This is a genomic window from Candidatus Krumholzibacteriota bacterium (assembly GCA_016931295.1).
Taxonomy (GTDB): Bacteria; Krumholzibacteriota; Krumholzibacteriia; order Krumholzibacteriales; family Krumholzibacteriaceae; genus JAFGEZ01.
Genome location: JAFGEZ010000001.1, coordinates 1 through 230,686 on the forward strand (window position 1 = coordinate 1; position 230,686 = coordinate 230,686).

Genomic DNA, 230,686 nt, shown 5'->3' on the forward strand with positions numbered 1-230,686 from the left:
CGGCCGGCTGGCTCCGCCTCCTCGGCCGCAAGGCGCTCGTCTACTGGTCCGGCGAGGAGATCCCCGACATCCTCGATGTGCGCATCTACCGGCGGCACTGTTCCGTCCTCGGGGCGGCCGCCGTCACCTTCACCGTCATCTCCCCCTTCTGCCTTTTCGGGCTCTGGGTGGTGCGCCGGCGGCGTGGGCGGTGGATCGCGTGGCTCTTCACCGTGGCGGCCCTCGGCTCGATCCTTCCCTTCTTCGTCAACACGCGCTATCGCCTTCCCGCCGTGCCGGTCTTCATCGCGATCGCCGCGGCGGCCGTCGTGTGGTTCGCCAAACAGATCGCCGCACGCGACCCGCGGCGCCTCGCGGTTGGTGCGGCGGCGCTGGCGGCCCTTTTCCTCCTCGTCTCCACGCGGGACAACGTGCGCGTCGATCCGAGCGCCTCGTACACCTTCCTCGGCAATCACCACATGCAGCGGGGCGAGACGGCCGAGGCGGAGGAGGCCTTCCGGACGGCCTTCGAGCTGAACCCCGGCGTGATGACGCGGATCAACTACGCGCGCGTCCTCTCGCGCGCCGGGCAAAAGAAGGAAGCTGCGCTCCTCTACGCGGCGGCCTTCGCCGAGCGCCCCGATTTCCCCAACCTCGCCCTCGAGTACGGCAACCTGCTCGAGGAGGCGGGGCGGGCCGCCGACGCGCGGGCGCTCTATCTCCACGCGTGGGAGAGCCCGCGGACGCGCGAGCGCGTCGTCGCCTGCAAGCTCCTCTCCCGGCTCGCCTGGTCGGAGGGGGACGTCGACGGGGCGATCGCCTGGCTCAAGGCCGGACTCGAGATCGCGCCCGGCGACGAGAGCCTCGCCGAGACCCTCCAGCGGATCGAGCGGCGGTAGGGGATCGGGCCGCGCCGCCCAAAAGGGCCTTGCCCGCGCCGCGCGGCGGTGCTACAGTCCCGCTTGCGAGAGAATTACAGCCACGACAAGGGGATAGAAGGACATGCCCTCGCTGATCATGATCATCCTCGGCCGGAAGCGGCTGCTCATCGCCGTCGCCGCCGGCGCCTTCGTGCTCTCGGCGGCCGTCTCGCTCGTCATCCCGTCGCGCTACGTGGCCACCGTCTCCTTCGTGCCCGCCGGCGTCGAGCGCGATCTCGCCGGCACGGCGGATTTCTTCACGAAGTTCGGCTCCTTCGGCGACGCCTACCGCTCGATCGTGCGCGTGCGGCGCAACTCGGTCGTCGACGTCGTCATGCGGAGCCGTCCGGTCGCGGCCCTCATGGACGCGCGCTTCGGCCTCGCCGGGCGGTACCGCGCCGACGGCGTCGAGGAGGTGCGGCGCGGTCTCCGCGAGCGCACCTCGGTGACGGTGACCGACGAGGGGGTCATCGTCGTCGGCGTGGAGGACCGCGAGGCGGCCGTCGCGGCCTCGATGGCCGGCGCCTACGTGGAACTGGTCGATTCCTTCCTCGTCGAGATGGCCGTCGGCGGCGCGGCGGGCGAGCGGCGGTTTCTCGAGGAGGAGATCGCGCGGCGCGAGCGGCGGATCGCCCGGGCAGACTCGGCGATCGGCAGTTTCATGGCGGAGAACCGCATCTGGGGTCTCGAGGCGCAGGCGCGGGCGATGGTCGAGGCGGGGGCGCTTCTCACCGCGCGGCTCGACGCCCTCGAGGTGGAGAGACGTTTCCTCGAGACGACGCTGCGCGGCGACAACCCGCAGTTGTCCCGCATCGGGATGCAGATCGACGCCCTCCGCGGGGAGATCGACGCGATGAAGCGGGGGGGGAGGGAGGACGCGCTCTTCCCGCCGCTCGCCGAGATGCCGGCGCTCGGGGCCCGCTACCTGCACATGATCGCCGGGCGGCGCGTCGAGGAGTTCGCCATGGCCTACCTGCAGCTCCGGCTCGCCGAGACGCGATACAACGAGCACAACCGCGGGAGCGTATTGCGGATGATCGATCCGCCGATGGTTCCCGAGAAGCGCGTCTGGCCGCGGCGCAAGCAGATCGTTCTCGTCTCCACCGCCGCCGCGCTCTTCTGGGCGTGTTTCTTCCTCCTCGCGGCCGAGCGGCGACGCGCGGGGGCGGCGTCGTGAACGCGCCGGCACCTGACGGCCCGGTGCGCAGGGGGCGCCTCCTCCTGTGGGCGGCGGCGGCCCTCGCCGTGGCCGTCGCCGCGTGGCTCCTCCTCCCCGCCGGGCTCGTCCGGCTCGCCGTGCTCGCCGCGCTCGCCTTTCCCGCGGCGGCCGCCCTCGTCGACCGCCCGCGGTGGATCTTCGCGATCCTCGTCGTCATCCTCTTTTCCAACATCGACATCTTCTTCTCGATCCGCGTCTTCCGTCTCGTCCTGGCCTTCCTGCTCGCCGCCTTCGTCCTCTCGATGGTTCGCGGCCGCAGGATCGTCGTGCACGACGCGCTTTTCACGGCCCTCGCCGCGGCCTTTCTCGTCACCGTCTTCCAGTCGCTCGCCGTCGCGCGCGAGATCGCACCGGCGCTCGACCGCTTCGGGCGGTTCGCCAAGGTCCTCCTCAACGTCGCCATCGTCGCCCAGTTCACCAGGACGCGAGAGGAGTTTCTCGACTTCCTGCTCGTCCTCGTCGCGGGGGTCGCGATCAACAATTTCCTGCCCCTGGTCGTCGCACCGCCCACCGAGTACCAGACCACGTCGCTCCTCTGGACCGAGGGGGTCTTCCGGTACGAGGGCTTCGCGCTCGAGCCGAACGAGTTCGCCATGCTGCAGATCTTCACGATCCCGCTCCTGATCTTCCTCGCGGTGCGGTACCGGCGGCCGTGGTTCGCGCGGCCCCTCTTCGTCCTGCTCGTCGCGGGAAGCGTCCTGGCGATCGCCCTGTCCTTCTCGCGCGGCGGCTTCGTCTCGCTCGTCTTCCTCGCGTTCTGCCTGGTCGTCGTCGAGCGGCGCAACCGGTGGGTCGCCGCGGCCGGCGTGACGCTCGTCGCCGCGGCGGCGATCCTCGCCCCGGCCGTCTACTGGAGCCGGATCACGTCACTCGTCGAGGCCTTCACGCATCTCGACGAGGATTTCGCCGTGGCGAGCCGGATCATGACGATGAAGACGGCGATCGCCCTCGGCCTGCGGAATCCCCTCTTCGGCGTGGGGATCGACAACTTCATCCTCCACGCCTCCCGCTACGTCCCCTTCGGGCTCGTCGTGCACAACGCGCCCCTCCAGGTCTTCGCCGAGTGCGGCCTCCCCGCCCTCGGGCTGCTCGTCGCCATCGTCGTCTGCAACCTGCGCGCCGCGCGGCGCCTCGCGCGCGAGGCCGACGCCGACGGCAGGCTCCTCGGGCGGATGCTCCTCGTGCAGCAGCTTGCCGTCCTCTTCAACGCGATGTTTTTGCCGGTGGCCTTCGAGATCACCTTTTGGATCGCCCTCGCCCTGCCAACGATCGCGCTCGCCGCGTGGCGGCGACCCGCGTCCGCTGCCCCGGACCCGGCCGGCGCCTGATCAGCGGGCGTCTTCCCGCAGACGATAGAAGGAGAGGAAGAAGCCGCCGCCGACCGGCATCTCGTCGTAGACGTAGAGACGGGCGAAGTCCGGCTGTTCGGCGATGTCACGCTCCTGGATTTTCAGGGGGAGATCGCGTTCCGGCCGGTGTCCCCTGTGGATCCAGACGTTGCCGAGGAGGAGCAGGTCGGGGCGGCGGCCGATCACGTAACGGCCGTTCGCCTTCATGTGCCCCGGCTGCGTCGACACGATGCGTCCCTCGCGGGCGATCGCCGGCTCGGTGAGGCCGAGGAGGTCGACGATCGGCAGGCGGCTAAACCAGCCGATCGCCCCGGTCGAGCCGCAGGCGATCCGGGCGGTCGGGGGGAGGGCCTCGGCGAGGCGGACGCCGACGTGGCCGAAGTTCGTCACGACGAGCCGCTCGGTCCGGAACCGCTCCCAGGTGGCCCCGGCGTAAACCATGAGGAGCGAGGCGGCGAGGGCGAGGAGGATCGGCGCGGGGTCGGGGGCGCGCCGGCGCTCGCCGACGACCGGCGGCGCCTCGCCGTTCCGCGGGGCAGCCGCGGCGCTCCGCCAGGGGGCCGTCCGCAGGAAGAGCCCCTCGGCGAAGAGGATCGCCGCGAGGGGCACGGTGGCGTAGAGGAGGCGGAAGTGGGGCATCCAGTCGCCGCCGAGCGCGGCCACCGCTCCCCAGTGCGCGAAGACGAGAAGGAGAAGGCCCCGCGACTCGCGGACCAGTCGCTCGCCGCCGAGAAGGAGGCCGGCGGGGAGAAGCCAGCCGTACGCGAAGAGGAAGCCGCGGAGGTAGCGCGCGCCGTTGGCGAGCAGCAGGCCGGGCGGCCCCGTCTTGGCGTACCAGGTGTTGGGGAGGAGCTCGCCGAAGTAGCGTTGTTTCCAGAGAAGATAGGGCGCGAAGACAACGAGCAGAACGACGAGCCCGGCGAGAACGACCTCGCCCCGGGCGACCGGCCCGGCGCAGGCCCGCTCGTCCGGCCGGCCGTTGCCCCGGACGAGGAGGAGCAGCCCGGCCGCGGCGAAGAAGAGGAGGCCGTCGGGGCGAACGAGACCGAGGACGCCGAGGGGGAGCATGACGCGCCAGGCCTGCGCCCCGCGTTCGATCTGGAGGACGCCGGCCATCAGGAGGAGCGTGAAGAGGGGGATCTCCGTTCCCGAGAGGGCCCAGACGGCCGTCGTCGGCGCGGCGGCGAGGAGGAGGACCGGCGCGGCGGCGGCCGGCCACGCGCCGTTCCCTGCGGGGCCGCCGCCCGCCCCGGCCGCCCGCCGCACCGCGCGCGCCGCGGCGATTTTCGCGGTCAGGGCGAGCGTGCCGACGGCGCAGAGGAGCGAGAGGGCGCGGGCCGCGCCCACGAGCGGCAGGCCGAGACGGCCGGCCGCGGCGAGCAGGAGGAGCCAGAGGAAATTGGTGTAGCCCTCGACGCGCTCGCCCTCGTTGAAGACGAACCCCGCGCCGCTCGCCACGTTGCGCGCGTAGCGCAGGGTGATGAAGGCGTCGTCGGGGATGTACCGGTAGAGGAGCAGTCCCGCGACGAGCAGGACGGCCGCCGAGACGAGGAGGATGACGCCGCTTCGCCGGGACACCGTCGCCGCTCCGTCCGCTAGTTCTCGAGGAAGATCACGTTGCAGGTGATCGTGTCGATGATGCCGGGGATCGCCTGGATCTCCTCCAGGACGAACCGGCCGATGTCGTTGAAGGTGGGGCCGTCGACGATCGCGATCATGTCGTAGGGACCGGAGACGGCATCGACCTTCTGGACGGGGTCCATCTTCGTCAGGGTGCCGTAGACGGCGCGTGCCGCGCCGGCCGCGATGCTGATCAGGACGTATGCCGTGGCGCGCATGGAGACCTCCCCTGCTTGCGGATCGCCGTCGAGACGGCAACTGTCTTGAGCCCGATGGCGCGAGTATGGCAGAATGGGGCGACCGCGGCAATACGATTCGGGGAGCGGCCGGCCCCGCGGCGCCGGCCCGGGACGGGTTGCCCGTCGCGTCGCCGCCCCGCCCCGCGCCGGCCCGTACCAGGGGAGCGATCGGTGAACCGGAGAACATACATCCTCGTCCTCGTCGCCCTGTTCCTTCTCGCCAACGTTTCGCGGGGGATCTTCCGCGGGCACATCGCCGCGCCGCGCTACGTCGCCGAGGGCGCCTCGCACTTCCGCTACACCGGGATGGTGGCGGCGGGCGAGCGGATCCCCTCCCTCGATCGCGACGCCCAGTGGCCCGAGGGGCTGCGCCCCTACGAGGAGACGGCGGTGGGGATGGAGTACCTCTACGGCCTCGCCTACCGGTTCCTGCCCGGCGACAAGGTCGATCTCCACGCCTTCACGGCCTTCTTCACGGCCTTCCTCTTCTCGCTGGCCGTCTTTCCCGTGGCGCTGCTCGCCGGCGTTCTCTGGGGGAGCCGGTGGGCGGGAGTCGTCGCGGGGCTGATTTTCGTCGTCTCGCCGGCCCTCGTGGGCCGGTCGAGCGGCTTCGAGCTGATCCGCGAGAACGTCGCCTTCCCGCTCCTCGCCCTCCACACGTGGCTCTTCCTCCTCGCCTCGGCGGGCGCGGGAACGATCGCCGCGGTTCTCGGCGCGCTCGCCCTCGCGCTGGCACTCGCCTCGTGGCAGGGCACGCAGTTCTTCCTGCTCCCGCTCCTCGCCTGGCTGCTGTTCCGGCGGGTCGTCTTCGACGTCGGTCCGGCGGAGCGCCGCGCCGTCCGGTGGGCGCTCGGCGCCATCTTCCTCGCCGGCCTCCTCGTGCCCTTCCTCCGCGCGGGGCGGTTCCTTCTCTCGCCGGGCGCCGCCCTCGGCGCCGCGTGGCTCGCCGCCGACGCCGCCGTGCGGCTCTCCGGTCGCGGCGGGCGCGGGCGGCGGATCGCGTCGTGCGCCGCCGGCGGGGCGATCGGCGCGGCGGCCGTCCTCGTGCCGGCCGCCTTCGCCGCGGGGCACTTCACCGCCTACGCTCATTTCTTCCATCTCGTCCTCTACAAGCTGCGCTACCTGCGCAAGCCGGTCGACCCGCGGCTTTTGCCCTTCGACGCGCGCGCCTTCTGGACGGGGCCTTTCAACTCGCCCGATCCGCGCCACCTCTTCGTCTTCGTCTTGCCCCTCGCCTTCCTGCTGCCGGGGCCCCTCTCGCGCCTCTGGCGCCGGGCGAGGACGGGCGAGCCCGCGGCCGGCACGGTCCTCTTCCTCGTTGCCGTCTCCTTCGCCCTCTTCCTCCTGATGATGCGGCTGTTACCGCTCTGGGGGCTCTTCGCCGCGGTCGCGGCGGGGGGGATCGTCTACGATGTCCGCCCGCGCCCGCGCACCGTCGCCGTCATCCCCGGCGTTACGGCCCTCCTGCTCGTCGGCGTGATGTGTCTCCAGGCGGTCGCGTGGGAGACGCCGGCCGATCTCTGGCGCAGCTTCGCCGACGCCATCCGGGTGCCGTCGAGGCGCTCCTTCGTCATCTTCCCGTCGGGGGGCGATCCCGAGGAGGGGCTCGTCTCGTGGATCAGGGCGAACACGCCAACCGACGCCGTCGTGATGAGCCTCCACTACCACGCCCCGCAGGTGCTCGCCTACGCGGGGCGGCGGACGAACCTCAACGACTTCTTCGAATCGCCGCGGCTCCGCCGCAAGGCCGAGGCGCTCCTTTCGGCGCTCTACGGCGGCGAGGAGGGATTGTGGGAGCTCTGCCGGCGCGAGGAGAGCGACTACCTGCTCGTCTCCGCGGCGCTCGGCTGCGATCCGACGCGCGACTCGCCCCTCTACCAGGCGGGATTCATCGACATGCCGCCTGGCTGCGCAAGCTATCTCCTGATGTTCGAGCCCGAGCGGCTGAAGCATTTCGACCTCGTCTACGAGAACGAGCGCTACCGGCTCTTCCTCGCGGGACGGCCCTGGTCGAAACGGCGCTGGCCGCGCTCGCCGCTCTTCTACGAGAAGGATCTGCTCTGGGGGTCCGACGGCGACATCGAGGCGTTCTACGACTCGGCGATGCACGTCTACGCGCTCACCGCGAGGGGATCGTCGCTGATCCGCCTCGGACGCGTCCGCGAGGCGGAGGAGCGCCTCACGCGCGCCCTGCGCGTCTTCTACTTCTATCCGGCCTGGCGGAATCTCGTCGAGCTCTACACCCGGCAGGGGCGTTTCGACGAGCGCCTGCGCCTCGCCCGTTTCGCCGACAACTTCGACCGCGACCGCTGCGCGGTCTGCATCGAGCTGGCCCGCAGCCGCCTGGAGACGGGTGACGAGGAGGGGCTTCGCGACGAGATCAAGCGCTGCCGCACGCTCTACCCGACGGTCGTCGAGCGGCAGCGGATCGCCGAACTCCTCATGCGTCTCGGGGAAGAGGAATAGCCCCCGCCGCCGCGCGCTCGCCGGGGGGGCGCCGCCGCGGTGCCGGTCGCCGCCGCCCGGCCGGCGCCGTCCTACCTGAGGCACCCCTTGATCGCGCCCCACGACGCCGCTTCCGCTCCCGTCGTTCCGCAGACCGGGTCGTGTGGCGAGCGGTTGAGGAAGAGGATGGTGACCGGGTCGAGACCATGGCGCGGGTACCCCTCCTCGCAGGAGACGTACTCGCGCTCCCACTCGACCGGGGGGCCGGGGTAGAGCCAGAAGATCGGGCCGGTCATGGTCACCTCGGTCGGATCGCCGTCCAGCACGATGAGCGTTCCCCGCAAGAGCCACGCCCAGCCGTAGAGGCACTCGGCGAGCTGCAGGGCGTAGTCGGGGCCGCCTATCGTCCACACGAGGATCGGGTCGTTGCGCTGGAGGTCGGTGAGCGCGGCGTTGCCGGGGATGCCGAAGTTGAAGGAGGCGGCGATCATGCCCTCGGGGCCGCCGAAGGCACACGCCCACAACGTGACCGTGTACGGGGGAGAGCCCTCCGTGCACCAGTGCTGGTGCGTGTCGTCGACGTAGAAGCCGACGTAGGAGGCGGCGCCGCCGGCAGCCGGCAGCGCGAACGCGAGAGCGAGCGCGAGGACGAGCACGCGACGGGTCATCGTCATCCCTCCATGTCAAACGTGTCCGGTGGGTACCTGTAATATAGCACGAATCGGCGCGGACTGCACGGGCAGCCAGGGAAGGCGGGCGTCCGGGGATGGAGCGGGGAATCCTGGGCCGGCGAGGCTAGAACGCGAACCCGGCCGAGACGCGCGTGCGGCGGCCGAATGCATCCTCGGGGTCGAAGCTGAACGCGAGTGCCACCTCGGCCCCCATCCAGCGGGAGCCGGCGCCGAGCGTGGGGATCGTGCGCTCCCCGTCGGTCAGGCGGACGTCTGCGCCGCCGGAGACGAAGAGGAGGCCGCCGGCGATCTCGGCCGTCGCCCCGAAGAGGACGCGGTGCATCTCCCCGTCGCGGAGGACGAGGTCGCAGCCGGCCGAGACGAGGCCGGCGATCCGCTCGTACGAGCCGGCGAAAACGATGTCGGGCTCGATCTCGTCGGTGCGGTCCGACCAGGAGACGCTCGAGGCGAGGTTCCGTCCGACGACGGCGAGGAAGACCTGCCCGGTGAGCCGCATCGTGAATCCCGCGTCCACGGCGATCCCCGAGGCGTCGGCGTCGTCGAGATCGCTCCACGCGCCGAGGCCGCGGAGGGTGAGGCCGAGCGCCGTGTTCGTTCCCGTGCTGTAGGCCGCCGAGAAACCGATCGAACCCTCGTTCCAGCCCGAGCCGCCGGCCAGCTCGAGGCCGAGGTGCGAGACGGAGAGGGCGACGGCGAGCCGCCGCATCGAGGGGCCGGTCGAGTCGGGGGCCTCGCGCGTGTCGAGGAGCCCCGTGCCGACGGAGAGGATGCTGTACCAGGCGTTCATGCCCGGCACGGGCTTCGTCGAGCCGAAGGTGGCGCGGGCGCCCTCGAGGAAGACGAGGTTGGCGGGGTTCCAGTGGGCGGCGCGGTCGTCGCGGACGAGGATCGATGCGGCGCCGCCGAGCCCCTCGCCGAAGGCGTCCCAGCCCATCGGCACGAAGGAGCCGCCCTGCGACGCCTCGCCGGCCGTCGCCGGCGCGGCGTGGCCGAAACAGAGAAGCAGGCAGAAGAACAGGCAGGCGGCCGCGCGCGGGCAGGCGACGAGGCCGCGGCCGGCGCCCGTCCGGGGCGTTCCGGGGATAATCCATCTGCCGTTCCCGCGCGTCATTCGCCTCTCACCACCGCGATGAAGTGCTTCTCGCTCCGTCCGTCCACCGTGACAACGAGGAGGAAGGGGCCGTTGTTGACCTCCTCGCCGTCGTCGTTGAGAAGATCCCACTCGATCGAGAACGCGGTCGAGGGGCCGAAGGCCCGCAGCGAACGCACGGCGCCGCCGGCGAGATCGAAGATGTCGATCTCGACGAGGCGCGCCGGGTCGGGCGTTCGCACGGAGAAGACGTCCGGTCCGCGGAAGGCCTCGGGGAAGGAGACGCCGAGGGAGGTGTCGAGGACGACCTCGACGGCGTTCGACGGGCCGCTCACGTTCCCCGCCTCGTCCTGCGCGTAGGCGCGGAGCGTGTTCGTCCCCTCGAGGAGCGTGACGTCGATCGTGAAGCTCGACAAGGCCACCCGTTTCGCGAAGACGTCGGTCGACGATCCGGCCGTGCGGTAGACGAAGAGGCTGTCCGTCTCGTTCGCGTTCAGCTCGACCCCGAGGGCGAGGCCGGGGTCGCGCACCGGGGAGAGGGGCTCGACGAGGACGGGAGCCGCCGGGCTCGTTCGGTCGATCCTGAACGTGAAGGAGGCCTCGGACTCGTTGCCGAGACGATCGGCGCAGCGGGCCTTGAACACGTATGTGCCGTCGATGAACTGGCCCCCGACGGCGACGAGATCGAAAACGTCGATCCGCCAGCAGAGGGTATCGCCCGCCGTCCACGTGCTGTCGGCCGACTGGCCGGGGGAGACGTTGCCGCTCGTCGTGACGGTGAAAACCGGCGCGGCGACGCCGCGGCCGTCGTGGCAGCAACCCGTGACGACGGTCGAGGGCTCGCGCGATGAGGGCGGGATCGAGTCGACGAAGGCGATCGACGGGCCCGAGGCGTCGATGTCGACGTGCCCCTCGTCCCGGCCGGTGTTCCCCGCCTCGTCGGTGGCCGCGAAGGCGAGCGTCCACACGCCGTCGGCCGGAGCGGCGCCGGGATACCAGGCGAAGCGGTGCTGGCCGTCGCCGGCGACGCGCGCGGGGACGGCGATCGGGGCGGCCTCGCCGCCGGGGGGCGTCGCCGTCGCGGCGAGCGTCGTCGCCTCGCTCCACTCGCCGAGCGTGAGGTAGACGGCGATCGATTCGGGGGCGCCTGGCGCGCCGGGTGCGAGCAGGCCGGGCTCGAGCCGGTCGATCCGGACGATCGGGGCCACGCGGTCGACGACGAGCTCCCGGACGATCGTCTCGGTCTCTGTTCCGCTGCGCGCGAACACAGCCAGCTCCCAGACGCCGTCGGGCACCGGCGAGCCGAAGTCGTCGAGGCCCGACCAGGAGGCCGCGTGCTCGCCGGCCGGCGCGGGGGCCGCCTCGAGGAGGAGGGCCACCGGCACCGAGGAGGACGGGTCGCGGACGACGGCGCGCAGGGAATCGAGATCCGCATCGAGGAGGAGGCGCACGCCGGTCGAGTCGGCGATCCCGTCGCCGTTCGGCGAGATCGACGGCCGGTCGACGATGACGTCGACAAGCGTTCCCCCCGGGGCCGCGAACGCCGCGACCGAGGCGAGAAGCAGGGCGATGATGGCGATCCGATGCGTCTTCATGCGCGTCTCCGGTCTCGGGGATACCGGGACATGATAGGGAGAGGCGCCCCGCCAGTCAACCGTTTTCGCCGGGCGAACGGGCCGCGCGGCGCGTTCCGCGCCGGTCGACGCCGTCGCCGCCCGGCAGGTCCCGGCTCCCCCGTTTCTTTTGCTTGCGACCCCCGGATCGATTGCGTATAGTGAACGTCCCTTGCACGACCACCGTCCCCGGATGCTCGAGAGGGATCGCCGATGCATTACGATATCTACTTCCAGCTCCTCGGTGGGCTGGGCTTTTTCCTCTTCGGCATCAAGTTCATGTCCGAGGCCCTGCGGAAGGTCTCGAGCGAGCGGCTCAAGAACATCCTCGCGCATCTCACCAAACGCCGGGTCGTCGCCCTCCTCGTGGGCGCGGGGCTCACCGCACTGATCCAGAGCTCGAGCGCGATGACCGTCATGGTCGTCGGATTCGTCAATGCCTCGCTCCTCACCCTTCGCCAGGCGATCCCCGTCATCCTCGGCGCCAACATCGGCACCACCTTCACCGCCTGGATCGTCTCCTTCTTCGCGATCTTCAAGATCACCACCTACGCCCTCCCCGCCGTCGGCATCGGCTTCATCCTGATGACCGTCTCGAAGAACACGCGGTCGCGCCAGTGGGGCGAGGTCCTCTTCGGCTTCGGGGTCCTCTTCGTCGGGATCGGGTTCATGAAGGACGCCTTCATGCCCCTCGAGAGCAGCGAGAAGATCCTCAAGGTCATGGTGACCTTCAGCCGCTACCCGATCCTCGGCGTGCTCGTCGGCACGATCATCACGATGGTCCTGCAGAGCAGCTCGGCAACGATCGCCCTCGTCCAGCTCCTCGCGTTCCGCGGCCTGATCGACTTCCCCTCGGCGATCCCCCTGATCCTCGGCGACAACATCGGCACGACGATCACCGCCCAGATCGCCCGGATCGGCGGCACCACCGGGGCCAAGCGCGTGGCCTGGGCGCACACGCTCTTCAACGTGATCGGCGTGGCGTACATGCTCGTCTTCGTCCAGCTCGGACTCTATCACCGGGCGATCGAGGCGATCGTCCCCGGCCTGGTGACCAGCAACAACATCATGCTGCACATCGCCCTCTCGCACTCGATCTTCAACTGCTTCAACGCAGCCCTCTTCCTGCCGCTCAGCGGATGGCTCCAGCGCCTCGTCGAGCGGGTCGTGAAGCGGAAGGGGGACGAGCTCCTCTCCGCAGAGCCGCGCTACCTCGAGCCGCGGCTCCTCGAGACGCCCCCGCTGGCCCTCGAGCAGAGCAAGAAGGAGATCCTCCGCATGCTCCACATCGCCGACTCCGCGCTCGGCGACGCGATGAAGCTCTTCTTCGACGGCGCGATCGAGCTCGAGCGCAAGGTCCACCGCAAGGAGGACGCCGTCGACAACCTCCAGGCAGAGATCACGCGCTACCTGATCAACATCTCGATGGAGGGGCTCGAGCGCGAAGAGGCCGAGATGATCCCCGTCTTCATCCACACGGTCAACGACATCGAGCGGATCAGCGACCAGTCGGAGAACATCGTCGAGCTCGGTTTGCGCCTCCACGGCCAGAAGCTGCCGCTCACCGCGAGCGCCGTCGCCGAGATGAAGCGGATGGCCGACGTGGCCCACGACATGCTCAACGACGTCGCCCTCGGCCTCCAGCGGAACGACGCCGACCTCGCCTCCCACGCCCTCGAACACGAGGACCGGCTCAACCGCATGCAGATCACCCTCCGCCAGAACCACGTCGACCGGCTGGGCGACGGCACGTGCAACATGCTCTCGGGCCTCGTCTTCCTCGATTTCGTGGATTGTGTCGAGAAGATCGGCGATCACCTGGCCAACGTCGCGCAGAGCCTCATCAGCGGTCTCCGGTGGGAAGCGCCGGAGCACGAGGAGCCCGACGTCGAGTCGATCCTCGAGGCGGAATGATCCCCGCTATCGTCGTTCCTTTTCCAGTCGCTTCTCGATCCGGGCGATGACCTCGTCGTACCCCGGCGTCATCGGGGAGAGCTGGCGCGCGCGGTAGACGTGCTCGAGGGCCTCCTCGAGCAGGCCCGCCTCCTCGAGGGCGAGGCCGAGGTTGAGGTGGATGTCGGGCGAGTGCGGGCTCATCCCGGCGCCCCGCCGGAGGGTGGCGAGGGCCCCCTCGCGGTCGCCGGACTCGGCCTCGAGGACGGCGAGGTTGTTGTAGGCCTGCCAGACGCGGGGGTTCATGTCGATCGCCCGCTCGTAGTACATCCGCGCCGTCTTGACATCGCCCTCCTGCTGCCGCCGCGTCCCCTCGTTGACCCAGGCCGACACGACGCCGTCCCTGCCCGCCTCGTCGGCGGGATCGATCTGCATCGCCCGTTCGTAGGCGATCGCCGCCGCCTCGTACTCGCCCGCGCGGTTGCGCGCGTAGCCGAGCCGGAGCCAGAGCCCGGCGTCGAGGGGGCGCTCGGCGACGAGCCGCTCGAACTCGCGCACCGCCTCCTCGTACCAGCGCTGCGATACGTAGGCCTCGGCGAGGCGCCGCCGCACCTCGAAATTGTCCGGCACGATCCGGAGGGCCCGGTCGAGTTGGCCGATCGCCTCGACGAAGTCCTCGTTCGCGATCGCCGCGTCGGCGTAGCCCCAGCGCGCGATGACGTTGAGGCTGTCCGCCTCGACGGCGACGGCGAAGCGTTCGGAGGCCTCCTTCCAGCGGTGCCGCTCGAGCGAGCGGTAGCCGAGGATCGTCTCGGCGCGGCCCGCCTCGAGGGGAAGCGAGCGGAGCCGGGCGGTGGCGACCGGCTCGGAGACCCCCGCGGCGAGGATCGGCACGAGGTGGAAGAGGCCGAGCGCCCCGACGACGAGGCAGGCGGCGCGCATGGCGCGCCGGCCGGGGAGCCGCTCGCCGAGGAGAACGAGCGCGGCGACGGCGAAGACGGGGGCCGTGGCCGCGGCGATCTCCCACCGCAAACCCGCCTGGACGCGCGATCCGGCGAGCAGGACGGCGGCCGTCGCCGGCACGACGAGCCAGAATGCGAAGGCGCCGAGACCCGAGTCGCGTCTCCGCCCGCCCGCGACGAGCAGGAGGAGGGCGAGCGCCGTCACGGGCCCGCCGGCGAGGAGCGCGTTCGCCCCGTCGCGGAGGATCTCGCCGGCCGAGGCGCGGGAGAGGGAGCCGACCGTCGAGACGAGGGCGCCGACCGGTCCCGTGCTCCCCGTTGCGAGGACGAGGGAGACGAGCAGGACGGCGAGGAACACGGTCGCGGCCGCCCCGGCCACGTTCGCCTCCTCGCGCCTGCCCTCGCGCGTCGCGCGGGCGAGGAGCCAGAGGTAGGCCGGGACGAGGCAGGCGAGGGAGGTGTGCACGCCGATCGCAATGACGAGCGCGAGGCCCGCCCACACGGGGTGCCGTCCCCGGAAGGCGGCGAGCGCGGCGACGAGGAAGAGGAGCGCGGCCGTCATCGCGAGGGCGCCCGAGCCGGGGACGCCGAAGAAGAACGCGACCCAGCCGCTCGCGAAGAAAACGGCCTTTCCCGCGAGATCGCGCCGTGCGAAGGCCGCCGCCCTGAACGCGAGGACCGTGTAGAGGAGCCCGGCCGCGATCGAGAGCACCGTCCCCGTTCCGGCGGCGGTGCGGAGGAAGACCTCGTTCATGAACCGGTAGACGGCCGCGTAGACGAGCGTGGCGAGGGGCGCCGCCTTCGTGAAGAGCGCGCCGCCCGCGATCGCGCGGGAGACGGCCCCGGATTCGCCGACGAGGTCGTGCCGCGCATGCAGGAGCCAGGCGATGAGAAGGAATGCCGCGGGCGCGAGCCACGGCACGGCCCGCTCGAGGCGCGAGGGCGCCTCCGGCACGTCGGTTCCACCGGCCGCGCGGCGCCGGACGAGCGCGTAGACGAAGACGACGATGGCGAGGATCGTCCCCCAGGTGAACGAGACCGTGCCCCAGCCGGCCAGTCCCCAGAGGGAGCCGGTCCAGAAAACGGAGGCGGCGAGCGAGAGGGCGAGCCATGCGGCCGTGAACAGAACGATCAAGGTCATGTCGTCTCCCTGCGAGGAACCTGTCGGTCGAGGCCGGCGGCGCGGAGCGCGCGGCGGCCGGCTCAGCGGTCGGCGGCGGGAACCGCCAGCTCCCCCTCGGTGGCCGCGACGACGACCGAGGCGGAGATGTCACCGGTAATATTCACGACGGTGCGGCACATGTCCAGTATGCGGTCCACGCCGAGGATGAGGGCGATCCCCTCGAGGGGCACCCCGATCGTCTGGAGGACCATCGTGAGGGTGATGATCCCGATCCCCGGCACGCCGGCGGCCCCGATCGAGGCGAGGGTGGCCATGAGAACGATCGTCAGGAGGTCGCCGATCCCGAGGGAGAGGCCGTAGACCTGGGCGATGAAGACCGCCGCCACCCCCTGGTAGAGGGCGGTGCCGTCCATGTTGATCGTCGCGCCGAGGGGCAGGACGAAGCTTGCGACCTCCTCGGAGACGCCGAGGTTCTCCTCGGCGCACTCCATCGAGACGGGGAGCGTGGCGTTGCTCGAGGAGGTGGAGAAGGCGATGAGCTGCGCCGGGCGGATCGACCGGAAAAAGACGGCGGGCGAGATGCGTCCGAAAACGCGCACCGCCGTCGAGTAGACGAAAACGACGTGCAGGAAGAGCCCCGCGACGACGACGAGCGAGTACTTGAGGAGCGAGACGAGCACGGCCGAGCCGAACTGCCCGACGACCACCGCGATGAGGGCGAAGACGCCGAGGGGAGCGAGCTTCATCACGAGGTGGACCATCTGGATCATCGCCTCGCTCAGCGCGTCGAAGAAGCCCACGAGCGGCTGCCCGCGCCTGTCCGGCACGAGCGTGACGGCCACGCCGAGCAGGAGCGCGAAGAAGATGATCTGGAGCATGTTCGCCTCGGCGAGGCTCTCGACGGGGTTGCCGGGGACGATCCCCACGAGGGTCTCGGTGATCGAGGGTTTCTCGCGGGCGATCTCTATCTTCGCCGCCGCCTCGGTGCCGTATGAGGAGATGAGGGAGTCGCGCGTCTCCGACCCGAGCCCCGAGCCGGGCGTAAAGATCGAGCCGAGCGCGAGGCCGATCGTGATGGCGATCGCCGTCGTGCAGAGGTAGTAGCCGATCGTCTTCACGCCGATCCGCCCGAGCTTGCGGATGTCCCCGAGGCTCGCCGTCCCCACGAAGAGCGACGAGAAGACGAGGGGCACGACGATCATCCGGATGAGGCGGATGAAGATGTCGCCGACGGGGCGGAGGAGCTCGGCGCGGGGGCCGAGCAGGAGCCCCGCCGGCACGCCGAGGACGAGCCCGACGAGGATCTTCGTGTGGAGCCTCGTCTGCATGAAGCTGCGGACCGGGTTCATCGGGCTCCTTTCGCCGCGGAGCGGGTGCGGGGGCGCCCCGAGCCCGTTCCGGCACGGCGCGGCGGGGGCCGCCCCCCGAAATCCCTTGCAGCGGTGGGATTGTAGCCATAGAATCGATTGTACCGCAACCGGTTTTCACGGCTCGGCCGGCTTGCGGGCACGTCCCATGCGCACAGCACACGCCATATGCGGCCTCGCCGTCTTCCTCGCCGCTGCCCTCCCCGCCGGGGGGTGCGCGGGCGGCGAGACGGACTACGCCTCGCTCCGCCGGCGGATGGTCGAGACGCAGATCGCCCGGCGCGGCGTGACCGACTCCGCGACGGTGCGGGCGATGCTCGCCGTGCCGCGCCACCGGTTCGTGCCGGCGGACGTCCGCGGCATGTCCTACGAGGACCACCCGCTCCCGATCGGCAGCGGCCAGACGATCTCCCAGCCCTACATCGTCGCCCTCATGACCGCCTCGCTCGCTCTCACGGACACGTCGCGCGTCCTGGAGGTGGGGACGGGCTCGGGCTACCAGGCCGCCGTCCTCGCCGAGATCGCCCGCGAGGTCTACTCGATCGAGATCGTCACCGCGCTCGCCGAGCGGGCGGGGCGACTCCTGGCCGAACTCGGCTACGACAACGTCCACGTGCGCGCGGGGGACGGCTACGCCGGCTGGCCCGAAGCGGCCCCCTTCGACGGCGTGATCGTCACGGCCGCCGCGCCTCGCGTGCCCGAGCCCCTCGTAAAGCAATTGCGCGCCGGCGGGCGGCTCGTCATCCCCGTCGGCGAGGGCTGGCAGGAGCTGTGCGTCTACGAGAAGGAGGCTGGCGGCCAGCTCCGGCTCCTCTCGACCCTCCCCGTGCGGTTCGTCCCGATGACGGGGAAGGTGCGGAAATGAGCCGTTTCAACGGCGCGGCGGTCCTTCCCCGCCTCCGCTGGAAACCGCCCGGCGAGTATGGTATTCTCGTTTCCCGATGACGAACATCGACTTTTTGACCGGAGGAGAATGACAATGACACGGAGACTCTCAGCGGTATCGCAGGCGGCGCTCACGCTCACGATCGCCGCCGTGCTCGTCGTCGCCGGCTGCGCGACGACGGGGATCAACAAGGGGCAGGTCAACCTCATCTCGAGCGCCGAAGAGGTGCAGATGGGCGACAGCTTCTCCGTCGAGGTGGAGAAGCAGTACACGATGCTCGACGATCCCGCGGTGGTCGCCTACGTCGACCGGGTGGGGCAGCGGATCGTCAAGGTCAACGACCGCCAGGACATCACGTTCCATTTCAACGTGATCGTCGAGGACCAGATGAACGCCTTCGCCGTGCCGGGAGGCTACATCTACGTCTACACGGGGCTCCTGAAGGCGATGGACGACGAATCGCAACTCGCCGGCGTCATCGCCCACGAGATCGGCCACGTCGCCGCCCGCCACTCAACCGAGCGCCTCACGGCGATGTACGGGGTGCAGATCCTCGCCCAGCTCCTCCTCGGCAACAACCCGAACGCCTACGCGAACCTCGTCGCCAACATCTTTTCGACGACGGGTTTTCTTGCCTACAGCCGCTCGAACGAGTTCGAGGCCGACGAACTGGGGCTCCGCTACGCGAACGCCGCCGGCTACGATCCCGACGGGTACATGGAGCTCCTCGGGAAGTTCCAGACCGCCGAGACCCGCGAGCCCTCGAAGCTCGAGAGCTGGCTCTCCACCCATCCCCCCACGAGCGACCGCATCGCCAGGGTGAAGGGGCAGGCCGCGGGGTTCACGCGGCGCGGGCAGCTGCGGAACAGGGACGTGTTTCTGTCGATCAAGAGCAAGTTGAAATAATTCGAGTTTTGTTGCCAACGTTTTTGCCCAAGCTGAGACGATAGACGATTTACAAATAGTGATTTCCTTGTCGCCTCACGAACGGCATTTCTGCATCCTCTTGACAGCACTGCATCAATAGGCAACACTAGACAACTGTACTGAAAATTCGATTCGAACAACGTGGGGCAATCCAGATGGATAACCTCATGACATTGTCCGAGGTGGTCGCGTCTCTACGTCCGAGCAAGGACATGGTCTGCCGGCTGGCGAGTGGGGGGAGGTTTCCGGCCTCGAAGGTCGGGAGCCAGTGGCGCTTACGAAGATACAATGTTGATCAATGTCTCGAGACGCATATGAATATCCGGGGGAACGATACTCGAGATGGATAACAACTCTTTTTCTGATACTAATACGGGCCCGATCACCAAACTCGAAAACCTCCAGCCCAACGCCTCGGTCCGTGGCATTCTGCCCGACTGTCTGGTGACGGTGGTCGGAGTTCAGTGGTTTGGCACGGATGCCTTGGAGCTCACATACAAGGACCCCTCGGGCAAGGTTGCCAATCAGCTACTATACCGTCACGATGAACCGCGACTCGATATTGTCAAGGCCGGTCGACCTTGGAGTTTTGACGGTGACGGTGCGCTTTTTCGCCTCGTCTCCGAGGCCCATCGCATTCGGTTGGCGCATCTCTTTGACCCCGTTTTGGCGGTCCACACGTCGCTCGTCGATCCACTACCGCACCAGATCACCGCGGTCTACGAGGCAATGCTTCCCCGGCAACCCTTGCGTTTCCTTCTGGCGGACGACCCGGGCGCGGGCAAGACCATCATGGCCGGGCTTCTGATCAAGGAGTTGATCGCCAGAGGTGATCTTAGGCGCTGCCTCATCGTGTGCCCTGGTAGTCTGGCCGAGCAGTGGCAAGACGAGATGCATCGTCGGTTCCATCTGCCATTCGAAATCCTTACCAATGACAAGTTCGAAACCGCACGTACCGGCAACTGGTTTCTTGAGAACGATTTGACGATCGCACGACTCGACAAGCTTTCCCGCAACGAGGATGTGCAGGAGAAACTCGGTGCCCAGGACTGCCGCTACGACCTCATAGTTTGTGACGAGGCACACAAGATGTCAGCCACGTTCTTCGGCGGCGAGGTGAAGTACACCAAGCGCTACAGACTTGGCAGGCTTCTATCGAGGCTGACGCGGCATTTCCTGCTGATGACCGCCACGCCGCACAACGGCAAGGAGGAGGATTTCCAGCTCTTCCTGGCGCTGCTCGATGGCGACCGTTTCGAAGGCAGATTCCGGGACGGCGTGCATCAGGTCGAAGTCTCGGATCTGATGCGCCGTATGGTGAAGGAGAACCTCCTCAAGTTCGACGGCCGTCCCCTCTTCCCGGAAAGGATTGCGTACACGGTTCCCTACAAGCTGTCAGACGCTGAGGCGAGGCTCTACAGGGACGTCACCGAGTACGTGCGGGAGGAGTTCAACCGCGCCGAGGCGCTCCAGAACGACAAGCGTGCCGGCACCGTCGGCTTCGCGTTGACCATCCTGCAGCGCCGTCTCGCGTCGTCGCCGGAGGCCATCTACCAGTCGCTGCGCCGGCGGCGCGAGCGTCTGGAAAAGCGACTCCGGGAACTGAAACTCCTTCAACGCGGGGAAGCCGTCGCAGCTCCGACGATGACCGGGCCTACGTTTGATCTGGAGGACCTTGAGGACCTCGACGAGGCCCCGGAAACCGAGGTGGAGGCCGCCGAGGAGGCCGTCCTCGATCAGGCCACGGCTGCGGCAACCGTGACAGAACTGAAGATCGAAATCGGGACCCTGAATCGGCTGGAAGCGTTGGCGGCAGCGGTCCGTCGCAGCGGCGAAGACACCAAGTGGCGGGAGTTGTCCCACCTTCTGGGCGAGATCTTCACGCCCTCCGGGCAAGCGGAGCGCATTGGCCAACCCAGTGCTCACTACGGTGCGGGGCCGATTCCCAGGCCCGTTCCCTCTCCACGCCAGAAGCTCGTAATCTTCACCGAGCACCGCGACACACTCAGCTACCTTGAGCGCCAGATCAGTTCGCTGCTGGGCCGCCCCCAGTCACTGGTCCTGATCCACGGCGGTATGGGCCGCGAGGAGCGGCGCAAAGCGCAGGAAAGCTACCTCCACGATCCCGAGGTCCAGGTGCTGCTGGCCACCGATGCGGCGGGGGAAGGGATCAACCTGCAACGAGCGCATCTGATGGTGAACTATGATCTACCCTGGAACCCGAATCGCCTTGAGCAGCGCTTCGGCCGCATCCACCGCATCGGCCAGACCGAAGTTTGTCACTTGTGGAACCTGGTGGCCGAGGAGACTCGCGAGGGCGACGTCTACCGCAGGCTGCTCGAGAAGCTGGAAGAAGCGCGACAGGCGCTCGGTGGCCAGGTCTTCGACGTTCTCGGCAAACTCCAGTTTGACGGACGGCCGCTGCGCGACTTGTTGATCGAGGCGATTCGGTACGGCGATCAGCCGGAGGTCCGGGCGCGATTGACTAAGGCCGTCGAACATGGCGTGGACCGCCCGTACCTGCAGGGCCTGATCGAGGATCGGGCTTTGGCCCACGACGCCATGGATTCGAGCCGTGTTGCTGACATCCGCGAGGAGATGGAACGCGCCGAGGCTCGTCGCCTGCAGCCCCATTACATCGAATCGTTCTTCCTGGAGGCGTTCAAACGGCTGGGCGGGACGATCCGCCAGCGCGAGCCGCGCCGTTACGAGGTCACCCATGTGCCGGCCCCCGTGCGCAACCGAGACCGCCAGATCGGCACCGGCGACACGGTTCTGCCCCGTTACGAGCGCATCGCCTTCGAGAAAGACCTGATTGCACCGCAGGGCCAACCGCTGGCGGCGTTCGTTTGTCCTGGGCATCCGCTGCTCGATGCAGCCCTGGACCTTATCCTCGAACGCCATCGGGACCTGATGAAACGAGGCACTGTCCTGGTCGACGAGCGGGATTTTGGCACATGTCCCAAGGTCCTGTTCACGCTCGAGCACGCCATCCAGGACGCGAGCGTCCTGCCGTCTGGTGAGCGCCGCACGATCTCGCGGCGAATGCTCTACGTCGAGATGGACGCCGAGGAACAGACTCGTCACCTTCAGTATGCACCCTATCTGGATTATAGGCCTCTGACCGAAGATGAACCCTCGGTGGCCGACCTGTTGGCCCGACCCGAGTGCGCCTGGATCTCGAAGAACCTCGAGCAGAAGGCTCAGGGTCATGCCATCGCCCACGTGGTGCCGGGACACATCGCTGAGGTGCGAGACCGCCGCCTCGCCTGGATCGACAAGACCCGGGCGGCCGTGAAGGATCGGTTGACCAAGGAGATCACTTACTGGGACCACCGTGCCGAGCAGCTCAAGCTCCAGGAACAGGCGGGCAAAGCGGGCGCACGGCTTAACTCGCAGGAAGCCCGCCGACGTGCGGATGAACTCCAGACTCGGCTTCAAAAGCGCCTGGCCGAGCTGGACCGCGAGGCGCAGATCTCGGTCTTGCCGCCGGTCGTCCTGGGTGGCCTGGTGGTTGTCCCCTTAGGGCTCATCGCCGCGATGACCGGGCGTCCTGTTCCTTCGTATATGCATCCAGTGGATACGCAGGTCTCGGCGGCCCGGGCCCGGGCCATCGTCATGGAAATCGAGCGGTCCCTCGGGTTCGAGCCGACGGATCGGGAGTTCGAGAAGCTCGGCTACGACATCGAGAGCCGCATTTCTGGCACGGGCCGGTTGCGATTCATCGAGGTCAAGGGGCGCGTGACTGGCGCGGACACGATCACGGTGACCAAGAACGAGATCCTCACCAGCTTGAACAAACCGGATGACTTCATTCTGGCCATGGTCGAGTTCCTGGATGGGGACACGCACAGGGTCCACTACCTGCGGCGGCCGTTCGAGCGGAGCGGTGTGACCACGGACTTCAATGGTGCGAGCGTGAATTTCCCGTTCGCGGAGCTGCTGGCCCGGGCCGAGGCACCACGATGATCACGTCGGCGGAATTCGAAGCTATTCTTGCCAGCCCGGAAGGGCGGAATGTTGAATTCAAGGAAGCCAAAAGCGGTTACAACTTCGGAAAACTTGTGGATTACTGCGTCGCGCTGGCGAACGCGGGTGGGGGCACCTTCGTATTAGGGGTTTCCGACAAGCGCCCCCGGCAGGTCGTCGGCACGAAGGCATTCAGCGAGCCCGGCCGGACCGAGGCTGGTCTTTTTGAAAAACTGAATCACCGGGTTCCGGTGGAAGAACTCCAATACGAAGGCAAGCGCATCCTACTGGTCCGCGTGCCGTCGCGGCTGCCTGGTACGGCGTGGCAGCACAAGGGCGCGTATCTGATGCGCGCGGGCGATGCACTGGTTCCCATGTCGGACGATCAGCTTCGCCGAATTCACATGGAGACCGGCCCGGATTTCTCGGCGGAGATCTGTGAAGAGGCGACTCTCAAGGACCTGGATCCGGACGCGATCGACCAGCTACAGCAACTCTGGCAGCGGAAATCGCCCGACCAAGACGTTCGGACGCGACTCGTAGAATGTCTGCTGGCTGACGCTGAACTTCTCGTGGGGGGCGAACTCACCTACGCCGCCCTCATCCTGCTGGGTACCCGGCGGGCCCTGGGCCGATTCCTGGGCCAGGCGGAAGTAATCTTCGAGTACCGGCCGAGCGAAGTCCCTGGTCCCGCGGCGGAGCGGCGGGAGTTCCGCGCGGGCTTCCTGCCCTTCCTCGACCAGATCTGGCAGGCGATCAACCTCCGCAACGACCTGCAGCACTTCCAGCAGGGGCTGTTTGTCTGGGACGTGCCGACGTTCAACGAACGCGCCGTCCGCGAAGCGGTCCTCAACGCGGTCAGCCATCGCGATTATCGCCTAGGCGGTTCGGTCTTCGTGCGGCAGTACCCGCGCCGGATCGAGATAGTCAGTCCGGGTGGACTTCCGGCTGGAATCAACCAGGAGAACATCCTGTGGGAACAGAACCCGCGGAACCGGCGCATCGCCGAAGTGCTGGCGAGGTGCGGTCTGGTCGAGCGGGCCGGCCAGGGTTTCGACCTGATCTATCGCGAGTGCATCCGGCAGAGCAAACCGCTGCCCGATTTCTCGCGGACGAGCGAGCACTCGGTGTGGATCACGCTGCACGGCGAGATCCAGGATCCCGAGTTCTTGCGCTTCCTGGAGGAGGTCGGTGGAGAGCGCCAGGCGACGTTCACCACGGAGGATTACCTGGTCATCGATCTGGTCCACCGGGAGCAGGCTGTGCCTGAGCATCTGGCGCCGCGACTTCGGATTCTGCGGGCCGAGGGGATTATCGAGCGGGTTGGGCGCGGGCGGGGAGTGCGACACCTTCTGTCGAAGAGGTTCTACCGCTTCCTGGGCAAGGGAGGGACCTACACCCGGCGCAAGGGGCTGGATCGTGAGACGAACAAGGCGCTCTTGAGAAAGCATATCGAAAATTCTACGGCCGGTGCTGCTCTGGCTGAATTGCAGCAGGTCCTGCCACACCTAAATCGGAGTCAGATTCAGGGGCTCTTACGTGAACTGAAAGCCGAGGGCCAAATCAGGGTTGAAGGCGAGCGCCGCTGGGCTCGCTGGTTCGTTGGATCCCGTGCTGGAAATATCGCAAACAAAAGCAAAGAGGATTCAAAGCAAGAATGAAAGCCTTTTATTTTCTATCAGTTCTATGCTTGGGCTTTGCTCCAATTGTGCTATTGGTAGGTAAAGTGGAATGAATCAGGCCGAAAATGCCGCTGGAGACCTTGCGTGATGGAAAAGAAGAAACTCATCGAAGTCGCCCTGCCCCTGGACGCCATCAACAAGGCCTCGGCGCGGGAGAAGTCCATCCGCCACGGCCACCCTTCGACACTGCACCTGTGGTGGGCCCGTCGCCCCTTGGCCACTGCTCGCGCTGTGATTTTCGCCCAGATGGTGGACGATCCTTCGGCGCACCCGGACCTGTTCCCCACCGAGAAGAAACAGGAGAAGGAGCGGCAGCGGCTCTTCAGGATCATCGAGGACCTGGTACTGTGGGAGAACACCACCAACGAGAAGGTGTTGCAGGCCGCCCGCGACGAGATCCGGCAGAGCTGGCGCTACACCTGCGCCGAGAACGCCGACCATCCCCGGGCCGCCGAGCTGTTCGACCGCAACACGATGCCCGCCTTCCACGATCCCTTTGCCGGAGGCGGGGCGCTCCCTCTGGAAGCGCAGCGGCTTGGGCTGGAGAGCTACGCCAGTGACCTGAACCCGGTGGCGGTGCTGATCAACAAAGCGATGATCGAGATCCCGCCGCGCTTCGCGGGCCGGCCGCCGGTGAATCCCGAGTCGCGCAAGTCCGAGAACTCGATGGGCAAGGAATGGTCCGGAGCCCAGGGCCTGGCGGAGGACGTGCGTTACTATGGCCGCTGGATGCGCGACGAAGCCGAGAAGCGCATCGGCCACCTTTACCCGAAAGTAGAGGTCACCGCCGAGATGGCGAAGGCACGGCCGGACCTGAAGCCGTACGTCGGTCGCAAGCTGAAGGTGATTGCCTGGTTATGGGCGCGCACTGTAAAGAGCCCCAATCCGGCATTTGCACAAGTGCACGTGCCGCTCATATCGACGTTCATGTTGTCGACGAAGGCGGGCAAGGAGGCGTACGTCGAGCCGGTGATCGAGAACGGTGGCTACCGATTCACCGTGAAGGTGGGGAAGCCGAAGGATGTGGCGGCGGCGAAGAGCGGTACCTCGGCGGGCAAGCGAGCGGCCTTCAAGTGTGTGATGTCTGGGACCCCACTTCCATACGATTACATTCGCGACCAAGGCCAAGCGGGGCGCATGGGAACGCGGCTGATGGCTATCGTTGCCGAAGGGGATCGCGGGCGGGTTTATGTCACACCGACACCCGAGCATGAAGCAGTGATACTTGAGGTGAAGCCAGAGTGGAGTCCTGATGTCACGCTGCCTGTCAATCCGAGGGATTTCAAGACACCAAACTACGGCTTGATGACGTTTGCAGACCTCTTCACCCCCCGCCAGCTCGTGGCGCTGACGACCTTCTCGGATTTGGTGCAGGAAGCGCGCGAACGCATCCAGGCCGACGCCGCGCTGGCTGGCCTTCTCGCCGACGCCAAGCCCCTCCGCGACGGTGGCACGGGGGCGACGGCGTATTCGGAGGCTGTGGGCGTGTATTTGGGGCTGGGAATCAGTCGGCTTTCCGACGCACAAAATTCCCTCTGCCAATGGGGGCCGGGCGCGAATCAGACACAGCACCTCTTCCGGCGACAAGCGGTACCAATGGTCTGGGATTACGCCGAATCGAGCATTTTCTCCGGAGCTGCGGGTGACTTGGTGACCAGTGTCGGGAGCTTGTGTCGCGTGCTTGATCAGCTTGGGGCCAGGGGAAACGGCTTTTCATCGCAAGGGGACGCGCAGAACCAGACGATTTCGTCTGCTAGAGTCGTATCAACCGATCCGCCCTACTACGACAACATCGGCTACGCCGACCTTTCGGACTTCTTCTACGTCTGGCTGCGCCGCTCACTGCGGCCCACATTTCCCGGCCTTTTCACTACACTCGCCGTGCCCAAAGCTGAAGAGTTGGTCGCCACGCCCTACCGCCACGGTAGCAGGGATAAAGCGGAAACGTTTTTCCTGGATGGCATGACTCAGGCGATGCACCGGCTTGCCGAGCAGACACACCCAGTATTTCCGGTCACCATCTACTACGCCTTCAAGCAGTCGGAAAGCGATGACGAGGAGGGTACATCCAGCACAGGCTGGGACACGTTCCTAGCTGCGGTCATCGAAGCTGGCTTTGCAATCAGCGGCACCTGGCCAATGCGAACGGAACGCGGCTCACGCTCGGTCGGCATCGGCACCAACGCCCTCGCCTCCAGCATCATCCTCGTCTGCCGTCCGCGCGCCGCCTCCGCCCCCACCACCACGCGCCGCGAGTTCGTTAGGGAGCTTAAGGCTGAGTTGCCAGGGGCCCTCGCCCATCTCCAGCGCGGCAACATCGCACCGGTGGATCTGGCGCAGGCGTCCATTGGCCCGGGTATGGCGGTCTTCACGCGATTCTCCGAGGTCCTAGACGCCGAGGGTAAACGGCTCAGCGTGCGCGAAGCCCTGGCCCTCATCAATCAGGTCCTCGACGAGACTCTGGCCGAGCAGGAGGGTGACTTCGACGCGGACACCCGGTGGGCGCTGACCTGGTTCGAGCAGCAGGGCTTTTCGGAGGGTGAATACGGCGTGGCCGAGCAACTCTCCAAGTCCAAGAACACCAGCGTCGCCGGCATGGTCGAGGCCGGCATCCTCGAATCGAAGCGCGGCAAAGTGCGGCTGCTCAAGCCCGAAGAATTGCCCGCCGACTGGGATCCTGCCACCGACACTCGTCTGACGACCTGGGAAATGGTGCACCACCTGATCCGCGTGCTTGCAAGCAATGGAGAAGACGAGGCCGCTGCACTCGTGGCCAAGCTCGGTGCCAGGGCTGATACAGCCCGGGATTTAGCCTATCGGCTCTACGCTCTCTCTGAACGGAAAAAACGGGCAAACGATGCTCTCGCCTACAACGGCCTTGTCCAGAGTTGGCCCGAGATCAATCGTCTCTCGCGTGCTATGATCGAGCCGAAAACGGAACAAGACGGCCTATTCGGGAAACCGGAGGAATAGACGATGCAGATCGAGTCGTTGGAGATCAGGAACTACCGGTTGTTCAGGGATGCCAAGCTCACCGAGCTGCCTCGTATGGCCGTCGTGGTGGGGGCGAACGGGTCGGGCAAGAGCACGCTGTTCGACGTGTTCAGCTTCCTCAAGGAATCACTGACGGAAAACGTGGCCCAGGCCGTCGCGCGACGGGGCGGATTCAGGGAACTGGTCAGCCGGGGTGAAACGGGGCCGATCGGAATCACTGTCAAGTTCCGCGAGAGCGGTGGCCGGCTAGCGACTTATCAGCTGGACGTGGCCAGCGATGAAGGTTGTCCGGTCGTCGAACGCGAGATCCTGAAGTTCCGACGTGGTCAGACCGGAAGGCCATGGCACTTCGTGGATTTCTCACGCGGCCACGGTACGGCGATCACGAACGAGGCGGCCTACGGACAGGAAGGAGTCACTGAAGAACGGAAAGAACATCAGCTCGACGACCCATCCGTTCTGGCTATCAAGGGGCTCGGTCAGTTCAAGGAATTCCGGGTTGTGGCCGAATTCCGCAGCCTGATCGAGAATTGGCACATCTCAGACTTCCACATCAGCGACGCGCGCCCCAGCGCCGAGGCCGGCTACGCAGAGCATTTGTCCATGCGCGGGGACAACGTGGCACAGGTGGCGCAGTTCCTGTACGAACGCCATCCCGACCGTTTCCAACGAGTGCTCGAAGTGATGAAGCAACGCGTCCCGGGAGTCAGCAATGTCGAGGCGAGGCCGACCGAGGACGGCCGGCTTGTCCTGCGCTTCCAGGACGGTAGCTTCAAGGATCCCTTCATCGCGCGGTATGTCTCCGACGGCACCATCAAGATGTTCGCTTACCTCGTTCTGCTTTACGATCCGCGCCCGCACCCGCTGCTTGCCGTCGAGGAGCCGGAAAACCAGCTTTACCCTGAATTGCTCCACGAACTCGTCGAGGAATTCCGCGACTATGCGCGACGCGGGGGACAGGTGTTCGTGTCAACCCACTCGCCGGATTTCCTCAACGGCGCGGAACTCGAGGAGATCTACTGGCTGGTCAAGGACCAGGGCTTCACGACGATCCGGCGTGCCCGGGATCAGGAGTTGCTGCGCAACCTTGTGCAAGAAGGTGACCTGCCCGGGGCTCTATGGAAGCAGGGCCTGTTCGAAGGGGCGGGACCGCAATGAGTAGAGTTGTTTTCCTGCTCGAGGAGCAGTCGATGAAGGTCCTGCTGGATGGGCTTCTTCCTCGGTTGTTTCCCGACCTGCAATTTCTCTGTGTTCCGCACGAGGGCAAGCAGGACTTGGAACGCAGCATTCCCCGCAAGCTCCGCGCCTGGCGTGAGCCCGGCGCCCGGTTCTGTGTCGTGAGGGACAATGACGGGGCTGATTGCCGACGAGTGAAGGATGCAATAGTAGCGTTGTGTCATGAGGGGAGACGCGATGACTGTCTAGTCCGCATCGCCTGCCAGGAACTGGAAGCGTGGTATTTCGGAGCCCCGGACGCGATTGCGGATGCCTTCGATCGCGACAACATCCGCGGGATCGGCAGAAGGGCCCGCTATCGCGATCCGGATGCGATCGCTCAGCCTTCACGGGCGTTGGCGAAACTCGTACGGGAGTTCCAGAAGGTGTCAGGTGCCCGGCGGATGGCGCAGCATCTAGGACGAGAGAATTCATCACACAGCTATACGACATTTATCGCCGGTATCAATCGGTTGGCCGACGAGATTTTGGGGCTGGAGGGGGAAGTCTAATGGCCATCAGTAACCAAGACCGCATCGGAAAGGCCATGGAGTTGCTTCGATCTGGCTTGGCTCCATTCGTTGAACGGGAGTTCAAGAACCAGCACAAGGGCAAGGCGGAAGCTGCGGCCCGTGAGTATTTCCACGACGAACGCGCAATCGGGGACAAGCCAATCGCCGAGTGGGATGCTGCGGCCCTACTCCAGTTGATGTGGGAGTCCTGGAACGTCGTATTCAACAAGACCCTGGGCCGCGCTGAACGCTCGCTGGTGCAGGAGCTTCGCGATTGCCGCAACAAATGGGCTCACCAGGAGCCGTTCTCCAGCGACGACACCGACCGTGCCCTCGACTCCATGACTCGTCTGTTGACGGCGGTCTCTGCCCCGCAGGCGGACGCCGTCAACAAAATGAAGATGGAGCTGCGCCGCCTAACCTTCGACGAACAGGTGCGCAGCGAGAAGCGCAAGGCCGGCGGCTCGCTCATCGAAGCGGCCGCGACAGGCACGCTCAAGCCCTGGCGAGAGATCGTCACCCCTCATCCCGATGTGGCGAGCGGCCACTATCAGCAGGCTGAATTCGCCGCCGACCTCTGGCAGGTGCACCTGGGCGAGGGGTCAGACGAGTACAAGAAGCCGCAGGAGTTTTTCCGGCGCACATATCTGACGGAGAGCCTGAAGAATCTGCTGGTCGGCGGGGTCCAGCGCCTTTCGGGTAAGGGTGGAGATCCGGTTGTTCAGCTTCAGACCAACTTCGGCGGCGGCAAGACCCACTCGATGCTCGCCCTGTATCACCTGTTCTCCGGCATGAACCCGAGCGAGCTAGCAGGCGTGGATGCCGTACTGGCCGAGGCGGGCGTGAAATCCCTCCCAACGGCCAAACGCGTGGTGCTGGTGGGGAACAAGATTTCTCCGGGGAATCCGGTTACGAAGCCGGACGGTACTGTCGTGCGGACCCTGTGGGGTGAGCTGGCGTGGCAGCTCGGCGGCAAGAAGGCCTTTGTGCGCGTCCAGGCCGACGACGAGAAGGCGACTAACCCTGGCGATGTCCTGCGGGAGCTGTTCAAGGAATATGGTCCCTGCCTGATCCTAATTGACGAGTGGGTTGCGTACGCCCGTCAGCTGCACGAACAGAGCGATCTGCCGGCTGGTGGTTTCGAGACCCAGTTCACGTTTGCCCAGGCGTTGACCGAATCGGCCAAGCTCGCCGGCAACTGCTTGCTCGTGATCTCATTGCCTGCTTCGGACACAACAGGGTCTCCTCACATGCAGGCTGATGACGTGGAAGTTGGTGGTGTACGCGGGCGAGAGGCGCTGGAACGACTGCGTAACGTAGTCGGTCGCGTGGAGTCGTCTTGGCGGCCTGCAACGGCCGAAGAGGGTTTCGAGATTGTCCGCCGTCGCCTCTTCGAGCCGATTCCGGGGGAGCAGTACAAGCAGCGTGACGTGACGGCGCGCGCCTTTGCCGACCTGTATCGAGCTCAAAGCGCGGAATTTCCTCCGGAGTGCCGGACTGGCGAATACGAGAAGCGTATCCAGGCCGCGTTCCCGATCCACCCGGAGATCTTCGACCGCCTCTACGCTGACTGGTCCACCCTCGTGAAGTTCCAGCGCACGCGCGGCGTACTGCGCCTGATGGCCGCGGTGATCCACAGCTTGTGGGAGAAGGGGGACCGCAACCCGCTGATCCTGCCCTCGACGGTGCCGATCGACGATGCGCGGGTGCAATCTGAACTGACGCGCTATCTCTCCGACAACTGGGCGCCGATCATCGAGAAAGACGTGGACGGTTCAAGTTCGCTGCCGCTGAAGATCGACGCCGAACAACCCAACTTGGGCAAGCTGCACGCCACAAGGCGGGTTGCTCGTACGATCTATCTCGGTTCAGCGCCGACTGCCGCTGCGGCGCACCGTGGAATCGAGGACCGTCATGTGAAGCTCGGTTGCGTCATGCCCGGCGAATCGCCCGCGGTGTTCGGAGATGCGCTCAGGCGACTGGCCGCCTCGGCGACCTACCTCTACCAGGACGGGCCACGGTTCTGGTACGCCACCCAGCCGACGGTGACCAAGCTGGCCGAGGATCGTACCGAACAGTTTAAGCGCGACCTGGACAAGATCGCCCAGGAACTCGACGAGCGACTCCGAGCCGATCTGTGCAAATCCGGAGACTTCTCCCGCATTCATCCATTGCCGCGGACGGGTGCGGACGTGCCGGACGATCTGGACGCCCGCCTGGTCGTGCTGCCTGCGGACTTCCCCTACACCAAAGAACCGGGTAACTCGGCCGAGACAGCGGCCAAGGCGATTCTCGAGTCGCGCGGCAAAACCCTGCGTTTGTACCGAAACACATTGGTTTTCCTGGCGGCCGACAAGGTCCGCCTGCAGGACCTGGACGAGGCCGTGCGCCGGTACCTGGCTTGGAAATCCATTGTCGCGGAAACAGACACGTTGAACCTCGACCCACACCAGGTACGGCAAGCCGAAACCCAGAAACAGGCGGCCGACAGCGTGGTGACGGCTCGGCTCCCCGAGACCTACCAGTGGGTCCTGGTTCCGGAGCAAGCCAATCCGCAAGCCCCGATCACTTGGGAAGCGATTCGATTGTCGGGCGGCGACGCGTTGGCGGCGCGGGCCAGCAAGCGCCTCCGAAGAGACGAATTGCTCGTCGCTTCGCTCGGCTCGACGATTCTGCGCAAGCACCTCGACGACGTCCCTCTGTGGCGTGGAGACCATGTCGAAGTGAAGCAGCTGGTGGACGATTTCGCTCGCTACCTTTACCTGCCGCGCCTGGCAGGTCCCGAAGTTCTTGTGCAGGCAATTCGGGACGGCATCGCTCTGTTGACCTGGCAATCGGATACATTTGCATACGCACAAGGCCATGACGAGTCCTCAGCCAGGTATCCAGGGCTGCAGGGCGGACAAGTCGTCAACCTGTCGATCGACAGCGGAGGCATGTTGGTCAAGCCGAACGTTGCAAAGAAGCAGTTGGACGCTGAAGTGCCCTCGTCGAATCCTGGCGCAACGGAGGGGATGCCGACTGGAGGCTCCACCGGTAATGGGAGCCCTGGCGGGTCGGTGGACGGAGGCAATGGCGGCAATGCTGTTCCGGCTGAACCCCAGCTTCCTCGTAGATTCCACGGCACGATCCAACTCGACTCTACTCGCGTCGGTCTCGACGCGAGCCGCATTGCCGACGAGGTGATTTCTCACCTGGCCGGCCAAGTGGGGGCTGAGGTCACGGTAACGCTGGAGATTGAGGCCACACTCACCAGCGGTGCATCGGATCAGATTGTCCGAACGGTTACTGAGAATAGTCGGACGTTGAAGTTCACCTCCCAGGGATTCGAGAAGGAATGAGTCTGCTGGGCGCTCTCAATGCTTATCGCGAGCCTCTTGAGAGTGCCTAGACAACCCAGACTCTAAGATTGTGATAATTGACTATCCCACAATTGTTTATTCCCCCATTGGCCGCTGTACTTACCGTCAGGCCGGAACCAGATTTCTGTAAGATTTCGATGTAGATTACGTCTGGCGAGGCAGTTTTCTAATACTACTGCGATTGAGTCGATTGCTTTTTCCATGTCACCCTTGACTTTTCCCCCTTTCTGCCCGACTCTGTCCCTGTAAACATATCGAACCGAGGGGATGCATCGTATCCGGGAGGAGTGCCCGCATGGCCGTGGAGGCTGACATGAACGAACCGTCTATCGCCGTCTTCATCGATTTCGAGAACCTCGCCATCGGCGTCCAGAGCCTGAAGGGGGCGAACACGTTCAAGATCGATCTCGTCCTGAAGCGCCTCCTCGGCAAGGGACGGGTCGTCTACAAGCGGGCCTACAGCGACTGGATGAAGTACCGCGGCGAGATGAAGGAGTTCCACGCCGAGGGGGTCGAGCTGATCGACATCCCCCAGAGCAAGATGAGCGGCAAGAACTCCGCCGACATCCGGATGGTCGTCGACGCCATCGACCTCTGCCACATCAAGGGCAACATCGACATCTTCGCCCTCGTCTCGGGGGACAGCGATTTCTCGCCGCTCGTCGCCAAGCTCAAGGAGAACAACAAGCGGGTGATCGGCTGCGGGATCCGCTCCTCCACCTCGCAGCTCCTCGTCAACAACTGCGACGAGTTCATCTACTACGACGACCTCGTCCGCGAGCTGCGCGCGCAGCCGCGCTCGGCCGCGCAGGGCAAGCCCGCCGACAGGGCCGCGAAGCCCCGGGCCACCCGCCAGCGCAAGACCAAGGCCAAGACGAAATCCGCCCCCGCCTCCGACGCGGCCCCCCCGGCGGATGCCGCCGGCGCACCGGCCGAGGCCATTGCCCCGGAGAACGGCGAGCACGCCGACGTCTTCAACAAGATCCTCGAGGTCATCCGTTCCCTGCAGGACGACTACGATCCCCTCTGGGGCTCGCTCGTCAAGCAGACCGTCCGGCGCGTCCATCCCGGTTTCCGGGAGAAGCACTACGGGTTCAGCGGGTTCAACGAGATGCTCGAGGAGATGCAGGAGCGCGGCTACCTCGAACTCGAGTACGACCAGAGCCGGGGCAACTTCAAGGTGGTGCTCGTCGGGCACTGACGAGCGTCCGCGCTCCTGGGGCGAGCCGGCCGACCGCGCCGATATTCCCGAAGATCAGAAGGACGGGTACGCGATCCCGAACCGCCGCCGGTAGTACACCCGCGTGAGCCACACGACGATCGCGAGCGCCGGGAGGAAGAGGGGGAAGGCCACGCAGGCGGCCAGGGCGAAGAGGGCCGTCGCTCCCTTGGCCGGCAGGAGGACGCGGGCCGCGTCGTCGCCGCTGCCGTGGCGCGAGGCGTTGACGAAGACGAGGAGCGAGAAGAGGGCCGCTCCCATCGCGAAATTGTTGCCCACGAGGTAGGCGACGACGGCCGAGGCCGTCATGAGGGCGGTCGAGAGGCCGAGCCCGAACCCCACCCCCAGCTCCATCCCGCTCGTGTTGAAGCCGCAGGCGCGGTCCCCCTCGATGTCGGCGAGGGTCGTCGCGAGGTGCACGGCGGCCACGGCCAGCGGGTAGGGAAGGAGGAGCGGCCAGCGTTCGAGCGAGCCCCCCGCGGCGATCCACCCGGCCAGCGTGTTCATCAGCCCGTTCCAGAGGGCGTTCGCCGCCACGTCCCAGAAGGCCCGGCGCTTGAGACGCACGGGCTCGAGCGAGTAGGCCGCGCCGAGGGCCATCCCCCCGATCATGAGCGCGGTGAACCCCCACGGCAGGAAGACGGCGCCGAGGGCGATCGACAGGGCCGCGAGCACGGCCGTCTCGATCCACGCGGCGCGCATCGGAACGATCCCGCGCGGGATGAGGAAGAGCTTGTCGTTCCGGAGGTCCGATTCCCGGTCGGCGATCTGGTTGACGACGTAGACCGCGCCGATCGCGGCGGTGATCGAGACGAGCCCGGCGAGGAGGCGCAGGATCGGGGCGGTTGCCCACGCGCCGGCACCGCCGTGCTTCGCGCCGAGCAGGAAGAAGGTCCAGACGGGGATCAAGATCATCGGGCGCAGGAGGAAGAGGAAATCAGCCGGGCGCGCGGGAGGCCGGCCGAGGCCGTCGCCCGCGAGCGAGCCGCCCGGCTCGCATGTCGATCGTGACGCTCCCCCGCCGCCGGGGGAGACGCTTATGCTTCCTCGACCCATTTGACCAGGTGGCGCTTGATCTTGCGCGTGGTCGTCCGCGGCAGCTCGTGGTCGCGGATCTGGAACTCGAGAACCCGCTTGTAGTCGGGAAGCCCCTCGCAGAGACGCTTGATCTCGGCGGCGATCGTCTGGCGGATCGTGTCCTCGGTGAGGTCGTCGCCGAACTCGTCGTCGTTGGAGAGCGCGTCGTAGTCGGGGACGACGACGGCGCCGAGGCGGACGTTGCCCTTGCGGTCGTCGATCCCCATGACGAGCGACTCGATCACGTAGGGGCTCTCCTCGATGAGGGCCTCGATCTCGGCGGGGTGGATGTTCTTCCCGCCGGCCGAGACGATCACCGATTTCTTGCGGCCGGCGATCGTGATGTAGCCGGCCTCGTCGATCCGCCCGAGGTCGCCCGTGCGGAGCCAGCCGCCCGAGAGCACCTCGGCCGTCGCCTGCGGGTTGTTGTAGTAGCCCTGCATCACGTTGTCGCCGCGGATGCAGAGCTCGCCGACACCCTCGTCGTCGGGAGAGACGATCTTCGCCTCGATGCCGGGAAGGGGCGGGCCCACCGTGCCGCTCCTGGCCTTGCCGGGGAGGTTCACCGAGATGACCGGCGAGGCCTCGGTGAGGCCGTAGCCCTGCAGCATCGGGATGTCGAGGGCGAGGAAGGCGTCCTCGATGTCGGGGCGAAGCGCCGCCGCGCCGCTCACCATGTACTTGAGGCGGCCGAAGGGCCCCGCCGCGACGACCTGCCTGGCCGCGCGCGAGGGTCCGCCGCCGATGCCGAAGAGCCGCCTGATCCCGCTGGCGATCCCGCCGAAGAAGCGCGAGACGGGGTTGCCGCCCTCCTTCTTCTGCTTCACGGGACGCGGGGCGGCCTTGGGGAGCGCCTTCGCCATGTGCTGGAAGAGCAGGGGCACGCCGATCAGGATCGTCACGCCCTCGCGCTCGATGTCCTCGCGGATGTCGCGCTGCTTGATCGACCGTCCGAAGACGATCGTGCATCCCGCGGCCACGGGCGCGAGGAAGTTGCACGTGGTGGCGAAGGTGTGGTGGAGCGGCAGAAGCGAGAGGAAGACGTCGGTCTCGGCGAAATCGAGCCGCGCGAGGATCTGCCGGACGTTCGCCGTGATGTTGCGGTGGAGGAGCATTGCCCCCTTCGGGGTGCCCGTCGTGCCCGATGTGTAGCAGATGGCCGCGATGTCCTCCGGCGAGACGGCGTCCTTGCGGCGGACGAAGGAGCCGTCACCGCCGTTCACCTTCTCCTTGCCCTCGGCCATGACCTGGCCGAGCGTCGGCACGCCGAGCTCGCTCTCGCCCTCGGCGATCACGACGACCGTGACGCCGCCGAGATGGAGGTCGGCGATCCGCTCGTTGTAGATCTTCTCGGTCGTCACGAGGAACCGCGCCCCCGAGTGCATCAGGAGATGGCGCACCTCGTTCTCGCGGAGCTGGTAGTCGAGGGGCACGATCGTCGCGCGGCAGGAGGCGACCGCGGCGTAGACGATCGTCCACTCGGGGCTGTTCTCCGCGAGGAGCGCCACGCGGTCGCGCTCGCCGAGGCCGTGGGCGATGAGGCCGGTGCCGAGATAGGAGACGAGCTTGCCGAGCTCGGGGAAGGTGATGTTCTGGTACCCCCACGGGTAGCGGCATTTCATCGCGACGCGGGCGCCGTGCGCGCGGATCGCCTCGTCGAACAAGGCGGGAAGTGTCGTCGCGCCGCTCGCGTTTTTCGTCGTCTCGGCCGGCTGGTCTGCCATCGGATCGGTCCTCCTGAAACAACCGTGGCTTCGGGGCTGACGGAACGAGTGTCAATCTATCACGCGGATTCGGGGCGGGCAACCGAAAAAGGGGCCGGATCGGCGGGGCGAGGGCCGCGCCGGGGCGAGCGGCCGGCGCCGCGGCCGGTCGCGCTGGGCGCGCCGATCAGGCGAGAGCGGCGGCGAGGCCGTCCAGCTCCACGGCGCCGGCGCGGAAACGCCAGGTGACGATCCGCACCCCCGCGTCGCGGATCGCCGCGAAGAGCGGCTCGCGCGGCGGGGCGGGCAAAACGAGGACGAGGCGCGCCTGGCGGCCGCCGGCGTCGAGCACGAGGCGCCCGACGGCGGCCTGGAGGTCGCGCTCGGCGAGGGATCGCTCGACGGCGAAAAGCACGGAGATGCGGCCCCGCGGCGTGCGGACGTAGAGATCGCGGCGGCGGTCGCGGTCGACGTCCAGCCCCCGCCCGCCGAGCGTGTTGGCCAGCGTGTTGACCACGTAGCCGTCGTCGATCGCCGCGGTGAAGTCGTTCTGCTCGCGCTTGACGCGCAGCCCCCTGAGCGGCGGGACGACGTACGAGCGGAGCTGCGGGAGCTCGCGGTCGAGGCCGCCCCCGACCGCCTCGTCCTTGTAGCGGGCCACCTCCCACACGAAGAAGCCGAGGTCGGCCGGGAGGCGCTTCGAGCGGAGGTCGCAGACGGGGAAGACGAACGAGCGCTTGCCGCCGTCATCCACCTCGACGGTGCGTCCGGTGAACGAGTCGGCGAGGCCGGTCTTGCCGATGTTCCGGCGGCCCCCGCCGATCGTGCCGCGGTGGACGACGTAGAGGCCGCCTCGCCCGTCCTCGGCGAAGGCGCCGCCGAGATGGCGGTTGATCCCCTTCGCGGGGAAGTTGATCTCGCAGGTGATCGCGTTGGAGAGGCGCGGGTCGGGCCGGATCACGCCGAAGGCGTTCCAGCCGGGCTCGCCGAGGGCGTACCAGAAGCGGTAGCGGTCGATCCAGGTGACGGATATCTCGCGGCCGCCCCCCTGGTGGCCGACCGGGATGAGGTGCCGGCGGCCGCGGAGCGTGGCGAGCCGGCCGCGAAGCAGCGCGTGGCCCTCGGCGATCCGTTTTTCGCTGTCGACGATCCTCAGCATCGGTCCTCCCGTGTGCGGGGGACGGGCCGGCCGGCCGCGCTACCAGCGCTCGCGGTGGTCGCGCCCGGCGTCGTACTGCGTGCGCGGCTCCTTCGACTCGGACGGGTGCCCGACGGCGACGAGGGCGAGCGTCTTCTTGTCCGCCGGCACGCCGAGGAGTTCGCCGATCTTCTTCACGCGGTCCTCGCGCGGGTGGACGCCGAGCCAGCAGGTGCCGAGCCCGAGCCCGGCGGCCGCGACGAGGAGGTTCTCCGTGGCGGCCGCGCAGTCCTGCTCCCAGTAGCCTTCCGAGATCCCCGGGTCGCCGATGACGGCGACGGCGGCCGTGGCCTCGCGGAGCATCGCCGCGTAGGGGTGGGCCTCGGAGAGCGCGTCGAGCATCCGGCGTTCGGTCACGACGACGAAGTGCCACGGCTTGAGGTTGTTGGCCGACGGCGCGGCCATCGCCGCATCGAGGAGCGCGCGGATCCGCTCCTCGGCGACCGGCTCGCTCGTGTAGCGGCGGATGCTGCGCCGGGCGAAGATGTTGTCGTTGTTCATGGCGTTCTCCCTTGGCGAGAGGAAAGACGAGTATACCGGAAACGGGTGGAGCGGGACAAGGGAGAAGGAGGTGGAGCGGGCTCCGGCGATCCGACGGATCGACGGCGGCCGGTCACGGTTCGCCGCCCCCGGTCCTATGTATCGGCGTGGACATTGCTATGGAAAACATTATGGACATTATTGATGCCACGAATTGAGTGTTGACAGGCGCAAAAGAGATGAATATTCTATTAAATGTATGATATATTGATTGATAGCAAATAGAGAGGATGGACAATAATGCGGACATACAAACGGACACATCCTTGGATAGATTTCACGTACGATACGAGGAAGGCTTCGTATGTCCACTGGCTCCTCCTCGGTGAAGCCCAGTCCAAGTGCAATCATTTCGTTCGGGTGCCGATGCTTCCCGAGGTCGCGAAGCATTTCTACGGAATATATCTCGCCAAGGGCGTGATCGCGACGACGGCGATCGAGGGAAACACCCTCACCGAGGAGGATGCGCTCAGGCATCTCGAAGGTACGCTGGAGCTGCCCCCCTCGAAGGAATATCTCCGGCAGGAGATAGACAACATCATCGAGGCGTGCAAAATGACCGGGCAGCGTATTCTGGAGGCGACCTCTATCGGGTTGAGTGTTGATGACATCAAGCAGTACAACAGGCTCGTGCTCCGGAAGCTTCCACTCGGTGAAGGCATCGTCCCGGGCGAGATCCGGACGCGCAGCGTCGTCGTCGGCGGATACCGCGGAGCGCCCGCCGAGGATTGCGAGTACCTGCTGTCGCGGCTCTGCGACTGGATCAACGGGGAACTGGAGGCGCCGCCCGCATACAGGATGGCCTTCGGCATCCTCAAGGCCATCCTGGCGCATCTCTACATCGCCTGGATCCATCCGTTCGGCGACGGCAACGGCCGTACCGCGCGACTCGTCGAGTTCCACCTGCTCCTGTCGGTCGGGGTGCCGGCAACGGCGGCCCACCTCCTGAGCAACCACTACAACCAGACGAGATCGGAGTACTACCGCCGGCTCGACCTGGCCCACAAGGCCGGCGAGAACGTCTTCTCGTTCGTCGAATACGCCCTGAACGGATTCGTCGACGGCCTGAAGGAACAGATCGAGATCATCAAGAATCAGCAGATCGCCGTTCACTGGAAGAATTACGTTCGTGACCGATTCCAGGACAAGACCGGCAAGCCCGACTTGCGGCGAAAATGGCTGGTGCTCGATCTGTCCGGCGAACGGGAACCGGTCCCGGTCGCGAAGATCCGATACGTCACTCCACGGATCGCCGAGGCGTATGCCGGGAAGACCGACAAGACGGTGCAGCGGGATATCACTGCACTGATCGACATGGGACTGGTCGTGAAGAGCGATCGGGGCGTGCGGGCCAGGATGGAGATCATGTCCGCCTTCATCGCGCCGTTCAGAACATAGCCGGGCGAGGTTCAATCGGCGCGCTGCCCCCGCTGCCTGCGGGCCTCGAAGAGGAGGACCGCGGCGGAGATCGAGACGTTGAGCGAGTCGGCCGCGCCGCGCATCGGGATGCGGACGATCTCGTCGGCCGCGTGGAGCCAGTCCGGCCCGACCCCCGTCTCCTCGCTTCCCACCACGATCGCCGTCGGTCCCGTGTAGTCGACCGCCGAGTACGGCACGGCGCCTCCCGCGAGGGCGGCCACGACGATCCGCGCGCCGCGCGAGCGCAGCCAGCCGATCGCATCGGTCGCCGTGCAGGCGGCCGCCGGCACGGTGAAGACGGTGCCGATGCTCGCCCGGACGACGTTGGGGTTGAAGAGGTCGGTGGCGCCGTCGGAGACGACGAGCCCGGTGATGCCGGCCCCGTCGGCCGAGCGCAGGATCGCGCCGACGTTCCCCGGCTTCTCGACGCGGTCGGCGACGAGGTAGAGGGGCGTTTCGCCCGGCCCGGCCGCGTCCGACAGGGTGCCGAGCCCCCGCTCGGGGACGCGGGCCACGACGACGATCGGCACGGTCCCCTCGCGCACGGCGAGCTTGTCCCAGGCGCGTGAGGCGACGGCGCAGGTCGGCGCCCCCGCCGCGGCGAGGCGCGAGGCGAGCGAGGCGACCGCCGCATCCTCGTCGGCGCCGGGGCCGAGGAAGATCTCCACGATCCCCACGCCCGCGCGGACGGCGCGCTCGATCTCGCGGTACCCCTCGACGAGGGTCAGGCCGGTGCGGTCGCGCTCGCGGCGCTTGCGCAGCGCGGCCGCGGCCTTGAGGCGCTCGTTCTGCGCGGAGGTGATCCGGAGGGTGTCGCCAGTGTCCATCTGCTCGATGTGCGGTCTACCGGCCGGTGCCGAAGAAGACCGACACGCGGTGGAAGTTGCCGAGATCCCCGTAGGGCGTGTACGCGTAATCGATCGCGAGCCGCTCCATGACGCGCAGCCCGCCCCCCGCCGTGAAGCCGTCGTCGGCGCGGAAGTCGTCGTTCACGTAGCCGGCGCGGAGGAAGAGGATTCCCTGGAAGGCCGCCTCGGCGCCGAAGGCGGCGAAGGCGTCCTCGCGCCGCGGCTTGACCATCTCGACGGCGAGCCGCAGCGTGGCGAGGCGGAAGAAGACGGGCGTGCGCCACGAGGCGCCGATCCGCGCCGTCGTGGGCAGCTCCTCCTCGCGCTCGATGAAGGTGACGGCGGGGCCGATGTCGGTCACCGTCGCGCCGACGGCGATGTCGGGGAAGGGCAGTTGGAAGACGGCCCCCATGTCGAGGCCGACGCCCCGCGCGGTCCACTCGTCGATCCGCTCCTGGAAGTACTTCACGTTGAGGCCGATGCCGAGTCCCTCGATCGGCGCCCAGCCGACGCCGACGATCCCGGAGACGTTGCCGTTGTCGATATCGCCGGTCGGGAGCCCCGAGGCGTCGTAGCCCTTCACGTCGGCGCTCGTCATCACGGTGGCGCCGGCGGCGAGGGCCATCCCGCGCGGGAGCGGGTGGCGGTAGAACGCGTTGTCGTAGTAGGTGTCGAGGGCGTAGGAGGAATGGAAGACGCCGATGCCGGCCGCCTGCCCGAGCGCGATCATCCCGGGGTTCCGCAGCCAGCCGAACGGGTCGTTCAGGGGCACCGCGCCCGCTTCGCCCATGGCGATCGACGCCGCTCCGACGGGCAGCACGAGGTAGCTCGCGCCGGTCGTGCCGGGGCCGTCGGCGGCGGCCGACGAAGCCGGAGACAGAACGCCTGTGGATATGACTATCGCGAGTGCTGCGAGCCAGCGTCGCGGAAAAAACATCATCGACTGTACCTCAACCCTGTCCAGTTGGAGGAATGATGGAGTTTTTCGATGCATCGCGCAACCTGTTTTTCGGCGGGCCCGGTACCGCATGATTCCCAATCGTTTCCGGCGGTTCCCTGTCGTCCGGGGCACCGCTCGCACACGGATGAAACGCAACGAATGTGCCAGCGGGCGTCCCGGCCACGCCGGGGCCGTTTTTCTCCTTGATTCACCGGGCCGCACAAATCTACTATCGAGCAAAAGTTACGCGCGCACGGGCCGGTCCGTACCGGCGGCGCGTTCGATCTCACGAGAGGCGTCGGCCCGGCGATGTACGAACGGCTCTACAGGGACGTCATCTTCCCCTTCTACGACACGGTCGTCCGGCGCCGCCGGACGTGGCCGACCTACCGCCGCCTCGCCGCGAACGCCCGGATGGACCCCGCGGAGCTCGACCGGTTACGCCGCCGCAAGCTCGCCGAGACGGTCCGCTACGCGGCCGCCCATTCCCCCTTCCATCGCGACCTGCTCGCCGCGCGCGGCGTCGACCCCGCGGACGTGCGGGACGTGGCCGTTCTGCGCGAGGCGGGATTCATGACGGACAAGGACAGCGTCCGCCGGGCCGGCGACGCAATCCTCTCCACCGCGTACGCCGGGCGGCGCACCTTCCGCAAGCACACGAGCGGGACGACGGGCGTGCCCCTGGCGATCCATATCTCGCCCGGACAGGAGGCGATCCGCGCGGCGACGAAGCTCCGCAGCGAGGACTGGATCGGCAAGCCGATCGGCACCCCGACAACGATCGTCTGGAGCCACCGCCTCGACCGCTCGCCCCTGGCCGCCCTCAAGGAAAACCTCTGGTGGCGGTTCCAGAACTACCGTTTCCTCTCGGCCTTCCGGGTGGACGAGGAGAGCCTCGCCGGCTACGTGGCGCGGATCCGCCGGAACCGCACGCGGTTCCTCGAGACCTTCGTCAACGTCGTCTACCTCATGGGCAAGGCGATCCTCGCCCGCGGCCTCGAGCCGCCCCGCCTCGACGGGATCGTGATCGGGGCCGAGCGGCTCATGGACCACCAGCGGGAGCTCGTCGAGGAGGCTTTCCGCTGCCCCGTCTACAACCGGTACGGGAGCAGCGAGTTCTCGAACATCGCCTGCGAGTGCACGCGCCGCGAGGGGCTGCACATCAACGCCGACAACCTCTGGGTGGAGGTGGTGAACGAGGCGGGCGAGCCGGTCGCCGGCGAGGAGGGCGAGCTCGTCATCACCGATCTCAACAACCGGCTCATGCCCTTCATCCGCTACCGGATCGGCGACCGCGGCGTGATGGGCGAGCGCCCCTGCTCGTGCGGGCGCGTCTTCCCCGTGCTCGACGCCGTCACGGGGCGCACCTTCGAGATCCTGCGCACCCCGGCCGGGCGCGAGTTCCACGGGATGTATTTCCACTGGCGGTTGAAATACGTGACCGGGCTCTTCCGCTTCCAGGTGATCCAGCGCGCGCTGGACCGCATCGACGTCAAGGCGATCGGTGACGGCACCGTGCCCGAGGAGATCGTGGGGCAGGGGATCGAGGCGGCCCTCGCCGAGCTGTCCGAGGAGGGAGTGGCCGTCGCCGTCTCCTTCGTCGACGACATCCCGCTCACGCCGGCGGGGAAGATGGCCTTCTTCATCTCGGAGATCGACGGCGGCGCGGGCGGCGGCGCATCCGGCGGCGATCCGCGCGGCGGCGACAACCCGGGCGCCGGCGCGGGCAACGAAAGGACAACGAAATGACCGGCGGAGACCGGCCGATACGGGTCGCGCACGTCATCCGCTCGCTCGAGTTCGGCGGGGCGGAGAAGATGGCGCTCGCCCTCGCGGCCGCGCAGCGGGCGGGCGGCCTGGTCGAGCCCTCGATCTACTGCATGGCGGGGGGCGGCCCCCTCGAGGAGGAGGCGGCCGCGCGCGAGCTCGACTGGCAGGAGATCGGGCTCGGCGGCGTGCGCTGGCTCACGCCGATGATCAGGCTCCGGCAGGCGCTCGCCGCCGCCGGCCCCGCGATCGTCCACACGCACAATTTCCTCTCGCATCTCCACGCCGCCCCGGCGGCCGGCATGCTCGGGATACCGGTCGTCCACACGAAGCACGGCCGCGCGGTCAGCCCCGGGCGTCTCGGCGCCACGCTCCGCCGCCGTCTCTACGAGCTCTCCGCGCGCATCGTCGCCGTCTCCGGCGAGACGGCCGACGAGCTCGCCGCGCAGAGCGGGATCGACCGCGGCCGGATCGCCGTCGTCTACAACGGGATCGACACGGCCGCCCTCGACCCGGGGTCGGACCCCGCCTCGGCCGCGGCGGCGAAGTCGGCGGCGCGCCGCGAGCTCGGCCTTCCCGGCGACGCGGTCATCGTCGGCGCCGTCTCGCGGCTCGACCCGGTGAAGGACCACGCGACGATGCTCCGCGCCTTCGCCGCGGCCGCGGCCGGGCGCCCTGGCGCGCGCCTCTGTTTCGTCGGCGACGGGCCCGAGCGCGCGGCGATCGAGACGCTCGCCGCCGGACTGGCGCTCGGCGACCGCCTCGTGATGCCGGGGTTCAGCGAAAAGGTGCGCTCGTGGCTGCGCGCGATGGACCTCTTCCTGCAGCCCTCGATCCGCGAGGGGCTGTCGCTGACGATCCTCGAGGCGATGGCGGCCGGCGTGCCGATCGTCGCCACGCCGGTCGGGGGCACGCCCGAGGCGATCGCCGGCGGCGAGACGGGCACCTTCGTGCCGGTCGGCGACGCCGACGCGCTGGCCGGGGCGATCGGGCGCTTTCTCGACGACCCCGCCCCCTTCCGCCTGATGGCGGCGGCGGCCCGAGAGCGCGCGCGGCGCCTCTTCTCGCTCGAGGGGATGACGGCCGCCTACGAAACGATGTACCGGGAGATCCTCGCGGCGGGCCGCTGAGATGCCGCCCCCGGCGGCGGCCGGCCGCCGGAGACGCGGGGAGGGATGGTCGAAGCCGGCGCCGGGCCGGACGGAGGGAGACGACGACATGAACAGGATCGCCGCGTGTATCTGCCGGGACGGCCGCACCGAGCCGCGCGCCCTCGTCGACGCGATGATGAACGACTGCGATCCCGCCGTCGGCGCCGCTGCGGTTCCCGCCGCCGCCGGCCCCGGAGCCGGGGCGCCGGTCTTCGCCGCGGGCCCCGCGGCTGCCTGCCTCCAAAGCGGCCCGTACGAGGGAGGAGGGGGCGCCCTTCCCGACGGCTCCTTCGCCCTCTGGACCGGCTTCCTGCCCGATCTCGACGGGCGGCTGGCCGCGCTCGGCCGGCCCGCCGGCGAGTCGACGGCCGCCTCGCTCGTCGCCCTCCTGCGCGAGCGGGGGAGAACGTTTCCCGGCGAGCTTCCCGGGATGTCCTCGATCGTCGTCTGGGATGCCCCGGGCGGCCGACTCTACGCGGCCACCGATCGCAGCGGCTGCTTTCCCCTCTACTTCGTGGCGGGGGACCGCTGGGTGGCGATCTGCTCCTCGCTGCCGCCGCTCAGGGAGCTGCTCGACACGCTGACGATCGACTTCGCCACGATGACCGATTACCTCTTCTTCGACGCCGTCTACGGCAACGGCACCTTCTACGAGGAGATCCGCCTGCTCCGCTACGGCACGTGGCTCCAGACGGACGCCGAATCGGGGGAGATCGACACGGGCCGCTGGTTCGACTACGAGTCGCTCTTCGACCTCTCCGCCTACGAGCTGAGCCGCGGGATCGACGCGCCGGGCGAACTCACCGGCCTCCTCTCGGCCGCGTCGCGCCGGGTGCTCGGCGCCGGCGGCGCCGGGGAGACGGGAATCCTCTGCGGGGGCGGCATCGACTGCTCCTATCTCGCCGGCGTGATGAAGGAGACGGGGCTCTCCGCGCCGCTCTTCTGCGCCGACCTCGATGCGGGGCGCTACGCCGAGGGCGGGCCCGCCGGCGAGACGGCGCGCCGCCTCGGGCTCGACCTGCACCTCGCGCCCCTCTCGCGCGAGGACTACTACCCGCTGCTCATGCGCTCGTACGAACAGCTCGGCCGCCCGCTCGCCCACCCGAACACGCCGCGCCTCGCCGCCGCCGCCGCGGTCGCCGCGCGCCTCGGCCGTCCGCACCTCGTGATCGGGGCGGGGAGCGATCTCCTCTTCGGGGGCTTTTCCAACGTCCTGCCGCTCGCCCGCTACCTCAAGCTCGCCCGATGGATGCGTCCGCTCGGCAAGCGCCTGCGCCGCGTCCTCGGCGCCGCCGGCCGCGACCGGTTCGCGCTCGAGATCGAGCTGCGCACGCGCAACGCCCCGGCGGCCCTCGCCGCGCTCGGCATGGGGAATTTCGAGCGGGCCGCCGCCTCGGCCCGGATCGAGCGGGCCGTCGCCGACATCGCCTCGGGCGACGAGCGGGCCCTCAAGGCGCTCATGCTCAAGAACCTCTGCGACTACCAGCAGCACCTGCTCAACCGCCGCCACGAGTTCGCCTCGGCGGCGGAGGTCGCTCTCTACTATCCCTTCCTCGATCTCGACGTCGTCCGCTTCGCCGCGAGCCTCGCCGTGCCCCACTGCGTCTCCGGGGGGTTCTCGAAGCGCGTGGTCCGCGAGGCGGCCGTTCCCTTCCTCGGCGACCTGGCGAAGCGCGGGAAGTGGGGGGGCGCCGTTCCCTACGAGTGGGTCAGGCCGCTCGAGCGCTTCCTCTCGGGGGGCTTTCTCGAGGAGGCCGTCGGCTACGACCACGAGCTCGTCGGCACGGCCCCGGGGATCGACGCGAAGGCGAGATGGAACCTCGTCGACATCGAGCTCTGGGGACGGATCTGCCTGCTCGACGAGGATCCGGATGAAATGCTGAGTATAATAGGAAGTATTCAATGAGAAACGCACAGCGTTATCTCACTCATCCCTGATCTGCCGGCCGAGTTCGTAAATTTCCACAAATTTTCATAATAATTTACCGCTGGGTAATTGCAGCTGTCGATGCGTGTTGCGAGTTATGTAAATATATTCTCGCGCATGCAAACTTGCTATTCGTTGCAACCTATATCGGGCGTAACGCATCTTCAATCTGTATCAGTCAAAGATTGTTGTTATATGGGGATTCGAGTTACAATGCGTACAATCTACAAGGCATCGGGAGGCTCCCATTCGTCAGGTTCAACGTCTCGTTCTCCTGCTGACTGAGAGCGGTGCACCGCACAGCGAGATGGTGTGTCTCAGCGTGCGGCACATTGTGGAGCAGGCGCTCGAAGCTGCCGTCCACACCATCCACTGCCCGTGGTGGTGCTGCCCGCGGGGAAAGATCCCCCCGCGTCTCGTGGCTGAACAACATTTTCTAGTTCGAGCCAACTGATGCCGCCAACGCTCATTGCGCCATATTTGTAAATATAATATGACATATGTAAATACATTCATCATTGACATGAATACACAGGTACACTCATTCTTATGAGGGTATTGGGTATCAATGCCTAGCTACAACACATTCATAACACAGAGCATCGGGAGGGTCCCATGCGTCAGGTTCAACAGCTCGCTCTTCTGCTGATTGTATTCTCGTGTGCCGCGACGAGCATTCTCGCCGGCGACATCCCCGACTGGGTACCGCCCGACGCGGTGGATGCGGCGAACACATTCTGGCGACGAACGGCCACTTCCGTCTTGATGACTTCCGATTACGGTTTCCGCTCGAATGAAGAAGCATTGAACTGCACGCTCGGTAATCCAGTTCAAATGGCGATTAGTCATTATGCTGAATATGATCCTTCTCAGTCGCTGGAAACATTCTACAGGCCCAGAGATGCATATCTTTTCGCTGTAAATTCGGATTCGTGCCTCATGGCAACAATCGAAGTTATAAAATTAGATGGTGAATGGCGTGAAGGTACCACATCGTTTATGTGTCGCAGGTTGTGCAATGATTATTTCGGTCAAGTTCACGATCGCTACACCGGCGAGAAAGAAATACGCATACTCGGTGGTCCTTTAGAAGGAAATTACGAGTTCTACATACTCAGAAACGGGATGCCTGAGACTGTGCTGACATGGATTCCGCAGGAGGAACGGTTCGAAGAATCAACCCCTCGCGAGTGGTTGGCAAAGAAACGAGCACAGTTCGATATGCGCATGAAGCATCCATACTACCGGAAACATTACGAGCGTGTTAAAGAAATTCGGAAACAGCAAGAAATGCAGGAGGAATAACGGTTCATCGCGGGAAGAAGGTAACATGACAAGAACATTGAAAGTTCTCGGGTTTCTGATTTTTGCTCATACGTTGCCGACAGCATGCCCGGCGGAGATTGTTGCCAAGATCGCAGATATAACCCCACACAAACAAGTCGACACGTGCCCTACGGATGCGATCGCGTCAAATCTATGCTGGGCCGCATGCATTCAGAGTCTTATCGAGCTCGATGCTTGCATTGAATCGCAGTGTTGCGTGATGGTTTATAGCAATCAGCTGGAGGGGTATGTCGTTACTGTGAATGAAGGGGAAGATGACGAATACCAAACTGATTATGACTGTTGTAACAACAATCCCGACAATGATGATCATTGTTGGCAAGGGGGGCCGGATGGAGACCCATGGTGCAATCGAACAAACGGATTAGTCGGTGATGAAGGCTCTGTAGACATGATTCTGTCAACATATTGGTCTCTTGGAAGCGTATGCACCGGTTCGCTCGATACCGACTCGATAATGGATTACGGCGTTTGTGGAAGACCGTATATGATACTCACAGAATTGAACGAGGAATTTGAACTATATCCCCATATTATGCTCACATATGGCTGGCAAGCTGAGGATGACGGTTCGAATTTCAAGTACCACGTCATGGATCCACGGTACACTCAACTTCAAACTATTCCTGAATTCACAATGACGTGTCGACTGTGGACTGAATCGCTCGTTGTCAACAATACATACGAAATTACAGGTAAAAACATTCCCCTCGCCCTCGCCAAATCATTCTCCGCGATAGAAATGGACCTCGGCATCATGTTGACGCTGGAAACCGAATCAGAGTCCAACAGCGATATGTTTAGATTCGATCGCCGCAGTCCCGGCTCCGATCGATTCAGACCCGTCACCGTACTTCATTCGAAAGGAAAAACCACCGGCGCGAGGTATCGGTGGCTGGACAGGAAGGGCAACGTCGGCGACATCTACCGGATCATCGAGATCGAGGAGGACGGTCGTCGGGGCGTTCTGGCCGTCACTGAAGCGTTGACGCCCGAGCAGCACGAGCGATCCCTCGAGACGCCCATCATCCCCGTCGCTCCTGCCCCCGCCGGTTCATACGCCGCAGGGCAGCCGCATTCCGATGCGCCGAGCCGCGAATCGCTGTCGATTGTCCCGGTGTTCCACGACTGGATCGCGATCTATCCGGATTCCTTTTCCGCCGCCATCGCACCTCTTGTCTCCTGGAGGGAATCGAACGGGATGGACGCGGAGGGATTCACGACGGAGTTCATCGTCGGCACGTACGGCATGTCCGTCGACGATTTCATCGAAGCCGCCTGGTCATCGCCGGGACATTGCCTGCAGTACGTCACGATCGTCGGCGACGGCGAGACCGTGATCCCGATCGACGGGTACGACGACGGCCCGACGACCGACAACGACTGGCACCTGTACGAATCCGATGTCGGTCTGGGAGATGTGGACGACGACGGGTTGTGCGACCTGGCGATCGGCCGCATTCCCGCCAGATCCGTCTCCGACGTTGTGAACTACGTTTCGAAGGTGATCGAGTACGAATCGAATCCGGCGGGAGCGTGGGCCGATACGGTTTCCTGCTTCGTCTGGGCGGTTGACGACAATCATTGCTCGGGCGCGCTGGCCGACAGCCTTGCGACGGAAGTGTGCAGCAGCATCCCGCCGTCGCTGAGTACGCATTACTACAGCGCGACCGACAGCAACCTCGCGACATATGACTATGACACGCGAATGGTGATCTCATCGAGGGAGATAGGCGCCGGCAAGTCTCTCGTGTTCGGTTATGGCACTGATTCGAACAATGTTCATTTCGTGAACTGGAATTACAGGAACAATCTGGACGATTTCGACGATCACCACCCGTATCCGTTCATGGTGACTGCCTGCTGCGAAGCCGCAAATATCTTCTCCCAATATCCTGCGAGCAAATATATACCGAATTTCCTCTTCCACCCGACCCGTGGCGTGATCGGCGTCTTCGCCCCGACCGGCGCCACGCACCAGGTGGGCAACTACCACCTCTCGACCCGTCTCATGGATTACCTGTACAACCGTGGCGCCCCGTCGACGGGGTATGCCTGCATGCACGCGCAGCGTCAGGTGATGGAGCAGTATCCGCCCCTCGTGTCGACGGCGCGGTCGTACATCTTCATCGGCGATCCCGCCCTGCGGATCGCCGGGAGCGTGGTGTGCGACAACGATTACTCCGTCGATGTCGTCCTCGATGCGAACAGCGACATATACGAGATCGGTGATGCGGTCACGATCAACTGGACATGCAGCGGGTGCCCGTGGAAAGTCACGGTCAAGCTGTCCGAGCACGATTCGGAGACGCAGACGCTGGCGACATTCGACCAGTACGAGACGCCGGACCTGAAGACCGGATCGATGCAATGGACGGCCGAGGGAATCAACGCTCCCTACGAGGATCATACCTACAGCATTCACGTCGAGGTCCAGGATCTCGCTCACAACCTGGTCACCGGCTATTCGCGCACGTTCGAGATCGTGGAGGAGATACCCGCCGGGAAACCCGACCCCCGTCCGGTTATTTCCCTCTCCGGAGACGATGGCACCGACAAAAGGATTCCGCTCCCCGGCATCGAGATCCAGGGAGACGAATCGTCGTTCGATTCCTATTGCCTCCTCCCGGACGGCATCAGCATTGATGAATCGAGATTCGAGATCGGGATCGAGGCGCCCGCGCAGCTGGACTGCACATTCGACGCCATCGAGCTCATCGTCGCCGACGTCGCCGCAGATCAGGATTCCGGCGCCGAGAACGGTGCTTCGCCGGATATCCTCGCCCGGTACGCCGGGAGAGCGAACGAGGGTGAGGAGAGCACGGCGAGATTCTCATTCGCCGCGCCGCTCTTTCATCGGAAGAGCATGAACATCCGTGCCTCCGGGACCGTGTCACTGGCGTTTTCGATCGACGGCCCGAACGAGGGAAATGAACGGCGCTATATCCTGCACTGCACGGGGATGCTGAAGACGCCCGATTCCGGGACCAATCCGATACCCACGACATTGGCGCTCGGCAGGCCATACCCCAATCCGTTCAATCCGTCGACGGTCATCGAATACGAACTGCCGAAGGCAGCCCCGGTGAATATCAGCATCTACGACACCCAGGGTCGGCTGATAAAAACGCTGGTCAATGAGCACGTTTCTCCCGGATCGTATTCCGTGACTTGGAACGGGAAGAATGCGAGCAACAACTTCGTCACGAGCGGCGTCTACTATTGCAGGATAACGGTCGACGGTCGAGAAACAATCACCAGGAAACTCGTGCTCCTGAGATAACAGAGTACAGGAGGACATTTTCGGTCGCATATGAAAACGCCCGCGGGGCCGCATGGCCCCGCGGGCGTCACAATATGCGTTTTGTCGCGCCCGCTACTGGTCGATCGTCTTCTTCTCGGGGGTCGCCGGGGGCGCCGGCGCCTCGCCGAGCGGGATCTGCGCGAAGAGGATCCCGTCCTCGTTCGTCGTCATCCGCTGCGCCGACGCCGAGAAGCTCCGCGAGAAGCCGACCGTCGCCGTCGTCTCCGTCGTGGAAAGGGAGACGTAGTAGGTGGCGTTCGGCGCGAGGTTCATCGCGTAGAGGCGCAGCGTCGACCACGGGCGGGCGAAGGTGAAGTCTACGGCATCGCCCGGCGTCGCCCCGTCGATCGCGTTGCTGAAGGCGACGAGGTAGCCGAGCTGCGGGATGTCGCTCCCGAATGCGGCGCCGACCATCAGGTCGGGACGGCCGGGGGTCACCGCGACCGAGGTGAACGGGCCGCCCGCCGCGGCCGTCTTCATCACGTGCAGGAAGGTCTCCGTGCGGTCGGGGCTGGGATCGTAGGCGCGGAAGCGCGGCATCCCGTACGTGTCGATCCCGCGGGTCACCTCGCTCCCCTGCGGCCAGGCGGTGTGGATCACCATGTCGGCCGAGCCGTTCGTCATCCGGTAGTCGGGCCCGTCGGGGACGGCGGTGGTGTGCGTGTAGACCTGGAAGTACTTCTGCCGCCCCTCGTCGTACGAGCGGCCGCGGTCCATGACGACGACCGATCCCTCCCCGGTGAGCAAAAAGAACTCGCGCTCCTTGTGCTCGACGACGTTGTCGCGGTAGTCGGGCTGCGCGAGGTAGGGGCCCGAGAGGTCGGCGGCGAAGTAGTAGTAGCTGCCCGTCTCCCTGCGGTGCTTTATCGTCGATGCGCCCCAGAAGAGCTTGCGGTCGCTCTCGAGGGGGATGTAGAGGCAGTTGTGGTGGACGTCGCTCTCGAGGAAGCGGTCGTCCAGCTCCGGGGCCTTGTCGGTGGCGAGGTAGCCGCCACGGTACAGGATGAAGTTGCCGAAGCCGTTCAGCCCGTGGTCGGTGTTGTTGACACCGGCGCGGAAGGAGGCCCAGGTGTCGTTCGGTCCCCACCCGCTCCGGTAGAGCAGGATCTGCGTGCCCTCGAGGTAGTAGAAGTTGCTGTCGGCGAGTGCCGAGCGGTAGTCGACCTGGCCGAGTCGGTCGTCGTACCAGATGAACTCGTTGTAGAGCTTGTAGTCGTAGTAGTCCTGCGACGCGTTGTTGTTGAGCCAGTACTGCCCGTAGTTCTTCCACTGGCTGTCGCTCAGGTGGACCATGAAGAGGAGCGGGACCCGCACCTTGGGGTTCAGCGGCACCTGGCCGGTGTCGTCCCCCTCGGCGATCAGGTGGTCGCCGGTGGGGTAGGTGGCGTGCAGGTAGAAGCGGATCACCTCGTCGGGCCAGACGAACTCCTCGTACTCGTTCCCCGCGATCCCCTCGGCCGACTGCACGGCGAGGATCGTCGAAGAGATCAGCTCGTTGTCGACGTTGCCGTAGGCCGTGCCCTCGTTCCACATCCCGCCCTTGGCGCGGCCGGTGCGGTTGTCCCACGTGTACCACGGGATCTGCTCGCCGCGCGTGTAGTGGATCGCCTCGGGGAGCATCACGTCGCGGGCGCGGGCGAGCCAGAGTTCGGCGTCGGGGTTGTCGCCGTAAAGCGCGTAGCCCGAGGTGAGGAGCGCCCACATGTGGCCGTAGTAGAAGTTGTTCGAGGGGTCGTTCCACGCGAATCCGGCGCCGGTCATGATCGTCGTGGCCCACGCGTCGAGCTGGTTCGAGAAGCGCGCGAGCGCGTCCGGGCGGTTGGCCGCGAGCCAGTCGTAGCACCAGTCCACCGTGATCGCCACCGACGACATCAGGTAGCGCGAGAGGTAGTAGTTGTCGTAGGCGAGCCACGTGTTGAGCGTGTAGCTCGAGTACGGGTTGTCGAAGGCGTACTCGATGATCTGGACGGCGCGCTGCGCGTAGCGGCCGTTCGACGCCGGGTCGAGCTGGTACATCAGGGCGTAGTTGACCGCCTTGAGCATCCCGATCGCGCGGGAGTCGATGTAGCCGGAGAGGGCGTCGCCCATGTGGCTGTCGCACCAGCTCTCGAGGCGGTGCGCGTTCGTCGTGTTCCGGTTCATCCGGTCGTTGAGGGCGGCGATCCGCTCGTCGGTGAGCCAGATGCGCGGATGGTCCTGCCTGACGGCCCCCAGCGCGGGCGCCAGTGAGGCGCCTGCGAGCGAGACGAGGAGGACGAGCGTCGTGCAGAATGACAACCGTTTCATCGTATCTCTACCTCTCGATGCGCGACGGGGAATCCTCGGAAACGATCCGCCCCGCGGCGTGGCCCGGTGTGGTCTTTCCCGTCTGTTCGCTGCAAGTTTCATGCTCATCAGGGGAATGTCGCGGGCGTTCGCTGGGCCCGCGCGTCTCTATCCACGTTATATGATACACCCGGCGCCCGCAATGATTCTTTGATCGCGAACGGTAAAACGGGTAGAATGCCCCAAACCGTTCGCCGGCGGGGCGGCAACGCCGCCGGCGCGGCACGGATTCTGCAGCGGGCGAGGGGGGGCGCCGGGGCGGCGCCCGGGAGGCAGCCGACAGGTTATGTGGTTCAATTCGTTCGATTTCGCCGTCTTCTTCGTCGTCGTCCTCGCCCTGTACTACCTGTTGCCCTTCCGCTGGCAGAACCGGATGCTCCTCGTCGCCTCCTACGTCTTCTACGGCTGGTGGGACTGGCGCTTCCTCTCGTTGATACTGATCTCGACGATCGTCGACTTCGTGGCGGGGATCCGCATCCACGGGGCGGGGGATGCGGCCGACCCGGCCACGGCCCGGCGCCGGCGGGGCTGGCTCGTGGCGAGCGTCTGCACGAACCTCGGCATCCTCGGCTTCTTCAAGTACTTCGATTTCTTCGCGGGCTCACTCGCCGGCGCGCTGGGCGCGCTGGGGATCGAGTCGTCCGTCCTGCGGCTCGATCTCGTGCTGCCGGTGGGCATCTCCTTCTACACCTTCCAGACGATGAGCTACACGATCGACATCTACCGGGGCAAGATGGAGCCGACCCGGCACTTCCCCGATTTCGCGCTCTTCGTCGCCTTCTTCCCGCAGCTCGTCGCCGGCCCGATCGAACGGGCGCGCGTGCTCGTGCCGCAGATCCTCCGGCCCCGTACCTTCAGCGCGCACCGCTTCGCCGACGGCGCGCATCTCATCTTCTGGGGGCTCTTCAAGAAGGTCTTCGTCGCCGACAACCTCGCACGCACGGCCGACGCCGTCTTCGCCGATCCGAACGCCTCGTGGTGGTCGATCGTCGTGGGCGTCTACGCCTTCGCCTTCCAGATCTACTGCGACTTCTCCGGCTACTCCGACATCGCCCGGGGGTGCGCGAAGTGCCTCGGCTTCGAGCTGATGCTGAACTTCGACTTCCCCTACATCGCGGTGAGCCCGAGCGATTTCTGGCGCCGCTGGCACATCAGCCTCTCCTCGTGGCTGCGCGACTACCTCTACATCCCGCTCGGCGGGAACCGCGGCGGGCGGGCGAAGACCTACCGCAACCTCTCGCTCACGATGCTCCTCGGCGGGCTCTGGCACGGCGCGGCGTGGAACTTCGTCGCCTGGGGGGCCTACCACGGCCTGCTCCTCGTCGGCCAGCGCCTGCTCGGCGGGCTCGCGCGGATCGTTTCGGGCCGCGCGGCGCGGGGGCGCGCGGAACCCGGCGCGGCCGGCGCCGGCGCTGCGGGGAACGTTGCAGTCGCGACCGGCGCGGCGACGGAGGCGCGGTCGATCGACGCGCGGCCCGCGCATCGCTGGGGTGTCGCCGCGGGCGGCCGTTTCGCCGCGCGCGCCCTGCGCGTGGCCCTCTTCTTCCAGCTGACCTGCCTCGGCTGGCTCTTCTTCCGCGTGCGCTCGCTCGGCCAGGCGGGATCGATGCTGCGGCGCCTCGTCACCCTCGAGGGGACGGCCCGCTGGGGGGAGATGCTCGTCGTCGTGGAGTACGCCCTGCCGCTTCTCGCCGTCGAGACGGTCATGGTGCTCGCCCGCCGCGACGACGTCTTCCGGCTCGCCGCGCCGCTCCCGGTGAAGGCGGCCGTCTACGGCGTCCTCTTCTACCTCTTCGCCTTCCTCGGCGCGCAGGCGCAGAGCTTCATCTACTTCCAGTTCTAGGAGAAACCGGCATGGCGACGACGCGGGACATGCGAACGATCGGGGAGGAGGAGCGATGAACGCCGCTTCGCTCATCCGCTGCCTCGGGCGCTGGCTCGTCGCCGCGGCCGTCTTCGGCCTCGTCCTCGAGCTCTCGGCCCGGGTGGACGACCGGGTGCGCTGGAACGCGCCGCTCCTCCAGGCGAACTACACGCACGCGATGCTCCAGGTCTCCGATTCCCTCGGACGGCGCAACCGCCCCGGCGCCCGCTTCGAAAAGTGGGAGATCGACCGGAACGGTTTCCGCGGCCCCGGCGCGGCCGTCGAGAAGCCGGCGGGGGTCGTTCGCGTCGTCGTCGCCGGGGCGTCGGAGACCTTCGGTCTCTACGAGAGCCCGGGGATGGAGTACGCAGCGCAGCTCGACTCGGTTCTCGAGCGCGCAGAGCCGGGACGCTTCGAGGTGATCAACGCGGCGAGCGCGGGGATGACCCCGCCGCGGATCCGTTTCCTCTGGGGGGCGCACCTGCGGCGATTCGATCCCGACGTGCTCGTCTTCTACCCCTCGCCTGCCTTCTACCTCGACGCGCGCGTCCCCCGCGACACGGTGCGCGTGCGCACGGGCCCCGTGCCGGCGCCGCCGCCCCGCCCGCGGCTTCTCCGCAAGATCTCGATCGTGGCGAAGCGCGTCGTCCCCGGTGCGCTGCAGGCGTGGGTCAACGAGCTGCTCGCCCGCCGCGAGGCGGGCGGGGAAGAGGCAGAGCCGTGGGAGGCGCCGCCCCCCGATCGCGTCGCCGCGTTCGAGCGGCAGGTGACCGAGCTCGTCGACGCCGTCCGGCGGGATTCCGTCCGGGTCGTCCTCGCCACGCACGCCGTGCGGTTCGGCGGTTCGATGGACGCGGCCGACCGCCGCCACATGGCCGGCTGGCGCAAGTTCTACCCGCTCGCCTCGGCCGACTGCCTGCTCGAAATGGATGAGGCGGCGAACGAGGCGATCCGCCGGATCGGCCGCGAGCGCGGCATCCCCGTCGTCGACATCGCCCGCCTGGTGCCCGCCGGCGACCGGTACTTCGCCGACTTCGCGCACTTCACCGACGCCGGCGCGCGACTCGTCGCCGAGGCCCTCGCCCCGGAAGTGCGCGCGGCGGCCACGGGCGATCGCCCGCCGCCGCCGGGGAACGCCTCTCAGTAGTCGATGATGTCGGGGAAGAGGAGCTTGGCGCGGAAGACGGCGCCGCTGTCGTAGCGCTCGATCCCCACGCGCCGGAGCCCGAGCGGATCGAAACCCTTCTCCGTGTTCAGTCCCCAGTTGTACATCGTGCTGAAACGGTAGCCGCTCTCGGCGACGATCCGGCGGAGCGTCTCCTTGGCCGAACGCTTCTTCTTCGGCCCGATGCGTCCGCGGCCCGGCGAGCCGAAGCTCGTGACCGCACGGCCCAGCTCGGCCTCGATCATCGCCTTCGCGCCGGCCACCTCCTCGCGGAGGCGCGTCTCGGGAATGTTGGAGAAGATCGGGTGGTTCACCGAGTGGGCGCCGATCTCGATCCCCGCCGCGTCCAGCTCGCGGAGCTCGTTCCACGTCATCGTCTCGCGCTCGGCCGGCGGCCCGTCCGCGACGCCGCAGCGTTCGGCGAGAAAGGCGATCAGCTCCTCCTTCTCGTCGTCGGGGAGCCCCTTCACCGCCCGGATCAGCTTCCGCGCCGCCTGCTGGCGGTTGCCGGAGCCGAGGCGCAGGACGGCGTTCAGGGGCTCGCCGAGGGGTACCTCGCCCGCGGGCGCCGTCTTGACGATCCGCGCGAGGCGGTCCCACCAGAACAGGCGCCGCTCGCCGATGAACCCCGCGGCCACGAACATCACCGCCGTCGCGTTCGCCCGGCGCAGGAGCGGGAAGGCCACCTCGTAGTTGTCGCGGTAGCCGTCGTCGAAGGTGATGACGAGCCCGCGGGCGGGCAAACGCCCGTCCCGGTCGAGGGACTCGCCCACCTCGCGCAGGGTCATGACGTCGTACTCGCGCGTGACGAAGGCGAGCTGCCGCTCGAACGCGCGCGGCCCTGCGCTCACGAGGTCGTCGTCGAGGGGGAACCCGGCCGGGATCTCCATCACCCGGTGGTAGGTGAGCACGGTGAGGCATCGCCCGAGGCGCCGCTCGCGGCGGGCCACGACGAGCCGGCGGGGCAGGAAGGACAGGGCGCGGGCGGCGAGATCGCGTTTCGACACGGCAATCCTCCTACCAGCAGATCCCCTCGTACCGGGCCGGCGTCTCGGGACGGTCGGCGATGCGGACGAGGTCGATCACGGTCTGGTCTTCGCGCAGGTGCGGCAACTCGTGGATGAACTCGGTCGAGCGGTTCCCGATGACGATCGTCTCGGCGAACTCGACGACCTGTTCGATATGGGGCGTCATCAGGTCGGAGATGTGTTTGATGCGCGTCTCGATGTACTCCTTGTTGGCGCCGAAGAGCTTGGCGAGGTTGACGTTTCGGTCGTAGATCCGGATGTCGTAGCCCTTGCCGATCAGGGTCTCGATCACCGTGACGATCGGGCTCTCCCGCAGGTCGTCGGTGCCCGCCTTGAAGCTCATCCCGAGAAAGCCGATCCGCCTCGCGCCGGTCGCGATGATCATCTCGATGCCGCGCTTCACCTGCAGCTCGTTCGCCGGCATGATCGCGTCGAGCACGGGGACCTTCACGTCGAGCCGGCTCGCCTGGTGGGTGAGCGCGCGGACGTCCTTCGGGAGGCAGGAGCCGCCGAAGGCGAAACCCGGCTTGAAGTAGTAGGGGGAGATGTTGAGCTTGCGGTCGGCGCAGAAGATCTCCATCACGTCGTGCCCGTCGATCCCGACCGCCTTGCAGACGTTGCCGATCTCGTTGGCGAAGCAGACCTTCAGCGCGTGGAAGCAGTTGTCGGCGAACTTCACCATCTCGGCCGCCTCGAGGCCGGCGACGAAGACGGGGGCGTCGATCCCCCTGTAGATCTCGCAGACCCTGCGCGCGTCGGCCTCGTTCTCGCTCCCCACGACGATCTTCGGCGGATCGTAGTAGTCGGCCACCGAGGAGCCCTCGCGGAGGAACTCGGGGTTGAAGCAGAGACCGAAGTCCTCGAAGGCCCGCTTGCCGCTGTGCTCCTCGAGGATCGGCCGGCAGACGTTGCGCGTGGTGCCGGGGAAGCTCGTCGAGCGGATGACGACGATGTGGCGCTTGTCTTTCGCGGCGATGAGCTGGCCGATCTCGGCGCAGACGGCGCGGAGAAACTCGAGGTTCGCGTCGCCGTTCGGCAAACTCGGCGTGCCCACGCAGACGAGCGACATCTCCGTCTCGCGGATCGCCGCGGCGGCGTCGGCCGTCGCCCGCAGGCGCCCCTTCGCCACGTTCTCCTCGATGATGCGGCCGATGTCCTTCTCGATGACCGGCGTCTTGCCGTCGTTGATGAGGTCGACCTTGACCTCGGCCACGTCCACGCCGACGACGGTGTTGCCCCCGTCGGCGAGACAGGCGGCCGAGACCACGCCGACGTACCCGAGACCGAACACGCTTATCTTCATCGATCGTCCCCTTCCGTTGTCCTCGGCAGCGCCTCGACGAAGCGTCGGGCGACCGATTCCCATGCGCAGTGCTCCGCGACGAAGGCGCGGGCGGCCGCGCCGAGCGAACGGCGGCGTCCGCCGTCGGTGAGAACGCCGGCGACCGCCGCGGCGAAGGCGGCGGGCTCGTCGGCGATCAGTATGTTCTCGCCGTCGCGGTACTCGAGGCCCTCGGCCCCGATCGTCGTCGAGACGACGGCCGCGCCGGCCGACATCAGCTCGTAGATCTTGATCCGCGTTCCCCCGCCCACCCGGATCGGTACGACGGCGCAGGCGGCCCGCGCCACGTGCGGCCGCGTGTCGGGAACGGTGCCCGTCACCTCCACGCCGGGGCCGGCGAGGGCCCGGACGGCCGGCGCCGGGTCGCGCCCGACGATCGAGAAAACAACCCCCGGGACCGCCTCGCGGACGCGGGGGAGGATCTCGGCGGCGAACCAGCGGACGGCGTCGACGTTGGGCATCCAGTCCATCGAGCCGAGGAAGACGATCCGTCCCGCCTCGGGCTCGACGCCCGCCGGGGAGAAGTAGCCCGTGTCGACGCCGGTCGGGATCGCCGCCGCGCGCCGCGCGCCGTAGACCTCGGCGAAAAAGGCGGCGTCGCGCGCCGAGACGGCGATCACCGCGTCGAAGGATTGCGCCACGAGGCGTTCGAAGCGCCGGGTGCGCGCGCATTCGCGCCGGAAGACGAGCCGTTTGACGGGATTGCCCTCGTTCGCCGCCGACCGCTCCCAGATCATCGCCTCGATGTTATGCGAGAAGTGTGCCCGCGGCACGCCGGGGCACTCGGGGATGTTGGGGATCATCGTCAGGAAATCGGCGACGACGACGTCGTAGCGCCCGGCGGCGAGGCGTTCGGCGAGAAGCCGACGCATCGCCGTGCTCCGGTAGGAGGCGACGGTCCAGGGGAGGGGCGAGAGCAGCCCCGCCGCGACGCGCAGGAACCAGGCGGGCGATTTCTTCGCCGGTCCCGCCGGCGGCGGCGCGGTGAAGAGCCGCCGGCAGTACTCGGCGCTCTTTTCGACAGCTTCGGACTCGCCGGGGCGGGCGAAGGCGGCGAAGTGGACCTCGTGATCTCGTGCGATCTCGCGCAGCATGTTGAATGTGCGGAGCTTGCCGCCCGAGTCGAGGGGATGGAGGAGGTTGTTCTTCACCCAGAGGATCTTCACGGCCTGCGGTCCTCCTCGAGGGCGGCGAGGATCTCCTCGAGGCCGCGGTCGGCCTCCTCCTCGTACCACCGCACGGCCTCCCCGAGCTCCCCGCGCGTGCGCGATCCGTCGAAGATCATGTTGTTGCAGATGATCCCGTGCACCGTGATCCCGCCGGCCCGCTTGAAGGTGCTGTTGATGAGGCTGTCCTCGATCATGCAGTCGAAGCGCATGTGGAGCCGCGGCGGGTCGGGGGCGCGCCAGCCGTGCTCGCCGAGGAGCCGCTGCATCATGTCGGTGTCCCACGGGAGGTAGCGGGAGATCTTCACCTGGCGGATCGGCGGGGCCGCCGGCACGCTCCGCATGAGGTTGCGGGCGGGGGGGAGACGGAACTCGAGCTTGAGTTGCAGGAGGCAGTACCGCGCGGCGGCGAGGTGGTACAGCATCGAGGGGATGAGGTGCGGCCGGCGCAGCGCGCCGGCGAGCATCTTCTTCATCTTGAAGGCGCGCGGCATGTGGAGGTTGCCCTCGTAGCGGTTCGAGGAGGTGAGTATCGCCGGCACCCCCTCGCGCACCGCCTCGCGGAAGGTGACGGCGGGGAGGATCCAGTGGCAGAACGAGCAGACGCCCCAGAAGAGCCCCGTCGCGCGGAAGGCGCGCACCATGTGGCGCACGTACCGGCGGTCCCAGCCGGCCCGGCTCCCGATGATGCGGTAGTCGACGCCGAGGGATTCGCAGAGGGCGATGAGGTTCTCGTCGGCGATCGGGTAGTTGAAGCCGTGGTCGTACTTGACGACGATCGGCTCGAGGCCGAGCACCTCCTTCGCCACGTAGACGACGTAGGAGGAGTCGAGCCCGCCGGAGGCGCCGATGAGGCAGTCGTATTTCCCCGTGCGGGCCGCTTTCAGCTCCGCGGCGATCCCGCGGAGCTCGTCGATGTTTGAGGTGACGTCGTCGACCTTCCGGATGATCGAGTCGCTGCGGCGGCAGTAGTTGCAGACGCCGTCCTCCCCGATCTCGACGCCGGGGAAGGCCGAGGTGAAGAAGCAGGTCGTGCAGGCGCGCGCGTTCTCGCTCATCGTGAAACCCCCTGTGCCGCCTCCGCGGCGCGGACGCCGCGCCGCCGGGTGTCATGGTATCGCACGGCGGCGCGGGAGCGAAACAGAATTATGCCGGCGCGGCCCGCCGCGGCCGCATTGTCGCTTGGCTTCCCGGGATCGCCGCGCTACACTCCCGCCTGAATGCGCCGGGGCGGCGGACGCACGGTCCTGCCCGCGGCGGGCAAAATCCGACCGGTGGGAGGAGCATGGGAGCGCGGACGTTCCTGGACAGGTGGATCGGCGAGACGCTGCGCCGCAAGGCGGTGCGGCAGCTCGGCCTCATCTATTCGAGCCGCATGGTGACGGCCGTCCTGCGTTTTCTGGCGGGAGTCGTCGTCATGCGCACGCTCGGTCCGGGTCCCTTCGGGCAGCTCACGCTCGCCGCCGTCATGATGGCGATCTACGGCCGCCTCCTCGAGCTCGGCCTCACCACCACGATGGTCCGCAAGCTCTCCTACCACCTCTCCGGCGGCGAGGAGGAGCGGGCCTTCGCCCTCTTCCGGCGGGTCTACGTCCTGCGCTTCGTCTTCTCGGGCGGCTTCATCGCCGTCGGCTGGTTCATCTCGCCCTTCATCGCCGAACATTTCTTCCACGACGCGGTGCTCGTCCTGCCGCTCCGGCTGGCCGCCTTCGGCGGGTTCGTCTACAACGTGTGGGTGCACGCCGAGGGGGCGCTCCGGGCGATCGAGCGCTTCAAGGCGCTCGCGATCAGCAACGCCGTCACCCATGTCGTCCGGACGGGCGCGATCCTGCTTCTCGCCCGCGCGGCCGTCCTCGGCGTCGAGAACGTCCTCCTCATCAACATCCTGCAGATCTTCCTCGGCTTCGTCATCGCCGCGCTCATCCTGCCGCGGCGGTTCTACACGGCCCCCGCCGGGGAGAGGTACCCGCTGGGGGAGATCTTCTCCTACAGCCGCTGGCTCTTCCTCTTCTCCGTCCTCTTCATGCTCTTCGACCGCCTCGACGTGCTGATGCTCGGCTTCTTCCGCCAGGCGGCCGAGGTGGGGATCTACTCGGTGGCCTTCCGGCTGATCATGCCCCTCGAGCTTTTGCCGGAGACCTTCAACACCGTCTTCCTGCCGAAGGTCTCGCGTTTCCGCCGCCGCGAGGAGATCTCGCGCTACTTCCGCGACACGCTGAAGGTGACCGGGCTCGTCGCCGCCGTCTGCGTCCTGCTCATCCTCTTCGCGAAACCGCTGATCCTCCTCGTGCTCGGCGAACGGTTCCTCCCCTCGGTGAAGCTCTTCCAGATCCTCGTCGGGGCCTTCATCCTCCTGACGATGATCAACCCGATCAACCTCGTCGGCCACTCGCTGAACCGGCCGCAGCTCTTCGCGATCATGGCGGGGATCAACCTTTTGCTCAACTTCGTGGGGAACATCCTCTTCATCCCCCGTTACGGGGCGCTCGGGGCGGCGGTCGTCACCCTCTTCTCGCGCGTGCTCGGCGGGCTGATCGGGCTCGTCATCCTCAAGCACTATCTCGACCGGTGGGAGGGCGCGTTGCCGAACGACGCGCCGCCCGCCGCCGGCGAGCCGCCCCTCGGCGGCGACGGGTCTCCGCCGCCGGCCGGCGAGGACGACGGACCGGGGGAGGGCGGCAGATGAAGGTCCTCTGCGTGACCAATCTCTTTCCCGACGCCTCCCGTCCCGGACTCGCCCCCTTCAACCGCCAGCAGTTCCTTCATCTCGCCGCATCGCACGAGCTCGCCGTCGTCTCGCCCGTGCCCTGGCCCCACCGCCTGCGTTTCGCCCTCGCCGGGCGGGCGCCCCGGCCGACCGCGGAGACGGCGGCCTCGATGAGCGTCGTCTATCCCACGTACTGGTACGCGCCGAAGGCGATGCGGCGCTTCTACGGCCGCTGGTACGAGCGGGCGATCGCCGGGCCCTTCCGGCAAATCGCCGCCTCGCTCCGCCCCGACATCGTCTACGCGACCTGGGCCTACCCGGACTGCTGGGCGGCCGCGCGACTCGCCGCCGGGGCGGGCCTGCCGCTCGTCTCGCGGCTGCACGGCACCGACGTCAACCAGGGGCTCGAGAGCCGGGCGCGCCGCCCGTTCGTCCTCGAGGCGATGCGCGCCTCGAGCCGCATCGTCGCGGTGAGCGCGGCCCTCCGGCAAACCCTCGTCGAGGCGGGGATCGACGGGTCCAGGATCGCCGTCGTCATGAACGGGATCGACACGGCGCTCTTCCGGCCCCGCGACCGGAGCGGCGAGCGGCGCCGGCTCGGGCTCCGGTTCGACGCGCGGATCGTCCTCTACGCGGGCAACTTCAAGGCGATCAAGGGAGTGCCCGTCCTCGTCGAGGCCTTCGCCCGCGCGGCGGTGCCCGGGGCCGAGCTGCACCTCGTCGGCGACGGCCCGCAGGAGAGACTCCTGCGCGGTCTCGCGCGGCGGGCGGGGATCGCCGGAAGCGTCTTCTTCCACGGGCGGGCGCCGCACGAGCGCGTGGCGTCGTTCATGGGCGCCGCCGACCTCTTCTGCCTGCCGAGCCTCGCCGAGGGCACGCCGAACGTCGTCCTCGAGGCCCTCGCCTGCGGCCTGCCCGTCGTCGCCACCGACACGGGGGGAACCCCGGAGATTCTCGCCCCCGAAAACGGTATTCTCGTTCCCCCGGGAGCGGCCGAGGCGCTCGCCGGCGCGATCGTCGACGGCCTCGGGCGCGGGTGGGACCGCGCGCGGATCGTGTCGCCGGCCGGTTCCTGGGAAGAGAACGCCCGGCGGATCTCGGTTCTCTTCGCCGAGGCGGCCGCCGGGGAAGGGCGGGTGGAATGACGATTGCACACCACCATGACGGCAACGAGGCCCCGGGCGCAGCACGGAACGCGCACCGCCGGAATACGAGACCCGGGGACACGCATCGAGGATCGATCGGACATCACCGGAAACGACCGGCCGCGGCGGGCGCGAGGGTGCCGAAGCAAAATGGGTGTATCGCCCTCTGGACTTTGCCCGCCGAACGTTGCAATTTGGTAGGGACCGGGCGGCACCTCGCAAACGTTGACTTCCCTCCGCGATGACGATACATTGCATCCGGGGGTGACAGGGGAGAGAGATGAAACGGCTCCACACCGCATTGCTCGTCATCGGTCTGCTCGTATCCGGAAGCGCTCTCGCCGGCGCGCAGGAGCCGCTCCACTACGACGTCAGCTGGTATCCCGTCTCCGATCCGAACGTGGCTGAGGTGCTCGTCTACCGTTCCCTCACCGGGACGGCGGGCGACTGGAACGAGATCGCGGCGGTCTCGCCGGCGGATTCCGTCTACACCGACGCCGTCGGCCTCGACTACGGCACGATCTACTACTACAGCTTCCGCACACGCGACGCCATCGGGACGATGAGCGGATTCTCCGGCATCCTCACCGGGCTCTCCCTCGACGAGGACTCGCCGGCCGGCGTGGCGGACTACTGCGTCGTCGACTCCGTCTCGATCGTCGACGCCACGACGGCCGTCGTCCACTGGTCGACCGCCTGGCCGACGACGGGACGGGTCAAGTACTGGGCGATGGGCTCGAGCGCCGTGTCGGAGAGCGACCGCGACGAAACCCTCGCCACGACCCATGCGACCACGCTCGCCGGACTCGAGGCGAACCGGGTCTACTTCGTCAAGGCCCTCTCGCACGACGCCGCGGCGGGCGGCCTCGTCGTTTCCGTCGCTGCCACCTTCACGAGCAACGATCTTCCCGGCCAGGTCCATTTCCTCGCGAGCGGCACCGGCGTGACCGTGCCCGAGGGGGGCACGGCCTCCTTCGGCCTCTCCCTGAGCGCGCCGCCCCCGGGACCGGTGACCGTCGGGATCGCCCGCGTCGCGGGCGACGCGGACATCGACGTCGAGACGGCCAGCCGGACGGTGACCTTCGACGGCGCCGACTGGGCCGTGGAGAAGCCGATCGTCCTCACGGCCGACGGGGACGTCGACGCCGAGGACGGCGTCGCATGGATCGTCGTCTCCTGCATCGCGGGTGCCTCGATCCCCGATCTCGTCGTCGAGGCCGTCGAGAACGACCAGGGGACGGGCGGCAACCCGAACGGCGATCTCGCCGCGGGGCATATCGCGATCTACCCGATCCCCTTCCAGCCCGCCGCCGGGTTGCTGAACGTGGCGAACCTCCCCGATGCGGGCATCCTCGAGATCTACGACCTCGCCGGGCGCATGGTCTGGGACGCCGCCTGGAGCGGAAACACTTTCCTCGAGTGGGACGGCCGCAACAACAGCGCGGTGGACGTCGCGAGCGGCCGCTACTTCGTGCTGGTCAAGGAGGACTCGGGTCTCGTCGTCGACAAGCGCGTGATCCTCGTCGTCCGCTGACCGGTCTCGCAGGGCTCCGCCGGATGTTCCCTCACCCGCAGCCGGCGATCGCCGGGGGCCTGAGCAGGTAGTCGAACAGTTCCTCGACGGGCTCGTCGCGGCCGTCGTTGAATGCGTAGACGACGTTCGCCATCTCGCGCGCCGTCACGTAGTGGAGATCGATCCCCCGCGCGGCGCATTCCTCCTCGACGGCCTGGAACCCGGCGGCGAGTTCGCCGGTCACCGCCGCGAAGTCCCGCGGCTTCACCCCGTGCGTGTGGATCTTGACGAAGACGGTCTCCTCGCGGCCGCGCACCGAGACGCCCGCGTCGATCCAGAGCCGGACGCGGTCGCGCCTGATCGGGTTGCGCCCGTTGACGTCGCCGTTCTCGAGCCGGGGCAGGATGCCGCGCCGCCGCCGCCAGTTGAGCGCGAGCGGTCCCTGGACGAGGAGGAGGTCGCCCGCGCCGCGGTTGCCGAAGACCACCTCGCGGCCGCGGTCGTGCGACTTGGGGCGCGCCGGATCGTCGTCGGCGAAGTAGATCGCGTTGACGGTCCTGGTCTGGCAGTCGGCCGGCGCGCTGGGCATCGTGAAATCGGCGTAGCACCCCGTCTCGCGCAGCAGCGTGATCTCGTCGTTTAGGCCGCACCAGCGGCCATCGCGGCGCGAGTTGTCGAGCGCCCAGTTGCCGTGGACGAAGCCATACCGCAGTGTGCCGTCCAGGTCGCGGCAGAGGAGGCCGTGATCCTCGAGACGCCGCGTGAAGCGCCCGATCTTCCCGACGAACGCCGGGCCCGTGTCGCGGTCGTGGTGGATGTGCACCTCGACCTCGCCGAAGCCGCGCCCGCAGTGGGCGGCGAGGAGCTCGATCGTGCCGGCGAGGTACTGCTCCTCGGGAAAGAAGTAGGTGTGGCGCGGCGGGCGTCCGCCGGCGTCCCGCCGGCCGCGGCACGCCTCCTCGTAGGCCCCGATCCACGCGCGAACGCGGTCGAACTGGAGGCTCGCCGGGTCGTCCGGGCGCTGTGCCGGCTCGAAGTGGTCGGCGAAGGCGAAAAGCAGGCGGCGCGGCGGGGTCCGCCGCCGCAGGAACCGCCGGCCGAGGAGCCCCGGCAGCCAGATGTGCGCATCCCTGAGCATCGCTCCTCCTAGAGCATCACGAGCACCTTGACCAGGCCGACGAGCCCCACCGTCAAGGCCGATACCGCGATCGCCGTCCGGCGGTCGAGAAAGGCGATGGTGAAACCATGCTCCTCGCTCGCGAAGCGCGAGAGGAGCGCGGAGACGGCGATGACGACGTAGAGGACGCTGTTGTAGGTCCGCGAGAGGAAGAACGCCGCCGCGAAGAAGCCGGCGATCGACAGGAGCATCGCCTCGGCGTAGACGCCGTACCGCGTGCCGGGGGCCCGACGGAGCAGCGAGCGCATCTCGTCGAAGGAGGTGAAGATCATCAGCAGCCACACGAAGAGGCCGGCGAGGCCCAGCTCGGCCATGCAGAGGACCACCGAGTTGTGCGCGGTGAGGTGGTGGTACTCGGTGAAGCTGTTGTAGCCGATCCCGAGGATCGGCCGCCAGAAGAAGAGGTTGAGCCCCGTGGCCCACGCGTCGATCCGTCCGCTCGCCGAGGCCTCCTCGGGCGAGACGTCGGCGAGACGGCTCGGACCGGCGGCGAACATCGCCGCGGCGACGAGGAGGCCGATGAGGAGTCCCTTCCACGCGCCGAGCCGCCGCACGAGAAAGACGACGAAGACGACAATCAGCCCGAGGGCCGTGCCGCGGGAGTTGGTGAGATAGAGGGCGTAGACGAGCACGACGAACGCCGGCGCCCACGCGAGCCGCCAGACGGCGGAGATCGCCGGCCGCGTCATCTTGACGAGGGCGAACGGCGTGAAGGTGAGCAGGGCGAGGCCGAGGTCGTTCGGGTCGGCGAAGATGCCGATCCAGCGGATCCTGTTGCCCTCGATCGGCGTCTGCCCGGCGATGTCCGTGCCGTTGTAGTACTGGAAGATCCCGTTGACCGCCAGCATGAGCGTCATGACGAAGAGCATCGTGAAGACCGTCCGCAACTGGTCGAAGGAGCCGACGAGGGCGATGATCATGAAGAAGAGGATGAAGACGGGCAGAAAGCTCGAGAAGGCCTCCTTCGCGCCGAAGAGGTAGAAGCGCTGGAGCTGCGAGAGCGGGATGATGATGAAGAAGACGAGCATGAAGACGCTCTGGCGGAGCCGGAATCCCGTGAAGGGCCGTCGCTGGATGATCGTGTGGAGGATGAAGACGCCGAGGACGAGCAGCGAGATCGCCAGCATGATCGGCATCCCCTGCAGGGCGGGCACGAACTCCTGCGGCCGCAGGTAGACCATCGCGAGGTAGGCGAGCAGTCCCCAGAAGGGCTTGAAGAAGACGAGAACGGCGACGAGCATCGCGCCGAAGGCCGCGAGCGCGACCTTGACGGAGGCCAGGAGCATCAGTATAGTCGCCAGCGCGAGGATGGCGGCGAGCGCGGGAATGATGACGCGGTTACTCATCGAGTGCGGATTGTAGAAGATTCACCGGCGGACAACAACGTCTTTTCCCAGTGGGCGGCGGGCGGCGCGGCCGCGGGAACGGCGCGGTGCGCGGGCGGTCGCCGGGCGGCATTCTTCTTGCAGCGTTCCCGGTCGGACCGGCGAGCCGCCGGCCGCGGGAAGGGCGGGAAACGATGACGCAGGAACGGCATTTCTTTTTCAGGACGGACGGCACGCCGCTGTTCGCCACGCTGCACCTCCCTGCGGGCGGCGCGGCCGGACGCACCGCGCTCGTCGTGTGCGATTCCCTTTTCGAGGAGAAGTACTGGTGCGAGCGGGTCTTCGCCAACCTCGGCCGCGCGGCCGCGGCGGCGGGGGCGGCGACGCTCCTCTTCGATTACGCCGGCTACGGGAACAGCGCCGGGGAGCCGATCGACGTGGATCCCGCGAGCCTCGTGCGCGACGCGGCGGACGCCTGCCGGTTCGCGCGCGACCTGGGCGCCTCCCGGATCGTTTTCCTCGGCATCCGCTGGGGGGCCGCCGTGGCCTCGGCCGCGGCCGGCGTCGCCGGCGCCGACGCGCTCGTTCTCGTCCAGCCGATCCGCGACTGGTCGCCGGAGCTGATGAAGGCGCTCCGCGCCAACGTCGCCGGCCAGTACGCCATCTTCCGGAAGACGGTGATGACGCGCGAGCAGATCATCGGGGAACTGGCCGCCGGCGGCGCCTGCGAGCACGGCGGCTACCACATGAACAACGTCGAGGGCTATCTCTTCTCTCACCGGTTCGTCGAGGGGGCGCGCGAAATGACGCTGCCCGCGACCACCGGCACGGACATTCCCGTCACGATCGTCCGCATCCCCGAGAAGGCCGGCGCCCCCGTCCGCGACGACGGCCTCGCCGACGCGATCCGCGCGGGGGGCGCGACCTGCGAGGAGATCGTCATCCCCGACGACAACGCCTTCTGGATAAACAACCGCATCTTCACCTCCCGGGCGCCGGGTTTCGTCGAGGCGATCGTCTCGCGGCTCGCCGGCGGCGGACGCGGGGAAGCGGGCGCGCCGGCGACCGGCGACGCACGCCCGGCCGGCGGCGGTCCGAAGGAGCAAGAGCGGGCGGACGCGCCCGCGGTCGTCGCCATGGCGGGCGACGATCTTCCCGGCGCAGCCGATGCGGTCACGATCGGCGGCGTCCGCGAGGAGGCCGTCGTTCTGGACGGCGGCGAAACGGGGCCGGTGGCGGGCGTCATGTACCGCCCCGACGGGGCTGCGCGGGAGACGGGCGTCGTCTTCACGCACGGCGGGCTGATCGGGATGAACGGCGCGTTCCGCTTCAACACGCGCGCGGCCCGGCGCCTCGCCGCGGCGGGATTCCCCTGCCTCTGCGCCGACACGCACGGCGTGGGCCGCTCGGGCTCGCGGCTCGGGAACGTCGAGCAGCGCGTCCTCTTCCGGTGGATCTGCAACGGCCTCTTCGCCGACGACGTCGTCGCCGCGGCGCGCCTCCTGCGCGAGCGTTCCGGCGCAAGGCGGATCGCCGCGGTCGGCGTCTGCGGCGGCGCGATCACCAACCTCATCGCGCAGAGCCGGTCGGCGGAGATCGACGACTCGGTGCTCCTCTCGATCCCCGTGATGCTGCCGAGCCTGCGCTACGGCGAGGTGCGGATGAGCGAGGGGTACGCGCGCTTCTATCTCGGGCTCTACCTCCGGAAGATCTTCAACCTCCGCGCGTGGTGGCGGTTCCTGACCTTCCGGAGCGAGTACGACAAGATCTTCGCCGCGCTCGGCGGCTTCCTCGCCGGTCTCAGCCGGCGCATCGGCGGATCGGCCAACCGGCGGCCGGCGCCCCCCCCCGCGAAGCCGGCCGCGAAAAGCGGCCTCAGCGTCACCGTGCCCGGCGCCGGGGAGGACATGTCCTTCAACGACGACTTCCTCCGCGCCTACCGGGCGATCGTCGGCCGGGGCGGGCAAATCGACTTCGTCTTCGGCGAGCACGACAACTTCCGGTGGGAGTTCGAGAGCGAGTTCCTCGCGCGGATGCCGGGGGAGATCGAGCGCGGGCGCGGGCTCGTCACGATCGAGTCGATCGAGCACGCGAACCACATGTACACGCTGCGCGAGTGGCAGGACGAGATCGTCAGGCGCTGCGCGGCGCGCTTCTCCGGCGGCGACTGAGCCGCCGCGTCACCGCATCGTCACCGCCACGCCACCGTTCCGTCACCCCGTCATTCCATTCCCTTCGCGCCCCTCTCGAGACGCGCGCGCACTCCCTCCACGACCGCCGGATCGGAGCGCTCCTCGAGGCGTTCGATCGCCTCGTCGCGGTCGAGGTAGCCGGCGCGCACGAGCCCGGCCAGCTCGAAGGCGTAGGGGTGGTAGGAGAATCGCTCGCGGTGCCGCTCGATGCCGAGCGCGTTGAGCAGGCAGTTCGTGGAGTTGGGATCGGTGTCGTCCGGCTTCCGCCAGCCGAGCCGCCGGATCTCCTCGAGGATCCCCGCCTCGTCGTACTCGAGGAAGGCGAGCGGGCTCACGTTGTGCGGGAAGCGCTCGGGGCGGGCGAAGTGCTCCTCGGTGAGGAAGTAGTTCTCGATCCCCGAGCCGACGATGGCCGACATCGGTCCGACGAACTGCTCCTGCATCCCCCGGATCATCGACGGGTTGTTCAGGAAGATCGAGGCCTCGACCGGCGCCTGTCCCGGCGACCAGCCGTACACGATGAAGGGGATGTCCCCCTCGATCGCGCGCCGGAGGGCGATGAACTTGACGAGCCCCATGCAGGAGGTGCAGATCGTGCTCGCCCGCTCGAGCCCCTTGCGCGAGTAGATGTCCTCGTCGGCGCAGTGCAGGAAGAGCTTCGAGAGGAGGTCGAACCGTGGCTTGTGGATGACGAGGTCGACGCCGAGCCCCTCGACGACCGCCCGGATGTTCTCCAGCGATCGCGGGGAGATGAAGCCGTTGTCCATCGTCAAGGCCAGGATCGAGAGCCCGTAGCGCTCGCGCAGGACCGCCATCGTGTAGGTGGAGTCCTTGCCGCCGCTGTAGGCCATGATCGCGTCGTACCCGCCGGTCCGCCTGCGCTCCTCGAGGAGCTTCTCGAACTTGCCGCGGTACTTCGTCATCGATTTCCCGAGCCGCTCCGCTCCCTTGAAGAGGTGGCAGAAGTTGCAGACGCCCTCCTCGTCGAAACGGATGCCGGGATAGGTCTCGGGGAGCACGCACCTCGTGCAGCGTTTCATCGGTTTCGTCCCTTTCCGCCTCCGTCAGATCCCCAGGTCGGGGACCGGCGGGAGGCTGCGCAGATGCTTCGTGGCTTCGCGCTTGCGTTCGAGATCCTTCCAGGCGCGCGCCGCCTGCCCGGCCTCGAGGCCGAGGGCGGCCGCCGCCTCCTCCACCGTGTGGCCGTGCTCCATCGCGTAGAGGAGCAGGTCCACCTGGTCGTAGGAGAGGCAGAAGTAGAAGTCCTTGTCGCTCACCGGGAGGCTGTAGGTGTCGGGGCTCGGCGTGCGGGCGAGGACGTCGGCGGGAACGCCGAGATGGCGGCCGATCTCGAAGACCTGGCTCTTGTAGAGGTCGGTGAGCGGCTCGATGTCGACGCCGCCGTCGCCGAACTTGACGAAGAATCCCTGCGCCGTCTCGGCGCGGTTGGTCGTGCCGCAGACGATGAAGTAGCGCCGCTCCGCCTCGTAGTAGAGCTGCGTCATCCGGAGCCGCTGCTTGATGTCGTTCGCGGCCATCATCTCGAGGTAGTCGTCGCGCGAGAGCCGCGCAGAGCGGATCCCGCCGTCGCCGCCGTCCACCTCGAGCCGGTAGGCGCTGATGCGGTCGCGCTCGAGCAGGTCCTGCGGCAAAACGAGACGGAAGCGGTAGCCGTCGGCGACGTCGGGGAAGTAGCGCCGCACGACGGCGTCGCGTTTCTCGTAGACGCCGAAGGTCTCGAGGGCGGCGGTGATCTCGAACTCGCTGTGTTCGATGCCGAGGCTCTCGATCACCTGGAGGGCGAAGCGCCGGCTGTCGGGGCTCGAGTCGCGTTCGGGCAGGATCACGCCGTGGACGCGCTCCGCGCCGAGGGCGCGCACGGAGAGGGCCGCGGCGACGGCGGAGTCGATGCCCCCGCTCACCCCGATGACGATCCCCTTGCGGCGGAAGGTGTTCTTGACCGCGTCCCTGATGAATGCCTCGATCTTCCCGGCCGTCGCGGCCGCGTCGATCCGGAGTACGCCGGCGTCGATCGCCATGATTTGTTCCTTTCCCGCCCGGCCGCGGCCGGGCGCCCTTACGCGAGTCCCTTCGTCGTGATCTTGCCCGTCGTCGTCTTCGGGAGCGCGTCCCTGAATTCGACGATCGACGGGATCATGAAATCCTCGAGGTGCGCCTTGCAGTGGGCGAGCACGTCCTTCTCGCCGATCGCCGAGCCCTCGCGGCGGACGACGAAGAGCTTGATCGCCTCGCCGAGGATCTCGTCGGGCACGCCGACGACGGCCGCCTCGACGACTCCCTCCATCGCGTAGACGACCCCCTCGATCTCCTTCGGGCTCACCTTCTCGCCACGGCTCTTGATGATGTCGTCGCGGCGCGAGACGAAGTAGAGGAACCCCTCCTCGTCCATCCGGAAGAGGTCGCCCGTGTAGAGCACCTTCTCCCACGGCCATTTCCCCGGGCGGAGCCGCGCCGCGGTCTCCTCGGGGAGCTCCCAGTAGCCCTGCATCACGTTGGCGCCGCGGACGACGAGCTCGCCGATCCTGTCCGGCTCCTCGATTTTCTCGCCCGCCTCGTCGACGAGCCACACCTGCTCGTTCGGCATCCCGCGGCCCACCGATTCCGGGCGGCGGTCGAGCTCCGCCGGCGGGAGAAAGGAGACGCGCTTGCACTCGGTGAGGCCGTACATCGAGTAGATGTCCGCGCCGGGAAAGAGTCCGCGCAGGCCGGTGATGTGGCTGACCGGCAGGGCGGCCGCCGTGTTGGTGATGTAGCGCAGGTCGGGGAACGCCTCGTTGCGGATCTCCTCCATCTGGAGGAGGATCGCCGAGATCGTCGGGACGATCGGGAAGCCGGTCGCGCGCTCCTCGCGGAGCAGGTTGACGACGGCCCACGGGTAGAGGAATGACCGCTCGAGTATCAGCGCGCCGCCGAACCGGGCCGCCATGATCGCCTGGTAGAGGCCGTAGTCGAAGGAGAGGGGCAGCACGGAGAGGATGCGGTCCTCCGGCGTGTTCTCGAGGTAGGTGGTGATCGATGTCGCGGCGGAGACCATGTTGCGGTGGGTCAGCATGACCCCCTTCGGGTTCCCCGTCGTGCCCGATGTGTAGATGAGTGCCGCCAAGTCGATGTCGATCGTGTTCAGGGGCGGCTGCGCGCCGGGTTGCCCGGCGAGGGTCTCCTCCCACGGCAGGGGCGCGGGCGCGTCGGCCGGCGGCGGCGGCAGGGCGGGGCCCGCCGCGAGAATCGCCTTCAGCGAACAAACGCCCTCGACGGCCCGGCCGACGGTCCGCCATTTCCCCGAATGGGTGATGAGGGCCGCGGCCCTACAGTTGTCGAGGATGTAGCGGATCTTCTCCCGCTTCGTCGTGGGGTTGATCACGAGGAAGACGGCGCCGGCCTTGAGGATCCCCCAGATCGAGACGACCGCCTCGGGGGAGTTGTCCATCAAAACGGCCACGCGGTCGCCCTCGGCGACGCCGCACGCGAGAAGGGCGTTCGCGAGCCGGTTCGCCGCGACGTCGATCTCCCGGTAGGAGAGGCGGCGCTGGCCCGCGACAAGGGCCTCCTTCCCGGGGTGCCGCGCGGCGCTCTCTTCCAGAAATTCCTGCAGAAGCATGGTCAGTCCGTACCCGTCCGTGGCCGTGGACGCCGCGTCATCGTTTGCGCTCGATGTATGCGGCGATCCGTTCGATCGAATCGAAATTCTCCGGGACGAGTTCCTCGTCCTTCACGTCGAAGCCGAATTCGTCCTCGACGAATCCGACGACCTCGAGGATGCCGGTCGAGTCGATGATCCCCGACTCCAGGAAGGAATCGCCGTCCTTCAACGACCCGTCGTCCGTGCCGAAGAGGAAGTTGTCGACGATGAATCCCCGAATCTGTGTCTTCGTATCCAACGGATCCTCCCGTGTTCTGTGCGGTGTGAGTGGACGAGTCATTGTGCCCCGCGCCGCGGCGGGATGTCAATTCTCAATGAGGCGAGGAAATGCAAGAACGGTACCAGAAAACGCAATGCCGCGAGGGGTCAGCGCTTCCAGCGCGCATCGGCGCGGCCCGCGGCCCACCGGAACAGCCCGGCGACGGCGGCGGCGTTGAGGGAGACGAAGACGGAGAGGAAGGAAAAAAGCCGGTTGCGGCGGAGGGCCGGCATGAAACTGGCGGCGGCGCCGGCAACCCAGCAGGCCGCCTGCGCCCAGAAGAAGGCGCGGAAGAGCGGTCTCGGCATGAGGGCCGACGAGAAGAGCAGCAACAAGAGCGCCCACGGGACGAGGAGCCGGAAGAGCTTGTGCGAGACGGCCTGCGGGAAGATCCGGTCGCGACGCGGATCGAGGAGCCACAGGTTCCGCGCGAAGGTCTGGTAGTTGCCGGCGAGGGTCCGCGTCTTGCGGCGGAACTCGTGTGCGATCGCGTCGGCGGGGTCGTCCCACGCGACGGCCGCCGGCTCGAAGACGACACGGTAGCCGCGGCGGAAGCCCTGGAGGGGGATCTCGACGTCGTCGAGGATCGTGTCGTCGGGGATGGGGAGGATGAGCTCGCGGCGCGCCGCGTAGATCGCCCCGGTGACGCCGAGGGTGGAGTCGACGTCGCTCTCGGCCCGCCGCAGCAGCTTCTCGTAGCGCCAGTAGAGGCCGATGCTCTCGCCCGTCTCCTCGCCGGCCCGCCGGAAGACGAGCTCTCCGCTCACCGCGCCCACGGCGGGATCGGCGAAATTCCTGACGAGCGCGCGCACCGCGCCGGGCTCCCACATCTGGCGGACGTCGGAGAAGACAACGATCCCCTCTTCGATCGAGGCGAGCGCGCGGTTCAGTTGCGCTGGCTTGCCCCGGTTCGTGTCGTCGACGATCGCCTCGATGTCCCCGCGCCCGCGGAGGATCTCCCCCGTGCGGTCGGTCGAGCCGTCGGAGACGACGATCGCCCTGAAGCGGTCAACCGGATAATCGAGGGCGGCGATGTTTTCGAGCTTCGCCTCGATGCGCGACTCCTCGTCGAAGGCGACGACGATCATCGTCACCGGCGGCAGGGGATCGTTTTCGCGGGCCGCGGGCGGGTGGCCGGCGAGGCGCGCGGCGATGAGGATGAGCAGCGGATAGAGGGCATACGTGTAGAGAACGAAGATCAGCGATGCCCAGAAGAGAAGAGCGGTCATGTTTCCCGTTTCCCCCGGCCCGCCGGTCAGAAGGAGCCGTTCAGGAAGGGATTCCCCCGTTTTTCCTCCCCGATCGTCGTGTCGGGGCCGTGCCCGCAGTAGACGATCGTCTCGTCGGGAAGGGTGAAGAGCTCCGTTCTGATCGAATAGAGCAGCGTCTCGAGATCGCCTCCCTGCAGGTCGGTCCGGCCGATCGAGCGCCGGAAGAGCGCGTCGCCGACGAGGACGCGGCCGCCGAAGACGAAGGAGACCGATCCCGGCGAGTGGCCGGGGGTGAAGAGGACGCGCCCGGCGACCTCGCCGACGACGAGCGGCTCGCCGGGAACGATCTCCCGGCCGATCTCCGGCGCCTCGATCTCGCCGAGGCCCCAGTAGGGCGCCTCGCTCACCGAGATCGCGATCATCTCCCGCGCCGCCGCGTGGACGGCGAAGGGCGCATCCCACCGCCGGCAGAGCCCTGCCGCCGCGGCGAAGTGGTCGCCGTGGCCATGCGTGCACAGCACCTGCTCGACGGCGAGCCCGCGCGATTCGACGAGCGCCTCGATGAGCCCGGGGTCCCCGCCCGGGTCGACGACGATGGCGCGTTTCGTTTCGGGGCAGGAAACGACGTAGCAGTTCGTCGACAGCGGGCCGACGACGAGCTGCTCGATCGTCGCCTTCCGTCCGGTGTCATCCATCGTGTTCCTCTCCCGGGATCCCGTCCGGCGGGAATCCCCCGTCCGCGTCGGGGCAGACGAGGGCTCCCGTCGGACACACAAGAGCCGCCTGCCCGCAGGGGCGGCATCGTCCGGGGAACACGACGAGCGCATCCCCCATGACAATGAGCGCGTGTCTCGGGCAGACGGCAGAACAAGCGCCACAGACCGCGCATCTCGCGCGGTCCACGCGGACGGTCGCGGGCCGCCCGGCGGAGATTCCATTATACCCGGTTTCGGTTCTCCGCGCAATCATATCGAACCCTTCAGCGCCGGGGCCGCCGGCGGCAGAGGCGCGCGAGCCGCGCGAGGAGCGCCGGCCGGGCGATGACGATCGCCGCGACCATCAGCGCGGGGCGGACGCCGCCGCGGTGGAAGACGCCCGGAAAGGACGCGACGCGGCCGATGATCGCGTCGGCCTCGTCGTCGTCGAGCGCGTAGAAGATCCTCGCGGCCAGCCAGAAGCGCTCGTTGGACGCGCCGACCGTGCGCTTCCAGCGCCGGGTGTATCCCGCCAGCGCCTTCGCCGTCGCCGCGCCGGGCCCGGCGGCCAGGATCGCATCGGCGGCCATGTCGGCGCCCTCGAGGGCGTTGACGATCCCCCCGCCGGAAAAGGGGTTGTTCTGGTGTCCCGCCTCGCCGACGACGAGGTACCCGTCGGTCGCGAGCGAGGAGAGCCCCCGCGCCACGGCGCACCCGCCGACGATCCGTCGCATCCGGGCGGCGTCGGGGCAGCGCCGCGAGAGGAAGACCTCGAGGAAGGAGGCGGCGGTCTGTCCGCCTGCGAGAAGCGGATCGATTCCCACGCCGACGTTCGCCAGCCGGTCGCCCTTGGGAAAGACCCACGCGTAGCCGCCGGGGGCGATTTCGCGGCCGAGGTGGAATTCGATCATCCGTTCGCCGACGTCGATCCCCTCGACGAGTTCCTGCGCGCAGGAGAAGACCTCCTCCGGCCTGAAGGGCCCCTTGAGTTTTGCCCATTGCGGGGAAAGGGCCTCGACGCCGTCGGCCCCCGCCGTCACGCGGGCGCGCACCTCGTAGTCGCGTCCGGCGCCGAGATCGCGGACGACGAGCCCGGCGACGCGCCCCTTTTCGACGAGAAGGCGCATCGCCTGGTGGCCGGTGCGCAGTTCAACCCCCGCTGCGACGGCGTGTTCGGCGAGCCGGAGATCGAAGCGTTCGCGGTCGACGACGAGACCGACGCCGGGCGTGCGCGACCGGAGGGTCCGTCCGTTTGGCGCGACGATCAGGACGCCGTCGATGGGAGAGCAGACGATGGAGTCGTCGAGGTCGAGGTAGCGTTCCACCTCGCTGCGCGGCCCGACGGCCTCGGCGCAGCGCACGGGATAGCCCACGCGGGAGCGCTTCTCGAGAAGGAGCACGCGGCGACCGCCGTCGGCGGTCCGCCGCGCGAGACGCGAGCCGGCGGGACCGGCGCCGATGACGGCGACGTCGACTTCGGTCGTTTCCATCAGAAGTGGTAGTTCGCGGTCAGGCCGAGACTGAACCCGGCGTAGTCCAGGTCGAAATTGCCTCCGCCCAGTCCGACGTGATGGCTGATCCTGCTCTGGGCCATCTGGTACCGTCCCTCGAGAGAGGCGGACCACTTGTTGGACATGTAGTAGACCATGCCGAACTCGCCGTGCAGTCCCGCCTGGAAGGAGGTCTTCTCGATGTTCTCCGCGTCGTTCTCGTAGGGCCGGCCGTCGGACGTGCTCTCCGTGTCGAGTTTCACGATGGGGATCACCCCGGCGAATCCGCCGCCGGCGTACGGGGAGAAGGTGCGCACCTGCGGCTCCATGAAGTAGTAGAGGAACCCGATCTCGATCGAGAAGAGGTACGCCTTGAGCGTGCGGTCCACCTCGAGGGGGATGACGGCCGAGGTGTCGGCCTGCGTGACCTGGTTGAGGTACTCGCCGTAGGAATCGAGGCCGAGATAGGAGAAGGTGCCGCTCATCCGGATCACGTGGTTGGGCGAGACGCGGCGCTCGTAGCCGAGGCGGAAGAAGGGCGAGTTCTCCCAGGATTCGTACGTCTCGAAACCGGCCCGCAGCGTCGCCCACGTGTCGAGATGCTGCATCAGCTTCTCGGCGTCCGGCCCGTCGAGGAATCCGACGCTGACCGAGAAGGCGTTGTTGGGGATGGGGCCGAAGTACTTCTTCTTCTTGAAGAGGGGGGGCGCCGCCAGGCACTGGGCGGCGAAGACCGCGAGGACGAACGCGGCGACGATCGGGGCGTATCGTTTCATCGGTTCTCCTGTCTTCTGACCTGTCACCTGCATGGCCGCTGCACTGGAAATGTAATCATTCGGACGGGAGATGTCAATTAAGCATAGCCCCGTCAACGGGTTCCGGAGTCCCCCGCCGTTTCGCCGCGTTTTCCGGCGGCCTGCTCTTTCCGCGAAGCCGCCGTCCGGGCCGCCAACTCGCCTCAGTCGGCCGGGACGAGGCAGAGGAAGGCCAGAACGGCGTCGCCCGTATTCATGAACGAGTGCTCGCTGCCGCCCGGCACGAAGACGACCCGCCCGGGCGCGATCGGGTGCTTTGCCCCCTCGAAGAGGAGCGTCCCCGTCCCCTCGAGTACGTAGACCTCGTGTTCCCAGTCGTGCGCGTGCCGCGGCGTCCGGCCTCCCGGCGCGATCTCGAAGAGGCGCATGTGGAAGCGCTCGGCGCCGTCCTCCGCGGCGATCAGCCAGCGGATCGTCACGTCCCGCGCTCCCTCCGCGGTCACCGGGCTCGCCTCGATCGAGCGCGCATCGACGTTCTTGAATGTCGCCATGCCGTGTCCTTTCGTCGCGGTCATCGGTCGTCGCCGCCCGGCCGGCGGCGTGACGGTATGATACGATGCCGCCGGCGAGCGAAACAAGACGATTCCGCCGGGGCGCTTGACAGCCGGCCGAGGGGGCCGCTATCGTGGGGCGGCGCCGGCTGCGTCGCCGGCAAAGGGGGCTCGATGATACGGATCCTGTTCGTCTGCACGGGGAATACCTGCCGCAGCCCGATGGCCGAGGCGCTTTTGCGCGCACGGCTCGCCGACGGGCGCGGCGGCCGCGTGTCCGTCTCCTCGGCCGGGATCGCGGCCGGCGACGGCGCGGAGGCGGCCGGCCTCGCCGTCCGGGCGCTCGGCGAGCGCGGGATCGACCTGTCCGGGCACCGGGCGCGTCTCCTCACCCGCGCGCTCGTCGACGGGGCGGATCTCGTCGTCGCCCTCGCCGTCCGCCATCGCGAGGCGATCCTCCGGCTCGCGCCCGGGGCCGCCGGCAAGGTCATCCTCCTCGGCGCGCTCGACGAGGCGCGCGCCGAAACCGATGTCGCCGACCCGATCGGGGGCGACCTCGACGCGTATCGCCGTTCCCGCGACGAGATCGACGCCCTCGTCGCCGGGCTGACGGCCATCCTGCGGGACAGGTTCAATATCGATAATGAGTTATGAAGCAAGGTGCGCCGGCCGCACCGCCGCCGACGCCCGGAATTTAGATATGCTGGATTTACCGGCGGAAAACGAATTTTCGGGTTGCCCGCGCCGGTGTGGAACCGTATAATGAACGCGGAGTGAGGTCCTTCGGGGCGTGTGCGCGCGCGGTCGCCCCGTTCGTTCACACACAGCACGAGGAGAGATGCGATGCCGCTGAAGAAGTCCGAGAAGATCTGGATGGACGGAACGTTCGTCGACTGGGACGACGCGAAGATCCACGTCTGCGCGCATGTCGTCCATTACGGCACGTGCGTGTTCGAGGGGATCCGCTGCTACAAGACGAAGAAGGGTCCGGCCGTCTTCCGGCTCGAGCCCCATGTCAAGCGGCTCTACAATTCGGCGAAGATGTACCGGATGGAGCCCGAGCTGCCGCAGGCGGATTTCATGGCTGCCTGTCTCGAGACGATCAAGATCAACGGGATGGAGGCGTGCTACATCCGTCCGGTCGTCTACCGCGGCTACAACGAGCTCGGCGTCAATCCCTTCAACAACCCGATCAACGCATTCATCGTCGTCTGGGAATGGGGCAAGTATCTCGGCCCCGAGGCCCTCGAGCAGGGCGTGGACGTCTGCGTCTCCACGTGGGATCGCATCGCGCCGAACACCCTGCCCGCCCTCGCCAAGACGGGCGCCAACTACATGAACTCGCAGCTCATCAAGATGGAAGCCATCAAGAACGGCTACGTCGAGGGCATCGCGCTCGACGTCAACGGCTACGTGAGCGAGGGCAGCGGCGAGAACATCTTCCTCCTCCAGGACGGCGTCATCTACACGCCGCCGCTGGGCGCGAGCGTGCTGCCGGGCATCACGCGCGACTCGGTCATCACGATCGCCGACGAGCTCGGCATCGACGTCGTCGAACAGCTCGTTCCGCGCGAGCAGCTCTACATCGCCGACGAGATCTTCTTCACCGGCACGGCGGCCGAGATCTCGCCGATCCGTTCGGTCGACAAGATCCAGATCGGCGAGGGCAAGCGCGGTCCCGTCACGAAGATGCTCCAGGACCGGTTCTTCCAGTACCTGAACGCCGAGACCGACGACATCTACGGCTGGTTGACGATCGTCGAGTAGCCGTCGCACCGATCCGCGACACGACGGGCGGGTCCCCCGGCCCGCCCGCCGCCGCACCGGCACCGGGGGAGGCGCCGCGTCCGGCCGCGCGCCGGCCGCGCGCCGGGAAGTGAGGGCGCGTGAAGATCGCGATAGGATCCGACCATCGCGGGTATCCCCTGAAACAGCGACTCGTCGAAACGCTCGGCGCCGCCGGGCACGAGATGATCGACGTGGGCACGGACGGCACGCGACCGGCCGATTACCCGGTTTACGCCGTCGCCGTCGGCGAGAAGGTCGCCTCGGGCGAGGCGGAGCGTGGGATCGTTGTCTGCGGCAGCGGCATCGGCGTGTCGATCGCCGCGAACAAGGTGCGCGGCGTGCGCGCCGCCCTCTGCCGGACCGTCGAGGACGCCGTCATGACGAGGCGCCACAACGATTCCAACGTTCTCGCCCTCTCGGAAGCGCAGATGGACGACCCGGCCGTCGGCGAGCTCGTCGACACGTGGCTCGACACGCCCTTCGAGGGAGGACGGCACGCGCGGCGCGTCAAACTGATCGCCGACTACGAGAAGCGCGGCGGGGAATAGCCCTTGACGCGGCCGCGGCCGGACGGGTTTCATGGGGAAGCGCCGGGCGGCGGCGTGCGGCACGATAACGGACAATCGAAAGAAAAGAGAGGCCAAGCGATGTTCAGCGAGAATCTCTTCCCGTACCTCGAGCAGGCCGATCCCGAGATCATGGACGCGATCCGGGGCGAACTGGCGCGCCAGCGCGGCCAGCTCGAGATGATCGCGAGCGAAAACTTCGCGAGCAAGGCGGTCCTCGCCGCGCTCTCGAATCCCATGCAGAACAAGTACGCCGAGGGATATCCCCGCAAGCGCTACTACGGCGGCTGCGAGTTCGTCGACCGGGCCGAGATCCTCGCGCGCGACCGCTGCAGGGAGCTCTTCGGCGCCGAGCACGCCAACGTCCAGCCCCACTCCGGGACGCAGGCCAACATCACCACCTATCTCGCCTTCATCAAGCCGGGCGACACGATCATGGGGCTGAGCCTCTCGCACGGGGGCCATCTCTCCCACGGCCACCCGGTGAACTTCTCCGGCATGTACTACAACGTCGTCCACTACGAGGTCGACCGCGAAACGAAGACCCTCGACTACGACGCGATCGAGAAGCAGGCGCGGGAGGTGAAGCCGAAGATCTTCGTCGCCGGCGCGAGCGCCTATCCGCGCTTCTGGGACTGGGAACGGCTCCGCGCGATCTGCGACGCCGTCGGCGCGATCCTCATGGTCGACATCGCGCACATCGCCGGCCTCATCGCCGCCGGGGTCCATCCGAGCCCCGTGCCCTGGGCCGACGTCGTCACCTCGACGACGCACAAGACGCTCCGCGGGCCGCGCGGCGGCATCATCCTCTGCCCCGAGAAGTACGCGAAGCAGATCGACAAGGCGAACTTCCCCGGCAACCAGGGCGGCCCCTTCATGCACGTGATCGCCGCCAAGGCCGTCTGCTTCAGGGAGGCGGCGACAGACGAGTTCAAGGCCTACCAGGCGCGGACCGTGGCCAACGCCAAGAAGCTCTGCGCCGTCCTCATGGCGGGCGGCTACGACATCGTGAGCGGCGGCACGGACAACCACCTCTTCCTCGTCGATCTCTCGGCGAAGAAACTCACCGGCAAGGCGGCCGAGAAGGCGCTCGAGAAGGCCGGGATGACCGTCAACAAGAACACGGTGCCCTTCGACGAGCAGTCGCCCTTCGTCACGTCGGGGATCCGTGTCGGCACGCCGGCCCTGACGACGCGGGGGATGGGCGAGGCCGAGATGGAGGAGATCGGGGCGATGATGATCGAGGTTCTCGACGACATCGAGAACGAGACCGTCGCCGCCCTGGTCCGCGAGCGGGCGGCCGACCTCGCCTCCCGCTTTCCCCTGTACGTGTGAGGAGGCTCCCCGAGGTGACGGTTCAGACGCGACCGAGCTGGGACGAATACTTCATGAAGATCACGCGCCTCGTGGCGGAGCGGAGCACCTGCCTCCGGCGGAAGGTCGGCGCGATCATCGTCAGGGACAAGCGCATCGTCTCGACGGGGTACAACGGCGCGCCCCGGGGAATCAGGCACTGCCTCGAGGTCGGCTGCATGCGCGAGGAGATGGGGATCCCGTCGGGGGAGCGGCACGAGCTCTGCCGCGGCGCCCACGCCGAGCAGAACGCGATCATCCAGGCGGCCGGCAGCGGCCGGAGCCTCGAGGGAACGACGATGTACTGCACGACCGCTCCCTGCTCGACGTGCACGAAGATGATCATCAACGCCGGCATCACGCGGCTCGTCCTCGGCGAGCGATACCCCGACCCCCTCGGCGAGGAGCTCGTTTGCGAGGCGGGAATCGAGACCGAATTCTTCGGCCGGGCAGACGCCGGCGAAAACGGCTAGCCGGACGGGAGGTCCGCGATGCGCTGTCCCTCCTGCGGTCACGAGGAGGACAAGGTCGTCGACTCGCGGTCGACGAAGGAGAACTCCGCCGTCCGCCGCCGCCGGGAATGCCTGGCCTGCGGCCACCGCTTCACCACCTACGAATACGTCGAGCACCGCCCCGTGATGGTCGTCAAGAAGGACGGTCGCCGGGAGCACTACATGCGCGACAAGATACTCGCCGGGCTCAGGCGCGCCTGCGAGAAGCGCCCCGTCCCGATGGAGACGCTCGAGCGTCTCGTCGACGAGGTCGAGAAGACCGTTTCCCAGCGGGTCCGCGACGAGATCCCCACCACGGAGATCGGCAACGAGGTGATGAAGCGGCTCGCTGACATCGACCAGGTCGCCTACGTCCGGTTCGCCTCCGTCTACCGCGATTTCAAGGACGTCACCCAGTTCCTCGAGGAGCTGCGCAACCTCCTCGGGGGAAAGGAGTGAAGGCAGGTCCTGCCGGCCTGCATTTCCGCTTGCGCCCGGCGATCGTCCGCTCGTACGCTGCCCGTGTCGTCCGAATCCGTACCAAGGAGGTACAGGCATGGTCCGCACTGGTCTTGTCGTGTCTCTTCTGCTCGTGCTCTCAGCCGGAAGCGTCGGTGAGCCCCGGGAACAGGTACTGCTCCGTTTCGAGCCCGCCGTGGGCGTCGCCCTGTCCTACGAAATTTCCCTGACGGAAGACGTCGTGGTCGAAGGCACGTCGGTGAGCAAGATCGAATCGTACGACGTGACGCTGGTCTCGACCGGAATGACGGATGAGGGCCTGACCACGCTCTCGCTCGAGTTCACCGGCGCGGACGCCGGCATGACGGTGGGCGACGACATTGGCGACTGGCGTCCCCCGGTCGATCTCGACGGGGCCGTCCTGGTCGTCGACGTCACTCCCGAAATGATCGTCGGTGACGTCCGGACGGAACGCAGGGTGCCGGGCATGTATGACGAGACGGATCTCCGGAAGTACATGGACGCGCTGTTCATCCGGCTTCCGGACTCGATCCGGGCCGTGGGAGACCGGTGGCGCGTGGAGTTGAGGGAGGATGCGCCCGCCGATGGGAGCGGCGAGGATGCGCCGCCGCCGATACTCGCCGGCGGCGTGGACTACGAGTTGAAGAAGATGGAGGAGAAGGAGGGTGTTCCCTGCGCTCGGCTCCGGCTGCGCACGAAGGTAAAGATTCACCGCCCAACGGAGGACGGCATCTTCGTCGCGGAGGGATCGGGCGATGCGAAGGTCTGGATCGCCCTGGAAGGCGGCTACCTCGTGTCGCTGGAGAGCGAATTCGCCGTAGAGGGAGAGGAGACGATCGAACTCTATTCGGGACACACGGAAGAGCGGGATCGGGCGGTCACGTACTGGGTCGAATCGTCCCTGAAGCGGTGACGGGAAGGTCGGGCGTCGTTAATCCCTTTCCCGGTATCGGCACGGCGCGTATATTTCATGTCGGGTGATGTGTCGTGTCAACACGAAGAAGGAGGTAGGATGCATACCCGCAGAACCCCGGCCGGCCTGACCGGCCCGATTCTCCTGGCTTTTCTCGCCTGTCTCGCGGCGCCGGATTCGATCGCGGCGAAGGACGACGCACCGGTCTCCTTCATCTTCGCGTTTCCCGAGGAACAGACGATCACCTACGATCTCGGTCTCTCCGAGGAGACGAACTGGTCGGGGATGAGCATCACGACCAACCAGAACTACCGGATCGAGGCGACGCTCCGCGAGGTGAACGCCGATGGCGCATTCGTGATCGAGATCGCCTGCCCGGAGCTCAAGAGCTACCGGATGATCGACGACGACATGCAGGACTGGGCGCCTCCCCTGCAGCTCGAGGGCAAGTCGATCATCGCCACCGTCGGCGCCGACGGCGAACTCGTCGACATCAAGCCGGGGGGAAACATCCCCGGCATGCGGTCGCCCGGCCAGCTCCGGCCATACGCCCGCGCCGTGTTCGTCCCCCTTCCCGCGGAGCCGAAGACGGTGGGCGATTCGTGGGAGGTCGTCATCCGGCGCGACGGCAACGGCGACGACGTGCCGGCCGATGCCGAGGAAACGCCCGTCTATACGGGCACGAGCGTCTACACCTTCAAGAAGGTCCAGAAGAAGAACGGGATCGACGTCGCCTTCATCGAGATAGAATCGACGGTCGCCATCGACCGCGAGACCGAACAGGGGCGGATGACCGGCGAGAACAAGGGCAAGACGAAGGTCTACCTCGCGATCGAGGGCGGCTGGGTCGTCGAGTCGAAGTCCGAGTCGGAGTTCAAGGGCGCGATGACGGGCGACGACGGCGCGGAGCACGAGATCGTCCTCTTCACGTGGACCGAGATGAAGCTCCGGAAATAGAGAGCGGGGGCAGTGGCCGGACGGCATGACGGAGACACGGAGAAACTGCCGGAGATGGGGTTCCTCGACCACCTCGAGGAACTCCGCTCCGCCCTGATCGCCTGCCTCGTCTCCTGGGTCGCCGCCTCGATCGTTTTGTGGTTCCTCTCCCGGCACATCCTCGATTTCCTCCTCGCCGGCCTGCCGCTGGACAGCCTCTACTTCCACGCGCCGGTCGAGGCCTTCATGACCCGGCTCAAGCTCAGCTTCGTCCTGGGCTTTCTCGCGGCCTTCCCGTACATCCTCTTCCGCGTCTGGTTTTTCGTCGCGCCCGGGCTCTTCTCGCGCGAGCGCCGCTTCGTCGTGCCGCTCGTCGTCGCCTCCACGGCGCTCTTCTACGTCGGCGTCGTCTTCGCCTACTGGGTGCTCATCCCGGTCGTGCTCGCCTTCCTGCTCAAGTTCGGTACCGAGTCGCTACTGCCGCTCATCTCGATCGGCGCCTACTTCGGCTTCGTCGCGCGTCTCTGCTTCGCGTTCGGCATTGTCTTCCAGCTGCCGATCGTGATCCTGTTCCTCGTGCAGATGGGCGCCGTCTCGGCCCGCGCGCTGCTTCGCCAGTGGCGCTGGGCGATCATCGCCATCTTCGTCGTGGGGGCGCTCCTCACCCCACCCGATCCGGTTTCGCAGCTCCTGATGGCATTGCCGCTCGTCGCTCTCTTCCTCGGGAGCGCTCTCCTGGCCCTCCTCATCGAGCGCCGGCGCGAGAGGGCCGAGGCGGCGGCGGACGCGGACGGCGGGCAGGCCGATGAAATGTGAAGTGGAGCAAGGCGATAGAAGACCGGCGGCGCGGCGGCGAACTTGACAGCGCCGGCTCCCGGTGGTACCTTGAATCGGTTTCCCGGCAGACGCGGGACGCGGCCCGATTCGCGGCCGCTCCCGGCTAGTGGGCCTCCGTCCCGACTGGAAGAGATGAACGGCGAAGACATCCGCGCGCTCCAGGGGTTCCGAAGCCCGATCCGGCGGGAGCTCGACCGGCTCGAGGAACGCCTCTCGTGCCTGATCGATTCCGACACGCCGATGATCGGACGCATCTGCGAGCAGATCGCCGCCTCGCCCGGCAAGCGCATCCGCCCGGCGATGCTCTTCCTCGCGGCGAAGAGCGACGGCGGGGCGAGCGAGCACGCGGTCGACGCCGGCGCGGCGATCGAGCTGGTGCACACCGCCTCCCTGCTCCATGACGACGTTCTCGACGACCACGAGACCCGCCGCGGCAGCCTTACGGTCTACGCCTCGTGGGGCCCGAAGCTCTCGACGCTGATGGGGGATCTCCTGTATTCGAAGGCGTTCTCGCTCCTCGCGGAGATGGGGCGCCACGAGCTGCTCGGGATCCTCTCGGCGGTGACGCACGAGATGAGCGTCGGCGAGATCGTCCAGTACCAGCTCCGCCACGACATCACCGTGAACGAGGAGCGGTACATGGAGCTCATCTTCCGCAAGACCGCCTCGCTCTTCTCGGCGGCCTGCGAGTGCGGGGCCGTCCTGTCGGGGAGCTGCAACGGCAGCAGGAAGAGTCTGTCGGGCTTCGGCAACCGTCTCGGCCTCGCCTTCCAGATCACCGACGATCTCTTCGACTACCTCGCCGTGGACGAGGGGATCGGCAAGCCGACCGCCTCGGATTTCGGCGACGGCCGCGTCACCTTGCCGCTGCTCACCTCGCTGGGCAACGCGCCGGCGGCCGCGCGCGAGCGGGTCGGCGGACTCTTCAGGTGTGGCTTCGATCGCGGAAAGCACTGGGACGAGGTCGTCTCGTTCGTGCGCGAGTACGGCGGGATCGAATACGCGATAGGCCGCGCGCGCGACCTGGGGAAGGAAGCGAAGGCGTTCCTGCTCGACCTCACGCCTTCCCCCTCGCGGGACGCGCTCGGCATGGCCGCCGATTACGTCGTCGGCCGGGTCGAGCCGTACTGCCGGTGAACGGGCGGGGAGGCGAGGGGACGATGGAACCGAAGAAAGCACGATACTACGAGCAAACCGGGGACGGCGCCGTCGTCTGCCGCCTCTGTCCGAACCGTTGCCGCATCCCCGACGGGGGGAGGGGGCGGTGCCGCCTGCGCGAGAATCGCGGGGGCGTCCTTCTCGCCCGCTCCTGGGGGCGCACGGTGACGGCCGCGATCGATCCGATCGAGAAGAAACCCCTCTACCATTTCCTCCCGGGAAGCCGGATTCTCTCGATCGGCCCGAACGGCTGCACGCTCGCCTGCCGGAACTGCCAGAACTGGTCGATCTCGCAGGAAAAGTCGCCGACGAGCCTGATCGAGCCGGCCGACCTGGTGGAGCTGGCCGGGCGGGACGGATCGGTGGGCGTCGCCTTCACCTATACCGAGCCGCTGCTCTGGTTCGAATATCTCCTCGACGCCGCGCCGCTTCTCCGCGACGCGGGTCTCAAGACGGTGCTCGTGACGAACGGGTATCTCGAGGAGGAGCCCGCGCGCGAGCTGGCGCCCCTCGTCGACGCGTTCAATATCGACCTGAAGAGCATGGATGACGGGTTCTACGGCGAGATGTGCGGCGGGGCGGTCGAGCCGGTGAAGCGGTTCATCGAGATCGCCGCCGCGGTCTCGCATGTCGAGGTGACCAACCTGCTCGTGCCCGGGCTGAACGACGGAGACGGGCAGATCGAGGCGCTCGCCGCCTGGGTGGCCGGCGTCTCGCGGGAGATCCCGGTCCACTTCTCCCGCTTCTTCCCGGTCTACCGGATGACCGATCGCCCGCCGACGCCTCCAAAGCGTCTCGAGGCGGCCTACGCGATCGCGAAGCGGCATCTCGACCATGTCTACATCGGAAACATCCACGTGGAGGGCGCGGGAGACACGTACTGTCCGTCCTGCGGCGCGGTCGTCGTCGAACGGCGCGGATACGCCACGGGGCCCGTTCCGCCCGGCGGTCTCTGCCCGTCGTGCGGAGCGGCAATCAAGGGGGTCTGGTCTACGTGACGACGTTGCAGCCGAAACAGCTCGCCCGGCGGATCATCAAGCTGGCGTGGAACAAGAAGGCCGACGACATCGTCCTTCTCAACCTGAAGAAGCTGGCGAGCTTCACCGACTATTTCCTCATCTGCTCGGTCGACAGCGACATCCAGGCGCGCGTCGTCGCGGACGCCGTCGCCGGGTATCTCGACGGGGCGGGGATCGAGCATCGCGTCGAGGGCTACGAGGCGGGGCGGTGGATCCTCATCGACTGCTTCTGCGTCGTACTGCACGTCTTCAGGTCGGAAGTGAGGGAATTCTACGGGCTCGAGCGGCTCTGGGGCGACGCACCGCGGGAGGAATTCGACGATGGCGCATGAAGGAGAACACGCTCCCCGGTCGATGCGGGCCCTCGTCCGCGCCGAGATCGCGCGGGTCCTCGCCGACATGGGAGTCGAGGCTCCCGGGGGGATCATGCTCGAGCAGCCGAACGATTCCTCCCACGGCGACCTGAGCTGCAACGTCGCCCTGACCCTCGCGCGGCCGCTCCGGCGGAACCCGCGCGAGGTGGCCGCCGAGATCGTCGGCGGCCTGCGGTTCGATTCCTCGCTCGTCGACCGCGTGGAGATCGCCGGTCCGGGGTTCATCAACCTCTCGTGGTCGCCGGAATTCCTCCGTCGCGAGATCGTGCAAATCAACCGCCTCGGCGCCGCCTACGGCGATTCAAACGCGGGGGGCGGCAGGCGGATCCAGGTGGAGTACATCTCGGCGAATCCCACCGGGCCGCTCGTCATCGTCTCGGCGCGGGCGGCCGCCGTCGGGTCGGCCCTCGTCAACATCCTGCGCAAGGCGGGGTGGGAGGTCGAGGCGGAGTACTACGTCAACGACGCGGGCGCGCAGGTCGAGAAGCTCGGCCGGTCCGTGCTCGCCCGTTTCCGCGAGAAACTCGGGGAGACGGTCGATTTCCCCGAGGACGGCTACCCCGGTTCCTACCTCGTCGACATCGCCGCGGAAATCCCCCTCGACGAGGGGCGCGCCTGGCTCGGGCTCGACGAAGCCGAGGCGGCCGGACGGTTCGGCGGGGTCGCGCTCGATCGGCTCGTCGAACGGATCAAGGAGGATCTCGAACGCTTCGGCGTCCGGTTCGACGTCTTCTACCGCGAGTCGCGGCTGCACGAGGCCGGCGCGCTCGATACGGCCCTCGCGATCTACCGCGAAAACGGATCGGCCTACGAAGAGGACGGCGCCGTGTGGTTCCGCTCCTCCGTCCACGGCGACGAGAAGGACCGCGTGCTCGTCCGGAGCGACGGCACGCCGACGTACTTCCTCGCCGACGCGGCGTATCACCGCGACAAGTTCGACCGCGGCTTCGACCGCGTCATCGACATCCTCGGTCCCGATCACCACGGCTACATCGCGCGCCTCGCCGCGGCCGCCCTCGAATTCGGCGCGCCGCCCGGCTGGCTCGACGTGATGATCGTGCAGTGGGTGCGCCTTCTCGAGGACGGCAAGCAGGTGAGCATGTCCAAGCGCGCCGGCGAGTTCGTCACCCTGCGCGATCTCGTCGAGGACGTCGGGGTGGACGCGGCGAAATTCTTCTTTTTGATGCGCAAGACGAACGCGCATCTCGATTTCAACCTGACGCTGGCCCGGGAGCAGTCGGAGGAGAATCCCGTCTACTACGTCCAGTACGCCCACGCCCGGATCTCGAGCGTCATCGCGTACGCGCGCGAGCAGGGCGTCGACATCCCCGAGGACGAGAGCTGCGTCTCGAAGCTCGGGGAGCCGGAGGAGATCGATCTCATGCGGCGCGTCGTCACCTTCCCGCAGGTCGTCGAGGGGGCGGCCGAGGCCGGGGAGCCCCATCGGCTCACCGGCTACGCGCGCGATCTCGCCGCGGGATTCCATCGCTTCTACCATGTCTGCAGGATCGTCTCCGGGGATACCGGGCGCAGCGGCGCGCGGCTGCTCCTCGCCGAGGCGACGCGGATCGTCCTCGCCGAGTCGCTCCGGCTCCTCGGCGTGTCCGCACCGGAAAAGATGTAGCGGATCCCGGCCCCGCCCGGCGGGCGTCGCCGGCCTCCGCTCGAAAGGAGATACATGAGCATCGTCGTCGTCGGTTCCGTCGCGCTCGATACGATCGAGACGCCGCGGGGGCGGGTCGAGCGCGCCCTCGGCGGCTCCGCGGTCTACTTCTCGCTCGCGGCGAGCTACTTCACCCGCGTCCGTCTCGTCGGCGTCGTCGGCGACGACTTCGAGGACAGCCACCGGGCAGAGCTCTCCCGCCACGGCATCGACCTCGCCGGGCTCGAGACGGTCTCCGGCGGCCGCACCTTCTTCTGGGAGGGGCGCTATCACGAGGATCCGAACATCAGGGACACCCTCGTCACCGAGCTCAACGTCTTCGAGACGTTCCAGCCGCGGATCCCCGACGACTGGCGGGAGACGGAGTGGCTCTTCCTCGGGAACATCGATCCCGACCTGCAGCTCCTCGTGCTCGAGGCGGCGGGGAAGAAGGCGACTGTCGCGTGCGACACGATGAACTACTGGATCGAGGGAAAGCCCGACCGGCTCCGCGACGTTCTCGAGCATGTCGACATCCTGTTCGTCAACGACGAGGAGGCCCGGCAGCTCAGCGGCGAGACGAACCTTCGCCTCGCGGCCCGCGCGATCCTCGGGATGGGCCCCACCGCCGTCGTCGTCAAGAAGGGCGAACACGGCGCCTTCCTCTTCACGGGCACCTTCGACTGCTTCGCGCCGGCCTACCTGCTCCACGACGTCGTCGATCCGACGGGCGCGGGAGACAGCTTCGCCGGCGGATTCCTCGGCTACCTCGCCGGGGTGGACCGCCCCGACGACGAGAATCTCCGCCGGGCGATGTACCACGGCGCGGTCACGGCGAGCTTCGCCTGCGAGTCCTTTTCCGTCGAGCGGCTCGGCGGACTGACCTCCGCCCTGATCGACGGCCGATTCGACGAGCTCGCGGAAATGGTCCGCGTCTCCAGCCCCGAGGGGAGGGAGAAGTAACCGCCAGCAAATGAATCCGTTCCGGCGTTCAACCTCCAGAGAGGGCATCGGTACGCGCCAGAAACGCGCTTCTTGAGTCCAGCAACATTTTGTGATATAATACATTACACGCGTACCGGAAACAGGAGGAGGACGCCGGGTGCCGACAGACATGCCAGAACGGGAATTCATTGAAAAAGCGGAAGATCTGGTCACGCGACTGCGCGACGTCCAGACGTGCCGCATCTCGAGCGACGGGAAGGGATCGATCTCCGAGATCCACGTCGTCGCCACGAGCGACCGTCCCGCGAAGATGATCGCACGGGACGTGGAGACCTGTCTCAAGGCCGAACTGGCCTGCGAGATCGATTACCGCAAGATCGGCGTCGTCCTCATCGATCCGCCGCGCGAGGCTGCCCGCCCGCAGCCCGCTCTCGTGGAGGAGGATCCGCCCCCGATCGATCTGACCGACGTCGTCGACGACGCCGTCGACGACCGGTTCGCCGAGACGGGGGAACGCCCCTTCCGCGTGGTCGCAGGGGACGCGCCCGCCGCCGGCCAGGCGCCCGAAGCCGGCGATGCGCCTCGCCTCGAATTCCTGGAAAACGACGTCCGTCCGGTCTTCGAGGGGCTGACGATCAATCTCGGGGGCGACCGGGTCGACGTTGAGGTCCGGCTCTCCCGGTCCGATCTCGAGGTGGTCGGCTGTCTCGGCGGTCCCCGGCGGGGCGGACCGGACTACGGCACGATCGCCGGCGCCACGCTCCACGCGCTCGTCGAGCTCCTCGACGAGGACTTCGATCTCTGCCTCTCGGGGATCGACGAGGTCGTCGTCGCCGGCCGGCAGACGATCTTCGCGGTCGTCGACGTGGTCGACGGCCGGTCGGTCCGCCCGTACGCAGGGTGCGCATTCACCGGCCGGGATCCGAACGAGGCGGTCGTCCTCGCCGTCCTGGACGCCGTCAATCGTCCGTTCTGCCGCTGGCGCCCGAAGAGGGAAATTCACTATACCATCAGGTAGGCAAACGGGTTATATTTCTGCTCGACGACCGTCGCGGTTCCGCTGAGCGCGGAGCCGGTCCCGCGTGCGCGCGTCCCGCCCCGATTGGCACGGATACTGCAAAGTAACGGGTGCCGTCCACATCCGGCGCCGGGGGGGCGATCGAAGCCGGTACAATCGTCGACAGGTGAAACGTGGCTACGGAATTCAACACGGCCGGCCGGGGCTTCAAGATTTACTACACCGTCTACGTGCTGGCGGGGCTGGCGCTGTTCGTCTACCTGATGCGGGACTTTCCCGCCGACCGCTGGCGCGACCTCGTCCTCTTCATCACCCTGATGGTGATCGCCGACTCGGTGCAGACCAACCTGCCGAAGGGCGGCGCCTCGATCTACGCATCGTCGGTGATCGACATCGCCGGGATCATCCTCTTCGGTCCCGCGTTCATGGCCGTCGTCGAGGCGGTCGCCACGGTGATCAACGAGGCGCTCGTCCAGCGCCGGCCGCTGATCAAGGTGATATTCAACGTCCCGCTCCTCGTGATGACCGTCGGGTCGGCGGGGCTCGTCTACCGGCTGTTCGGGGAACTCGGCGACATCGGCACGCCCCTCTTCCTCCTGCCGCTCTTCGTGGCGGGGATCGTCTACTACCTCGTCAACACCTGGTCGGTGACGTTCATCATCGCTCTCGACGACAAGCGGAACCCGCTCCACGTCTGGCGGCAGAACTATCTCTGGAACCTGCCGCACATTCTGGCCTTCCTGCCGATCGGCGCGGTCATGGCCCTGCTCTACACCAACTCGGGCGTCTGGACGATCGCACTGTTCATCATCCCCCTCTACCTCGCCAGGCACACCTACCAGCTCTACATGGACATGCGCGACACCCACATCAACACGGTGGCCGCGCTCACCTCGGCCCTCGACGCATCCGATCCCTTCACCCACGGGCATTCCTACCGCGTCTCGCGATACGCCCTGCGGATCGGGCGCGAGATGGGGCTCTCGTCGCGCGACATGGAGATGCTCGAGTACGCGGCCCTGCTCCACGACATCGGCAAGATCTCGGTGCAGAACGACATCCTGCTCAAGGTCGGTCCCCTGACCGAGGAGGAATGGCGCGTGCTGCGCTCGCATCCCAACATCGGGGCCGATATCGTCGAGCAGCTGAAGTTCCTCCGCGAGGCGGCCGACATCATCCGCTGCCACCACGAACGGCCCGACGGCACGGGGTATCCGCGCGGGCTGCGCGGCGACGGGATCCCGCTGCTCGCCCACATCATGAACGTCGTCGACGCCTTCGACGCGATGTCCTCCGATCGTCCCTACCGCAAGGCGCTCCCGATCGACCGGGTGATCGAGGAGCTCGAGACCTACCGCGGGGCGCAGTTCCACGCCGAGTCGGTCGACATCCTCATCGATCTCTATCGCCGCGGCGAGTTCCCGATCATCGTCGAGGCCGACGCCACCACCGAGATCTACAATTCCCTCGTCGAGCACGTCCAGGTCTGATCCGCCGCGCGGCCAACCCGGCCCCGTCCGCCGGGGAATTTGCGCGTGGACTCCCCGCCGGATTCCCGCTACTATCCCATCGACCCGCCGGCGCGGCGGGCTGGGCATTCGCGAGAAAGGAACGGCGGACGTGAGTTCGAAATACAGGGAATCGGGCGTCGACATCGACGCGGCCGGCGAGGCCATGCGGCGGATCAGGGACGACGTGAAGGGAACGTGGAGCGGGGCCGTCCTGGGAGACGTCGGCAACTTCGGCGGCCTCTTCGAGGTGCCGGGCGGCATCAGCCGCCCCGTGCTCGTCTCGAGCGTCGACGGCGTCGGGACGAAGCTCCGCGTCGCCTTCATGGCCGGCCGCCACGACACGGTGGGCGAGGATCTCGTCAACCACTGCGTGAACGACATCCTCGTGCAGGGCGCCGAGCCCCTCTTCTTCCTCGACTACTTCGGCTGCGGCGCGCTCGATCCGTCGGTCCTCCACGACGTCGTCTCCGGCCTGGCCCGCGGGTGCCGGGCGAACGGATGCGCGCTCATCGGGGGCGAGACGGCCGAGATGCCGGGATTCTACGAAGCCGGGGAATACGATCTCGCCGGGTGCATCGTGGGCATCGTTTCGCGGGACGCCGTCATCGACGGATCGGCGATCGGTCCGGGCGACGAGGTCTGGGGCTTCCCCTCGAGCGGCCTGCACACGAACGGCTACTCGCTCGCCCGCCGGATCGTCTTCGAGGAGGCCGGGCTCGGCGTCGACGACGAGGTGCCCGGCACGGGGAAGAGCGTCGCGGACGCGCTCCTGGCCGTCCACCGATCCTATCTCCCCGAGTACCGGGCGCTGCGCGACCGGACGGAGATACGCGGCCTCGCGCACATCACCGGCGGCGGTCTCCTCGACAACATCCCGCGCGTCCTTCCCGCCGGCAGCCGCGTCGAGATCGACACGGCGAGCTGGGAGGCGCCGCCCCTCTTCCGGTGGCTCGGCGAGCGGGGCGGCGTGGAACGCGACGAGATGTACCGCGTCTTCAACATGGGTGTCGGCATGGTGATGATCGTTTCCCCCGGCGCCGGGGAATCCTTCGAAGACGCCGATCTGCGCTGGCGTCCGTCACGAATCGGGCGGGTGGTCGCCGGAGAGCCCGGCGTCGATCTGCGCTGATCGATCGGGAGGGGACCATGAGGGAATTCCAGCGACCGCGCGTGCTCGCGAGCAAATGCCTCGAGTTCGATTCCTGCCGGTACAACGGGCTCAAGATCGCCTCGCCGGTGATCAAGGTCATGCTGCCCCTCGTCGATTTCGAGCCGGTCTGTCCCGAGATGGAGATCGGGCTCGGCGTGCCGCGCGAGCCGATCCGCGTTCTTCTCGACGGCGGCCGGCGACGCCTCGTGCAGCCCTCGACGGGTCTGGACGTCACCGCCGCGATGAACGATTTCTGCCGCGGCTTTCTCGACCGGCTCGGGGCTGTCGACGGCGTCATGCTGAAGAGCCGGTCCCCGTCCTGCGGCATCAAGGACGTCAAGATCTACCCCGCAACCGACGCGAAGACGGCCAGCGAGCGGGGGGTCGGCTTCTTCGGCGCGGCCGTCATCGAGCGGATGCCGCTGATCGCGGTCGAGGACGAGGGCCGACTCACCAATTTCCGGCTCCGCGAGCATTTTTTCACGCGGATCTACACGTCGGCGGAGTTCCGCCGGATCGCCGCGGCGCGGCGGATGAAGGATCTCGTCGGGTTCCAGGCGCGACACAAGCTGATGCTGATGGCGTACAACCAGAAGGAGATGCGCGTCCTCGGCCGGATCGTCGCCAATCCCGACCGCGAGCCAGCCGGCGAGGTCTTCCGCCGGTACGGCGAGCATCTCGCCGTGGCCATGCAGGCGCCGCCGCGGTACACATCGAACATCAACGTGCTGATGCACGCATTCGGTTATTTCGGCAAGCAGCTCGCCGCGCGGGAGAAGGCCTTCTTCCTCGACAGCCTCCAGCAGTACCGCGACGGAAAGGTTCCCCTGAGCGTCTGCCAGAACATCGTGATGGCCTGGATCGTCCGTTTCGGCGAGCCCTACCTGGCCGACCAGACCTTCTTCCAGCCCTATCCGTCGGGGCTCGTCGAGATCTCCGATTCGGGGAAGGGACGCAAGCTCTCCCGCTGATTCTCCGCCGCCAGGAGAGGACGCGGCCGTCGGATCGCGCCGCCGGGGTGACGCGCGGTCTCGCGCCGCCGCCGGTCGCTCCCGGCGCGGGATGCGGCGAGGTCCGGGGGGATCACGGCTCGGTATGCCGGATTTCGGGGGTTTTCGGGGGGAATTGACCGCTTTCCGGCGCTCCCCGGCGGGGGATCGAGACCGCCCCGATCGGCTTCCCGGTGATTCTTGACACGGATAGAACGTGGTGCTACCATGCGGCCATCGGAATTTTCCGATTGTTTGCGTGGCCTGCACCTTATATTATTCTCTAAACCGGCACGTAAACGAAACATATAGCCACACGGGCTAGCGAGAGGAGAGGGTAATGCTGACCATCACGCAACGTGATGCGGGTGGAGTGATCGTTCTTGACCTCGCCGGGCAGATCGACGGCGGCCCCGAATCCGAGAAGATCCAGGAGATCATCAAGTCGTATCTCGAGAAGGGGACCAAGAAATTCGTCCTGAATCTCGCTGAGGTCAAGTGGCTGAACTCACTGGGCGCCGGCGTCATGATCGCCTCATACGTCTCCGCCAAGCGGGATGAGGCGATCATGAAGATCTTCGCCGTCTCCGATCGTGTCGGCCTCGTTCTCAAGACGTCCGGCCTCATCCCCGAGGTCTTCGACACATTCGATTCCGAGCAGGAGGCGCTGGACAGCTTCAAGTAGGATTCCGATCATCGATTCGCTCTCACAGAGGTAGGCGTCATGAAGATCAAGCAGAAAGAGGTCGACGGTGTGACCGTCCTCGAGTTGTCCGGCGAGATGTACGGCGGTCCGGATAACATGCAGCTGGTGGACCTGGTCTCGCAGCTCGCGTCGGAGAAGAAGCTCGACCTGGCCATCAACCTGGGGAAGGTGAAGTGGATCTCGAGCACCGGCCTCGGCATCCTCGTCTCCGCCCGTTCCCGTTTCGCGAAGGAAGGCGGCGTGATCAAGCTCTGCCATCCCAACGACCGCGTTCTGGGCATCCTCCAGGTCACCCGGCTCAACCTGATCTTCGACGTGTTCGCCTCGGAGAAGGAAGCGATCGAGTCGCTGAAGAAATAGCCGCCCGAGAGCGACGACACGGGCCGGGGCCGCCATGCGGCGCCGGCCCTTTTTTTCCCGTACCCGGGGAGGTCGGACAGATGAAGAGACTCGCCGTGATCGCCCTCGTCCTGTTCGCGGCCGCGGCCGCGGGGGCGGACGTGCTCACGATCGACCGGTTTCTCGGCATGACCCGTTGCGCCGACCCGCAGATCTCGCCCGACGGCCTGGCCGTCGCGTTCACCGTCTCCGTGCCCGATCTCGACGCGAACCGCAACCGGACCCACATCTGGGTGGCGAGTCTGCCCGGGGGGGAGCCGCGGCAGCTCACCGCCGGCGACGGAGCCGATGTCCATCCCCGGTGGTCGCCGGACAACTCGCACCTCGCCTTCGTCTCCACGCGGGGCGGATCGCCGCAGGTCTGGACGATCCCCGTACACGGCGGCGAGGCCACGCGGGTGACGGACATCTCGACGGGAGCGCACGATCCGGTCTGGTCGCCGTGCGGCCGGTACATCCTCTTCTACTCCTTCGTCGATCCGGGCTGCCCGGACGATTCCTGCAACGCGGCCCGGGCGCGGGAACGCGAGGAGAGCCCCGTCAAGGCGCGCGTGATCGACCGGCTCCTCTACCGGCACTGGGACACGTGGAAGGAAGGACGGCGGAACCACCTCTTCCTCGTCGAGGCGGCCGGCGGCGAGGCGCGCGATCTCACCCCCGGCGAAAACCACGATATTCCCGGATTTCCGTGGGGCGGCTCGGGCGAGTACGCCTTCTCTCCCGACGGGCGGGAGATCGCCGTCGCGGCGAAGATGGTCGAGGACGAGGCGATCTCCACGAATTACGACATCTTCCTGATCGACCCGGCGGGAGGCGGGATGCGCCGGGCCACCACGAACGGGGGCGCGGACGAATCGCCCGCCTTCAGTCCCGACGGCAGGTGGCTCGCCTGGCGCAGCCAGGAGACGCCCGGCTTCGAGGCCGATCGCTGGCGGCTGATGCTCCGCGACCGGCGCACGGGCGAGACGCGCGAGCTCACCGCCGGATTCGACCGCTGGGTGAACGAATTCGTGTGGGCGCCGGATTCGCGGCGGATCGTCTTCACCGCGGGAGACGACGGCTGCAACGCGCTCTTCTCCATCGACACGAGGTCCGGGAAGATCCGCACCCTCGTGTCGACGGGAACGAACGGTTCGCCGGGCGTCTCGCCGGACGGCAGGCGGATCGTGCTCGTCAGGCGCTCCTGGTCCTTTCCGCACTCGATCTGGACGTGTCGCGCCGACGGCACGGACCTCGAGCGCGTCACCTCCTTCAACGAACCCGTTTTCTCGTCGATCGAGATGAACGACGCCGAGAGCGTCGGGTACGAGGGCGCCGGCGGCGACCGGATACAGGCCTTTCTCATCAAGCCGCCGGGGTTCGATCCCGGGAAGACGTACCCGGCGATCGTCCTCGTCCACGGCGGGCCGCAGTCGGCCTTCGCCGATTCGTGGTACACCAACTGGAACGCCCAGACCTTCGCCGCGGCGGGCTACGTGATCTTCATCCCCAACTTCCGGGGAAGCGACGGGTTCGGGCAGGAGTTCGTGAACGCGATCAGCCTCGACTGGGGTGGCGCGGCGTACGAGGACATCATGAGGGGCGTCGACTGGCTCGCCGCGCTGCCGTACGTCGACGCCGGCCGCATCGGCGCGGCCGGCGCGTCATTCGGCGGCTACATGGTCAACTGGATCGCCGGGCACACCGACCGCTTCGCCGCGTTCGTCTCGATGGCCGGGGCGTTCAACCTCGCGTCGAAGACGGGAGTGACCGAGGAGCTGTGGTTTCCCGAGTGGGATTTCGGAGGCTCGCTCTACGAGCGGCCCGAGCTCTACGAGAAATGGAGTCCCCACCGCTTCGCGGCGAACTTCTCCACGCCGACGCTCGTCGTGCACGGCGAGCTCGATTTCCGCGTGCCGGTGGGGGAGGGGCTGCAGATGTTCACGGCCCTCCAGCGGCTCGGCGTTCCCTCGCGGCTCCTCTATTTTCCCGACGAGGGACACTGGGTGCTGAAGCCGCGTAACAACGAGCTCTACTACCGCGAGTTCATCGGCTGGATGGACCGCTGGCTGAAGGCTCCGGCCGACGGTTCCTGACCAATTCACGGGGCGGGCGATACGGCGATGCCGTATCTCTCGCTGTCCGTCCCGGGGCGCGAGAAGGCGGTGTTCTCCACCATTCCGCCCCACGTGCCGTTCCCGTCGCCGATCGTGAGCCACACGAGCCGGTTGTTCCGCGTGTCGATGAGATAGAGCGCGTTTTCCCGGACCGCCGCGTCGCCCCAGCGGCCCGGCGGGGTCCCCGTGTTGACGTCGTGCAGGTAGAGGTTGTAGAAGAGCGATTCGCTGCCCTCGGCCGGGTGGAACCTCCAGATACGCCGTTCCGATTCGTTGGAATCCATGACCAGGTACATGGCGCCGTCGGCGTCCATGCACGCGCCGTTCGGCGCGTCGGGGCCGCCGGTAACCGCTTCGACCATCTCCACCGAGAGCGGCCCCTCGTCGAAGCCGTCCCACGCGAGACGGAAGATCCAGTACACCGATCCCTCCGGATCGAAGGCGTAGATCGCCCGGTCCCCGGGATCGACGACGAGAAGCGCCGGATCGAGCTGCAGACCCATTTCGTAGAGGGTCGCCGGATCCTCACCGGGGCAGCCGATCGTGAAGAGCGCGTCCTGGCGGATCCCCACCAGCACGCCGCCGGGATTGGGTTCGATCTCGACCGGCTGCGCGGCGGTCAGCGCCAGATGGGAGACGAGCGTTTTCGTGGCCGGATCGACGCGGTAGACGGCCGAGGACGAGGCGACGTAGAGATCACCGCGGGGGGAGAAGGCGATGTCGGTGAGGATCTCGGCCGTCTCGAGGATCTTCTCGATTGAGCCGTCGTCGGGGTCGTACTCGATCACCGCCGAACCGGCGCCCGCCAGGAGCGTCGAGCTCGGCGTCGAGATGAAGACGTGGCCGGGCGTCCACGCGCCGGCATGCGGGAGCGATGCCTCGTCGCAGGCGATCTCGACGGCGTAAAGCGAGAAGACGGCCTCGTCGCCCGCGACGGTGGCCAGGACGGTCTGTTCGCCGGCGTCCTCCCCGAGACGGACGCGGACCGCGGCGATGCCGGTCTCGTCCGAGACGGCCGTTTCCGGGCTGATCTGGGCGCCGGTCGCTCCGCACGAGAAGGAGACGGCGCGACCGGCGAGAGGCGTGCCGATGATATCGCGCACGCCGACGACCAGCTCCCGCGGCGCCCACGCGCCGGTGCGCTCGGTCTGCCCGTCGCCGGAGACGATCCGCAGGTAGGCCTGGGCGCCGGACTCGGGGTCGGCCGCGTCCTCGTCGCAGGAGACGGCGAACAGCAGAAGCAGCGTGAGGGCGGGCACGAGGATGGATCGTCGATCGCCGGAGAGCCGCGTCATGTCTCTTCCTCCCGTGAAATCGCCGCGCCCCGGTCGCCGGGGCGCCGTCGGAAGGACTCTATCGGTAAGAGCGCGGCGGCGTCAATGAGCGATGCGAAGCAAGGCGGAAGGTGTGGAAATGGCGGGGCCGGTCTGCTATCGTTCCTCTCCGGGACGCCGCCCGGGAGCCGGCGCACGCCGGCGCACGGGGCGGCGACGCCGCGCGGAGGGATCTTCGATGAACGAACGCTTCTCCTATCCCTGGATCGTCAAGCGGGACATCGACGGCTTCTTCGGGCTGGCGATCGACAATCTCATCCAGTTCCTGCTCATCGCCACCCTCTGCCCGATGATCGCCGGCATCCCGTCGGACTTCGTCTTCTCCCGCATCCTGCCGGGCGCCGCGTTGTCGGTGGTTTTCGGCAACCTCTTCTACTCGTGGCAGGCGCGACGGCTGGCGATCAGGGAGCGGCGGCGCGACGTGACTGCGCTGCCCTACGGGATCAACACGGTCAGCCTCTTCGGCTACCTTATCTTCATCATGGGGCCGGTCTACCGGGAGACGGGGAGTTGGCAGGTCGCTTGGCAGGTCGGGCTTCTCGCCTGCTTCGGGAGCGGCGTCATCGAGTTCGCCGGGGCCTTCTTCATCGACATCCTGCGGCGGATCACTCCCCGGGCGGCCCTGCTGGCCACGCTCGCCGGCATCGCGATCACCTTCATCTCGATGGATTTCGCCTTCCAGACCTTCGAGAAGCCGCTCATCGCCATGCTGCCGCTCGCGATCATCCTCATCCAGTATTTCTCGCACGTCCGTTTCCCCTTCGGTCTTCCGGGCGGTCTCGTCGCCCTCGCGGCGGGAACGGTCCTCGCCTGGTTTTTCGGCATGATGGACCCGCCGGCCGTCCGCGCGGCCGTCGGCGAGATCGGCTTCCATCCCCCGGTGCCGTCGATCGGCGCCCTCGTCGCGGTGATCCGCGGCCCCTACCTGCTCAGGTACTTCTCGATCATCCTTCCCATGGCGATGTTCAACATCCTCGGCTCCCTCCAGAACCTCGAGAGCGCCGAGGCGGCGGGAGACCGCTACGAGACGATGCCCTCGCTCGCCGTCGACGGCATCGGCACGCTCGTCGCCTCCCTCTTCGGGTCCTGTTTCCCCACGACGATGTACATCGGGCATCCCGGGTGGAAGGGGCTCGGCGCGCGGACGGGATATTCGCTCGTCAACGGCGTCTTCTTCGTCGTCATCACGCTCTTCGGTCTGGTGAAGGCGATCAACACGATCGTGCCGATGGAGGCGGGGATCGCGATCGTCCTGTGGATCGGGATCATCATCGCGAGCCAGGCCTTCCAGGCGACGCCGCGGGCGCATGCGCCCGCCGTCGTCGTCGGCCTCTTTCCCGCCTTCGCCGCGTGGGGGATCAACATCCTCAAGCAGGGATACGCGGGGGCCGGCGTCACGCTCGCCGAGGCGGCGGAGAAGGGGGTGCCGATCAACGGGTTCAGCGGCATCCTCGCCCTCGACCAGGGGTTCATCTTCACCTCGATGATCCTCGGGGCGATCAGCGTCTTCCTGATCGAGCGGGAATTCCTCAAGGCCTCGCTGTGGTCGCTCGCCGCGGCGGCGCTCGCCTTCTTCGGCGTCATCCACGCCTGGGAGCTCCTCGGCAACGACACGATCGCCCGCATCGGCTGGAACGCGGGCGGGCCGTGGGCGTTCGGGTACCTCTGCTTCGCGGTCGTCTTCGCCGCCTTCCATTTCCGGCGCGGTCGCTCGGGCGGCGGGGAACCGGTCGGCCCGCCCGGGACCGACTGAATCACCACGAACGGGAACGCCCCCCCGGGCGAGAGTCCGGAGGGGCGTTATGTATCCGGCGATGGATCTTGCCGCTACTCGGTGTAGGTCGACTTGATCCGTCCCCAGGTCGCGTCCTCGGTGCCGATCCACTGCTCGCAGCCGTGTCCCGCGTGGGAGAGCAGGATCGCCATGTCGACGGCGTCGACGGTGCCGTCGCAGTTCAGGTCGGCGCAGGCATCCGACGTGCCCATCATCGAGGCGAGCAAGCTCTCGTCGGCGGCGTCGACGACGCCGTCGCCGTCGAGGTCGGTGGACTTGACGGGCACGACGAGGGTGTAGAAGGGCGTCGGATCGTACTTCATGTGCATGGTGATCGTGGCCTGCTCACAGCAGCCGCCCAGCCGGTAGAACCAGCAGTACTCGCGTCCGCAGCCGGGCATCGAGTGGCAGTCCTCGGAGACGAGCCCCGCGCACTTGTCGAGGCACTCGGCCGGGCAGAGATGGAAATCGCCCGTTCCGCATTCGATGGACATCCAGACGTCGCTCGTGGGCGCCATGAGGGGCTCGCCGTCGTACTTGATGCAGAAGCAGAACCACAAGTCGCCGGCAGGACAGACGACGTAGCAGTCCTTCTCGGGCGTCACGGTGAAGAGCGCGGGATCCCAGGTCTGGGCGGCGGCGGCGCCGGAGAGCAGGATCGCCGCGGCGCAGAGAACGATAGCCTTCTTCATGCAGGTATCCTCCATCGGTCGTTCGTTGAATGGTGAACAGTGATTCGGCGATTCGGCGCGGTTCATTCACCTCCATGTGAATCGCGTCCGTACGTGATCCCCCCGGCGGGCCGGATCGGGCGGCTGGCGGCCGCCCGGAGCCCGGGTACGCTGCGAGAAGGCAATTATATCAGAATGATTCTTGACGGTCAACAGGAAATGCGGTGTATCTTTATCCAGCAAAAGTAGTTATAAAATATTCTCTGTGTAAATATTTGACAGAATCAACAATCTCGGCTATACTGTTCACGATCGATACCGATACACAGCGATGCCGTTCTTCGGCAAGGAGCGTCCGTGGAACAGACGGCCCCTCCGGAACTGGAGAGACGGTACCGCCGGTTTCTCGAAGGCAGGGGGGACGCCGTCGTTCCCCTCGTTTCGTATCTGCGCGGGGAGGACGGCGGGCGGGGCGCAACCGGGGCCTGGGCGGCGCTCGTCATCTCCCGTGTCATGCTTCTGCGCGGCAGGCCCTGCCTGTCCGGCGCCTGGCTGCGGTTCTCCGCCCGGCGCTTCGCCCGTCCGCCGGGCGGCGACGTGCCGCTCGGCCTCCTGGTCAACCATGCGCTCGTGCTTCGGGCGCGGGGTCGGGAAGAGGCCGCGGCGAAGGTGCTCAGGCGGGTTTTCGATCTCGCCGTGACCGCCGGGTGCGCCCTCGCGGCGGCCAAGGCCGCATCGAACCTCGCCGCCTGCCTCGCCCGTCGGGGCGATCCCTCCTACCGCTCATTCCTCGCGTTCGCCTCGCGGAGCTACGAGGCGCTCGGCGACGGTGACGGATTGCGTTACACGCGCATGACCGCCGCGCTCGGCGACGGCCGGTCGGGTCGCACCGATCGGGCGCTGGACCGGCTGCACGGGCTGCTCGGCGACGTCGCCGGGCGGCCGGGCGAGCGCCTCGGCGTCCTGCTCCTCATGGCCGAGATCCATCTCGCCCGCGACGAACACGGCCCGGCTGCGGCCTGTCTCGACGACGCGGCGTCGAACAAGGCGGCGCTGGGTCTCTATCGCGGGCGGGCCCGGCGGCTTCGCCGGCTCCGGGAGGCGCTGAGGGACGGCGACCGGATCATTCCCGCCGGACACCTCGCCGGGCCGGCGGCCGCCGCCGGGGCCGGACCGTCGAGGACGGGGCGGATCCGCCGCGGACGCGGCTCCGCGATACCCGGTCCGGGGCTGCCGGTCGTCGCAGACCCGTCGATGCGGCTCCTCGTCGATCGGCTCCGCCGCGCCGCGCGGACGCCCCTCCCCGTGCTCCTCACCGGCGAAACGGGGGTCGGCAAGGAGCTGCTCGCCCGGCTCGTCCACGAGCAAAGCGGCCGGGCCGGCGAGCCTTTCGTGCCGGCCAACATGGCGGCGATTCCCGGGGATCTCTTCGAGAGCGTGCTCTTCGGGCACGTCCGCGGCGCCTTCACCGGCGCGGCCGGCGACGCCGCGGGGCTGGCGGAAGCCGTCGGCAAGGGAACGCTCTTCCTCGACGAGATCGGCGACCTGCCGCCGGCCCTCCAGGGAAAGCTGCTCCGGTTTCTCGACACGGGGGAGTACCTGCCGCTCGGGGGCCGGACGGCGAGACGCTCGGCCGGGAGGATCGTGGCCGCGACCAATCGCGATCTCGGGCAGCTCGTGGCCGAGGGGCTCTTCCGGGCCGATCTCTACCACCGGCTCGACGTGTTCGGCTTCCGGGTGCCGCCGCTGCGGGAGCGGCGGGGGGACATCGTGCCGATCGCGCGGTGGACGCTCGAGGAAGCGGCCGGGCGGTGCGACTTCGGCGAGCTCGAGCTGGGCGAGGGGGCCCGGGCGGTCATTGAGCGGTACGACTGGCCGGGGAACGTACGCGAGCTGCGCAACGAGCTTTTCCGGGCGGCGACGCTCGCCGGCGGCGGCACGCTCCGGGCGGGACATTTCTCGGAGCGCCTCCTGTGCGGCGTCTTCGCCGCGGCGGAGGGCTCCGCAGGCGGGCTCCGCGAACGTCTCGAACAGGCGGAGCGGCGCGAGATCGCCGCCGCTCTCGCCGCCGCGGCGGGAAACCGGAGCCGGGCGGCCGCGCTGCTCGGCCTCAAACGGACGACGCTGATCTATCGCATCAAGCGGCTGGGGATCGGGGAGGGGTAGGCGCGCGGGGCGGCCCGCCCTTCGCGACCGGCCCCGATGTTCGACGCGGGCGCGTCCCTAGAGCTTGTAGCCGAACTTGCGCAGGAGGTCGCGCCGCCACTTCTTGCCGTCGGCGTCCTCGACACCCTTGGGCTTCTCGCCGTCGATGACGCCGAGGATCCCCCGGCCGAGCTTCGACTCGGTGACGATGACCTCGGTGTCGTTCGCCGTCGCGCAGAAGACCCGGCAGACCTCGGGGACGTTCTTCACCGCGTTCAGGATGTGAATGGGAAAGGCGTTCTTCATGAAGAGGATGAAGGAATGTCCGGCGCCGATCGCCTCGGCGTTCGCCGTTGCGAGGTCGATCATCTCGGTGTCGTTGCCCGAGACGCGTATCAGGCAGTCGCCCGAGGCCTCGCAGAAGGCGAGACCGAACCGGATGCCGGGGGCCGACGAGACCGCCGCCTCGTGGATGTCTTCGACCGTCTTGATGAAATGGGACTGTCCGAGTATGAAATTGATTTCGGTGGGCTTCTGTATCCTGACCGATACGATATCCATCGGGGCACCTCCTTGTCTCACTGCCCGCTCATGATGCGCCCGCGGATGCCGGGTGTCAACGGCTCACTCGCCCCGCGCGGGCGGACCGCCGGGCGACGTCAGTGGTGCCTGATCTCGTGCTGCCTGATCTTGTTGTGCAGGTGCTGCCGCGTGACGCCGAGGGCACCGGCGGCCTGCGTCACCTTGCCGCCCGACTCGCGGAGCGCCTCGGTGATGATGCGCTTCTCGACCACCAGCATCTTCTGCTTCAGGGTCTCCTGGCGGCCGAGCTGGTCGACGATGTCGTTGTGGCGGACGAAGTCGGCGAAATGCTCCCTCGTGAGCACATGGGATTCCCCGCTCAACGCGACGGCCCGTTCGATCGAGTTCTCCAGTTCCCGCACGTTGCCGGTCCACCGGTTCGCGAGGAGCGCCTTGATCGCCTCGGGGACGATCCGGAGATCATCCTTGTCCATCTTGCCGGCGTACTTCCGGAGGAAATGCTCGATGAGGGGGAGGATGTCCTCCACCCGGTCACGGAGCGGCGGGATGGAGATCGGCACCACGTTGAGACGGTAGAAGAGGTCCTGCCTGAACCGCCCCGTCTTCACGTCTTCGGCGAGATCGCGGTTGGTGGCGGCGATCACCCGGACGTCCACGCGGCGCGGCGTGTTGTCGCCGACCCGCCTGATCTCGCCCTCCTGCAGGACACGGAGCAGCTTCACCTGCAGCTGGACCGGCATTTCGCCGATCTCGTCGAGGAAGATCGTTCCCCCGCTGGCCGTCTCGAACAATCCCTTCTTGTCGCTCACCGCGCCGGTGAACGAGCCCTTCACGTGGCCGAAGAGCTCGCTTTCGAGGAGCTGCTCGGGCATGGCGCCGCAGTTGATCGTGACGAGCTGCCTGGTCTTGCGCGGACCGTTGAAGTGGATCGCGCGGGCGATGAGCTCCTTGCCGGTCCCCGTCTCTCCCTGGATGAGTACCGTCGTCGGATGCGGGGCGATCTTCGTGATCGTGTCGAAGATGTCGATCATCGACTTGCTCTTCCCGATGATCCCCGAGAACTCGTACCGCTCGGAGAGTTCCTGGCGAAGGCTCAGGTTCTCGCGTTCCAGGTTCTCGCGCGACAGGATGAGCTCGCCGTGCAGCCGGGCGTTCTCGATCGCGATCGCCGCCTGGGAGGCGAACGCTCCCACGACCGAGATGTCGTCCGGGGAGAACTCGTTCTTGATCCGGTGGCTGTCGGTATAGATGACACCGATCACCTTCTCGTCGCGGACGATCGGCACGCAGACGGCCGTGCGCAGGTCGAGCGCGACGACGCTCTTCTTGTCCTTGAACTCGTCGTGCGTGTGGAGGTCGGAGAGGAAGAGCGGCTCCTTGCGGTTCACCGCATCGTTGATGATGCTGTAACTCACCTCGAAATCCTTCTCCTCGAGGCGGTGCTCTTCCCGGTCGCGCGCGATGCGGAATCTCATGTCGCCGCCGCGGTCGGCGAGCATGAGGAACCCCCGGTCCGAATCGACGAGCTTGATGATCGAATCGACGATCGCCTCGAGCAGCTCATTGAGGTTCAGGGTCGAGTTGAGATTCCGGGAGATGCCGATCAACATCTCGAGTTTGCCCAGCCGGTGCTCCGTCTTCTCCAGCCTGGCGGAGAGATCCCTGTCCCGTTCGACGACCGTCGAGCGTCCGATGTCGGCGAGGTCGCTCTCGACGTCATCGAAGAAGGCGGATGTCCTCTCGAGTTGTCCGGCGCCCGCCCGTTCGCCGTCCGTGTTGCCTGTGTCCATGTCGCCCCACTCCTTTCCGTGCCCGGTGTCCCCGCCCGCCTCCTGCTCGCGGTGGCCGGGACGGTGTCCCGCGATCAGCTGTCCCCGTCTCGTATTCGAGCGAACCGTGTGTTCATGATCCGTCTTTCCGCGGCCGTTCCGTGAACGCATTGACGATCGTCCCGAATCCCCGGCGTTCGTGCATCGCCGCCGGTATTCGCCCATCTTTCTTCCGCGCAACGGGATGCGCTTTCAGCACCCATCGCCGACCTGCGGGCACGCGATCTGCTGTCTCCCCGGCGCGGGAGGTGAGAACGATGAGATTACCGGACGATCCCGGGGATCCCTTCGTCTTCCGCGTCGACGGATGACAGTCCCGCGATCTTCGTTTCCATGCCGCGAGGCCCCTCGCGGCGCGATTCCCGTTCCGGGCGGGCCTGGATCGGCAGGAGGACGATGAACGTCGTCTTGCCCTGCCTGCTCGCGTGCTCTATCAGGCCGCCGTTCTGCTCGACGATCCGCGCCGCGGTGTACAGCCCGAGGCCGGGGTGCCTGAACTTGTCGTCGGGCATCCATTTCGTCGAATAGGAGGGCTTGAATATGCTCTCTGCGATCTCCCCGGGGATTCCCGCGCCGTTGTCCGTCACCTCGATCATCGCGTTGTCGCCGCGCAGGTCCGTCCTGATGATTACCTTTCCGTTCTCGCCGGTGGAGACGGATTCGATGGCGTTCATGACCAGGTTGTGGATCACGAGGAAGCAATCGCATTCCCGTATCTCCATCTCGGGGATGTGCCGGTTGAGGCGGAGGACGATCCGCGGCGCGCCCGCGCCGCCGTGATCGCTCAACTGGTCGACGAAGCGGTCGACGACCCGGTTCAGGTCGATCGTCTCGACGGGAACCGGCGGTGTCCACGTGCCCGCGATGAGATTGTCGAGCATGCCGTCGATCAGCCGGCAGCACGCGCGGAGCCGCTCGCGGAGCCGGTCGAGATCCTTCCGGCCGACCGCCACGGTGTCCGTCGCGGCGCATTCGCCGCCGCAGGGGAGCCCCGGCTCGATCGGCGGGCTCGTCTCGCCGATCAGCCGCTCGATATCACGGCGCAACGCCCGGAACGGCGTGACCATCCCGTGCGCCATGCACCGTGAAAGGTCGCTCAGCCGGGCGCCGGATTTCAGCTTGCGTATCTGGCGCTCCTTGCGGAGCACGATCTTCTCGAGGTTATCGATGTATCGATCCAGGTCGCGCTCTCTCATCATATACCTTTCAAGCCTGTTCCCCTCCGGCCGAAAGGGTATGGTTCGGTTGCCGGTAGTCACGGAACCGGGAATATCGCGTGTCCCGCCGGACCGACGATCCGGCGGTTCGAAACGTCTCGTCGTGGTAGCCGTATCACCTCCCTCAGTGTACGGGCCCGGTAAGCCTTTTTTTTCCAAGGCTATACCAACCCGCGAATATCGAGGGCAAGTGCCGTGCCACGCGTCGGTCGAGCGTAAAGATATCATAATAACCTTGCTTGCAATGAGTTGCGGGCCCGTCGGCAGCGCGGGGAGCCCGGGATCGTCACCGGCCGCACCGGGATGTGTCAACAAATGTTTACGACCGACGGTGACGGGCGGGCGCAACCCCCTTGTTTGAAAACGGTTGTGAGAATCGTAAATGAATCGGTACAATAGTAAAATATATTTGACTGTATTGCAATGGAAAAAGACGGACGGGTGAACGGTATGGGTGAATAATTCCAGCATGGATTGACATGGGCGGCTGCGATCTGATACAATAATCGAAAGCGGTTCCTTTCGATGGTTCGACATTCTGGAATCGACGGGACGTACCGACCGCGTGCACGAACATCGCATCCGAGGTTCGAGGTCAGTATGAAACGTGTGACGCGAGCGGGATCGCCGCTTTTCCTGTATCTGTCGGCCCTGTGTCTTCTCTGCGCCCTTGCCGGCCCCCTCCGTGCGGCCGAGCCGCGGCCGGCGACCTTCTCGATCTACGGACTGACGGTCGGGGGGGAACCGGGCGAGGATCCCCATCTCAGGATAAAGGACCCGGCGATCGTCACCGACCCGGTGGGGATCGACGGATACCCGCGCTCGCCGCTGGCGACGGGCGACCGTTCCGGCGACCTGCCGGTCGCTGCGCGGCCGCGGGCCGCCTTGCGCCGGATGCCCCTCAGATTCTGGCTGTATTTTCTCGGAGGAGTCCGCGCACCGGTCCGGTGAGCGGCGGGAGAGATACCGTCATGCGTGAAGACCGCAACGATATCGATCGCATCCTCGGGGAGGCCGCCGCGTGCCGCCGGCGAGGCGATTATCGCGCCGCGGCGCGGTTCGCCGACGAGGCCTACCGCCGCAGCGGGCCGGAGCACGGGCGGCGCCGCTGCCTCGCCGCGCTCGAGGCGGCGAGAGGCTCCTACGGCCTGGCGCGATTCGACGAGTGCCGCCGGCGTGTCGCGGAGGCGCGCGATCTCGCCGGCGAGCTCGATGCCTCGGTCCGGCGGCGGATCGACGTGGAATCGTCGATCCTTCTCGCCAACGTCCATCGCCGCCGCAGCGAGTACCGGAAGGCGCTCGATCTGCTCGAACGACTCGACGGCCTTCCCGGCGTGGACGCTCCCGGGCTCGTCGCCGAGCGGTTGCTCGTCGAGGGCGCGTGTCTCTTCTATCTCAACCGCGAGGAGGAGGCCGAGAGGCGGCTGGAGTCGGCGCTCGGCCTCGCGACGCATCACGCCCACGCCGCCTTGCAGTCGCGGATACTCGCGATGATCTCCCTTCTCGCGCTGAACAGGGGATTGACGGGGTCGGCCGCGGAGTATGCGCGCAGGGCGCTGCGGATCTGCCGGGAGGGGGGAGACGCGTACGGCGAGGCGGCCGCGGCGCTGAACCTCGCCCTGACGCTGACCCGGCGCGGCGAGTTCGCCGAGGCGAAAAGACACGCCACCACGGCGAGACGGGCCTTCGCGGCCGTCGGCTGGCGCGCGGGTCACTGCCGGGCCACGCTCGCCCTGGGGATCGTCAGGAGCCGGGCCGGCGATGCGCGGGGCGCGGTCGGTCTCTTCAGGAAGGCCGAGAGGCTCGCCGCCGCGGACGGCTATCGGCGCGAAGAGTGCATCGCCCTCTGCGCGATGGGCGGCATCCGCCTCGAGCAGGGGATGCTCTCCAAGGCCGACCGGATGTTCAGGCGGTGTCTCGACATGGCCATGGCCTTCGCTCCCGGCGGCGACATGGTCGCCGAGGCCAACCGGCGGATCGGCCAGCTCTTCCTCGCCCGGGGCGCGGCCGCGCCGGCCGTCGTCCACCTCAGGAAGGCCGCGAACCTCGCGCGGGAGCTCCGGGATCGCCGCGCGGAGGGCGTCGCCGGACGTCTCCTCGGGCTGTGCTACCTGAATCTGGGCGATGTGGCGAAGGCGATGTCGCACTTCGACGCGGCATGCGGCCTGCTGCGACGCGCCGGCTGTCTTTTCGATCTGGCGGAGACCCGTGTGGCTGTCGCAGAGGCGATCCTCGCCCGCCTCGACGACCAGGACACACCGGCGGCCGACCTCGACGGCGCCTGGGGGGGCGTCCTCGAGGCGATGCACCTCCTCGAGGGGATGGACGCGGAGATCCTGAAGAAGAGGGCCGGCGAGCTTCTGGGGATCCTCTCGGCCCGGCGGCGGACGGCCGCGGCCGTCGAGCCCGACCGGCGGACGGGGATGGTCGAGATCCGGTTCTCCGACGAGTACCTCATCGCCGATCGCCTCGTGGCCGCGTCCGATGCGATGCTGGGCGTCCTGCGGCAGATCAGGTTCGCCGCCTCGTTCGAGCGTCCGGTCCTCGTGACGGGCGAGACGGGAACGGGCAAGGAGCTCGTCGCCCGGACGATCCACGAGTCGGGAGACCGCCGCGATCGTCCTTTCGTCGCGGTCAACTGCGCGGCGATCCCCGATCATCTCTTCGAGAGCGAGTTCTTCGGCCACCGGAAGGGATCGTTCACCGGCGCCTTCACCGACCGCACGGGGATCTTCGAGGAGGCGGCGGGTGGCACGCTCTTCCTCGACGAGGTCGGCGAGCTCTCGACGCTCCAGCAGGTCAAGCTGCTCCGTATCCTCCAGGAAGGCCGGGTGCGGCGTCTCGGCGAGAACGTCGAGCGTCCGGTCGACGTGCGCATCATCTCCGCCACGAACCGGGAACTCGAACGGAAGATCGAGGCATCGACCTTCCGGGAGGATTTCTATTACCGGATCAACGCCGAGCACATCCATCTCCCGCCGCTCAGGACCAGGCCCGAGGACGTGATGCCGCTCGTCTCGTATTTCCTCTGCGGGCGAAAGGAGGGCCGGGAGACGGTGCGCGTCGAGAGCGGGGCGCTGCGACGCCTCCAGCGGTACTCGTGGCCCGGCAACGTCCGCGAGCTCTTCACCGTGCTCGACCGCGTGCGGCATCTCGGCCCCGGCGGCGTCGTCACGATGGAGATGCTGCCAGCGAGGCTCGGCGAAGGCGCCGCCGGCGGCCGGGGCGAGGCCGTTCCGTCCGCCGGGGCGGTCCGCACCACTGACAGCCTGCGGAAGGCCCTCAGCATGTGCAACGGAAACAAGACGGCCGCCGCCCGGTGGCTCGGCATCTCCCGCGGCACGCTCTACAAGGAGTTGCGCCGGGCCGGCCTCTCGAACCTCATCAGCGGCCCCCGAACGGCCTGATCTACGTCCTCCGCCGATCCCGTCAACACTGTTCATACTGTCAACGGTCCTGGTGGCGCCGTCAACTCGCGCAACGATCGGACATTGTCGCAGGCGGGCCCTCCAGCCGGTCAACGCCGTGAACAGTGCGCGCCCGCGCCGCGGCGTCCGTCGAAATCGGCCAGGCGGAACGGGCTCCTGGTGCCGATCCCTCAGAATGTTCTATTGTAACGGGTTGCGGCCATCCGCGCGACGCCGCTCCCTCGCTCCGGCGGGGCGCCGTGCCGTGGCACGGAACGTGATATATGGAGAGATCGAGCTTTGCAGATCAATCCTTGCTCGACGCATTCCGGGAGCGAGGACGACCGTTTGAAAAGAACCGTCCGCTCGCTGTGGCTCCGCTCTCAGTCCCCCCGTCGCGCAACTGCCACAGCTGGATGGTTCTTTTCTTTTTCACGCCGCCGGCGGCATCATCCGGCCGCCGGCGGGATCGATGGATCGGGAACCGGGAAAGGAGGCATGTCATGATGCGTGAATGCATGCGTATGATCGCGATCGTGTGCATCCCGGGGTTTCTGTTCGCGTCATGCGCGAACGACGGTTTCGTGGCGCCGGAGGAGAAGGTGGCCGCCGGGGAAGTCACGGCGGGAGAGGTGCACAACCTGATCGTCGGTGCCTACCTGGAGCGCTGTCCGCGGCGCGGCGAGCTGACGAGGGAGGCACGCGTCGACGCGTACGTGGAAGCGGCCCGGGCTGTCTGCGAGGAGCGGCGTTTCGATTACGAGCCCGACCGCGAGCGGATGCTCGGATTCCTGGCGATGGCCGAACGGTGGAAAGCCGAGGGCGTATGGGACATCTACGATCCGGCGTCGACCTCTCCGGATGAGGTCATCGACCGGTTCGTCGAGGCCGGCGTGATCCCCGCCGGGCACGGGCCGTATCTGCATCGGCTGTTCGAGGGATTGCGATCGCAGGGCATCGAGCCGCGCGGACCGCTCACCTGCGAGGCGGCGCCGTGCGACGAGATGGAGGAGATCAGGATATTTTTACGGAAATCCTGCGAACTCTGGTACGATCGGGAAGGTCCCGTACCGATCGAGTTCGGTGATGACATCGAGCGGGCGGACTGGTGGAAGAAAGCTGCGAAGTACGTCTGCGTTGGCGCGTGCGACGGTCTCGCCGGCATGGCGGCGTATTTCGCGACCGCTGGGAATCCTTTCGCAACGGGCTTCTTCGGTGGCATCGCGTCGGTCGCCGCCTACGACGCCTTCGACGAAAGAGGATGGTAAGGAGGAGAGTGGACGATGAGCATGAAAGCAGCGATCGTCGCGATCGTCGTCGCCCAGGTCGTCGTCATGGCGACGATGCAGGTCTGCAGAAGCCGGGGGCTCTGGACGAGCCGCCGGTCGGCGGGTTTCGCCGTCTTCGGTCTCGAAGTGGTGTTCGTGTCGCTCTCGCTCTGGATAGCGGGACTCATCTAGGTTGCCGCGTGACCGACGCGAACGCCGCGCGGTGACCCGTGGCGATCCGTGCGCGGCGTCTGGCCGCCGCGTGAAGGAGGGGAACGACCATGACCGGAGAGATTGTCGCCGTCGTCGCGACGGCGGCCGTTATCCTCCTGTTGCAGGTTGTCGCGAGGACGTTCTGGAAGACCGATCTCGGGCGGTTCGGCGCAACGGCGCTGGTTTTGCTCCTGTTGCCGTCGTCGCTCATGTTCGCGCGGCATGTCGGTGAGAGCAACGAGCCGGCGACGATCCTCGTCTGCTCGTTCATCGGCGCGGTCCTGCTTTTCAGGGAATCGGGAAGGGGACGGGAATAGGGACCGGCGCGGAGCCGCACGCCGCGCGCAGAGCATGGGAACGCAAGCCCGCTCCCGCCTCTCACCCGATCGACCGCTTCAGATCCTTGATCTCGTCGAAGACGCGCCTCCTCAACGGGACGGTGAGGCAGGAGAAGCGCGTTTCCTCGTCGTCGATCGTCTCGGTGATCCGCTTGAGCGTTTCCACCGCATCCTTGAAGAACCGCAGCGCGTGGAAGATGTCGTTCGCGGCCACATGGCGCCTCGCGATCTCCCTCTGGATCATCCACGTGATCTCGGCCGTCTGCATCCCTTCGCTGGCATGAAGGGCCGCCGCGAGTATCCCGAGGGCTTCTTTTCCTTCCGCGGCCGCGGTTCCGCGCGCGAGCCCAAGAAGAGGCAATTGGTAATCGCAGTGGATCTTTCCGTAGATCTCGTCGGCCCGCGATGTCGCCGCGACCGCCTCGTCGCGGCGGCCGAGCTCCGCCAGGGCCAGCGCGCGCCAGGAGAGCGCCTCGACGATGTCGTCGCGGTCGTCGGTCTTCTCGAACAGCGCCAGAGCCTCGTCGAACGGAGCGAGGGCCTCCTCGAACAGGAGTTGCTGGATCGCGCTGCGTCCCTCGAGCAGGCGCGCATGGCCGAGGGTGATGTTATTGCCCGCCGCCTCGGCATTCACCGTGGATTCGGCGAGGGCGCTCTCGAATCTCTCCTTGTGTGATGTTCCGAGAAGCAGGTAGAGGTGGGCGATCTTCTGCGTGATGTGCGGCGCCTGCCGGGAAAAGCTCGTGTAATCCTCGTGTCCGGCGATTCGCGCGGCCTGTTCGATCGCTTCTCCGTACTGCGCCGTCTTGATATACGCGAGGAGGATGTTCGATGTGTTGATGAGGATCGATCGGCTATCGTTGAAACGACTGCCGAGGAACACTCCTTCTTTTAATAATTCGATCATTTTTGTGTATAGCCCCTTAACATAATAACAACCACCCAGGGTTCTTAGATAATCAATATGTTTTAACCATCGGTTCGATTCTTTCGTAAAAGCAAGATCACGCTCTGTGATCTCGATCGTTTTGTTATAGTCGCCTTGGTAAAAATAATAATTTGCTAATTGGTCGCTTAGTTTGAGTCTGACTGTGTCCTCAACGCGCTCGACGAGGGAGTGTGCTTCCGTCAGGAGATCGGCGATCCCCTCTGGCTGTCCCAGGAGGCGGGAATGATAGATTGCGCGGCCGACGATCTCGGCCCGCGTATCGATGTCCCCGCCCTCCGATATCACCAGGGCCTCATCGAGGTATGCCATCGTGTCGGTGTCGGGATGGTCGGCGAGGTAGAGGAGCGCCTTGGCCGTCTTGCCGCGATCCTTCAGGCTGCGGGCCGTATCGAGCGCTTGCTCGTAACGGCGTTTCCCGTCTTTCGCGTTTCCCTTGTAGATGGTGAGTATCTTTCCGGCGTCGAGAAGGGCGAGAAAGCGATCGGCGCTATCGGGCGCGATGTCGGCGACGATCCCGAGATGCGCCAGCGCCTCGTCGGAACGCCCGAGAAGGATATTGATCCCCGCAAGACGGTGACGGATCCCGAGAATGCGGTCCCGATCGACGCTTTTTTCGGCGATGGGCAGGATTTCCTCGAGGACCGCAGCCGCTTCGAAGAGGTCATTGTTGGCGCGCAGGCGATCGGCGTGCTCGATACCGGCCGCGATCGCCTCGTCGGCGTTCCCCGCCTGCAGCGCGAGAGATAGCCTCGTTCGGGGCGGAGTCTCCCGGGTGTTATTCCCGGCGATCCGGAGCAGCGTCCGTGCGATTTCCATGCGCCGGGCCTCGGGCACCCGCCCTTCGATCGCGGCCGGATCGATCGCATGCGCAAGGGCGACCGTTCCCTCCTCGCCGGTGGCCACCGCGCCGCGGCCCGTCAACTCCTGCAGGGCCGCGGTCACCGGCACGCCGAGCGCCCGTGCGGCGATGTCGAGGATCTCGAGGGGGATTGGCGCCTGCCAGAGGTGGATGGCGGCGAGGAGGGCGGCCGCCCCGTCGTCGAGGGAGTCGACGTCGACGCCTTCGCCGATCCCCGTGCGGATCTTCGCCGCGATGAACCGTTCCTGGTCGAGACGCCACGAGCCCTCCTCGTGGACGAGTATCCTCTCCCTGACGCACCGGAGAAGCGCCCCGCGGAGCGCGGCGGGAAGCCCCGCCGATATGCTCACGAGGCGGTCGATGCCGCGCTCCGAAAAGAGATCGCCGAGAAAGAGGGCATCGAGATACAGCTGCGTTTCCCGCCGGCCGAAGGGTGCGACCTCGATCCGGAGCGCTCTGTCCGACGAGAGAACCCGGGCGAGCGGCGTGTCCGCCGACGGGGCGTTGCCGCCGGCCGACACGAGGAGCCTGGCGGGGGAGCCGAGAAAGGACAGTTCGCCGGCGAGGTGCGCGAGAAAGGGGGCGACGTCGCCCTGCGCGCAATCGATATCCGGCAGGGCGACGACGAGGGGCCGCCGTCGCGCCAGCCCGTCGACGGCACGGGCGACGATGTCGTAGAAGAGTGCGCCGCCGGCCGCGCCCGTGCGCCGGTCGGCCGCCTCGGCGCCCGCCTGGTCGAGCTCGGCGGCGAGGGCGCCGGCCGCGGCGGGATCGAGTGCGCGGGAGAGACGGTCGACGAACACCGATATCGTGAGGGGGGCGCCGAGCGTCTCGAGAAAGGAGATCGTGGCGTATCCGGCGAGCTGCGCCCGCCGGAGGGTCTCGCGCATGATGCTCTTCCGCCCGACGCCCGCCGGACCGAGGAGGGCGAGGAGGCTCTTCGCGGCGCCCTCCGCGAGGAACTCCCGCTCGATCCGGTCGACGATCTCCTCGCGATCGACGAAGAGCCCCTCGGGAACCGGGTTGGCCGCCGGGTCGACCATGCCGGTGAGAAGGGCGAGGCGATCGGCGAGCTCCCCGCAGTCGCCGGTCCTGACGGCGGGGTCGGGATGCGGGAGGCGCGAGAGGAACCGCGCGATGGCCGAGTGGCGCGGCGTGCCCGTTCGCGCGAGGGCCCCGTTCATCTCCTCCTCGGCAACCCGGATCCACTCGTCGTCGACGGCTGTCGCGATCGGCGCGGTCCGTCCGGCGATGCATTCGTACAGGGTCATGCCGAGGGCGTAGATGTCGGTCGCCGCCGTGTAGGGCTCGCCCCGCAGTATCTCCGGCGCGAGAAAGCGCTTCGTGCCGCTCACGGCGCGGCCGGTCTCGTCCGGGCGCCTGACCAGGCCGAAATCGAGGAGCTTGACGTCGATCGATCCGTCCCGCCGGACGATCATGATGTTCTCCGGCTTGATGTCGCCGTGGAGGATGCGGCGGCCGTGGAGATACGCGAGGGCCTGGAGCGCCTGGTGGAGGACCGTCGGGACGGCGGCGGGGTTCTCCGTGCTGCCGAGGAAACTGTCGAGGGGCAGCCCCTCGATGTACTCCATCGTGAAGAAGGGGATGCCGTCGCCGGTGCGGTCGAGATCGAAGACCGAGACGAGGTGCTCGTGGCCGAGCGAGGAGAGTGTGCGGAACTCGTCGACGAGACGGGCCGCCTCGCCGGGAGATACGTGCGTCAGCACCTTGAGCGCGCCGATGGCGTCGCGGTCGGCGTCGTGGACGCGATAGACGACGCCGTTTCCTCCCTCGCCGACGATGTCAATGATCGTATACCGCTGTGGCAGTCTGTTGACGTGCTCCATGCCGACCATTGTAGGGGGCCGCTCCCGCCGGGCAAACAAAAAAACCCTCTCCCCCGGGGGGAGGGGAGAGGGTGGAGAGGAGGTCTCCGAGGCAATATCTTTACGGGCCAATCTTTTTTGGATCACTGCCGTAGTCACTGAAGTGCTGCAGGTCGGCCTTCACGTAGCCGTCGTCCATGTAGCCGCCGATGTCGTTCCAGCACCCCGTGCTCTCGTTGTACCAGAGGACACGGTAGGCCTCGGCGTCGTCACTGATCCGTGCGGTATCGAGGGAGAGGGTGACGTCCTTCTCGAACTGGATCCCGTGGGGACCGAGCCGGACGACGGCCGAGGGGAAGGAAGGCATCTCGATGGTGATCTCGGTGTCCTCCATGAGGGCGCCGGGAGGGAAGTGCACGGTGTAGTAGCCGTTGGTCACCGTGCCGCCCTCGGCCGCCGAGACGATCCGCGAGACCATCGAGGACACGAACGGTCGGTCGGTTCCCGCGGAGGCGGATAGAAGCTGGGCGAACTCGGGAGTCTCGATACCGGGCGAGGTAGCGATTTCCTGCGAGGGGGAGACAGGAGAGTAGTTCCCGCAGCCCATGACAGCCAGTACACTGAGGAAGGTGATGGTGGTGAGGATCGATCGGGCTTTGGTTCGTCCAGTCATTCTATCCAACCTCCTCGGGACCTGGAATCCGTTTCGTTCTCGCCTGGGTAACAAGGCAAGGGGGGTACCACGGCGGGGGCGCGACGCCAGAATGAGGCCTTCGCGGGGGGGTAAACGGCCCAGGAGAACACGAAAGGACGCATCGGCGACGATGACGAAACAAGCTGCGGCTCAATACGTTGCGGTGTCGGGCACCGTTCGTCCGGCCGCCGGGCCGCCGCCGGGATCCCGTGTTCCGATTCGCCTCGCCGGCGCGGCGGGGCGGGAGGGGCGATTGGGAAAAATACGGAAATCTACCGGTCCACGATTGCCGGGTGGGGGTTGGCGAGATTGTAACGTGTTTTATGGAATCTAGTTGGAGAGGACCGGCTCATATTCGCCGGTTTTGATTTTTTTCTTAATCCCCGCGCCGTCGATGTCGTACTTCTTCATCTTGTATCTCAGGGTTCCCCGTGATACCCGTAGCAGCCCGGCCGCGCGGGTGATATTGCCCCCCGTCCGCTCGATCGCCGCCAGGATGGCGGCGCGCTCGATCTCCTCGAGGGAGGTGCCGCCGGGTGGCAGATCGATCCGTATCCTTCCCTGTCGTTCCTCGACGCGGATGCCGGTTTCCGATTCTTCCGCCTCGATCGGCAAATCCGCCGGCGTGATCGACCCGTCGGCCGAAAGCAGCACGGCCCGCTCGATGACGTTGATCAGTTCGCGGACGTTTCCCGGCCATCGGTACTTCTCGAGGAGATCGTTCGCCTCGGGGGTGAGGACCGCCTTCTTCCCGCGGAGGCGGGAGGCGATGCGCTGCGTGTAGTCCTCGGCGATCGGGCGGATGTCCTCCCGGCGGTCGCGCAGGGGCGGCATCGCGATCTCGACGACGTTCAGCCGGTAGAAGAGGTCGGCGCGGAAACGGCCCCCGGCGACGTCCTCCCGGAGATCGCGGTTCGTCGCCGCGAGGACCCGGACGTCGACGGGGAGGAAGGTGGTGCCGCTGACACGGCGGATCGTCCGCGTGTCGAGGAACTTGAGGAGCTTCGCCTGCAGCCCGTACTCGATCTCGCCAACCTCGTCGAGGAAGATCGTCCCGCCGTTCGCGCATTCGAAGAGGCCGATCTTACGGTCCTTCGCGTCCGTGAAGGCGCCCTGCTCGTGCCCGAAGAATTCGCTTTCGAGCAGTGAGGTCGGGATGGCCGCGCAGTTGACCTCGATGAAGGGGCCCCCGGCGCGCGGGCTCGACTCGTGGATCGCCCTCGCGATGGCCCCCTTGCCGGTGCCGCTCTCGCCCGTGATCATCACCGAGGTGTACTCGCTGCCCGCCACCCGGCGCGCGAGGTCGAGCACGCGCGAGATCGCCCGGCTCTCCCCGATGATCCCCTCGAATCCCCGCGACTCCTCGTTCCGGCGGCGGATGGCTTCGCGTCGTCGCCGCTCGCCGACGCCCGCTGCCACCTGCGACAGGATGCGGGAGAGATCGGCGGGCCGCCACGGCCTGATGAGCGTATGGCGGGCGCCGATGTCGATGGCGAGCCGGTCCGCCTCCTCGATAGAGCGCGGGAGGAACAGGACGAGCTGCATGCCCGGATGCGCCTCGTGCCAGTTCGAGAGCAGCTCGACGACGCTGGCGCGATACGGTTCGTTCCACCCCTCGGCGATGGAGACGAGGAGCAGGGATGCCTCGCCGCCGGCTCCGTCGGCGAGCAGATCGCCGACCGACGCGTACCGGTTGACGCGCCAGCCGGCCTCTTCGCAGAAGTCCGCGATGGCGTCGGTGTCGTCGCGTTCACCGCCGGTGAGATGCAATTCGAGAGTCATCGTGCCGCGATTCTCCCTGGGCCGGAATGTAACCGTATGCCGTACAGGCTGTTCGAACAAAATACTGCAAGATGCATGCCTCGCGTTTGTCCCCGGTCTTCCGGCGACGTATCTTATGCATGAAGGGGAGATTCCGCTTGAGGACCACGGGGCGGTCTCCTACAGTGGATCGGGGTCGCCCTTGACGGGCGCCGCGACGGTGACGGAACCACAGGGGAGAACACGGATGAGAAGAGCAGTGCTGTTGACGATCGCCGCGGCGCTCGCGGCCGCTGTCGTCTCGTGCGACGGAAACGATGGAAACGGCGTTCTCGACGAGCCGCGGCTCGACTCGGTCTCGCCCGGCGTCGTCTCGGTCGGCGACACGGTCGTTCTCGCGGGCGTCGATTTCGGCGAGGATTGGCGCGAGACGCGTGTCGCCTTCTCGGCGTGCGGATTCGACGATGCCACGGCCGTGCGGTACGCCGTGCCCTTCTCGGGCTCGACGACCGAGCTGCGATGCCTCGTTCCCGACGGCGTCTTCAGCGGTGGCGTCCGCGTCGAGGACGGCGACTGGCGGCGGGGAATCGGAGTGGTGAACGTCGTTCCCGCGCCGCATCCGTCGAACGTGCTGCCCGTCGAGGTTGTGATGCTCGCCGGAGACGTCGCGAAGATACCGTTCGGCGACGCCGAGCACGACATCACGCTGGCGACGGGGGAAAGCCCGGAGGATTACCTGCTCGTTCTCTTCAACAGCGCCGTGCCTCCCTTCCGGAGCTACACCTATTTGTACAGGATCGAGGCCGGCACGTACCCGGTCGACGCCGGGGAGGGCGGGGCGGTCGCGGAGCGGGATCCGGCAGGTGACGGTTCGCGCCTCTTCGCGCAACTCGGCGAGGAGGAGCGCCGCGTTCTGGGCGCCGAGGGGCCGCGTCCATCGCTGCTCGACCGGCGCCTGCGTGAGGAGACGAAGCGTATCCTCGACGGCGTCGTGGCTCCCGAAGCGCCGGCCCCCCGATTCTCGGCGATCGCCGGACCCGGCCCCGCCCCGCAGACGGCGACCTTCCGCGTCCTCGAGAATCCCGACGGCTACCTCACCGATCCGTCGAACTTCACCGACGTGACGGCCGACCTCAAGTACGAGGGGGCGCACACGCTCCTCTACGTCGATTCCGAGACCTACGCGGCGGCCATTTCGGACGCCGAGGCCGAGGCGCTCGGTCTCGCGTTCGACGGGAGCATCTACGGGATCGACCGGAACCTGCTCGGCGAGGAGTCGGACATCAACGGCGACGGCAAGGTCGCCATCCTCCTCTCGCCGGTCGTCAACCGGATGACGCCGGCGGGCGCCGCCACCTCGGAGGGATTCATCGCCGGCTTCTTCATGCCGGGCGACCTGATCCCACAGTACATGCCGGCCGGATGCACGAACGGCATGGAGATCTTCTACACGATCGTCCCCGACCCGGAGAACCGGTACGGCAACGAGTACTCGAAGGAGTACGCACTCGATGTGATCGAGGGGGTCCTCGCGCACGAGTTCAACCACATGATCGTCTTCAACTACCGCGTGCTCATCTACGGCCACGGCTACATGGGCACCTATCTCGAGGAGCTCTGGCTCGAGGAGGGCCTCTCGCACATCGCCGAGGACCTGAACGGTTACGACCGGTCGAACGTTCTCCGGGCAAACATCTTCCTCGCCGACCCGGGCAACACAACGCTGATCCACGGCGGCGACGCGCTCGACGAGCGCGGCGCGGCCTACCTCTTCCTGCGCCTGCTCGGCGACCTCCACGGCCAGGAGATCTTCCGGTCGCTCGTCCAGTCGCGCCTGAGCGGAACGGCGAACGTCGAGGAAACGACTGGAGAAAATTTCCTCGAGCTCTTCGCCGACTGGAGCGCGGCCTGCTACCTGAGCGGTCTCGGCATCACGGACGATCCGCGATTCAACTATGTCTCGATCGACCTGCCGGGCGATTTCGGGGATCTGCGCGTGCGGGAGACGGATTTCACGGCGACGTCGATCCAGGGGGACGTCCGGTCGATGGCCCCCGAGTTCATCCTCATGCATCTCGGCGCCGGTTCGGGATATACCCTTTCCATCTCCGGCGCAGCCGAGGGAAAAACGAATGCGGTCCTCGTCCGTCTCGAGTAGCCTGGCCGCGCTGGCCGTCCTTCTTTTCGCCGCCTGCGCCGGCGCCCCGCCCGCCGCGCGTCCGGCGCGGGAGACGGTCGAGGGGGTCCTTTCCGTCGATGGCGACCGGCCCTTCGAGAGACGGATCGTTCTCGACGCGCACGGCGGAGGCCGCCGGGCGCTCGTCGCCACCGATCTCGAGGCGGAGCTGTTCCTTCTCGACGGTCTCGGCGTGCGGGTCGTTGGACGGGCCGTCACCGCCGCCGGCGCGCATGCGTTCGCGGTCGAGAACTACGAGCTCCTGCCGATCGAGGGTATTCCCCCGAGCGTGGGCGTCGTCGTCGTCGAGGGCGACCGCGTGCTCGTCCAATCCGCCGCCGCCGGCGAGGACCTGCTGCTCGCCGGGGCGCTCGCCGGGGCGCTGCGGGCGCACGCGGGGATGAAGGTGTGGGTGTGGGGAACGTTCGCGGAACCCGACGCCGGCCGCCGCGCCCTGTCTGTGAGGGCCTACGGCGTGCTCGGGCCGGGACCGGGCGTCACTCGTCCATGACCCGGCGACATTCCTCGTAATTCTCGTAGCAGACGAATCCCTCTCCCTCGAGCATCGACATGAAGAGGCCGAGGCGCTCGCAGCAGGGCTCGATCGAGTCGCTGAAGCGCTCGCGAAGGAGCTCGACCATCTCGCGCACGGGGCGCTTGCCGTCGCACATCGCCCAGACGGCGCTGCCGAGCTCGTCGAGCCTGATCTTCATGAACCGACTCTTGAGCCGCGGCTCGACGACTTTCTTCATCAGCCTGTTGGTGACCTTCGGTTTGAGGATCGTCACGATCCCGTCGTCGCCGGTCTCCGACCGCGCCGTCCGGCGCGGGATGAGATCGAGGAGGTTGACTTCGGTCTTCTGTTTCCTTCTTTTGAACATAGGCGAATGAAAAACCCCGGGCCGGCGGGGCCGGCCCGGGGTGGCAGATGGTGTCGTTACGACTCCCTGCTCTCGCCGCTCCGGATCGGGATGCGGATGAGGGTGTAGCCGATGATGGCGAAGATGACCAGCGCGAGCCACGGATTGCCGCCGTCGATGATCTTGGGGAGCATCGCCTTGCCGCCGCCGATGACGACGGTCGCGGCGATGATGATGCCCATGAGCGCCTGGCCGGCGATCAGGCCCGAGGCCAGGAGGATGCCGGTATTCTCGGCCTTCTCCTTGTCGAGCTTCCGCTTCGCTATGACCATGTCGGTGATCCACTTGATGATCCCGCCGATGAAGATGGCGAAGGTCGTGTGGAAGGGCAGGTACATCCCGACGGCGATCAGCATCGGCGAAGGGGCGCCGATGAGGATCAGCGCGATCGAGAAGAGCGCGCCCATGATCACGAGGGGCCATGCCATCTGGCCGGTGATGATGCCCTGGCTGAGCATCGCCATGAGACCGGCCTGGGGCGCCGGCAGCAGCTCGCCGCCGATGCCGCCCATCTCGGCGTAGCCGGTGTGCAGGAGCTGCAGCACGAGGGCCATCACGAACGCAGCCGCGACGACGCCGATCATGCAGCCGAGCTCCATTGCCCGCGGTGTGCCGCCGAGGATGTGCCCGGCCTTCAGATCCTGGATGATGTCTCCCGCCACGCCGCTCGAGCAGCATACCACCGCCGCCACGCCGAGAACCGCCGCGATCCCGAACGCTCCCTTGACGCCCACGGCGACCATCAGGATGGCCGCGACGATCAGCGTGGAGAGGGTGAGTCCCGAGATCGGGTTGTTGCTCGACCCGATCGTGCCGACGAGGAAGCCGGCCACGGCGGCGAAGAGGAACCCTGCGACGGTCATGACGAGCGCCGAAACGATCGCGCCGACGAGGTTCTGGCTGAAGTGGTAGTAGAGGAAGGCGATCGGGATGACGATCGCGATGATCGCGATGATCGTGAAGGAGTAGGGGATGTCCTTCTCGATCCGGCTCGTCTCGCCCTCGCCCGTGCTCTTGCCGATCTGCTTGAGATCCTTGAAGGCCCTGGCGATCCCCGCGCCGAGGGACTTGCGCATCTTGAAGAGCGTGTAGAACGCGCCGACGAGCATCGCGCCGACCGCGAGGGGACGGACCTGCGAGTTCCAGACGGCGCCCGAGGTCTCGAGCCAATCGACGCCCGGACTGCCGAAGGTGCCGTTGATGAAGATGAAGAGCGGCACCATCATCATGTGGCCGAAGACGCCGCCGGCGAAGACGATCGCCGCGAGCTTCGGGCCGATGATGTAGCCGACTCCCATCATCGCCGGGGAGGCGTCGGGGCTCTCGACGAAGATGCCGCCCGTCGGGTTTGTGGGCCGCCCGATCGGGACGAGCGAGCTCGTCAAAAGCTGGAAGTTCTTCACGACCGGCAGGGCCCAGAAATGCTTGACGAATCCCTGGACGAGCTGCAGACCGAAGTCGTTCCTGACCAGCTCGAGAATCGCGGAGAGGCCGATCGTGCCGAAGACGTACTTGGCGCCGGTCGCGTTTCCCTGCCCGGCCTTGACGATCTCGGCGCAGGCGACGCTCTCGGGGAAGGGCAGCGTGGCGTCCTCGATCAGCACCCGGCGCAGGAAGATGACGAACAGGACGCCGAGGATGCCGCCGACCAGCATGAGCAGGGTGGATTCCCAGTAGTGGACCGTGTCCCAGATCGGTTCACCCGTCGTCGGGTTCTTCGCGATCAGGAACGCCGGGATCGTGAAGATCGCCCCGGCGACGAGCGCTTCTCCCACCGCGGCCGTGGTACGGCAGGTGTTCTCCTCGAGGATCGTTCCCTTCATGCCCCGCAGGACCGCCATTGCCATGACAGCGGCCGGAAAGGTCGCCGCCACGGTCATGCCGGCGACGAGCCCCAGGTACGCGTTCGCCGCACCCAGGATGACGGAAAGAACGGCGCCGACCACGATGGCCTTCACCGTGAACTCCCTCATCCGGGCCTCGGCGGGCACGTAGGGTTTGAACGAATTGTCGGCCATCGAGCCCTCCTTCCCTCTGGATGTATCTGCGGTGTCGAATGTTCGACGCGGATTTCAGGCGAACGCATAGTATCCCGTTGCCGTTATTCAGTCAAGGAATTCGTGGTGTCGGGATCCCGACGGCGCCGCCGCGCCGCGTGCCGCGTATTCAGGCGCGTAACCGTCTGGCGGGGCGATCGTTGGATCGCCCGGGGCGGCGGCGGAACGACAATTGCCACTGACAGGGGTGTCACCCTCCGTCCGCAACCGGGAGCGCCGGCCCATGGAAAAACCCGTCGACGCCCACATGCCGTTCGATCCGCCGATGGTCGGGCGCTCGCCCGCCGTCCTCGAGGTGCGCCGCCTCGTCAGGCGCGTGGCCGGCGCGGCGATCACCGTCCTCGTCGAGGGGGAGAGCGGGACGGGCAAGGAGATCGTCGCCCGGAACGTCCACCGCCTCGGCCCCCGGCGCTGCCGCCCCCTCGTGATCGTCAACTGCATGGAGCTGCCCGAGACGCTTCTGCAGAGCGAGCTCTTCGGACATCGGCGGGGCGCCTTCACGGGGGCCTCCCACGACCGCGCCGGGCTCATCGAGAGCGCCGACGGGGGCACCTTCTTCCTCGACGAGATCGGCGAGCTCCCGCTGCGCCAGCAGGCGGCGCTCCTGCGCGTCATCCAGGAGCGGGAGGTCCGCCGCATCGGGGAGAGCGCGCGGCGCAGGATCGACGTGCGGTTCGTCTTCGCCACCAACCGCGATCTCGCCGCCCTCGTCGCGAAGGGACGGTTCCGCGAGGACCTCTACTTCCGCGTCCGCGGGGCCGAGATCCGCGTGCCGCCCCTGCGCGAGCGCATCGAGGACATCCGGCCGCTGGCGGAGCATTTTCTCCGGCAATGCCGGCCAACCGGCGCCATCCGGCTCGCCGCCGACGCGTTCGCGGCGCTCGCGGCCTATCCCTGGCCGGGGAACGTGCGGGAGCTCCGGCACGAGATCGATCGCGCCTGCGCCCTCCACCCCGACGCGGGCGTCCTGCTGCCCGAGATGCTCTCGCCGCGCGTCAGGGACGGGAGCGGGAGCTCGATCGCGGCGGAGAAGCCGGGCAACACGCTTCCGTCGGCCGTGAAGTGCCTCGAGCTGCGGATGATCCGCGAGACCCTCGACCGCATGGAGGGGAACCGGACGAGGACGGCCTCCGCCCTCGGCATCACGCGCCAGGGACTCCTCAAGAAGATGAAGCGGTACCGGATGATCCCCGAGTGACCGGCGGCGGCGAATGCCGCTTGCCGGGGCGGGCGGGCTCGCGTATACTGCGGCCTCACGCGGAAGGAGAGACGTGATGATCCGGGAATCGATCGTGATGAGATGGAAGGACGAGATCCTCGCCGGCGTCGCCGGCGGGCTGCTTCTCTCCTTCGCCTTTCCCCCGTGGCCGGCGCGGTACCTCGCGCTCGTCGCCCTCGCGCCGCTCTTCCGCTACTTTCTCCTCTTCACGCTCGACGGGCGAAACCGGCCGGTCCGGCAGGCCGCCGTGACGGGATTCGTCTTCGGTCTCGCCTTCTTTTTGTCGCTCCTCTACTGGATCGCCAACCTGATCCCCGCCTCGAGCGCGCGGATCCCGTGGCTGATGGCCCCCGCCGTGCTGCTGCTGTGTCTCTACCTCGCCCTCTACACGGCGCTCTTCGGAGCGGCGATGGGCTGGTCGGTGCGCCGCTTCGGGCGCGGCGCCCTCGCCGCCGCCCCCGCGGTGTGGGCGATCCTCGAGCTCATCCGCTCGCGGGGCGAGCTCGGGTTCTCGTGGGGCATGCTCTCGAGCGCGATGGCCGCCTTCCCCGTCGCCGTGCAGGGGCTCGCCCTCTACGGGCCCTTCGGGCTCTCGATGCTGATCGTCCTCGCCAACCTGCTCTTCGCCCTCGTCTTCTTCGGTGGCTCGGCGCCTCGCCGGCTCCTCGCCGGGGCGGCGCTCGTGCTCCTCGTCGCGGGACACGCGTGGTGGGGCGCCGGCGAGATCTCCCGGCTCGACCGCGAGCGGCTCGCGAACGCGTCCGCCGAACGCGCGGTGGCGGTCGTCCAGCCGAACCTCGACCTGGCGATCAAGTGGCAACCGGCCTTCCGCGATTCGATCTTCGACGACATCGACCGCCTCGCCCGGAGCGGGGGCGCCCTGGGCGTCGATCTCGTCCTCTTTCCAGAGACCGCCGCCCCGGCCGCCATATCGCACGCGCCCCGGCTCATGCGCCGTCTCCGGATCGCCGCCCGCGGGGCCGGCACCGACATGCTGATCGGCTTCGTCACGCGGTCGCGGGAGGGGGACGAGTGGCGCTCGCGCAACTCGGCCGGCCTCTTCGACCGCGACGGCCAGCTCGTCGCCCAGTACGACAAGGTCAACCTGCTCCCCTTCGGCGAGCGCATACCGTGGAGCCAGTACCTTCCCTTTCTCGGGAGCCTCGACTTCGGGCAGGCGAATTTCCTCCCCGGCAAGGAGGCCACCCTCTTCCAGTCGGCGGCGGGGCGTTTCGGCGTGATGATCTGCTTCGAGTCGACCTTTTCCTCGTTCGCGCGGGAGTACGTGCGAGACGGGGCCGATTTCCTCGTCAACATCACCAACGACGGCTGGTTCGGGAGCGCGCGGGGTCCCATGCAGCACGCCGAGACGGCGATCCTGCGGGCGATCGAGAACCGGGTGATGGTGCTGCGCGCGGCGAACACGGGCGTGTCGATGGTGATCGATCCAACCGGGCGCGTGACGATGAGCCTCGGTCTCGGCGAGAAGGGCATCCTGCGCGCGGCGGTCTGGACGCCGTCGCGGCGTCCGCCCTATTCGCGCTACGGCCACCTCGTCACGCTGGCGATGGTGCTCGTCGATCTCGCCGCGAGCGTCCTCGTGGTCGTCTGGTCGCGGGCGAAGAGTATCGAGCCGTAGGAGCCGACGGCGAAGAGATCCCCCTCCGCGCTTCCCCAGACGGCGAAGATCTTGTGGCGCCCGGACGGCCTCATCGGCATCCACTGGCTCATCCAGCCGAGCGCGGAACGGCGGATGTAATCCCCGCCCTCGCCGGCGGCGTAGAGGATGCGGCCCGGACGGGCGGCGATATCGCGGAACCACGTGTCCTCCGCGACCAGGGATGTCTCGAGACGCTCCCCGTCCCACCGGTAGATCCTCGGACCCCCGGCGAGAAAGACGCCCACGCCGGGGACGGCCGCCATACCGGTGAAGTCGATGTCCGACCGGCCGATCGCGTCGTAGAGGAGGATGCGCCAGGTCGCGCCGTCGAGGGCGAGGAGGATGCCCCGGTCGCCGCCGACGTAGACGGGGCCGTCGGCCAGGCCGCCGACCGCGTAGAGATCGTGACCCGTGCCGCTCGGCATCCGCTGCCATGAATCGCCGTCGAAATGCAGGATGACGCCATCGGCCCCCACGGCGAAGACGTCGCCGGCGCTCCGGCCCCAGACCTCGTGGAGCAGGAAGGGCCCGGGGGGCGCCGGCACGGTCGTCCACCTGCCCCCGTCCCGGTGGCGGATCGAGTCGCCGACGGCCCAGACGTCGGTGGCCGACGATCCCCAGATCCCGCGGATCCGCTCGATGCCGAAGTCTCCCTCGCGATGCCAGCTTTCGCCGTCATACCGCAGGATCGTCCCGTTGTCGCCGACGGCCAGGACGTCGTCGCCGGCCGAGCCCCACACGTCGTGGAGGAAATCCGATGTGCCCGATGCCTGCTCGGTCCACGTCCACGCCGTCGCGTACCCCCGCGGCGTCGTCGGCTCGTAGATGCAGGAGGGGATCGAGTGCAGGAAGGCGATCGAACCGAAGAGGGGAAGGATCGCGCACCAGGTCCGCATGCCGCGCATGACGGCCTCCTTCCGTGGAATCAGAATCCCGTCGAGAGGTCGAGATACCAGTCGCCGGAGGTGTCCAGGCGCCAGGCGTATCCGACCGTCGCGAGCAGCCCCGCGCGCGGGATGAAGTGCATCCCGCACCCGAACCCGCTGTGGATGAGGTCCGTGTCGAAGGCCTCGGGCCGGTTCCAGGCCGCGCCCGCGTCCCAGAAGACGTGCAGATCGACGAGGACCATCGGGTTGCCGATGTCGGCGAGCTCGGAGAAGTTGAGCGGGACGCGCAGCTCGGTGCGCTGGACGATGGACCGCTCGCCCGCGAAGGCGCCGAACTCGTGTCCGCGCAGGGTGTTCTCGCCGCCGATGTGCCGGCGGAGGAGCAGGGGTACGCGCCCGTGGGCAAAGCCGCCCTCGACGACGATCGCGGCGATCGCGCGGCCGAGGGGGAGGAAGAGTGCTCCCCGCCCCTTCCACAGGAAGTTCTTCATCGCCGCGTCCGGCTGCAGGATCCCCCAGTCGCGCCTGCCGATCGAGAAAAAGAGCCCCCGCCGCGGGTAGAACCGCCGGCCGAGCCGATCGAGCTCCACGGCGGTCTCGAGCGTGGTGAAGAGGCCGGCGGGCTGGTCGGGAGCGCCGGCGAGCCAGTCGCCGGCGACCATCGGCTCGGCGACGTCGATGAGGTCGAGGCCCGGTGCGACGACGACGCTGCATCCCCCGGGAAAGCGCAGGCGGCAGGAGAGGGCGGCCTCGAACCGGTCGATCCTCTCGTCGACGAGGAGCGACCCGGCGTCCGGGAAGGGATAGTCGTACCCGCTCCAGCCCGCCTGGAGGCCGAGGCCGATACGGGGCGCGGCGGCGAGCGATGGCGCGTGCCACGAGGCGGCGATGGTCGTCGCGCCGCGCAGGGTGAACCAGGCGGCGAGGTGCTCGTTCCGCCCGCGGAAACTCTTCTCGACGGCGCCGAGCCCGAACCCGACCCGGTTCGCCGCGTTCCGTCGCGCCACCGGCTCGATCGATCGCGTCGAGCCCTCGGTGATCCGCACGATGAGCCGGACGCCCTTCTCGCCGCGGTTGTGGATCCGTCGGATGCTGACGCTCTCGACGGCGGCGAGGCGCTCGATCCCCGCCCGCGCCGAATCGGCCAGCGCGCGGGACCAGGGCTCGCCGATCCTGAGCCCGGATGCCCGCAGCACGATGCCTCGGTCGAGCCGGTCGTAACCGAAGATCGAGACGCTGAGGACGGGCAGGCCGTCGTACCGGCTCCGCACCGGGCGGGCCGCGTCTTCTCCGGGCGCGGATGGCGCGAGGGCGAGGCACATCGCCAAGTATATGAAAAGGTTGTTCATGGCGTTCCCATCGTCTGTCGGTGCAGGCACTAGGGTAATCCGCCCCGGTGGAGCGGTCAATTTGTTTTACCGCCCGCCCGGCGGCGCAACCGGCGCCCGCCGCGGCCCCGGCGACACCCGCCGCGGCCCCGGCGACGGGAAATAATCGATTGCCGGCACCGGCCCGTTCCGTTACCATTCCACCGGTCCGAGTCGCGACATCCGATCACCCGAGCAGCGAACGGCGCCGATGGGTATCTACTGGTCGATCTTCCTCGCGTTTCTCCGGGTGGGGCTCTTCGGGTACGGCGGCGGCCCCGCCATGATCCCGCTCATCGAGCGGGAGGCCGTCCACACCTACGGCTGGATGACCCCCGAGGAGTTCATCGATGTCATCGCGATGGCGAACACGCTCCCCGGGCCGCTCGCCACGAAGATGGCCATCTGCATCGGCCTCAGGACGGGCGGCGCGGCGGGCGCGGCGACCGCCCTCGGGGCGATGCTCCTGCCCTCGACGATCCTCATCGTCATCTTCACGATCGTGTATTACCGGTACCGGAACCTCGCCTCCGTCCAGGGGATCGTCCGCGGCGTCCGGCCGGTCGTCATCGCGCTGCTGATGGTGACCGTGGCCCACCTCGCGCCCCGCTCGGTCATGACGTGGGACACGTTCCTCATCGCGCTGGCGGCATTCGCCCTCGTCTTCTACCTGCGCATCCATCCGATCTACACGATCGCCGTCGCCGCGCTGGCGGGGTACCTGTTCTACCGATGACCCGTGATCCATGGCCGGGAGGTGCGTCTCGATGAACGATCTCGAACGGGGATACGTCTCCGAACCGAGGAAGACGGCCTTCACGGCCGTCGTCGAACGCGTGGAGCCGCTCGACGGCGGGACGGCGGCGGTCTGGCTCGATCGCACGTTCTTCTATCCGGAATCGGGCGGCCAGCCGGCCGACCGGGGCACCCTCGGCGGCCGGACCGTGCTCGATGTGACCGAGGACGAGGCCGGCGACGTCCGCCACCTGCTCGACGGTCCCCTGCAGGAGGGGGATGGGGTGGAGGGTCACGTCGACTGGCCCCGGCGCTTCGACCACATGCAGCAGCACTCCGGCCAGCATCTCCTCTCGCGCGTCATCCTCAAGCGTCTCGGGGCGGCCACGGTGGGGTTCCACCTCGGCGAGGAGGTCTCGACGATCGACGTCGAGGCGCCCGCGCTCGAACCGGCGGCCGTCGATGCGGTGGAGGCCGAGGCGAACGAGCTCGTCTGGCGCGATCTGCCGATCGTCGGGCGGACGGTCGACCGCGCGGCGTACGAGGCGCACGCCCGGGACCGGCAAGACGACGGGATGCGCTCGCGCCTGCCGGAGGGCGTCGCCGAGGTGCGGATCGTCGAGATCGAGGGCGTCGACCTCTCGACCTGCTGCGGCACACACTGCGAGCGGACGGGCGAACTCGGCCCGGTGAAGATACTCGGCACGGAACGGGTGCGCGAGACGACGCGTGTCCACTTCGTCTGCGGCCGCCGGGCATTCCGCGACTACGCGGAGAAGCACGAGACGCTGGCCGGCATGGCGCGCCTCTTCACCACCGACTGGCGCGAGACGGGGCGTCTCGTCGAGCGGCTCACCGGGGAGAACCGCGAGATGCGAAAGCGTCTCGAGGCCGCCGGCCGCGAGGCAGCCGCCGCCCGCGCCCGCGATCTCGCCGAACCCTCCTTCGAGGCGGGCGGTGTCGGCGTCGTTCGCCGGACGCTCGAGGAAATCGAGGCGGGCGAGCTGCGGGAGACCGCCTCGACGATCCGCGAGGGGGACAGGCGCGTCGTTCTCCTCGGCCTCGCCGGCGAGCGCCCGGCGCTCGTCTTCGCCTGCACGCCGGGGCTGCCGCTGGAGATGGGCGCGATCCTCCGCGCCGCGGCGGCGGTCATGGGAGCGAAGGGCGGGGGCGGCGCGGATCTCGCCCAGGGCGGCGGCGGCGATCCCGCCCTGCTCGAGGCGGCCCTCGACGAGGGGGCGCGGCTCGTGAAGGAGGCGCTCGAGCCGTGAAGGACGAGGGACGGCGTGAGCGCGAGCGGATGACGCGCGAGCAGATCGCCGCACGCGGCGTCCGCGATCCGCGCGTGCTCGAGGCGATGCGCGCGGTGCCGCGCGAGCGGTTCGTCCCCGCCCGGAACGCCTCGCTCGCCTTCGCCGACGGCCCGCTGCCGATCGGCTGCGGGCAGACGATCTCCCAGCCCTACATCGTCGCCTACATGACCGAGGCGCTCGCCCTCGGGCCCGGCGACCGCGTGCTCGAGATCGGCACGGGGAGCGGCTACCAGACGGCGGTCCTCGCCGAGATCGCCGCCGAGGTCTACACGGTGGAGACGGTAACGGAGCTCGCCGCGCGCGCGCGGCGACTCCTCGGAGATCTCGGGTACGGCAACGTCTTTTACCGCGTCGGGGACGGATCGAACGGATGGCCGGAACACGCGCCGTACGACGCCATCGTCGTCACGGCGGCGCCGCCCGAGCTGCCGCCGGCCCTCGCCGCGCAGCTCGCCGACGGCGGGCGGCTCGTCGCGCCGGTGGGCGCGGGATTGCAGGAGCTCGTCCTCGTTCGCCGGCGCGGCGACGGGACGACACGCCGGAAACTGATCGACGTGCGCTTCGTGCCGATGACGGGGCGCGCGGGGGAGGACCGATGACGGGCATCTTCGTGCACGAGCTCTTCGAAAAACACCTCGACGGCTACAACCACCCCGAGCGCCCCGAACGGTACCGGGCCCTTATCGACCGCCTCGAACGGTTCCCCGAACCGGGTCGGTTGCGTTTCATCGAGGCGATCCCCGCCGAGATCGCCTGGCTCGAGCGCGTGCACGACCGCGAGTACATCGACGGGATCCTCTCGCTCGATGTGCGCGACGCCGTCGTCCTCGACTGGGGCGACACCGTGGCCACCCCCGCGACGCCCCCCGCGGCCCTCTTCGCCGCCGGCGCCGTCGTCCATGCGTCGCGGATGGTCCTCGCGGGAGAGATCGCCTCGGCCTTCTGTCCGGTGCGTCCGCCCGGACACCACGCCGAGCGGGACCGCGCGATGGGCTTCTGCATCTTCAACAACGTCGCCGTCGCGGCCGAGTGGCTCCTCGCCGAGGGGGGCCTCTCGCGTGTGGCGATCGTCGACTGGGACGTCCACCACGGCAACGGGACGGAGCGCCAGTTCGCCGAGGACCGCCGCGTCTTCTACGCGAGCCTGCACCAGTACCGGCATTTTCCGGGGACGGGCAGCGCGAGCATGCGCGGGACGGGGCAGGGGGCGGGGTTCACGCTGAACGTGCCGATGGGCGCCGGGGCGGACGACACGGCCTACCGCGAGGTCTTCGACGGGCGCGTCCTTCCCGCCCTCGAGATCTTCGATCCCGAGTTCATCCTCATCTCGGCTGGATTCGACGCCCACCGCGACGATCCCCTCGCCTCGGCAAGCGTCTCGAGCGCGATCTTCGGCTGGCTCACGCGCCGGCTCCGCGAGACGGCGGACCGCCACTGCGGCGGCCGGATCGTTTCGGTGCTCGAGGGGGGCTACGACCTCGACGCCCTCGCCGAATCGGTGGAGGCGCACCTTCTCGCCCTCGTCAACGGCGTTGACGGGCCGGAAGGAACCTGACAGCGATACGCCCGGCGCGGCTGCCACCCCGTCGCGGCGGCGGCCACTGCCTCGGGACGGTCATGCCGGCAGATCAGAGGACGAGCCGGTTCTCCTCGGAGCGCGTCTCGTTGATCGACGAGACGCGGATGGCGGGAAGATCGACGACCGGGCACTTGTTCTCGCAGATCCCGCAGCCGACGCAGAGACGCGGATTCACCACGGGCCGTTTCAGCGTGAAGGTCTCGCCGCGGCGGTTCTCCCGCTCCTCCTCCTCGAAACGGATCGCCTTGCCCGGGACGGGGCAGTGCTCCTCGCAGACGATGCAGTTCACGCCGAGAGCCCAGGGGATGCACCGGTCGCGGTCGATCGTGGCGAGGCCGATCCTGATGCGGTGCTTCTCCTTGAGGTCGATCGCGCGGATCGCCCCGGTCGGGCAGACCTGGGAGCAGAGGTTGCAGTTGTACTCGCAGTAGCCGAGCCGGGGCACGAGAAGGGGCGTCCAGAGCCCCTCGAGGCCGGCCTGGCCGAGGGTGGGCTGCAGGCCGTTCGTGAGACAGACCTTCATGCATTCGCCGCACTTGACGCAGGTCCGCACGAACGCCTGCTCGGGCAGCGCGCCCGGCGGGCGGATCAGCTCGGGGTTCGGGCGCGTGCGGTGCGCGCCGACGCTCATCGCCGGCACGGCCACGAGCGCGCCGAGGCCGGAGGCGAGGAGCCAGCGCCGGGTGAGATCGACGTTGCCGTCCCCCGTCGCGCGGGTCGTCGGGTGGATCGAGACCGCCTGCACCGGGCAGACGTCGGCGCAGTTCCAGCAGGCGAGGCATTCGCGGCTCGCCCAGCGGCCGGCGGGGAAGGGGGTCGCATCCCCCTGGCAGGAGAGGTTGCATCGACGACAGGAGACGCATTTCCCGCCGTCCACGTCGACGCGCGCGAGGGCCTGCTTCCAGCCGAGGAGGCCGAGCAGGGCGCCGAGCGGGCAGAGGTAGCGGCACCAGAAGCGCGGCGCGAGCGCGTTCAGCCCGATGACGCCGGCGAAGAGGAGCCCGATCAGGATCGACTGCCGGAAGACGGGCTGCTCGAAGGCGAGCGCGGTGCCGATCATCGCCGAGTAGACGGCGTCGAGCCCCGGCGAGACCCAGGGGAGATCGGCGGCGTAGGTGAACTCGAAGAAGGACCGGACGATCTTGTTCACGGCGGGATTCCAGCCGACGGCGAGCGAGCGGATCGTCATCGAGATCGGATCGACGAACCCCGCGGCGTTCCAGCCGAAGGCGGCCGCGACGAGCAGGAAGAAGAGCACGTAGTATTTCACCGGGCGCCAGCGGCGGAAGACGGTGTCGTCCTCGCCCGGTTTCATCGAGCGCATCTTGAACCAGCCGGCGAACGTGTTGAGCGTGCCGAGCGGGCAGACCCAGCCGCAGAAGACCCGGCCGAAGAGGACGGAGACGACGACCGTCACGATCGAGAAAAGGAAGAGCGCCCTGGCGGCGTGCGTGGCGAGGAGGACGCTCAGGGCGATGAGCGGGTCGAAATCGAGGAAGAACCGTACGGGCAGGCCCAGCTCGTTGCTCCCCTTGTACTCCGTCTGGATGAAGAGGAAGAGGAAGAGCGCGAGAAAGAGTATCTGCGACAGGCGCCTGGCGTTCTTCATCGTCGGTGTCTCCTAGCCGGCGAGCGTCTCCTCGTGGAATTCGCCGCCGCGGAAATCGCTCGTGCCGAGCCCCCGTTCCTCGGCCTCCCGGATGAAGGCGAACTCCTCCGGGGCGCGGCCGTCGTGGGCCTCGGCGAGGATCGTCGTGCCCCAGGCGTCGATCTTGACCGGATCGATGCACGCCGCCACGGTGTCGAGCGTGCGCGCGTCCTTCAGCGTGCCCCCCTGCGGGCCGTGCGCGGTGAGGATGCGCACCGCGTCGAGGATCGTGAGCGTCGGCCGGAAGAAGGCGCAGAGATCGACGATGCTCGTGTCGAGCTTCTGGTGCATGCGGTTCCGGGCCCCGCCGACGAGCCCCATGAGGTTCTTCATCGAGAGGGTCACGCCGGAGAGGCCGTGGTGCTTGGCGACGGGCACGTTGATGATCCGGTCGGCGTCGAGCGCGTCGCGGTAGACCTCCCACTCGCGGACGGCCTTGCCGCCGATCTGCGTCTTCACGAACTTGCGCGCCTCCATGAAGGGCGTCTTGGCGCCGGCGGCCTCGGCCGCCTCCTTGATGCCGCTGTGCGCGTAGCAGCGCCGGGCGTCGTTGCAGGTGTTGTCGGCCACGACGACCCGCTTCGCTCCCGCCTCGAGTGCGAGCCGGACGACCGTCTCGACGACGAGGGGGTTGGTCGTCGCCCCCTGGGCGGGGGGGCGGTCCCACGAGATGTTCGGCTTGACGAAGACGACGTCGCCCGACGACACGAAGGAATCCATCCCGCCGACGAGCTCGACGGCCCGCCTGACGAGCGCGGCCGGGTCGGGTCCGGTGACGACGGCGAAGGGCGCGGCTGCCGCCTCGGGGAAGAGGGGCGAGGCGAAGCCGTCGAGGGGAAGGAAGGCGCCCGCGGCGGCGCCGCCGGCAACGGTCCGCAGGAAGTCGCGTCTGTTCATCATGGTGTCTGTCCTTTCGTTCGGCACACCGGATGGTACCGTCTCGGCGGAGCGGGCCGCAAGCGGATTCAACGCGGCATGATTCCAATATAGGGGCGTTTCGCTCGCCGGTAAAGTCTCATCCCGGCCCCGGTGGCCCCGGCCGGGCCTCGCGTTTGCCTTGCGCGCCGCCCGCCGGGATGGTATGTTGGCGCCTGACGATACCGCGGCCCCCGCGCAAAGAAAGGGACGAAGAGACATGGTGGAACCGCGCCTCGAACCGAAGGCATTTTACCGGAAGATGGACGCACTGCTCGGCGAGATCGAGCGGGAGCGCGGCGCCCGCAACGTGCTCGGGCGCGTCCTCGACGAGTTGATCGGCGCGATCGGCCCCGAGCTCCGTCTCGGCTCGGGCGCCCTCTACCGGCTCGAGCGAGGGTTCTACCTGCTCGCCCACGGGCCGGTGGGCAACGGCGGCAACTGGCCCGAGCGCATCCCCCGCAGCGATCCGGCCGTCAAGCTGATGCTCCGGCATCACAACTACATCTTCGTCGACTCGATCGAGCCCCCGTGGGGCAACGACAGCGTCGCCGTGCTCGTCGGCGAGGATCGCTACCTCATGGCCTTCCGCCTGCTCGACGGCTGGGTGCGCGAAACGCTCGAGTTCTCGCTCAACACGATCCGCTCCACGCTCAACTTCAGCCGGTCGACGAGCCGGATGGGCGCCGATCTCGACGAGGCCACGCACATCCAGCGCAGCCTCCTGCCGCGCGAGGACCCGGAGTTCGAGGGGTTCGACATCGCGGGGCGGTTCGTGATGGCCGACCGCGTGGGCGGGGACCTCTACGACTTCATCGACGTCGCCCCCGACGTGATCGGCTTCGCGATCGGCGATGCGAGCGGGCACGGGCTGCCGGCGGCCCTGCTCGCGCGCGACGTCGTCACGGGGCTGCGGATGGGGACGGAGAACGAGATGCGGATCGCCGCCGTCATCGAGAAGCTGAACCGCGTCATCCACCAGAGCCGGCTCTCCACGCGCTTCGTCTCGCTCGTCTACGGCGAGCTCGACCGCAACGGGACGGTCGTCTACGTGAACGCCGGCCACCCGCCCCCGATCATCTTCACCCCCGAGGGGGAGAAGGAGCTGACCGCCGGCGGGACGATCCTCGGGCCCCTGCCCGAGGCCCGCTTCAAGCGGGGGTTCGCCTTCCTCGATCCGGGGGACGTGATGCTCCTCTTCACCGACGGGATCTACGAGCGGATACACGGCACGGGGGAGATGTACACGAAGGCGGAGCTCGTCGAGTTCATCCGCGGCCTCCTCGACCGCCCGGCTCTCACGATCATCGAGGAGCTCTTCAAGCACCTCTGGCATCTCGGCGCCGAGGAGCGGTGGCTGGACGACGCCACCGCCGTCATCATCAAGCGCCTCACCTGAGCGGGCGACGGGTGGCGGCGACGCGGCGACCCGAGGCCGCCGTTTCTGCTGCGGGGCCGCCGCCGGCTACGATGTCGCCGTCTTGGTCACCCGGTACACCGTCGATTCGCCGTCCTCGTAGACGCGCTCGAAGATGCCCTCCTGCCGTTCCATCTTGTCCAGGATCGGCGACTCGTCCTCGAAATCCTCTTTCCGCACGAGGATGTAGAGCGGTTGTTCGACCGCCAGCAGGCGCTCGCGCGTCGCGGCCCCGAGATCGTCCGGCGAGTAGATATCCGCCAGCACGAGATCCCTCATCTCGCGCTCCCGCGGATCCTGGCGCCAGGCGAGCGGGAAATCCGAGACGTACTGGTAGGTCCGTCTCTGCCCGAATACGAGCATGTAGGTCCGGTTCCCGTTGTCGACGATGAAGGCGTCGACGGGGGTCTGCTCCCGCACCCACCGGTAGACGGCCTTGTTTTTCTCCGCCATCAGATGGTTCTCGTGCTCGAAGTCGGCATTGGCCGGATCGGTCGCCCAGCCGTAGATCAGCACGGCGGGCGTCGGCAGGTAGACGATCGCCATCAGGAAGACGAGCAGCAGCTTTTTCGGAAGACTCGTCCAGAACCGCTTCATCACCGCGGGGATCGTCCAGCTGCCCATGATCGCCACGAGCACGAACGCGTAGAAGTAGAACTTCCGCATCATGTGATAGGTGCCCGGGCCGAAGAGCGTGTAGAGGAGCAGGAAGGCGGTCATCGCGAGGAAGAAGAGGTTCTTCGGCGAGCGTTTCCTCGCGAGGGACGCGACGGAGGGGATCGCCAGCGGGATGAAGACGAGGCAGCTCATGCCGATGGCGGCCGCCCGGCGGACGGGGCTGCCCATCATCGCGAGGATGCCGCCGCCCTGCTGCATGCTCTGCACCTCGGACCGCTGCCCGATGATGGGGTAGAGGTAGGGCAGGGAGACGATCGTCGCGAGGAAGAAGACGGCGTAGAGCGCCAGAACCGGCCTGAACGATCCGAAATCGGGCGATCGTCGCTTCATGAGCCAGACCACGAACACGGCGGGGGCCGAGATCACCATGAAGGCGATGCCGGAGATCGCATGGAAGAGCAGCGCGCCGGTCAGTGAGACGAAAGACAGCGCCAGCCACGACCCGCGCCGGTCCTCGACATATCGCAGCACGAAGTACACGAGGAGCATGAAGAGCACGCTCGCGATCACCATGGGGTTGGAGTGCATGTATTTCGCCACGATCCAGGCGACGCCGCCCGCGTTGTTGATGAAGCTCGTCGTGCCGATGACCCCCTTCTGTATCTGCGCCAGGCTGCCGGAGATCTCGCCCCAGCCCCTGTTGTCGCCGATGAGGCACCGCGGGAGCCACAGCAGGTAGCCGAAGGAGCTGCCGCCGAGGATGGTGAAGATCACGGCGGCCATGTTCCGGCCGAGCGTGTCGACGAAGAGGCGGGAGACGAGGTAGATGGCGAGCCCCATGAGCACGAGGAACTGCGCCGATACGAGCGACATCATCGTGAACGGATCGGCCGTGGTCGCCTTGTGCATGATGGTGACGTAGGCCTGGTAGAGCCAGTAGTACTGCGGCAGCTGCCCCTCGAAGGCCGGCTCCATCGGCGGGAGGCCCCGCGCGAGGATCTCGTAGACCATCTCCCCCTGGTGCCACGCGTCCGATCTCATGCGGTAGTAGATGCTCGAGATGTGGGGGATCGACGCGACGATCGCGAGGAGCACGAGGACGGAGACGAGGATGGTGAACGCGCGCCTGTCGCCCCCGGGTTCGACCTCCCCCATCCTCATCGCGAACAGCCAGACGGCGAAAAGGCTCGCCGCCAGAACGAGCGCGATGGAGAGGGTCCAGCCCGCGCCGGCGATCAGCAGCAGGGACACCGGCACGGCCACCACGATCGGGGAGATCGCCATGGAGACGGCGAGGGTCTCCACCGCCTCGAAACCGCGCCGCCTGATCGGCAGGTAGACCGCGAGCCCGGGGACGAGGGCGAGCAGGGCGAAGCCCGTGACGATCCTGAGTATCCCGAGCGCGGGAATTGCGCAGGAGACCGCATAGACGAGCGTCGCGATCGCTGGAAGCACGATCATCGCTTTCCTGGCTGACATGTCACCTGGTCCTTTGTTGGATGCGAGACGTCACGCCGCCTAGCGCGCCTCGTGCGGACGCCCGGCGGACTTGCGTTTGAAAAACGTCCAGATCAGCAATCCGATGATCCCGGGAATGACGATATCGATGAAGAAGAGCATGAAGCTCACCGACGCCGCCACGCCCGGCGAGATGGAGAACCTGCCGAGGATGAGTATCGCCGCGTTCTCCCGCAGGCCGATGCCGCCGATCGTGATCGGGAGCACGTTGATCAACGCGATCATCGGGTAGGCCTTCAGCACGCTCATGAAGCTGATCTCCTCGAAGCACAGGATGAAGAAATAGGCCTGCAGGCAGAACACGAAGTAGCTCGCCAGCGTGGAGACGAGCACGACCGCGTTCGCCGACGCCGTGCAGGCGGTCGATGCGTCGAGCAGGGATCCCAGCTTCTTCTTGAAGGGCAGGAATCGGATGAGCCGCGCGAAGAGCCCCGCCAGCCGGCGGGCGAAGAGGAGCATCGTGATGAGGCAGATCACCCCGGCGATGAGCAGGATGCTGACCGTGTAGTGGAGGAAGACGAAGCTGCCCAGGATCGAGAAGAGCAGGACCACCCAGATGTCGTAGAGCCGGTCCACCACGACCAGCCCCGTGGCCTTGATCCGGTCGTCGAGATCGAGGTACATGACCCGCGCGATCTCGCCCGTCCGGGCGGGCGTGACCACGCCGAGCACGAGCCCGGAGAGGTAGGAGAGGGTGGCGTCGCCGAACGTCACGCTGCCGTCGATCTGCCTGACGAGGTAGTACCACTTGTAGATCTTGGGCAGCAGGAAGAGGAGGGTGAGCGCGAGGACGACGACGAGCCGGCCGGTCTTCGCGTGCCGCAGGGACTCGTAGAACTGGCGGAAGTCGACCCGCGTGTACACGAGATAGACGAGGGCCGCGGAGATGACCAGCTTCAGCAGGAACTTCAGTACGGGCTTGTTCACTGTCCCGCTTCCTCGCCGCTCGAGTCGCGTATCATCCCGCCCGAGTCGTCGAACACCCTCGTGATCTCGATCGTTCCGCCGGCGCGTCCCCCGGCGGGCACCTCGTACTCGTATGGCTGGCCGTCCAGCTCGGCGTTCTTGAAGAACCGGCAGACCTCGCCGTAGATCGTGTCGAGCCGGAGCCCCGTCCTGATCCGCTTCAGCCCCCCGAAACGTTCGACCCTGTCGATGATCGTCATCGTCTCCGCATCGAAGACGATCTCGCGCTCGAAGCGCGACGCGCTCGATTTCGACCGGGTGATCAGTATCTTCCGGAGGAACTCCTTCACCCCGAGGCTCACCGACTCGAAATAGCCGAAGGTCATCATGAAGAGCCTGAGCGCCAGGTACTTCGGCTCTGTCATCTCGTTGTTGAACGGCTTGCCAAGCGTCCCGCGGACCCGCATGGCGTTCTCGACCGCCTCGACCTCGTTCGTCTTGTTCATGAGGCAGCTCGTCAGCATGCGGTCGCCCGCGTGCGCCAGCACGCCGGAGTCGTCGAGAGAGCGGCCCGAGCGCTTGAAATACGCGTAGAGGGCGCCCCCCTTGTTGCCGTTGGCGATCGCGTAGATGCGGTCGTCGTTCCTGACGGCGATCCGGGAGTTCTCGAAGTATTTGAAGAACGGCCTGTTGCAGGGCAGGACGCCCGTGTCGGCCGTTTCGAACCGGTTGTCGTTGTAGGCCTGGAGGTAGTCGTACCCGTTGTAGAGCAGGAACTTGTCGTCGAGCGCGAAGGGCGTGACGGCGCTTCTGCCGCGGATCGCGTCGGCGATGACCTCGGCGATCGCGTTGGCCGTCTCGCTGTGCGGGGCGAGTATCTCGAAGGCGTCGGGCATGAGGTACTCGGTGTTCCGGCTCGCGTACTCGCCGCCGTAGGTGTTGTTCGGGTGGATGAAGTGCGATATGAAATCGACGGCCCGCATGAGAACGGGCAGGACCCGCTCGTTCCCGCTCTTCCGGTAGTACTTCGCCAGGTAGTCCATCGACAGCGAGAGATAGCCGATGTCCGGCCCGCCGTACTCGTTGAACCACCCCTCGGGATCCTGCGATTTCGCGATGTGCTCGAACTTGGTCTCGGCGAGCTTCGCGTACTTCTCCTCGCCGGTCAGCGCGTACATGTTGTAGAGGAAGATCACCGCCCCCGTGTCATGGTTGATGACGAGGGGCTCGCCGTTCCTGCTGAGCCACGCGGCGGCCTTGCGGAGGGTGTCCATGTACGCCTGCCGCGCGGGAAGCTCGTCCTTGAGCAGGATCAGCGACTCGCTGACCGCGTAGCTCGTGAACGCCGTCGAGGTGTAGTTGAACTCGTTGGGGTAGAGCTCGTTGAACGCGCCGGTCCGCAGCTGGATCCTCGAGTAGAAGTCGATCCCCGCCCTGATCCACTCCAGGATCATGCGGTTCCCGAAGTAGATGTTGTCCTCGTGTTGGATGGTGTAGAGGAGCGCCAGGGTGAGCACCGCTTCCTGCCGGCGCGTCCGGGGCGTGCCGTAGTCGCCGTAGTTCCAGAACGGCCGGTCGAAGCAGCCGTAGGGCCGCATGGTGGGAACGCGGCACTGCTGCCCGAGGATGCGCGGCGCCTGGCCGAGGATCTCCTGGAGAAAGACTTCTTTTCTGCCGGTCACGTGCTGACTCCTGGTTCCGGGTGCTGTCGGGCGATTCGATGGTCCGTGTGGCGAGCGCCGACCGCCGTCAGTCGCGGGTCAGCGTCCGCTTGATCGTGTACTTCGATTCCGGATTCGACTCCCGCAGGTTCCTCAGCTGCATCTCGCCGAGCAGGCCCATCGACGTGAACTGGACACCGATCAGGATGAGCAAAATGCCCAGGAGCAGCGTCGGCAGGCTGTCGTCGATGCTGGCCTTCCGTAGAATCCACCACAGGACGGCGTAAATGTCAACAAGGACGCCGAGCACGAAGGAACTCAGCCCCACCCTGCCGAAGAAGTGCAGGGGCCGCTCCGAGTAGGTCGAGATGAAGAAGATCGTGATGAAATCGAAGAAGCTGACGAGGTACTTCTTGAAGGTGTACTTCGACTCCCCGTGCAGGCGCGGCTGGTTGGACACCTTGATCTCCGCCATGCTGAATCCGTCCTTCTGGACCAGGATGGGGATGTAGCGGTGCAGGTCGCCGTAGATGTTGAGCTTCTTGACGACGTGGTTCCTGAACGCCTTGAAGGGGCAGTTGAGGTCGTGGATCTTGAGCCGGGTGAAGAGGGAGATCATCGTGTTGAAGATGACCGAGAGGACGAAGGTCGTGCCCGAGCTCTTGCCGCTGTGCTTCCAGCCGGTGACGAAATCGTACCCCTCCTCCATCTTCTCGAGAAAGAGCGGGATCTCCTCGGGGTCGTCCTGGAGATCGGCATCCATCGTGATCACGATGTCGCCCGTCGCCAGGGCGAATCCGGCGGAATAGGCGTAGGACTTCCCGAAATTGCGCTGGAACTCGACGACCTTCACGTGCGGGTCCGCGTCGTAGAGCTTCTGCAGCTCCCGCATCGTGCCGTCCGAGCTGCCGTCGTCCACGTAGATGATCTCGTAGCTGCGCCCGGTCTTCTCGATGACGCCGACGAGCCGGGAGTAGAGGGCCGCGATGTTCTGCTGCTCGTTGAAGGCGGGGATGACGATCGAGAGATCCACTGCGGCCCCTTTTCGGGATGAGGTATCTACTTTTATCATAACGACCTAGATAAACGAGTATACGCGAACGGCCCCGGCGAGTCAAGAGGGTTACCTAGCAAGGATCGTGCAACGCCGGGGCCCGCGGATCGGCGTTTCGGTTGATGCCGCTCATTTCGTGGGCGGGGCGGGCGTTCGGCGGCATGCCGGCGGCCGCGCGGCGGGCGATCAGTCTCCCGGGTACCCGACCGTCTGGGCGAGGATCACGTGCTGCTCGGGGCCGAGCTTCATCGCGTTCGCCAACTCCTCCCGGTCGACCAGCCCCCGGACGACGGTCGCGAGCCCCGCCGAGGCGCAGTACAGGTAGACGTTCTGGCTGACGAATCCCGTGTCGGTCGCCGAGTAGAACTCCTTGTACTCCTCCGGGATCTTGCCCATCCGCGTGTAGTCGGCCACGAAGACGAGGTTCACCGGCGCGCCCCCGACGAATTCCTGGGTGCCCGTGGCGGCGCGGAGATCCTTCGCCAGCACCGGAAGGAGGGCGTGCGCCGCGTGATCGTAGAGAAACAGCCCGTCCGCCATGGCGACGTAGACGTCGATCTCCTGCCAGTTGCGGGCCGTCGGGGCGGTGCGCTTTCCCGATTCGGGCCGGTTGACGCCCGTTGCCGCCCAGAGGAGATCGGAGAGGACCTGCGCCGGAAGCTCTTTCGGGCTGAACGAACGGGAGGTGGAGCGCAGGGAAAGGGCCTGCATCAGGGGCAGTCCGCCCGTCATGTCGGGGGCCGGCAGCTCGATGCGTTCGAGCTCCTTCGCGGCGGCGGCCGAGACGACGAGCAGCAACAGTGCGGCGATCGCCGTCATGCGGGCCGGTCGCGCGTGTCCTCGGTTCATGCTGTTCCTCCGTGATCGTGTGTGTGTCCGGTATCCTCCGCCAGGAGCCGCTCGATGCGCCGCTCGATCTCGTCGCGCGCGAGGCGGAAGGCGGCGAGGCGTTCCTCGCGCGTGCCTCCGGCCGCGGCGGGGTCCTCGAGATCCCAGTGGATGCCCTCGGGCGCCCCGGGGAAGACGGGGCAGGCCTGCCGCGCCGAATCGCAGAGGGTGACGACGAGGTCGACGGGGGTCTCGAGGAAGGAAGCGGCGCTTTTCGGCACGACGCCCGAGATGTCGACGCCCCGCTCGGCCATCACCTCGACGGCGAGGGGATGGACCCGGTCCTTCGGCGCCGAGCCGGCGCTCACCGGCTCGTAGCGATCCCCGCCGAGCCGCCGCATCGTCGCCTCGGCCATCTGGCTCCGCGCCTGGTTGCCCGTGCAGAGGAAGAGGATCGTCTTCGGGGGCATCGGTGGTCCTTTCGTGCGGTGACGATTCACGATGGCACAGACGGCGTTACCATTTCTACAGGAAATTGCAGTCGAGAATGATTTGGAAATGGTTTGGAGGTGGTATATGACAAAGGCGTTCACGTGGACGAGTTAACTAATCCGTAGTTTCTTACAGCCTAATAGTGTAAACGACTGCTTGCAAATATATTTCATACGATCGGAAAGAAATTACCTGATTCATAGTGGATCTGTGGTATGTTTATCCGGCACCTGGGGGCTGCTTATCTGAATACACAGTTCTGGCTACTATGCAATCGGTGAGAAGGAGAAGACAGTGTTAGGAAACAAAAGAACCGAGTATTCAAAATACAAGGAATCGCACGATGCTTGGCAAACAAAGACTCAAATGCTGATACGATTACCTTTTCCTCTGCCGTGGATTATCATTGCAGGTATCCTATTCCTGATAGGATGGGCTCTCGTCTTCTTTTCCGGTGAAAACTCAAATACGCTTCGCCTGCTGGCTCTCGAAAGTGCACTCATCGCAGCAATTGCAAATTCAGTAGTTTTCTTTGAAATGCTGCTGGATGACATCGCTAGCAACGTTTCCACCTTGTTGAACGAGGAAGAAGACAGGGCCAAGGAATGGATATCTGATTGGTATCAAAACATATTTTGGTCGAGAAAGAATATGTTAGTTGGTCTTTTCTTGGGAAGTATATGCTTCTTTTTGCATGTATTTGTTAATATCTCTGTCTTTCATTCTATGACCGTGAAGATCTATTCATCTTTCAATATTTTTGTCATAGGCTTTCTTGGCGGTTCAATGTTTTGGACAATGCTGGGAATCGCTGGATTAACTAACTCACTTGGGAAAGATGTGAATATCAAGGCATCAATATTCGATAGTAAAACAAGTTTTCTTCGATTAGCATCCTCCATGATATGGAAAGTGTCATTAACAGCTTCGTCAGTCTACATATTGGGAATATCCATGTACTTCTTCTGCTTGCAAATCAATGAGTATATACTGGCGATTGTCATGATTTTCGGTGCAATCATTCTCCTGTACTACATTCTTCCCCAAATAAACATTCATAAAACATTGTTGGAGATTAAACATTCGAAATTGCAATCACTTGTGAAGCAAATCGACCTTGCTTTCGATAACGTTGCGGCACAGCCTACGGCCGAAAATATTAATCAGCTCCGCGATCTGTTTCACCTGCAAGACATCGTGAATGGTAAAAGATCTTGGGCTTTTGGAATCGGCGAACTCTTAAAGCTGATAGGATCAGTACTTATACCTCTGCTCCTTTTTATGTGCGATTATGGAAATTAAAAGAAAGATAAATCTAGATGGAGAAATCGAAATATATTTTGCAGGTATCGACAAAATCCTGTGGATATATGCTGAAGATATAGTCACATATTGGCGTTATTATGAGCCTTCGTAATATTGCTGTGTGTACAATTATGGTAATTTTTTGACACCCGTTTCTGCTTGGGCGATTCTTTTGATTATGATCCCCCAATAGTTAATGGTATTTTTGCATTGACAGGAATGTCCCATCCCCCTTGACCCCCCTCCCCAAAGACGGTAGGATGGATTCCGCCCGGACCGCCGGGAACTATTTGCGCATCAAACGGTTGAAAAGGCACGCGGATTCGCCGCCGCGCGCGGCGGCGCCACGGAGGGATACGATGAAAGCCACGCGGAAACACCGGGAGCTGCCCGCCTCGAAGCTGCGATGGCGCTGCCCGAAGAGCGCCTTCAGGTTCAAGACAACCGACGATATCGAGCCCTGCACCGACATCATCGGGCAGGACCGGGCGCTCGAGTCGATCAAGCTCGGCCTCGAGCTCGAGCACCGCGGCTACAACATCTTCATCACCGGCCTCGTCGGCACGGGGCGCACGACGACGATCAAGCACCTCCTCGAGCGCCTCGAGCGCAAGAACTCGGTGCCCCCGGACATCTGCTACATGCACAACTTCCGCCACCCCAACATGCCGGCGATCATCGAGCTCGCCGCGGGGGACGGGATGCGGCTCGCCGCCGACATGGACAACCTCGTGCTGAAGCTCAGGGAGCAGATCCCCGCCGTCTTCCGCACCGAGTACTACCAGGACCGGCGCAAGAAGCTCGTCGAGGCCTTCCAGGCGAAGCAGAAGAAGAAGGTCTCCTCCTTCGAGACGAAGATCGGCAAGGAGGGCTTCGCCATGGTGAGCCTCCAGGTGGGGCCGATCATCCGCCCGCAGCTCGTTCCGGTCGTCGACGGCAACGCGGTGGATTTCGGGCACGTCTCGCAGCTCGTCGAGGAGGGGAAGCTGCCCGCGGAGAAGCTCGAGAAGCTCAAGGAGGCCGCAGAGCGCCTCTCCGAGGAGATGCAGGAGGTCTACTCCACGCTGCGCGAGCTCGAGAAGACGCTCAGGCAGAAGCTCGAGAAGCTCGATCTCGATACCGTGCAGCCCGTCGTCCACGACCTGATCCGCGAGATCGACCTGCGCTACCGCAACGAGCACCTCTCAGACGTCCTCGGAGGGGCGGAGCGCCACATCATGAAGCAGCTCGATCTCTTCCGCAAATCCGACGACGACGAGAACGAGGCCCGCCAGAAGGCCGCCCTCGCCGAGCAGGGCGTGGCGGAGGATCCCTTCCGCGAGCTGCGCGTCAACGTCATCGTGGACAACACCGAGACGGGGGCGCCGCCCATCGTCATCGAGAACTTCCCCAACCTCAAGAACATCTTCGGGATCATCGAGCGCGACTTCACGCCTCACGGCTGGTCGCGCACCGACCACATGAACATCCGCGCCGGCTCCTTCCACCGCGCGAACGGCGGGTACCTCGTGCTGAACGCCCTCGATGTGTTCATCGAGCCGGGGGTGTGGCAGATCCTCAAGCGCACGCTCAAGAGCTCCGAGGCCGTCATACAGAGCTACGACACGTGGAGCATCATCTCCACCTCGGCCCTCAAGCCGCAGCCGATGAGCGTCAAGGTCAAGATCGTCCTCATCGGCGACGCGCGGCTCTACTACCTCCTCCAGGGCTACGACGAGGATTTCCGGAAGATCTTCAAGATCCGCGCCGACTTCGACCGCGAGGTGGACAACCGCTCGGGCGTCGTCCGCCAGTACGCGGGGTTCATCAAGCGGCTCTGCACCAAGGAGAACCTCCACTGCTTCGACCGGGACGGCGTCGCGGCGATCGTCGAGTACGGCGTGCGGCTCGCCGGCCGGCAGAACAAGATATCCACCCGCTTCAGCGAGGTCGCCGACCTCATCCGCGAGGCGGACTACCACGCGCGCGAGGCCGCAGCCCGGTCTATCAGGCGCGAGCACGTCCAGCGGGCGATCGAGGGGCGCGAGGCGCGCGTGAACATGTACGAGGAGAAGATCCAGGAGCGGATCGACGACGGGACGATCATGATCGACACCGCCGGCGCCGTCGTGGGGCAGGTGAACGCGCTCTCCGTCTACGATCTCGGCGACTACATGTTCGGCAAGCCGTCGCGCATCACCGCGCGGGTGGGGCTCGGCAACTCGGGGGTCATCAACATCGAGCGCGAGGCCGACCTCAGCGGGCCGACGCACAACAAGGGCGTCCTGATCCTCGGCGGCTACCTGCGCGGCGTCTACGGCGCGGAGAACCCGCTCGTGATGAGCGCGAGCCTCGCCTTCGAGCAGTCCTACGGCGGGGTCGACGGGGACAGCGCATCCTCGACGGAGCTCTACGCGCTCCTCTCGGCGCTCGCCGACCTGCCCGTGAGGCAGGATGTGGCCGTCACCGGCTCGATCAACCAGAAGGGGGAGATCCAGCCGATCGGCGGGGTGAACGAGAAGATCGAGGGGTTCTTCAAGACATGCTCCGCGCGCGGGCTCGCCGGCACCGAGGGCGTCGTCATCCCCGCGCAGAACGCCCCCGACCTGATGCTCGACGAGGCGGTCGTCGACGCGGTCCGCAAGGGGCGCTTCCACGTGTGGCCGGTGCGCTCGGTGGACGAGGGGATCGAGATCCTCACCGGCGTGCGCGCGGGCAGCCGACTCAAGAACGGGCGCTGGCAGAAGGGGACGGTGCACGATCTCGTCCAGGCCCGCCTCGACGAGATGACCACCGCCTGGAAACGCTTCGGCAGGGACAGGAAGAAGGAAGCCTGAGACGACGGTCCGGCCGAGGCGCCGGCGAGGAGGACGCGATGAGATCGACAACGAAGAAACTGGCATCCACGGCCATCTGCGCGGCTTTCGCCCTCGTCGCCGCCTGCGGCGGCGGGGAGAAGGCGGCAATCGATGAGAAGCCCCTGCCGCCCGTGCGCACGAACGTCAACCTCGTGACGAACCCCTCCTTCGAGGAGTGGGACGGCCAGGTGCCGCGCGGCTGGGAGATCGTTCATTTCGCGGGCGACGGCAAGGTGATAACCCGCTTCGGCCGCACAAACGACCCCGTGAAGACGGGCGAGTCGGCCTTCTTCCTCCGCGGGCTCTTCAACACGGACCGATTCATGGTCCTCACGCAGCGCCATCCGGTGCGGCCGGGCTATACGCTCGTCGTCTCGGCCGAGGTCGCCAGCGAGGGGATCAAGCGGAACCGCGGGCAGGAGGACAACGCCAACATCTACGTCCGGTTCTACGACCGCGACGGCGAGCGCGTCAGCGACCGCCACTACGCCGATCTCTGGACCGAGCGCCGCGCCGGCACCTCCGGGTGGCGCCGCCAGGAGCGGAAGATCTCGGTTCCCAAGAACGCGGTCGAGGCCGAGGTGGGCATCATCAACCAGATGACCGGCCACCTCTACGTCGACGACGTCAGCATGCGGCTCGAGGAGGAACTGGTATGGGTCGCGGAGGAGACGCGGTTCGTCACCTTCTACCATCTCGAGGGGCACCCCTTCCCCGGGAACGCCGTCAGCGAGGAGACCCGCATGGTCGATCACTTCCAGGACGAGTACAACCTCGAGGTGAAGAGCAAGATCAAGTACTACTGGTACCCGTCCGAGCAGCGGTTCATGGACTACTTCGGCACCACGCGCTACCGCCCGCGGCGGAATTGGGAGGAGAAGGTGCTCAACACCGCCGCGCCGGTGGAGGACCACGAGATGTTCCACATGCTCCTCGTCGACTACGGGTATCCGCCTCCCGGCCTGGCGAAGGGCTTCGTCTTCGTGATGCGCGGCGAGTGGCGCGGCTGGAACCCGCACCGCCCCGTGAAGAACTTCATCATCGACCGGCGGGTGCCGGCCCTCCACAACATCGTCCCGGCCGAGAAGTTCGTCGAAACCCAGTTCGCGATCACCGTTCCCGCGTGGGCCTCCTTCGTCAAGTACCTCATCGACGGCTACGGCAAGGACCGGTTCTTGGAGCTCTACAAGGCCGCCGACGGCATCAATACGGCCGAGGAGTTCGGCGCCGTCTTCACGAGGATCTACGGCGAGGAGTTCGACGTCGTCGACCGCGCCTGGCGGCTCGCCCTCCTCAGGATGACCTTCGATCCGGTCGCCGACAGCGTCCAGGTGGACGTGCCGTGGGAGGGTGTCGAGGAGTGACCGAGCCCTTCGAGTACTGCCCGCGCTGCCGCAGCGCGCTCCAACCCGTGGAGGAAGAGGAGGGACGCATCCGCATGCGCTGTCCCGACTGCGGGTTCGTCGACTACCACAACCCCGCCCCCGCCGCCGGCGTGCTGCTGCGCGACGGCGGGCGCGTCCTCCTCGTCCGCCGCCGGTTCGATCCGTTCCGCGGGCTCTGGACGATCCCCTCGGGCTACATCGAGTACGAGGAGGACGTCCGCGGAACGGCCGTGCGCGAGGTGCGCGAGGAGACCGGGCTCGAGATCGATCTGGGACCGGTGATCGGGGCCGTCTCCTGCCACGACGATCCCCGGGGCAACACGCTCCTCGTGCTCTTCGGCGCGGAGGTGACGGGCGGCGAGGCGGTTGCGGGGGACGACGCCGACGATATCGGCTGGTTCGCTCCCGGCGACCTGCCGCCGATCGCCTTCGCCTGCCAGCGGCGGCTGCTCTCCTCGATCCTCGGCGTGGATATCCCCCCCGTGGCGTGAGGCGCTCTCGAATCGGCGCGGCGTGGCGCGTCGGTCTCCCCGTCCCCTGTCCCCGGCGAGCGGTGCGCGCGCCGCGTCAGTCTTTCCGGCGTTTTTGCCTCTCGATCCGGCTGACCGCGACGAGGGCGGCGGCGAAGCCTCCCCAGACGAGCGCGCAGACGACGATCATGCCGGCGATCCCCGCGCCGCTCATCTTCCGTCACCTCCCCGGGGCGCGTCGCCGAAGAGGCGGCGGCGGATTGGCCGGTCGAGGAGGAGCAGGATCGCCACGAGCAGTCCCCACTGGAAGATGCACGTGCCGAGGCTGAAGGTGCGGAAGGGGTCCCACCACCGCTCGGGGTCGTAGTGGAGGATCGCCCGCGTCGACCACCAGACGATCATCGCCCCGAACTCGAGCGGCACGAGCACGGTGGCCGCCACGGTGAAGAGGCGCCCGAGGCGGAGGTCGTTGTCGGGGCAATCGACCAGTTCCCGCCGGAACCGTTCGGCGCCGTAGCGGATGACGGCGACGGCGAGGAAGAGGCCGTTGACGAGCAGGCCGATGCTCCACACCCAGTCCTGGTTCTGGAAGAAGCCGGAACTGAGCGCCGAGGGGAGCCCGAAGAAGGCGCAGGCCGCGCCGACGATGATGATGCCGCGCCGCCGGGTGAGCCCGAAATCCATCACGATCCTCGTGCCGAGCTCGATCATGGCGATCAGGGAGGAGACCGCCGCGATCGAGAGGGCGAGGAAGAAGACGAAGAGGAAGACGCGTCCTCCCGCGATGTGTTCGAAGAGGCGCGGGATCCAGACGAACGTGAGCCCGGTCGAGAGGGGGCCCGTGTCGGCGAGCACCTCGGCGGCCGGGCGCGCGGCGGCCGAGGGGTCGGCGGCCTGGAGGACGGGCAGAACGGCGAAGACGGTGGGGATGACGGCGATGGCGGCGAGAAGCGAGGCCGAGTTGTTGCCGAGCCCCGCGAGAAAGGAGTTGGCGACGATGTCCTCGTCGCGCCGCAGGTAGACGGCGTAGGTGAGGATCAGCCCCCAGCCGGCCCCCGTCGACCAGGCGCTCTGCGACATCCCCTCGAGCCAGATCCGGTGGTCGAGCAGGGCGCCCCAGCGGGGCCGGAAGAGGAACTCGAGCCCCGCGGCGGCGCCGGGCAGGGTGACGGCCCTGACGGCGGCGACGGCGAGGAGGATGAAGAGGGCGGGCAGGAGGATGCGGTTGGCCCGCTCGATCCCCGAGACGACCCCCCGGTGGATGATCCACGCGCAGAGGGTGACGGCGGCGACGTGGGCGACGACCGGCTGCCACCCGCTCCCGGTGAAACGGAGCCAGTAGCCGATCGTCTCGGCCCGCCAGAGGCCGCCGCCCGGCGCGCCGCCCCCCGGCGCGAGGCAGTCGACGAGGGAGGCGAGGGCGTAGCGGAAGCACCAGCCGGTGACGACGCTGTAGTAGAAGGTGATCGCGAGGGTGCAGCAGCCGAGGAAGCCGCCCATCCACGTGATCCGCCGGTCCACCGAGCCGAAGGCGCCGATCGTGCCCATCCGTGTCTTCTTGCCGAGGCCGAACTCGATGATGAGGAGCGGGATCGACCAGAGGAAGAGGAAGAGGAACCACGGCACGAGGAAGGGGGCGCCGCCGTTCTGCGCCAGCACGCGGGGGAAGCGCCAGATGTTGCCGGTGCCCACCGCCATCCCGAGGGCGGCGAGGAGCAGCGACCATCTCGAGGTGAAGGTCTCGCGCGTCATCGCGGCTCCTCGATCACCTCCGCCTCGAACGTGTCGCCTTCCTTGATCCGGTCGACGACCTCCATCCCGCGGACGACCCGCCCGACGACCGTGTAGCGGCCGTCGAGATGCGGCTGGGGCCAGTGCGTGATGAAGAACTGCGTGCCCGGCGTGTCGGGGCCGGCGTGGGCCATCCCCACCGTGCCCCGCCCGTAGGGGTGCGCGTTGAACTGGCTGCGGAGAAAGAAGCCCGCGTCGCCCCAGCCGTCGCCGCGCGGGCAGCCTCCCTGCGCGACGAATCCCGGCACGACGCGGTGGAACGTGAGGCCGTCGTAGAAGCCCGCGGCGGCGAGCGCGCAGATGCTCCGGACGAACCCGGGGGCGTCGTCGCCGAATAGCTCGATCACGACCTCGCCCCGCTGGGTGCGCAGGCGCAGCCACCGCGGGCCGAGGGGCAGCGCGGGCTCGCGCCAGGGCGAGCGCCCGCGCTTCCACACGCCCGCCGGGCGCGCCCTGATCCGCTCGCCGAAGAGGGGCGCCGCCTTCGAGGCCGCCTCGGCGACGCGCGGGTCGGCGTGGACGGCGGCGAGACGGAGAAAGGAGGCGCCGCGCGCCCGGATGCTGTCGGGGAGCGAGCCGCGGGCGGCGATCGTCCGGATGGCCTCGATCACGGCGAGCTTGCGGTCGCCGTCGACGCGGTCGTTGTGCCGCGGGAAGATGCGGACGAGGCGCGGGATCTCGGTTGGTCCAGCGACGCGGCCGAGCGCCTCGACGGCCGTCGAGGCGACGACCCAGTCGTCGTCGTCCGCCGCCGCGAAGAGCAGGTCCACCGCGCTCGTGTCCTCCCTGAGGGGCCGGCCGAGCACCTCGCGGTCGGGCCAGCGCCCGAGCCCCGTGGCCGCGCCCTCGCGGACGAGCGGGGTGTTGCACGAGGCGAGCGAGTCGACGAGGAGGGGGAGATCGCCAGCCTGGCCGGCGCGTCCGAGCGCCGCGGCGGCCGTCATCCGGACGGCGGGGGCGTCGTCGTCGAGGAAGGGGCGGATGCGCGGGGCGGCCTTCGCGCCCCCCGTCGCCGCGACCGCCTCGATCGCCGCGCGCCTCGCCATTTCCGACGCGTCCGAGAGGAGCGGCAGGACGTGCTCGTACGCGTCGCCGCGGCCGATTTCGGCGATGGCGCGCAGGGCCGCCGCGCGCACGAGGGGGTCGGGCGCCGCGAGGAAGGGCTCGAGCCCGCGCGAGCCCTCCTTGCCCCCGATCCGTCCGAGGGCCGTCGCGGCGACGGCCGCGGTGAGGGGATCGCCGCCGGCGAGCGCCGCGAGGGCCGGGGCCGCCTCCTTCGCCTCGAGCCGGCCGAGGGCCTCGGCGGCGCGGCGGCGGACCGCGAGGTCGTCGCGGTCGAGGAGGGAGGCGATCCGGTTCGCCTCGGTTTTCGCTCCGAGACGGCCGAGGGCGTAGAGGCCCGCCGCGACGACCGCCGGCGAGGGGTCGTCGAGGGTCTTCACGATATCGCCGGCCGCGGTCGAGTCGCCGATCAAGGCGAGCGCCGTCGCCGCCTCGGCGCGGAGCGAGCCGTGGAAGTCGGTGAGGCGCGGTACGAGGAGCGGGACGGCCGCACGATCGCCGCAGCGGCCGAGGGCCCGCACGGCGGCCTGCTTGACCGCGGGCGGGCCGGCGGCGAGGAGCGCGCCCAGCGGCTCGACGGCCGCCTCCCCGCCGGTCAGGCCGAGGCCGAAGGCCGCGGCGAGGACGACGCGATCGTCCTCGTCGTCGGCGAGACTGACGAGCCAGGGAACGGTCTCCGCCGTACCGATCCTGCCGAGCGCCTCCGCGCAGCGGACGCGGACGAGCGGGTCGGGATCGCCGGCGAGGGTCTCGACGAGGCCCTCGTTCAGCGAGCGCGTCTCCTCGAGGAGGGCGGCGGCGGCGAGCTTCCGGGTGACCATCGGGTCGGCGAGGAGCGCTGCGTAGCGGCTCCCGGACGGCGCGGCGGGCGCGGCGTCCGCGAGGAGGAGCGTCGCGGCGGCGAGCGAAGCCACGGCCGCGAGGCGGACGAAGACCGCGGCGGGAGTCGCTGCCGCCGCGGAGAAGGGGCATCGTCGTGTCATGGTCGTTTCTCCCGCGTGGATTCCGGTACGACTCGTGCCATGCCCGGCCCCGGCAAGTCAAGGGGATTCACCTCGGGCGGCGGGGGCGGCATCTTGCGGACATCGGGAAGATAGGGTATCATATCGGCGCTCTATCCATTTCGGGAGATGGCACGAACGGGGTTCTGCATGCGCAACCGTTTCCGTGATCGTCCGCGGGGGCGACCGGGCGGCGCAGGGAGGGAGTCATGCCGGGGATCATCGCTGAACGCGGGCGGCGGGGCCGACGGGCCTGCCGGGTCCGGGCCGTGCCGCTCGTCGCGGCGCTTCTCGTCGTCCTGACAACCGCCGCGCGCGGCGAATGGACGGAGACGGGACTGGCCGTCTGCACGAACGAGTACAACCAGCAATACCCCTCGATCGCCTCCGACGGCGCGGGGGGGATGATCGTCGCCTGGAATGACTGGCGCGGAGCCTCGCGGGACATCTACGCCCAGCGGATCGACGCGTCGGGCACCCTGCTCTGGTCATCCGGCGGCGTGCCGGTATGCACGGTCGAGGGCAGCCAGCAGTTTCCGCTCGTCGTCGCCGACGGCACGGGGGGCGCGATCGTCGCCTGGATAGACAACCGGTCCGGCTCCGGCAACGAGAACATCGACCTCTACGTGCAGCGTATCGACGCAAACGGGAACCGCTGCTGGGGGGAGCGCGCCGTCGTGCTCTCGGGAGCGCCGAACGCCGCCATGAATCTTCTCGGGGTCGCCGACGGCGCGGGGGGCGCCATCTTCGCCTGGTCCGATTACCGCGATTACACCGCCACCCAGATAGACGTCTACGCGCAACGAGTCGATTCGGACGGCGTCTGCCGCTGGGCGCCGGACGGCATTCCCGTCTGCGCGTTCCCCGGTTACCTGGCGCCCATGGGCATCGCCCCGGACGGCGCGGGCGGAGCGACGATCTCGTGGTGCGACCAGCGGACCGGCCCCTACGGAACGTGCATCCAGCACGTCGAATGGGACGGCGCCATCCGGTTTCCCGCGAACGGCGTGAAGCTCTTCGACCTCGCCGCCGACGAGTGCGCCCGGATCGCCCCCTTCGCCGGCGACACCATCGCCGCTTTCGTCACGCACATCGAGGTCGCCGGGATGACCCTCCTCGCCCAGCTCGTCGACGGCGACGGCCTCGGTGTCTGGAGTTCGGAGGTGACGGTGGCCGAGCCCTCCGACGTGTTCGGGCCGGCCATCGTCAAGACGGGCGGCGACCTCGTCGTCGCCTGGTCCGCGACCGGGTCCGGCGGCTACGATATCTTTGCGCAGCGGCTCGGCCCCGACGGCGCGCTCCTCTGGCCGGCCGGCGGCGTCTCCGTCTGCGCCGCTCCCGGCGACCAGAAGGATTTCCTGTTCCTTTCCCCCGACGGGGAGGGAGGAGTGGTGCTCGCGTGGCGTGACAAGCGGGAGAACCACCTCGATTTCTACGCGCAGCGGATCGGTTCCGACGGCGCCCCCCGCTGGGCAACCGACGGCATCCCGGTCTCGACAACCGACTGCGAGATGGAATACCCCTGCGCGGTTTCCGACGGCGCGGGGGGGCTCTTCGCCGCGTGGCATGCCTTCGCCGGCCTCTACTCGGACGTCTTCGCCGCCAGGGTCCACGCGAACGGCGAACTCACCGCCGTGCTCCTCGCGGGATTCGACGTCTCCCGGCGCGGCGACGCCGTCCTGCTGGAATGGACCCTCGCTGTTCCCGAGCCGGCCGCGGCGTTCGCCGTCTCGCGGTCGTCCGGGACGGAATTCCGCGCCCTGCCGGCCGGCGGGCTGACGGGGGACGGCCGGCGGTTCACCTACGTCGACGACGAGGTAACGCCCGGGACGACCTGCCGGTGGCGTGTCGAGTCGATCGAGGCCGGCGAGCGGCGCGTGCTCTTCGAGACGGCCCCGCTGCCGATCCCGGCGGCGCCGCTGGCCCTGCACCAGAACCGTCCCAACCCGTTCAACCCCTCGACGACGATCGTCTTCGATCTCCCGGCCCGCGCCGAGGCGCGCCTGGCCGTCTACGACGCGGCCGGCCGTCTCGTGCGGCGGCTCGCCGCGGGGGATCTCTCCCCGGGCCGGCACGAGCTCCGCTGGGACGGCCTGGACGACGCCGGTCGCCCCGCCGCCTCGGGGGTCTACTTCTGCCGCCTGCGGGCGGGGAAGGAGACCCGCTCCATCCGCCTCGTCCTGCTGCGGTGATGGAGAAGCCGAGGCGCCTCGTCTCCTCGGCGCCTCCACGAACGCTCACGATTCATTCCTTCCGCGAGGCGCTTCCCGGCGCCAGCCCGCTCCGCACCGTTGCGCCGGCGGCCCCCGCGGTGTTATCGTAACTGGACACCGCCGGGCCGGCCGCGGCCGGCCGCGACGACACCACCGCCGAAAGGACACCGACGATGAAGCGCATCGCCATCGCGATCGCCGCCGCCCTCGTGGCGATCCCCGCGACACTCGACGCCTGCACCAACCTGATCGTGACGAGCGGGGCCTCCGCCGACGGTTCCGTGATGATCACCTACACCTGCGACGGGGAGTTCCACCCCCGGATGAGCTACACGCCCCCGGCCGACCACGCCCCCGGCGACTCCCTCGAGCTGCGCGGCTGGGGCGGCACGCTCATGGGGAAGATCGCGCAGGTGCCCCACACCTACGGCGTCGTCCAGCTGATGAACGAGCACCAGCTCGTCATCGGGGAGACGACCTTCACCGGGCGCGAGGAGCTGCGCGACCCCGACGGCATCCTCCACTACTGGTGGCTCATGCGGATCGCCCTGCAGCGGTGCCGGACGGCGCGCGAGGCGGTCGAGACGATGGGGGCCCTCGTCGAGGAGTACGGCTACGCGAGCACGGGGGAGTCGATCTCGATCGGCGATCCGAAGGAGGCGTGGCTCTTCGAGATCAGCGGCAAGGGGCCGGGGCGGCGCGGCGCCGTCTGGGTGGCCGTCCGCATCCCCGACGGGACGATCTGCGCCCACGCCAACCAGTCGGTGATCCGCGAATTCCCCCTCCACGACGGGAAGAACTGCCTCTACGCCCCCGACGTGATCGATTTCGCGATCGAGAAGGGCTACTACGATCCCGCCTCCGGGAAGCCGTTCAGCTTCAGCGACGCCTACTGCCCCGCGCCGCCGCAGAAGCGGCGCTATTGCGCGACGCGGGTGTGGAGCCTCTTCCGCCGGGCGGCCCCCTCGCGGGAATTCTCACCCGACTACCACCGCGGCGTGAAGGACGCAGAGCCCTACCCGCTGTGGATCGAGCCCGACGGGAAGCTCACCCGCGACGACGTCTTCGCCCTGATGCGCGACCACTACGAGGGCACCCCCTACGACATGTGCGAGGGGGTCGACGCCGGTCCCTTCGGCTCGCCGAACCGCTGGCGCCCGATGACCTGGGAGATCGACGGCATCGACTACACGTGGGAGCGGCCGATCTCGACGCAGCAGACCGGGTTCTCCTTCGTGTCGCAGTCGCGCTCCTGGCTCCCCGACGCCGTCGGCGGCGTCCTCTGGTACGGGGTCGACGACTCCTACTTCACCGTCTACACCCCCTTCTACGCCTGCGCCGACCGGATCCCCCCGTCGTTCGCGGAGGGCTCGATGGACGAGTTCTCGTGGGAGTCGGCGTGGTGGGTCGTCAACTTCGTCTCCAACTACGCCAACCTGCGGTGGGAGCTCATGCGGCCCGACATCCAGGCGGTGCAGGCGGAGCTCGAGGGGCGGCTGACGGCGATGCAGCCCGCCGTCGAGCAGGCGGCGCTCTCCCTCTACAATGACGACCCGGCGCTGGCGCGCGACTACCTCGGCGACTACACGGCGGCGGTGGCGGCGCGCAACCTCGAGCGGTACGTCGAGCTGGCAGGCGACCTCATCCGCACATACAACGACGGCTACGTGCAGACGGAGCCGGGGCGGCCGAAGGAGGAGGGCTACCGCGAGGCGTGGCTGCGGCAGGTGATCCGGTTCCACCCGGAGAAGTACCGCCTCGAGCGCTGGGACGCCGATTCCCTCGAGACCGACCTGCCGTACTGAGGAGACGATGCGCAGGCTCGCCGGCCGACCGGGCAGCCGCCGGCGGGCCTGATAGAACGGACGAGCGCAGGCGGAGCGACATGCGCAACTTCAAGCTGACGATCGAGTACGACGGGGCCGGTTTCGCCGGCTGGCAGGTGCAGCCCGACGAGCGGACCGTGCAGGGGGAGATCCTGCGCGCGCTCGGGCCGCTCGCCCGGGGCGCGGTCGACCTCGTCGGGGCGGGCCGGACCGACGCCGGCGTCCACGCCACCGGGCAGGTGGCGCACGCGAGGATGGAGACGCGCCACGACGCCGACACGATCCGCCGCGCCCTCGGCGGCACCCTGCCGCCGGCGATCCTCGTGAAGGCCGTCGAGGAGGTCCCCCCCGGCTTCCACGCCCGCTACGACGCGAGGGAGCGCTCCTACGAGTATCTCTTCATCACCCGCCCGACGGCCCTGTGGCGCGGCCGGACGTACAACGCGGGCGGGCCGCTCGACGTCGGCGCGATGCGCGCCGCGCTCCGGCCCCTCATCGGCGAACACGATTTCGCCTCCTTCGCCGCCGCCGGCTGCGCCGCCCGGACGACACGGTGCCGCGTGATCCGGGCAAACGTGTCGACGCCCGGGCCCCTCGTCGTCCTCGAACTCACCGCCGATCGCTTCCTCCACAACATGGTGCGGATCCTCGCCGGCACGCTCCTCGACGCGGGCAGGGGGAAGCCGGTCGACACGGCGGCGATCCTCGACGCGCGCGACCGCGAGGCGGCGGGGCCGACCCTGCCCCCGCGCGCCCTCTATCTCGTCGAGGTCCGCTACTGAGCGGCCGCCGCCGGGCGGCGGCCGCGGCCCCCCGGCGTGGCCCGCGCCGAAATCGGTTGTGGGGGTGGGGGGATGTTTGTATAATAACGGTTTTCCGGACGGAACCGGCCCGCCGAAGACACGTCACCCGCAGGGGAGGAGCCATGAAGTTCTTTATCGACACCGCCAACATCGAACAGATCCGCGACGCGGCATCGCTCGGGATCCTCGACGGCGTCACGACGAACCCCACGCTGATCTCCCGCGAGAAGGGGGATTACCGCGAGATCCTCGCCGAGATCTGCTCGATCGTCAACGGGCCGGTCAGCGCCGAGGTCGTCTCCCTCGAGGCGGAGAAGATGGTCGCGGAGGGGAAGGATCTGTGCAAGATCGCCGACAACATCATCATCAAGGTCCCCTGCATCCGCGAGGGGATCAAGGCGATCCGGATGTTCCACGAGGAGGGGATCCAGACCAACGCCACCCTCTGCTTCTCGGTGAACCAGGCGCTGCTCGTCGCGCGCGCCGGGGCGACCTTCGTCTCGCCCTTCGTCGGCCGCATCGACGACTCGGGCCACCCGGGGATGCAGCTGATCGAGGACCTCGTCACCGTCTACGGCAACTACTCCTTCGGCACGCAGATCATCGTGGCCAGCATCCGCAGCGTCCAGCACGTCTACGAGTCGGCCCTCATCGGGGCGGACATCTGCACGATCCCCCACAAGGTGATCGAGCAGCTCATCAGGCACCCGCTGACCGACCTCGGCGTGGAGAGCTTCCTCGCCGACTGGAAGAAGGTCGGCAAGTAACCGCTCGCGGCGGACGGGGCGGCCCGGGCCGTCCCGCCGGCCGCCGGAGTCAGCCATGCACCCGTACGAAACGAGATGGTCGAGGGTACTGCCCTACGCGATGGGGATCTTCTTCGGCCTGTCCGTGGCCCTGCTCGTCGTCTCGATCGTGATGTTCCGCCGGGCCGCCGAGCGGGAGCCGACCGCCTTCACCGTCGGCGACACGCTCTTCGAGCTCGCCGGCGGCGACGCGATCATCGCCGCCCGCCGCGTCGTCTCCCCGGCGGTCGTCTCGATCACCGCCTACAAGACGCGCAAGGTCTACGCCCAGCCGCGGTCGGCCACCGAGTGGCTGATGCAGTACTACGGCCGCTCGCCCCGCGTCGTCGAGCGCAAGTACCCGAGCCTCGGCTCCGGCTTCATCGTGAGGCGTGACGGGTACATCCTCACGAACGAGCACGTCGTCTCCGAGTCGGACGAGATCTACGTCATCCTCAGCGACTCTTCCGAGGTGCTGGCGACGCTCGTGGGCGCCTCGGCCGAGTTCGACCTCGCTTTGCTCAAGATCGAGGGAGGCGACCTGCCCTACGCCGTCCTCGGCGACTCGGACAAGCTGGAGATCGGCGAGCAGGTGATCGCGATCGGCTCGCCCTTCCCCTACCTCTTCTACGACACGCAACCCACCGTGACCCTCGGCGTGGTGAGCGCCATGCACCGCGACGTCGTCTCCGGCGACGACACCGAGGCCGTCTTCAAGAACATGATCCAGACCGACGCCGCGATCAACCCGGGGAACTCCGGGGGGCCGCTCGTCTCGAGCCGCGGCGCGGTCGTCGGCGTCAACACCTTCGTCTTCACCGGCGGCCAGGGGGCGATCGGGATGGGGTTTGCGATACCGATCAACACGGCGCGCATGGTGATGGACGAGCTGATACGATACGGCCGCTTCCGCTACGTCTGGACGGGGCTCTACGTGGACAGCCTCACCCCGGAGATCGCCGCGCGGGTGGGGGCGCCCTTCGAGACGGGCCTCTTCATCGCGCGCGTCGACGAGGGCGGGCCGGCGGCGCTCGCGGGGATGCAGGTGGGCGACGTCGTCGACGTCGTCAACGGCATGCGGATCCGCACGCTCGACCAGGCCAACCGGGCGATATTCGGGCTCCGCGTGGGGGACCGGCTGCCGATCGCCGTCTTCCGCGACGGCGAGCGGATCGAGCTGGATCTCGAGCTCGTCGAGAAACAGCGGGGCGCGTAGCGGACGAACGACAAGGAGGACCGGCTTGATTCCGAGGTATTCCCTTCCCGAGATCGCCCGCATCTGGACCGACGAGTACCGGTACGACCTCTGGCGCGAGATCGAGGTCCTCTACTGCGAGGGGCTCGCCGCCTACGGGCTGATCCCGAAGAAGGCGGCGCGCGAGATCCGCGCCCGGGCCGGCTTCGACGTGGCCGCGATCGAGCGGATCGAGAAGGAGACGCGCCACGACGTCATCGCCTTCCTCACCGACATGTCCTCGCGCATCGGCCCCGCCGGCCGCTACCTGCACATGGGGATGACGAGCAGCGACCTGCTCGACACGGCCCTCGCCTGCCAGATGCGCGACGCGGGGCGGGAGATCATGACGAAACTGCGCCGCCTGCGGAGCGTGCTGCGGCGGCAGGCGGTCCGCTACAAGCGCACGCCGATGGTCGGCCGCACCCACGGGATCCACGCCGAGCCGATCACCTTCGGCCTCAAGATCCTCGTGTGGTACGAGGAGGTCGACCGGCACGTCGAGCGCCTCCGGGCGGCGATCGAGGAGATCTCCGTCGGGCAGATGACCGGCGCCGTCGGCACGATGACGCACGTCGATCCGCGCGTGGAGCGCTGGACCATGAAGCGGCTCGGCCTCCGCCCCGCGCCGGTGACGACCCAGATCGTCCCGCGCGACCGCCACGCCGCGTACATGACGACCCTCTCGCTCGTCGGGGCCTCGCTGGAGAAGATGGCGACGGAGATCCGCTCGCTCCAGCGCACCGACATCGGCGAGGCCGAGGAGCCGTTCACGAAGGGGCAGAAGGGCTCGAGCGCGATGCCGCACAAGCGCAACCCGATCCTCACCGAGCGGGTCAGCGGGATGGCCCGCCTGCTCCGCGGGAACGCCCTCGCCGCGGTCGAGAACGTGGCCCTCTGGCACGAGCGCGACATCAGCCACTCCTCGGTGGAGCGGGTGATCGTGCCCGACTCCACGATGATTCTCGGCTACATGCTCGAGAAGTTCACCTGGGTGATGGCGAACCTCCGGGTGAACCGCCGCCGGATGCTGGAGAATCTCGACGCCACCGGCGGGCTCGTCTTCTCGCAGCACATCCTCCTCAAGCTCGTCGAGAACGGGGTGAGCCGGGAGGACGCCTACGCGATCGTCCAGGGGGCGGCGATGAAGAGCATGACGGGCGCGACGACCTTCAGGGAACTGCTGCTCGCCGACCGGCGCGTGCTCGACGCGTGCGGCGCCGCCGCCGTCGAGGCGGTCTTCGACGTCGAAACGCATCTCGACCGGATCGATTTCATCTTCCGGCGCGTGCTGGGAAGCGGCGGCAAACGAACGAAAGGATAGCAACCGGCCCGACGGCGGGCCGGGGGGCGAGGCCGCGCGGCCGGCGCGGTCCAACGGAAAGGAACGACGACGGTGCTGAAGGGAACGATCCCCATCGGGGGCGCGACGGACGAAGCGGCCGCCGCCCTGCTCGCCGAGCACGGGCTCAACCTCACCGTCGGGGAGGCGAGGCGCGTCGTCTCGCTCCTCGGCCGCGACCCGACGATCGTCGAGCTGACGATCTTCAACACGATGTGGAGCGAGCACTGCAGCTACAAGAGCAGCCGCAGGATCCTCGGCGAGCTTCTGCCCGTCGCGGCGCCGAACGTCGTCATGGGGCCGGGCGAGGACGCCGGCATCGTCCGCTTCGCCGAGACGGGCGACGGCGACTGGTGGTGCCTCGTCATCGCGCACGAGAGCCACAACCACCCCTCGCAGGTGCTGCCCGTCGAGGGCGCGGCCACGGGGATCGGCGGGATCGTCCGCGACGTCTACTGCATGGGCGCCGAGGTCGTCGGCGTGCTCGACCCGCTGCGGTTCGGCGACCCGGCGGGCAGGCGCGGGCGCCTCTCCGTCTCGATCGCACAGGGCGTGGTCGACGGGATCGCCTCCTACGGCAACCCGCTCGGCGTGCCGAACCTCGGCGGCGACGTCGTCTTCGACGCCGGCTACGACGAGAACTGCCTCGTGAACGTCGTGGCGGTGGGACTCGTGCGCGAATCGCACATCCTCCGCAGCCGCGTTCCCGAGGAGGGACAGACGACCCCCTACCGGATCATCCTCGTCGGCAAGCCGACCGACGACTCCGGCTTCGGCGGCGCCGCCTTCGCCTCGGAGGACCTTGCCGGCGAGGAGGAAGCCGACCGTGGCGCCGTGCAGGTGCCCGATCCCTTCCTCAAGCGGGTGCTCGCCGTGGCGAACCGCCGCGTTCTCGAACTGGCGCGCGAGCGCGGCCTCGCGATCGGCTTCAAGGATCTCGGCGCAGGCGGGATCGCCTGCGTGACGAGCGAGATCGCCGACGCCGGCGGCTTCGGCGTGACGATCGATCTCGACCGGGTCAACGTCGCCGCGGGGCACTTCCCGCCGGCCGTCGTCTCCTGCTCGGAGACGCAGGAGCGCTACGGCCTCGCCGTTCCCGAGGAACTGGTCGACGACGTCCTGAGGATCTACAACGAGGACTACGAGCTGCCGCACCTCTACCACGGCGCGGGGGCCTTCGTGATCGGGGAGGTCACCGGGGAGAAGACCTACCGCATCACGAGCGGCGGCGAGACGGTCTGCGAGGCGGCCGTCGACGTCATCACGACGGGGATCGCCTACGACCGCGAACAGACCCCCCGCCGGCGCGTCTTCGACGAGCCGGCGCGCGATCCGGAACGCTCGCTGCAGGAGGATTTCCCCGCCCTGCTCGCCCGGCCCAACATCGCCTCGAAGAACCACGTCTTCCGGCACTACGACAGCGAGGTGCAGGGGCGGGCCGTGATCCGGCCGGGAGAGGCCGACGCCGGCGTCATCGCCCCGCTGCCCGGCAGCCCGGTGGGGCTCGCCTTCTCCGTCGACGGCAATCCCGCCTACGGCAAGATCGATCCCTATCTCGGCGGCGCCCTCGCCGTCTGCGAGGCGGCGCGCAATGTCGCGGCCGTCGGCGCCGTCCCCTCGACGATGACCGACTGCCTCAACTACGGCAACCCCGAGATCCCCGAGGTCTTCTGGGAGTTCGTCGAGGGGGTGCGGGGGATCGGCGACGCGTGCAGGGGGATCGGCCTGCTGTCGCATCCCGGGCACCCGATCCCGATCGTCTCGGGGAACGTGAGCTTCTACAACCAGGGCGAGAGCGGCAAGGCGATCCCTCCCTCGCCGATCATCGCCTGCGCCGGCGTCGTCGAGGATTACGCCCGCTGCCGGTCGATGCGGTGGAAGGAGGCGGGCAACGAGCTCTTCCTCGTCGGCGAGCCGCGCGACGAGCTCGGCGGGAGCGAGTACTACCGGCTCGCCTACGACGCGGAGGGCGCGAACGTCCCCGGGGCCGATTTCGTCCGCGAGCGGCAGCAGATCGCCGCGGTGATCGAGATGCACCGGCTCGGCATGGTCGAGTCCTGCCACGACGTCGGCGGCGGCGGGCTCCTCACGGCGATCGCCGAGATGGCCCTCGGCGGCGGCGGCGAAGGGCGACTCGGGCTGGCCCTCGACGTGACCGGGCTCTGCGCGGCGACGGGGCTGCCCCCCGAGACGGTCCTCTTCGCCGAGACCGGGGCCTTCCTCGTCGAGACGCCCGCGGGCAACGAGCGCGAGATACTCGCCCTCTGCGCGCGCAACCGCGTCCGCCTGCACCGGCTGGGTTGGATCGTCGATCGGCCGCGTCTCGAGGTGCTCGCCGGCGACGAGCGGCTCGCCGCGTGGGAACTGGCCGCGCTCGCCGATATCTACATGAACGCATGCCGCGGGATCTTCGGCGTCGGGTGACGCGGGGGCCTTGGCGCGGTCGACATACGGGAGATCGAAAGGAGAGGGAGTGGCGAATTCCTTCGAGGGAACGGTGGCGATCATACAGTTCCCCGGCGTCAACTGCGAGGACGAGACGGCCGCCGCCGTGCGGGCCGTGGGGCGGAAAGCGGCGCTCTTCCGCTGGAACGACGATCCGTCGCTCCTCGCGGGCGCGGCGGCGATCGTGCTGCCCGGCGGCTTCTCCTACCAGGACCGCATCCGCGCGGGGGTGGTCGCGGCGAAGGACCGGGTGATGGACACGATCGGCGAGCTGGCCTCGGCGGGCATCCCCGTCCTCGGCATCTGCAACGGGGCGCAGGTCCTCGTCGAGTCCGGTTTCATCCCGGGGATCCACTGGGAGCGGGTCGACCTCGCGCTCGCGCCGAACGTCATGGCGGACCGGGCCGGATACTACTGCGCGTGGACACACCTGCGCGCCGAGAAGAGCGCCTGCCTGTGGACCGGCGCCTTCGCGCCCGAAGAGATCGTGCCGGTGCCGATCGCGCACGCCGAGGGGCGCTTCGTCGCCGACGACGCCGCGATCCTCGAGGAGATGGAACGCGCCGGCCAGGTGGCGCTTCGCTACTGCACCGTGCGCGGCGAGATCGATCCGTCCTTCCCCGTCAACCCGAACGGGTCGGTCGGCAACATCGCCGGCGTCTGCAACCCCGCGGGCAACGTCCTCGCGATGATGCCCCATCCCGAGCGCGCCTCGTGGCTGCGGCAGGTCCCCGAGGACCTCGACGGGCCGTGGGGCCGGCGCCGCCGGGCGGCCGCCGGCGAGGCGACGCGGATGGAGGAGGAGGGGCCGGGGCGCCGGTTCTTCGCCTCGATCCCCGCGGGAAAGGGGGGATCGCGATGAAAACCGTCGTCGAGCTCTGGGTGCGGCTCAAGGTGGTCGATCTCGTCGCCGGGACGGCCTGGATGACCCTGACCGAAAAACTCGATTTCGGCGATTCCCTCCGGGGGCTCGTGCGATACAGCTACTGGCGCATGGAGGCCGAGGGCGCCTCGGCCGGTGCGGTCGTCGACGCGATCGACCGCGCCGTCCGCCTCGACAGCGCCTTCACGAACCAGAACAAGCATCTCTACCGGCTGCGCGAGACCGGCGGCGCGGGCGCCGGCGACCTCGCCGTCGAGGAGGACTATCCCGTCCGCGCGACCGGCGGGGGGGAGCTGCGCGCCGTCGATCTCCTCGTGCGGGAGAAGCGCCCCGAGAGCGAGGCGGCGTACGCGGCGCGGCTCGGGGAGCGGCTCGAGGATGTCCGGATCCTCTCGATGACCGCCGGGGAGGTCTGGCGGATCATCGTGTCGGCCGCGGACGACGCGGCGGCGGTCGGCCTCGCCGAGCGGATGGCCGTCACGCGCTCCCGCCGCGAGGGGCTCCTTCTCAATCCCCACTACCAGCGGCACGAGATCGTCGCGGTCGGGCCGGTCGTGCGGAAAGAGGGCGACCGATGAAGGAGGAATGCGCGGTCCTGGGCGTGTACGGCAGCGAGGAGGCGGCCCAGCTCGCCTACCTCGGCCTCTACGCGCTGCAGCACCGCGGCCAGGAGAGCTCCGGGATCATCACCTCAGACGGCGAGCAGGTCCACGAGCATCGCGGGATGGGGCTGGTCTCGAAGGTCTTCGACGAGAAGACGCTGGCCCGGCTCGGCGGGCATCTCGCCATCGGGCACAACCGCTATTCGACGACGGGGATGTCGCACATCGTCAACGCGCAGCCCTTCCTCGTCGACTGCAAGATCGGGAAGATCGCCGTCGCTCACAACGGCAACCTCGTCAACGCCGCCGCCCTGCGCCGCGAGATGGAGGAGAGCGGATCGATCTTCCGGAGCACGATGGACAGCGAGGTGATCCTCCACCTCATCGCGCGCAGCGAGCGCCGGGCGATCCACGCGATGATCGCCGACGCCCTCGGCCGCGTGCAGGGCGCCTATTCGCTCATCTTCCTCGTGAAGGACCGGCTCGTCGCCGCCCGCGACCCGCGGGGATTCCGGCCCCTCTGCATCGGCCGCCTCGGCGACGCGACGATCCTCGCCTCGGAGAGCTGCGCCTTCGACATCCTCGGCGCGACCTACGCGCGGGAGATCGAGCCGGGGGAGATGGTCGTCGTCGACGAGCGCGGCGTCGAGAGCGTGCGGTTCGCCGAGCCGGCCCCGCGGCTCTCGCGCTGCATCTTCGAATTCATCTATTTCTCGCGTCCCGACAGCCGCGTCTTCGGCGAGAACGTCGACAAGATCCGGCGCAAGCTCGGGCGCAGGCTCGCCGAGGAAGCGCCGGCGCCGGCAGACATCGTGATCTCGGTCCCCGACTCGAGCAACACGATCGCCCTCGGGTACGCGAACGCGTCGGGGCTGCCCTTCGAACTGGGCCTCATCCGGAACCACTACGTGGGGCGGACCTTCATCCAGCCCCGGCAGGCCGCCCGCGACTGGGACGTGCGGATAAAGTTCAACCCGGTCAGGGGCGTGCTGAAGGACCGCTCGATCGTCGTCGTCGACGACTCGATCGTCAGGGGCTCGACGATGCGCAAGCTCGTCAGGATGCTCTACGCGGCGGGGGCCGCCCAGGTGCACCTGCGCATCGGCGCGCCGCCGGTGACGCACTCCTGCTACTACGGGATCGACACGCCGAACCGGAGCGAGCTGATCGCCGCGACCCACTCGACGGCCGAGATCGAGAGCTACCTCGGCGTGGACTCCCTGCGCTACCTCTCCGTCGAGGGGCTGAGGAGCTGCGTGGACGACCCGGACAACTACTGCACCGCCTGCTTCTCCGGCGAATACCCGACGGTCCGCAACGGCGTCCACCCCAAGGACATCTTCGAGCACGGGTGCGGGTGCGGCGGCTGCGAGGAGAGCTGACGGCGATGCGGATGCCCCCGATCGACGAGATACACGACGCGCTCGCCTTCTGCACCGCCGGCGGCGCGGAGTTCGCCGAGCTCTTCTTCGAGTCGACGCTTCTCCACGCCGTCGTCTGCGAGGACGGCCGCGTCGAGCGCGTGACGAGCGGGCTCGACGAGGGATTCGGCTTCCGCGCGACGACGGGGACCCGGACGGCCTACGGCTATTCCAACCGGCTCGACGGCGGGGAGCTCATGAAAATCGGCCGCGGGGTCCTCGCCGAGCTCGGCGGCAGCGGCGGCCGAGAGGCGATCCGCCCCGGCCTGCCGGCGACGGCCGTCGCGGAGGCGGCCGTTCCCGCCGAGGGCGTGCCGGTCGAGAAGAAGGTCGAGATCGTGCTCGCCGCCGACCGGGCCGCGCGCGCGGCGGGGAGCGGGATCGGCCAGGTGCAGGCCGCATGCCGCGATTCCCTCCAGCGCGTCTCGATCTTCAACAGCGAGGGGGTCGCGGTCAGCGACGAGCGCCGGCAGATCGTCTTCACGGTGCGGGCGATCGCCACCGACGGGCACGACCTCCAGACCGCCTACCGGAGCATCGGGGGGCGGGCGGGATTCGAGATATTCGATGACGACGAGCACGAGGCGCTCGCCGCCGAGGCGGGAAAGAGCGCCCTGACGATACTCGGGGCCCGGCGCGCGCCGGCGGGGACGATGACGGTCGTCTTGGCGAGCTGCGCGGGCGGGACGATGACACACGAGGCCATCGGGCACGGCCTCGAGGGAGACGCCGCGGAAAAGGGGTTGTCGATCTACAGCGGGAAGGTCGGGGAACGCGTGGCGTCCCCGCTCGTCACGGTGATCGACGACGCGACCCTCGCAGGCAGGCGGGGCTCCTACGGATTCGACGACGAGGGCGCGCCCGCCCGGCGGACGGTGTCCGTCGAGCGGGGCGTGCTGCGCGGGTACCTTCTCGACCGCCGGACGGCGCGCAAGACGGGCCGCGAATCGACCGGGAACGGCCGACGCCAGAATTTCCGCTTTCGGCCCATCGTGCGGATGAGCAACACCTTCATCGCGCCGGGAGAGGACGATCCCGCCGCGATCGTCGCGGAGGTCGATCGCGGCCTCTACGTGGCGCGGATGGGCGGCGGGCAGGTGGACACCTCGAGCGGCGACTTCGTCTTCAAGGTGAACGAGGCCTTTCTCATCGAGAAGGGCAGGATCGGAGAGCCGGTCAGGGGAGCGACCCTGATCGGCAACGGACCGCAGGTGCTCCGCGAGATCGACCGGGTCGGCGACGACCTCGGCTTCGACATCGGCACCTGCGGCAAGGACGGCCAGCAGGTGCCCGTGGCCGACGCACAACCCACATTGCGCATTCCGTCGATCACCGTCGGGGGGGAAGCGTAGAAAAGGGGCGCCGAGCATGGCGACACGAGCCGTTCACCTCTACGACGACGGCATCCTTCCGGCCGTCCGCCAGCCGTCGCGGTACATCGATCGCGAGCTGCACGCCGGCCCGGGCTGGCAGGCGGGCGCGTACAACGTCCTCCTCGTCTTCCCCGACGTCTACGAGATCGGCATGAGCCACGGGGGGCTGCGGATCCTGCACGGCCGCCTCGCAGCCATGGAGGGGGTCCGGGTGGAGTTCGCCTACGCCCCCTGGCCCGATCTCGAGGATCTTCTGCGGGCGACCGGCGAGCCGCTCCGCTCATGGGCAAGCCTCACGCCCGTCGCCGACTTCGACCTCGTCGGGATCACCCTGCAGTACGAGCTGCACTACACGAACGTTCTGACGATCCTCGACCGGGCGGGGCTCGCCCTCGAGGCGGCCGCGCGCCCGGACGACGCCCCCCTCGTCGTCGCCGGCGGCCCCTGCTCGTCGAACCCCCTGCCGCTCATTCCCGCGCTCGACGCCGTCTTCCTCGGGGACGGCGAGGAATCGCTCGTCGAGGCGGTCGGCCTCCTCGCCGCGGGCGCCCGCGGCGGCGAACGCGGCCGCCGGGCCGGGCGAAGGGCGCTCGCCGGCGTCGAGGGGGTCTACGTGGACGGAATCACGCCGCGGGCCCGCGCGAGGCGGTTCCGCGACATCGGCGGGGAGCGGCCGGCCCCGATCGTCCCCGCCGCCGAGGTCGTCCACGACCGGCTCGGCGTGGAGATCATGCGCGGCTGTACGCGGGGCTGCCGATTCTGCCACGCGGGGGTCGTCTACCGGCCGCGGCGCGAGCGGCCCGTCGAGCGGATCGTCTCGGAGGTGATCTCGGGGATCGACGAATCCGGATGGGACGAGGTCTCCCTTCTGTCGCTGTCCACGTCGGACTATCGCTCGCTCGGGCCCCTCCTCGACCGCCTCGTGCCCGAGCTCGAGCGGCGGCGCGTCTCGCTGGCCCTCCCGAGCCTCCGCCCGGAGACGATCACCGACCGCCTCGTCGCCGCCTCGGCGACGGTGCGACGGTCGGGGTTCACGCTCGCGCCGGAGGCGGGCACCGAGCGGCTCAGGCGGGCGATCAACAAGGGGATGACCGACGACGAGATCGTCGAGGGGTGCCGGCGCATCGTCGACGCGGGCTGGCAGGTGCTCAAGCTCTACTTCATGATCGGGCTGCCCACGGAGACCGGGGAGGATCTCGCGGGGATCGCCGGGCTCGTCGAGCGCATCCTGGGGCTTCCCGGCCGGCGCGGGCGCTTCCGCCTCAACGTCTCGATCTCCCCCTTCGTGCCGAAGCCGCACACCCCCTTCCAGTGGGAGCGGCAGTGCACGGCGGCCGAGTTCGCCGAAAAGGAGCGGTTCCTCGCGGGCCGGATCCGCGACCGGCGCGTCCAGCTGAGTTTGCGCGACCCGGAGATCAGCGTCCTCGAGGGGATCGTGGCGCGCGGCGACCGGTCGCTCTGGCCCGCGATCGTCCGCGCCTGGCGGATCGGCGCGCGCTTCGACTCGTGGAAGGACCATTTCCGCGCCGACCTCTGGGCCTGCGCCCTCGAGAAGGCGGGACTCGACCGGGAAGAACTCCTCGGGCCCCGCGACCCGGACGCGCCGCTCCCCTGGGACGTCTTCGAGCAGGGCGTCTCGGTCGCCCACCTGCGCCGCGAGCGCGAGCGCGCCGTCGCGGGCGAGCTGACCGCTGACTGCCGGACCGACGGCTGCCACGGTTGCGACGCCTGCCGGGACGATGAGGACCGCGTTGCGTGCGAGGCGGCCGCGTCGCCCGCGCCCGCCGGGCCGGCCGCGCCGCTCGCGCCGACCGCGCCGGCAATCTCCCCCGGGAAAAACCTGCCGGCTCCCGGGGCGGCAAACGATCAGGCGGAGGATGCGCCCGTGTACCGCTATCGCGTGCGGTACGAGAAGCGGGGGCGGATCCGCTTCCTCTCGCACCGCGAGCTCATCAACGTCATCCAGCGCGTCCTCAGGCGCACGGAACTGCCCCTCTCCTTCACCGAGGGGTTCCGCCCGCGGCCGCGCCTGTCGATGGGGCCCCCGCTCCCCGTGGGCGCCGAGGGGACGCGGGAGTTCTTCGACATCGAGCTGACCAGACCGGCGGAGATGACGCCGGCCCGCTTCGAGGGGCTCCTCCACGAGGGGCTTCACGTGACCGCCTGCGCGGGGCCGGTCGACCGGCGGCGGGCGAAGCTCTCCCCGGTGACCCGTTTCGCCTGGCGCGTCGACCTCGAGCCGCCGCGGCTCGCCGCCGCCGCGCTCCTGGCCGGAGAGGATTCCGTTTCTGGCCGGGAGGCGATGTGGTATCATCTCGCCCGATCGCTTTCGGTTCGCGAGGCGCCCGGCGCCGATTTGCCGGCCGACGTCGCCGGCACGGTCCTGGCGGCGTGGGAGGATCTCTTCTCCCGGGGAGCGGTCGTCGTCGACCGGAAGGGGCGGGAACGCTCGACGGTCGGGTGCGTCGCGACCGGCGCGGGCGACGACCTCGTCGACCTGGTCGTCCCCGGCACCGAGCGCGGATGGCTGACCCCCGCCGACCTGCTCGCCGCCGTGCTGCCGGCGTGGATCGTCCCGCTGGCGCGCATCGAGCGGACGGGGATCGAATACGGAACGGACACCGGGTTCGCGGATCCGGTGGAATCGATAGAATAAGGGCTTCGACACGACAGCGAGACGACGGACATGAAAAAAGAGATCATCATCAACTACACCCAGCGCGAGGTGCGTATCGCGATCCTCGAGGACCGGCAGCTCGTCGAGTTCCTCATCGAGCGGGAGGACAGCCGGCGGAGCGTCGGCGACATCTACTACGGACGGGTGAACGCCGTCCTTCCCGGCATCCAGGCCGCCTTCGTCGACATCGGGCAGGAGAAGGCCGCCTTTCTCCACGTGAGCGACGTCGCCACCGACTCGCTCGACCCCGAGCTCCTCGACGAGCTGGACATCGATTCGAGCGGCGGACGGCGTCGCCGGGAGTACCCGCCGATCGAATCGCTGCTCCGGAAAGGGCAGGAGATCGTCGTCCAGGTGCGCAAGGAGGCGATCGGCACGAAGGGGCCCCGCGTCTCCTCGCAGCTTTCCCTCCCCGGGCGGTACGCCGTCTTCATGCCGAATCTCGACCACATCGGCGTCTCGAAGAAGATCGAGCGGCGGAAGGAGCGGGCCCGCCTCCGGAGCATCGTCCGCCGGATCCGGCCGCGGGGCGGGGCGGTCATCGTCAGGACGGCGGGGCAGGGGGTCGAGGAGGAGCCGCTGCGGGAGGACATCCGCAACCTCGAGAAGCGCTGGGAGGAGATCAGCGCCAGGATCGCGGAGGCCACGCCGCCAACGGTGATCCACGAGGACGTCGACATCACGGTCTTCGCGCTGCGCGACCTGCTGACCGACGACATCAACCAGATCGTCATTGATCGCAAGGAGGAGTTCGACCGCATACGGTCGTACATCGGCACGTTCGCGCCGGAGCTCCTGCCGCGCGTGAAGCTCCACCGGGGGCAGGCGCCGATCTTCGACCACTACGACGTCGAGGACGACATCGAGAAGACGCTCGAGCGGAAGATCTGGCTCCGCAAGGGGGCCTACATCGTCATCGAGCACACCGAGGCCCTCGTCACGATCGACGTCAACACGGGACGCTTCACCGGCAAGAAGAACCAGGAGGAGACGATCCTCGAGGCGAACCTCATCGCCGCGCGGGAGATCGCCCGCCAGCTCCGTCTCCGCGATATCGGCGGCATCATCGTCGTCGATTTCATCGACATGGAGACGGAAGAGAACAAGCGCAAGGTCTACAACGAGTTCCGCGGCGCTCTCCGGAAGGACCGATCGCGGGCCCGGGTGTCGCCGGTCAGCGACCTCGGCCTCATCGAGGTCAGCCGGAAGCGCGTCCGGCCGAGTTTGATGCACTACTACAGCGACGACTGCCCCTACTGCTCGGGAAGCGGCAAGGTGCTGAGCATCGAGTCGATGGCGATGAAGATGGAGCACTGGATCCGGCGGATCGGGATGAGCCGCAAGGAGAAGGGGATCCGGCTCACCGTCAATCCCGTCCTGGGGATCTTCCTGCGCGAGGAGCGCTGGGAGAACATCGAGGAACTGGCCGGGCGCTACCGCCTCGACGTGGAGATCATCGACGATCCGCGCCTGCACCGCGAGGATTTCGAGATCAGGTCGATCGAGGGCAACCGGGACCTGAAGCGCGGTTTTTCCTGAGAAGAACGACCGGCCACTTGCGCGATCCGTCGGATAGTAGTATCTTATCCGAGGCGCGTCCCCCCACCTTCCCATGATCCCGCGATATCGCTACGGAGGTCGATCGATGGCCAGAGTACCGATGTTCCTCCTGCTGCTTTTCGTCCTCCCTGTCGCGGCCGCCGCCCAGGTCTACATCGATTCCCCCTCCACGCCGGGGGAGATCTGGCCGAGCGGCCTGCCCGGCGAGATCAAGTGGCGCCTGATCGGCACGCCCGACGCGGTCAAGATCGAGGTCTCATACGACGCGAAACAGTCATGGAACCTGCTCGTGGACTGCTATCCGGACGTCGGCCACTGGACCTGGGCGATCCCGTCGGGGATCGAATCCCAGCAGTGCTATCTCCGCATCCATTCGAAATACCTCGCCACATGCTTCTACGACTACATCTCGACGACCACCGACTTTTCCTTCATCATCACCGTGCCCCCGCAGGTGACGGTGCGCCCGATCGACATCGACGAGATCTCCTCGGGCGAGTGTTTCGACGTGACGATCGACATCGTCAACCGGGGCGGGTTCGAGATGAACCTGTGGTTCGACGTGGACATGTACGACGCCTCCCTCGTGATCTTCAGCGACGAGGAGAACGACATGCCCTTCGTCCTCCCGCCCTTCGGCTCGATGACCGTCACGCGCCCCTTCTGCATACCCTACGGGCACCGGTCGGGGGACTGGAACGTCAAGGTGATGCTCTGGGGCGTCCGGGAGGAGGACGGCGACTACAACGGCCCGCGGCTCTTCGACTCGGGATGGATCCACCCGATGGCGGTCGCCGTCGAACGGGCCACCTGGGGCGGCATCAAGTCCGAAGGACGGTGACCGGATGAGACTGCTGCTGCTGACGATCCTCGTCTGCGCCCTCGCCGCCCCGGCGGCGGGGCAGGACTCCGTCGTCCTGGAATCCCCCTCCCTGCCGGGGGAGGTCTGGCCGTGCGGGCTCGGATGCCGGATCGAGTGGTGGACCTACAATCCCGATCTCTGGGACACGGCCTGGATCGACCTCTCGATCGACGGCAAGCGCTCCTGGTTCCCGCTCACGGGGTGCATGACCAACCTCGGCGGCTGGAACTGGGTGGTGCCGACGTTGACCGACTCGGACGACTGCTATATCCGGGTCCAGGTGAACATGTACTGCGACGAGTTCGGGCGGATCGCCGTGAACGAGCATCCCTTCACGATCACCGAGCCGCCGACGGTCGTCGTGGGGGAGATCGGCACGGATTCCCTGCGGTGCGGCGAGTGCATCGACGTGCCGATCGAGGTGCACAACAACAGCGGACGGCAGCTCACCCTCTGGTACGATCTCGACATGGCCGATCCGACCCTCCTCATCCACGACGATCCGGACAACGATCTCCAGTTCACGATCGGCGCGGGCGTTACGATGACGGTCACGCGCCCGTTCTGCCTGCCCTGCAACGTGCCGGAGGGTTCGTGGACCCTCAAGGCGATCCTCTGGAGCGCCCGGGACGGCGACCGGTACGCCGGTCCGAAGCTCTACGATTCCGGGTGGATCCACCCGACGACGGTGGGCGTACAGCCGGCGAGCTGGTCGGTCGTCAAGCGGGCGGGAGGCAGGCCGGCCGATTGACGCGTTCGGGGGACGCCGGCCGTCCCCGCGCACCGGGCCCGCGAAAGCCCCCCCTTCCGCCGGCCGGAGCCGGCGGAAGGGCTTTTTACGCTTGACTCCGGCCAGTTTGGATGTTATCAATATACTTCCTTTTCGCTTGCAGGAGGTATGGAGCGGTGTATGCAGTCGTTCGTTTAGCCGGCAAACAGGTGACGGTGGAGCGGGACCTGAAGGTCCACGTGCCGCGCCTCGACGCCGAGGTCGGCAGCACGATCACGTGCGACGACGTCCTCCTCTATGCGGACGGAGAGGATATCCGTGTCGGGCGGCCGCGTCTCGACGGGGTCTCGGTGACCGCCGAGGTGATCGGCCACGACCGGTATCCCAAGATCATCGTATTCAAGATGAAGCGCCGGAAGAAGTACCGGCGGAAGACCGGGCACCGGCAGGGGTTCACTCTCCTGAAGATAACGGGAATATCCGCATAGCGGGCGTCACCGGGGAGTTGATCTGGCATGGCACACAAGAAAGGCGTCGGCTCGTCCAAGAACGGTCGTGACTCCAATGCCCAGCGGCTCGGGGTCAAGCGGGCCGACGGGCAGAAGGTCCTCGCGGGAACCATCATCGTCCGGCAGCGGGGCACGCGTATCCACCCCGGCCTGAACGTCGGCAGGGGGAACGACGATACCCTGTTCGCGCTCGTCGACGGCGTGGTTTCCTTCGAACGGTTCGGACGGTCGAAAAAGCGGGTGAGCGTCAACGCGCAGTGATGGACGACGAAACACCCGTCCTGTAGTATCGGGAACCTGGCCGGCGATGCAGCCGGACGGGTTCCTTTTTTTTGTGCGGGGGGGGAAACCATGAGACTGACCTACCTTGGACACGCGGCGTTCGAGCTGGCCCTCGGCGACGGTCGGCGGATCGTCTTCGACCCCTACGAGCCGGGGGCGTACGACGGCGCCCTCGCGTTCTTGCCGATCGGGGGCCGATACGATATCGCCGTGATCAGCCACGACCACGCCGATCACCGCTCGGCGGCCGTCGTCGAGGCGGCGGGCGCCGTGGTGGACGCGGCGGGGGAGGTCGAGATCGACGGCGTGCGCATCGTCTCGCACGCGACCTGGCACGACGAGTCGTCGGGCGGCGAGCGGGGCGCGAACCTCGTGTCGATCGTCGAGGCCGAAGGGCTCCGGATCGCGCATCTCGGCGATCTCGGCCACCCGCTCGACCTCGATGAGATGCCGGCGCTGCGCGGCGTCGACGTCATGCTCGTCCCCGTCGGCGGCCATTTCACGATCGACGCGCGCGCGGCCCTCGACATCGTGCGGGCGGCGAAGCCGAGGATCGTCGTGCCGATGCATTTCAAGACGGAGAAGGTCGGGTTCCCGATCGCCCCGCCCGACGTCTTCGCCGACCTCGTCGGGAACGTCGAGCGGCCGGGCACGAGCGCGATCGACATCGATCCCGGCGCGCTGCCCGCGGAGACGAGGACGATCCTGCTTGAACCGGCCCTGTAGGCCCAGCAGAGGAGAGGAGCGAGATGAGGGAAATCAAGGCGGAACAGATCACCGAGGCCGTCGCGCGGTTGTCGATGGAGGCCAATTACGTCCTCGAGGAGGATGTCCAGGCGGCCCTCGAGAAGGCCTTCGAGACCGAGGATTCGCCGGCGGGCAGGGAGGTGCTCCGGCAGATCCTCGAGAACAGCGGAATCGCCCGCGAGGAGCGGATGCCGATCTGCCAGGACACCGGCTTGACCGTCGTCTTCGCCGAGCTCGGCCAGGAGGCGCAAATCACCGGCGGCCTCTTCGAGGACGCGATCGACGCGGGCGTCGCCAAGGGCTACACGGACGGGTACCTGCGCAAGTCCGTTCTCGCCGATCCCGTCAGGGGCGGCAACACGGGGGACAACACGCCGGCGGTCATCCACCTCCGGCTCGTGCCGGGCGACGCGCTCCGGCTCTGGATCGTCCCCAAGGGCGGCGGCAGCGAGAACATGAGCCGGATCGCCATGATGAAGCCGGCCGACGGCGTCGAGGGGATCAAGCGGTTCGTCTTCGAGGGCGTCAAGCAGGCGTCGGGGAATCCCTGTCCGCCGATCGTGGTCGGCGTGGGGATCGGCGGCACCTTCGAGATATGCGCGCAGATCGCCAAGAAGGCCCTCCTGCGGCCGATCGGCAGCGAGCACCCCGATCCCTTCTACGCGGAGATCGAGCGCGATCTCCTGGTGAAGGTCAACGAGACGGGCGTCGGCCCCATGGGATTCGGCGGCCGCGTGACGGCCCTCGCCGTCCACATCGAGACCGCCCCGCGGCACATCGCCTCCTTCCCGGTGGCGATGAACATCAACTGCCACGCGGCGCGGCACAAGTACGTCGAGCTCTGACCGGGACACGGGGGACCTTCACGCACAGGAAGGTGAACGATGGCTGAACACGCACTGACGACTCCGCTGAAAGACGACGACATACGGAAACTCAGGGCCGGGGACACGGTGAAGCTCACCGGGACGGTCTACACGGCGCGCGACGCGGCGCACAAGCGGCTCGTCGACCTGCTCGAGGCGGGCGAGGAGCTGCCGATCCCCCTCGAGGGCCAGGTCGTCTACTACGTCGGCCCGGCGCCGACGCCGCCGGGAAAGGCGATCGGCTCCGCCGGTCCGACGACGAGCTACCGGATGGATCCCTACGCTCCGGCCCTCCTCGACCGGGGGCTGAAGGGGATGATCGGCAAGGGAGCTCGATCCGACGCGGTCGTCGGGTCGATGAAGAAGAACTGCGCGGTCTACTTCGCCGCCACCGGCGGCGCGGCGGCCCTCATCTCGCGGTCGATCACGGCGGCCGAGGTGGTCGCCTACGAGGATCTCGGCGCAGAGGCGATCCGCAAGCTCGCGGTGAAGGACTTCCCGCTCGTCGTCGCCCAGGACTGCCACGGCGGCAACGCCTACGAGGAGGGGCAGAAGAAGTACGCGAAGTGACCGGGCGGGCCGCCCCGGGCGGCAACCGGTTTCGTCCGCGCGGAAAGGACCGCAGATGAGGAGACCGCGCGTGCTGGCCGTCGTCCCCGCGCGGTGGGGATCGACCCGCTTCCCCGGGAAGCCGCTCGCGACGATCGCCGGCGAACCGATGATCGTGCACGTCATCCGACGGGCCGCGCGCATCGGCGGCGTCGACCGCGCGCTCGTCGCCACCGACGACCGCCGGATCCTCGCCGCCGTCGAGGCGGCCGGCTTCGAGGCGCGGATGACCGGACGCCACCGGTCGGGCACGGGGCGCGTCGCCGAGGCGGCCGCCGGCATCCCCTGCGGGATCGTCCTCAACATCCAGGGAGACGAGCCGCTCCTTCCGGTAGCGGGGGTCGAGCGACTCGTCGAGACGATGCTCGGCGACCGCGGGATCCTCATGGGCACGCTCGCCTCGCCCTGCGCCGACGACGCGGAGAAGGCGAATCCCGACGTCGTCAAGGCGGTCGTCGACGCCCGCGGCGACGCCCTCTACTTCTCGCGCGCGCCCGTCCCGTCGGGAAAGGGCGCCTTTCTCCGGCATGTCGGCGTCTACGCCTTCCGCCGATCCTTCCTTTTCCGGTACGGGGGATTGCCGCGCGGACCCCTTGAGCGGCGCGAGGGGCTCGAGCAGCTCCGCGCGCTCGAGAACGGCGTGTCGATCCGCGTCGTGCGGTGCCGCGCCCGCGCGGCGGGCGTCGACCGGCCCGGGGACATAAAAAGAGTTGAAAAACTGCTGGCCGGGCGTTAATGTGGGCCTGACATCAGGGCGGCAGGGGGATTCCAGCAGGCGCGAGGTGGAGTTGAGCGAGAACACCAGGTACATCTTCGTGACGGGCGGGGTGGTGTCCTCTCTCGGAAAAGGGATCTCCGGCGCGTCTCTCGGGCTGCTCCTCAAGCAGCGCGGCCTCAACGTCGTCCTGCAGAAGTTCGATCCGTACATCAACGTCGACCCGGGGACGATGAGCCCCTTCCAGCACGGCGAGGTCTACGTCACCGACGACGGCGCCGAGACCGATCTCGACCTCGGCCACTACGAGCGCTTCATCGACCGCGACCTCAGCCAGCGATCGAACGTGACGACCGGCCAGATCTACGAGGCCGTGATCAACCGCGAGCGCGAGGGAGGCTACCTCGGCCGCACCGTCCAGGTCGTTCCGCACATCACGAACGAGATCAAGGCGCGGATCCGCCTCGCCGCCGAGAACGGCGAGAAGGTCGACGTCGTCATCACCGAGATCGGCGGCACCACGGGGGATATCGAGGGGCTGCCCTTCCTCGAGGCGATCCGGCAGTTCTCGCTCGACGTCGGCCGCGACCGGTGCCTCTACATCCACCTGACCCTCGTGCCCTACATCAAGGCGGCGGGGGAGCTCAAGACCAAGCCGACCCAGCACAGCGTCAAGGGCCTCCGCGAGATCGGCATCCAGCCCGATATCCTGATCTGCCGCACCGAGCGTCCGCTGGCTCCCGAGATCCGCAGCAAGATCGCCCTCTTCTGCAACGTCGAGGAGCGGGCCGTCATCGAGGCGCGCGACGTCGCGTCGATCTACCAGGTGCCGCTCGGCTTCCACAAGGAGCATCTCGACGACATCGTCTGCGAGAAGCTCAAACTCGAGACGCCGCCGCCCGACCTCGAGGCGTGGGAGAAGATGGTGCACCGCATCTACTCGGCGACCGAGCGGGTCGACATCGCGGTCTGCGGGAAGTACGTCCACCTCGTCGACGCCTACAAGAGCATCATCGAGTCCTTCATCCACGCGGGCGCCACGAACGACGTGCACGTCAACATCCGCTGGGTCGATTCCGAGCAGATCGAGGAGAAGGGGGCGGAGGCCTTCCTCGAGGACGTCCACGGCATCCTCGTTCCCGGCGGCTTCGGCGACCGCGGGATCGAGGGGAAGATCGCCGCGGTCCGCTACGCCCGGGAGAAGCGGATACCGTTTCTCGGCATCTGCCTCGGGCTGCAGGTGTCGGTGATCGAGTTCGCGCGCCACGTCTGCGGGCTCGAGGGGGCGCACAGCTCGGAATTCGAGCCCGACACGGCGCACCCCGTCATCGACCTGATGCTCGAGCAGCGGAGCAAGTCGAAGATGGGCGGAACGATGCGCCTCGGGTCGTATCCCTGCGTCCTCAAGGAGGGTTCTCTCGCCCAGCGCCTCTACGGGACGACGGAGATCGACGAGCGCCACCGCCACCGCTGGGAGGTCAACAACGACTACCGCGGGACGCTCGAGGAGCACGGCCTGCTCGTCTCGGGCCTCTCGCCCGACGGCGATCTCGTCGAAATGATCGAGCTCCCCGACCATCCCTACTTCATCGCCTCGCAATTCCACCCCGAACTCAAGTCCCGGCCGCAGCGGCCCCATCCGCTCTTCCACGGCCTCGTCGCCGCCGCCAGGGAACTCATGGAGGAGCGGGACGGCAGCCGCAAGGCGGCGGGCGCCCTCTCCGGCGACTGACGACGGAGCCGCGATGTCCTCCATCACGATCGGCGACCGGATCATCGACACCGAGCGTACCCCGCTTCTCATCGCGGGACCCTGCGCGCTCGAGGACATGGACGACGCCCTCCTGATCGCCGCCCGGTGCCGCGACGAGGCACAGCGGCACGGATTCGCGTACGTCTTCAAATCGAGCTACCTCAAGGACAACCGCTCCTCGGTCGAGTCCTACACGGGGCCCGGTCTCGAGCGGGGCCTCGAGATGCTCGAGCGCGTGGGGCGGGAAGTCGGCGTTCCCCTCCTCACGGACGTCCACTGCCGCGAGGAGATCGGACCGGTCGCCGGCGTCTGCGACGTCATCCAGATCCCGGCCTTTCTCGTCCGGCAGACGCGGCTCGTCGTCGCCGCTGCGGAGACGGGACGGGCGGTGAACCTCAAGAAGGGCCAGTTCCTCTCCCCCGAGGAGATGGGGCTCGCCGTCGCGAAGGCGAGGGCGGGCGGGGCGTCCGAGGTCATCGTCACCGAGCGCGGGACGATGTTCGGCTACCACAACCTCGTCGTCGATTTCACCGGGTTCGAGCGGATGCGGCCCTTCGGCGCCCCGGTCGTCTTCGACGCCACGCATTCGCTCCAGCTCCCCGGCGGACTCGGCGACCGCAGCGGCGGCCGCCCCGGCCTCGCGCGGCTGCTCGCCCGCGCGGCGGCGGCCGCCGGCTGCGACGGCCTCTTCGTCGAGACGCACCCGCGCCCGCTCGCCTGCCGCTGCGACGCCGAGGCGATGCTGCCCCTGGCCGAGCTGCCCGTTCTCCTGGCGGAGGCGGCCCGCTTCTTCGAGGCGGCCGGGGCCTGCCGCGCCGGCGGCGGGGAGGAAACGGTATGACGGACACGAAACGCGGCCGGGCGACGTCGAAAAGCGCGGAAAGCGGCGGCGGGGATATCGCGGCCGTCGGGCGCGAGACGGTCGAGAACGAGATCGGGGGCCTCCGCTCGCTTCTCGCCGGGATCGGGACGGACTTCGAGCGCGCCGTCCGGCTCGTCCTCGAATGCCGGGGCAAGACGATCGTCTGCGGGATCGGCAAGTCGGGGATCGTCGCCCGGAAGATCGCCGCCACGCTGAGCTCCACCGGCACCCCGTCGGTCTACCTGCACCCCGTCGAGGCGATGCATGGCGACATGGGGATGGTCACCGCCGACGACGTCTTCCTCGCCGTCTCGAAGAGCGGCAACAACGAGGAGATCACCCGTCTCCTGCCCCATATCCGCTCCCTCGACGTCAAGATGATCTCGATCACCGCCGCGGCAAACGCCGTTCTCGCCCGGGAGAGCGACGTCGCGCTCCTCACGCACGTCGACCGGGAGGCGTGCCCGATGGACATCGTGCCGACGACGAGCACGACGGCGGCGATGGTCCTCGGCGACGCGCTCGCCGTCGCCGTCTTCCGCCTGCGTGATTTCAGCGAGGAGGATTTCGCGAAGCTCCATCCGAGCGGCGTCCTCGGCAAGCGCCTGATCCTCACCGTCGCCGAGCTGATGCACGCCGGCGACGACATGCCGCTCGTCTCGATGGAGACCACCCTCAAGGAGGCGCTCTTCGTGATCGCCGGAAAGCGCCTCGGGTGCGCCGGCGTCGCGGACCCGGAGGGCCGCCTCGCCGGGATCGTCACCGACGGCGATCTCAAGCGCATCCTCATGAAGAATCCCGCGGCGCTCGAGGAGCCGGTCGGCGGACTCATGACGCCCGGCCCCCGGACGACGACCGCCGGCACGCTCGCCGTCGAGGCGCTGCGGGACATGGAACTCGGCGGTTCCGGACCGGTCACGCAGCTCTTCGTCCTCGACGCGAACGGCCGTCCGGTGGGCGTCATCCACATCCACGACATCGTCCGCGCCGGCCTCCGGTAGAAGGCGCCGGTTTCATTCCCGCCCGCTAACTTCTTGTGGAAAAGAGGGTTTTCTGGATGGCACGCTTGTTGCTTGACAGTGGGCGTGCGGCGTGGTATCTCTTGTCGGGTAAGGCGGCATCCCGTTGCCGATTCCGCTGTTACGGGGACGCGCGGATCGGCCGGGGCCATGGCGCCGGTTGGCGGCGGCGGCCGGGTTCCGACCGCCGGCGCGGAATTCCCGGCAGGCCCGTTTCCCGGACGAACGGCGGGATTTGAGCCTTGCCGCCCGAAGCCGGACGCACCATCATAGAAGAAGAGGAGCCGGGTTCGCCCCGGCGGAGAGCCGACCATGACGACAAGACGCGCCATACGGGGAATCCTGATCGTCGCCGCCGCCCTCGCGGTGGTGTCCGGCTGCGGGCGGAAGGACGTGGAGCAGACCCTCGGCGCGGTCGAGATCCCCGACCAGGAGTTCGCCGACTTCACGACGACCGAGAGCGACTCCGGGCGGGTGACCTGGAAGCTGTGGGCGCCGCGCGCGCGTGTCTACAACGAGCGCAATCTGCTCGTGACCGACGAGCCGCGGATCGAGTTCTACGACGAGTTCGGCGAGGTCTCCTCGGTGCTGACGGCCGAGAAGGGGGAGTACAACAAGGTCTCCCACGATCTGACCGCGCTGGGGGACGTCGTCGTCACCTCGCGGGAGGGATACACGCTGGAGACGGAGACCCTCGTCTGGGTCGAGAAGCTCGGCGAGATCCACACGGAGGATTTCGTCAGGTTCACGAAGGCAACGGACGTGCTGACCGGCTACGGGCTGCGCAGCGATCCGGATCTCGACGACGTCGAGATACTCCGCGACGTGAAGGCCTTCCTTCGCGACGAGGACGGGGCAGTGAGCCGGGAGGTCGACCGGGAGACGGGAGAGACGGATGAGTGAGCGACCGATGGCCCCGGACGCGGGGGCAAACGGACTCGCCTGCCGGGGGCTCGTCAAGGTGTACGGCAAGCGGCGCGTCGTCGACGATGTCTCGATCGACGTGCAGCGAAGCGAGGTGGTGGGGCTGCTCGGCCCGAACGGCGCGGGCAAGACCACCTGCTTCTACATGATCGTCGGGATGATCCGCCCCGATGCGGGGACGGTCTTGCTCGACGGCGATCCGATCACCGGCCTCCCGATGTACAAGCGTGCGAGACGGGGGATCGGCTATCTCCCCCAGGAGGCCTCGGTCTTCCGCCGGCTCACCGTCGAACAGAACCTCATGGCGATACTCGAGACCCTGCCGCTCGCGTCCGGCGAGCGCAGGGAAAAGCTCGAGGGGCTCCTCGCCGAGCTCAACATCGAGCATCTCCGCGACCGGCAGGGGTACCAGCTCTCCGGCGGCGAACGGCGGCGCGTCGAGATCACCCGGTCGCTCGTGACCGATCCGTCCTTCATCCTCCTCGACGAGCCCTTCGCGGGAATCGATCCGATCGCGGTCGCCGACCTGCAGGAGATCGTGCGGAAACTGCGCGATCGCGGCCTGGGCGTGCTGATCACCGACCACAACGTGCGGGAGACGTTGTCAATCACCAATAGAGCGTATATCATGTATGGAGGGAGCATCAAGCGCTCCGGAACCGCGGACGAGCTCGCATCGGACCCCGAAGTGAGAGAGATCTACCTCGGCGAGGCGTTCCGTCTGTAACGACAGGATGGCATCCATATGGAAATGAAAGTCGGCCTCAACGTCCAGATGCGGCAGCAGCTCGTCATGACGCCGCGACTGCAGCAGGCCCTCAAGCTGCTGCAGATGCCCACCCTCGAGTTGCAGCAGGTGCTCAAGCAGGAGATCATCCAGAATCCCCTTCTCGAGGAAGTGGACGACGTCCAGGAGATGATGGAGGACGAGGCGAAGGAGGAGGAGAAGGAGAAGGACGAGGAAGACGAGGAGAAGATCGACTGGGACGAGTATTTCGAGACCGGTTTCGGGCTGGGCAGCGGCTTCGCCGAGGAGGAGGAGCGCGAGGACTTCCTCGAGCGCGTGCCGGTGGCGAGGCAGACCTTCGCCGACTTCCTCATGAGCCAGCTCCGGCTGGTTACCGAGGACGAGCAGACGCTCCGGATCGGCGAGTACATCATCGGGAGCCTCGACGATTCGGGGTATCTCACCTGCTCCCTCGAGGACATCGCCCGCACGTTCGACGTTCCCGTCGAGGACGCCGAGCGGGTGCTCTTCGTGATCCAGGCGTTCGATCCGCCGGGCGTGGGCGCGCGCGATCTGAAGGAATGCCTGATGATACAGCTCACCGCCCGCGGCCTCGAGGACACCCTCGCCGCCCGCGTCGTCTCGGAGTACTTCGAGGAGTTCAAGCAGAAGAAGTACCTGGATCTGAGCAAGAAGCTCAAGATCTCGCTGAAGGAGGTCCAGGCCCAGGCGGAGATCATCGGCACGCTCAATCCGAAACCGGGCCTCGACGTCATCGCCGAGGGGCCGAAGTACGTCATCCCCGATCTCATCGTCGAGCGGGTCGGCGAGAAGTACATCGTAATGCTCAACGACCGCAACGTGCCGCGGCTCCGCATCAGCCAGTCCTACCGGAGCGAGCTCGAGAACAACCCGCAGATCAGCAAGGAGACGCAGGAGTTCATCCAGGGGCGTCTCAAGAACGCGAAGTGGCTGATCCAGACGATCGAGCAGCGCCGCCGCACGATGATCAAGGTGATGGAGACGATCGTCGACGAGCAGCGGGAGTTCTTCGAGAAGGGGACGAGTTGCCTCAGGCCGCTCACGCTGCAGCAGGTGGCGAGCCGGATCAACATGCACGAATCGACCGTTTCGCGCGTGACGACGAACAAGTACGTGCAGACGCCGCGTGGCGTCTACGAGCTGAAGTACTTCTTCTCCTCGAGCCTCTCGACGGAGGGAGGCGAGGAGGTCTCGGCCAAGAGTGCGAAGCTGCGGATAAAGCAGATCATCGAGAAGGAGGATACGAAGAAACCATACAGCGACCAGAAGATCGCGGACATCCTCAAGCAGGATGGCCTGATCATCGCGCGGCGCACCGTCGCGAAGTACCGCGAGCAGGAAGGCATTCTTCCCGCGCGGCACCGGAAGCAGTACTAGACACACGAGAGGGTCTGTTCGCCTGATGGCTTCATTCACCGGTTCACGCCGCTCCGAGAGGCTCCCGTCCTGGCTGCGGCGCCCCATCCCGGTCATCGGTCAGTGCTCCCGCATCGAGACCGTCATCCGGAGACACAAGCTGCATACGATCTGCCGCGAGGGTCTCTGCCCGAACCGGGCGGAGTGCTACTCGAAGGGCAAGGTCACCTTCATGATCCTCGGAGACGTCTGTACCCGGGGCTGCCGGTTCTGCTCGGTGCGCAAGGGCCGCCCGGCGCCGGTCGAGGCGGGCGAGCCCGCGGCCCTCGCCGAGGCCGCCCGGACGCTCGGCCTCCGGCACGTGATCGTGACCTCGGTGACGCGGGACGATCTTCCCGACGGGGGAGCGGGCCACTACGCGGCGGTCGTCCGGGCCCTCCGGGCGCTGGATCCCGCGCCCGTCGTCGAGGTGCTCGTCCCCGATTTCGAGGGTTCGCGGACCTCGCTCGAGACCGTGCTCGAGGCCGGACCGCGCATCCTTTCCCACAACATGGAGACCGTGCGAAGACTCTATCCGGCGATGCGGCGCGGCGCCGATTACGATCGGTCGCTGTCGCTGCTCGCCGAGGTGAAACGGATCGACAAGGAGGTGTTCACCAAGTCGTCCTTCATGCTGGGCCTGGGCGAGACGGAGGAGGAGCTGTTCGGTGCGATGACGGATCTGCGCGGAGCGGACGTGGATTTCACGGCCCTCGGCCAGTATCTCCGTCCCGGCATGGAACAGGAACCGGTGCGCGAGTACGTGCACCCGGAACGCTTCGCCCGGATCGAACGCGAAAGTTATCGGATGGGATTTCTCGAGGTGACGGCGGGGCCCCTCGTGAGGAGCTCCTACCAGGAAAACGACACCGGGGCGGCCGTGTCGGCGAGGACCGATGTCACGCCGGACGTCCGCAGGAGGATTGATTCATGAAATTGACGACCACCGCGAGACATTTCGACTCGAGCGCCGAACTCCAGGACCATATCACGGAGCGGCTGTTGCGCTTCAAGCGCTATTTCGAGGGCATTCTCAACGTCGATGTCATCATGGAGGTGGAAAAGTTTCGTCATATCGCCGAGGTGCACGTTCACGTCAACGGGCACGATTTCACCGCGAAGGAAGAATCCGAGGACATGTACACCTCGATCGACGAGGCGGCGAAGAGCCTCGAGCGGCAGATAAAGAAGTTCAAGGGCAAGATCATCGCGACGCACCACAAGCCCCGGAAGTCGACCCGGCTCCTCGTGCAGGCCGAGACGGTCTTCGATTCGAAAAGCGTCGATTCGGACGGCGGCCTCGAGATGATCGAGCAGTACGCGCTCGAGATCCCCGACATGGTCCTCGAGGAGGCCATCACGACGATGACCGGGGGGCAGGAGAATTTTCTGCTGTTCAACAACGTCAAAACGGGTAAACTGAGCCTCGTCTACAAGCGTCCCGACGGGCATTACGGGGTCATCGGCCCCGCCGCCGGCGAGGCGGACTGATTCCCCGGCGAGCGAAGCGCCGAGCGGGGGAGGGCGTCGTGGAGAACGAATACACGGTCCGGCAGTTCCTCGAGGATTCCGGAGCCGATTTCGACCTCGAGCTGCTCACCGAGGTGGATACCGGCCCGATCGGCATCACCGTGCCGGACGTCCATCGCCCCGCCTTCGCCCTGACCGGGTTCATGGCGAACTATCTCCACAACCGCATCCAGCTCCTCGGCGAGACGGAGATCCTCTTTCTCCGCTCCCTCACGGGTGCGGAGCAGCGGGAGGCCTTCGCGAGGCTCTTCTCCGAGCGACTCTGCTGCATGATCGTCACCAAGGGGCTCGACCTGCCCCCCGACCTGCTCCCGATGGCCGAGGAACGCGGCGTGCCGGTCCTCAGGACGTCGATGTCGACGACCCCCTTCATCCACAGCCTGACGAGCCATCTCGAGAGCGTGTTCGCTCCCCAGACGACCGTCCACGGCTCCCTCGTCGACGTCTACGGCGTGGGGCTCTTCTTCACCGGCAGGAGCGGGATCGGCAAGAGCGAGATCGTCCTCGATCTCGTCGAGCGCGGCCACCGGCTCGTCGCCGACGACGTCGTCGAGATCATCCGCCAGGGAGACGTGCTGATGGGGCGGGGCAAGGAGCACCTCCTGCACTTCATGGAGATCAGGGGGCTCGGCATCATCAACGTCATGGACCTCTTCGGCATCCGCGCCGTCCGCATCCAGAAGCGGATCGAGGTCGTCGTCCATCTCGAGGACTGGGACCCCAACAAGGACTGGGACCGGGTCGGGCTCGAGGAGCAGCGGCACGAGATACTCGGCGTCAACGTCCGCCAGGTGACGATACCGATCTATCCGGGAAAGAACATCACGGTGATCTCCGAGACGATCGCCCTCAATCACATGCTCAAGGTCTACGGCATCGACGCGGCGAAACGGCTCGACCAGACTCTGATGGACATGATCGAGAGCGACCGGAAGACGAGACGATACCTGAAACACGACACGGAATGAGCTGCGGAACCGACCACGAAGGCACGATCGGCATCATCGTGACGCACGGGACCCTCGGGCGCGAGCTTCTGCGCACGGCCGAGCTGATCGTCGGGCGGAGCGCCGGACTCTACGCGATCTCCGGGAGCGACCTGTGCAACGAGGAGGTCGTCGGCCGTATCCGGCGGATCGCCGGCGAGTGCACGGGGGCGCGCATCGTCGTCTTCGTCGACTATTTCGGCGGCTCGTGTTGCATCAACAGCATGCGGGCGGCGGAGAAGATGCCGGGGACCACGGTCGTCAGCGGCGTCAACCTGCCGCTCTTGCTCGACTTCCTCACGAAGAAGGATTCGATGGAGTTCGACCGGATGATCGAACACATCCTCGGCCGCGGCAAGGAGAGCATCCGGCGCGTCGAGCTCCAAATGGGAGGAGGGGACGGATGATCGAGCTCCTGCGCATCGACGACCGCCTCATCCACGCGCAGGTCGTGATCGGCTGGGGGCGCGTGATGAACCCCGACCGGATCGTCGTCGCCGACGACGAGGTCGCGGCGAGCGAGTGGGAACGGAACCTGTACGGGACGGCCGTGCCTTCCGACATCAAGGTCTCGATCCTTTCCCTCGAGGAGACCGCACGGCGGGCGGCGGGGGGCGTCTTCGACAAGGAGAAGGTGATCCTGCTCGTCCGCGAGCCGGGGAGCGTTCTCGCCCTCGTCGACCTGGGCCTTCCCGTCGAACTGGTCAACGTCGGCGGGCTCCACTACGCCGAGGGCAAGGAGAAGATCATGGACGACGTCTATCTCGACGCCGAGGAACGCCGGGCGATGCGGGAGCTCGTCAAGCGCGGGATCCGGCTCGAGGCGCAGGCGTTACCCGATCGCGATCCGGTGGTTTTGAACTCCCGGGTCGTCTGATCCGCGGAGCGGCCGACGCCCCGCACCACTCCGAAACAGAAACGGACACGGACGATGAAGCACACGGTCACCTTTATCCTCGGACTGCACAACCACCAGCCGGTCGGCAACTTCGAACACGTCATCGAGGAGGCGTACGAGCGGGCGTACCTGCCCTTCCTCGAGGTGCTCGAGGAGTACCCGCACATTCCCTTCGCGCTGCACAACAGCGGCATCCTCTGGGACTGGTTCGCCTCGCGGCACCCCGAATACGTCGAGCTCCTCGACAAAATGGTCGCGCGGGGGCAGGTCGAGCTGATGAGCGGCGGCTATTACGAGCCGATCCTCACCGTCATCCCCGAGCGCGACCGGCAGGGGCAGCTCGCCATGATGCGCCGCCACCTCGAGGCGCGGTCGGGGCGCCCGCCCCGCGGCTGCTGGCTCACCGAGCGCATCTGGGATCCGCACCTCCCGCGGACCCTCGCCAACGCCGGCCTCGAGTACGTCGTGGTCGACGACAGCCATTTCAGGAGCACCGGTTTCCGCCCGGGCGAGATGCGCGGCTATTTCCGCACCGAGGAGGACGGGGCCTACGTGAACGTCTTCCCGATCGACAAGAAGCTCAGGTACCTGATCCCCTTCCACGATCCGGCGGAGACGATCGAGTATCTCCGCGGCGTGGCGGAAGAGAACGGCGGGGGGACGGTCGTCCTCGCCGACGACGGCGAGAAGTTCGGGCTGTGGACGGGCACGCACGACCTCTGCTACGGGCAGGGCCGGCTCCGGCGGTTCTGCGACGCGCTCACCGGGGCGGGCGACTGGCTCCGGCTCTCCACCTTCGAGCGGGTGCTCGACGACGAGCCGCCGGCGGGGATCGTCTACCTGCCCACCGCGTCCTACAGCGAGATGATGGAATGGGCGCTCTCCCTTCCCGCGCAGAAGCTCCAGCGGGAGGCGCGGCGCGTCCTCGACGACCACGGCGGTTTCGGGGAGACGGCCGACCTCGTCCGCGGCGGATTCTGGCGCAACTTCCTCGTGAAGTACGAGGAGAGCAACTGGATGCACAAGCGGATGCTCGAGGTGAGCGGCATGCTCGCCGCGCACCGCGAACAGACGGGGGAGGACGACGCCTGGCGCGAGGCGGCCGGTCATCTCTACCAGGCCCAGTGCAACTGCGCCTACTGGCACGGGCTCTTCGGCGGGCTCTACCTGCCCCACCTGCGATCGGCCGTCTTCACGCACATCATCGGGGCGGAGAAGACGATCGAGACGGCCGCGCGCGCGGGGAACGACCTCCCGGCCGTCCGCGTCGCCGACATCGACGGCGACGGCGTCGAGGAGGTCTGCGTGGCGACGCCGGCGATGAAGATCGTCATGAAACGGCGCGGAGCGGCCCTGCGCGAATTCGACCTGAGGGAGCCGGCCTTCAATCTCACGGACACCCTGACGCGCAGGGAGGAGATCTATCACGCCCGGCTCGCCGATCTCGGCGCGGGCGGACCCGCCGACGGCGCGGTGAGCATCCACGACGTCCTCACCGCCAAGGAAACGGGCCTCGAGAAGATCATCGCCTACGACCGCTTTCCGCGGCACTCCCTGCTCGACCGGTTCATCGACGCGGATGCGACCCTCGCGGACTACGCCCGGGCGGCCTGCGACGAGCGGGGAAACTTCGTCTCGGCCGTCTGGGATCTCGACGTCGACGAGAGCGGCGATCTTCCGCTTCTTCGTTTCGTGCGCGACGGGCTCGTCGAGACCGCCGACGGGGCGCGAAACGTGCGGATCGAGAAACGGGTGTCGCCGCTCGGGCCGACGGGCCTCGAGGCCCGCTGGACGCTGCGCGCGGCGGGAGGCGGCCTGCGCTGCCGGTTCGCCGTCGAGAGCGTCTTCTCCTTTCTCGCCGGGGACGCGCCCGACCGGTACGTGGAGATCCCCGGGCGCGAGATCGAGGATCGCCGGCTCGCCTCGACCGGCGAGGAACGCGACGTCGCCGAGGCGGCCCTGGTGGACGAGTGGCTCGGCCTGCGGGCCCGGTTTTGCTTCGAGCCAACCGCTCTCTTCTGGCGATACCCGATCGAGACCGTCTCGAATTCCGACGCCGGCTTCGAGCGCGTCTACCAGGGGACGGCGATCGTCCCCGTGTTCGATCTCGACCTCGCCGACGGGGAAGAGGCATCCTTCAGAATCGAGGTGCGCGTCGAGAAGACGTCGCGACCCGGGGAAGGCCGAGGGTGAGGGAAGCGATCATAGCGGCGGCGATCGGCGGGCTCCTCGCCGTCGACAGCCGGAGTTCGCTGCGTTTCATGATCTCGCAGCCGATCGTCGGCGGGCTCCTCACGGGGCTGGCGCTCGGGGCGCCGGGCGAGGGATTCCTCGCCGGCTCGCTGATGCAGATGATGTTTCTCGGCTACGTGACCGTCCGCGGGCATCACGTGCCCGATCTGCCCATGGCGGGGGCGGCGGCGGCGGCCGTCTTCGTCCTTTCGCCCCGCGGGCTGGATCCGGCGGCGCAGGGGGCCGTCCTCTTCGTCGCGCTCGCTGTCGGGCTCGGCGCGGCCTGGCTCGGGCATGTCGTCTACCGCGGCGTGGGACACCTGACGGCGGAGATCGCGCCGGTCGCCCTGCGGCTCTATCTCCAGGGGCGCCGGTCCACGGCGATGGCGCTTCATCTGTCCCTCCTGCCGCTGCATTTCCTCTACGGGTTCACCATCGTCCTCCTCGCCGTGCCGCTGGGCAGAGCGCTCGTCTCCCTGGCGGGGGGACAAATCGATTCCTGGGCGCAGCTCGGCCTGCTGCTGCCGGCGATCGGCGTGGGGGCCCTCATGCGCCTGCATCTCGTGCGGACGCGCGTCTTCTGGCTCGGAGCGGGTTTTCTTTTCTCGTTCCTGCTGCTGACGATGGGAGGCTGAGGGTGTTTCGCCACTGGAACCAGATCTGGCGGCTCTTCCTGCTCCAGAACTCGCGCAACGAGAAGACCCTCGACGGGCTGGGGCTCCTGCACGTCCTCGCCCCCCGCTTCCCGGGCTGGGCGACCGACGCGGAGGCGCTGGAGGATCTCGTCCGCCGGCACGGGGGCTACTTCAACGCGAACCCCGTTCTCGCATCCTACATCGCCGGCGTCGTCACGAACCTCGAACAGCGGCGGCGCGACGGCGAGGAGGTGACGCCGGAGCGCGTCGAGCGGGTGAAGAACGCCCTGGCGGCCGTTCTCACCGCCCGGGGGGATTATTTCTTCGAGGTCATTCTCCTCCCGCTCGGATTGACAATCGGCAGCATATTTGCTATTCATAGCTCATATATCGGTCCGGTCCTATTCCTCGCGCTCTACAATCTGTACCATCTCCGAACACGGATAGGTGGATATCTGATCGGCGTGCGGCTGGGCGAGGGGCTGGGCCGGGAACTCGTTTCGCACCTGTTCAGGGAACAGAGGCTGCTGGGCGGGTGCGCCGCGTTCTGCTCGGGCGCGTTCGCGGCGATCGTCTTCAGCAGGGCCCATGCGCTGGGCGGGCCCCGGTCCGCGGGATGGGGCGTGGCCGTCGCCCTCGCCATGGTCCTGCTCTCGAGACGGGTCTCCTTTCTCGCCGCGGTGACGATCCTGTTCCTGGCGACGGCGGCTTTTCTGCTGATATGAGCGGGGGCGGGCCGGCGCGGTCCCCGGGAAGAGGAATGACGCGATGACGAGCGCCACCGTGACGGTGCGGAACGAGAACGGGATCCATCTCCGTCTCGCCGGCGAGCTCGTCAAGGCGGCGAACCGGTTCGAGTCGGAGATCATGATCGCCAAGGACTCGATGCAGGTCAACGCGAAGAGCATCCTCGGCGTCGCCGGTCTCGGCGCCGAATGCGGCGCTTCCCTCGACATCACCGCCGAGGGATCGGACGAGAAGCAGGCGATCGCCTTTCTCACGGAACTGTTCTCAAACCGTTTCAACGTGGAAGAACGATGATCGATTCGGAACGCGGCGACAGGAAGGAAATGGTCTTCAACGGCATCCCGGCCTCGCCCGGGATCGCCTTCGGCGAGGCCTTCGTCGTCAATGTCGAGGATCTGCCCGTCTCCGAGGAACGCGTCGGCGAGGCGGAGATCGACATGGAGGTCGAGCGCTTCCGCGTGGCTCTCCGGGAGACCAAGAGCGAGCTCGACAAGCTCCACCGGACCCTCGAGGAGGAGATGGGGGAGGAGCACGCCAAGATCCTCGATTCGCACCGGTTGATCCTCGACGACGAGGCGATGGTCGAGGAGACGCTCTCGCTGATCAGGTCGGATTGCTACAACGCCGCCCGGGCGGTCACGCAGGTGCTCGACCGCTACCTGACGACCTTCGAGCAGATCGAGGACGAATACCTCAAGGAGCGGGCCGAGGATATCCGCGACGTCAAGCGGCGGGTGACGAGGAACCTGCTCGGACAGAAGGTCGAGGGGCTCGCCAATCTCCGCAAGAAGGCGATCGTCGTCGCCCACAACCTCACCCCCTCCGATACGGCGGGGCTCAAGAAGAAGTACGTCCTGGCCTTCGTCTCCGACATCGGCGGGTCCACCTCGCACGCCGCCATCATCGCCAGGTCGCAGGGGATTCCCGCGGTCGTCGGCCTCGACGGCTTCGCCAGGCAGGCGAAGCCCTACGACCGGCTGATCGTCGACGGCATCACCGGGCAGGTGATCCTCCACCCGACGCCGGAGACCGAGGCGCTCTACCGGGACGCGAAGGAACGTTTCCTGGAGATGGAGCGGGAGCTCCTCACGCTCAAGGACTACCCGGCCGTGACCCTCGACGGGCGGACGATCGAGCTCTCGGCCAACATCGAGACCGACGAGGAGATCGACGACGCCATCAGCCACGGCGCGAAGGGGATCGGCCTCTTCCGGACCGAATACTTCTTCATCACGAGGACGACGCTGCCGGGCGAGGAGGAGCAGTACCGGTACTACCGGAAGGTCGTGAAGAAGCTTGCCCCCGATCCCGTCATCTTCCGCACGCTCGACGTCGGCGGCGACAAGATCGCTCGCTGGGCGGCGGCGGACACGGCCGAGGCCAACCCCTTCATGGGCTGGCGCGGGATCCGGTTCACCCTCTCGCGCAAGGACATCTTCCGGACGCAGCTGCGGGCGATCTTCAGGGCATCGGCCCACGGGCGCGTGCGGATCATGTTCCCGATGATCTCGGTGATCGACGAGGTGCGCCAGGCGAAGGCGATCTGCGACGAGGTGCGGGACGACCTCCGCCGCGAACGGTACTCGCTCGGCGACGACGTGGAGATCGGGATCATGATCGAGACCCCCTCCGCCGTGGCCCTGGCCGACAAGCTGGCCAAGGAGGTCGACTTCTTCAGCATCGGCACGAACGACCTCGTGCAGTACGCGCTCGCCGTCGATCGCGGCAACAGCCGCATCTCCTATCTCTACGATCCGCTCCACCCGGGCATCCTGCGCATGCTCCGCGACACGGTGAAGGCGGCCCACCGGAACGGGATCTGGGTGGGGATCTGCGGCGAGATGCCGGCGAGCGTCCGGGCCGCGCTGCTCGTCATCGGCCTCGGGATCGACGAGTTGAGCGCGAGCCCCTACCACATACCAGAAATCAAGAAGTTCATCCGTTCGATCACGTACGACGAGACGCGCGCGCTCGTCCGGAAGGCGCTCGGCAAGACGACCGCCGGCGAGATCCGCGAGCTTCTCGACACCTTCATCCGCGAGAAGCGCCCCGAGCTCGGCGAGTTCATCCGCGAGTGGGAGAAGACCGAACCGGATCAGGGCTGATCGACCGTCCGCGGGACGAAGGAGAGGACGATGGGAACGGAAGGCGCCGACAGGTTCCATCATATCGACCGGAGCCGGATGCTGGAGACGGTCGTCGCCGGCCCCGGGCAGCTGATCGAGGGATGGCGGGCGGCGGCCGACGCGGCCGGGCTCCTGTCCTCGCGGCGGACCCCGATGGCGATCTGCGGGATGGGCGGTTCCGCGGCCGGCGGGCTGCTTCTCGGCGATCTCGCCGGGGCGGGCGCGCCGGCGCCGGTCCATGTCATCCGCAATTACCTGCTTCCCTCCTGGGTCGGCGAAGACACGCTCCTCGTCTGCGTCTCCTACAGCGGCGACACCGAGGAGACGCTCGAGTGCTTCCACAACGCCCTGCTCAGGGGAAACCGTCCCGTGGCGATCACCTCGGGCGGCCGTCTCGCCGAGGAGGCGCGCCGGGCCGGAACGCCCCTCGTCACGATCCCCGGCGGGCTGCCGCCCCGCGCGGCGATCGGGTACCTCTTCGGGCCGCTGCTCCGCCTCGGCGCAGCGCACGGTCTCGTGGACGTCGACGACGAGACGGTCGCCCGCGCGGTTCACCGCGCAGGGAAGATCGCGTCGCGGTACGCGCTCGAGGCCGACCTCGCGGGGAACGTCGCGCTCCAGCTGGCGAAGAAGCTCTACGGCCGGATCCCCCTCGTCTACAGCGGAGGCGGGCTCCTGGCGAACCTCCCCTACCGCTGGAAATGCCAGTTCAACGAGAACAGCAAGTCGATGGCCTTCGCGAACGTCTTCCCCGAACTGGGGCACAACGAGGTCATGGGCTGGGAGAGCACCGAGCGCATGCGGGAGGGATTCTTCCTCGTGATGCTCCGCGATGCCGCCGATCATCCGCGCGTGCAGAGAAGGATGGACGCCACCTACGCGATGCTCGAGCCACTCGGCGCCGGCGCGACGCTCCTCGACAGCGAAGGGCCGCCGGGCAGGGCGGGGCGCCTCGAGCGGCTCCTCTCGCTCCTCGTCCTCGGCGACGTCGCGAGCGTCTACCTCGCCGTCGAGTACGGCAAGGATCCCACGCCGATCGACAAGATCCAGGAAATCAAGGACCTGCTCGGAACGGAGGACCGATGAAAGCCGTCATCCCGGTCGCCGGCATCGGCAAGCGGCTCAGGCCGCATACGCTCACCGCGCCGAAGGCGCTCGTCGAGGTCGCAGGCAAGCCGATCCTCGGTCACATCGTCGACGGGCTGGTCGGGATGGGCGTCACCGAGCTCGTGCCGATCATCGGGTACATGGGCGACCAGATCCGCGCGTTCCTCGAGTCGACGTACGATCTGCCGATGCATTTCGTCGTCCAGGAAGAGCAGCGGGGGATCGCCCACGCCGTCGATCTCACGCGTCCCTGGGCCGACGACGACGAGCTGGTCATCATCCTCGGCGACACGATCATACGGACGGATTTCTCCCGCATCCCCGCCGCGGGCGATTTCGTCCTCGGCGTGCGCGAGGTCGAGGATCCCCGCCGGTTCGGCATCTGCCTCGTCGAGGACGGCTGGATCACGCGGATCGTCGAGAAGCCCGACGAGCCCGTCGGCAACCTCGCGATCGTGGGTCTCTACTACTTCAGGAACTCGGCCCCCCTCTACGAGGCCTGCCGGGAGATCATCGACGAGGGGATCACGACGAAGGGCGAGTTCCAGATCACCGACGCCCTCCAGCGCATGATCGACGCCAAGAACGTCCGGTTCCGCCCGTACGAGATCGAGGGCTGGTTCGATTGCGGCAAGGTGGAGACCCTCCTCGAGACGAACAGGATCCTCCTCGACGCGTCGTCGCAGCCGGCGGAGCGGGCCGGATCGATCGTCGTTGCCCCCTGCCGGATCGACGACGAGGCGATCATCGAGGATTCGATCGTGGGGCCCTATGTCTCGGTGGCCCGCGGCTGCGAGATCAGGCGTTCGATCGTGAAGGATTCCATCCTCAACGAGGGATGTTCGGTCTCGGAGGCGGTTCTCGAGAAATCCGTCATCGGCGCATTCGCCGAGGTGACGGGACGAGGGAGTTCGATCAATATCGGCGACTACTCGCAACTCGACCGTTCGTGAGTTTTCGCTTGACCCGGGGGGTCCGGGACGTGATGTTCATGTACCCCGTAAACTGAAAATCGATCCGCAAGGAGGAGCTGCATGGCGGAGAGACATCTGTTCACATCGGAATCGGTGACCGAGGGACACCCCGACAAGGTCGCCGACCAGATCTCCGACGCCATCGTCGACGAGATCCTCAACGCCGATCCCATGGGACGCGTGGCCTGCGAGACCCTCGTCACGACGGGCATGGCGTTCGTCGCCGGCGAGATCCATACCGACGCGTACGTCGACATCCGGACGATCGTCCGCAACGTCGTCCGCGACATCGGATACACCGATCCCGCGATCGGATTCGACTGGCAGACCTCGGCGCTCGTCACCTCGATCGACGAGCAGTCGGGCGATATCGCGATGGGCGTCGACCGCGGCGGCGCGGGCGACCAGGGGATGATGTTCGGCTTCGCCTGCCGGCAGACGGACGTGCTGATGCCGATGACGATCCACATGGCCCACCGCCTCGTCAAGAAGATGGCCGAGGTGCGGAAGGCCGGCGAGCTGGAGTTCCTCTACCCCGACGGCAAATCGCAGGTGACGATCGAATACGAGAACCACACGCCGAAGCGGCTCGACACGGTGCTTGTCTCGACCCAGCACCACGAGGACGTGTCGCTCGAGAAGATCAGGGCCGGTCTCACCGAGCACGTCATCAAACCGATCGTCGCCGAGTTCGAGATAGACGACTCCGATTACCGGATCCTCGTGAATCCGACCGGACGGTTCGTCAAGGGCGGTCCGGCGGCCGACACGGGGCTCACCGGCCGCAAGATCATCGTCGACACCTACGGCGGGTTCGGTTCCCACGGCGGCGGGGCCTTCTCGGGCAAGGATCCGACGAAGGTCGACCGTTCCGGTTCCTACGCGGCGCGCCACGTGGCGAAGAACATCGTGGCCGCCGGCCTCGCCGAGGAGGTCGAGGTCCAGATCGCCTACGCGATCGGCGTCGTCGAGCCGGTCTCGGTCATGATCGACACGAACGGCACGGGAACCGGGGTCTCCGACGGGAAGCTGACCGAGATCGTCCGCGAGATCTTCGATCTCACCCCGGGCGGGATCATCAAGCGCCTGAAGCTCCGCCGTCCCATCTACCGGAAGACGGCCGCCTACGGTCATTTCGGCCGCGAGGACGAGGACTTCACCTGGGAACGGACCGATTACGTCGACGCGCTGAAGTCCAGGGTGTGACAACGCCGGCCGATTCGGCCATCGAAAGGACGGACACATGAAGTACGACGCCAGGGACCTGGCTCTCGCCGAGCAGGGAAGGATGCGCATAGAATGGGCCGAATCGCAGATGCCGGTCCTCCAGACGATCCACAAGCGGTTCGAGGCCGATCGTCCGCTCGAGGGGCTCCGCGTCGCCTGCTGCCTGCACGTGACCACCGAGACGGCGAATCTCATGCGGACGCTCAAGGCGGGCGGCGCCGAGACGGCGCTCTGCGCCTCGAATCCGCTGAGCACGCAGGATGACGTCGTGGCCTCGCTCGTCGAGGACTACGGGATCTCCGTCTTCGCCGTGCGCGGCGAAAACAACGATTCCTACTACGACCACATCAACGCGGTGCTCGACATCGAGCCGCACATCACGATGGACGACGGCGCCGACCTGGTGAGCACCCTCCACAAGAAGCGCACCGACCTGATCGCGAACGTGATCGGCGGGAGCGAGGAGACGACGACGGGCGTCATCAGGCTCCGCTCGATGGAGCAGCACGGCGTGCTCGCCTACCCGATGATCGCGGTGAACGACGCGATGACGAAGCACTTCTTCGACAACCGGTACGGCACGGGGCAGAGCACGATCGACGGCATCCTCCGCTCGACGAACACGCTCCTCGCCGGGGCGAAGGTCGTGATCTTCGGCTACGGCTGGTGCGGCCGCGGGACGGCGTGGAAGGCGCGCGGGATGGGATCCAACGTCACCGTCATCGAGGTCGATCCGGTGAAGGCCCTCGAGGCGGTCATGGACGGTTTCAACGTGACCGATTCGATGGAGGCCGCCGCGTACGGCGACATCTTCGTCACTCTCACCGGCGACATCTCGGTGATACGCAAGGAACACTTCGAGCTGATGAAGGACGGCGCGATCGTCGCCAACTCCGGCCACTTCAACGTCGAGATCGACATCCCCGACCTCGAGGCGATGGCGAGGAGCAAGACGCGCATCCGCCACGAGCTCGACCAGTACATCCTGCCCGACGGGAGGCGCATCAACCTCCTCGGGGAGGGGCGCCTGATCAACCTCGCCGCGGCCGAGGGCCACCCCGCCTCGGTGATGGACATGAGCTTCGCCAACCAGTCGCTCGCCTGCGAGTTCCTCAAGGAGAACGAGGGCGAGCTGGAGAAGCGGGTCTACCCGGTGCCGGTCGAGATCGACCGGGAGATCGCGCGGATCAAGCTCGAGTCGATGGGTTGCAGCGTCGAGAAGCTCACCGAGAAGCAGAAGAAGTATCTCGCCTCCTGGGAGCACGGGACCTGATTTCGGGCGGGACACGCATCGAGACGGCCCCGGCACGCGCCGGGGCCGTTTTTTTTCCGCCTCACTCGATGACGGTGAAGCAGGCGGTTTGCCGGGCGACGGCGAGCGTGCGGCGGTCGGTCACCCGCACGCCGAGCCGGAAGACCCCCTTCGGGAGGGTCTCGGTGGCGATCTCGAGCCGCTGGACCTGGTCGGCGCCGTACCCCGAGGTGCGGAAGCTCGAGGAGACGACGACGCCGTCGTCGACGAGCACCGGTCCCCACCGGCGTTTCGCCGTCGGCTCGACGGTGAATTCGACATCGTAGAACGCGATCCCCTCGCCGTCGACGTCGAGATGGTAGATCTCCACGTAGAAGACGAGGGGGAAGGGCTTGAGGTACGTCCGCACGGGGTGGGGGACGACCTGGAGGTTTCCCCGCTGGTACGCCACCGGGTCCCCGGTCTCGCGGATCGAGGAGGCGAAGAGGATGTCGCTCAGGGCGAGGTCCCCCTCGAAATCGGGGACGACGACGTTCATCCTGCAGTCCGAGCGGCGGTCGGAGTTGGCATCGCAGGCTTCGAGCCCGAACCGGTACCGGCCCGGCTCGAGCGTGAGGACGAGGCTGCCGGGGAGCCACACGGGCGGCTCGGGGCGGTCGGCCGTCGCCTCGGCGAAGACGACGGCGCTCTCGCGCCTCACCTCGACGAGATGCTTGTCGCGGACGAGCAGTCGCACCGCCACCTCGCCGCGCCAGCCCTCCGGCGAGCGGACGAAGAGGACGCGGGACGCGGGAACGGCGAAGAGGAGCTCGGTGCGCGTCAGCCCGGGGCCGCCGCGGAAGGAGACGGCGTCGAAGAAGGCGCCGAGGGGAAGGGACGCGAACTCGCAGTCGTGGATGAAGGGTTTCCGGGCGACCACCGCGTAGAAGTTCTGCGCCATCTTCTCGGCCTTCTCCATCTCCCACGGACCCTGGAGCGCCATGGTCTCATGGTGCATCCTGCGGAGTTCCCGTCCCGCGACGAAATCGAGCATGTCCGGGTTGAGGGCGGCGGCCGCCGACATCCCCGGGTCGACGTGCTGCGGGAGCAGGGCGGGGAAGACATAATTGACGTCGTCCTCCCGGCGCTGCCCCTCGAGGATCTCGAGGGTCTGCCTGGCGGAGAAGGGATGCATGTAGACCCCCTCCCCCGCGTCGCGGAAGAAATCCCCCACCGTGCCGGGGGTCAGCAGGTATCGCCAGGTCTCGCTCGTCTCGAGAAAGCAGGTGTACTCGCCGGTCAGCATCTCGTCCTGGAAGGAGACGAGGAAGCCGTACCGGTGGAAATACCACACCTCGCCGGGCATCCGGTTGTCCAGCGCGCCGATCTGCGATTCGGTCTCCACGATCTCGTCCGGCTCCCCGTAGCGGATAAAGATCTCCCCGCGCCGGTCCCAGCCCGGCTCGCGCTGCGCGGGAAACCGCTTCCGCGCCTCGACGACCCGCCGCTCGTGCTCCGTGCGACGTTCGTTGCGGTCGGTGGCGGGCGTCGGGTCGAGGTCGATCCAGAAGCGATCGAGCCAGTCGCGCCGTTCCTGCCGCGTCGCGATCGAGAGGTAGGCGCGGCGCTGCTGGCCGTTCATGACGATGCGGAGGCCGGCGTACGACCATCGTTCGTCGTGGTCGAGACGCCCTGCGAGTTCCGTCTCGCCGGAGAAGCGTTCGATGAAGCCCTGCCCGGCGGCGGGCCGCGCGGCGAGCGCGCATGCCAGGGCCGCGCCCGCGAAACGCAGGACGGTGAGACGCGTCATGATCGTACCCCCCCGTGCCGATGCGCCGCCGCCCGGTCACTCGAGGACCGAGAAGCGGCCGCGTTTCTCGACCGACTGCATCGTCCGGCGGTCGAGGATCGTGACCTGCAGCTCGAACGAACCCTTCCAGAGGTTGTCGGTGGCGATCTCGAGCCGCTGGACCTGGTCGGCCCCGTAGCCCGAGGTCCGGAAGCTCGAGGAGATCGCCGGCGGGATCCCGGCGAACACCGGTCCGCGGCGGCGTTTCTCCAGCGGGACGATCCGGTACTCGATCTCGTACCACGAGAGGCCCTCTTCGTCGGTGTCCAGCCCGCTCACCTCGAAGTAGATCGTCAGGGGGAAGGGGATGCGGTAGGCGTGGATGGGGTGGGGGACGACCTGGAGGCCTCCCCTGGCGAACCGCGGGTTGTCGCCGGTTCCGGTGATGCGGCTGGCGAACATGATGTCGCTCAGGGCGAGACGCCCGTCCATCGGGGGCAGCTCGAGGTTGGCCGTGTAGACGCCCATGCGGCCGGTGACCGCGTCGATCGCCTCTATCCCGAGGCGGTAATAGCCCGGCTCGAGCGTCAGGGTCACCTGGCCGGGGACGAGACCGGGTTGCGAGGCCGTGTCGGCCGGCGCGACGACCTGCACCGAGTCGACGGCCCGGGCGACCGGGTTCATGCCGGCGTCGCGGGCGAGCACGCGGATCTCGATCCGGCCGCGCCGCGCACCGTCCACCACGTCGAAGCCGATCTCGGCGGTCGGCACCTCCACGTTCACCTCCGTGCGGATCGATCCCGGGCCGCCGCGGAAGGAGGTGACGTCGAAATAGACGGGAAGCAGGTTCTTTTCGAGGTCGAAGGAATAGATCGCCGCGCGTTCCCGGTCGTACTTGAAGAAGTTGTTCGCCGAGCGTATCCGTTTCTCCCTGTCCCATTCGGCCAGGAGGTCCTTCGGCTGCAGGGCCCGGAGGTCGGGATCGGCCATGTAGTCGATGTCGTCCGGATTGAAGGAGAGGATGTCCTTCAGGTCCTCCTCGTCCTCCCACTCGCGGCTGTCGACGAACTCGAGGACGTCGTACTTGTAGACGTCGTTGATCGCCTTGAGGCGGTCGAGCTCCTCGCGCGACGAACGGCCGATCTTCTCGATCGCGAGGATGTACTCGCCGTTCAGCAGGTAGTCCTGGAAGGTGATCGCCATGTCGAGCGAGGGATAGTACCAGAACTCCGCCGGCGGGTATTCGCCCGAGAAGGTGACCGTTCCCGGCTCCTTCGCGCGGAACCGCGGCAAACCGAACCGGATGAGCATCTCGCCGCGCCGGTCCCAGCCCGGTTCGGTCTTTTTCCGGAAGAGGCGGCGCGCCAGGGCCACCCGGGCCTCGTGCTCCCGGCGCTTCTCGTTGATCTCGGTCGCCGGCGTGGGATCGTTGTAGGCCCAGAATGTCTCGATCCATCGCTCCCGCGCGCGCGGATCCGCGGTGGTGAGGTACTGTTTCCGCTGGTAGGGATTGAGGAGGTACTGGAGGCCGAAGAAGACCAGGCGTTCCCTCCGGTGGAGGCGCCTGATGCCGTCGCGTTCCCCCGCGAAGGACTCCCCGGCCGCCCCCACGTTCCGGGGGGCCAGGCACGGCAGGAGAAGGAGGGCGACGGCCGCCGCCAGGAACATTCGTCGCCGTCTCGTCATCTCTGTTCCGCCTCCGTCATCGGTTCGCCCGGTGGAGCAGCACGCCGCCCACCGCGAGAAAGAGGATGTTCCCCGCCCAGGCTCCCAGGAGGGGGGGGATGACGCCGCTGTGGCCGAGCGCCTGCCCGATGCGGAGGATGCCGTAGTAGGTGAAGCTGACGAGCAGCGTCAAGCCGAATCCCGTCGCCATCGAGGGCTTTCGTTTCGCGGACGAGAGGGCCACGCCTATCACGGCGAAGATCAGGTTGGTGAACGGGAAACTGAACTTAAAATACAGGTCGACCTTGTACTTGTCAACCGGGCCGCCCCCGCGCCTGACCTTGTCGATGTAGTCGCGCAGCTCCCACCAGTTCATCTCCTCCGGGTCGACCTCCTCCTTCGCGAGGTCCTCCGGGCGCTCGACCAGCGAGGGCATCGGGCGGTTCTCGAAGGTCGTGATCCGCTCCGTGTCGCCGTCGAATTCGCGGATCGCGCCGTTGATGAACACCCACTGGCGGCCGTCCCAGAAGATCTTCCGGGCGTCGATCCGCCGCACGAGCCGTGGACCGTCGTACTCCTGGACGACGGCGTTGACGAGGACGTTGAGCGTCTTGTCGTACTTCTCGGCGTAGTAGACCCTGTTTCCCTCCCCCTGGTAGTGCAGCTCCTTCCGGTACCGGTTGGAGTCCCGCTGCGTCCGCCCCTCGATGTCGGCGGCCATGATGAGGTCCCCCCGGCGCTTCGCGAGCGGCACGACGAGTTCGCTGAAGGCCGCCGAGACGGCGCTGATCAGGAGGGCGGAGACGACGATCGGGGCGGCGACGCGGAGATAGCTCCGCCCCGACGCGATGAAGGCGGTGAGTTCGTTCTGCCTCGAGAGCTTTCCCAGCGAGAAGACGACGGCCAGGAGGACGGCGACGGGCAAGACGAGCGTGAGGATCCATGGAACGAGGTAGACGTAGTAGAGGGTGACCACCGCGATCGTCGCGTCGTGGTCGATGTAGTTGTCGATCTCCTCGCTGACGTCCACCGTGATGAAGATCACGGTGAAGGCGATCAGGCCGAGAAGGAGGTTCTGCCAGAACCCCCGGAGGATGTATCGATCGTGGATCTTCACGTGGCAGTCCCGTCGCTCGCGCCCGGCGGGCGCACCAGGGGGAATGATAGTCTACCGGGTCCTCTTGCGCCAGCGTTTCAGGACGTCGAGCCGCTCCCAGTTTATCGTCTGGGCCTCGCGGACCGTCGAGTGGAGAAGGAACGCGGCAGCCGCCGACAGCACGAAGTTCGGCATCCACATCGCGAGCCACGGATCGAGGTAGCGCCGGTCGGCGAGCTTCTCGCCGCTGATCAGGAACATGTAGTAGACGAGGAAGAAGAGGATGGAGAACCCGACCGACATCGTCATTCCCTTCTTGCCGGCCCTGATGGCGAGCGGGGCGCCGAGCAGGACGAAGACGATGCAGCTGAACGGGATCGAGTACTTCTTGTGGATCTCGACGCCGTAGCGCGAGATCTGGTTGCGGTTCGACTCGATGATGTGCGTCTGGGTCTCGAGGAAGCCGAGCGTCTGGCCGGCGGGATCGCTGATCGTGCGGGTCCGTGGCGTGGCCGGGGGCGTCCGCCCGTCCTCGACCGGTTCGGCGGCCTCGTCGGCCGGGCCGGCGAACTCGGGGAAGACGAGGGCGGCCTTCCCGAGGATCTCCCGCGAGGCGAAGCGGTGCATCTTCGTCTCGACCGCGGCGATGTCCTCCTCGATCTCCTCGATACGGCGCCGCATCATTCCGGCGCTCATCTCGCGGTCGCCCCGGTGGCTCCGCTCGGTGCGCCGGAGCGACCGGTCGGCGTCCTGGATGTTGAGGGTGAAGTTCCTGAAGGAGGTCCGCCGGTAGGAGGTGATGTCGCCGGCGTCGGGCATCTCGTGGATCTCGCCGTCCTCCAGCTCGAAACGCAGGACGTTGCGGTCGTCGAGATACTCCATCCGTCCCCTGGCGGCGACGATCGTCGTCGGGGAAGCCCCCTTCTTCTTCTCGGTGATGAGCACGTCCCGGATCTCGCCGGTGCGGTCATCCTTCTCGCGCACGTAGATCGTGTATCCCTCGATACCGTCGCTGAAGAGGTTCTCCTTGATCTCGAGCGTCGGCCGCATCTTGCCGATGGCGATCATCAGGTTCATCAGCCGGTGGTTGCTCTCGGGCAGGATGGCGTTGTTGTAGTAGACGAGGAAGCCGCCGAGCAGCACGGAGGCGAAGAGCACCGGCGCGATCATGCGGTAGAGGGAGACGCCGCTCGCCTTCATTGCGGTCACCTCGTTCTCCGCGGCGAGCTGGCCGAAGGCCATCAGGGTCGCCGGCATCACCGCCATCGGTATGATCAGCGCGTACATGTGCCCGAGGCTCAGCACGAAGAACTCGAGGACGACGAGGATGTCGACGCCCTTGCCGATGAACATGTCGAGCGAACGGAAGATGAAGTCCATCACGAAGATGAACGTGATCACGGCGACGCCGAACACGTAGGGGGCGACGTGGCTGCGAAGGATGTAGCGATCGAGCAGCGAGGGTCTCATACCGTATATGTAACACATCGGCGGGGCGGTCGGCACCGGATTTTCCCCGGAGGCGCCAGCGGGACGGGCCGCGGCCGCCCCCGGTGGAACGCTTCCTGCAGCATCGATCACGGACGCAGATGACTCCGCACCGGCGGGCCGGTACCCTTCTGTCGCTCAACCTCCTGCCCCGTCCGGTGTTGGCGAGACGGCGATGCGCGCGTGAGCCCCTGTTCGGCATCGGGACCGGGCGGCGGGGGAGAGGTACGCGTGTATCCGTTCGTGGACATATCGGGGGGCGAATGTCCCCGTCAGAGGACATGCGGCCGGAAGCAGGTACGTCGACAGAGCGGGTGGGACGAGTTGGCTTGCGGTAGACGGCTATTTCGATCGACCTCGGTGCGCCGGCCGGCGGCGATGTGCGCCGCGCTGGGGCTCCTGTTCGCCGCGTCGGCGCGCGCCGACAGCCTGCAGGTCGATCTCGGACGGATCTCGCGCGACCTCTCGATCCGCTACCACATCAGCGAACACGGCGCGCTCCCGCTCGACGTGATCCTCATCGGGACGCACGAGGACCACCCCGGCTTCTTCTACCCCAACTTCCTGCAATCGACATTCGACCTGCGCCGCGAGGTCCTCGAGTACGACGAAGCCACCGGCGCGCTCTTCCGCTTCAGCGTGCCGGGGTACGTCCGATTCATCCGCGCCGAGACGCGCGAGGGACCCTTCTTCGCCTTCCGCGAACGCGAGATCGAGGCGTCGCTCGGGGTCGAGGTGATCGACGTCGACGAGCTCGAACGCCGCGTCCGAAAGCGCGTGCGGCGGACGGTCTGGGTGGAGGACGTCAAGTACAACCTCGGACGCGATCTCGAGGCCGGCCACGGGCGGGGGTTGATCAACATCGACATCCCCATCTCGCTTCCCCGGCAGATAGAACGGATCATCGGGCGGGGCGAGGAGACGAATCTCACCGTCTCCGGCCGCGAGAGCATCCGGATCGGCGGCGAATCCAACTGGTGCTCGAACTGCCCGCAGACCGAGGGGCGGCCGTCGCAGCAGAAATTCCCCGACCTCGACATGGAGCAGCAGCTCACCGTCAACCTCCACGGCAACATCGGGGAGAAGATCAACGTCGCGATCGATCATTCCTCGACGGGCGGCGGGATGGCGTCGGTGAACCGCGTCCGGCTGAACTACACGGGGTTCGACGACGAGATCATCAAGCTCATCGAGATGGGCGACACGGATCTCACCCTGACCGGCGCGCAGCTGATCAGCTACTCGGGTTCGGCGAAGGGGCTCTTCGGCGTCAAGGCGGTGGCCCAGGTCGGCCCCCTCGACCTCACCGTGATCGCCTCGAAGGAGGAGGGGGAGACGGCCTCGGGCACCTATACCTCCTCCGGCGGCGCGACCGGGGAGACGCGGATCCCGGATTACGGGTACGTGAGCCGCAAGTACTTCTACCTGGAATGCCCCGGCACGGACTTCCTCTATCCGAACCCCGGGTTCTACGAGAACTACGCCGTCGTCGGCGGGGCGGACGAGGTGGAGGTCTTCATCTCCCTTCGCGACGACATCAACGAGGAGAACACCTACGAGGGGGCCAAGTACAACATCGTCGCCTTCGAGGATCCGGGGAACGACGGGATCGACGACGCCGACCGGTCTCGCGGCGGGCTCCAGCTCAGGTTCAAGAAGCTCGAGTGGGGGATCGACTACGACTACGTCCAGCAGTACGTCTCCGAATCGATCACGAAGTACATCGGGTTGCGCCTCTACCAGAACCTCGACGATCGGCGGGCCCTCGCCGTCCGGTACCGGATGACCGACGGGACGACGCAGACCGTGATCGGCGACTACCTCGTCCCGGGGATCGGGAGCGAGTCGGCGCCCCTCGAGGCAGAGCTGATCTGTCCGCCCGACAACGATTTCACGCCCGCCTCGAACACGTGGAAGATGATGATGCGCAACGTCTACGCGATCGGCGTCTCGAACGTCAGCGCCCGCGCGCTCGAGGTCTCCATCGAGAACCGCTCCTTCCGGGAGAATGCCGACGTCGATTCCCTCGGGATCAGCTACCTGCGCATCTTCGGCCTCGACCTGATCGACGAGAACACGACGCCGCCGAGCGCCGGCGCGGACACCCGGATCGACGACGACCCGGCGATCCTCAATCTCGACGTCGGCTACATCATGTTCCCCTGGCCCGAGCCCTTCGACATCCCCGAGATCGTCGTCCGGTCCTACCTCAACGACACGCTGCCGCCGGAAAACCAGTTCGCCTTCGGCGAGCTGCCGCTGCGGCCGATCATCTACAACAACGAGAACCGCACGGAGATCGAGCGCGACCACCAGTTCGACCTCGTCGTCCGCGGCGGAGCGAGCCAGAAGAGCTTCCAGCTCCCCGCGATCGACATCATCGACGGGAGCGAGTCCGTCACGGTGGACGGCACCAGGCTCTCGCGGGGCATCGACTACGAGATCGACTACGGGTTCGGGCAGATCACGCTCAAGGGGGACATCGTCAACGAGATGACCCCCGATTCGAAGGTCACGGTCAACTACCAGTACAAGCCCCTCGTCGGCGGGGGAAAGACCTCGCTCCTCGGCGTCGGCGGCGAGCTCAGTCTCTCCTCCAACTCCCGCATCAACGGGACGTTCCTCTACAACTCCGTCGGCACGCCGCGGTACAAGCCCCGCCTCGGCGAGGAGCCGACGAAGAACATGGCGGCCGACATCAACGGCAACTTCAGCTTCAACCCGCGGTGGATGACCTGGATGGCCAATCTCCTCCCCCTCGTCGACACCGATCTCCAGAGCAGCCTGAACATGGCGGGGGAGATCGCCGTCTCCATTCCCGACCCGAACACGAAGGGCGAGGCGTTCATCGACGACATGGAGGGGATCGAGGACGCCGACCAGATCAGCCTCCTCCGGCGGTCCTGGTACGAGGCGAGCCCGGCGCTCCAGCTCGATCCGAACGATCCGTCGGGCGAGACCTACGTGATGCGCGATCTCTACGACGTGCCGGGTTTCGATTTCTGGTGGTACAACCCGAACCGCGAGACGCAGGAGTACCTCGTCACGAGCAAGCGGGACATGAATCCCGACCTCGACACGCGCGAGAATTCCTCGGTGACGACCCTCTTCTTGCGGGCGGTCGATTCCACCGGCGTGAACGACGACGACAAGTGGTTCGGCGTCATGACCGGGTTCCCCGGCGGGCTCGATCTGACCAACGCCCAGTACATCGAGATCTGGGTCAACGATTACCAGCCGGAGGCCGATCGCCGCGGCGGGGTCATCCATATCGACTTCGGCCGCATCGACGAGGATTACCACAACCCCGACCTCGGCGAATGGGACGACGAGCGCGATCCCGAGACGAAGCTCTGGAACGCGGCGGACAACGATTTCGGATTCTCGGACGAGAGCTGCCTCTATCCCGTCAACATCAACCAGGAGTACGATCCCCTCCTCGATCTCACGCCGAACATCAACTGCCGGGGCCGGAACGGTTACCAGGATTCGGAGGATCTCAACAAGAACGGAACGCTCGACGAGACGAACGCCTTCTACACGATCGAGGTGCCCCTCGCCTCGGCGGCGCTCATCGACGTGCAGCGCGACTTCGACAAGACCCGCTACTCCGATTACTGGTACGAGGGAGACCAGGACAACAACCTCGTCAAGGCCTGGCGGATGTACCGGATCGACCTCTCCACGGCGAGGCTCGTCTCGCCGACCGGCTCGGAGCCGCGGCAGGACGCGATCCAGCACATGCGCGTCTGGATCGACAGGACCGATTCGCTCGACGGGCTCCGCTGGCAGTTCGTCGAGATCGGCGGGATGAAGATCGTCGGCAACCAGTGGGAGTTCAACGGGGTCCGCGATCTCGAGGGCGTCCGGATCGTCGCGCCCGCCGGCTTCGACGCCGAGATCGGTTCGATCAACAACAAGGAAGCCCCGGATTCCCTCTACCGCCCGCCCTACACGGTGGACGAGGAGGAGGGGATCGAGAACCGCGAGCAGTCGCTTCTCCTCGGCTTCGAGAACCTTCCCGACACGACGCAGTTCCAGGCGGTGAAGCGCTTCTTCGGGGAGGGACAGAACTTCGAGCAGTACCGCGAAGTGCAGTTCTTCGCCTATCCCGACGTCGACAATCCGTACGACTTCGAGCCGGGGGAGACGATCTACGAGTTCTTCCTCCAGTTCGCCTACGACAGCAACAACTACTACGAGATCGGCGTGCCGGTCTCGAAGGAGGACATCCGCCGCTGGGTCTACGCGACGGTCGACCTGGCAGACCTGACCAACCTCAAGATCGGACAGATTGAGGACACCGTGTCGGCCGTCATCGGCGACGTCGTCGATCCGGATCGCTCGTACGTCGCCCGGGTCAGGGGCGATCCGACCTTCTTCAAGGTGCGCTACCTCTTCGCCGGCATCCGCAACGACACGGGGCGGTTTCTCCGCGAGGGGAAGGTCTATCTCAACGACATCAAGCTCGGCGGCGTGAGGCGCGACATCGACCACGCCGAGCGCGTCAGCATGTCGGCGAATTTCGCCAACGTGATCCAGCTGAGCGCGAGCCTGCAGCGGACCGGTCCCGAGTTCCGCTCGCTTCGGCAGAAGGCGGGAAGCGGCGTGACCAACACGGGGATCAACATCCAGGGGAAGACGAAGCTCAACCACGTCATCCCCACGCTCGGCTTCGACATCCCCGTCTCGGGAAAGCTTTCGCAGACGCGGGCCCTGCCGAAGTACTTCCCGAGCTCCGACATCGAGATCCAGGACGAGGCGGTCAGGGACAGCCTGCGGACGGTGAACAACTCGCGGAGCTACAGCGTCTCGCTCAGCCGGAAGGGATCGAGCAACTGGCTGATGAAGCACCTCTTCGACAACCTCAAGGCCTCGATGAGCTGGTCGAAGAGCACGGCCAACTCTCCCCGCAACATCGACACGACGTACACGACGAGCGGGAGCGTCAACTACACGGTCCACTTCAGGAAGAACAGGCAGCTCGGCCTCTTCAGGGGGATCAAGTGGCGCTGGTGGCTTTCGAACCTGACCTATACGGGGAGCGCCTCGCGGACGAAGAAGAAGGCCTTCTCCTGGACGTCCGGCGAGTTCGTCGCCAGGCCGTACAGCTACAACGCGCAGTGGGACAACGAGGTGTCGACGCTCTACGATCCCTTCGAATCGGTCAAGCTGAGCTTCAGCATGCGGGAGCACCGCGTCCTGCAGCCCGACGACCTCATCGGCCACCGGACGGAGTATTCCCACAACATCATGTTCCAGTTCAAGCCGGGAGCGAATTTCCCCCTCATCTCGCAGTTCACGCCCGACTTCGAGTACCGGGGCCGGTATCGCGAGGATCTCCGTCCATCGATCCGCGAGGGCGACGATCCCTTCGGGACGCGCGACGCATGGGCTGACCGGAACATCAACCTCCGGTTCGACGTCGACCTCGGGCGGTATCTCGGCGGCGTCGGACGGTTCATCGGCGTCCTCCACGAGGGTGAGGGCGGCGCGGGAGGCACGCGCCGGCGGGGCGGCGGTCTCCAGGACATGAAGAAGAACTTCAAGGACTGGCTCCAGCAGCAGAACCAGCCGCAGCCGAGCGAGAAATCGGGGCAGCAGGAATCGATCTTCGATCTCCAGCAGACGACCCCGCCGGCGACGCCCCCGGCGACGCCGCCCGCGACGATTCCCGCGGGTGGCGAAACGCAGGCTGCGGGGTCAGCCGACCTGGGCGAGCTCGGCATCAGCAGGCCGTTGCCCGGGGCGCCCGCCGCCGCCCGCGCCGATACGACGGCTGCCCCCGACACGACGGCCGCCCCCGCCGACACGGTCGAGGCGAAGGGGCGCGACCCGTTGCTGCTTCCGCGACACCTCTTCCTGCTTCTGAGCCGCATCGATCCCGTGCGGACCTCGATCAGGCTCGATCGGAGCTCGTATTACCAGCGTCTCCACGAGCGGGCGTCGTTCCCGTACCAGCTCGCCTTTACCGACGACGCCGGCGTGCCCGGCAAGTCGGGCGAGAAGGAGCACGAGCCGGTCCGCGCCACCTCCAATCTCGTCATCGATTTCAGCTCCGGCCTCCAGCTCACCGGCGATCTCGACGTCGAGATCAGGATGGGGATCAATACGTCGTCCACCGACGTGGACGGCACGACGACGAACGAATCGGAGCGGCTCACCTGGCCCTCCCTGACCTTCCGCTGGCAGGGACTCGAGAGGTACGGCATCCTCAAGCGCTACATCAAGCAGAGCGACCTGACCGTCAAGTTCGAGCGGAAGACGTCGAAAACGTCGCGCAAGGACCAGGTGGACATCATCATCGGCCCCAACTGGAACCTCACCTGGAAGAACTCCCTCATCACGAACCTCGCCGTCACCTACGGCCAGAGCGACTGGGAGGAGGCGACCGAGACGTTCTGGAAGAAGTCCTACTCGGTCAATCTCGACCTGAAGTACGATTTCGAGCGGAGCGAGGGCTTTTCCGTCCCCCTGCCCTGGCTCAGTTCGAAGAAGATCAAGTTCACCAGCAAGCTCTCCACGGGATTCAACATGGGATACTCGAGCGCGTCGAGCTTCAACGCCCCGGCATCGACGATCATCACCATGTCGCCGCGGGCCACCTACCGGTTCAGCAACCGCATCACCGGCTCGGTCACGGGGACCTATTCGCGGACGGCCGGGGGGGTTCTCGGGTACGTCTATCACCGGGTCGGCCTGCACGTGCAGACCGAGTTCACCTTCTGACGGAGGAGACGGATGAGGACACAAGCGATCGCCGCCGCCACGATCCTCCTCGCCTCGCTCGGCTGCGGGGCGGGCGAGTTGCCCCGCTTCGACGGCGAGAAGGCCATGGCGCTGCTCGTGCGGCAGTGCGAGATGGGGCCGCGCTACCCGGGCTCGGCGGCGCACCGGGAGTACCGGAAATGGCTCGTCGACCGCCTGGAATCCTGCGGCGCCTCCGTCTCGGTCCAGCCCTTCGACGGGGTCCTCTCGACGGGCGATACGCTCCGTCTCGTCAACATCATCGGCAATTTCAACGGGAAAGCAGGAACGCGCGTCCTTCTCGGCGCCCACTACGACACCCGCCCGCGCGCCGATCGCGATCCCGATCCCGCCCGGCGCGACGAACCGATCGTCGGCGCGAACGACGGCGCGAGCGGGGTCGCCGTCCTTCTCGAGATCGCCCGGCTTCTCGGGGAGAGCGAACCTCCCGTCGGCGTCGATATCGTTCTCTTCGACGGGGAGGACTACGGGGAGGAAGGGAACCCCGACGACTACTGCCTCGGTTCGGCCTGGTTCGCGGCGCATCTGAGAGGCTATCGCCCGGTTGCCGTCGTGGTCGTCGACATGATCGGCGAGCGCGGCGTCGAGATCCCCGTCGAGGGGTACTCCGGACGGTACGCACCGCGCGTCGTCGACGAGCTGTGGGGGATCGCCGGCGACCTCGCCGTCGACGCCTTCGTCCGCAAGCCCGGCCCGGCCGTCATCGACGACCACGTCCCCTTCATCCGCGAGGGTCTGCAGGCGGTCGACCTGATCGATTTCGAGTATCCGTGGTGGCACACCCTCGAGGACACGCCCGACAAGTGCTCGGCCGAGAGTCTCGAGGCGGTCGGCACGGTGCTCGTCGCGTGGATCTGGTCGCTCTGATCGCATAGATTTTACTTGCGTTTCACTCGTTTTTCGACTAGGTATGTATGTGTCTGTGACTGGTGGGGCGGGGTCGCCCCATTTGTTTTTCCCGACACGGAGCGTGACGATGGTCGTCGAGGCCGAGCTCGCCGGTATCGTGGAGCGCGAGGTGGAGAGCCTCGGCTTCGAGCTCGTCAAGATCGAAACCGCCGCGAGGGGCCGGAGACGACTGCTCCGTCTGTACATCGACCGCCCCGAGGGGGCCGTGACGATCGACGATTGCGTCAAGGTCACCCGCGCCGTGGGATTCGTTCTCGACGGCGAGGAACGGTTCCCGGGTCCGTATATCCTCGAGGTCTCCTCCCCCGGGATCGACCGGCCCCTGACCCGGCCGTCCCATTTCGAGCGGTTCGTCGGCCATGCCGCGAAGGTGCGCATCGACGGCGAGGACGGGAAGGCGCGGACGGTGACCGGGGAGATCGCGGGCGTCGGAGACGACGGCGTTCGCCTCTCCGTGGGAGAGGAAACGGAGACCGTTCCCTGGGACCGGATACGTTCGGCCTCCCTCCGCGGCGAGATTCCCGTCCCCGGGAAAGAGCCGGGAGGGAAGGGGAAAGGTCCTTCCCGGAAAAGACTTTGACAGTTTCGGGCGGCTGCCCTAGAATTCGATGACCTACCCATGACGGGAGCGACACGGTAATGAATACGGGTTTCATTGATGCTTTCGCGCAGATCATCCGCGAGAAACGGGTGGACAAGAACACGCTCGTCGAGACGATCAAGATGAGCCTCGCCTCCGCCGCACGGCGCAAGCTGGGGCAGGAGGCCGAGATACAAGTCCACCTGGACGAACAGAAGGGCGTTCTCGAGGTCTTCCGCATCTGGAAGGTCGTCGAGGAGGTCGAGGACGATGTCCTCGAACTGTCGCTCGAGGATGCCCGCGAGATCGACGAGGAGGCCGCAATCGGCGGCGAGGTGGCCGAGGAGCTGCCGATCGTCGAGTTCGGGCGCAACGCCGTCCAGACGGCGAAGCAGGTCCTCACCCAGCGGGTCCGCGAGGCCGAGCGCGAGCGCATCTACGATGAATACAAGGACAAGGTCGGCGTCATCGTCGTCGGGACGGTGCGCCAGGTCGATCGTGGCAACATCCTGGTGAACCTGGGCCGCGCCGAGGCGTACCTGCCGCTCCGCGAGCAGATCCGCAAGGAGCGCTACAACCAGGGCGAGACGATCCGCGCCTGCATCATCGAGGTGGACAAGGAAGCGCGCGGGCCGCAGATCATCATCTCGCGCACGAGCGAGCTCTTCCTTCGGAAGCTCTTCGAGCAGGAGGTGCCGGAGATCTTCGACGGCGATGTCGAGATCAGGAGCATCGCCCGCGAGCCCGGGGGCCGTTCGAAGATCGCCGTCTTCTCCCGGAGCGACAAGGTCGACGCCGTCGGCTCCTGCGTGGGCATGAAGGGCTCGCGCGTCCAGGCGGTCGTCAACGAGCTGCACGGCGAGAAGATCGACATCGTGCCCTGGAACGAGAACCAGCACGAGTACGTCTCGCGCGCCCTGGCGCCGGCGAAGGTCTCCTCCCTGCGGTTCAACGAGTCCGAATCGATCGTCCTCGCGATCGTCGATGACGACCAGCTCTCGCTCGCCATCGGCAGGGAGGGGCAGAACGTCAGGCTCGCCTCGCGGCTCACCGGCTGGAAGATCGATCTCACGACGGTGCGCGAGACCGAGCGGCGCGACCGGCTCGAGCAGAAGCTCCAGATGGACATCTCCGAGATGTACGGAGTCACGCCGCGGCTGTCGGGCAAGTTGAAGAACTGCGGCATCCTCACCGTCCAGAAGCTCTACAAGACTCCCATCGAGGAGATCCTCGGGATCGAAGGCATCGGGCCGAAGACGGCGGAGAAGCTGAAGGCCACCGCCGCGGAAACCAACGAGGAGCTCAACCGCGCCCTCGAGGAACTGCTCGTGAAGGAGAAGGAAGAGGAGGCGGCCAAGAAGCAGCTCTTCGACGACGAGGTCTTCGCGGACGACGAGGAGGCGAAGGAAGAGGCCAAGCTCACCGAGGAACAGCTCTTCGGCAACCTCGGGGACGATGACGACGAGGAGGACGAGGGGGAGGACGAGGACGCCGCGAGCGGCGAGGCCGAAGAAGGCGGCGAGGACGACGACGAGACCGGCGGCGCCTCGGAAAACGAGGACGACGACGGACCCTCCGACGGGGAAGAGGCCGTGGAACCCGACGATACGCATATCGAATCCGCGGAGGCGTCCGATGACGACGCCGTGATGCGATCCGCCCCCGACGAGGGGGAGGAGACACCCGCACCCGCGGACGAGGAGCCTCACGGAGAGGACAAGGTCGACTGAAGGGAGATGAATACGTTTGGCTAGGATCCGCGTCTATCAGCTTTCGAAAAAATACGACATCTCCAGCGAGGCCCTGATCAAGATCCTCGTGAAGGAAGGTATCACGGTCAAGAGTCACATGAGCACGGTGGAAGAGCACGTGGAGATGCTCATCCAGAACCACATCAACCGTGTGAAGGCCGCGACCAAGAAAGAGGTCAGGAAGAAGAAGCCCCAGCCCCAGGCCCAGACCCGCGCCCCGGCCCCGGCCGATCAGCGGTCGCCCAAGAAGGGACGCGGGCGCAAGCGCGAGAAGCGCAAGGAGACCGATCAGAAAGCCGTCCAGGAAAGCGTCAAGCGGACGCTGGCCAAGCTGGAGGTCACCCGCAAGTCGAAGCGCCGCAAGCGCAAGGAGGACGTCGTCGAGGATGAGCCCGTCGAGAAGAAGGTGCTGACCATCCCCGAGTTCTCAACCGTCTCCGAGCTCGCCGAGGCGCTGGACGCCGAATCGACCGACATCATCCAGCGATGCATGAATCTCGGCCTGATGGTCTCGATCAACCAGCGTCTCGACGCCGATACGCTGAAAATGATCGCCGACGAGTACAACTACAAGGTCGATTTCGACTCGGCCTACGGACAGGAGATCCTCCAGAAGCGCAAGGACGCGAAGCCGGAACGGATGGAGAGCCGTCCGCCGGTCGTCACGATCATGGGCCACGTCGATCACGGCAAGACGTCGCTGCTCGACAATATCCGGAAGAGCAACATCATCGCCGGCGAGAAGGGCGGGATCACCCAGCACATCGGCGCCTACGAGGTGGATGTCGACGGACGCCGGATCACCTTCATCGACACGCCGGGCCACGAGGCCTTCACCGCGATGCGCTCGCGGGGCGCGCAGGCGACCGACATCGTCATCCTCATCATCGCCGCCGACGACGGCGTGATGCCCCAGACGACGGAGGCGATCAACCACGCCCGGGCGGCGGACGTGCCGATGATCATCGCGATCAACAAGGTCGACCTGCCGAACGCCGACATCGAGAAGGTCAAGCGGGGGCTGATGCAGCAGAACATCGTCCTCGAGGAATACGGCGGCAACGTCATGTCCGCGGAGATCTCCGCCCGCCAGGGGACGGGGATCGACAAGCTCCTCGAGATGATCCTCCTCCAGGCCGAGATGATGGAGCTCAAGGCGGATCCCTACGCCGAGGTGCGCGGGGTCGTCCTCGAGGCCCGCAAGGAGGAGGGACGGGGGATCATCTGCACCGTCCTCATCCAGCAGGGGACGCTCGAGGTCGGGGACGTGTTCCTCACCGGCGATTTCCACGGCCGGGTCCGCGCCCTGCTCAACGAACGGAAGAAGAAGGTCGAGAACGCGCCGCCGGCCACGCCGGTCGTCATCCTCGGATGTTCGGGCGTGCCGCAGGCGGGCGACCCGTTCATACAGGTCGAGGACGAGCGGACGGCCAAGGAGATCGCAACCAGGCGCCAGCAGTACCGGCGAGAGAAGGAGCGCCGCACGACGCAGCGCATCACCCTCGAGGATCTCTACTCGCAGATCCAGGAGGGGAAGGTCGCCGAGCTCAACCTGATCATCCGCGCCGACACCGACGGCTCGCTCGAGGCGCTCGTCGACAGTCTCGTCGGGCTGGCGACGGACGCGGTCAAGGTGAACGTGCTCCAGGGCGCGGTCGGCATGATCAACGAGGGGGACATCCTCCTCGCCTCAGCCTCGAACGCCGTCGTGCTCGGGTTCCACGTCAGCGCCGCGCCGCAGGCCGCCCAGCTCGCGAAGAACGAGAAGGTCGACCTGCGCTTCTACGAGGTCATCTACAAGGCGATCGACGACGTCAAGGCCGCGATGACGGGGCTGCTCGAGCCCGACATCGTCGAGAGGGAACTCGGTGCGGCCGAGGTCCGCGAGGTGTTCCGCATCTCCCGGCTCGGCGCCATCGCCGGCTCCTACGTCACCAGCGGCAGCATTCTGCGCAACGCGCTCGTCCGGGTCCGCCGGGAGGGCGAGGTGGTCTACAAGGGCACGATCACCTCTCTCAAGCGGTTCAAGGAGGACGCCCGCGAGGTCCAGTCCGGGTTCGAGTGCGGCATCGGGATCGGCGACTTCGGCGATCTCGCCGAGGGAGACATCCTGGAGGTGTACGTGGAGGAGGAGCACAGCAAGACGCTGTAGAAGGCGCCGGAGGGCCGCGGGGTGATCGTCGCACGCCTGAGAGTCCAGTTGCTCCTGCCAGGCTGCACGTCGCTCAAGCAGAAACGCTTCATCCTGAACAGTCTCAAGGCGCGGTTGCGGAGCCGTTTCAACCTCGCCCTGTGCGAGACCGACTTCCAGGACAAGTGGCAACGGACGGAGCTCGGGTTCGCCACGGTTGCGACGACGAGGCGCGGCGTGGACCGGACGATCCAGGCCGTCGTCGGATTCCTCGAACGGGACGGCCGGGTCGCCCTCATCGAGACCGACAGGGAATACGTCTAGGAGACGGGAGACCGATTCCATGAGCGAGAAACACCGGGCGCGCATCGAGGAGACGATCCATCAGCTCATCGCCGAGCTGCTCGTCCGGCGGGTCAAGGATCCGCGCGTGGCGAACGTCTCGGTGACGGCTGTCACGGTCTCGCGCGACTACGCCGTCGCGAAGATCAAGTACAACATCATCGGCTCCGGCGACGACCCCGCCGACGTCCAGCGCGGGCTCGAGAGCAGCCGGGGATGGATCCGGGGCCAGATCAAGGGACACCTCAGGCTGCGGACGATCCCCGAGCTCGTCTTCTCATACGACGATTCGCTCGATCGGGCCATGCGGATCGAGGGGCTGTTGCAGAAGATCGACGGGGAGGACGAGGCGGATGTCGACGACGATGCCTGACGATGCCTTCGCCGGCGAGTTCGATCGCATCGGATCGCTCCTGGACGCAAGCGGGCGGATCCTCGTCCTCGGCCACATCGATCCCGACGGGGACTGCATCGGCTCGATGTTCGCCATCGCGCTCTTTCTCGACGCGAGGGGCAAGAAGGTTTGCTGCCACGCGCCGGGCAGTCTCCGCGAGCGCTACCGCGGTCTTCCCGGCGCCCGGTTCCTCGCGGGGGAGGAGACGCTCGCCGGCTTCGATCCCGATCTGGTGATCGCGGTCGACGCTCCCACCACAGAGCGTTTCAACGGGATCGCACGGCCCGGGGGGCCGGTCGCGATCATCAACATCGACCACCATCCGACGAACGAGACCTACGGCGATATCGACGTCGTCGATCCCGGCGCGGCCGCGGCCGCCATCATCGTCTGCCGGCTGCTCGAGCATCTCGCGCCGGAGGAGATCACCCCCGGGATCGCCGATTGCCTCTACCTCGGCATCCTGCTCGACACCGGAGGCTTCCGCTTCCAGAACACCGACGCCGAGGCGCTCGCGACGGCGGCGCGCCTCGTTTGTTTCGGCGCCAGGCCCTACGAGCTGGCGCACGAGTTCATCTTCATGAAGTCCTACGTCGCGCTCCGTCTGCTGGCGAAGGTTCTCGATTCCATCGAATCGCACGCCGGCGGCCGGATCGCCGTGATGTCGATCACGCGCCGGATGCTGGAGGAGAGCGGCGCGGCGATCGAGGATTCCGAGGGCTTCGTCGATTACGCTGCGGCGATCGACGACGTCGAGCTCGCCGCCCTCCTGCGGGAGAACGGTCCCGGGGAGATCCGCGCGTCACTCCGCTCGCGGGCGGGGCACGACGTCGCCAGGCTCGCCGCACGGTTCGGCGGCGGCGGTCACAGCAAGGCGGCCGGATTGACGATTTGCGCCCCGCTCGACGAGGCCCGCCGGCTCGTCGTCGAGGGGCTCGGCGCGTTGCTCGCCGAGGGGAATGGTGAATAGCATGGCAGGGAACGTCTCCTCGCCCCATCCGCATCTCGAGGACCGGGTGATCCCCGTAGACAAGTCGCATGGCCTCTCGACCTACGACGCCGTCAGGCGGTTCAAGCGCTGTTTCCGCAAGATCAAGATCGGACACTCGGGCACCCTCGATCCCCAGGCGACCGGTCTCGTGCTGCTCCTCACCGGCGAGGCCACCAAGCTTTCCGGGTATCTCATGGACCTGCCGAAGCGATACCTCGCCGATATCGTGTTCGGCGAGGCGACCGACACGCAGGACGCCGTCGGCCTCGTCGTGCGGGCGGGGGACTGGTCGCACGTGACCGGGGCGTCGATCCGGGAGGCCATCGAACGGTTCGTCGGCGTGCGCGAACAGGTGCCGCCGATGTACTCGGCGCTCAAGAAGGACGGCCGCCCCCTCTACGTCCTCGCCCGGAAGGGCGAGGAGGTGGATCGCGAGCCGCGCGAGGTGGAGACCTACGCGATCGATCTCCTCGAAATCGACCTGCCGCGGATCCGCATCGACATCCGCTGCGCGCGCGGATTGTACGTGCGCGTGCTCGCCGAGGAGATCGGGGACGCGCTCGGCGTCCCGGCCCATCTCGCCGGCCTCGTGCGGACGGAGATCGGCGGTTTCTCGCTCGACGGCGCGATCAGCGACGCCGAATTCGAGGCGCTTCGCGACGCCGGCCCCCCGGGCGTGGGGCTCGCGGAGGCGGTCGCGCATCTTCCCGCCATCGCCGTCGACGGAGAGGACCTCGAGCGGCTCGGGAACGGGATCGCCCCGCGGCTCGGTCCGCCGCTGCCGGAGAAGGGCTCGCTCGTGCGGCTCGTCAGGGCGGACGGGGGGCTCGGCGCGATCTGCGAGGTCGGGCCGGCGGGATTCTGCAAGCTGCGGCGTGTCTTCCACGACCGCTACGCGGCGGAGCGGGGAGTCTGATCGAAGGATGAAGGGCGCGATCACCACGGCCGAGCTCGACGGCGGGCGCTTCAGGAACACGGCGGTCACGATCGGCGTCTTCGACGGCGTCCACATCGGCCACCAGCAGGTCGCGGCGACGCTCCAGGGGGTCGCGCGCGGGACGGGGGCCTCGGCGTCGGTCGTCGTCACCTTCGATCGCCACCCGGCGGCGGTGACCCGCCCGGAGGATGCGCCGCCGCTCCTCACCACCCTCGACGAGAAGCTCTCCCTCATCGCGCGCACCGGCGTCGACTGGATCGTCGTCGAGACCTTCGACCGTGAGACGGCCGCGATGGACTACCGCACGTATATCGAGGAGCGTCTCCTCGGGGGGCTCGGCATGAGCCATCTCGTCGTCGGCCACGATTTCCGGCTCGGGCGCGGCCGCGGGGGCGGCGAGGACCGTCTCGCAGAGGAATCGGCCCGTTCGGGATTCGGCCTCACCGTCGTGCCGCCGGTCAAGCTCGGGGGGCGAACGGTGTCGAGCACGACGATCCGAGAGGACATCGGCGCCCGCCGGTTCGACGAGGCGGCCAGGGCGCTCACCCGCCCGTATTTCCTCGACGGCGACGTCGTCCGCGGGGACGGCCGCGGCGCAGGCCTCGGGTTTCCCACGGCGAACGTCGCGATCCCCGATCCCGGCAAGCTCGTGCCGCCGGCGGGGGTCTACGCGGTTCTCGTCGACACGGGGGAGCAACTCGCCGACGGCATGTTGAACATCGGCAGCGCGCCGACCTTCCACGAGGAGGGGGAGACGCGGATCGAGGTCAACCTCTTCGATTTCGACGGCGATCTCTACGGGCGGCGCCTGCGCGTGCACTTCGTCGCGTGGATCCGCGAGGAACGACGGTTCGCCGACGCCGGCGCGCTGGCGGAACGTCTTGCCCGGGACCGCGAGGCCGCGGCACGGATTCTGCATGAGAAAAAGAATGTTTGACAAATTTTCCCGATGATGTATGTTAGGAAATCGTAGCAGAAGGATAGAACAATTGTGAACGCAGTTGTCAGGCGGATCGGGAGCGATCCCGTTCTGCTGCCATCGTTATCATCGTAGGTCCAAGGAGGTATACCACGATGGCACTGCACAAAGAGGTGAAGAGGGACGTCATAGGACGGTTCCAGCTTCACGAGAAGGATTCCGGCTCACCCGAAGTCCAGATCGCACTTCTCACCGAGCGCATCAACGTCCTGACGGAGCACTTCAAGGTGCACAAGAAGGACTTCGCGTCCCGGCGAGGTTTGCTCAAACTCGTGGGGCAGAGGAGAAAGCTCCTCGATTATCTGAAGAAAAACAAAATCGAGAAGTACCGCAAGGTCATCAAGGAACTGAACCTCAGGAAATAACATTCTCGATCCCTGTCATCTCATTCTTCGCGCGCCCGGACACGCCGGGCGTGGGAGGTTTGTTGCCTGACAACGACACCAACGGAGGCATATTCTGTGATCCAGAAAAAATGGACTCTCGAGGGAAAGGACATTTCCTTCGAGACCGGCCGTATGGCCAAGCAGGCGGACGGGTCCGTACTCGTCGGCCAGGAAGGGACCGTGGTCCTCGTGACCGCCGTTTCCTCCAAGGCGCCCGTCACCGATCGTGACTGGTTCCCCCTCTTCGTCGAATACCGGGCGAAGTTCTACGCCGCCGGCAAGATCCCCGGTGGGTTCTTCAAGCGCGAGGGACGCCCGAGCGAGAAGGAGATCCTCGGCGCGCGCATGATCGATCGACCGATCAGGCCGCTGTTCCCCGACGGATACATGTACGAGGTGCAGGTCGCCGCGAGCATCCTCTCCAGCGACATGGAGCACAAGTCCGACATTCTCGGCATCACCGGCGCGTCGCTCGCCCTCAACCTCTCGAATATCCCCTTCGACGGGCTTTTGAGCGGCATCCGCGTCGGCATGGTCGACGACAGCTTCATTCTCAACCCCACGACCACGGAGATCGAGGAAGGCAAGCTCGATCTCGTCATCGCCGGCACCGACGACGCGATCGTGATGGTCGAGGGCGGGGCCATGGAGGCGTCCGAGCGGACGATCATGGAGGCTCTCGAGTGGGGGCACGACAAGGTCCGCAAGATCAACGGATTCCAGCGCGAGTTCCTCTCCGCCTGCGAGATCCCGACCAAGCGCACCTTCGCGGTCGCTACCCGCGACGGCGAGCTCGAGCGCAAGGTCCGCGAACGCTACGCGGGCGAGGTCGCCTCGCGATGCCGCGTCAAGGGCAAGCTCATCCGGGGGAACGCCCTCATGGAGCTCGCCAACGAGGCCGTCGAGCACTTCGCCGAGGAGTATCCCGAGAGCGGGAAGACGGTCAAGGCCGTCCTGGGAGACATCGAGAAGGAGATCGTCCGCCGGATGATCATCGAGGAGGGCGTGCGCACCGACGGCCGTCGCCACGACGAGATCCGCGACATCACCTGCGAGGTCGGCGTCCTGCCGCGCACGCACGGCAGCGCCCTCTTCACCCGGGGAGAGACGCAGAGCCTCGTCGTCACGACGCTCGGCACCGCCTCCGACGAACAGAAGATCGACGATCTCGAAGGGGAGTCCTGGAAGAACTACATGCTCCACTACAACTTCCCGCCCTTCAGCGTGGGCGAGGTCGGCTTCTTCCGCGGCCCCGGACGGCGCGAGATCGGCCACGGCGTGCTCGCGGAGCGCGCGATCAGGCCGATGATCCCCACCGACGAGCTCTTCCCCTACACGATCCGCATCGTCTCCGACGTCCTCGAGTCCAACGGCTCGAGCTCGATGGCGACGGTCTGCGGGGGCAGCCTCGCGCTGATGGACGCAGGCGTTCCGGTCGCCAAGGCGGTCGGCGGCGTCGCGATGGGGCTCGTCAAGGAGGGTGACCGCGTCGCCGTCCTCACCGATATCCTCGGTCTCGAGGACCATCTCGGCGACATGGACTTCAAGGTCACCGGCACCCGAGACGGGATCACCGCCTTCCAGATGGACTGCAAGGTCGCCGGCGTCAATCGCGAGATCATGGAGAAGGCGCTCGAGCAGGCGCGCCAGGCCCGCATGAAGATCATCGAGCGCATGGAGGCCACGATTCCCGCGGCCCGCCCGGAGATCTCCCCCTACGCGCCGAAGATCACCCAGATCAAGATCGACGTGGACAAGATCCGCGAGATCATCGGCCCGGGGGGCAAGGTGATCCGCCACATCCAGGAAGTCTCCGGCGCGAAGATCGACGTCGAGGACGACGGCACGGTGACCGTCGCGGCGGTCGACACGGCCTCCGCCGACAAGGCCCTGGCGATGATCAGGGAGATCACCGCCGAGCCCGAGCTCGACACCGTCTACAAGGGCACCGTGAAGAGCATCCTGCCTTTCGGTGCGTTCGTCGAGATCCTGCCCGGCAAGGACGGGCTCCTGCACATCTCCGAGATCGACACGAAACGCGTCAACAAGGTGGAGGACTACTTCCAGGTCGGTGACGAGGTCGAGGTCAAGGTCGTCAAGATCGACAACGACGGAAAGATCCGTCTGAGCAGGAAAGTCCTCCTCTAGCGAGGATCGATGCAGAGGATTCCCCGGCCACGTGCGGTCGCCCTCGATTCGGGGGCGACCCTCCTCTATCAGCGCAATCCCGGCATTCCCACGGTCGCCGCCGGGGTGCGCTTCGGGCGCGGCTCCCGGGACGAGCGTCCCGGCGAGGAAGGCTATTCCCACCTCCTCGAACACATGGTCTTCCGGGGCACGAAGCGCCGGAGCGCCCTCGAGACGGCGCTCGATCTCGAGCGGATCGGCGGGCAGTGGGACGCCTTCACCTCGCGTGAGGCGGTCTGTTTCCACGCGAGGGTGCTCGACGAGCATTTCGGCGAATTCGCGGACATCCTCGGCGATCTCGTTCTCGACCCCCTCTTTCCCGAGGACGCCTTCCGGCTCGAGCGCCGGGTCGTCCAGGAGGAGATACGGTCGGTCCGCGACGCGCCGGAGGAGGCGACGCACGAGCTCTTCTTCGACGCCCTCTTCGGCGACCATCCCCTCGGCGCGCCGGTCGCGGGAACGATCGGCGGGATACGCCGCGCCTCCCGCGACCGGCTCGTCGCCTTCCACCGCCGGCGTTTCACCGGCGGCGACGCCCTCGTCGGTGTCGTCGGGAACGTGCCCATCGGGCGGGTCGTCGAGACGATCGAGCAAAGCCTCGCCTTCCGTTCGAGCCGCAGAACGAGGCCCGTTTCCCTCGGACGGCCGCCGCGGCGCCGTCGGGCCGGCATCATCCGCGGCGACTGGTCGCAGGTACAGCTCGTCGCCGGCAACCGGACGGTCTCGACGACCCATCCGGACCGGCCCGCGCTCGTGCTCCTCTCGTGGATCCTCGGCGGCGGGGTGTCCTCGCGGCTCTTCCAGGCCATGCGCGAGCAGGCCGGGCTCGCCTACAACGTCTACGCCCACACGAATTTCTGGCGCGACACCGGCGCCTTCGGTATCGCATGCTCCGTCGATCCGCGCAACCTCGGCCGGTCGGTCGACATCCTCCGCGGCGAGTTGAAGCGCCTCGTGCAGGACGGCGTCACCGCCGACGAGATGGCGAGCGCGCGGGCGCAGATCAAGGCGTCGGTCTACATCGGCGTCGAGAGCGCGGAGAACCTGCTCTTCCGTCTCTTCAGCAGTTACGCCTATCACGGCCGCTACCGGTCGCCGGCGGAAACGGTGCGCGCCATCGAGCGCGTCGGCAGGGGGCGCGTGGTCGAGGCGGCGGAACGGTACCTCTCGTGGGACGATCTGACCATCGTCACCGGCGGCCCCGTGTCGCTGCGGCCGTCGGGCCGGCCTGCCGGCCCGGTCCGGGGGAGGCGTCGATGACGGGTGCGCGGAACGAGATCGAGGTCGTCATCCGGTACCTGCCGCACCATGCCGGGCTGCCGCCGATCGCGCGCATGACCGGCGGATCGAGCGGGTACGACATCAACGCTGCCTGCGACGGGCCGATCGAGATCGAGCCGGGCCGGGCGGCGCTCGTCGCCGGCGGGTTCGAACTCGCCGTGCCGCCCGGGTTCGAGGCGCAGGTCCGGCCGAGAAGCGGTCTCGCCCTGAAGCACCGCGTCGGGATCCTGAACGCCCCGGGGACGATCGACAGCGACTACCGGGGCGAGATCGGGGTCATCCTCTTCAATTTCGGCGAGGAGACCTTCGTCGTCGACCGCGGCGATCGCATCGCCCAGCTCGTGTTCTGCAGCCTGCCGCCGGTGCGCCTCCTCGAGCGCCGGGAGCTCGACGAGACGGTCCGCGGACCGGGAGGATTCGGCCACACGGGCTGATCGCGGCCCCCGGAGAGGGAAAGACGATGGTGCCGGCTCTCCTGACCGCCGTAATGCTCGCCGTTCTTTTCCTGATCCTCCTGTGCCGCCGCCGGGCGGGGTTCCCGGCGGGCGCGCCGCGGGTCCTCGCCTACCACAAGATCGCCCGTTTCGAGTTCGGCGGAACGTGGATGACGCCGGCCCGGTTCCGCGGCCAGATCGCCGGCCTCATCGACGACGGATTCCGCTTCATCGACGAGGCGACCTATCTCGACCGCCTCCGGGGCAACCCGCGCCCGGACAAGAAGGAGATCCTCCTCACCTTCGACGACGGGTATCGCGACGTCCTCGACGCGGCGCCCGTTCTCGCCGATCTCGGCGTGCCGGCGCTCGTCTTCCTCGTCAGCGACTACGTCGGGCGGGAGAATCGCTGGGAGCTGTCCCTGCCCGGACGGCGCTCGAGGCATCTCGACTGGGGTGAGATCGAGGCGCTCGCGTCGGCGGGTTTCTTTTTCGGCTCCCACGGACGCACGCATCGCGATCTCACGCGCCTGGGGCCGGCGTCGCTCCGCGACGAGACAGCCGGTTCGAAACGGGCGATCGAGGATCGTCTCCGCCGGCCGGTCCGGACCTTCTCCTATCCCTACGGGCGCGTCGACGAACGGGTGCAAGCCGCGACGGAGGAGGCGGGGTACGAGGCGGCCTTCACCCTCTACCCGCGGCGCGGCCTGCTGGCCGACCGTTGGCTGCTGCGGCGCGAGGGGGTGTGGATCGTCGATACGCTCGGCACGATCCGGGCGAAGCTCGGCGGGGGATTGCCCGCCGTGCTCGAGGACTGCAAGGGGAGGGCGATCAACGCCGTCGCCGTCCTGACGCCGCTCGTCAAGGGCGACGGTCGGCGGAACGGTCGCGACTGAGCTCGTACCCGGCGCCGCCGCGGGCGGGCCGGTACCGCAGCCCGTCCCGGCCGGCCCGTTCGATGACCCCGGCGGGCAGGATGCGACGGGCGGCGAGGACGTCGAGGGTGATCGGGTAGGAGCCCCGCGTCGCGGCGTATTCCTCGAGACCCGCGCGGATCGCCGCTTCGTCCAGCCGCTTCTCGATCGGCGCGCGGACGACCCGCGAGCGGGCCGTCCAACCCGGCGGCAGGAGCCGGGGCGCGAGGTATTCTCCCACGACGAAACAGGCCGCGAGGGCCGCCGCCGCGGCGATCGTCGGCAAAACGCGTCTTTGCTTCCTGCCGGGCCCGGGCTCCTTCATGCGCGGTCGTTCGGCGACCGGCGCCGTTCCGGTCGGCGCCGCCTCCCGCGTGATCTCGAGCAGTTCCTTCTCGAGAAGCTGCTTGAGGCTCTCGTAGGTGCAGAAGCGCGCCATGCGGGCCTTCGAGACGAGATCGCCGAGGGTGCGCCCGCGTTCGAGCAGCTCGTAGACGATCTCCTCGTTCCGGTCGAGCGAGGGAGGATCCTCCGTGGGGAGCGGGAGCCGCCCGAGGATCATCTCCTCGGAGGAGAATATCTTCCGCATCTCGGGGAACTCGTCGATGCGCCGCATGCACTCCATCAGGACGCCCTCGACCTTGATGTCGTCGTCGAAACTCCTGATCCCCTGCAGGACCTGCCGGCCGATGATGAACTTGTAGTAGCTCTTCGGCCAGCTGAGGACCTCGGTCACCGATTCCTGTATCTGGTCCCGCCAGATCGTGGCGAGCTCGTCCTCGGAGAAGTACTTCTCGGTGAGGAGGAGCTCGACGAGGTCGAGCTTCGTCTCCGCCTGTATCTGCTGCAGCTGGTTCATCTCGTCTCGTCCGAGGAACCCGTACCGCATGAGATAGTCCTTCAGCGGATCGCGGCCGCGGCTCCGGCGGTCGCGGGTCGAGATGATGAAGCCGTCCCGAAAGAAGATGACCATGTTCTCCTCGCCGGTCACGGAGAGCATGCCGGACTTCTTCTGCAGCGAGATCAGCTGGAATATCTCGCTGAGGCCGAAATCCTTGACGTTTCCTTCCAGGGCCATCGCCGGTTCCTTTCCCTACAGCGAATCGAGAAACGCGTCGAGCGGTTCGGGCGCCGCCGCTTCGGGTCTGCTCTCCGCGGGCCGCCGCCCGGTATCCTCCCGGCCGTCGGCCTCGACGCGGACGTCGGGGGGCAGGATGCGGTAGTTGCGCGGTTCCTCGGGCCGGCGTCTCCGCGCCGCGGCGAGCCAGCCGAAAAGGAGGATCGCCGCGGGGAGGGCCGCCATCCAGATCGGCGTGTAGACGTCGATCGAACGCGGATCGCGGAAGAACGGTCCCCGCCACGCGAGCAGCATCAGGGCGGCGATCGCGACGGCGGCGCCGAGGATGCCGGACCGCGTGCGTCCGCCGATGATCGCGGCTGCCCCGGGCCAGAAGAACCTGGCCAGGCGCATCGCGTTCGACCGGGCGGACGCGCGCTTCTGGCGCCGGTGGCGCAGGAGGGCTTCCATCACCTTGACGGAGGAGAGCCCCCCGACGACGCCGGCGCAATCGGGGCAGAGGGCGATCCCCAGGTTCGTGCCGGCGCAGATCTCGCAGGTCGCGCGGCCGCAGTTCTCGCAACGGAACACGCGCCACGCCGAGGGGAACCGGCCGCGAAGGGTCATCGCGGCCAGGAGCGCGGCCACGAGCACGATCCACAGCCGGTCGAAGGGCAGAAGCAGCCAGGGGCGCAGCGCCGCCGTGAGGGCGCCGCCACCGATCTCCTCGCCCTCGCGGATCGCGATCCGCCAGAGGTCGGACGCGCGGAATCCCGCCTCGTAGATCGTGAGGTTCCTGATGCGGGCCGACGCGTGCGTCGCCCGGTATCCCTCGACGCCGAACTCGCTCGCCCGCTCGAGGGCGTCGCTCGACTGGGCGAAGAGCATCATCCGGATGTAGGCCTGGCCGATGTTGTAGTGCGCGAGGACGTTCGTCGAATCGATCGCCAGGGCGTTCTGGTAGCCCGCGAGGGCGCGGTCGTAATCGCTCTCGCAGAAGTAGACGTTGCCCAGGTTCAGGTAGGCCGCGGCCAGGCCGCTTTCGGCGGCCACCGCCTCGAGGAGGAGTTTTTTCGCCTCCTCGAACTCGCCGGCGCGGTACCGGAGGGTGCCGATCGCGAACGCCCGCTCGGCGGCGAACCGGTCGTCCCGTATCGATTCGATCGCCGCCAGGGTCCGTTCGTCGGCGCCGCGCTCGTTGACGAGGGCGAGGCGGCTCGTCACGCTCGCCGGATCGATCCCCGCGGCGATCGGGCCGGCCCGGCCCGCGACCAGGGAGATGCCGGCGACAACCAGGGCGGCCGCGGCCAGCGCGAACCGCTCGCGACGCGAGACGGCCATCCAGACGACGACGAAGAGGATCGCGGCGTAGAGGGCGAGGCCGAGCCGCATGGCGAGCAGCCCGAGCAGCGCGATGCCGCCGATCCATCCGGCGGGGGGCACGGCGATCGACGCGGGGTGGCGCTCGCGGAACCAGTGATCGACGAGCGGCCACGACCTGGCCAGCAGGGCGACGAGCGCGACGAGCAGCCCGCCGAAGAAGGACGCGGCGACGACGAGGAGCGTGTTCGCCGCCAGGAAGGACTGCGAACGGAAATCCCCCGCGAGCCGGCGGACGGCCTCGACGAGATGGGGCAGGAAGGCGGGGTCGAACCGCGATGCCTCGATCCGGGCGAGGGTGAAGAGGGGATCGGCGTCGTCCCCGCTCAGGTCGGCGGCGAGACGCAGCCTGCCGACGGCCCGCTCCCGGTCGCCCGCCTCGAGCGCCTCGAGCGCCTCCCGGTAGAGGGCCCGGGAGCTCACGCCGAGCGTCGGCGCGCCCCGGGACAGCTCGGTTGCCGTGTATTGCTCGAGATTCTCGTCCTGGATGAGATCGAGATGCCCGGCGGCGGCGGAGGTGCAGAATGCAAGAACGGCCGCCGCGCAGAGAGCGGCGATAAGCGGCACGCGAATGGGATTTCTTTCTAACATAATACCGTACAAGCCGGTTGCGCCGGCGTCGTTCTCCACGAACTCTCGCGACCCGTATCGTCTCTTCTCCACCGGCAAGAATCGTGCCGCCTGCGGCGGGTCTATCTGCTTGCCGCCGTTCGCGTTATTACCCCGTTTGACAACGCGGCGCGGCGATGGTACAACAGGGGGGACAGAACAGTCCGTTTCGACCTTCGACGTGCAGAGGGAGCAGGAGATGCAGAAGACGGAGATAGCCCGGATCGGCGAGTCGGTCGGGCGCGAGGTGACCCTCAGCGGCTGGGTGTACAACATGCGCTCGAGCGGCAAGATCATGTTCATCGTGCTCCGGGACGGGACGGGCCTGATCCAGTGCATCGCGGAGAAATCCTCCCTCGGCGGGGAGCTCTTCGAGGAGGCCGGCCGTCTGACGCAGGAATCGTCGATCGAGGTGACGGGCGAGGTCCGCGAGGATTCGCGGGCGCCGGGCGGGTACGAGCTCGGCATCTCGGCGCTGCGCATCATCCAGGTGGCGGAGAAGTATCCGATCACCCCGAAAGAGCACGGGATGAACTTCCTGATGGACAACCGCCATCTCTGGCTCCGCTCCGCCCGCCAGCACGCGATCCTGACGATCCGGGCGGGACTCGTCCGGTTCATCCGCGAGTTCTTCGACAACCGCGGCTTCGTCAACTGCGACACGCCGGTCTTCACGCCGAACGCCTGCGAGGGGACGACCACACTCTTCGAGACGGACTATTTCGGGGACAAGGCGTACCTCACCCAGAGCGGGCAGCTCTACAACGAGGCGACGGCGGCCGCGTTCCGCAAGGTCTACTGCTTCGGGCCCACCTTCCGGGCCGAGAAATCGAAGACGCGCCGCCACCTCATCGAGTTCTGGATGGTCGAGCCCGAGGTGGCCTTCGCCGACCTCGACGACATCATGCAGCTCGGCGAGGATTTCATCGTGGAGATCGTCGGCCGCAGCCTCGAGACCTATCGCTCCCTGATCGTCGACGTCCTCGAGCGCGATCCGGCCCCCCTCGAGCGCGTCCAGCCGCCCTTCCCGCGCGTGTCGTACGACGAGGCGGCGGCGATCCTCGCCGAAGAGGAGACCGGCTTCGAGTACGGGAGCGATTTCGGCGGGAACGACGAGACGGTCCTGGCGACGCGCCACGACCGGCCCGTCTTCGTGCACCGGTTCCCCTCGGCGATCAAGGCCTTCTACATGGAACCCGACCCGGAGAATCCCGCCCTCAGTCTCTCCGTCGACCTTCTCGCCCCAGAGGGGTATGGGGAGATCATCGGCGGCGGGCAGCGCATCCACGACCTCGCGCTTCTCGAGAAGCGCCTCGCCGAGCACGACCTGCCGGCGAAGGCCTTCGAGTGGTACCTCGACCTGCGCCGCTACGGCGCCTTTCCCCACGCCGGCTTCGGCCTGGGCGTCGAGCGGACCCTCGCCTGGATCTGCGGCATCGGCCACGTCCGCGAGACGATCCCCTTCCCGCGCCTGCTCAACCGGCTCTCGCCCTGACGCGGAGCGCGCCGCGCCGACCGGGATGGCGTCATTGACTGTTGACATTCCGCGTTCGCCGGGTGTATACTGGTTTCCGCGATTCGACTCTCACGATACGCCACATACCAGTAACGACACGTCTGGCTGACGGAG

Annotated in this window: 181 protein-coding genes and 1 pseudogene; 124 read left to right on the top strand and 58 right to left on the bottom strand. The window is 67.4% G+C overall.

Annotation, left to right across the window (positions count from 1 at the left end; all coding sequences use genetic code 11):
- From JW876_00005 to JW876_00015, 3 genes are all read left to right on the top strand, one after another.
- Nucleotides 1-878, top strand: an 878-nt coding sequence (locus tag JW876_00005; protein ID MBN1883885.1) for a tetratricopeptide repeat protein, incomplete at its 5' end; no start/stop codon positions are given.
- Nucleotides 879-981: 103 nt separating this feature from the next.
- Entirely contained in the window at nt 982-2,076 is a 1,095-nt protein-coding gene (locus JW876_00010) for a hypothetical protein (GenBank protein ID MBN1883886.1), read from the top strand.
- Entirely contained in the window at nt 2,073-3,446 is a 1,374-nt protein-coding gene (locus tag JW876_00015; GenBank protein ID MBN1883887.1) for an O-antigen ligase family protein, read from the top strand. The genes JW876_00010 and JW876_00015 overlap by 4 nt, the downstream gene beginning before the upstream one ends.
- On the opposite strand, the gene JW876_00020 is transcribed toward JW876_00015, so the two are convergent.
- Together JW876_00020 and JW876_00025 are read right to left on the bottom strand one after the other, a co-directional pair.
- Nucleotides 3,447-5,045: a hypothetical protein gene (locus JW876_00020; GenBank protein ID MBN1883888.1), complete on the bottom strand. Its 1,599-nt coding sequence runs from the start codon at nt 5,043-5,045 to the stop codon at nt 3,447-3,449.
- A gap of 17 nt (nt 5,046-5,062) precedes the next feature.
- Complete coding sequence (locus JW876_00025; protein MBN1883889.1) at nt 5,063-5,305, bottom strand: Lrp/AsnC ligand binding domain-containing protein; 243 nt, start codon at nt 5,303-5,305, stop codon at nt 5,063-5,065.
- 192 nt (nt 5,306-5,497) lie between these two features.
- Here JW876_00025 and JW876_00030 point away from each other — a divergent pair, with 192 nt between their 5' ends.
- Nucleotides 5,498-7,792, top strand: a complete 2,295-nt coding sequence (locus tag JW876_00030) for a hypothetical protein (protein MBN1883890.1) — start codon at nt 5,498-5,500, stop codon at nt 7,790-7,792.
- 71 nt (nt 7,793-7,863) lie between these two features.
- Here JW876_00030 and JW876_00035 read toward each other — a convergent pair whose 3' ends face one another.
- The 3 genes from JW876_00035 to JW876_00045 form a co-directional block, all read right to left on the bottom strand.
- Nucleotides 7,864-8,439 (bottom strand): hypothetical protein, encoded by a 576-nt coding sequence (locus JW876_00035; GenBank protein MBN1883891.1) that lies wholly within the window; start codon nt 8,437-8,439, stop codon nt 7,864-7,866.
- Nucleotides 8,440-8,566: 127 nt separating this feature from the next.
- Nucleotides 8,567-9,574 carry a hypothetical protein gene (locus JW876_00040; GenBank protein MBN1883892.1) on the bottom strand — a complete coding sequence of 336 codons (1,008 nt, stop codon included), beginning with the start codon at nt 9,572-9,574 and terminating at the stop codon, nt 8,567-8,569.
- The gene (locus JW876_00045) at nt 9,571-11,148 is read right to left on the bottom strand and encodes a hypothetical protein (protein ID MBN1883893.1); all 1,578 of its coding nucleotides are present in this window, start codon (nt 11,146-11,148) and stop codon (nt 9,571-9,573) included. The genes JW876_00040 and JW876_00045 overlap by 4 nt, the downstream gene beginning before the upstream one ends.
- Nucleotides 11,149-11,379: 231 nt before the next feature.
- Between JW876_00045 and JW876_00050 the strand changes: the two genes are divergently transcribed.
- Nucleotides 11,380-13,080, top strand: a complete 1,701-nt coding sequence (locus tag JW876_00050) for a Na/Pi cotransporter family protein (protein ID MBN1883894.1) — start codon at nt 11,380-11,382, stop codon at nt 13,078-13,080.
- A 6-nt stretch (nt 13,081-13,086) separates the two neighbouring features.
- On the opposite strand, the gene JW876_00055 is transcribed toward JW876_00050, so the two are convergent.
- Together JW876_00055 and JW876_00060 are read right to left on the bottom strand one after the other, a co-directional pair.
- Nucleotides 13,087-15,162 carry a tetratricopeptide repeat protein gene (locus JW876_00055; GenBank protein MBN1883895.1) on the bottom strand — a complete coding sequence of 692 codons (2,076 nt, stop codon included), beginning with the start codon at nt 15,160-15,162 and terminating at the stop codon, nt 13,087-13,089.
- A gap of 62 nt (nt 15,163-15,224) precedes the next feature.
- Nucleotides 15,225-16,472, bottom strand: a complete 1,248-nt coding sequence (locus JW876_00060) for a dicarboxylate/amino acid:cation symporter (GenBank protein ID MBN1883896.1) — start codon at nt 16,470-16,472, stop codon at nt 15,225-15,227.
- Nucleotides 16,473-16,659: 187 nt separating this feature from the next.
- On the opposite strand from JW876_00060, the gene JW876_00065 reads away from it, so the two are divergent.
- From JW876_00065 to JW876_00105, 9 genes are all read left to right on the top strand, one after another.
- Nucleotides 16,660-17,376, top strand: coding sequence for a protein-L-isoaspartate(D-aspartate) O-methyltransferase (locus JW876_00065; protein MBN1883897.1), 717 nt, complete (start codon nt 16,660-16,662; stop codon nt 17,374-17,376).
- Between the two features lie 114 nt (nt 17,377-17,490).
- On the top strand, nt 17,491-18,303 hold the full coding sequence (locus JW876_00070; protein MBN1883898.1) for a M48 family metalloprotease: 813 nt from the start codon (nt 17,491-17,493) through the stop codon (nt 18,301-18,303).
- Between the two features lie 402 nt (nt 18,304-18,705).
- Nucleotides 18,706-22,293 (top strand): DUF3883 domain-containing protein, encoded by a 3,588-nt coding sequence (locus JW876_00075; GenBank protein MBN1883899.1) that lies wholly within the window; start codon nt 18,706-18,708, stop codon nt 22,291-22,293.
- Nucleotides 22,290-23,954 (top strand): putative DNA binding domain-containing protein, encoded by a 1,665-nt coding sequence (locus JW876_00080; GenBank protein MBN1883900.1) that lies wholly within the window; start codon nt 22,290-22,292, stop codon nt 23,952-23,954. Before JW876_00075 ends, JW876_00080 begins: the two co-directional genes overlap by 4 nt.
- A gap of 105 nt (nt 23,955-24,059) precedes the next feature.
- On the top strand, nt 24,060-26,948 hold the full coding sequence (locus JW876_00085) for a DUF1156 domain-containing protein (protein ID MBN1883901.1): 2,889 nt from the start codon (nt 24,060-24,062) through the stop codon (nt 26,946-26,948).
- A 3-nt stretch (nt 26,949-26,951) separates the two neighbouring features.
- Nucleotides 26,952-28,127, top strand: a complete 1,176-nt coding sequence (locus JW876_00090) for an AAA family ATPase (GenBank protein ID MBN1883902.1) — start codon at nt 26,952-26,954, stop codon at nt 28,125-28,127.
- Nucleotides 28,124-28,696 carry a DUF4276 family protein gene (locus JW876_00095; protein MBN1883903.1) on the top strand — a complete coding sequence of 191 codons (573 nt, stop codon included), beginning with the start codon at nt 28,124-28,126 and terminating at the stop codon, nt 28,694-28,696. The genes JW876_00090 and JW876_00095 overlap by 4 nt, the downstream gene beginning before the upstream one ends.
- Nucleotides 28,696-32,037, top strand: coding sequence for a DUF499 domain-containing protein (locus tag JW876_00100; protein ID MBN1883904.1), 3,342 nt, complete (start codon nt 28,696-28,698; stop codon nt 32,035-32,037). Before JW876_00095 ends, JW876_00100 begins: the two co-directional genes overlap by 1 nt.
- A gap of 334 nt (nt 32,038-32,371) precedes the next feature.
- Nucleotides 32,372-33,259, top strand: a complete 888-nt coding sequence (locus JW876_00105; GenBank protein ID MBN1883905.1) for an NYN domain-containing protein — start codon at nt 32,372-32,374, stop codon at nt 33,257-33,259.
- Nucleotides 33,260-33,313: 54 nt separating this feature from the next.
- Here the strand turns inward: JW876_00105 and JW876_00110 are convergent, their stop codons facing one another.
- From JW876_00110 to JW876_00125, 4 genes are all read right to left on the bottom strand, one after another.
- Nucleotides 33,314-34,333 (bottom strand): UbiA prenyltransferase family protein, encoded by a 1,020-nt coding sequence (locus JW876_00110; GenBank protein ID MBN1883906.1) that lies wholly within the window; start codon nt 34,331-34,333, stop codon nt 33,314-33,316.
- Nucleotides 34,315-36,078, bottom strand: coding sequence for an AMP-binding protein (locus JW876_00115; protein MBN1883907.1), 1,764 nt, complete (start codon nt 36,076-36,078; stop codon nt 34,315-34,317). The genes JW876_00110 and JW876_00115 overlap by 19 nt, the downstream gene beginning before the upstream one ends.
- 166 nt (nt 36,079-36,244) lie before the next feature.
- Entirely contained in the window at nt 36,245-37,216 is a 972-nt protein-coding gene (locus JW876_00120) for a hypothetical protein (protein MBN1883908.1), read from the bottom strand.
- A gap of 39 nt (nt 37,217-37,255) precedes the next feature.
- The gene (locus JW876_00125) at nt 37,256-37,756 is read right to left on the bottom strand and encodes a nitroreductase family protein (GenBank protein MBN1883909.1); all 501 of its coding nucleotides are present in this window, start codon (nt 37,754-37,756) and stop codon (nt 37,256-37,258) included.
- Between the two features lie 279 nt (nt 37,757-38,035).
- Between JW876_00125 and JW876_00130 the strand changes: the two genes are divergently transcribed.
- Nucleotides 38,036-39,193, top strand: a complete 1,158-nt coding sequence (locus tag JW876_00130) for a Fic family protein (GenBank protein MBN1883910.1) — start codon at nt 38,036-38,038, stop codon at nt 39,191-39,193.
- Nucleotides 39,194-39,204: 11 nt separating this feature from the next.
- On the opposite strand, the gene JW876_00135 is transcribed toward JW876_00130, so the two are convergent.
- Both JW876_00135 and JW876_00140 read right to left on the bottom strand, forming a co-directional pair.
- A complete protein-coding gene (locus JW876_00135) occupies nt 39,205-40,041 on the bottom strand; it encodes an RNA methyltransferase (protein MBN1883911.1) in 837 nt (278 codons plus the stop codon).
- A 16-nt stretch (nt 40,042-40,057) separates the two neighbouring features.
- Complete coding sequence (locus JW876_00140; protein ID MBN1883912.1) at nt 40,058-41,002, bottom strand: PorV/PorQ family protein; 945 nt, start codon at nt 41,000-41,002, stop codon at nt 40,058-40,060.
- 309 nt (nt 41,003-41,311) lie between these two features.
- Here JW876_00140 and JW876_00145 point away from each other — a divergent pair, with 309 nt between their 5' ends.
- From JW876_00145 to JW876_00165, 5 genes are all read left to right on the top strand, one after another.
- Nucleotides 41,312-42,751, top strand: a complete 1,440-nt coding sequence (locus JW876_00145) for a phenylacetate--CoA ligase family protein (protein MBN1883913.1) — start codon at nt 41,312-41,314, stop codon at nt 42,749-42,751.
- Entirely contained in the window at nt 42,748-43,899 is a 1,152-nt protein-coding gene (locus tag JW876_00150) for a glycosyltransferase (GenBank protein MBN1883914.1), read from the top strand. The genes JW876_00145 and JW876_00150 overlap by 4 nt, the downstream gene beginning before the upstream one ends.
- Nucleotides 43,900-43,987: 88 nt before the next feature.
- Nucleotides 43,988-45,826, top strand: a complete 1,839-nt coding sequence (locus tag JW876_00155; protein ID MBN1883915.1) for a hypothetical protein — start codon at nt 43,988-43,990, stop codon at nt 45,824-45,826.
- Between the two features lie 636 nt (nt 45,827-46,462).
- Nucleotides 46,463-47,152: a hypothetical protein gene (locus JW876_00160; GenBank protein ID MBN1883916.1), complete on the top strand. Its 690-nt coding sequence runs from the start codon at nt 46,463-46,465 to the stop codon at nt 47,150-47,152.
- Nucleotides 47,153-47,681: 529 nt separating this feature from the next.
- The gene (locus JW876_00165) at nt 47,682-50,477 is read left to right on the top strand and encodes a T9SS type A sorting domain-containing protein (protein ID MBN1883917.1); all 2,796 of its coding nucleotides are present in this window, start codon (nt 47,682-47,684) and stop codon (nt 50,475-50,477) included.
- Nucleotides 50,478-50,570: 93 nt separating this feature from the next.
- On the opposite strand, the gene JW876_00170 is transcribed toward JW876_00165, so the two are convergent.
- On the bottom strand, nt 50,571-52,784 hold the full coding sequence (locus JW876_00170) for a hypothetical protein (GenBank protein MBN1883918.1): 2,214 nt from the start codon (nt 52,782-52,784) through the stop codon (nt 50,571-50,573).
- A 325-nt stretch (nt 52,785-53,109) separates the two neighbouring features.
- Between JW876_00170 and JW876_00175 the strand changes: the two genes are divergently transcribed.
- Together JW876_00175 and JW876_00180 are read left to right on the top strand one after the other, a co-directional pair.
- Nucleotides 53,110-54,666, top strand: coding sequence for an MBOAT family protein (locus JW876_00175; protein ID MBN1883919.1), 1,557 nt, complete (start codon nt 53,110-53,112; stop codon nt 54,664-54,666).
- Nucleotides 54,667-54,721: 55 nt separating this feature from the next.
- On the top strand, nt 54,722-55,834 hold the full coding sequence (locus JW876_00180) for an SGNH/GDSL hydrolase family protein (protein MBN1883920.1): 1,113 nt from the start codon (nt 54,722-54,724) through the stop codon (nt 55,832-55,834).
- Here JW876_00180 and JW876_00185 read toward each other — a convergent pair.
- Genes JW876_00185 through JW876_00200 form a run of 4 tightly spaced genes read right to left on the bottom strand, consistent with a single transcriptional unit; the run spans nt 55,828 to nt 60,446 of the window.
- Complete coding sequence (locus JW876_00185; protein ID MBN1883921.1) at nt 55,828-56,859, bottom strand: polysaccharide deacetylase family protein; 1,032 nt, start codon at nt 56,857-56,859, stop codon at nt 55,828-55,830. The two genes, JW876_00180 and JW876_00185, sit on opposite strands and share 7 nt — an antisense overlap.
- Before the next feature lie 10 nt (nt 56,860-56,869).
- Nucleotides 56,870-58,183 carry a UDP-glucose/GDP-mannose dehydrogenase family protein gene (locus tag JW876_00190; GenBank protein ID MBN1883922.1) on the bottom strand — a complete coding sequence of 438 codons (1,314 nt, stop codon included), beginning with the start codon at nt 58,181-58,183 and terminating at the stop codon, nt 56,870-56,872.
- A complete protein-coding gene (locus tag JW876_00195) occupies nt 58,180-59,388 on the bottom strand; it encodes a glycosyltransferase (GenBank protein ID MBN1883923.1) in 1,209 nt (402 codons plus the stop codon). The genes JW876_00190 and JW876_00195 overlap by 4 nt, the downstream gene beginning before the upstream one ends.
- On the bottom strand, nt 59,385-60,446 hold the full coding sequence (locus JW876_00200) for a hypothetical protein (protein ID MBN1883924.1): 1,062 nt from the start codon (nt 60,444-60,446) through the stop codon (nt 59,385-59,387). Before JW876_00200 ends, JW876_00195 begins: the two co-directional genes overlap by 4 nt.
- A gap of 227 nt (nt 60,447-60,673) precedes the next feature.
- On the opposite strand from JW876_00200, the gene JW876_00205 reads away from it, so the two are divergent.
- The 3 genes from JW876_00205 (at nt 60,674) to JW876_00215 (ending at nt 64,774) form a co-directional block, all read left to right on the top strand.
- Nucleotides 60,674-62,074 carry a flippase gene (locus JW876_00205; protein MBN1883925.1) on the top strand — a complete coding sequence of 467 codons (1,401 nt, stop codon included), beginning with the start codon at nt 60,674-60,676 and terminating at the stop codon, nt 62,072-62,074.
- On the top strand, nt 62,071-63,240 hold the full coding sequence (locus tag JW876_00210; GenBank protein MBN1883926.1) for a glycosyltransferase: 1,170 nt from the start codon (nt 62,071-62,073) through the stop codon (nt 63,238-63,240). Before JW876_00205 ends, JW876_00210 begins: the two co-directional genes overlap by 4 nt.
- 280 nt (nt 63,241-63,520) lie before the next feature.
- A complete protein-coding gene (locus JW876_00215; GenBank protein MBN1883927.1) occupies nt 63,521-64,774 on the top strand; it encodes a T9SS type A sorting domain-containing protein in 1,254 nt (417 codons plus the stop codon).
- 31 nt (nt 64,775-64,805) lie between these two features.
- Here the strand turns inward: JW876_00215 and JW876_00220 are convergent, their stop codons facing one another.
- Together JW876_00220 and JW876_00225 are read right to left on the bottom strand one after the other, a co-directional pair.
- Nucleotides 64,806-65,891 (bottom strand): hypothetical protein, encoded by a 1,086-nt coding sequence (locus JW876_00220; GenBank protein MBN1883928.1) that lies wholly within the window; start codon nt 65,889-65,891, stop codon nt 64,806-64,808.
- Nucleotides 65,892-65,899: 8 nt separating this feature from the next.
- A complete protein-coding gene (locus JW876_00225) occupies nt 65,900-67,276 on the bottom strand; it encodes an O-antigen ligase family protein (protein MBN1883929.1) in 1,377 nt (458 codons plus the stop codon).
- Nucleotides 67,277-67,449: 173 nt separating this feature from the next.
- Here JW876_00225 and JW876_00230 point away from each other — a divergent pair, with 173 nt between their 5' ends.
- Complete coding sequence (locus JW876_00230) at nt 67,450-69,426, top strand: alpha/beta hydrolase (GenBank protein ID MBN1883930.1); 1,977 nt, start codon at nt 67,450-67,452, stop codon at nt 69,424-69,426.
- Nucleotides 69,427-69,476: 50 nt separating this feature from the next.
- Here JW876_00230 and JW876_00235 read toward each other — a convergent pair whose 3' ends face one another.
- The 10 genes from JW876_00235 to JW876_00280 all read right to left on the bottom strand — a co-directional run bounded on the left by JW876_00235 (nt 69,477) and on the right by JW876_00280 (nt 78,069).
- Entirely contained in the window at nt 69,477-70,487 is a 1,011-nt protein-coding gene (locus JW876_00235) for a hypothetical protein (protein ID MBN1883931.1), read from the bottom strand.
- Between the two features lie 24 nt (nt 70,488-70,511).
- The gene (gene nadE / locus JW876_00240) at nt 70,512-71,486 is read right to left on the bottom strand and encodes an NAD(+) synthase (GenBank protein ID MBN1883932.1); all 975 of its coding nucleotides are present in this window, start codon (nt 71,484-71,486) and stop codon (nt 70,512-70,514) included.
- 38 nt (nt 71,487-71,524) lie between these two features.
- A complete protein-coding gene (locus JW876_00245; protein MBN1883933.1) occupies nt 71,525-73,066 on the bottom strand; it encodes an AMP-binding protein in 1,542 nt (513 codons plus the stop codon).
- A gap of 37 nt (nt 73,067-73,103) precedes the next feature.
- Complete coding sequence (locus tag JW876_00250) at nt 73,104-73,388, bottom strand: acyl carrier protein (GenBank protein ID MBN1883934.1); 285 nt, start codon at nt 73,386-73,388, stop codon at nt 73,104-73,106.
- Between the two features lie 86 nt (nt 73,389-73,474).
- A complete protein-coding gene (locus JW876_00255) occupies nt 73,475-74,596 on the bottom strand; it encodes a glycosyltransferase family 2 protein (protein MBN1883935.1) in 1,122 nt (373 codons plus the stop codon).
- Nucleotides 74,597-74,622: 26 nt separating this feature from the next.
- Nucleotides 74,623-75,273, bottom strand: a complete 651-nt coding sequence (locus JW876_00260) for an MBL fold metallo-hydrolase (protein ID MBN1883936.1) — start codon at nt 75,271-75,273, stop codon at nt 74,623-74,625.
- Nucleotides 75,266-75,481, bottom strand: coding sequence for a 4Fe-4S ferredoxin (locus JW876_00265; protein ID MBN1883937.1), 216 nt, complete (start codon nt 75,479-75,481; stop codon nt 75,266-75,268). The genes JW876_00260 and JW876_00265 overlap by 8 nt, the downstream gene beginning before the upstream one ends.
- Before the next feature lie 76 nt (nt 75,482-75,557).
- A complete protein-coding gene (locus JW876_00270) occupies nt 75,558-76,763 on the bottom strand; it encodes an NAD(P)/FAD-dependent oxidoreductase (protein ID MBN1883938.1) in 1,206 nt (401 codons plus the stop codon).
- Nucleotides 76,763-77,539 carry an outer membrane beta-barrel protein gene (locus JW876_00275; protein MBN1883939.1) on the bottom strand — a complete coding sequence of 259 codons (777 nt, stop codon included), beginning with the start codon at nt 77,537-77,539 and terminating at the stop codon, nt 76,763-76,765. Before JW876_00275 ends, JW876_00270 begins: the two co-directional genes overlap by 1 nt.
- 182 nt (nt 77,540-77,721) lie before the next feature.
- Nucleotides 77,722-78,069 carry a cupin domain-containing protein gene (locus JW876_00280; protein ID MBN1883940.1) on the bottom strand — a complete coding sequence of 116 codons (348 nt, stop codon included), beginning with the start codon at nt 78,067-78,069 and terminating at the stop codon, nt 77,722-77,724.
- A 174-nt stretch (nt 78,070-78,243) separates the two neighbouring features.
- Here JW876_00280 and JW876_00285 point away from each other — a divergent pair, with 174 nt between their 5' ends.
- The 21 genes from JW876_00285 (at nt 78,244) to JW876_00385 (ending at nt 98,419) form a co-directional block, all read left to right on the top strand.
- Entirely contained in the window at nt 78,244-78,723 is a 480-nt protein-coding gene (locus JW876_00285) for a low molecular weight protein arginine phosphatase (GenBank protein MBN1883941.1), read from the top strand.
- A 189-nt stretch (nt 78,724-78,912) separates the two neighbouring features.
- Nucleotides 78,913-79,836 carry a branched-chain amino acid transaminase gene (locus tag JW876_00290; GenBank protein ID MBN1883942.1) on the top strand — a complete coding sequence of 308 codons (924 nt, stop codon included), beginning with the start codon at nt 78,913-78,915 and terminating at the stop codon, nt 79,834-79,836.
- Nucleotides 79,837-79,955: 119 nt separating this feature from the next.
- Nucleotides 79,956-80,405, top strand: a complete 450-nt coding sequence (rpiB, locus tag JW876_00295; GenBank protein ID MBN1883943.1) for a ribose 5-phosphate isomerase B — start codon at nt 79,956-79,958, stop codon at nt 80,403-80,405.
- 99 nt (nt 80,406-80,504) lie between these two features.
- Nucleotides 80,505-81,758: a serine hydroxymethyltransferase gene (locus JW876_00300; protein ID MBN1883944.1), complete on the top strand. Its 1,254-nt coding sequence runs from the start codon at nt 80,505-80,507 to the stop codon at nt 81,756-81,758.
- A gap of 53 nt (nt 81,759-81,811) precedes the next feature.
- Entirely contained in the window at nt 81,812-82,249 is a 438-nt protein-coding gene (locus JW876_00305; protein MBN1883945.1) for a cytidine/deoxycytidylate deaminase family protein, read from the top strand.
- Nucleotides 82,250-82,267: 18 nt separating this feature from the next.
- Nucleotides 82,268-82,726 (top strand): transcriptional repressor NrdR, encoded by a 459-nt coding sequence (nrdR, locus tag JW876_00310; GenBank protein ID MBN1883946.1) that lies wholly within the window; start codon nt 82,268-82,270, stop codon nt 82,724-82,726.
- A 97-nt stretch (nt 82,727-82,823) separates the two neighbouring features.
- Nucleotides 82,824-83,660 (top strand): hypothetical protein, encoded by an 837-nt coding sequence (locus JW876_00315; GenBank protein MBN1883947.1) that lies wholly within the window; start codon nt 82,824-82,826, stop codon nt 83,658-83,660.
- 99 nt (nt 83,661-83,759) lie between these two features.
- Nucleotides 83,760-84,617 (top strand): hypothetical protein, encoded by an 858-nt coding sequence (locus JW876_00320; GenBank protein ID MBN1883948.1) that lies wholly within the window; start codon nt 83,760-83,762, stop codon nt 84,615-84,617.
- A gap of 12 nt (nt 84,618-84,629) precedes the next feature.
- Complete coding sequence (gene tatC / locus JW876_00325) at nt 84,630-85,412, top strand: twin-arginine translocase subunit TatC (GenBank protein MBN1883949.1); 783 nt, start codon at nt 84,630-84,632, stop codon at nt 85,410-85,412.
- A 153-nt stretch (nt 85,413-85,565) separates the two neighbouring features.
- Nucleotides 85,566-86,570 carry a polyprenyl synthetase family protein gene (locus tag JW876_00330; protein ID MBN1883950.1) on the top strand — a complete coding sequence of 335 codons (1,005 nt, stop codon included), beginning with the start codon at nt 85,566-85,568 and terminating at the stop codon, nt 86,568-86,570.
- A 23-nt stretch (nt 86,571-86,593) separates the two neighbouring features.
- Nucleotides 86,594-87,589 (top strand): AmmeMemoRadiSam system radical SAM enzyme, encoded by a 996-nt coding sequence (gene amrS, locus JW876_00335; protein ID MBN1883951.1) that lies wholly within the window; start codon nt 86,594-86,596, stop codon nt 87,587-87,589.
- On the top strand, nt 87,586-87,942 hold the full coding sequence (gene rsfS / locus JW876_00340) for a ribosome silencing factor (GenBank protein ID MBN1883952.1): 357 nt from the start codon (nt 87,586-87,588) through the stop codon (nt 87,940-87,942). Before amrS ends, rsfS begins: the two co-directional genes overlap by 4 nt.
- Nucleotides 87,932-89,608 carry an arginine--tRNA ligase gene (locus tag JW876_00345; protein MBN1883953.1) on the top strand — a complete coding sequence of 559 codons (1,677 nt, stop codon included), beginning with the start codon at nt 87,932-87,934 and terminating at the stop codon, nt 89,606-89,608. Before rsfS ends, JW876_00345 begins: the two co-directional genes overlap by 11 nt.
- A gap of 54 nt (nt 89,609-89,662) precedes the next feature.
- The gene (locus JW876_00350; GenBank protein MBN1883954.1) at nt 89,663-90,589 is read left to right on the top strand and encodes a sugar kinase; all 927 of its coding nucleotides are present in this window, start codon (nt 89,663-89,665) and stop codon (nt 90,587-90,589) included.
- 139 nt (nt 90,590-90,728) lie between these two features.
- Nucleotides 90,729-91,589: a hypothetical protein gene (locus tag JW876_00355; GenBank protein ID MBN1883955.1), complete on the top strand. Its 861-nt coding sequence runs from the start codon at nt 90,729-90,731 to the stop codon at nt 91,587-91,589.
- Nucleotides 91,590-91,762: 173 nt separating this feature from the next.
- Nucleotides 91,763-93,079, top strand: a complete 1,317-nt coding sequence (locus tag JW876_00360; GenBank protein MBN1883956.1) for an HD-GYP domain-containing protein — start codon at nt 91,763-91,765, stop codon at nt 93,077-93,079.
- Between the two features lie 130 nt (nt 93,080-93,209).
- Nucleotides 93,210-94,229, top strand: coding sequence for a phosphoribosylformylglycinamidine cyclo-ligase (locus tag JW876_00365; protein MBN1883957.1), 1,020 nt, complete (start codon nt 93,210-93,212; stop codon nt 94,227-94,229).
- 17 nt (nt 94,230-94,246) lie between these two features.
- On the top strand, nt 94,247-95,221 hold the full coding sequence (locus tag JW876_00370) for a DUF523 and DUF1722 domain-containing protein (GenBank protein ID MBN1883958.1): 975 nt from the start codon (nt 94,247-94,249) through the stop codon (nt 95,219-95,221).
- Nucleotides 95,222-95,579: 358 nt separating this feature from the next.
- The gene (locus JW876_00375; GenBank protein ID MBN1883959.1) at nt 95,580-95,924 is read left to right on the top strand and encodes an STAS domain-containing protein; all 345 of its coding nucleotides are present in this window, start codon (nt 95,580-95,582) and stop codon (nt 95,922-95,924) included.
- Between the two features lie 39 nt (nt 95,925-95,963).
- The gene (locus tag JW876_00380; GenBank protein ID MBN1883960.1) at nt 95,964-96,305 is read left to right on the top strand and encodes an STAS domain-containing protein; all 342 of its coding nucleotides are present in this window, start codon (nt 95,964-95,966) and stop codon (nt 96,303-96,305) included.
- Nucleotides 96,306-96,385: 80 nt separating this feature from the next.
- Complete coding sequence (locus JW876_00385; protein MBN1883961.1) at nt 96,386-98,419, top strand: S9 family peptidase; 2,034 nt, start codon at nt 96,386-96,388, stop codon at nt 98,417-98,419.
- A 5-nt stretch (nt 98,420-98,424) separates the two neighbouring features.
- Here JW876_00385 and JW876_00390 read toward each other — a convergent pair whose 3' ends face one another.
- Nucleotides 98,425-99,735: a hypothetical protein gene (locus tag JW876_00390; GenBank protein ID MBN1883962.1), complete on the bottom strand. Its 1,311-nt coding sequence runs from the start codon at nt 99,733-99,735 to the stop codon at nt 98,425-98,427.
- A gap of 217 nt (nt 99,736-99,952) precedes the next feature.
- Here JW876_00390 and JW876_00395 point away from each other — a divergent pair.
- Nucleotides 99,953-101,458 (top strand): annotated as a pseudogene (locus tag JW876_00395) (NCS2 family permease).
- A gap of 143 nt (nt 101,459-101,601) precedes the next feature.
- On the opposite strand, the gene JW876_00400 reads toward JW876_00395, so the two are convergent.
- Nucleotides 101,602-102,240, bottom strand: coding sequence for a hypothetical protein (locus tag JW876_00400; protein ID MBN1883963.1), 639 nt, complete (start codon nt 102,238-102,240; stop codon nt 101,602-101,604).
- 1,233 nt (nt 102,241-103,473) lie between these two features.
- On the opposite strand from JW876_00400, the gene JW876_00405 reads away from it, so the two are divergent.
- Nucleotides 103,474-104,385, top strand: coding sequence for a sigma-54-dependent Fis family transcriptional regulator (locus JW876_00405; protein ID MBN1883964.1), 912 nt, complete (start codon nt 103,474-103,476; stop codon nt 104,383-104,385).
- Nucleotides 104,386-104,442: 57 nt separating this feature from the next.
- On the opposite strand, the gene JW876_00410 is transcribed toward JW876_00405, so the two are convergent.
- From JW876_00410 to JW876_00420, 3 genes are all read right to left on the bottom strand, one after another.
- On the bottom strand, nt 104,443-104,925 hold the full coding sequence (locus JW876_00410; protein ID MBN1883965.1) for an adenosine-specific kinase: 483 nt from the start codon (nt 104,923-104,925) through the stop codon (nt 104,443-104,445).
- Between the two features lie 98 nt (nt 104,926-105,023).
- Complete coding sequence (locus JW876_00415) at nt 105,024-106,697, bottom strand: sigma 54-interacting transcriptional regulator (protein ID MBN1883966.1); 1,674 nt, start codon at nt 106,695-106,697, stop codon at nt 105,024-105,026.
- A 302-nt stretch (nt 106,698-106,999) separates the two neighbouring features.
- The gene (locus JW876_00420; protein ID MBN1883967.1) at nt 107,000-107,932 is read right to left on the bottom strand and encodes a sensor histidine kinase; all 933 of its coding nucleotides are present in this window, start codon (nt 107,930-107,932) and stop codon (nt 107,000-107,002) included.
- Nucleotides 107,933-108,553: 621 nt separating this feature from the next.
- On the opposite strand from JW876_00420, the gene JW876_00425 reads away from it, so the two are divergent.
- The 5 genes from JW876_00425 to JW876_00445 all read left to right on the top strand — a co-directional run bounded on the left by JW876_00425 (nt 108,554) and on the right by JW876_00445 (nt 113,158).
- Nucleotides 108,554-108,904 carry a hypothetical protein gene (locus tag JW876_00425; GenBank protein MBN1883968.1) on the top strand — a complete coding sequence of 117 codons (351 nt, stop codon included), beginning with the start codon at nt 108,554-108,556 and terminating at the stop codon, nt 108,902-108,904.
- A 20-nt stretch (nt 108,905-108,924) separates the two neighbouring features.
- On the top strand, nt 108,925-111,360 hold the full coding sequence (locus JW876_00430) for a sigma 54-interacting transcriptional regulator (protein MBN1883969.1): 2,436 nt from the start codon (nt 108,925-108,927) through the stop codon (nt 111,358-111,360).
- 503 nt (nt 111,361-111,863) lie between these two features.
- Nucleotides 111,864-112,628 carry a hypothetical protein gene (locus JW876_00435; protein ID MBN1883970.1) on the top strand — a complete coding sequence of 255 codons (765 nt, stop codon included), beginning with the start codon at nt 111,864-111,866 and terminating at the stop codon, nt 112,626-112,628.
- 15 nt (nt 112,629-112,643) lie between these two features.
- On the top strand, nt 112,644-112,820 hold the full coding sequence (locus tag JW876_00440) for a hypothetical protein (GenBank protein ID MBN1883971.1): 177 nt from the start codon (nt 112,644-112,646) through the stop codon (nt 112,818-112,820).
- An 89-nt stretch (nt 112,821-112,909) separates the two neighbouring features.
- Nucleotides 112,910-113,158 (top strand): hypothetical protein, encoded by a 249-nt coding sequence (locus JW876_00445; protein ID MBN1883972.1) that lies wholly within the window; start codon nt 112,910-112,912, stop codon nt 113,156-113,158.
- A 61-nt stretch (nt 113,159-113,219) separates the two neighbouring features.
- On the opposite strand, the gene JW876_00450 is transcribed toward JW876_00445, so the two are convergent.
- The 3 genes from JW876_00450 to JW876_00460 all read right to left on the bottom strand — a co-directional run bounded on the left by JW876_00450 (nt 113,220) and on the right by JW876_00460 (nt 119,289).
- The gene (locus JW876_00450) at nt 113,220-116,834 is read right to left on the bottom strand and encodes a protein kinase (GenBank protein MBN1883973.1); all 3,615 of its coding nucleotides are present in this window, start codon (nt 116,832-116,834) and stop codon (nt 113,220-113,222) included.
- A gap of 100 nt (nt 116,835-116,934) precedes the next feature.
- Complete coding sequence (locus JW876_00455; protein ID MBN1883974.1) at nt 116,935-117,486, bottom strand: hypothetical protein; 552 nt, start codon at nt 117,484-117,486, stop codon at nt 116,935-116,937.
- A 351-nt stretch (nt 117,487-117,837) separates the two neighbouring features.
- Nucleotides 117,838-119,289, bottom strand: coding sequence for a sigma-54-dependent Fis family transcriptional regulator (locus JW876_00460; protein ID MBN1883975.1), 1,452 nt, complete (start codon nt 119,287-119,289; stop codon nt 117,838-117,840).
- Between the two features lie 226 nt (nt 119,290-119,515).
- Between JW876_00460 and JW876_00465 the strand changes: the two genes are divergently transcribed.
- The gene (locus tag JW876_00465; GenBank protein ID MBN1883976.1) at nt 119,516-121,426 is read left to right on the top strand and encodes an IPT/TIG domain-containing protein; all 1,911 of its coding nucleotides are present in this window, start codon (nt 119,516-119,518) and stop codon (nt 121,424-121,426) included.
- Nucleotides 121,401-121,955 (top strand): hypothetical protein, encoded by a 555-nt coding sequence (locus JW876_00470; GenBank protein MBN1883977.1) that lies wholly within the window; start codon nt 121,401-121,403, stop codon nt 121,953-121,955. Before JW876_00465 ends, JW876_00470 begins: the two co-directional genes overlap by 26 nt.
- Here JW876_00470 and JW876_00475 read toward each other — a convergent pair.
- Entirely contained in the window at nt 121,942-122,325 is a 384-nt protein-coding gene (locus JW876_00475; GenBank protein MBN1883978.1) for a PqqD family protein, read from the bottom strand. The two genes, JW876_00470 and JW876_00475, sit on opposite strands and share 14 nt — an antisense overlap.
- Before the next feature lie 56 nt (nt 122,326-122,381).
- Nucleotides 122,382-124,382, bottom strand: coding sequence for an oligopeptide transporter, OPT family (locus JW876_00480; GenBank protein MBN1883979.1), 2,001 nt, complete (start codon nt 124,380-124,382; stop codon nt 122,382-122,384).
- A 262-nt stretch (nt 124,383-124,644) separates the two neighbouring features.
- Between JW876_00480 and JW876_00485 the strand changes: the two genes are divergently transcribed.
- The gene (locus tag JW876_00485; GenBank protein MBN1883980.1) at nt 124,645-125,619 is read left to right on the top strand and encodes a sigma-54-dependent Fis family transcriptional regulator; all 975 of its coding nucleotides are present in this window, start codon (nt 124,645-124,647) and stop codon (nt 125,617-125,619) included.
- Nucleotides 125,620-125,692: 73 nt separating this feature from the next.
- Nucleotides 125,693-127,279, top strand: a complete 1,587-nt coding sequence (gene lnt / locus JW876_00490; protein ID MBN1883981.1) for an apolipoprotein N-acyltransferase — start codon at nt 125,693-125,695, stop codon at nt 127,277-127,279.
- Here the strand turns inward: lnt and JW876_00495 are convergent.
- Both JW876_00495 and JW876_00500 read right to left on the bottom strand, forming a co-directional pair.
- Complete coding sequence (locus JW876_00495) at nt 127,183-128,205, bottom strand: hypothetical protein (GenBank protein ID MBN1883982.1); 1,023 nt, start codon at nt 128,203-128,205, stop codon at nt 127,183-127,185. The genes lnt and JW876_00495 overlap by 97 nt on opposite strands.
- Nucleotides 128,206-128,225: 20 nt before the next feature.
- Entirely contained in the window at nt 128,226-129,536 is a 1,311-nt protein-coding gene (locus JW876_00500; protein MBN1883983.1) for a BamA/TamA family outer membrane protein, read from the bottom strand.
- A gap of 229 nt (nt 129,537-129,765) precedes the next feature.
- Between JW876_00500 and JW876_00505 the strand changes: the two genes are divergently transcribed.
- From JW876_00505 to JW876_00520, 4 genes are read left to right on the top strand one after another with little or no spacing between them, the layout of a single operon-like run.
- Nucleotides 129,766-130,290 carry a chromate transporter gene (locus tag JW876_00505; protein ID MBN1883984.1) on the top strand — a complete coding sequence of 175 codons (525 nt, stop codon included), beginning with the start codon at nt 129,766-129,768 and terminating at the stop codon, nt 130,288-130,290.
- 31 nt (nt 130,291-130,321) lie between these two features.
- Complete coding sequence (locus JW876_00510; GenBank protein MBN1883985.1) at nt 130,322-131,560, top strand: hypothetical protein; 1,239 nt, start codon at nt 130,322-130,324, stop codon at nt 131,558-131,560.
- Between the two features lie 29 nt (nt 131,561-131,589).
- Nucleotides 131,590-132,201 carry a protein-L-isoaspartate(D-aspartate) O-methyltransferase gene (locus JW876_00515; GenBank protein MBN1883986.1) on the top strand — a complete coding sequence of 204 codons (612 nt, stop codon included), beginning with the start codon at nt 131,590-131,592 and terminating at the stop codon, nt 132,199-132,201.
- The gene (locus JW876_00520) at nt 132,198-133,157 is read left to right on the top strand and encodes a histone deacetylase (protein ID MBN1883987.1); all 960 of its coding nucleotides are present in this window, start codon (nt 132,198-132,200) and stop codon (nt 133,155-133,157) included. Before JW876_00515 ends, JW876_00520 begins: the two co-directional genes overlap by 4 nt.
- Before the next feature lie 73 nt (nt 133,158-133,230).
- Here JW876_00520 and JW876_00525 read toward each other — a convergent pair whose 3' ends face one another.
- Nucleotides 133,231-134,790, bottom strand: a complete 1,560-nt coding sequence (locus JW876_00525; protein ID MBN1883988.1) for a 4Fe-4S binding protein — start codon at nt 134,788-134,790, stop codon at nt 133,231-133,233.
- 12 nt (nt 134,791-134,802) lie between these two features.
- Nucleotides 134,803-135,726, bottom strand: coding sequence for a DUF362 domain-containing protein (locus JW876_00530; GenBank protein ID MBN1883989.1), 924 nt, complete (start codon nt 135,724-135,726; stop codon nt 134,803-134,805).
- Between the two features lie 238 nt (nt 135,727-135,964).
- Between JW876_00530 and JW876_00535 the strand changes: the two genes are divergently transcribed.
- Nucleotides 135,965-137,143, top strand: coding sequence for a PP2C family protein-serine/threonine phosphatase (locus tag JW876_00535; protein ID MBN1883990.1), 1,179 nt, complete (start codon nt 135,965-135,967; stop codon nt 137,141-137,143).
- Between the two features lie 66 nt (nt 137,144-137,209).
- On the opposite strand, the gene JW876_00540 is transcribed toward JW876_00535, so the two are convergent.
- The 6 genes from JW876_00540 to JW876_00565 all read right to left on the bottom strand — a co-directional run bounded on the left by JW876_00540 (nt 137,210) and on the right by JW876_00565 (nt 144,216).
- Entirely contained in the window at nt 137,210-139,258 is a 2,049-nt protein-coding gene (locus JW876_00540; protein ID MBN1883991.1) for a hypothetical protein, read from the bottom strand.
- Nucleotides 139,259-139,297: 39 nt separating this feature from the next.
- Nucleotides 139,298-140,224: a flippase-like domain-containing protein gene (locus JW876_00545; GenBank protein MBN1883992.1), complete on the bottom strand. Its 927-nt coding sequence runs from the start codon at nt 140,222-140,224 to the stop codon at nt 139,298-139,300.
- Complete coding sequence (locus JW876_00550) at nt 140,221-141,885, bottom strand: hypothetical protein (protein ID MBN1883993.1); 1,665 nt, start codon at nt 141,883-141,885, stop codon at nt 140,221-140,223. The genes JW876_00545 and JW876_00550 overlap by 4 nt, the downstream gene beginning before the upstream one ends.
- Nucleotides 141,886-141,952: 67 nt before the next feature.
- Entirely contained in the window at nt 141,953-142,897 is a 945-nt protein-coding gene (locus tag JW876_00555; GenBank protein ID MBN1883994.1) for a glycosyltransferase family 2 protein, read from the bottom strand.
- Between the two features lie 207 nt (nt 142,898-143,104).
- Nucleotides 143,105-143,737, bottom strand: coding sequence for a SagB/ThcOx family dehydrogenase (locus JW876_00560; protein MBN1883995.1), 633 nt, complete (start codon nt 143,735-143,737; stop codon nt 143,105-143,107).
- 26 nt (nt 143,738-143,763) lie between these two features.
- Entirely contained in the window at nt 143,764-144,216 is a 453-nt protein-coding gene (locus JW876_00565) for an arsenate reductase ArsC (GenBank protein ID MBN1883996.1), read from the bottom strand.
- A 316-nt stretch (nt 144,217-144,532) separates the two neighbouring features.
- On the opposite strand from JW876_00565, the gene JW876_00570 reads away from it, so the two are divergent.
- The 4 genes from JW876_00570 (at nt 144,533) to JW876_00585 (ending at nt 150,256) form a co-directional block, all read left to right on the top strand.
- On the top strand, nt 144,533-145,540 hold the full coding sequence (locus JW876_00570) for a hypothetical protein (GenBank protein MBN1883997.1): 1,008 nt from the start codon (nt 144,533-144,535) through the stop codon (nt 145,538-145,540).
- A 362-nt stretch (nt 145,541-145,902) separates the two neighbouring features.
- Complete coding sequence (locus JW876_00575) at nt 145,903-148,359, top strand: AAA family ATPase (GenBank protein MBN1883998.1); 2,457 nt, start codon at nt 145,903-145,905, stop codon at nt 148,357-148,359.
- 38 nt (nt 148,360-148,397) lie between these two features.
- Entirely contained in the window at nt 148,398-149,744 is a 1,347-nt protein-coding gene (locus tag JW876_00580; protein MBN1883999.1) for a hypothetical protein, read from the top strand.
- A complete protein-coding gene (locus JW876_00585) occupies nt 149,741-150,256 on the top strand; it encodes an NUDIX hydrolase (GenBank protein MBN1884000.1) in 516 nt (171 codons plus the stop codon). The genes JW876_00580 and JW876_00585 overlap by 4 nt, the downstream gene beginning before the upstream one ends.
- Nucleotides 150,257-150,445: 189 nt before the next feature.
- On the opposite strand, the gene JW876_00590 is transcribed toward JW876_00585, so the two are convergent.
- Nucleotides 150,446-151,987: a sodium-dependent transporter gene (locus tag JW876_00590; protein ID MBN1884001.1), complete on the bottom strand. Its 1,542-nt coding sequence runs from the start codon at nt 151,985-151,987 to the stop codon at nt 150,446-150,448.
- Nucleotides 151,984-154,071: a HEAT repeat domain-containing protein gene (locus JW876_00595; protein MBN1884002.1), complete on the bottom strand. Its 2,088-nt coding sequence runs from the start codon at nt 154,069-154,071 to the stop codon at nt 151,984-151,986. Before JW876_00595 ends, JW876_00590 begins: the two co-directional genes overlap by 4 nt.
- A gap of 227 nt (nt 154,072-154,298) precedes the next feature.
- On the opposite strand from JW876_00595, the gene JW876_00600 reads away from it, so the two are divergent.
- The 41 genes from JW876_00600 to JW876_00800 all read left to right on the top strand — a co-directional run bounded on the left by JW876_00600 (nt 154,299) and on the right by JW876_00800 (nt 199,030).
- Nucleotides 154,299-156,281 (top strand): T9SS type A sorting domain-containing protein, encoded by a 1,983-nt coding sequence (locus JW876_00600; GenBank protein ID MBN1884003.1) that lies wholly within the window; start codon nt 154,299-154,301, stop codon nt 156,279-156,281.
- 194 nt (nt 156,282-156,475) lie between these two features.
- Nucleotides 156,476-158,107 (top strand): C69 family dipeptidase, encoded by a 1,632-nt coding sequence (locus JW876_00605; protein ID MBN1884004.1) that lies wholly within the window; start codon nt 156,476-156,478, stop codon nt 158,105-158,107.
- An 80-nt stretch (nt 158,108-158,187) separates the two neighbouring features.
- Nucleotides 158,188-158,910, top strand: a complete 723-nt coding sequence (truA, locus tag JW876_00610) for a tRNA pseudouridine(38-40) synthase TruA (GenBank protein ID MBN1884005.1) — start codon at nt 158,188-158,190, stop codon at nt 158,908-158,910.
- 143 nt (nt 158,911-159,053) lie between these two features.
- Entirely contained in the window at nt 159,054-159,698 is a 645-nt protein-coding gene (gene fsa / locus JW876_00615) for a fructose-6-phosphate aldolase (GenBank protein MBN1884006.1), read from the top strand.
- Between the two features lie 55 nt (nt 159,699-159,753).
- Nucleotides 159,754-160,932: a trypsin-like peptidase domain-containing protein gene (locus JW876_00620; protein MBN1884007.1), complete on the top strand. Its 1,179-nt coding sequence runs from the start codon at nt 159,754-159,756 to the stop codon at nt 160,930-160,932.
- Nucleotides 160,933-160,957: 25 nt separating this feature from the next.
- A complete protein-coding gene (locus JW876_00625; protein ID MBN1884008.1) occupies nt 160,958-162,274 on the top strand; it encodes an adenylosuccinate lyase in 1,317 nt (438 codons plus the stop codon).
- Between the two features lie 72 nt (nt 162,275-162,346).
- Nucleotides 162,347-164,716 carry a phosphoribosylformylglycinamidine synthase subunit PurL gene (gene purL / locus JW876_00630; GenBank protein MBN1884009.1) on the top strand — a complete coding sequence of 790 codons (2,370 nt, stop codon included), beginning with the start codon at nt 162,347-162,349 and terminating at the stop codon, nt 164,714-164,716.
- A gap of 73 nt (nt 164,717-164,789) precedes the next feature.
- Complete coding sequence (gene purQ, locus JW876_00635) at nt 164,790-165,599, top strand: phosphoribosylformylglycinamidine synthase I (GenBank protein MBN1884010.1); 810 nt, start codon at nt 164,790-164,792, stop codon at nt 165,597-165,599.
- Nucleotides 165,596-166,198 carry a hypothetical protein gene (locus tag JW876_00640; protein MBN1884011.1) on the top strand — a complete coding sequence of 201 codons (603 nt, stop codon included), beginning with the start codon at nt 165,596-165,598 and terminating at the stop codon, nt 166,196-166,198. Before purQ ends, JW876_00640 begins: the two co-directional genes overlap by 4 nt.
- Nucleotides 166,195-167,604, top strand: coding sequence for an amidophosphoribosyltransferase (locus JW876_00645; GenBank protein ID MBN1884012.1), 1,410 nt, complete (start codon nt 166,195-166,197; stop codon nt 167,602-167,604). Before JW876_00640 ends, JW876_00645 begins: the two co-directional genes overlap by 4 nt.
- An 11-nt stretch (nt 167,605-167,615) precedes the next feature.
- On the top strand, nt 167,616-168,995 hold the full coding sequence (locus JW876_00650; protein ID MBN1884013.1) for a TldD/PmbA family protein: 1,380 nt from the start codon (nt 167,616-167,618) through the stop codon (nt 168,993-168,995).
- A 16-nt stretch (nt 168,996-169,011) separates the two neighbouring features.
- Nucleotides 169,012-171,672 (top strand): DUF2344 domain-containing protein, encoded by a 2,661-nt coding sequence (locus JW876_00655; protein ID MBN1884014.1) that lies wholly within the window; start codon nt 169,012-169,014, stop codon nt 171,670-171,672.
- A gap of 30 nt (nt 171,673-171,702) precedes the next feature.
- Entirely contained in the window at nt 171,703-173,232 is a 1,530-nt protein-coding gene (locus JW876_00660; GenBank protein MBN1884015.1) for an Rne/Rng family ribonuclease, read from the top strand.
- A gap of 106 nt (nt 173,233-173,338) precedes the next feature.
- Nucleotides 173,339-174,094 (top strand): hypothetical protein, encoded by a 756-nt coding sequence (locus JW876_00665; protein MBN1884016.1) that lies wholly within the window; start codon nt 173,339-173,341, stop codon nt 174,092-174,094.
- Between the two features lie 4 nt (nt 174,095-174,098).
- Nucleotides 174,099-174,866 (top strand): hypothetical protein, encoded by a 768-nt coding sequence (locus tag JW876_00670; GenBank protein ID MBN1884017.1) that lies wholly within the window; start codon nt 174,099-174,101, stop codon nt 174,864-174,866.
- A 155-nt stretch (nt 174,867-175,021) separates the two neighbouring features.
- Entirely contained in the window at nt 175,022-175,333 is a 312-nt protein-coding gene (gene rplU, locus JW876_00675; protein ID MBN1884018.1) for a 50S ribosomal protein L21, read from the top strand.
- Between the two features lie 27 nt (nt 175,334-175,360).
- Nucleotides 175,361-175,615 carry a 50S ribosomal protein L27 gene (gene rpmA, locus JW876_00680; protein ID MBN1884019.1) on the top strand — a complete coding sequence of 85 codons (255 nt, stop codon included), beginning with the start codon at nt 175,361-175,363 and terminating at the stop codon, nt 175,613-175,615.
- 90 nt (nt 175,616-175,705) lie between these two features.
- Complete coding sequence (locus JW876_00685) at nt 175,706-176,362, top strand: MBL fold metallo-hydrolase (protein MBN1884020.1); 657 nt, start codon at nt 175,706-175,708, stop codon at nt 176,360-176,362.
- 23 nt (nt 176,363-176,385) lie between these two features.
- A complete protein-coding gene (locus JW876_00690) occupies nt 176,386-177,228 on the top strand; it encodes a fumarate hydratase (GenBank protein ID MBN1884021.1) in 843 nt (280 codons plus the stop codon).
- Nucleotides 177,229-177,267: 39 nt separating this feature from the next.
- The gene (locus JW876_00695) at nt 177,268-177,819 is read left to right on the top strand and encodes a Fe-S-containing hydro-lyase (GenBank protein ID MBN1884022.1); all 552 of its coding nucleotides are present in this window, start codon (nt 177,268-177,270) and stop codon (nt 177,817-177,819) included.
- Between the two features lie 55 nt (nt 177,820-177,874).
- Entirely contained in the window at nt 177,875-178,594 is a 720-nt protein-coding gene (kdsB, locus tag JW876_00700; GenBank protein ID MBN1884023.1) for a 3-deoxy-manno-octulosonate cytidylyltransferase, read from the top strand.
- Between the two features lie 52 nt (nt 178,595-178,646).
- The gene (locus JW876_00705) at nt 178,647-180,305 is read left to right on the top strand and encodes a CTP synthase (GenBank protein ID MBN1884024.1); all 1,659 of its coding nucleotides are present in this window, start codon (nt 178,647-178,649) and stop codon (nt 180,303-180,305) included.
- 13 nt (nt 180,306-180,318) lie between these two features.
- Complete coding sequence (gene kdsA, locus JW876_00710) at nt 180,319-181,167, top strand: 3-deoxy-8-phosphooctulonate synthase (GenBank protein ID MBN1884025.1); 849 nt, start codon at nt 180,319-180,321, stop codon at nt 181,165-181,167.
- Nucleotides 181,164-182,189, top strand: a complete 1,026-nt coding sequence (locus JW876_00715; GenBank protein MBN1884026.1) for a KpsF/GutQ family sugar-phosphate isomerase — start codon at nt 181,164-181,166, stop codon at nt 182,187-182,189. The genes kdsA and JW876_00715 overlap by 4 nt, the downstream gene beginning before the upstream one ends.
- A gap of 330 nt (nt 182,190-182,519) precedes the next feature.
- Nucleotides 182,520-183,110 carry an LPS export ABC transporter periplasmic protein LptC gene (gene lptC / locus JW876_00720; protein ID MBN1884027.1) on the top strand — a complete coding sequence of 197 codons (591 nt, stop codon included), beginning with the start codon at nt 182,520-182,522 and terminating at the stop codon, nt 183,108-183,110.
- A gap of 7 nt (nt 183,111-183,117) precedes the next feature.
- Complete coding sequence (gene lptB / locus JW876_00725; protein MBN1884028.1) at nt 183,118-183,858, top strand: LPS export ABC transporter ATP-binding protein; 741 nt, start codon at nt 183,118-183,120, stop codon at nt 183,856-183,858.
- 18 nt (nt 183,859-183,876) lie between these two features.
- The gene (rpoN, locus tag JW876_00730; protein MBN1884029.1) at nt 183,877-185,277 is read left to right on the top strand and encodes an RNA polymerase factor sigma-54; all 1,401 of its coding nucleotides are present in this window, start codon (nt 183,877-183,879) and stop codon (nt 185,275-185,277) included.
- Between the two features lie 25 nt (nt 185,278-185,302).
- Nucleotides 185,303-186,229, top strand: coding sequence for a lipoyl synthase (gene lipA, locus JW876_00735; GenBank protein MBN1884030.1), 927 nt, complete (start codon nt 185,303-185,305; stop codon nt 186,227-186,229).
- Entirely contained in the window at nt 186,226-186,786 is a 561-nt protein-coding gene (gene raiA / locus JW876_00740) for a ribosome-associated translation inhibitor RaiA (GenBank protein ID MBN1884031.1), read from the top strand. The genes lipA and raiA overlap by 4 nt, the downstream gene beginning before the upstream one ends.
- Nucleotides 186,787-186,824: 38 nt before the next feature.
- Nucleotides 186,825-187,793, top strand: a complete 969-nt coding sequence (gene hprK, locus JW876_00745) for an HPr(Ser) kinase/phosphatase (GenBank protein ID MBN1884032.1) — start codon at nt 186,825-186,827, stop codon at nt 187,791-187,793.
- On the top strand, nt 187,790-188,218 hold the full coding sequence (locus JW876_00750) for a hypothetical protein (GenBank protein ID MBN1884033.1): 429 nt from the start codon (nt 187,790-187,792) through the stop codon (nt 188,216-188,218). The genes hprK and JW876_00750 overlap by 4 nt, the downstream gene beginning before the upstream one ends.
- Complete coding sequence (locus JW876_00755) at nt 188,215-188,688, top strand: PTS sugar transporter subunit IIB (protein ID MBN1884034.1); 474 nt, start codon at nt 188,215-188,217, stop codon at nt 188,686-188,688. The genes JW876_00750 and JW876_00755 overlap by 4 nt, the downstream gene beginning before the upstream one ends.
- Before the next feature lie 54 nt (nt 188,689-188,742).
- Nucleotides 188,743-190,902, top strand: coding sequence for a DUF1926 domain-containing protein (locus tag JW876_00760; protein MBN1884035.1), 2,160 nt, complete (start codon nt 188,743-188,745; stop codon nt 190,900-190,902).
- Entirely contained in the window at nt 190,899-191,576 is a 678-nt protein-coding gene (locus JW876_00765; GenBank protein ID MBN1884036.1) for a PTS sugar transporter subunit IIC, read from the top strand. Before JW876_00760 ends, JW876_00765 begins: the two co-directional genes overlap by 4 nt.
- 2 nt (nt 191,577-191,578) lie before the next feature.
- Nucleotides 191,579-192,301 carry a PTS system mannose/fructose/sorbose family transporter subunit IID gene (locus tag JW876_00770; protein ID MBN1884037.1) on the top strand — a complete coding sequence of 241 codons (723 nt, stop codon included), beginning with the start codon at nt 191,579-191,581 and terminating at the stop codon, nt 192,299-192,301.
- A gap of 43 nt (nt 192,302-192,344) precedes the next feature.
- Nucleotides 192,345-192,617 (top strand): HPr family phosphocarrier protein, encoded by a 273-nt coding sequence (locus tag JW876_00775; protein ID MBN1884038.1) that lies wholly within the window; start codon nt 192,345-192,347, stop codon nt 192,615-192,617.
- Entirely contained in the window at nt 192,614-194,428 is a 1,815-nt protein-coding gene (gene ptsP / locus JW876_00780) for a phosphoenolpyruvate--protein phosphotransferase (GenBank protein MBN1884039.1), read from the top strand. Before JW876_00775 ends, ptsP begins: the two co-directional genes overlap by 4 nt.
- Nucleotides 194,429-194,458: 30 nt before the next feature.
- Nucleotides 194,459-195,535, top strand: coding sequence for a bifunctional phosphoglucose/phosphomannose isomerase (locus JW876_00785; GenBank protein ID MBN1884040.1), 1,077 nt, complete (start codon nt 194,459-194,461; stop codon nt 195,533-195,535).
- Nucleotides 195,532-196,509 carry an NTP transferase domain-containing protein gene (locus JW876_00790; protein MBN1884041.1) on the top strand — a complete coding sequence of 326 codons (978 nt, stop codon included), beginning with the start codon at nt 195,532-195,534 and terminating at the stop codon, nt 196,507-196,509. The genes JW876_00785 and JW876_00790 overlap by 4 nt, the downstream gene beginning before the upstream one ends.
- 81 nt (nt 196,510-196,590) lie before the next feature.
- A complete protein-coding gene (locus JW876_00795; GenBank protein ID MBN1884042.1) occupies nt 196,591-197,736 on the top strand; it encodes a methionine adenosyltransferase in 1,146 nt (381 codons plus the stop codon).
- A gap of 37 nt (nt 197,737-197,773) precedes the next feature.
- Nucleotides 197,774-199,030, top strand: coding sequence for an adenosylhomocysteinase (locus JW876_00800; GenBank protein MBN1884043.1), 1,257 nt, complete (start codon nt 197,774-197,776; stop codon nt 199,028-199,030).
- A gap of 61 nt (nt 199,031-199,091) precedes the next feature.
- Here the strand turns inward: JW876_00800 and JW876_00805 are convergent, their stop codons facing one another.
- The 4 genes from JW876_00805 to JW876_00820 are packed head-to-tail and all read right to left on the bottom strand — an operon-like array spanning nt 199,092 to nt 205,008.
- On the bottom strand, nt 199,092-200,798 hold the full coding sequence (locus JW876_00805) for a GWxTD domain-containing protein (protein ID MBN1884044.1): 1,707 nt from the start codon (nt 200,796-200,798) through the stop codon (nt 199,092-199,094).
- A 36-nt stretch (nt 200,799-200,834) separates the two neighbouring features.
- Nucleotides 200,835-202,463 carry a GWxTD domain-containing protein gene (locus tag JW876_00810; GenBank protein ID MBN1884045.1) on the bottom strand — a complete coding sequence of 543 codons (1,629 nt, stop codon included), beginning with the start codon at nt 202,461-202,463 and terminating at the stop codon, nt 200,835-200,837.
- 16 nt (nt 202,464-202,479) lie between these two features.
- A complete protein-coding gene (locus JW876_00815) occupies nt 202,480-203,559 on the bottom strand; it encodes an LptF/LptG family permease (protein ID MBN1884046.1) in 1,080 nt (359 codons plus the stop codon).
- 51 nt (nt 203,560-203,610) lie between these two features.
- The gene (locus JW876_00820; protein MBN1884047.1) at nt 203,611-205,008 is read right to left on the bottom strand and encodes an LptF/LptG family permease; all 1,398 of its coding nucleotides are present in this window, start codon (nt 205,006-205,008) and stop codon (nt 203,611-203,613) included.
- Between the two features lie 342 nt (nt 205,009-205,350).
- On the opposite strand from JW876_00820, the gene JW876_00825 reads away from it, so the two are divergent.
- The 15 genes from JW876_00825 (at nt 205,351) to JW876_00895 (ending at nt 225,992) form a co-directional block, all read left to right on the top strand.
- A complete protein-coding gene (locus tag JW876_00825) occupies nt 205,351-211,755 on the top strand; it encodes a hypothetical protein (protein MBN1884048.1) in 6,405 nt (2,134 codons plus the stop codon).
- Nucleotides 211,756-211,767: 12 nt separating this feature from the next.
- A complete protein-coding gene (locus JW876_00830; protein ID MBN1884049.1) occupies nt 211,768-212,661 on the top strand; it encodes a M28 family peptidase in 894 nt (297 codons plus the stop codon).
- A gap of 103 nt (nt 212,662-212,764) precedes the next feature.
- Nucleotides 212,765-213,283, top strand: coding sequence for a ribosome maturation factor RimP (locus tag JW876_00835; protein MBN1884050.1), 519 nt, complete (start codon nt 212,765-212,767; stop codon nt 213,281-213,283).
- Between the two features lie 59 nt (nt 213,284-213,342).
- On the top strand, nt 213,343-215,013 hold the full coding sequence (gene nusA, locus JW876_00840) for a transcription termination/antitermination protein NusA (protein MBN1884051.1): 1,671 nt from the start codon (nt 213,343-213,345) through the stop codon (nt 215,011-215,013).
- Between the two features lie 16 nt (nt 215,014-215,029).
- The gene (gene infB, locus JW876_00845; protein MBN1884052.1) at nt 215,030-217,186 is read left to right on the top strand and encodes a translation initiation factor IF-2; all 2,157 of its coding nucleotides are present in this window, start codon (nt 215,030-215,032) and stop codon (nt 217,184-217,186) included.
- Between the two features lie 21 nt (nt 217,187-217,207).
- Nucleotides 217,208-217,489 carry a DUF503 domain-containing protein gene (locus JW876_00850; protein ID MBN1884053.1) on the top strand — a complete coding sequence of 94 codons (282 nt, stop codon included), beginning with the start codon at nt 217,208-217,210 and terminating at the stop codon, nt 217,487-217,489.
- Nucleotides 217,490-217,508: 19 nt separating this feature from the next.
- Nucleotides 217,509-217,880: a 30S ribosome-binding factor RbfA gene (rbfA, locus tag JW876_00855; protein MBN1884054.1), complete on the top strand. Its 372-nt coding sequence runs from the start codon at nt 217,509-217,511 to the stop codon at nt 217,878-217,880.
- Complete coding sequence (locus tag JW876_00860; GenBank protein ID MBN1884055.1) at nt 217,861-218,871, top strand: bifunctional oligoribonuclease/PAP phosphatase NrnA; 1,011 nt, start codon at nt 217,861-217,863, stop codon at nt 218,869-218,871. Before rbfA ends, JW876_00860 begins: the two co-directional genes overlap by 20 nt.
- 1 nt (nt 218,872) lies before the next feature.
- Entirely contained in the window at nt 218,873-219,808 is a 936-nt protein-coding gene (gene truB, locus JW876_00865; protein MBN1884056.1) for a tRNA pseudouridine(55) synthase TruB, read from the top strand.
- A gap of 7 nt (nt 219,809-219,815) precedes the next feature.
- On the top strand, nt 219,816-220,766 hold the full coding sequence (gene ribF, locus JW876_00870) for a riboflavin biosynthesis protein RibF (GenBank protein ID MBN1884057.1): 951 nt from the start codon (nt 219,816-219,818) through the stop codon (nt 220,764-220,766).
- 137 nt (nt 220,767-220,903) lie between these two features.
- Complete coding sequence (gene rpsO, locus JW876_00875) at nt 220,904-221,173, top strand: 30S ribosomal protein S15 (GenBank protein MBN1884058.1); 270 nt, start codon at nt 220,904-220,906, stop codon at nt 221,171-221,173.
- A 96-nt stretch (nt 221,174-221,269) separates the two neighbouring features.
- A complete protein-coding gene (gene pnp, locus JW876_00880; protein ID MBN1884059.1) occupies nt 221,270-223,342 on the top strand; it encodes a polyribonucleotide nucleotidyltransferase in 2,073 nt (690 codons plus the stop codon).
- 9 nt (nt 223,343-223,351) lie between these two features.
- On the top strand, nt 223,352-224,641 hold the full coding sequence (locus JW876_00885) for an insulinase family protein (GenBank protein ID MBN1884060.1): 1,290 nt from the start codon (nt 223,352-223,354) through the stop codon (nt 224,639-224,641).
- Nucleotides 224,638-225,096 (top strand): dUTP diphosphatase, encoded by a 459-nt coding sequence (dut, locus tag JW876_00890; protein ID MBN1884061.1) that lies wholly within the window; start codon nt 224,638-224,640, stop codon nt 225,094-225,096. The genes JW876_00885 and dut overlap by 4 nt, the downstream gene beginning before the upstream one ends.
- Before the next feature lie 26 nt (nt 225,097-225,122).
- Nucleotides 225,123-225,992: a polysaccharide deacetylase family protein gene (locus JW876_00895; GenBank protein MBN1884062.1), complete on the top strand. Its 870-nt coding sequence runs from the start codon at nt 225,123-225,125 to the stop codon at nt 225,990-225,992.
- On the opposite strand, the gene JW876_00900 is transcribed toward JW876_00895, so the two are convergent.
- Entirely contained in the window at nt 225,958-227,088 is a 1,131-nt protein-coding gene (locus JW876_00900) for a DUF4388 domain-containing protein (GenBank protein ID MBN1884063.1), read from the bottom strand. The two genes, JW876_00895 and JW876_00900, sit on opposite strands and share 35 nt — an antisense overlap.
- Nucleotides 227,089-227,103: 15 nt before the next feature.
- Nucleotides 227,104-229,014 carry a tetratricopeptide repeat protein gene (locus JW876_00905; protein MBN1884064.1) on the bottom strand — a complete coding sequence of 637 codons (1,911 nt, stop codon included), beginning with the start codon at nt 229,012-229,014 and terminating at the stop codon, nt 227,104-227,106.
- Nucleotides 229,015-229,255: 241 nt separating this feature from the next.
- Between JW876_00905 and asnS the strand changes: the two genes are divergently transcribed.
- Nucleotides 229,256-230,551: an asparagine--tRNA ligase gene (gene asnS / locus JW876_00910; GenBank protein MBN1884065.1), complete on the top strand. Its 1,296-nt coding sequence runs from the start codon at nt 229,256-229,258 to the stop codon at nt 230,549-230,551.
- Nucleotides 230,552-230,686 lie beyond the last annotated feature (135 nt).

What these genes read in the sequence shown, in the direction of transcription:
- JW876_00130 (MBN1883910.1), top strand. Translation starts at nt 38,036, where the DNA reads ATGCGGACATACAAACGGACACATCCTTGGATAGATTTCACGTACGAT.
- JW876_00305 (MBN1883945.1), top strand. Translation starts at nt 81,812, where the DNA reads ATGAAGATCACGCGCCTCGTGGCGGAGCGGAGCACCTGCCTCCGGCGG.
- JW876_00640 (MBN1884011.1), top strand. Translation starts at nt 165,596, where the DNA reads ATGAAAACCGTCGTCGAGCTCTGGGTGCGGCTCAAGGTGGTCGATCTC.
- JW876_00715 (MBN1884026.1), top strand. Translation starts at nt 181,164, where the DNA reads ATGACGGACACGAAACGCGGCCGGGCGACGTCGAAAAGCGCGGAAAGC.
- JW876_00220 (MBN1883928.1), bottom strand. Translation starts at nt 65,891, where the DNA reads ATGCTCAGGGATGCGCACATCTGGCTGCCGGGGCTCCTCGGCCGGCGG.
- JW876_00775 (MBN1884038.1), top strand. Translation starts at nt 192,345, where the DNA reads ATGACGAGCGCCACCGTGACGGTGCGGAACGAGAACGGGATCCATCTC.
- JW876_00530 (MBN1883989.1), bottom strand. Translation starts at nt 135,726, where the DNA reads ATGAACAGACGCGACTTCCTGCGGACCGTTGCCGGCGGCGCCGCCGCG.
- rpoN (MBN1884029.1), top strand. Translation starts at nt 183,877, where the DNA reads ATGGAAATGAAAGTCGGCCTCAACGTCCAGATGCGGCAGCAGCTCGTC.
- rpsO (MBN1884058.1), top strand. Translation starts at nt 220,904, where the DNA reads ATGGCACTGCACAAAGAGGTGAAGAGGGACGTCATAGGACGGTTCCAG.
- nusA (MBN1884051.1), top strand. Translation starts at nt 213,343, where the DNA reads ATGAATACGGGTTTCATTGATGCTTTCGCGCAGATCATCCGCGAGAAA.
- JW876_00445 (MBN1883972.1), top strand. Translation starts at nt 112,910, where the DNA reads ATGACCGGAGAGATTGTCGCCGTCGTCGCGACGGCGGCCGTTATCCTC.
- JW876_00320 (MBN1883948.1), top strand. Translation starts at nt 83,760, where the DNA reads ATGCATACCCGCAGAACCCCGGCCGGCCTGACCGGCCCGATTCTCCTG.
- JW876_00600 (MBN1884003.1), top strand. Translation starts at nt 154,299, where the DNA reads ATGCCGGGGATCATCGCTGAACGCGGGCGGCGGGGCCGACGGGCCTGC.
- JW876_00260 (MBN1883936.1), bottom strand. Translation starts at nt 75,273, where the DNA reads ATGGATGACACCGGACGGAAGGCGACGATCGAGCAGCTCGTCGTCGGC.
- JW876_00450 (MBN1883973.1), bottom strand. Translation starts at nt 116,834, where the DNA reads ATGGAGCACGTCAACAGACTGCCACAGCGGTATACGATCATTGACATC.
- JW876_00205 (MBN1883925.1), top strand. Translation starts at nt 60,674, where the DNA reads ATGGGAGCGCGGACGTTCCTGGACAGGTGGATCGGCGAGACGCTGCGC.
- JW876_00590 (MBN1884001.1), bottom strand. Translation starts at nt 151,987, where the DNA reads ATGACGCGCGAGACCTTCACCTCGAGATGGTCGCTGCTCCTCGCCGCC.
- ptsP (MBN1884039.1), top strand. Translation starts at nt 192,614, where the DNA reads ATGATCGATTCGGAACGCGGCGACAGGAAGGAAATGGTCTTCAACGGC.
- JW876_00250 (MBN1883934.1), bottom strand. Translation starts at nt 73,388, where the DNA reads ATGACTCGTCCACTCACACCGCACAGAACACGGGAGGATCCGTTGGAT.
- JW876_00895 (MBN1884062.1), top strand. Translation starts at nt 225,123, where the DNA reads ATGGTGCCGGCTCTCCTGACCGCCGTAATGCTCGCCGTTCTTTTCCTG.
- JW876_00645 (MBN1884012.1), top strand. Translation starts at nt 166,195, where the DNA reads ATGAAGGAGGAATGCGCGGTCCTGGGCGTGTACGGCAGCGAGGAGGCG.
- JW876_00805 (MBN1884044.1), bottom strand. Translation starts at nt 200,798, where the DNA reads ATGACGCGTCTCACCGTCCTGCGTTTCGCGGGCGCGGCCCTGGCATGC.
- JW876_00350 (MBN1883954.1), top strand. Translation starts at nt 89,663, where the DNA reads ATGAGCATCGTCGTCGTCGGTTCCGTCGCGCTCGATACGATCGAGACG.
- JW876_00035 (MBN1883891.1), bottom strand. Translation starts at nt 8,439, where the DNA reads ATGACCCGTCGCGTGCTCGTCCTCGCGCTCGCTCTCGCGTTCGCGCTG.
- JW876_00175 (MBN1883919.1), top strand. Translation starts at nt 53,110, where the DNA reads ATGTGGTTCAATTCGTTCGATTTCGCCGTCTTCTTCGTCGTCGTCCTC.
- JW876_00145 (MBN1883913.1), top strand. Translation starts at nt 41,312, where the DNA reads ATGTACGAACGGCTCTACAGGGACGTCATCTTCCCCTTCTACGACACG.
- JW876_00495 (MBN1883982.1), bottom strand. Translation starts at nt 128,205, where the DNA reads ATGCGCGGCATGCGGACCTGGTGCGCGATCCTTCCCCTCTTCGGTTCG.
- JW876_00315 (MBN1883947.1), top strand. Translation starts at nt 82,824, where the DNA reads ATGGTCCGCACTGGTCTTGTCGTGTCTCTTCTGCTCGTGCTCTCAGCC.
- JW876_00155 (MBN1883915.1), top strand. Translation starts at nt 43,988, where the DNA reads ATGAACAGGATCGCCGCGTGTATCTGCCGGGACGGCCGCACCGAGCCG.
- JW876_00140 (MBN1883912.1), bottom strand. Translation starts at nt 41,002, where the DNA reads ATGATGTTTTTTCCGCGACGCTGGCTCGCAGCACTCGCGATAGTCATA.
- JW876_00150 (MBN1883914.1), top strand. Translation starts at nt 42,748, where the DNA reads ATGACCGGCGGAGACCGGCCGATACGGGTCGCGCACGTCATCCGCTCG.
- lipA (MBN1884030.1), top strand. Translation starts at nt 185,303, where the DNA reads ATGGCTTCATTCACCGGTTCACGCCGCTCCGAGAGGCTCCCGTCCTGG.
- JW876_00565 (MBN1883996.1), bottom strand. Translation starts at nt 144,216, where the DNA reads ATGCCCCCGAAGACGATCCTCTTCCTCTGCACGGGCAACCAGGCGCGG.
- JW876_00575 (MBN1883998.1), top strand. Translation starts at nt 145,903, where the DNA reads ATGAAAGCCACGCGGAAACACCGGGAGCTGCCCGCCTCGAAGCTGCGA.
- JW876_00755 (MBN1884034.1), top strand. Translation starts at nt 188,215, where the DNA reads ATGATCGAGCTCCTGCGCATCGACGACCGCCTCATCCACGCGCAGGTC.
- JW876_00230 (MBN1883930.1), top strand. Translation starts at nt 67,450, where the DNA reads ATGACGCAGGAACGGCATTTCTTTTTCAGGACGGACGGCACGCCGCTG.
- JW876_00470 (MBN1883977.1), top strand. Translation starts at nt 121,401, where the DNA reads ATGCGGTCCTCGTCCGTCTCGAGTAGCCTGGCCGCGCTGGCCGTCCTT.
- nrdR (MBN1883946.1), top strand. Translation starts at nt 82,268, where the DNA reads ATGCGCTGTCCCTCCTGCGGTCACGAGGAGGACAAGGTCGTCGACTCG.
- JW876_00200 (MBN1883924.1), bottom strand. Translation starts at nt 60,446, where the DNA reads ATGAGCGAGAACGCGCGCGCCTGCACGACCTGCTTCTTCACCTCGGCC.
- nadE (MBN1883932.1), bottom strand. Translation starts at nt 71,486, where the DNA reads ATGGCGATCGACGCCGGCGTACTCCGGATCGACGCGGCCGCGACGGCC.
- fsa (MBN1884006.1), top strand. Translation starts at nt 159,054, where the DNA reads ATGAAGTTCTTTATCGACACCGCCAACATCGAACAGATCCGCGACGCG.
- JW876_00410 (MBN1883965.1), bottom strand. Translation starts at nt 104,925, where the DNA reads ATGGATATCGTATCGGTCAGGATACAGAAGCCCACCGAAATCAATTTC.
- JW876_00500 (MBN1883983.1), bottom strand. Translation starts at nt 129,536, where the DNA reads ATGAACAACCTTTTCATATACTTGGCGATGTGCCTCGCCCTCGCGCCA.
- JW876_00105 (MBN1883905.1), top strand. Translation starts at nt 32,372, where the DNA reads ATGAACGAACCGTCTATCGCCGTCTTCATCGATTTCGAGAACCTCGCC.
- JW876_00435 (MBN1883970.1), top strand. Translation starts at nt 111,864, where the DNA reads ATGATGCGTGAATGCATGCGTATGATCGCGATCGTGTGCATCCCGGGG.
- JW876_00210 (MBN1883926.1), top strand. Translation starts at nt 62,071, where the DNA reads ATGAAGGTCCTCTGCGTGACCAATCTCTTTCCCGACGCCTCCCGTCCC.
- JW876_00055 (MBN1883895.1), bottom strand. Translation starts at nt 15,162, where the DNA reads ATGACCTTGATCGTTCTGTTCACGGCCGCATGGCTCGCCCTCTCGCTC.
- JW876_00455 (MBN1883974.1), bottom strand. Translation starts at nt 117,486, where the DNA reads ATGACTGGACGAACCAAAGCCCGATCGATCCTCACCACCATCACCTTC.
- JW876_00520 (MBN1883987.1), top strand. Translation starts at nt 132,198, where the DNA reads ATGACGGGCATCTTCGTGCACGAGCTCTTCGAAAAACACCTCGACGGC.
- JW876_00650 (MBN1884013.1), top strand. Translation starts at nt 167,616, where the DNA reads ATGCCCCCGATCGACGAGATACACGACGCGCTCGCCTTCTGCACCGCC.
- JW876_00540 (MBN1883991.1), bottom strand. Translation starts at nt 139,258, where the DNA reads ATGTCAGCCAGGAAAGCGATGATCGTGCTTCCAGCGATCGCGACGCTC.
- lptB (MBN1884028.1), top strand. Translation starts at nt 183,118, where the DNA reads ATGGCCCCGGACGCGGGGGCAAACGGACTCGCCTGCCGGGGGCTCGTC.
- JW876_00215 (MBN1883927.1), top strand. Translation starts at nt 63,521, where the DNA reads ATGAAACGGCTCCACACCGCATTGCTCGTCATCGGTCTGCTCGTATCC.
- JW876_00380 (MBN1883960.1), top strand. Translation starts at nt 95,964, where the DNA reads ATGAAGATCAAGCAGAAAGAGGTCGACGGTGTGACCGTCCTCGAGTTG.
- JW876_00420 (MBN1883967.1), bottom strand. Translation starts at nt 107,932, where the DNA reads ATGAGAGAGCGCGACCTGGATCGATACATCGATAACCTCGAGAAGATC.
- JW876_00595 (MBN1884002.1), bottom strand. Translation starts at nt 154,071, where the DNA reads ATGACACGACGATGCCCCTTCTCCGCGGCGGCAGCGACTCCCGCCGCG.
- truB (MBN1884056.1), top strand. Translation starts at nt 218,873, where the DNA reads ATGGCAGGGAACGTCTCCTCGCCCCATCCGCATCTCGAGGACCGGGTG.
- JW876_00430 (MBN1883969.1), top strand. Translation starts at nt 108,925, where the DNA reads ATGCGTGAAGACCGCAACGATATCGATCGCATCCTCGGGGAGGCCGCC.
- JW876_00385 (MBN1883961.1), top strand. Translation starts at nt 96,386, where the DNA reads ATGAAGAGACTCGCCGTGATCGCCCTCGTCCTGTTCGCGGCCGCGGCC.
- JW876_00375 (MBN1883959.1), top strand. Translation starts at nt 95,580, where the DNA reads ATGCTGACCATCACGCAACGTGATGCGGGTGGAGTGATCGTTCTTGAC.
- JW876_00255 (MBN1883935.1), bottom strand. Translation starts at nt 74,596, where the DNA reads ATGACCGCTCTTCTCTTCTGGGCATCGCTGATCTTCGTTCTCTACACG.
- JW876_00620 (MBN1884007.1), top strand. Translation starts at nt 159,754, where the DNA reads ATGCACCCGTACGAAACGAGATGGTCGAGGGTACTGCCCTACGCGATG.
- JW876_00010 (MBN1883886.1), top strand. Translation starts at nt 982, where the DNA reads ATGCCCTCGCTGATCATGATCATCCTCGGCCGGAAGCGGCTGCTCATC.
- JW876_00040 (MBN1883892.1), bottom strand. Translation starts at nt 9,574, where the DNA reads ATGACGCGCGGGAACGGCAGATGGATTATCCCCGGAACGCCCCGGACG.
- JW876_00120 (MBN1883908.1), bottom strand. Translation starts at nt 37,216, where the DNA reads ATGCTGAGGATCGTCGACAGCGAAAAACGGATCGCCGAGGGCCACGCG.
- JW876_00235 (MBN1883931.1), bottom strand. Translation starts at nt 70,487, where the DNA reads ATGAAACGCTGCACGAGGTGCGTGCTCCCCGAGACCTATCCCGGCATC.
- JW876_00065 (MBN1883897.1), top strand. Translation starts at nt 16,660, where the DNA reads ATGCGCACAGCACACGCCATATGCGGCCTCGCCGTCTTCCTCGCCGCT.
- JW876_00560 (MBN1883995.1), bottom strand. Translation starts at nt 143,737, where the DNA reads ATGACGGCGATCGCCGCACTGTTGCTGCTCGTCGTCTCGGCCGCCGCC.
- JW876_00760 (MBN1884035.1), top strand. Translation starts at nt 188,743, where the DNA reads ATGAAGCACACGGTCACCTTTATCCTCGGACTGCACAACCACCAGCCG.
- JW876_00655 (MBN1884014.1), top strand. Translation starts at nt 169,012, where the DNA reads ATGGCGACACGAGCCGTTCACCTCTACGACGACGGCATCCTTCCGGCC.
- JW876_00900 (MBN1884063.1), bottom strand. Translation starts at nt 227,088, where the DNA reads ATGGCCCTGGAAGGAAACGTCAAGGATTTCGGCCTCAGCGAGATATTC.
- JW876_00460 (MBN1883975.1), bottom strand. Translation starts at nt 119,289, where the DNA reads ATGACTCTCGAATTGCATCTCACCGGCGGTGAACGCGACGACACCGAC.
- JW876_00090 (MBN1883902.1), top strand. Translation starts at nt 26,952, where the DNA reads ATGCAGATCGAGTCGTTGGAGATCAGGAACTACCGGTTGTTCAGGGAT.
- JW876_00510 (MBN1883985.1), top strand. Translation starts at nt 130,322, where the DNA reads ATGAACGATCTCGAACGGGGATACGTCTCCGAACCGAGGAAGACGGCC.
- JW876_00415 (MBN1883966.1), bottom strand. Translation starts at nt 106,697, where the DNA reads ATGGACACAGGCAACACGGACGGCGAACGGGCGGGCGCCGGACAACTC.
- JW876_00485 (MBN1883980.1), top strand. Translation starts at nt 124,645, where the DNA reads ATGGAAAAACCCGTCGACGCCCACATGCCGTTCGATCCGCCGATGGTC.
- amrS (MBN1883951.1), top strand. Translation starts at nt 86,594, where the DNA reads ATGGAACCGAAGAAAGCACGATACTACGAGCAAACCGGGGACGGCGCC.
- kdsA (MBN1884025.1), top strand. Translation starts at nt 180,319, where the DNA reads ATGTCCTCCATCACGATCGGCGACCGGATCATCGACACCGAGCGTACC.
- JW876_00165 (MBN1883917.1), top strand. Translation starts at nt 47,682, where the DNA reads ATGATACTCACAGAATTGAACGAGGAATTTGAACTATATCCCCATATT.
- JW876_00400 (MBN1883963.1), bottom strand. Translation starts at nt 102,240, where the DNA reads ATGAAGAAGGCTATCGTTCTCTGCGCCGCGGCGATCCTGCTCTCCGGC.
- JW876_00100 (MBN1883904.1), top strand. Translation starts at nt 28,696, where the DNA reads ATGGCCATCAGTAACCAAGACCGCATCGGAAAGGCCATGGAGTTGCTT.
- JW876_00440 (MBN1883971.1), top strand. Translation starts at nt 112,644, where the DNA reads ATGAGCATGAAAGCAGCGATCGTCGCGATCGTCGTCGCCCAGGTCGTC.
- JW876_00605 (MBN1884004.1), top strand. Translation starts at nt 156,476, where the DNA reads ATGAAGCGCATCGCCATCGCGATCGCCGCCGCCCTCGTGGCGATCCCC.
- JW876_00290 (MBN1883942.1), top strand. Translation starts at nt 78,913, where the DNA reads ATGCCGCTGAAGAAGTCCGAGAAGATCTGGATGGACGGAACGTTCGTC.
- JW876_00525 (MBN1883988.1), bottom strand. Translation starts at nt 134,790, where the DNA reads ATGAAGAACGCCAGGCGCCTGTCGCAGATACTCTTTCTCGCGCTCTTC.
- JW876_00275 (MBN1883939.1), bottom strand. Translation starts at nt 77,539, where the DNA reads ATGAAACGATACGCCCCGATCGTCGCCGCGTTCGTCCTCGCGGTCTTC.
- JW876_00135 (MBN1883911.1), bottom strand. Translation starts at nt 40,041, where the DNA reads ATGGACACTGGCGACACCCTCCGGATCACCTCCGCGCAGAACGAGCGC.
- JW876_00785 (MBN1884040.1), top strand. Translation starts at nt 194,459, where the DNA reads ATGGGAACGGAAGGCGCCGACAGGTTCCATCATATCGACCGGAGCCGG.
- JW876_00160 (MBN1883916.1), top strand. Translation starts at nt 46,463, where the DNA reads ATGCGTCAGGTTCAACAGCTCGCTCTTCTGCTGATTGTATTCTCGTGT.
- JW876_00795 (MBN1884042.1), top strand. Translation starts at nt 196,591, where the DNA reads ATGGCGGAGAGACATCTGTTCACATCGGAATCGGTGACCGAGGGACAC.
- JW876_00345 (MBN1883953.1), top strand. Translation starts at nt 87,932, where the DNA reads ATGGCGCATGAAGGAGAACACGCTCCCCGGTCGATGCGGGCCCTCGTC.
- JW876_00270 (MBN1883938.1), bottom strand. Translation starts at nt 76,763, where the DNA reads ATGGAAACGACCGAAGTCGACGTCGCCGTCATCGGCGCCGGTCCCGCC.
- JW876_00750 (MBN1884033.1), top strand. Translation starts at nt 187,790, where the DNA reads ATGAGCTGCGGAACCGACCACGAAGGCACGATCGGCATCATCGTGACG.
- kdsB (MBN1884023.1), top strand. Translation starts at nt 177,875, where the DNA reads ATGAGGAGACCGCGCGTGCTGGCCGTCGTCCCCGCGCGGTGGGGATCG.
- JW876_00060 (MBN1883896.1), bottom strand. Translation starts at nt 16,472, where the DNA reads ATGCAGACGAGGCTCCACACGAAGATCCTCGTCGGGCTCGTCCTCGGC.
- JW876_00190 (MBN1883922.1), bottom strand. Translation starts at nt 58,183, where the DNA reads ATGAAGATAAGCGTGTTCGGTCTCGGGTACGTCGGCGTGGTCTCGGCC.
- JW876_00885 (MBN1884060.1), top strand. Translation starts at nt 223,352, where the DNA reads ATGCAGAGGATTCCCCGGCCACGTGCGGTCGCCCTCGATTCGGGGGCG.
- JW876_00800 (MBN1884043.1), top strand. Translation starts at nt 197,774, where the DNA reads ATGAAGTACGACGCCAGGGACCTGGCTCTCGCCGAGCAGGGAAGGATG.
- JW876_00110 (MBN1883906.1), bottom strand. Translation starts at nt 34,333, where the DNA reads ATGGGTCGAGGAAGCATAAGCGTCTCCCCCGGCGGCGGGGGAGCGTCA.
- JW876_00505 (MBN1883984.1), top strand. Translation starts at nt 129,766, where the DNA reads ATGGGTATCTACTGGTCGATCTTCCTCGCGTTTCTCCGGGTGGGGCTC.
- JW876_00820 (MBN1884047.1), bottom strand. Translation starts at nt 205,008, where the DNA reads ATGAGACCCTCGCTGCTCGATCGCTACATCCTTCGCAGCCACGTCGCC.
- JW876_00370 (MBN1883958.1), top strand. Translation starts at nt 94,247, where the DNA reads ATGAGGGAATTCCAGCGACCGCGCGTGCTCGCGAGCAAATGCCTCGAG.
- JW876_00390 (MBN1883962.1), bottom strand. Translation starts at nt 99,735, where the DNA reads ATGACGCGGCTCTCCGGCGATCGACGATCCATCCTCGTGCCCGCCCTC.
- JW876_00515 (MBN1883986.1), top strand. Translation starts at nt 131,590, where the DNA reads ATGACGCGCGAGCAGATCGCCGCACGCGGCGTCCGCGATCCGCGCGTG.
- truA (MBN1884005.1), top strand. Translation starts at nt 158,188, where the DNA reads ATGCGCAACTTCAAGCTGACGATCGAGTACGACGGGGCCGGTTTCGCC.
- JW876_00685 (MBN1884020.1), top strand. Translation starts at nt 175,706, where the DNA reads ATGAGACTGACCTACCTTGGACACGCGGCGTTCGAGCTGGCCCTCGGC.
- rpmA (MBN1884019.1), top strand. Translation starts at nt 175,361, where the DNA reads ATGGCACACAAGAAAGGCGTCGGCTCGTCCAAGAACGGTCGTGACTCC.
- JW876_00095 (MBN1883903.1), top strand. Translation starts at nt 28,124, where the DNA reads ATGAGTAGAGTTGTTTTCCTGCTCGAGGAGCAGTCGATGAAGGTCCTG.
- JW876_00580 (MBN1883999.1), top strand. Translation starts at nt 148,398, where the DNA reads ATGAGATCGACAACGAAGAAACTGGCATCCACGGCCATCTGCGCGGCT.
- JW876_00300 (MBN1883944.1), top strand. Translation starts at nt 80,505, where the DNA reads ATGTTCAGCGAGAATCTCTTCCCGTACCTCGAGCAGGCCGATCCCGAG.
- JW876_00475 (MBN1883978.1), bottom strand. Translation starts at nt 122,325, where the DNA reads ATGTTCAAAAGAAGGAAACAGAAGACCGAAGTCAACCTCCTCGATCTC.
- JW876_00330 (MBN1883950.1), top strand. Translation starts at nt 85,566, where the DNA reads ATGAACGGCGAAGACATCCGCGCGCTCCAGGGGTTCCGAAGCCCGATC.
- JW876_00690 (MBN1884021.1), top strand. Translation starts at nt 176,386, where the DNA reads ATGAGGGAAATCAAGGCGGAACAGATCACCGAGGCCGTCGCGCGGTTG.
- raiA (MBN1884031.1), top strand. Translation starts at nt 186,226, where the DNA reads ATGAAATTGACGACCACCGCGAGACATTTCGACTCGAGCGCCGAACTC.
- JW876_00790 (MBN1884041.1), top strand. Translation starts at nt 195,532, where the DNA reads ATGAAAGCCGTCATCCCGGTCGCCGGCATCGGCAAGCGGCTCAGGCCG.
- ribF (MBN1884057.1), top strand. Translation starts at nt 219,816, where the DNA reads ATGAAGGGCGCGATCACCACGGCCGAGCTCGACGGCGGGCGCTTCAGG.
- JW876_00665 (MBN1884016.1), top strand. Translation starts at nt 173,339, where the DNA reads ATGGCCAGAGTACCGATGTTCCTCCTGCTGCTTTTCGTCCTCCCTGTC.
- JW876_00070 (MBN1883898.1), top strand. Translation starts at nt 17,491, where the DNA reads ATGACACGGAGACTCTCAGCGGTATCGCAGGCGGCGCTCACGCTCACG.
- JW876_00535 (MBN1883990.1), top strand. Translation starts at nt 135,965, where the DNA reads ATGGTGGAACCGCGCCTCGAACCGAAGGCATTTTACCGGAAGATGGAC.
- JW876_00180 (MBN1883920.1), top strand. Translation starts at nt 54,722, where the DNA reads ATGAACGCCGCTTCGCTCATCCGCTGCCTCGGGCGCTGGCTCGTCGCC.
- JW876_00225 (MBN1883929.1), bottom strand. Translation starts at nt 67,276, where the DNA reads ATGAGTAACCGCGTCATCATTCCCGCGCTCGCCGCCATCCTCGCGCTG.
- JW876_00405 (MBN1883964.1), top strand. Translation starts at nt 103,474, where the DNA reads ATGCGGCTCCTCGTCGATCGGCTCCGCCGCGCCGCGCGGACGCCCCTC.
- JW876_00285 (MBN1883941.1), top strand. Translation starts at nt 78,244, where the DNA reads ATGATACGGATCCTGTTCGTCTGCACGGGGAATACCTGCCGCAGCCCG.
- dut (MBN1884061.1), top strand. Translation starts at nt 224,638, where the DNA reads ATGACGGGTGCGCGGAACGAGATCGAGGTCGTCATCCGGTACCTGCCG.
- JW876_00660 (MBN1884015.1), top strand. Translation starts at nt 171,703, where the DNA reads ATGAAAAAAGAGATCATCATCAACTACACCCAGCGCGAGGTGCGTATC.
- JW876_00245 (MBN1883933.1), bottom strand. Translation starts at nt 73,066, where the DNA reads ATGCTTCTGCAGGAATTTCTGGAAGAGAGCGCCGCGCGGCACCCCGGG.
- JW876_00425 (MBN1883968.1), top strand. Translation starts at nt 108,554, where the DNA reads ATGAAACGTGTGACGCGAGCGGGATCGCCGCTTTTCCTGTATCTGTCG.
- rbfA (MBN1884054.1), top strand. Translation starts at nt 217,509, where the DNA reads ATGAGCGAGAAACACCGGGCGCGCATCGAGGAGACGATCCATCAGCTC.
- JW876_00480 (MBN1883979.1), bottom strand. Translation starts at nt 124,382, where the DNA reads ATGGCCGACAATTCGTTCAAACCCTACGTGCCCGCCGAGGCCCGGATG.
- JW876_00080 (MBN1883900.1), top strand. Translation starts at nt 22,290, where the DNA reads ATGATCACGTCGGCGGAATTCGAAGCTATTCTTGCCAGCCCGGAAGGG.
- JW876_00695 (MBN1884022.1), top strand. Translation starts at nt 177,268, where the DNA reads ATGGCTGAACACGCACTGACGACTCCGCTGAAAGACGACGACATACGG.
- JW876_00025 (MBN1883889.1), bottom strand. Translation starts at nt 5,305, where the DNA reads ATGCGCGCCACGGCATACGTCCTGATCAGCATCGCGGCCGGCGCGGCA.
- JW876_00830 (MBN1884049.1), top strand. Translation starts at nt 211,768, where the DNA reads ATGAGGACACAAGCGATCGCCGCCGCCACGATCCTCCTCGCCTCGCTC.
- asnS (MBN1884065.1), top strand. Translation starts at nt 229,256, where the DNA reads ATGCAGAAGACGGAGATAGCCCGGATCGGCGAGTCGGTCGGGCGCGAG.
- JW876_00860 (MBN1884055.1), top strand. Translation starts at nt 217,861, where the DNA reads ATGTCGACGACGATGCCTGACGATGCCTTCGCCGGCGAGTTCGATCGC.
- JW876_00810 (MBN1884045.1), bottom strand. Translation starts at nt 202,463, where the DNA reads ATGACGAGACGGCGACGAATGTTCCTGGCGGCGGCCGTCGCCCTCCTT.
- JW876_00170 (MBN1883918.1), bottom strand. Translation starts at nt 52,784, where the DNA reads ATGAAACGGTTGTCATTCTGCACGACGCTCGTCCTCCTCGTCTCGCTC.
- JW876_00115 (MBN1883907.1), bottom strand. Translation starts at nt 36,078, where the DNA reads ATGGCAGACCAGCCGGCCGAGACGACGAAAAACGCGAGCGGCGCGACG.
- JW876_00050 (MBN1883894.1), top strand. Translation starts at nt 11,380, where the DNA reads ATGCATTACGATATCTACTTCCAGCTCCTCGGTGGGCTGGGCTTTTTC.
- JW876_00045 (MBN1883893.1), bottom strand. Translation starts at nt 11,148, where the DNA reads ATGAAGACGCATCGGATCGCCATCATCGCCCTGCTTCTCGCCTCGGTC.
- JW876_00280 (MBN1883940.1), bottom strand. Translation starts at nt 78,069, where the DNA reads ATGGCGACATTCAAGAACGTCGATGCGCGCTCGATCGAGGCGAGCCCG.
- JW876_00465 (MBN1883976.1), top strand. Translation starts at nt 119,516, where the DNA reads ATGAGAAGAGCAGTGCTGTTGACGATCGCCGCGGCGCTCGCGGCCGCT.
- JW876_00125 (MBN1883909.1), bottom strand. Translation starts at nt 37,756, where the DNA reads ATGAACAACGACAACATCTTCGCCCGGCGCAGCATCCGCCGCTACACG.
- JW876_00670 (MBN1884017.1), top strand. Translation starts at nt 174,099, where the DNA reads ATGAGACTGCTGCTGCTGACGATCCTCGTCTGCGCCCTCGCCGCCCCG.
- lptC (MBN1884027.1), top strand. Translation starts at nt 182,520, where the DNA reads ATGACGACAAGACGCGCCATACGGGGAATCCTGATCGTCGCCGCCGCC.